This window comes from Pseudomonas sp. B1-22 (assembly GCF_050474425.1).
Taxonomy (GTDB): Bacteria; Pseudomonadota; Gammaproteobacteria; order Pseudomonadales; family Pseudomonadaceae; genus Pseudomonas.
In genome coordinates this window covers 553125-778850 of record NZ_JBCHVH010000002.1, presented here as the reverse complement: position 1 = coordinate 778850, position 225726 = coordinate 553125, and the positions used below count along the sequence as shown (strand labels likewise).

General features: G+C 65.4%; 208 protein-coding genes and 1 pseudogene (2 of these 209 running past the window's edge). 127 read left to right on the top strand and 82 right to left on the bottom strand.

All coding sequences use genetic code 11. The features are described from left to right. The 10 genes from rlmN to ACQ5BL_RS10400 form a co-directional block, all read left to right on the top strand. Positions 1–1116, top strand: partial view of a 23S rRNA (adenine(2503)-C(2))-methyltransferase RlmN gene (gene rlmN, locus ACQ5BL_RS10445; protein WP_207887486.1) — the 3' portion only. It extends 36 nt beyond the left edge of the window; only the last 1116 of its 1152 coding nucleotides appear in the window; its start codon lies beyond the left edge, outside the window; it ends in the stop codon at positions 1114–1116. A 16-nt stretch (positions 1117–1132) separates the two neighbouring features. Beyond that, positions 1133–1891, top strand: coding sequence for a type IV pilus biogenesis/stability protein PilW (pilW, locus tag ACQ5BL_RS10440; protein ID WP_207887485.1), 759 nt, complete (start codon positions 1133–1135; stop codon positions 1889–1891). After that, positions 1888–2919: a helix-turn-helix domain-containing protein gene (locus ACQ5BL_RS10435; protein WP_243806206.1), complete on the top strand. Its 1032-nt coding sequence runs from the start codon at positions 1888–1890 to the stop codon at positions 2917–2919. The genes pilW and ACQ5BL_RS10435 overlap by 4 nt, the downstream gene beginning before the upstream one ends. Position 2920: 1 nt before the next feature. Next, a complete protein-coding gene (gene ispG / locus ACQ5BL_RS10430; RefSeq protein WP_243806204.1) occupies positions 2921–4033 on the top strand; it encodes a flavodoxin-dependent (E)-4-hydroxy-3-methylbut-2-enyl-diphosphate synthase in 1113 nt (370 codons plus the stop codon). Positions 4034–4051: 18 nt separating this feature from the next. Further along, positions 4052–5341 (top strand): histidine--tRNA ligase, encoded by a 1290-nt coding sequence (hisS, locus tag ACQ5BL_RS10425; protein ID WP_243806203.1) that lies wholly within the window; start codon positions 4052–4054, stop codon positions 5339–5341. Positions 5342–5366: 25 nt separating this feature from the next. Next, complete coding sequence (locus ACQ5BL_RS10420) at positions 5367–6011, top strand: YfgM family protein (protein ID WP_207887481.1); 645 nt, start codon at positions 5367–5369, stop codon at positions 6009–6011. 1 nt (position 6012) lies between these two features. Continuing rightward, complete coding sequence (gene bamB / locus ACQ5BL_RS10415; protein ID WP_207887480.1) at positions 6013–7155, top strand: outer membrane protein assembly factor BamB; 1143 nt, start codon at positions 6013–6015, stop codon at positions 7153–7155. Between the two features lie 225 nt (positions 7156–7380). After that, positions 7381–8868 carry a ribosome biogenesis GTPase Der gene (der, locus tag ACQ5BL_RS10410; RefSeq protein ID WP_243806201.1) on the top strand — a complete coding sequence of 496 codons (1488 nt, stop codon included), beginning with the start codon at positions 7381–7383 and terminating at the stop codon, positions 8866–8868. 79 nt (positions 8869–8947) lie between these two features. Further along, positions 8948–10096, top strand: a complete 1149-nt coding sequence (locus tag ACQ5BL_RS10405) for a pyridoxal phosphate-dependent aminotransferase (protein WP_243806199.1) — start codon at positions 8948–8950, stop codon at positions 10094–10096. Further along, entirely contained in the window at positions 10084–10878 is a 795-nt protein-coding gene (locus ACQ5BL_RS10400; protein ID WP_243806197.1) for an amidohydrolase, read from the top strand. Before ACQ5BL_RS10405 ends, ACQ5BL_RS10400 begins: the two co-directional genes overlap by 13 nt. Positions 10879–11048: 170 nt before the next feature. Here the strand turns inward: ACQ5BL_RS10400 and ACQ5BL_RS10395 are convergent, their stop codons facing one another. Next, entirely contained in the window at positions 11049–12002 is a 954-nt protein-coding gene (locus ACQ5BL_RS10395; protein ID WP_243806195.1) for an aldo/keto reductase, read from the bottom strand. Positions 12003–12351: 349 nt separating this feature from the next. On the opposite strand from ACQ5BL_RS10395, the gene dapA reads away from it, so the two are divergent. Together dapA and ACQ5BL_RS10385 are read left to right on the top strand one after the other, a co-directional pair. Beyond that, the gene (gene dapA, locus ACQ5BL_RS10390) at positions 12352–13218 is read left to right on the top strand and encodes a 4-hydroxy-tetrahydrodipicolinate synthase (RefSeq protein ID WP_243806193.1); all 867 of its coding nucleotides are present in this window, start codon (positions 12352–12354) and stop codon (positions 13216–13218) included. 67 nt (positions 13219–13285) lie between these two features. After that, entirely contained in the window at positions 13286–13618 is a 333-nt protein-coding gene (locus ACQ5BL_RS10385; protein ID WP_207887474.1) for a DUF5629 family protein, read from the top strand. Positions 13619–13659: 41 nt separating this feature from the next. Here ACQ5BL_RS10385 and ACQ5BL_RS10380 read toward each other — a convergent pair whose 3' ends face one another. The 4 genes from ACQ5BL_RS10380 to leuA form a co-directional block, all read right to left on the bottom strand. Then, positions 13660–14898, bottom strand: coding sequence for an OprD family porin (locus ACQ5BL_RS10380; RefSeq protein ID WP_243806191.1), 1239 nt, complete (start codon positions 14896–14898; stop codon positions 13660–13662). Positions 14899–14979: 81 nt separating this feature from the next. Beyond that, positions 14980–16350, bottom strand: coding sequence for a spinster family MFS transporter (locus ACQ5BL_RS10375; RefSeq protein WP_243806189.1), 1371 nt, complete (start codon positions 16348–16350; stop codon positions 14980–14982). Between the two features lie 260 nt (positions 16351–16610). Then, positions 16611–17093, bottom strand: coding sequence for a hypothetical protein (locus ACQ5BL_RS10370; RefSeq protein ID WP_243806187.1), 483 nt, complete (start codon positions 17091–17093; stop codon positions 16611–16613). 73 nt (positions 17094–17166) lie between these two features. After that, positions 17167–18837 (bottom strand): 2-isopropylmalate synthase, encoded by a 1671-nt coding sequence (leuA, locus tag ACQ5BL_RS10365; protein WP_207887470.1) that lies wholly within the window; start codon positions 18835–18837, stop codon positions 17167–17169. A gap of 399 nt (positions 18838–19236) precedes the next feature. Between leuA and ACQ5BL_RS10360 the strand changes: the two genes are divergently transcribed. The 5 genes from ACQ5BL_RS10360 (at position 19237) to ACQ5BL_RS10340 (ending at position 24521) form a co-directional block, all read left to right on the top strand. After that, positions 19237–19740 carry a DUF2946 domain-containing protein gene (locus ACQ5BL_RS10360; protein WP_243806185.1) on the top strand — a complete coding sequence of 168 codons (504 nt, stop codon included), beginning with the start codon at positions 19237–19239 and terminating at the stop codon, positions 19738–19740. 107 nt (positions 19741–19847) lie between these two features. After that, entirely contained in the window at positions 19848–21941 is a 2094-nt protein-coding gene (locus ACQ5BL_RS10355) for a TonB-dependent copper receptor (RefSeq protein ID WP_430293115.1), read from the top strand. 49 nt (positions 21942–21990) lie between these two features. Continuing rightward, the gene (locus ACQ5BL_RS10350) at positions 21991–23361 is read left to right on the top strand and encodes a PepSY-associated TM helix domain-containing protein (protein WP_430293114.1); all 1371 of its coding nucleotides are present in this window, start codon (positions 21991–21993) and stop codon (positions 23359–23361) included. Positions 23362–23490: 129 nt separating this feature from the next. Continuing rightward, entirely contained in the window at positions 23491–23979 is a 489-nt protein-coding gene (locus ACQ5BL_RS10345) for a copper chaperone PCu(A)C (RefSeq protein ID WP_243806182.1), read from the top strand. Next, positions 23979–24521, top strand: coding sequence for a GNAT family N-acetyltransferase (locus ACQ5BL_RS10340; protein WP_243806180.1), 543 nt, complete (start codon positions 23979–23981; stop codon positions 24519–24521). Before ACQ5BL_RS10345 ends, ACQ5BL_RS10340 begins: the two co-directional genes overlap by 1 nt. Here ACQ5BL_RS10340 and ACQ5BL_RS10335 read toward each other — a convergent pair. The 4 genes from ACQ5BL_RS10335 to xseA all read right to left on the bottom strand — a co-directional run bounded on the left by ACQ5BL_RS10335 (position 24502) and on the right by xseA (position 28207). After that, complete coding sequence (locus ACQ5BL_RS10335; RefSeq protein WP_243806178.1) at positions 24502–24891, bottom strand: DUF2809 domain-containing protein; 390 nt, start codon at positions 24889–24891, stop codon at positions 24502–24504. The genes ACQ5BL_RS10340 and ACQ5BL_RS10335 overlap by 20 nt on opposite strands. Next, complete coding sequence (locus tag ACQ5BL_RS10330) at positions 24891–25727, bottom strand: M23 family metallopeptidase (RefSeq protein ID WP_243806176.1); 837 nt, start codon at positions 25725–25727, stop codon at positions 24891–24893. The genes ACQ5BL_RS10335 and ACQ5BL_RS10330 overlap by 1 nt, the downstream gene beginning before the upstream one ends. A gap of 338 nt (positions 25728–26065) precedes the next feature. Continuing rightward, complete coding sequence (locus ACQ5BL_RS10325) at positions 26066–26821, bottom strand: M15 family metallopeptidase (RefSeq protein ID WP_243806174.1); 756 nt, start codon at positions 26819–26821, stop codon at positions 26066–26068. Positions 26822–26827: 6 nt separating this feature from the next. Then, positions 26828–28207 carry an exodeoxyribonuclease VII large subunit gene (gene xseA, locus ACQ5BL_RS10320; protein ID WP_207887463.1) on the bottom strand — a complete coding sequence of 460 codons (1380 nt, stop codon included), beginning with the start codon at positions 28205–28207 and terminating at the stop codon, positions 26828–26830. A gap of 147 nt (positions 28208–28354) precedes the next feature. Between xseA and guaB the strand changes: the two genes are divergently transcribed. From guaB to tadA, 4 genes are all read left to right on the top strand, one after another. Beyond that, complete coding sequence (gene guaB / locus ACQ5BL_RS10315) at positions 28355–29824, top strand: IMP dehydrogenase (protein ID WP_207887462.1); 1470 nt, start codon at positions 28355–28357, stop codon at positions 29822–29824. Positions 29825–29905: 81 nt separating this feature from the next. Beyond that, positions 29906–31483 (top strand): glutamine-hydrolyzing GMP synthase, encoded by a 1578-nt coding sequence (gene guaA, locus ACQ5BL_RS10310; RefSeq protein ID WP_207887461.1) that lies wholly within the window; start codon positions 29906–29908, stop codon positions 31481–31483. Positions 31484–31712: 229 nt separating this feature from the next. Further along, on the top strand, positions 31713–33116 hold the full coding sequence (locus ACQ5BL_RS10305; protein WP_243806172.1) for a multicopper oxidase family protein: 1404 nt from the start codon (positions 31713–31715) through the stop codon (positions 33114–33116). Then, the gene (gene tadA, locus ACQ5BL_RS10300; RefSeq protein WP_279577273.1) at positions 33104–33622 is read left to right on the top strand and encodes a tRNA adenosine(34) deaminase TadA; all 519 of its coding nucleotides are present in this window, start codon (positions 33104–33106) and stop codon (positions 33620–33622) included. The genes ACQ5BL_RS10305 and tadA overlap by 13 nt, the downstream gene beginning before the upstream one ends. 286 nt (positions 33623–33908) lie before the next feature. On the opposite strand, the gene mltF is transcribed toward tadA, so the two are convergent. After that, a complete protein-coding gene (mltF, locus tag ACQ5BL_RS10295; protein WP_243806170.1) occupies positions 33909–35381 on the bottom strand; it encodes a membrane-bound lytic murein transglycosylase MltF in 1473 nt (490 codons plus the stop codon). Between the two features lie 289 nt (positions 35382–35670). Here mltF and purL point away from each other — a divergent pair, with 289 nt between their 5' ends. The 3 genes from purL to ACQ5BL_RS10280 all read left to right on the top strand — a co-directional run bounded on the left by purL (position 35671) and on the right by ACQ5BL_RS10280 (position 40548). Next, on the top strand, positions 35671–39567 hold the full coding sequence (gene purL / locus ACQ5BL_RS10290) for a phosphoribosylformylglycinamidine synthase (protein ID WP_243806168.1): 3897 nt from the start codon (positions 35671–35673) through the stop codon (positions 39565–39567). Positions 39568–39910: 343 nt separating this feature from the next. After that, positions 39911–40039 (top strand): CDGSH iron-sulfur domain-containing protein, encoded by a 129-nt coding sequence (locus ACQ5BL_RS10285; protein WP_243806641.1) that lies wholly within the window; start codon positions 39911–39913, stop codon positions 40037–40039. 191 nt (positions 40040–40230) lie between these two features. Then, a complete protein-coding gene (locus tag ACQ5BL_RS10280; RefSeq protein ID WP_207887456.1) occupies positions 40231–40548 on the top strand; it encodes a YqfO family protein in 318 nt (105 codons plus the stop codon). Between the two features lie 68 nt (positions 40549–40616). On the opposite strand, the gene ACQ5BL_RS10275 is transcribed toward ACQ5BL_RS10280, so the two are convergent. Beyond that, a complete protein-coding gene (locus tag ACQ5BL_RS10275; protein ID WP_207887455.1) occupies positions 40617–41117 on the bottom strand; it encodes a L,D-transpeptidase family protein in 501 nt (166 codons plus the stop codon). A gap of 52 nt (positions 41118–41169) precedes the next feature. Further along, a complete protein-coding gene (locus tag ACQ5BL_RS10270; protein WP_243806166.1) occupies positions 41170–41721 on the bottom strand; it encodes an NUDIX hydrolase in 552 nt (183 codons plus the stop codon). A gap of 139 nt (positions 41722–41860) precedes the next feature. On the opposite strand from ACQ5BL_RS10270, the gene ACQ5BL_RS10265 reads away from it, so the two are divergent. Genes ACQ5BL_RS10265 through ACQ5BL_RS10245 form a run of 5 tightly spaced genes read left to right on the top strand, consistent with a single transcriptional unit; the run spans position 41861 to position 45157 of the window. Further along, the gene (locus ACQ5BL_RS10265) at positions 41861–42457 is read left to right on the top strand and encodes an NUDIX hydrolase (protein ID WP_430293113.1); all 597 of its coding nucleotides are present in this window, start codon (positions 41861–41863) and stop codon (positions 42455–42457) included. A gap of 45 nt (positions 42458–42502) precedes the next feature. Continuing rightward, positions 42503–43027 (top strand): gamma carbonic anhydrase family protein, encoded by a 525-nt coding sequence (locus ACQ5BL_RS10260; RefSeq protein WP_243806164.1) that lies wholly within the window; start codon positions 42503–42505, stop codon positions 43025–43027. Continuing rightward, on the top strand, positions 43024–43212 hold the full coding sequence (locus tag ACQ5BL_RS10255; protein WP_207887453.1) for a DUF1289 domain-containing protein: 189 nt from the start codon (positions 43024–43026) through the stop codon (positions 43210–43212). The genes ACQ5BL_RS10260 and ACQ5BL_RS10255 overlap by 4 nt, the downstream gene beginning before the upstream one ends. 38 nt (positions 43213–43250) lie before the next feature. Continuing rightward, positions 43251–44432 carry a formate-dependent phosphoribosylglycinamide formyltransferase gene (gene purT / locus ACQ5BL_RS10250; protein ID WP_430293112.1) on the top strand — a complete coding sequence of 394 codons (1182 nt, stop codon included), beginning with the start codon at positions 43251–43253 and terminating at the stop codon, positions 44430–44432. After that, positions 44429–45157 carry an SGNH/GDSL hydrolase family protein gene (locus ACQ5BL_RS10245; protein ID WP_243806162.1) on the top strand — a complete coding sequence of 243 codons (729 nt, stop codon included), beginning with the start codon at positions 44429–44431 and terminating at the stop codon, positions 45155–45157. Before purT ends, ACQ5BL_RS10245 begins: the two co-directional genes overlap by 4 nt. Positions 45158–45289: 132 nt before the next feature. Here ACQ5BL_RS10245 and ACQ5BL_RS10240 read toward each other — a convergent pair whose 3' ends face one another. The 3 genes from ACQ5BL_RS10240 to ACQ5BL_RS10230 all read right to left on the bottom strand — a co-directional run bounded on the left by ACQ5BL_RS10240 (position 45290) and on the right by ACQ5BL_RS10230 (position 49032). Continuing rightward, complete coding sequence (locus ACQ5BL_RS10240; protein WP_430293111.1) at positions 45290–46603, bottom strand: MFS transporter; 1314 nt, start codon at positions 46601–46603, stop codon at positions 45290–45292. 283 nt (positions 46604–46886) lie between these two features. After that, the gene (locus ACQ5BL_RS10235; RefSeq protein ID WP_207888039.1) at positions 46887–48182 is read right to left on the bottom strand and encodes an HlyC/CorC family transporter; all 1296 of its coding nucleotides are present in this window, start codon (positions 48180–48182) and stop codon (positions 46887–46889) included. A 49-nt stretch (positions 48183–48231) separates the two neighbouring features. Continuing rightward, the gene (locus ACQ5BL_RS10230) at positions 48232–49032 is read right to left on the bottom strand and encodes a cytochrome C assembly family protein (RefSeq protein ID WP_243806158.1); all 801 of its coding nucleotides are present in this window, start codon (positions 49030–49032) and stop codon (positions 48232–48234) included. Between the two features lie 220 nt (positions 49033–49252). On the opposite strand from ACQ5BL_RS10230, the gene ffh reads away from it, so the two are divergent. The 6 genes from ffh to ACQ5BL_RS10200 all read left to right on the top strand — a co-directional run bounded on the left by ffh (position 49253) and on the right by ACQ5BL_RS10200 (position 53303). Then, positions 49253–50626 (top strand): signal recognition particle protein, encoded by a 1374-nt coding sequence (ffh, locus tag ACQ5BL_RS10225; protein WP_430293110.1) that lies wholly within the window; start codon positions 49253–49255, stop codon positions 50624–50626. Positions 50627–50770: 144 nt separating this feature from the next. Then, complete coding sequence (gene rpsP, locus ACQ5BL_RS10220) at positions 50771–51019, top strand: 30S ribosomal protein S16 (protein WP_152225269.1); 249 nt, start codon at positions 50771–50773, stop codon at positions 51017–51019. Positions 51020–51024: 5 nt separating this feature from the next. Further along, positions 51025–51561, top strand: a complete 537-nt coding sequence (gene rimM, locus ACQ5BL_RS10215) for a ribosome maturation factor RimM (protein WP_243806156.1) — start codon at positions 51025–51027, stop codon at positions 51559–51561. A 26-nt stretch (positions 51562–51587) separates the two neighbouring features. After that, entirely contained in the window at positions 51588–52331 is a 744-nt protein-coding gene (gene trmD, locus ACQ5BL_RS10210; RefSeq protein WP_152225264.1) for a tRNA (guanosine(37)-N1)-methyltransferase TrmD, read from the top strand. 44 nt (positions 52332–52375) lie between these two features. Then, entirely contained in the window at positions 52376–52726 is a 351-nt protein-coding gene (gene rplS, locus ACQ5BL_RS10205) for a 50S ribosomal protein L19 (RefSeq protein WP_009616363.1), read from the top strand. A gap of 163 nt (positions 52727–52889) precedes the next feature. Next, a complete protein-coding gene (locus ACQ5BL_RS10200) occupies positions 52890–53303 on the top strand; it encodes an acyl-CoA thioesterase (protein ID WP_207888035.1) in 414 nt (137 codons plus the stop codon). A 138-nt stretch (positions 53304–53441) separates the two neighbouring features. Here ACQ5BL_RS10200 and ACQ5BL_RS10195 read toward each other — a convergent pair whose 3' ends face one another. Then, entirely contained in the window at positions 53442–54119 is a 678-nt protein-coding gene (locus tag ACQ5BL_RS10195) for a hypothetical protein (RefSeq protein WP_207888034.1), read from the bottom strand. Between the two features lie 98 nt (positions 54120–54217). Continuing rightward, positions 54218–56062: a cation:proton antiporter gene (locus ACQ5BL_RS10190; protein WP_243806155.1), complete on the bottom strand. Its 1845-nt coding sequence runs from the start codon at positions 56060–56062 to the stop codon at positions 54218–54220. A 94-nt stretch (positions 56063–56156) separates the two neighbouring features. On the opposite strand from ACQ5BL_RS10190, the gene xerD reads away from it, so the two are divergent. From xerD to ACQ5BL_RS10165, 5 genes are all read left to right on the top strand, one after another. Continuing rightward, complete coding sequence (gene xerD, locus ACQ5BL_RS10185; RefSeq protein ID WP_243806153.1) at positions 56157–57053, top strand: site-specific tyrosine recombinase XerD; 897 nt, start codon at positions 56157–56159, stop codon at positions 57051–57053. A 191-nt stretch (positions 57054–57244) separates the two neighbouring features. Continuing rightward, the gene (locus tag ACQ5BL_RS10180) at positions 57245–57973 is read left to right on the top strand and encodes a DsbC family protein (protein ID WP_207888032.1); all 729 of its coding nucleotides are present in this window, start codon (positions 57245–57247) and stop codon (positions 57971–57973) included. Positions 57974–58147: 174 nt separating this feature from the next. Then, on the top strand, positions 58148–59452 hold the full coding sequence (locus ACQ5BL_RS10175) for a homoserine dehydrogenase (protein WP_207888031.1): 1305 nt from the start codon (positions 58148–58150) through the stop codon (positions 59450–59452). A 51-nt stretch (positions 59453–59503) separates the two neighbouring features. After that, positions 59504–60913 (top strand): threonine synthase, encoded by a 1410-nt coding sequence (thrC, locus tag ACQ5BL_RS10170; protein WP_243806152.1) that lies wholly within the window; start codon positions 59504–59506, stop codon positions 60911–60913. Positions 60914–61072: 159 nt separating this feature from the next. Further along, positions 61073–61354, top strand: coding sequence for a DUF3509 domain-containing protein (locus ACQ5BL_RS10165; RefSeq protein ID WP_207888029.1), 282 nt, complete (start codon positions 61073–61075; stop codon positions 61352–61354). A gap of 1064 nt (positions 61355–62418) precedes the next feature. Here the strand turns inward: ACQ5BL_RS10165 and ACQ5BL_RS10160 are convergent. Next, complete coding sequence (locus ACQ5BL_RS10160) at positions 62419–63618, bottom strand: CaiB/BaiF CoA transferase family protein (protein ID WP_243809184.1); 1200 nt, start codon at positions 63616–63618, stop codon at positions 62419–62421. A gap of 258 nt (positions 63619–63876) precedes the next feature. Here ACQ5BL_RS10160 and ACQ5BL_RS10155 point away from each other — a divergent pair, with 258 nt between their 5' ends. The 5 genes from ACQ5BL_RS10155 (at position 63877) to ACQ5BL_RS10135 (ending at position 69610) form a co-directional block, all read left to right on the top strand. Then, positions 63877–65055, top strand: coding sequence for a GGDEF domain-containing protein (locus ACQ5BL_RS10155; RefSeq protein ID WP_207888027.1), 1179 nt, complete (start codon positions 63877–63879; stop codon positions 65053–65055). A 63-nt stretch (positions 65056–65118) separates the two neighbouring features. Continuing rightward, a complete protein-coding gene (locus ACQ5BL_RS10150; RefSeq protein WP_243809185.1) occupies positions 65119–65658 on the top strand; it encodes a YaeQ family protein in 540 nt (179 codons plus the stop codon). Positions 65659–65813: 155 nt separating this feature from the next. Further along, complete coding sequence (gene recJ / locus ACQ5BL_RS10145; protein WP_243809215.1) at positions 65814–67529, top strand: single-stranded-DNA-specific exonuclease RecJ; 1716 nt, start codon at positions 65814–65816, stop codon at positions 67527–67529. Positions 67530–68031: 502 nt separating this feature from the next. Beyond that, a complete protein-coding gene (locus ACQ5BL_RS10140) occupies positions 68032–69138 on the top strand; it encodes an NADH:flavin oxidoreductase/NADH oxidase (protein ID WP_243809186.1) in 1107 nt (368 codons plus the stop codon). Between the two features lie 142 nt (positions 69139–69280). After that, a complete protein-coding gene (locus ACQ5BL_RS10135) occupies positions 69281–69610 on the top strand; it encodes a hypothetical protein (protein ID WP_207888024.1) in 330 nt (109 codons plus the stop codon). A gap of 70 nt (positions 69611–69680) precedes the next feature. On the opposite strand, the gene ACQ5BL_RS10130 is transcribed toward ACQ5BL_RS10135, so the two are convergent. The 10 genes and pseudogenes from ACQ5BL_RS10130 to ACQ5BL_RS10085 form a co-directional block, all read right to left on the bottom strand. Then, positions 69681–70511 (bottom strand): PDC sensor domain-containing protein, encoded by an 831-nt coding sequence (locus ACQ5BL_RS10130; protein ID WP_430293136.1) that lies wholly within the window; start codon positions 70509–70511, stop codon positions 69681–69683. A 33-nt stretch (positions 70512–70544) separates the two neighbouring features. Continuing rightward, positions 70545–70838: pseudogene (locus ACQ5BL_RS10125) on the bottom strand (methyl-accepting chemotaxis protein); the annotation flags it as partial. A 224-nt stretch (positions 70839–71062) separates the two neighbouring features. Then, complete coding sequence (locus ACQ5BL_RS10120; protein ID WP_152225216.1) at positions 71063–71539, bottom strand: ester cyclase; 477 nt, start codon at positions 71537–71539, stop codon at positions 71063–71065. 103 nt (positions 71540–71642) lie between these two features. Then, positions 71643–73067, bottom strand: a complete 1425-nt coding sequence (locus ACQ5BL_RS10115; RefSeq protein ID WP_243809187.1) for a gamma-aminobutyraldehyde dehydrogenase — start codon at positions 73065–73067, stop codon at positions 71643–71645. Between the two features lie 251 nt (positions 73068–73318). Then, positions 73319–74125, bottom strand: coding sequence for an ABC transporter permease (locus tag ACQ5BL_RS10110; protein ID WP_243809188.1), 807 nt, complete (start codon positions 74123–74125; stop codon positions 73319–73321). Then, positions 74115–75065 carry an ABC transporter permease gene (locus tag ACQ5BL_RS10105; protein WP_430293109.1) on the bottom strand — a complete coding sequence of 317 codons (951 nt, stop codon included), beginning with the start codon at positions 75063–75065 and terminating at the stop codon, positions 74115–74117. The genes ACQ5BL_RS10110 and ACQ5BL_RS10105 overlap by 11 nt, the downstream gene beginning before the upstream one ends. A 1-nt stretch (position 75066) precedes the next feature. Continuing rightward, positions 75067–76095 (bottom strand): ABC transporter ATP-binding protein, encoded by a 1029-nt coding sequence (locus tag ACQ5BL_RS10100; RefSeq protein ID WP_243809190.1) that lies wholly within the window; start codon positions 76093–76095, stop codon positions 75067–75069. 232 nt (positions 76096–76327) lie between these two features. Beyond that, a complete protein-coding gene (gene ydcS, locus ACQ5BL_RS10095; protein WP_207888019.1) occupies positions 76328–77473 on the bottom strand; it encodes a putative ABC transporter substrate-binding protein YdcS in 1146 nt (381 codons plus the stop codon). Between the two features lie 119 nt (positions 77474–77592). After that, positions 77593–79047, bottom strand: coding sequence for a gamma-aminobutyraldehyde dehydrogenase (locus tag ACQ5BL_RS10090; RefSeq protein WP_430293108.1), 1455 nt, complete (start codon positions 79045–79047; stop codon positions 77593–77595). Between the two features lie 265 nt (positions 79048–79312). Continuing rightward, positions 79313–80224 (bottom strand): LysR family transcriptional regulator, encoded by a 912-nt coding sequence (locus ACQ5BL_RS10085; RefSeq protein WP_207888017.1) that lies wholly within the window; start codon positions 80222–80224, stop codon positions 79313–79315. Between the two features lie 247 nt (positions 80225–80471). Here ACQ5BL_RS10085 and ACQ5BL_RS10080 point away from each other — a divergent pair, with 247 nt between their 5' ends. From ACQ5BL_RS10080 to ACQ5BL_RS10055, 6 genes are all read left to right on the top strand, one after another. Then, positions 80472–81188 carry a tellurite resistance TerB family protein gene (locus ACQ5BL_RS10080; protein ID WP_243809192.1) on the top strand — a complete coding sequence of 239 codons (717 nt, stop codon included), beginning with the start codon at positions 80472–80474 and terminating at the stop codon, positions 81186–81188. Positions 81189–81385: 197 nt separating this feature from the next. Beyond that, positions 81386–82087, top strand: coding sequence for a tellurite resistance TerB family protein (locus ACQ5BL_RS10075; RefSeq protein WP_243809193.1), 702 nt, complete (start codon positions 81386–81388; stop codon positions 82085–82087). 110 nt (positions 82088–82197) lie between these two features. Further along, positions 82198–82680: a serine protease inhibitor ecotin gene (eco, locus tag ACQ5BL_RS10070; protein WP_243809194.1), complete on the top strand. Its 483-nt coding sequence runs from the start codon at positions 82198–82200 to the stop codon at positions 82678–82680. A 92-nt stretch (positions 82681–82772) separates the two neighbouring features. Continuing rightward, the gene (locus ACQ5BL_RS10065; protein WP_243809195.1) at positions 82773–83318 is read left to right on the top strand and encodes a DUF4256 domain-containing protein; all 546 of its coding nucleotides are present in this window, start codon (positions 82773–82775) and stop codon (positions 83316–83318) included. 278 nt (positions 83319–83596) lie between these two features. Then, on the top strand, positions 83597–84262 hold the full coding sequence (locus ACQ5BL_RS10060; protein ID WP_243809196.1) for a hypothetical protein: 666 nt from the start codon (positions 83597–83599) through the stop codon (positions 84260–84262). 214 nt (positions 84263–84476) lie between these two features. Beyond that, positions 84477–85025, top strand: a complete 549-nt coding sequence (locus tag ACQ5BL_RS10055) for a topology modulation protein (RefSeq protein WP_243809198.1) — start codon at positions 84477–84479, stop codon at positions 85023–85025. A 154-nt stretch (positions 85026–85179) separates the two neighbouring features. Here the strand turns inward: ACQ5BL_RS10055 and ACQ5BL_RS10050 are convergent, their stop codons facing one another. Further along, positions 85180–86085, bottom strand: coding sequence for a LysR family transcriptional regulator (locus ACQ5BL_RS10050; RefSeq protein WP_243809199.1), 906 nt, complete (start codon positions 86083–86085; stop codon positions 85180–85182). A gap of 121 nt (positions 86086–86206) precedes the next feature. Between ACQ5BL_RS10050 and ACQ5BL_RS10045 the strand changes: the two genes are divergently transcribed. Both ACQ5BL_RS10045 and ACQ5BL_RS10040 read left to right on the top strand, forming a co-directional pair. Further along, positions 86207–87871, top strand: coding sequence for a GMC family oxidoreductase (locus ACQ5BL_RS10045; RefSeq protein ID WP_243809200.1), 1665 nt, complete (start codon positions 86207–86209; stop codon positions 87869–87871). Positions 87872–87984: 113 nt separating this feature from the next. After that, positions 87985–89622: an MFS transporter gene (locus ACQ5BL_RS10040; protein WP_243809201.1), complete on the top strand. Its 1638-nt coding sequence runs from the start codon at positions 87985–87987 to the stop codon at positions 89620–89622. Between the two features lie 332 nt (positions 89623–89954). Here the strand turns inward: ACQ5BL_RS10040 and ACQ5BL_RS10035 are convergent, their stop codons facing one another. Both ACQ5BL_RS10035 and ACQ5BL_RS10030 read right to left on the bottom strand, forming a co-directional pair. After that, on the bottom strand, positions 89955–90998 hold the full coding sequence (locus tag ACQ5BL_RS10035) for an LLM class flavin-dependent oxidoreductase (RefSeq protein ID WP_243809202.1): 1044 nt from the start codon (positions 90996–90998) through the stop codon (positions 89955–89957). Positions 90999–91096: 98 nt separating this feature from the next. After that, on the bottom strand, positions 91097–91582 hold the full coding sequence (locus tag ACQ5BL_RS10030; protein WP_243809203.1) for a flavin reductase family protein: 486 nt from the start codon (positions 91580–91582) through the stop codon (positions 91097–91099). Between the two features lie 334 nt (positions 91583–91916). Between ACQ5BL_RS10030 and ACQ5BL_RS10025 the strand changes: the two genes are divergently transcribed. Then, entirely contained in the window at positions 91917–93314 is a 1398-nt protein-coding gene (locus ACQ5BL_RS10025) for a purine-cytosine permease family protein (protein ID WP_243809204.1), read from the top strand. Between the two features lie 816 nt (positions 93315–94130). On the opposite strand, the gene ACQ5BL_RS10020 is transcribed toward ACQ5BL_RS10025, so the two are convergent. The 5 genes from ACQ5BL_RS10020 to ribBA all read right to left on the bottom strand — a co-directional run bounded on the left by ACQ5BL_RS10020 (position 94131) and on the right by ribBA (position 99488). Further along, a complete protein-coding gene (locus tag ACQ5BL_RS10020) occupies positions 94131–95273 on the bottom strand; it encodes an ABC transporter ATP-binding protein (protein ID WP_430293107.1) in 1143 nt (380 codons plus the stop codon). A gap of 17 nt (positions 95274–95290) precedes the next feature. Then, the gene (locus ACQ5BL_RS10015) at positions 95291–96100 is read right to left on the bottom strand and encodes an ABC transporter permease (RefSeq protein ID WP_243809207.1); all 810 of its coding nucleotides are present in this window, start codon (positions 96098–96100) and stop codon (positions 95291–95293) included. A 3-nt stretch (positions 96101–96103) separates the two neighbouring features. Next, entirely contained in the window at positions 96104–97045 is a 942-nt protein-coding gene (locus ACQ5BL_RS10010) for an ABC transporter permease (RefSeq protein ID WP_243809209.1), read from the bottom strand. Beyond that, on the bottom strand, positions 97030–98055 hold the full coding sequence (locus tag ACQ5BL_RS10005; protein ID WP_243809211.1) for a polyamine ABC transporter substrate-binding protein: 1026 nt from the start codon (positions 98053–98055) through the stop codon (positions 97030–97032). The genes ACQ5BL_RS10010 and ACQ5BL_RS10005 overlap by 16 nt, the downstream gene beginning before the upstream one ends. Before the next feature lie 323 nt (positions 98056–98378). Then, positions 98379–99488: a bifunctional 3,4-dihydroxy-2-butanone-4-phosphate synthase/GTP cyclohydrolase II gene (gene ribBA / locus ACQ5BL_RS10000; RefSeq protein WP_243809212.1), complete on the bottom strand. Its 1110-nt coding sequence runs from the start codon at positions 99486–99488 to the stop codon at positions 98379–98381. A gap of 105 nt (positions 99489–99593) precedes the next feature. Between ribBA and ACQ5BL_RS09995 the strand changes: the two genes are divergently transcribed. Further along, complete coding sequence (locus ACQ5BL_RS09995) at positions 99594–99887, top strand: DUF1330 domain-containing protein (RefSeq protein ID WP_243809214.1); 294 nt, start codon at positions 99594–99596, stop codon at positions 99885–99887. A 746-nt stretch (positions 99888–100633) separates the two neighbouring features. On the opposite strand, the gene ACQ5BL_RS09990 is transcribed toward ACQ5BL_RS09995, so the two are convergent. From ACQ5BL_RS09990 to ACQ5BL_RS09955, 8 genes are all read right to left on the bottom strand, one after another. Further along, a complete protein-coding gene (locus tag ACQ5BL_RS09990; protein ID WP_243808701.1) occupies positions 100634–101098 on the bottom strand; it encodes an REP-associated tyrosine transposase in 465 nt (154 codons plus the stop codon). A gap of 152 nt (positions 101099–101250) precedes the next feature. Continuing rightward, a complete protein-coding gene (locus ACQ5BL_RS09985) occupies positions 101251–101814 on the bottom strand; it encodes an NUDIX hydrolase (protein WP_243808702.1) in 564 nt (187 codons plus the stop codon). A 4-nt stretch (positions 101815–101818) separates the two neighbouring features. Further along, complete coding sequence (locus ACQ5BL_RS09980; protein ID WP_243808703.1) at positions 101819–102571, bottom strand: GntR family transcriptional regulator; 753 nt, start codon at positions 102569–102571, stop codon at positions 101819–101821. Positions 102572–102653: 82 nt separating this feature from the next. Continuing rightward, on the bottom strand, positions 102654–103043 hold the full coding sequence (locus tag ACQ5BL_RS09975) for a carboxymuconolactone decarboxylase family protein (protein ID WP_243808704.1): 390 nt from the start codon (positions 103041–103043) through the stop codon (positions 102654–102656). Positions 103044–103192: 149 nt separating this feature from the next. Beyond that, positions 103193–103681: a flavin reductase family protein gene (locus tag ACQ5BL_RS09970; protein WP_243808705.1), complete on the bottom strand. Its 489-nt coding sequence runs from the start codon at positions 103679–103681 to the stop codon at positions 103193–103195. 13 nt (positions 103682–103694) lie between these two features. Further along, positions 103695–105176, bottom strand: coding sequence for an aldehyde dehydrogenase (locus ACQ5BL_RS09965; RefSeq protein WP_243808706.1), 1482 nt, complete (start codon positions 105174–105176; stop codon positions 103695–103697). Continuing rightward, positions 105173–106006, bottom strand: a complete 834-nt coding sequence (locus ACQ5BL_RS09960; RefSeq protein ID WP_243808707.1) for an alpha/beta fold hydrolase — start codon at positions 106004–106006, stop codon at positions 105173–105175. The genes ACQ5BL_RS09965 and ACQ5BL_RS09960 overlap by 4 nt, the downstream gene beginning before the upstream one ends. Positions 106007–106029: 23 nt before the next feature. Next, positions 106030–106620 (bottom strand): amino acid synthesis family protein, encoded by a 591-nt coding sequence (locus ACQ5BL_RS09955; RefSeq protein ID WP_243808708.1) that lies wholly within the window; start codon positions 106618–106620, stop codon positions 106030–106032. Between the two features lie 266 nt (positions 106621–106886). Here ACQ5BL_RS09955 and ACQ5BL_RS09950 point away from each other — a divergent pair, with 266 nt between their 5' ends. Continuing rightward, positions 106887–107171, top strand: a complete 285-nt coding sequence (locus ACQ5BL_RS09950) for a hypothetical protein (protein WP_243808709.1) — start codon at positions 106887–106889, stop codon at positions 107169–107171. Positions 107172–107828: 657 nt separating this feature from the next. On the opposite strand, the gene ACQ5BL_RS09945 is transcribed toward ACQ5BL_RS09950, so the two are convergent. The 3 genes from ACQ5BL_RS09945 to ACQ5BL_RS09935 all read right to left on the bottom strand — a co-directional run bounded on the left by ACQ5BL_RS09945 (position 107829) and on the right by ACQ5BL_RS09935 (position 110504). Continuing rightward, a complete protein-coding gene (locus ACQ5BL_RS09945; RefSeq protein WP_207888007.1) occupies positions 107829–108221 on the bottom strand; it encodes a hypothetical protein in 393 nt (130 codons plus the stop codon). Between the two features lie 63 nt (positions 108222–108284). Further along, positions 108285–109895: a methyl-accepting chemotaxis protein gene (locus ACQ5BL_RS09940; protein ID WP_243434858.1), complete on the bottom strand. Its 1611-nt coding sequence runs from the start codon at positions 109893–109895 to the stop codon at positions 108285–108287. A 171-nt stretch (positions 109896–110066) separates the two neighbouring features. Beyond that, a complete protein-coding gene (locus ACQ5BL_RS09935) occupies positions 110067–110504 on the bottom strand; it encodes a YqaA family protein (RefSeq protein ID WP_243808710.1) in 438 nt (145 codons plus the stop codon). A 214-nt stretch (positions 110505–110718) separates the two neighbouring features. On the opposite strand from ACQ5BL_RS09935, the gene ACQ5BL_RS09930 reads away from it, so the two are divergent. The 16 genes from ACQ5BL_RS09930 (at position 110719) to ACQ5BL_RS09855 (ending at position 127831) form a co-directional block, all read left to right on the top strand. After that, positions 110719–112338 (top strand): methyl-accepting chemotaxis protein, encoded by a 1620-nt coding sequence (locus ACQ5BL_RS09930; protein WP_243808711.1) that lies wholly within the window; start codon positions 110719–110721, stop codon positions 112336–112338. Next, a complete protein-coding gene (locus ACQ5BL_RS09925) occupies positions 112313–112822 on the top strand; it encodes a chemotaxis protein CheW (RefSeq protein ID WP_207888003.1) in 510 nt (169 codons plus the stop codon). The genes ACQ5BL_RS09930 and ACQ5BL_RS09925 overlap by 26 nt, the downstream gene beginning before the upstream one ends. Continuing rightward, positions 112819–114072: a CheR family methyltransferase gene (locus ACQ5BL_RS09920; RefSeq protein ID WP_243808712.1), complete on the top strand. Its 1254-nt coding sequence runs from the start codon at positions 112819–112821 to the stop codon at positions 114070–114072. The genes ACQ5BL_RS09925 and ACQ5BL_RS09920 overlap by 4 nt, the downstream gene beginning before the upstream one ends. After that, complete coding sequence (locus tag ACQ5BL_RS09915; RefSeq protein ID WP_207888001.1) at positions 114065–114751, top strand: chemotaxis protein CheW; 687 nt, start codon at positions 114065–114067, stop codon at positions 114749–114751. Before ACQ5BL_RS09920 ends, ACQ5BL_RS09915 begins: the two co-directional genes overlap by 8 nt. Continuing rightward, positions 114748–117024 carry a hybrid sensor histidine kinase/response regulator gene (locus ACQ5BL_RS09910; RefSeq protein WP_243808713.1) on the top strand — a complete coding sequence of 759 codons (2277 nt, stop codon included), beginning with the start codon at positions 114748–114750 and terminating at the stop codon, positions 117022–117024. The genes ACQ5BL_RS09915 and ACQ5BL_RS09910 overlap by 4 nt, the downstream gene beginning before the upstream one ends. A 178-nt stretch (positions 117025–117202) precedes the next feature. Next, positions 117203–118210 carry a chemotaxis response regulator protein-glutamate methylesterase gene (locus ACQ5BL_RS09905; RefSeq protein WP_243808714.1) on the top strand — a complete coding sequence of 336 codons (1008 nt, stop codon included), beginning with the start codon at positions 117203–117205 and terminating at the stop codon, positions 118208–118210. An 8-nt stretch (positions 118211–118218) separates the two neighbouring features. Then, complete coding sequence (locus ACQ5BL_RS09900) at positions 118219–119229, top strand: response regulator (protein WP_243808715.1); 1011 nt, start codon at positions 118219–118221, stop codon at positions 119227–119229. 120 nt (positions 119230–119349) lie between these two features. Continuing rightward, positions 119350–120445, top strand: a protein-coding gene (gene prfB / locus ACQ5BL_RS09895; protein ID WP_207885486.1) for a peptide chain release factor 2 whose coding sequence is annotated in 2 segments (ribosomal slippage) — positions 119350–119421 and positions 119423–120445 — 1095 coding nt in all. Because the reading frame shifts where the segments join, the coding sequence is not laid out codon by codon here. Positions 120446–120526: 81 nt separating this feature from the next. After that, a complete protein-coding gene (lysS, locus tag ACQ5BL_RS09890; protein ID WP_243808716.1) occupies positions 120527–122032 on the top strand; it encodes a lysine--tRNA ligase in 1506 nt (501 codons plus the stop codon). A 529-nt stretch (positions 122033–122561) separates the two neighbouring features. Beyond that, the gene (locus tag ACQ5BL_RS09885; RefSeq protein ID WP_207885484.1) at positions 122562–123278 is read left to right on the top strand and encodes a TetR family transcriptional regulator; all 717 of its coding nucleotides are present in this window, start codon (positions 122562–122564) and stop codon (positions 123276–123278) included. Between the two features lie 105 nt (positions 123279–123383). Beyond that, entirely contained in the window at positions 123384–123947 is a 564-nt protein-coding gene (locus ACQ5BL_RS09880; RefSeq protein WP_243808717.1) for a hypothetical protein, read from the top strand. Beyond that, positions 123944–125248 (top strand): flavohemoglobin expression-modulating QEGLA motif protein, encoded by a 1305-nt coding sequence (locus tag ACQ5BL_RS09875; protein ID WP_207885482.1) that lies wholly within the window; start codon positions 123944–123946, stop codon positions 125246–125248. The genes ACQ5BL_RS09880 and ACQ5BL_RS09875 overlap by 4 nt, the downstream gene beginning before the upstream one ends. Positions 125249–125295: 47 nt before the next feature. Next, complete coding sequence (locus ACQ5BL_RS09870) at positions 125296–126042, top strand: TIGR00266 family protein (RefSeq protein ID WP_243808718.1); 747 nt, start codon at positions 125296–125298, stop codon at positions 126040–126042. Continuing rightward, entirely contained in the window at positions 126039–126962 is a 924-nt protein-coding gene (locus ACQ5BL_RS09865; protein ID WP_243808719.1) for an alpha/beta hydrolase, read from the top strand. The genes ACQ5BL_RS09870 and ACQ5BL_RS09865 overlap by 4 nt, the downstream gene beginning before the upstream one ends. Beyond that, positions 126959–127282, top strand: a complete 324-nt coding sequence (locus ACQ5BL_RS09860; protein ID WP_207885479.1) for a hypothetical protein — start codon at positions 126959–126961, stop codon at positions 127280–127282. Before ACQ5BL_RS09865 ends, ACQ5BL_RS09860 begins: the two co-directional genes overlap by 4 nt. A gap of 39 nt (positions 127283–127321) precedes the next feature. After that, a complete protein-coding gene (locus tag ACQ5BL_RS09855) occupies positions 127322–127831 on the top strand; it encodes an O-acetyl-ADP-ribose deacetylase (RefSeq protein WP_243808720.1) in 510 nt (169 codons plus the stop codon). 579 nt (positions 127832–128410) lie between these two features. Here the strand turns inward: ACQ5BL_RS09855 and ACQ5BL_RS09850 are convergent. After that, complete coding sequence (locus tag ACQ5BL_RS09850; RefSeq protein ID WP_243808721.1) at positions 128411–130774, bottom strand: heavy metal translocating P-type ATPase; 2364 nt, start codon at positions 130772–130774, stop codon at positions 128411–128413. Between the two features lie 88 nt (positions 130775–130862). Between ACQ5BL_RS09850 and cadR the strand changes: the two genes are divergently transcribed. Then, positions 130863–131330: a Cd(II)/Pb(II)-responsive transcriptional regulator gene (cadR, locus tag ACQ5BL_RS09845; RefSeq protein ID WP_243808722.1), complete on the top strand. Its 468-nt coding sequence runs from the start codon at positions 130863–130865 to the stop codon at positions 131328–131330. 99 nt (positions 131331–131429) lie between these two features. Here the strand turns inward: cadR and ACQ5BL_RS09840 are convergent, their stop codons facing one another. After that, complete coding sequence (locus ACQ5BL_RS09840) at positions 131430–131777, bottom strand: pilin assembly protein (protein ID WP_243808723.1); 348 nt, start codon at positions 131775–131777, stop codon at positions 131430–131432. A gap of 209 nt (positions 131778–131986) precedes the next feature. Between ACQ5BL_RS09840 and ppc the strand changes: the two genes are divergently transcribed. From ppc to ACQ5BL_RS09805, 7 genes are all read left to right on the top strand, one after another. Beyond that, positions 131987–134623: a phosphoenolpyruvate carboxylase gene (gene ppc / locus ACQ5BL_RS09835; protein WP_243808724.1), complete on the top strand. Its 2637-nt coding sequence runs from the start codon at positions 131987–131989 to the stop codon at positions 134621–134623. 248 nt (positions 134624–134871) lie between these two features. Then, on the top strand, positions 134872–135519 hold the full coding sequence (gene adk, locus ACQ5BL_RS09830) for an adenylate kinase (RefSeq protein WP_207885474.1): 648 nt from the start codon (positions 134872–134874) through the stop codon (positions 135517–135519). 89 nt (positions 135520–135608) lie between these two features. Then, positions 135609–136283: a tRNA (adenosine(37)-N6)-threonylcarbamoyltransferase complex dimerization subunit type 1 TsaB gene (tsaB, locus tag ACQ5BL_RS09825; RefSeq protein WP_243808725.1), complete on the top strand. Its 675-nt coding sequence runs from the start codon at positions 135609–135611 to the stop codon at positions 136281–136283. Between the two features lie 68 nt (positions 136284–136351). Next, entirely contained in the window at positions 136352–136699 is a 348-nt protein-coding gene (locus ACQ5BL_RS09820) for a hypothetical protein (protein WP_243808726.1), read from the top strand. Positions 136700–136703: 4 nt separating this feature from the next. Continuing rightward, positions 136704–137561, top strand: coding sequence for a DUF72 domain-containing protein (locus ACQ5BL_RS09815; RefSeq protein ID WP_243808727.1), 858 nt, complete (start codon positions 136704–136706; stop codon positions 137559–137561). 75 nt (positions 137562–137636) lie between these two features. Then, the gene (locus ACQ5BL_RS09810) at positions 137637–138464 is read left to right on the top strand and encodes an isocitrate lyase/PEP mutase family protein (protein ID WP_243808728.1); all 828 of its coding nucleotides are present in this window, start codon (positions 137637–137639) and stop codon (positions 138462–138464) included. A gap of 63 nt (positions 138465–138527) precedes the next feature. After that, complete coding sequence (locus ACQ5BL_RS09805; protein WP_243808729.1) at positions 138528–139310, top strand: class I SAM-dependent methyltransferase; 783 nt, start codon at positions 138528–138530, stop codon at positions 139308–139310. 108 nt (positions 139311–139418) lie between these two features. Here the strand turns inward: ACQ5BL_RS09805 and ACQ5BL_RS09800 are convergent, their stop codons facing one another. Continuing rightward, positions 139419–140051 carry a TetR/AcrR family transcriptional regulator gene (locus ACQ5BL_RS09800; protein ID WP_207885468.1) on the bottom strand — a complete coding sequence of 211 codons (633 nt, stop codon included), beginning with the start codon at positions 140049–140051 and terminating at the stop codon, positions 139419–139421. A gap of 96 nt (positions 140052–140147) precedes the next feature. Between ACQ5BL_RS09800 and ACQ5BL_RS09795 the strand changes: the two genes are divergently transcribed. Together ACQ5BL_RS09795 and ACQ5BL_RS09790 are read left to right on the top strand one after the other, a co-directional pair. Beyond that, a complete protein-coding gene (locus tag ACQ5BL_RS09795; RefSeq protein ID WP_243808730.1) occupies positions 140148–141251 on the top strand; it encodes an efflux RND transporter periplasmic adaptor subunit in 1104 nt (367 codons plus the stop codon). 6 nt (positions 141252–141257) lie between these two features. Beyond that, on the top strand, positions 141258–144326 hold the full coding sequence (locus ACQ5BL_RS09790; protein WP_430293106.1) for an efflux RND transporter permease subunit: 3069 nt from the start codon (positions 141258–141260) through the stop codon (positions 144324–144326). Between the two features lie 329 nt (positions 144327–144655). Here ACQ5BL_RS09790 and ACQ5BL_RS09785 read toward each other — a convergent pair whose 3' ends face one another. The 5 genes from ACQ5BL_RS09785 to plsB all read right to left on the bottom strand — a co-directional run bounded on the left by ACQ5BL_RS09785 (position 144656) and on the right by plsB (position 150933). Then, positions 144656–145333, bottom strand: a complete 678-nt coding sequence (locus ACQ5BL_RS09785) for a DUF4197 domain-containing protein (RefSeq protein WP_243808732.1) — start codon at positions 145331–145333, stop codon at positions 144656–144658. A 162-nt stretch (positions 145334–145495) separates the two neighbouring features. Continuing rightward, positions 145496–146515 (bottom strand): NAD-dependent epimerase/dehydratase family protein, encoded by a 1020-nt coding sequence (locus tag ACQ5BL_RS09780; RefSeq protein WP_207885464.1) that lies wholly within the window; start codon positions 146513–146515, stop codon positions 145496–145498. A gap of 56 nt (positions 146516–146571) precedes the next feature. Continuing rightward, positions 146572–147744 (bottom strand): glycosyltransferase, encoded by a 1173-nt coding sequence (locus ACQ5BL_RS09775; protein WP_243808733.1) that lies wholly within the window; start codon positions 147742–147744, stop codon positions 146572–146574. A gap of 138 nt (positions 147745–147882) precedes the next feature. After that, a complete protein-coding gene (locus tag ACQ5BL_RS09770) occupies positions 147883–148329 on the bottom strand; it encodes a low molecular weight protein-tyrosine-phosphatase (protein ID WP_243808734.1) in 447 nt (148 codons plus the stop codon). Between the two features lie 96 nt (positions 148330–148425). Continuing rightward, positions 148426–150933: a glycerol-3-phosphate 1-O-acyltransferase PlsB gene (gene plsB / locus ACQ5BL_RS09765; RefSeq protein WP_243808735.1), complete on the bottom strand. Its 2508-nt coding sequence runs from the start codon at positions 150931–150933 to the stop codon at positions 148426–148428. A 168-nt stretch (positions 150934–151101) separates the two neighbouring features. Here plsB and ACQ5BL_RS09760 point away from each other — a divergent pair, with 168 nt between their 5' ends. Both ACQ5BL_RS09760 and ACQ5BL_RS09755 read left to right on the top strand, forming a co-directional pair. Next, positions 151102–151572: a YMGG-like glycine zipper-containing protein gene (locus ACQ5BL_RS09760; protein WP_207885460.1), complete on the top strand. Its 471-nt coding sequence runs from the start codon at positions 151102–151104 to the stop codon at positions 151570–151572. Between the two features lie 465 nt (positions 151573–152037). After that, positions 152038–152247: a cold-shock protein gene (locus ACQ5BL_RS09755; RefSeq protein WP_207885459.1), complete on the top strand. Its 210-nt coding sequence runs from the start codon at positions 152038–152040 to the stop codon at positions 152245–152247. A 69-nt stretch (positions 152248–152316) separates the two neighbouring features. Here the strand turns inward: ACQ5BL_RS09755 and ACQ5BL_RS09750 are convergent, their stop codons facing one another. From ACQ5BL_RS09750 to ACQ5BL_RS09730, 5 genes are all read right to left on the bottom strand, one after another. Continuing rightward, a complete protein-coding gene (locus ACQ5BL_RS09750) occupies positions 152317–152688 on the bottom strand; it encodes a hypothetical protein (RefSeq protein WP_243808736.1) in 372 nt (123 codons plus the stop codon). Between the two features lie 151 nt (positions 152689–152839). After that, a complete protein-coding gene (locus ACQ5BL_RS09745; protein WP_243808737.1) occupies positions 152840–153649 on the bottom strand; it encodes a putative RNA methyltransferase in 810 nt (269 codons plus the stop codon). Beyond that, on the bottom strand, positions 153649–153834 hold the full coding sequence (locus tag ACQ5BL_RS09740) for a hypothetical protein (RefSeq protein WP_243808738.1): 186 nt from the start codon (positions 153832–153834) through the stop codon (positions 153649–153651). The genes ACQ5BL_RS09745 and ACQ5BL_RS09740 overlap by 1 nt, the downstream gene beginning before the upstream one ends. Continuing rightward, positions 153831–154988: a succinyl-diaminopimelate desuccinylase gene (gene dapE, locus ACQ5BL_RS09735; protein WP_243808739.1), complete on the bottom strand. Its 1158-nt coding sequence runs from the start codon at positions 154986–154988 to the stop codon at positions 153831–153833. Before dapE ends, ACQ5BL_RS09740 begins: the two co-directional genes overlap by 4 nt. A 287-nt stretch (positions 154989–155275) precedes the next feature. Next, entirely contained in the window at positions 155276–157873 is a 2598-nt protein-coding gene (locus ACQ5BL_RS09730; RefSeq protein WP_243808740.1) for a glycosyltransferase, read from the bottom strand. Positions 157874–158133: 260 nt separating this feature from the next. Here ACQ5BL_RS09730 and tcdA point away from each other — a divergent pair, with 260 nt between their 5' ends. Continuing rightward, on the top strand, positions 158134–158940 hold the full coding sequence (gene tcdA / locus ACQ5BL_RS09725; RefSeq protein WP_207885454.1) for a tRNA cyclic N6-threonylcarbamoyladenosine(37) synthase TcdA: 807 nt from the start codon (positions 158134–158136) through the stop codon (positions 158938–158940). Positions 158941–159033: 93 nt separating this feature from the next. On the opposite strand, the gene ACQ5BL_RS09720 is transcribed toward tcdA, so the two are convergent. The 5 genes from ACQ5BL_RS09720 to ACQ5BL_RS09700 form a co-directional block, all read right to left on the bottom strand. Then, entirely contained in the window at positions 159034–159441 is a 408-nt protein-coding gene (locus tag ACQ5BL_RS09720) for a SufE family protein (protein ID WP_243808741.1), read from the bottom strand. Further along, positions 159438–160643 carry an aminotransferase class V-fold PLP-dependent enzyme gene (locus ACQ5BL_RS09715; RefSeq protein ID WP_243808742.1) on the bottom strand — a complete coding sequence of 402 codons (1206 nt, stop codon included), beginning with the start codon at positions 160641–160643 and terminating at the stop codon, positions 159438–159440. Before ACQ5BL_RS09715 ends, ACQ5BL_RS09720 begins: the two co-directional genes overlap by 4 nt. A 95-nt stretch (positions 160644–160738) precedes the next feature. Then, the gene (gene dapD, locus ACQ5BL_RS09710) at positions 160739–161773 is read right to left on the bottom strand and encodes a 2,3,4,5-tetrahydropyridine-2,6-dicarboxylate N-succinyltransferase (RefSeq protein ID WP_207885451.1); all 1035 of its coding nucleotides are present in this window, start codon (positions 161771–161773) and stop codon (positions 160739–160741) included. A 43-nt stretch (positions 161774–161816) separates the two neighbouring features. Further along, complete coding sequence (locus ACQ5BL_RS09705; protein ID WP_207885450.1) at positions 161817–162443, bottom strand: LysE family translocator; 627 nt, start codon at positions 162441–162443, stop codon at positions 161817–161819. A gap of 11 nt (positions 162444–162454) precedes the next feature. Next, entirely contained in the window at positions 162455–162826 is a 372-nt protein-coding gene (locus ACQ5BL_RS09700) for an ArsC family reductase (protein WP_243808743.1), read from the bottom strand. A 151-nt stretch (positions 162827–162977) separates the two neighbouring features. On the opposite strand from ACQ5BL_RS09700, the gene ACQ5BL_RS09695 reads away from it, so the two are divergent. Continuing rightward, a complete protein-coding gene (locus ACQ5BL_RS09695; RefSeq protein WP_243808744.1) occupies positions 162978–164639 on the top strand; it encodes a Na+/H+ antiporter in 1662 nt (553 codons plus the stop codon). Positions 164640–164715: 76 nt separating this feature from the next. On the opposite strand, the gene dapC is transcribed toward ACQ5BL_RS09695, so the two are convergent. The 3 genes from dapC to map form a co-directional block, all read right to left on the bottom strand. After that, positions 164716–165912, bottom strand: a complete 1197-nt coding sequence (dapC, locus tag ACQ5BL_RS09690; RefSeq protein ID WP_243808745.1) for a succinyldiaminopimelate transaminase — start codon at positions 165910–165912, stop codon at positions 164716–164718. A 29-nt stretch (positions 165913–165941) separates the two neighbouring features. Continuing rightward, positions 165942–168641: a [protein-PII] uridylyltransferase gene (locus tag ACQ5BL_RS09685; RefSeq protein WP_243808746.1), complete on the bottom strand. Its 2700-nt coding sequence runs from the start codon at positions 168639–168641 to the stop codon at positions 165942–165944. A 142-nt stretch (positions 168642–168783) separates the two neighbouring features. Then, positions 168784–169584, bottom strand: a complete 801-nt coding sequence (map, locus tag ACQ5BL_RS09680) for a type I methionyl aminopeptidase (RefSeq protein WP_279577384.1) — start codon at positions 169582–169584, stop codon at positions 168784–168786. A gap of 283 nt (positions 169585–169867) precedes the next feature. Between map and rpsB the strand changes: the two genes are divergently transcribed. The 23 genes from rpsB to ispD all read left to right on the top strand — a co-directional run bounded on the left by rpsB (position 169868) and on the right by ispD (position 195522). Then, entirely contained in the window at positions 169868–170608 is a 741-nt protein-coding gene (gene rpsB / locus ACQ5BL_RS09675; protein ID WP_243808748.1) for a 30S ribosomal protein S2, read from the top strand. Positions 170609–170733: 125 nt separating this feature from the next. Continuing rightward, entirely contained in the window at positions 170734–171603 is an 870-nt protein-coding gene (gene tsf, locus ACQ5BL_RS09670) for a translation elongation factor Ts (protein WP_207885443.1), read from the top strand. A gap of 205 nt (positions 171604–171808) precedes the next feature. Next, on the top strand, positions 171809–172546 hold the full coding sequence (pyrH, locus tag ACQ5BL_RS09665; protein ID WP_017521181.1) for a UMP kinase: 738 nt from the start codon (positions 171809–171811) through the stop codon (positions 172544–172546). Position 172547: 1 nt separating this feature from the next. Beyond that, entirely contained in the window at positions 172548–173105 is a 558-nt protein-coding gene (gene frr / locus ACQ5BL_RS09660; RefSeq protein WP_207885441.1) for a ribosome recycling factor, read from the top strand. Positions 173106–173121: 16 nt separating this feature from the next. Then, positions 173122–173877, top strand: a complete 756-nt coding sequence (gene uppS, locus ACQ5BL_RS09655) for a polyprenyl diphosphate synthase (protein WP_207885440.1) — start codon at positions 173122–173124, stop codon at positions 173875–173877. After that, the gene (locus ACQ5BL_RS09650; protein ID WP_243808749.1) at positions 173871–174686 is read left to right on the top strand and encodes a phosphatidate cytidylyltransferase; all 816 of its coding nucleotides are present in this window, start codon (positions 173871–173873) and stop codon (positions 174684–174686) included. The genes uppS and ACQ5BL_RS09650 overlap by 7 nt, the downstream gene beginning before the upstream one ends. Beyond that, positions 174683–175873: a 1-deoxy-D-xylulose-5-phosphate reductoisomerase gene (ispC, locus tag ACQ5BL_RS09645; RefSeq protein ID WP_243808750.1), complete on the top strand. Its 1191-nt coding sequence runs from the start codon at positions 174683–174685 to the stop codon at positions 175871–175873. Before ACQ5BL_RS09650 ends, ispC begins: the two co-directional genes overlap by 4 nt. A gap of 16 nt (positions 175874–175889) precedes the next feature. Then, a complete protein-coding gene (gene rseP / locus ACQ5BL_RS09640) occupies positions 175890–177242 on the top strand; it encodes a sigma E protease regulator RseP (RefSeq protein ID WP_243808751.1) in 1353 nt (450 codons plus the stop codon). 72 nt (positions 177243–177314) lie between these two features. Then, complete coding sequence (gene bamA, locus ACQ5BL_RS09635; RefSeq protein ID WP_207885436.1) at positions 177315–179669, top strand: outer membrane protein assembly factor BamA; 2355 nt, start codon at positions 177315–177317, stop codon at positions 179667–179669. 48 nt (positions 179670–179717) lie between these two features. Then, positions 179718–180221 carry an OmpH family outer membrane protein gene (locus tag ACQ5BL_RS09630; RefSeq protein ID WP_207885435.1) on the top strand — a complete coding sequence of 168 codons (504 nt, stop codon included), beginning with the start codon at positions 179718–179720 and terminating at the stop codon, positions 180219–180221. Continuing rightward, complete coding sequence (gene lpxD / locus ACQ5BL_RS09625) at positions 180221–181282, top strand: UDP-3-O-(3-hydroxymyristoyl)glucosamine N-acyltransferase (protein ID WP_243808752.1); 1062 nt, start codon at positions 180221–180223, stop codon at positions 181280–181282. The genes ACQ5BL_RS09630 and lpxD overlap by 1 nt, the downstream gene beginning before the upstream one ends. 48 nt (positions 181283–181330) lie before the next feature. Further along, positions 181331–181771 (top strand): 3-hydroxyacyl-ACP dehydratase FabZ, encoded by a 441-nt coding sequence (gene fabZ, locus ACQ5BL_RS09620; protein ID WP_152225019.1) that lies wholly within the window; start codon positions 181331–181333, stop codon positions 181769–181771. Then, positions 181768–182544 (top strand): acyl-ACP--UDP-N-acetylglucosamine O-acyltransferase, encoded by a 777-nt coding sequence (gene lpxA / locus ACQ5BL_RS09615; RefSeq protein ID WP_243808753.1) that lies wholly within the window; start codon positions 181768–181770, stop codon positions 182542–182544. Before fabZ ends, lpxA begins: the two co-directional genes overlap by 4 nt. A gap of 2 nt (positions 182545–182546) precedes the next feature. Further along, the gene (lpxB, locus tag ACQ5BL_RS09610) at positions 182547–183689 is read left to right on the top strand and encodes a lipid-A-disaccharide synthase (protein WP_243808754.1); all 1143 of its coding nucleotides are present in this window, start codon (positions 182547–182549) and stop codon (positions 183687–183689) included. Further along, positions 183689–184300 carry a ribonuclease HII gene (gene rnhB, locus ACQ5BL_RS09605; RefSeq protein ID WP_243808755.1) on the top strand — a complete coding sequence of 204 codons (612 nt, stop codon included), beginning with the start codon at positions 183689–183691 and terminating at the stop codon, positions 184298–184300. The genes lpxB and rnhB overlap by 1 nt, the downstream gene beginning before the upstream one ends. Before the next feature lie 155 nt (positions 184301–184455). Further along, complete coding sequence (dnaE, locus tag ACQ5BL_RS09600; protein WP_430293105.1) at positions 184456–187986, top strand: DNA polymerase III subunit alpha; 3531 nt, start codon at positions 184456–184458, stop codon at positions 187984–187986. 115 nt (positions 187987–188101) lie between these two features. Beyond that, the gene (accA, locus tag ACQ5BL_RS09595) at positions 188102–189052 is read left to right on the top strand and encodes an acetyl-CoA carboxylase carboxyl transferase subunit alpha (protein ID WP_207885429.1); all 951 of its coding nucleotides are present in this window, start codon (positions 188102–188104) and stop codon (positions 189050–189052) included. 69 nt (positions 189053–189121) lie between these two features. Continuing rightward, positions 189122–190450, top strand: a complete 1329-nt coding sequence (gene tilS, locus ACQ5BL_RS09590) for a tRNA lysidine(34) synthetase TilS (protein ID WP_243808757.1) — start codon at positions 189122–189124, stop codon at positions 190448–190450. A gap of 170 nt (positions 190451–190620) precedes the next feature. Continuing rightward, complete coding sequence (locus ACQ5BL_RS09585; protein WP_207885427.1) at positions 190621–192249, top strand: CTP synthase; 1629 nt, start codon at positions 190621–190623, stop codon at positions 192247–192249. A gap of 2 nt (positions 192250–192251) precedes the next feature. Continuing rightward, positions 192252–193097, top strand: a complete 846-nt coding sequence (gene kdsA, locus ACQ5BL_RS09580) for a 3-deoxy-8-phosphooctulonate synthase (RefSeq protein WP_243808758.1) — start codon at positions 192252–192254, stop codon at positions 193095–193097. Between the two features lie 94 nt (positions 193098–193191). Continuing rightward, positions 193192–194481, top strand: a complete 1290-nt coding sequence (gene eno, locus ACQ5BL_RS09575; protein WP_243808759.1) for a phosphopyruvate hydratase — start codon at positions 193192–193194, stop codon at positions 194479–194481. 61 nt (positions 194482–194542) lie between these two features. Continuing rightward, positions 194543–194827 carry a cell division protein FtsB gene (gene ftsB / locus ACQ5BL_RS09570; protein ID WP_017521200.1) on the top strand — a complete coding sequence of 95 codons (285 nt, stop codon included), beginning with the start codon at positions 194543–194545 and terminating at the stop codon, positions 194825–194827. After that, positions 194824–195522 (top strand): 2-C-methyl-D-erythritol 4-phosphate cytidylyltransferase, encoded by a 699-nt coding sequence (gene ispD / locus ACQ5BL_RS09565; protein ID WP_207885424.1) that lies wholly within the window; start codon positions 194824–194826, stop codon positions 195520–195522. The genes ftsB and ispD overlap by 4 nt, the downstream gene beginning before the upstream one ends. A gap of 171 nt (positions 195523–195693) precedes the next feature. Here ispD and yedF read toward each other — a convergent pair whose 3' ends face one another. The 3 genes from yedF to ACQ5BL_RS09550 form a co-directional block, all read right to left on the bottom strand. Next, entirely contained in the window at positions 195694–195942 is a 249-nt protein-coding gene (gene yedF / locus ACQ5BL_RS09560) for a sulfurtransferase-like selenium metabolism protein YedF (protein ID WP_081517905.1), read from the bottom strand. Next, positions 195908–197134 (bottom strand): selenium metabolism membrane protein YedE/FdhT, encoded by a 1227-nt coding sequence (yedE, locus tag ACQ5BL_RS09555; protein WP_243808760.1) that lies wholly within the window; start codon positions 197132–197134, stop codon positions 195908–195910. The genes yedF and yedE overlap by 35 nt, the downstream gene beginning before the upstream one ends. Positions 197135–197202: 68 nt before the next feature. Then, on the bottom strand, positions 197203–198096 hold the full coding sequence (locus ACQ5BL_RS09550) for a LysR substrate-binding domain-containing protein (protein WP_243808761.1): 894 nt from the start codon (positions 198094–198096) through the stop codon (positions 197203–197205). Between the two features lie 217 nt (positions 198097–198313). Here ACQ5BL_RS09550 and ACQ5BL_RS09545 point away from each other — a divergent pair, with 217 nt between their 5' ends. From ACQ5BL_RS09545 to rpoS, 8 genes are all read left to right on the top strand, one after another. Then, a complete protein-coding gene (locus ACQ5BL_RS09545) occupies positions 198314–199426 on the top strand; it encodes an S-(hydroxymethyl)glutathione dehydrogenase/class III alcohol dehydrogenase (protein WP_243808762.1) in 1113 nt (370 codons plus the stop codon). A 48-nt stretch (positions 199427–199474) separates the two neighbouring features. Continuing rightward, positions 199475–200326: an S-formylglutathione hydrolase gene (fghA, locus tag ACQ5BL_RS09540; protein WP_243808763.1), complete on the top strand. Its 852-nt coding sequence runs from the start codon at positions 199475–199477 to the stop codon at positions 200324–200326. A gap of 59 nt (positions 200327–200385) precedes the next feature. Continuing rightward, positions 200386–200859 (top strand): 2-C-methyl-D-erythritol 2,4-cyclodiphosphate synthase, encoded by a 474-nt coding sequence (gene ispF / locus ACQ5BL_RS09535; RefSeq protein WP_243808764.1) that lies wholly within the window; start codon positions 200386–200388, stop codon positions 200857–200859. Further along, entirely contained in the window at positions 200856–201914 is a 1059-nt protein-coding gene (truD, locus tag ACQ5BL_RS09530; protein ID WP_243808765.1) for a tRNA pseudouridine(13) synthase TruD, read from the top strand. Before ispF ends, truD begins: the two co-directional genes overlap by 4 nt. Next, the gene (gene surE, locus ACQ5BL_RS09525) at positions 201902–202660 is read left to right on the top strand and encodes a 5'/3'-nucleotidase SurE (RefSeq protein ID WP_207885416.1); all 759 of its coding nucleotides are present in this window, start codon (positions 201902–201904) and stop codon (positions 202658–202660) included. The genes truD and surE overlap by 13 nt, the downstream gene beginning before the upstream one ends. Positions 202661–202685: 25 nt before the next feature. Further along, positions 202686–203321 (top strand): protein-L-isoaspartate(D-aspartate) O-methyltransferase, encoded by a 636-nt coding sequence (locus ACQ5BL_RS09520; RefSeq protein ID WP_207885415.1) that lies wholly within the window; start codon positions 202686–202688, stop codon positions 203319–203321. 107 nt (positions 203322–203428) lie between these two features. Then, positions 203429–204247, top strand: a complete 819-nt coding sequence (locus ACQ5BL_RS09515; RefSeq protein WP_430293135.1) for a peptidoglycan DD-metalloendopeptidase family protein — start codon at positions 203429–203431, stop codon at positions 204245–204247. 95 nt (positions 204248–204342) lie between these two features. Beyond that, complete coding sequence (gene rpoS, locus ACQ5BL_RS09510; protein WP_207885492.1) at positions 204343–205347, top strand: RNA polymerase sigma factor RpoS; 1005 nt, start codon at positions 204343–204345, stop codon at positions 205345–205347. Between the two features lie 446 nt (positions 205348–205793). Here the strand turns inward: rpoS and fdxA are convergent, their stop codons facing one another. After that, entirely contained in the window at positions 205794–206117 is a 324-nt protein-coding gene (fdxA, locus tag ACQ5BL_RS09505) for a ferredoxin FdxA (protein WP_207885413.1), read from the bottom strand. A 66-nt stretch (positions 206118–206183) separates the two neighbouring features. Then, entirely contained in the window at positions 206184–208757 is a 2574-nt protein-coding gene (mutS, locus tag ACQ5BL_RS09500) for a DNA mismatch repair protein MutS (protein ID WP_243808766.1), read from the bottom strand. An 82-nt stretch (positions 208758–208839) separates the two neighbouring features. Between mutS and ACQ5BL_RS09495 the strand changes: the two genes are divergently transcribed. The 3 genes from ACQ5BL_RS09495 to recX all read left to right on the top strand — a co-directional run bounded on the left by ACQ5BL_RS09495 (position 208840) and on the right by recX (position 210963). Next, positions 208840–209352 carry a CinA family protein gene (locus ACQ5BL_RS09495; RefSeq protein ID WP_243808767.1) on the top strand — a complete coding sequence of 171 codons (513 nt, stop codon included), beginning with the start codon at positions 208840–208842 and terminating at the stop codon, positions 209350–209352. 85 nt (positions 209353–209437) lie between these two features. Beyond that, positions 209438–210493: a recombinase RecA gene (gene recA / locus ACQ5BL_RS09490; protein WP_152224972.1), complete on the top strand. Its 1056-nt coding sequence runs from the start codon at positions 209438–209440 to the stop codon at positions 210491–210493. A 5-nt stretch (positions 210494–210498) separates the two neighbouring features. Beyond that, on the top strand, positions 210499–210963 hold the full coding sequence (gene recX / locus ACQ5BL_RS09485) for a recombination regulator RecX (RefSeq protein ID WP_243808768.1): 465 nt from the start codon (positions 210499–210501) through the stop codon (positions 210961–210963). Between the two features lie 49 nt (positions 210964–211012). Here the strand turns inward: recX and ACQ5BL_RS09480 are convergent, their stop codons facing one another. Together ACQ5BL_RS09480 and ACQ5BL_RS09475 are read right to left on the bottom strand one after the other, a co-directional pair. Next, positions 211013–212086 (bottom strand): LOG family protein, encoded by a 1074-nt coding sequence (locus ACQ5BL_RS09480; protein WP_243808769.1) that lies wholly within the window; start codon positions 212084–212086, stop codon positions 211013–211015. A 163-nt stretch (positions 212087–212249) separates the two neighbouring features. Then, complete coding sequence (locus ACQ5BL_RS09475; RefSeq protein WP_243808770.1) at positions 212250–213671, bottom strand: MBL fold metallo-hydrolase RNA specificity domain-containing protein; 1422 nt, start codon at positions 213669–213671, stop codon at positions 212250–212252. Positions 213672–213793: 122 nt separating this feature from the next. Between ACQ5BL_RS09475 and ACQ5BL_RS09470 the strand changes: the two genes are divergently transcribed. Then, entirely contained in the window at positions 213794–216199 is a 2406-nt protein-coding gene (locus ACQ5BL_RS09470) for a xylulose 5-phosphate 3-epimerase (RefSeq protein ID WP_243808771.1), read from the top strand. Between the two features lie 39 nt (positions 216200–216238). On the opposite strand, the gene ACQ5BL_RS09465 is transcribed toward ACQ5BL_RS09470, so the two are convergent. Together ACQ5BL_RS09465 and ACQ5BL_RS09460 are read right to left on the bottom strand one after the other, a co-directional pair. Further along, positions 216239–216454: a DUF3820 family protein gene (locus ACQ5BL_RS09465; RefSeq protein ID WP_152224960.1), complete on the bottom strand. Its 216-nt coding sequence runs from the start codon at positions 216452–216454 to the stop codon at positions 216239–216241. Positions 216455–216466: 12 nt separating this feature from the next. Then, on the bottom strand, positions 216467–216874 hold the full coding sequence (locus ACQ5BL_RS09460) for a quorum-sensing-regulated virulence factor family protein (protein WP_207885405.1): 408 nt from the start codon (positions 216872–216874) through the stop codon (positions 216467–216469). Positions 216875–217136: 262 nt separating this feature from the next. On the opposite strand from ACQ5BL_RS09460, the gene ACQ5BL_RS09455 reads away from it, so the two are divergent. Further along, the gene (locus tag ACQ5BL_RS09455) at positions 217137–217853 is read left to right on the top strand and encodes a tRNA-uridine aminocarboxypropyltransferase (protein WP_243808772.1); all 717 of its coding nucleotides are present in this window, start codon (positions 217137–217139) and stop codon (positions 217851–217853) included. 269 nt (positions 217854–218122) lie between these two features. Here ACQ5BL_RS09455 and ACQ5BL_RS09450 read toward each other — a convergent pair whose 3' ends face one another. Then, on the bottom strand, positions 218123–219007 hold the full coding sequence (locus ACQ5BL_RS09450) for a DMT family transporter (protein ID WP_243808773.1): 885 nt from the start codon (positions 219005–219007) through the stop codon (positions 218123–218125). A gap of 238 nt (positions 219008–219245) precedes the next feature. On the opposite strand from ACQ5BL_RS09450, the gene erdR reads away from it, so the two are divergent. Further along, complete coding sequence (gene erdR / locus ACQ5BL_RS09445) at positions 219246–219896, top strand: response regulator transcription factor ErdR (protein ID WP_243808774.1); 651 nt, start codon at positions 219246–219248, stop codon at positions 219894–219896. Between the two features lie 86 nt (positions 219897–219982). Beyond that, entirely contained in the window at positions 219983–220354 is a 372-nt protein-coding gene (locus ACQ5BL_RS09440) for a diacylglycerol kinase (RefSeq protein WP_207885401.1), read from the top strand. Positions 220355–220555: 201 nt separating this feature from the next. Here the strand turns inward: ACQ5BL_RS09440 and ACQ5BL_RS09435 are convergent, their stop codons facing one another. Next, positions 220556–221482, bottom strand: a complete 927-nt coding sequence (locus tag ACQ5BL_RS09435) for a LysR family transcriptional regulator (protein ID WP_207885400.1) — start codon at positions 221480–221482, stop codon at positions 220556–220558. 223 nt (positions 221483–221705) lie between these two features. Here ACQ5BL_RS09435 and fpr point away from each other — a divergent pair, with 223 nt between their 5' ends. Then, the gene (gene fpr, locus ACQ5BL_RS09430; RefSeq protein WP_015476307.1) at positions 221706–222482 is read left to right on the top strand and encodes a ferredoxin-NADP reductase; all 777 of its coding nucleotides are present in this window, start codon (positions 221706–221708) and stop codon (positions 222480–222482) included. A 167-nt stretch (positions 222483–222649) separates the two neighbouring features. On the opposite strand, the gene ACQ5BL_RS09425 is transcribed toward fpr, so the two are convergent. Further along, positions 222650–223063: a VOC family protein gene (locus ACQ5BL_RS09425; RefSeq protein ID WP_243808775.1), complete on the bottom strand. Its 414-nt coding sequence runs from the start codon at positions 223061–223063 to the stop codon at positions 222650–222652. A gap of 60 nt (positions 223064–223123) precedes the next feature. On the opposite strand from ACQ5BL_RS09425, the gene ACQ5BL_RS09420 reads away from it, so the two are divergent. Further along, on the top strand, positions 223124–223426 hold the full coding sequence (locus ACQ5BL_RS09420) for a putative quinol monooxygenase (RefSeq protein ID WP_243808776.1): 303 nt from the start codon (positions 223124–223126) through the stop codon (positions 223424–223426). A gap of 6 nt (positions 223427–223432) precedes the next feature. On the opposite strand, the gene tsaA is transcribed toward ACQ5BL_RS09420, so the two are convergent. Next, positions 223433–224131, bottom strand: coding sequence for a tRNA (N6-threonylcarbamoyladenosine(37)-N6)-methyltransferase TrmO (tsaA, locus tag ACQ5BL_RS09415; RefSeq protein ID WP_243808786.1), 699 nt, complete (start codon positions 224129–224131; stop codon positions 223433–223435). A gap of 47 nt (positions 224132–224178) precedes the next feature. Beyond that, the gene (locus tag ACQ5BL_RS09410; protein ID WP_243808777.1) at positions 224179–224952 is read right to left on the bottom strand and encodes an SDR family oxidoreductase; all 774 of its coding nucleotides are present in this window, start codon (positions 224950–224952) and stop codon (positions 224179–224181) included. Between the two features lie 173 nt (positions 224953–225125). Here ACQ5BL_RS09410 and ACQ5BL_RS09405 point away from each other — a divergent pair, with 173 nt between their 5' ends. After that, on the top strand, positions 225126–225726 hold the beginning of the coding sequence (locus ACQ5BL_RS09405) for an ArnT family glycosyltransferase (protein ID WP_243808778.1). Its footprint extends 974 nt past the window's final position; the window shows 601 of its 1575 coding nt (coding positions 1–601); the start codon lies at positions 225126–225128; its stop codon lies off the right edge, out of view.

Below are 225726 nucleotides of genomic sequence, written 5' to 3'. Positions count from 1 at the left end.
GGTATGACCAAGCCCCAGCTCGAGGAATTCTTCGAGTCCATCGGTGAAAAGCGCTTCCGCGCCGGCCAGGTGATGCAATGGATTCACCACTTTGGCGCCGTCGATTTCGACGCCATGACGAACGTCGGCAAGGCCTTGCGCGAAAAGCTCAAGGCCGTTGCCGAAATTCGTCCCCCGGAGATCGTCAGCCAGGACATTTCCTCTGACGGTACCCGCAAGTGGGTGGTGCGCGTGGCCTCGGGCAGTTGCGTCGAGACCGTGTACATCCCGCAAGGCGGCCGCGGCACCCTGTGCGTGTCGTCCCAGGCCGGTTGCGCGCTGGACTGCAGCTTCTGCTCCACCGGCAAGCAAGGCTTCAACAGCGACCTGACCTCCGCCGAGATCATCGGCCAGGTGTGGATCGCCAACCAATCGTTCGGGACCGTCCCGGGCAAGATCGACCGTGCCATCACCAACGTGGTGATGATGGGCATGGGCGAGCCGCTGCTGAACTTCGACAACGTCGTGAGCGCCATGAGCATCATGATGGAAGACCTCGGCTACGGCATTTCCAAGCGCAAGGTGACCCTCTCCACCTCCGGCGTGGTGCCGATGATCGACAAGCTCGCCGAGGTGACCGACGTGTCCCTGGCCCTGTCGCTGCACGCACCGAACGACGAACTGCGCAACAAGCTGGTACCGATCAACAAGAAGTACCCGCTGGATATGCTGCTCGATGCCTGCTATCGCTACATCACGCGCCTGGGCAAGGAGCGCGTGCTGACCGTCGAGTACACCCTGCTGGCCAACGTCAACGACCAGCCCGAGCATGCCGAGCAACTGATCGCATTGCTCAAGGATTTCCCTTGCAAGATCAACCTGATTCCGTTTAATCCGTTCCCGCATTCGGGTTACGAGCGGCCGAGCAACAACGCCATCCGCCGTTTCCAGGACATGCTGCACAAAGGCGGCTTCAATGTAACGGTGCGTACCACCCGTGGTGACGACATCGATGCTGCCTGTGGTCAACTGGTGGGCCAGGTGATGGACCGCACCCGCCGCAGCGAACGCTATATCGCCGTCCGCCAGCTGGCGACGGAAAATGAGCAGGCGTCGAACGCCGCCGATCGAAACTGACCTGGGGAGGATTCCGATGACCCTGCGCGCCGCGCTGTTCATGCTGTTGGCAACCGTGCTGACGGGTTGCGTGACGTCTGGTAAACAGGATCCTCTGAAAACCGAAAAGGGCCGGGAAGAGGCACGTGATGCCTACGTCCAGCTGGGTATCGGCTACCTGCGCGGTGGCAATGCCGAGCAGGCCAAGGTCCCGCTGCGCCAGGCGCTGGAACTGGACCCGTCGAGTGCCGACGCTCACGCTGCACTGGCTGCGGTCTACCAGACCGAGATGGAGCCGCAGCTGGCCGAGACCGAATACCGCAAGGCGCTTTCGTCCCGTTCGGACGATGCGCGCATCCTGAACAACTACGGCGGCTTCCTGTTCGAGCAGAAACGCTACAAGGAAGCCTACGACGTCTACATGAAGGCCGCCGAGGATGGCCTGTATCCCGAGCGTTCGCGCATCTTCGAGAACCTCGGGCTGGTCAGCCTGCAGCTCAAGCAGCGCGAGCAGGCCAAGGAATATTTCGAGAAGGCCATTCGCCTCAATCGCAATCAGCCCAGCGCGCTGATCGAGATGGCCGAACTCAATTACCAGGATCGTCAGTACGTTCCTGCGCGAGCCTACTACCAGGAATACCTCAAGCAGGGCCCGCAGACCGCGCGCAGCCTGCTGCTGGGCATTCGACTGGCGAAGATTTTCGACGACCGGGATACCGCTGCCAGCTACGGGCTGCAACTCAAGCGCCTGTATCCCGCTTCTCCTGAATACCAGGCATACCAGGCGGATAAATGATGAGTACGTCGCAGTCCGATGTCATCGGCACGACCCGCGCCAACCCTGGCGACACCCTGCGCCAGGCGCGCGAAAACAAAGGTTGGAGCGTTGCCCAGGTTGCGGGCCAGCTGAACCTGACCGAGCACTCCCTGCGCCAGTTGGAGCAGGGCTCTTTCGACCAGTTGCCGGGCCACACCTTCGCCCGTGGCTACGTCCGCGCCTACGCCAAGCTGCTGGGCATGGACCAGGGGCAGATGGTCCAGGCATTCGACCAGTACACCGGCACCGACGCCACCGGCAGCAACGTGCACAGCCTCGGCCGAGTGGTCGAGCCGGTACGCCTGTCGCGCAACCTGCTGCGTCTGTTCAGCCTGGTGCTGCTCGCCCTGCTGATCGGCTTTGGCTACTTCTGGTGGCAGGAGCGTGCTGCCCGCACCGCCGAAAGCGGCAGCCTGAACATGGAACATGTCGAGGTCGAGAGCGCCGACGGCACCACCGAAATCCATACCCTCGACGAGCCGGAAGACCAGGCGGTTGCCGAAGATCAGGCCAACCCCTCGACCGTGCCTGCCGAACCGGCCGGTGATAACGCGGCTACCGAGGCTCCGGCCGAGGGCACGCCGCCGGTTGCCGCCGCTCCGGCAGTTCCTGGGGCGCCTGTCGCCACCGAGGCTGCTCCGGCCGCGCCCGTGCAGCAACCCGCCGCCCAGCAACCGGCCGTCCCTGCCGCGCCGGCTGCCCCGGTGGAAGCCGCGCCGGCTGCTCCGACGGCCCCGGTTGCCGCTCCAGTAGTTGCCGCCGCCGGCCAGGGTGTGGTCAAGATCCAGTTCACCGAGGACTGCTGGACCCAGGTCACCGATGCCGATGGCAAGGTCCTGTTTGGCTCGCTCAAGCGCAAGGGTGACACCCTGGAGCTGGCAGCCAAGGCTCCGGTTCAGCTGCGCCTGGGCTTTGCCCGCGGTGCGCAGGTCAGCTACAACGGCCAGCCGGTCGAAGTGACACCGGCGCGCGGCGGTACCGCGCGCCTGACGTTGGGTGGACAGTAAGATGCATTGCGAGTCTCCGATCAAACGTCGCCCGTCCCGCAAGATCTGGGTGGGTAACGTGCCGGTGGGTGGGGATGCCCCCATCGCCGTGCAGAGCATGACCAACACCGATACCCTGGATGTGGCCGCCACCGTGGCCCAGATCCGTCGCCTGGAAGACGCCGGCGCCGACATCGTGCGCGTCTCCGTGCCGGACATGGACGCCGCCGAGGCCTTCGGCAAGATCAAGCAGCAGGTCAAGGTTCCGCTGGTCGCCGACATCCACTTCGACTACAAGATCGCCTTGCGCGTAGCCGAGCTGGGCGTCGACTGCCTGCGTATCAACCCGGGCAATATCGGTCGCGAAGACCGGGTGAAAGCCGTGGTGGATGCCGCCCGCGATCGCAATATCCCGATCCGGATCGGCGTCAATGCCGGTTCCCTGGAGAAGGACCTGCAGAAGAAGTACGGCGAGCCGACCCCGGAAGCCCTGCTGGAATCGGCCATGCGTCACGTGGATCACCTCCAGCGCCTGGACTTCCAGAACTTCAAGGTCAGCGTGAAGGCCTCCGACGTGTTCATGGCGGTGGCCGCCTACCGCCTGCTGGCCAAGGAAATCGAGCAACCCCTGCATTTGGGCATCACCGAAGCCGGTGGCCTGCGTTCGGGCACCGTGAAGTCCGCCGTGGGCCTGGGCATGCTGCTCGCCGAAGGTATCGGCGACACCATCCGCATCTCGCTTGCCGCCGACCCGGTGGAAGAGATCAAGGTCGGCTTCGACATCCTCAAGTCGCTGCGCCTGCGCTCCCGTGGCATCAACTTCATCGCCTGCCCGAGCTGCTCGCGGCAGAACTTCGATGTGGTGAAGACCATGAACGACCTGGAAAGCCGTCTGGAGGATCTGCTGGTTCCGCTGGACGTCGCTGTGATCGGCTGCGTGGTCAACGGCCCCGGCGAAGCCAAGGAGGCCCACATCGGCCTCACCGGCGGCACGCCGAGCAACCTGATCTACATCGACGGCAAGCCGGCGCAGAAGCTGCAGAACGAAAACCTGGTGGATGAGCTGGAACGGCTGATCCGCGAAAAAGCGGCCGAGAAGGCCGAGGCCGACGCCGCACTGATCGTGCGCGGCTGACCGCAACAAGGACCCTACGTGAGCAAGTCCCTGCAAGCCATCCGTGGCATGAACGACATCCTGCCGGAGCAGACTCCGGCCTGGCGCTATCTGGAAAGTACCTTTGCCGAGCTGCTCGATGGCTACGGCTACAAAGAAATCCGCATGCCGATACTGGAGTTCACCGAACTCTTCGCCCGCGGCATCGGCGAAGGCACCGACGTGGTCGACAAGGAGATGTACACCTTCCTCGATCGCAACGGCGAATCCCTCACCATGCGTCCGGAAGGTACCGCTGGCTGCGTGCGCGCCGTGCTCGAACATGGTCTTTCCGGTGGTGGCCAGGTGCAGAAGCTCTGGTACACCGGCCCGATGTTCCGCTACGAGAAGCCGCAGAAGGGCCGCTACCGCCAGTTCCACCAGATCGGCGTGGAAGTCTTCAACCTGCCCGGCCCGGACATCGACGCCGAGCTGATCATCCTCACCTGGCGGCTGTGGCAGAAGCTGGGCATGGCCGATGCCGTGACCCTGCAGCTCAACACCCTGGGTTCCAGCGAAGCCCGCGCGCGCTACCGTGACGCGCTGGTCGCCTATCTCCAGGATCGCTTCGACCAGCTCGACGAAGATAGCCAGCGTCGCATGACCACCAACCCGCTGCGTATCCTCGACAGCAAGGTGGAAAGCACCCAGGCCCTGCTGGTCGGCGCGCCGACCCTGCACGACTACCTGGACGAAGAGTCGCTCGCCCACTTCGAGGGCCTGAAGGCGCGCCTGGATGCGGTCGGCCTGCGCTACGAGATCAACCAGAAACTGGTGCGTGGCCTGGACTACTACTGCCGTACCGCGTTCGAGTGGGTCACCGAGAAGCTCGGCTCCCAGGGCACCGTGTGCGGCGGGGGCCGCTACGACGGCCTGGTCAGCCAGTTCGGCGGCAAGCCGACGCCGGGCGTAGGCTTCGCCATGGGCGTCGAGCGCCTGGTGCTGCTGCTGGAAACCCTGGGCCTGGTGCCCGAGGAACTCAGCCGTCCGGCTGACCTCTACCTCTGCGCCTTTGGGGAGGCGGCCGAGCTCGCCGGCCTGAGCCTGGCCGAGCGCCTGCGTGACGCCATCCCCGGCGTGCGCCTGCTGGTCAATGCCGGCGGTGGCAGCTTCAAGAGCCAGTTCAAGAAGGCCGACAAGAGCGGTGCACAGTTCGCAATGATTCTGGGTGACGACGAACTGGCCAACCGCGTGGTAGGTTTCAAGCCCCTGCGTGGCGAGGGCGAACAACAGAACATCGCCTGGGACGCTCTGCCCGAGCACCTGGCAGCCTGCCTCAAGCAGGCTTGAGAACCGAGCGGATAGGAGTATTGGGGTGAGTACGCGTACCGAAGAAGAACAACTGGCGGACATCAAGGACTGGTGGCAGCGCAACGGCATGCCCCTGCTGACCGGTGCCGCTCTGGCGCTGGTGGTGGTGTTCGGCTGGCAGGCCTGGAAGAAGTACCAGAACAATCAGGCCCAGGGTGCCTCGGTGATCTACCAGGCCCTGCTGGAAACCGCCCTGAATCCCGCCGGCAAACCGGATACCGCCAAGGTCGCCGAGCTGGCCAACAAGCTGACCAGCGAATACGCCGGCACCCCGTACTCCCAGTATGGCCGCCTGTTCGTCGCCAAGGTCGCGGTGGACAGCGGCAAGCTGGACGACGCCGTTCTGGAACTCAAGGCCATCGTCGACAAGCCGGTGGACGTCACCCTCGGTGAGCTGGCTCGCCAGCGCCTGGCCCGTGTGCTGAGCGCCCAGGGCAAGGCCGAGGAAGGCCTGAAGCTGCTCGACGGCAGCGTCGACAAGGCTTACGTTGCCACTCGCGAAGAACTGCGCGGCGACCTGCTGGTCCAGCTCAAGCGTGACGACGAGGCGCGCAGCGCCTACGAGAAGGCCAAGGCCGCTCTGCCGGAAGACGCCGCCGTCGGCGCCCTGCAGATGAAGCTCGACGACCTGGCCAAGGGAGACGCCTGACATGCTGCGCTGGAAACATGCCGCGCTGCTCGCGCTGACCCTGTTGGCCGTGGGCTGCAGCAGCAACAGCAAGAAAGAACTGCCACCGGCGGAGCTCACCGATTTCAAGGAAGAGGTCCGTCTGGAGAAGCAATGGAGCCGTTCGGTCGGTGACGGCCAGGGCGAGCTGTACAACCTGCTCGAACCGGCAGTGGATGGCCAGACCATCTACGCCGCGTCCGCCGAAGGCCGGGTCATGGCGATCCAGCGCGAAAGCGGCGACGTACTGTGGAAAAAGGATCTCGACCTGCCGATTTCCGGCGCCGTTGGCGTAGGCAACGGGCTGGTCCTGCTGGGCACCATGCGGGGCGACGTGATCGTCCTGGACGCCGGCAGCGGCGAGCAGAAGTGGCGCGCCAAGGTCACCAGCGAAGTGCTGGCCGCCCCGGCCACCAACGGCGACGTGGTGGTGGTGCAGACCCAGGACGACAAACTGGTCGCCTTCGATGCTGCAACCGGCAACCAGCGTTGGCTCTATGAAGGCACCGTACCGGTGCTGACCCTGCGTGGCACTGGCGCTCCGCTGATCGATGGCCGTCTGGCGCTGGCGGGTCTCGCCAGCGGCAAGGTCGTCGCCGTGGACGTGCAGCGTGGTCTTCCGGTGTGGGAGCAGCGTGTGGCCATCCCGCAGGGCCGTTCCGAACTGGACCGCGTGGTCGATATCGACGGCGGCCTGCTGCTGGCCGATGGCGTGCTTTATGTCGCCAGCTACCAGGGCCGTGCCGCGGCGCTGGACGAGAGCACCGGCCGTGTACTCTGGCAGCGTGAAGCCTCCAGCTACGTCGGCGTTGCCGAAGGTACCGGCAGCGTGTTCATCAGCCAGGCCACCGGCACTGTGGAAAGCCTGGATTCCCGCGGCTCGTCCTCGCTGTGGAGCAACGATGCCCTGGCTCGCCGCCAACTGTCCGCTCCGGCCGTGTTCTCGAGCAACGTGGTGGTCGGTGACCTGGAAGGTTACGTGCACCTGCTGAGCCAGGTGGACGGTCGTTTCGTGGGCCGCGAGAAGGTCGACGGCGACGGTGTACGGGTTCGCCCGCTGGTGGTCGGCAACTGGATGTACGTGTTCGGCAACAGCGGCAAGCTGGTCGCCTACACGCTCCGCTAAGCTGAGTGTTACTGCCGGCCGCTGCCGTCTTCACGGCAGCGGCCGTCGTGTTTTCTGGGAGTCTGGCCACGATCTGCTGCGCGTCGGCGGAACTGCGTTGAAATTAGCCTCAAAATGCTCATTTACATTGCGTAAACTGCGCTTTTTCGGCTGATTTCGCCTTGTTCCGCTCTAGCTCGCGAGATCGTGGACAGCCTCTGAAATTCAAATTTCCTGGAGAGCCGCATGGTTCCCGTAATAGCCCTGGTGGGCCGCCCGAACGTCGGCAAGTCCACCCTGTTCAACCGCCTGACCCGCACCCGTGACGCCATCGTCGCCGAGTACGCAGGGCTCACCCGTGACCGCCAGTACGGCGAGGCCAAGTGGCAGGGCAAGAAATTCATCGTCATCGATACCGGCGGTATCTCCGGTGACGAAGAGGGTATCGACGCCAAGATGGCCGAGCAGTCGCTGCAAGCCATCGAAGAGGCCGACGCCGTCCTGTTCATGGTCGACTCCCGCGCCGGCCTCACCGCCGCCGACGAGATGATCGCCGAGCACCTGCGCAAGAAGAACAAGCGCAGCTTCCTGGTGGCCAACAAGGTCGATACTGTCGATCCGGACATCGCCCGCGCCGAGTTCAGCCCGCTGGCGCTGGGCCACGCGATCCCGATCGCCGCCGCCCACGGCCGTGGCATCACCCAGATGCTGCAGGAAGCCCTGGGCGAGATGTTCGCGCCCGAGCCCGAGGCGCCGGAAGACAACGACCTGCCGAGCGAGCTGGAAGAGGTCGCCGAGGGCCAGGAAGCCAAGCGCATCCCCGGCCCGAGCGAGAAGGATGGCATCAAGATCGCCATCATCGGCCGCCCCAACGTTGGCAAATCCACCCTGGTCAACCGCATGCTTGGTGAAGAACGGGTGATCGTGTACGACCAGGCCGGCACCACCCGCGACAGCATCTACATCCCCTTCGAGCGCAACGAAGAGAAGTACACCCTGATCGACACCGCCGGCGTGCGCCGTCGCGGCAAGATCTTCGAGGCGGTGGAAAAGTTCTCCGTGGTGAAGACCCTGCAGGCGATCCAGGACGCCAACGTGGTCATCTTCGTCATGGACGCCCGCGAAGGCGTGGTCGAGCATGACCTCAACCTGCTCGGCTTCGTGCTGGAGACCGGCCGTGCGCTGGTCATCGCGCTGAACAAGTGGGACGGCATGGAGTCGGCCGAGCGCGAGTACGTGAAGACCGAACTCGAACGCCGGCTGATGTTCGCCGACTTCGCCGACATCCACTTCATCTCCGCGCTGCACGGCACCGGCGTCGGCCACCTGTACAAGTCGGTACAGGACTCCTTCCGTTCCGCCGTGACCCGCTGGCCCACCAGCAAGCTCACGCAGATCCTCGAAGACGCCATCCAGGTGCACCAGCCGCCGATGGTCAACGGTCGTCGCATCAAGCTGCGCTATGCGCACCTGGGCGGTGCAAACCCGCCGCTGATCGTGATCCACGGTAATCAGGTGGACGCGGTGCCCAAGGCCTACACGCGTTATCTGGAGAAGACCTACCGCCGTGTGCTGAAGCTGGTCGGTACGCCGATCCGCATCGAGTACAAGGGCGGCGACAACCCGTTCGAGGGCAAGAAGACCCAGCTCACCGAGCGCCAGGTCAACAAGAAGCGCCGGCTGATGTCGCACCACAAGAAGGCCGAGAAGAAGAAGAAAGACAAGCGTAAATAACGCTGTCGGACTTCAGGCGTAAGGCTGTAGGCGATAGAGTAGGGCCTCCCTCTCATCGCCCGCAGCCTGTAGTCACGCCATGCTCACCAGCAAACTGCCGAACGTCGGCACCACCATCTTCACCCGCATGTCCCAGCTCGCCGCCGAATGCGGTGCGCTGAACCTCTCCCAGGGTTTCCCCGACTTCGACAGCCCCGCGCCATTGCTCGAAGCCGTCGCCCGCCACGTGATGGTCGGGCACAACCAGTACAGCCCGATGACCGGCCTGCCGGCCCTGCGCGAACAGGTCGCTGCCAAGGTCGCCAGTTTCTATGGCCGCAAGGTCAGCGCCGATGCCGAGGTGACCATCGTCCCGGGCGCGACCGAAGGGATTTTCTGCGCGGTGCAGGCGCTGATCCGCCCGGGCGACGAGGCCATCGTCCTCGATCCCTGCTACGACAGCTATGAGCCCTCGGTGGAGCTTGCCGGCGGCCGTTGCGTGCATGTGCCGCTGAGCCTGCCGGACTTCCGCATCGACTGGCAGCGCATGGCTGACGCCATCACGCCGCGCACCCGCCTGATCTTCCTCAACAGCCCGCACAATCCCAGCGGCGCGCTGATCGACCGAGCCGACCTGGACCGCCTGGCCGCGTTGATCCGCGACCGCGAGATCTATGTCATCAGCGACGAGGTCTACGAGCACCTGATCTATGACGGCGTGCAGCATGCCAGTGTGCTGGCCCACGACGAACTGTACCCGCGCGCCTTCGTGATCAGCTCCTTCGGCAAGACCTACCACGTCACCGGCTGGAAGACTGGCTACGTAGTGGCGCCGCCGGCGCTGTCGGCGGAAATGCGCAAGATCCACCAGTATGTGAACTTCTGTGGCGTGACCCCGCTGCAGTGGGCGCTGGCCGACTTCATGGCCGCGCACCCCGAGCACCTGCACGAGCTGCCGGGCTTCTACCAGGCCAAGCGCGACCTGTTCTGCGACCTGCTGGAAAGCTCGCGCTTCCGCTTCCAGCGTGCCGCCGGCACCTACTTCCAGGTGGTCGATTACTCGGCGATTCGTCCGGACCTGGACGACGTCGCCATGTCCGAATGGCTGACCCGCGAGCACGGCGTGGCCGCCATCCCGGTCTCGGTGTTCTACCAGCAGCCCCCGGCGGACATGCGCCTGGTGCGCTTCTGCTTCGCCAAGAAAGAGGAGACGCTGCGCCAGGCGGCGGAAAGACTATGCGCGATCTGAGCCAACTGCCCGACCTGAAGCTGGCCCTGGTGCAGACCACGCTGGTCTGGCACGACGCCAGGGCCAACCGCGAGCGCTTCGACGCGCTGCTGGAAAGCGCCCGTGGTGCGGACGTGGTGATCCTGCCGGAGATGTTCACCACCGGCTTTTCCATGGACTCCGAGACGCTGGCCGAGGCAGAGGAGGGCGAGACCTACGCCTGGCTGCGTGGGCAGGCCGCGAAGCTCGACGCCGTGGTCTGCGGCAGCGTGATCATTCGCGCCGCCGATGGCAGCCATCGCAACCGCCTGCTCTGGGCTCGCCCGGACGGCGAGGTGAAGCACTACGACAAGCGCCACCTGTTCCGCATGGCCGGCGAGCACAAGCACTACACACCGGGCGAGCAGCAGGTGCTGCTGGAGTGGAAGGGCTGGCGGATTCGCCCTCTGGTCTGCTACGACCTGCGCTTCCCGGTGTGGAGCCGCGATGCCCAGGACACCGACCTGCTGCTCTACACCGCCAACTGGCCGGCCGCGCGTCGCCAACACTGGAACCGTCTGCTGCCGGCACGGGCCATCGAAAACCTCTGCTACGTCGCGGCAGTCAACCGGGTGGGCGAGGACGGCAAGGGTCACGCCTATTCCGGCGACAGCCAGGTGCTGGACTTCCAGGGCGACAACCTGCTGGCAGCCGGCAGTGCGGACGGTGTGTTCCATGTTGCCCTGAGCGCGGGGGAGCTGGCGGCCTACCGCGAGCGCTTCCCGGCCTATCTCGACGCGGACGAGTTCGAGATCCGAAGTTAACCGGATGCCAATCGCGGACGGAGTCCGCTCCTACGAAAGCGTCATGCCCCGTAGGAGCGGACTCCGTCCGCGATGTTTCCTCCCCGCTCAACAGGCCGTAGCGGAGCTGCCCTGTAGGAGCGGGCCATGCCCGCGATCGCGCGCATGGCGCGCTCCTACAGGGAGCGTTATCAATACGCGCTGGCGGTATTCAGTCGCTGGATCGCCTCGTCACTGAGCTTCAGGTCCACCGCCGCGATCAGGTCCGGCAACTGCTCCAGCTTCGACGCACTGGCGATCGGCGCGGTGATGCTCGGCCGCGCTATCAGCCAGGCCAGGGCGACCTGCGTTGGCGTCGCGTTCAGCTCTCCGGCCACTTCTTCCAGCGCATCGATGATGGCGAAGCCGCGCGCGTTCATGAAGTTCTTCACCTTGTAGCCACGCACGCTGCTCTTGTTCAGGTCGGCCCCGCTGCGGTACTTGCCGGTGAGAAAGCCCGCCGCCAGGGAGTAGAAGCTGATCACCCCGAGCCCCAGCTGCTGCACCGTCGGTTCCAGGTTGGTCTCATAGTTGGCGCGGTCGTAGAGGTTGTAGTTGGGCTGCAGGCTCTGGTAATGCGGCAGCTTCAGGTGGTCGCAGACGGCATGCGCCTCGCGCAGGCGCCGGGCATCGAGGTTGGAGGCACCGATCACGCGCACCTTGCCGTTCTCCACGGCCTCGGCGAAGGCGCCCATGGTTTCCTCCAGGGAGGTATGCGGATCGTCGCAGTGGGCCTGGTAGAGATCGATGTAGTCCGTCTGCAGGCGCCTGAGCGAGCGTTCCAGGGCTTGCTCGATGTACACCGCCGACAGGCCCTTGTGGCCATTGCCCATGTCCATACCGACCTTGGTGGCGATCTGCACCTGGTTGCGCTTGCCGGTCTTCTTCAGCCACTTGCCGATCAGGGCTTCCGACTCGCCGCCGACGTGTCCCTCCACCCAGCGCGAATACACGTCGGCCGTGTCGATGCAGGTGATCCCGGCGTCGACAATCGCATCCAGCAGGCGGAAGGAGGTGGCTTCGTCCGCCGACCAGCCGAACACATTGCCGCCGAACACCAGGGGTGGAATGACCAGTCCGGACTGGCCCAGTTCGCGATCTTTCATCTGTCGAGTCTCCCCCGGCTGCAAGGTGGTCGAACCAGCATAGACCCTAGGACACGGTTGACAGGCGCCTAGGACCTTGCGCAGTATCGGTGGCCTGATTTCCCACACGCCAATTGCCCATGCTTGCCAACCTCGACTCCTCGCTGCCGCTTCCGGGCTTTTCTGCCCAGGCCGGCGCATGCGTCGTGATTGCCAAGAAATCGAAGAAACAGTCGCTCATTTGACCGGGGCGTGCTGTCCCGTCAGATGGGCTGACAGGACACAAGGCGCACGGTCTGGAACACCCCCCGCTTGATTCCCGCATCCCTCCCTGACGGCGACCAGACGGTCAGCCACAAGGAGTTTTTGCATGTCTACGTTTCGAGGAATCTGGGTGGCCCTGGCCACGCCCTTCCGTGCCGGGGAAGTCGACTTCGCCGCACTGCACACCCTGGTCGCCCGGCTGCTGGAAGACGGCGTTGCCGGCTTCGTGGTCTGCGGCACCACCGGGGAGGCAGCGGCACTGAGCCATGAGGAGCAGCTCGCCGTCCTCGATGCCGTGTTGCAGTGGGTACCGCCGCAGCAGGTGATCATGGGCCTGGCGGGCAACAACCTGCGCGAGCTGCTGGCTTTCCAGCAGGAGATCCAGCGTCGTCCGCTGGCCGGTCTGCTGGTGCCGGCTCCGTACTACATCCGGCCGTCGCAGGCGGGCCTGGAGTCGTTCTTCCAGGCCGTTGCCGATGCCGCCAGTGTGCCGGTGGTGCTTTACGACATTCCCTACCGCACCGGCGTGCGCATCGAGCGCGAAACCCTGCGGCGCATCGTGCGCCATCCGCGCATTGCCGCGATCAAGGATTGCGGCGGCGACCTGGAGACCACCCTGGCCTTGATCGCCGATGGCCAGGTCGAGGTGCTGACGGGCGAGGACCTGCAGATCTTCAACAACCTCTGCCAGGGCGGGGCCGGGGCGATTTCCGCATCCGCCCATGTGCGTGCCGATCTTTATGTGCGGATGCAGCGTCAGGTGGAGTCGGGCGACCTGGCAGGCGCGCGGGCGACCTTCTTCCGCCTGCTGCCGTGGATCCAGGCCGCGTTCGCCGAGCCCAACCCCGCGGCGGTCAAGGCGGCGCTGGCTCTGCAAGGGCTGATCGTCGATGAACTGCGCGAGCCGATGCAGCCCTGCGCTCCGGCCACTGTCGAGCGGCTGCGTGGCGTGCTGGCAGCACTGGCTGATTAGGAGGAGAGGAGGGCCGGCAATGGGTTTTGCTCTATGATGATGGCCTGCCCATTGCCGAGTGCCCGCCATGACCACGACTCCCTACCTGCTGGATCAGCTGGAAACCGCCGACATGCTGTTGATCGACGGTCTGCACGCCTGGCAGTTCGAGCTGAACGAGTCGCTGCTGGACCAGGCCGATGCGGCCGCCCATGCGGACCAGCCGTTCGCCAGCGCAGAGGTGGTGCTGCTGATCGAATCCATCGACGGCCGTGACCGTCGCCAGTGGGCCTTCACCTACAACGAGGTGATGGAGGCGCGCTACCAGGCCGGCGAAGAGAGTTGGGTGCTGCACTCCGGCGAGCAGGAGCACCGCCTGTGTTGCCTGGGCGCCGTGACCGCCAGCGGCGACGACGAGTAACAGACGAAAGCCCCGCCAGGGGGCTTCCGCATTTCCGGGGTTCAGAACGCCAGCGGATAGCTGGTGATGAAGCGCACCTCGTCGTAATTGCTGGAGTAGCTGCTGCGGACCGTGGAGGTGCGCATCAGGAACGACAGCGTCTTCAGCGGTCCGCTCTGGATCGTGTAGCCGATATCGCTATCGCGCTCGTACTCGTGGCCGTCGCCCTGCCCCGGCCGCGCGATGTCGGTGCCTTTGGTGTAGCGCGTCATCAGGGTCAGGCCTGGCAGGCCGAGGCTGGCGAAGTCGTAGTCGTAGCGCAGCTGGTAGGAGCGTTCCTGGGCCCAGAAGAAACCACCATTGGTGACCCAGTTGACCAGGTACGGCTGCGGGGTGTTGCCCAGCAGCATGGGGAACATGTCTTCGCCAAGCATGCGCTGGTAGGTGGCCGAGAGCGTGTGGCCGCCGTGCTTCGCGCCGAGCCGTGCGCCGTAGGCGCGGTTGTCGATACGCCCGGCCAGCGCCTGCCCTGATTCCTCGTTGTGGAAGTAGCTCAGGGTGCCGAGCAGCGCGGTGTTCTCGCCCACTGGTTGCTTGAAGTTGGCGCCGACGTAGTGCTGGTCGTAGATGTCCTCGAGCTGGGCGAAGTAGTAGCTGGTGGACAGGCCGGGCGTCCACTGCGCATCGACGCCGCCCAGGTTCAGCTTGTTGCTGTCCTGGCTGGCGGGGCGGGTGGCCAGGTAGAACGACTCGCGGTCGCTGGAGGCGCGGGTGCTGGTGTTCCAGAGCTGAGCGGCGGTGAACCTGAAACGATCCGACTCCTTCGACTCCAGCATTGCGCCCTGGAAGGTCTGCGGCAGCACGCGCACGTCGTCCTGGAAGATCACCGGCAGGCGCGGCTCCAGCAGGCCGACCTTCAGCGTGGTCTTCGAATAGCGCAGCTTGAGCGTGGCGCCGCCACGGCTGAAGTCATCCACCGGCTCGCCGGTGCTGCGATCGTAGGGCAGGTTGCTGTCGTTGCTGGTGCCGGCGCCGCCGTCGAGCTTCAGGGCGTAGAAGCCGGTGAAGTCCACGCCGACGCCGATGGTGCCTTGGGTAAAGCTCGAGCTGAACCTCGCCAGCACGGCTTGCGACCAACTGCCCGCCTGGGATTGCGGAGCGTTTTCCTGGCGATAGTCGCGCAGCATGTAGAAGTTGCGCAGGGTGGTGTCCAGGCGGCTGTCGTCGATCAGGTCGGCCTGGGCGCAGAGGGGCATCAGCGCGCTGGCAAGCAGCGCACCGGCAAAGCGATTACGGAACATCGTCATCTCCTGGGCGCCGTTCGCCGGGGCGCGGGGCGCTGCGCCGGCGAACGGGCGTACGTCTTGTCGAGGCGGGCGCGATCAGTTCGCGGCGGCGGTGCTGTCCAGCGGCATGGCTTCAGGCTGAGCCGTCTGCTCCTGGCCAAGGCTGCGGCGGAAGTGCTTGCGACCGCTGCCCAGCAGCCACAGGCAGAGCAGCCCGGCGAGGGTGACGATGATGCCGATGGACGAGCCGACAGCCTTCGGGTCCTTGAAGTACTGGTCGGTGAGCAGCGCCACCAGGGTGGTGCCGACACCCAGGCCGATCAGGTTGGAGACCAGCAGGAACAGCGCTGACACCTGCGCGCGCAGGCGATTGGGCGTCAGCACCTGCATGGCGGCCGCCGAGGTGGAGATGCAGAAGGCACAGAAGAACATCGCGGGGCCCATCAGCAGCACCGACAGTTGCAGGCTGCCGGCGGTCACCGAGCCGATGACGAAAGGAATGGTGCAGGCGGCGCCGAGCATGCCGCTGATCATCGCGGCGTCGCTGCGTCCGCGCTTCTGCAGCACGTCCACCAGCCAGCCGGCGCAGAACACTCCGGCGGTGTTGAGCACCAGCAGGATGCCGCCGAGGATGTAGCCCACCTCCAGCGGCGTCAGGCCGTACTGGCGGATGTACATGGCCGGCGCCCAGCCCATCAGCGCGTACTGGCACATGGCGAAGAAGGAAAAACCCAGGTAGTGGCAGGTGAAGGCCGCTCGGTGGCGGCGCAGGAAGCGCAGGCCGTCGCCGATGCTTGCCTTGTGCTCCGGGTTCGCTACCTTGCGCGCCGGATCGCGGATGGTCAGCGCGATCAGCAGCGCCACCAGCACGCCGGGCAGGCCGACGATGAAGAAGGCGATCTGCCAGGAGCGCACCGGACCCAGCCAGCCCAGGTCGATGGCCGGCACGTCGCGCAAGGCCTCGATCACATAGCCGCCGACGAGGAAGGCCAAGCCGCCGCCGAGGAACGCGCCCATGGAGTACAGCCCCAGCGCACGGCCGAGTTTTTCCCTGGGGAACAGGTCGGCGAGCATCGAGTAGGTCGCCGGTGTCAGCGCGGCCTCGCCGACGCCCACGCTCATGCGAGCCAGGAACATCTGCAGGAAGTTCTTCGAAAGCCCGCACGCGGCGGTGGCGAAACTCCAGAAGGCCACGCCGATGGCGATGATCTTCACCCGCGAGGAGCGGTCGGCGAGATACGCGATGGGCAGGCCCATGAAGGCGTAGAACAGCGAGAAGGCCAGCCCGCTGAGCAGGCTGAACTGGGTATCGCTGATCTGCAGGTCGGCTTTGATCGGCTCGATCATCAGCGAGAGGATCTGCCGGTCAACGAAGGAGAAGATGTACGCCACCATGCACAGCACGACGACATACCAGGAATAGCGCGAAGCACGGACGGATTGCGGGTGTGGGGATTGCGGGGTCACGGTTACTGGCTCCTAAAGCGGGTGAAGGCAGATGGCCAAGCACATCGAGCTCGTTGTTGTTGTAGGTAACCAGGCGCCTCTGTACGCAAGGCAGGGGCAGCCGAAAGTGTCTGATTGCGTGACACGTTTTTTTGTTTGCCTGCCGCTTTCACGACAGTGCACGCAAGACTAGGGAAGGGGAGGGGCGGGGGTAATCGGGGCGAGTACCAGCATTGCGGAGACTTCCCCCTAGGGTGCTAGGGGGAATCTTTAGGCGGCAGTCAAAGTTCTGCGCCGAGGACGTAGACCAGGAAGAGCGAGACGGCGAGGATCGCCGCGATGACGGCGAGCAGGAACAGCAGGCTGACGCCGAATGCGCGCCAGTTCGAGCGCCACTGGCCGCCAGCAGCGTGGTGGCGCTCCACGGCAACGCCGAAGGTCTGCTTGGCGAAGTAGTACATGCCGACGACTGTGCCGACGGCGATGGGCGTGCCGGAAGTGTTTTCCGGCAGGAAGTAGCCGATCACGAAGATGGCGAGGGTCAAGCCGATGCCCATCAGCCAGATATTGCGGGATTCGTGGCTGCGGCCGAGTGCCTTGAGGTTCTGCACCATGACCCAGGCGCCGGCGAGGGGCGTACCGAAGAAGGTGGCGATACCGACGGCGGCGAGGCGATAGAAGGGGGCGCCCGTCGCGGTGGTCGCTGCGTCCTGGAGAGTGGCAGCAGGCGTCTGGAAGGGATTGTCCTGTGGTGTGGCCGGCATGTTTTCGCTCCTTCGAAAACAGCCCCGGACGCACAAGGCGTCCGGGGCAAAGGGGACAGCGGTGCTACCAGGCTTACGCGGCTTTCGCGTGGCCCAGCGTCACGGCGCGGTTCAGGGCGCTGAACAGCGCACGGAAGCTCGCGGTGGTGATGTTTTCATCGATGCCGATGCCGTGCAGCGAACGACCACCCTCGACGCGCAGTTCGATGTAGGCGGCCGCGCGGGCATTGGTGCCGGCGCCGATGGCGTGCTCGTTGTAGTCCATGATCTCGACCTCGACCGGCAGCGAGGCGACCAGGGCTTCCAGAGTGCCCTTGCCCTTGCCGTGCCAGCGGTGCTGTTCGCCCTTGTGGGTGACGTCGATGTCGATGGCGCAGATGCCGTTCTCTTCCTGCAGGCGGTAGCTCTTCAGTCCGAACGGGGAAACGGCCTGCAGGTACTCGTTCTGCAGCAGGTTGTAGATCTGCTCGGCGGTCATCTCCAGGCCCAGGCGATCGGTCTCGTTCTGCACGACCTGGCTGAACTCGATCTGCATGCGGCGCGGCAGGCTGATGCCGTACTCCTGTTCCAGCAGGAAGGTGATGCCGCCCTTGCCGGACTGGCTGTTCACACGGATCACCGCTTCGTAGCTGCGGCCGATGTCCGCCGGGTCGATCGGCAGGTACGGCACTTCCCACACGGCATCGTCCTTCTGCTGGGCGAAGCCCTTGCGGATGGCATCCTGGTGGGAGCCGGAGAAGGCGGTGTGGACCAGGTCGCCAACGTACGGATGACGCGGGTGCACCGGAATCTGGTTGCACTCTTCCACCACCTTGCGCACGGCGTCGATGTCGGAGAAGTCCAGCTCGGGGTCGATGCCCTGGGTGTACATGTTCAGCGCCATGGTCACCAGGCACAGGTTGCCGGTGCGCTCGCCGTTGCCGAACAGGCAGCCTTCGACGCGGTCGGCGCCGGCCATCAATGCCAGTTCGGACGCAGCCACACCAGTACCACGGTCGTTGTGGGTGTGCAGGCTGATGATCACGCTGTCGCGCTTGTTGATCTGGCGGCCGAACCATTCGATCTGGTCGGCGTAGTTGTTCGGGGTGGCGCACTCGACGGTGGCGGGCAGGTTGAGGATCAGGCGGTTGGCCGGGGTCGGCTGGAACACGTCGATCACCGCATTGCACACCTCGACGGCGAAGTCGGTCTCGGTGGAGCTGAAGACTTCCGGCGAGTATTCGAAGCCCCACTGGGTTTCCGGCGCGGCTTCGGCCAGGCGCTTGATGGTCTGGCCGGCGGCCACGGCGATGGCTTTGACGCCGGCCTTGTCCTGGTTGAAGACGATCTTGCGGAAGCTCGGCGCGCAGGCGTTGTAGTAGTGGACGATGGCCTTCTTCGCGCCCTTCAGGGACTCGAAGGTGCGCTCGATGAGGTCGTCGCGGGCCTGGGTCAGCACCTGGATGGTGACGTCATCGGGAATGTGGCCGCCCTCGATCAGCTCGCGCACGAAGTCGAAGTCGGTCTGCGAGGCGGACGGGAAGCCCACTTCGATTTCCTTGAGGCCGACCTGAACCAGGCACTTGAAGAAGCGCATCTTCTTCTCGGCGTCCATCGGCTCGATCAGCGACTGGTTGCCGTCGCGCAGGTCGGTGGACAGCCAGATCGGTGCCTTGTCGATGATCTTGTCCGGCCAGGTGCGGTCGGGCAGGGTGATCTGGGTGAACGGACGGTATTTCTTCGACGGATCTTTCAACATGCTCATGAGCGGAATCCTTGTACTTTCTGGCCAGCGGGCCTGCGCGAAAAAGATGAAAAGAGGCGAAACCGGGGAAGAGGGCTCAGCCACGCAGTCGCGGGCTGACCAGGCGCAGGCAGGCGTGTTGGCGAAGCAGGATGAGGGTGTGTGCGGTTTTCATGAGTGCCAACCTAATGGCCTTGGAGGTCGATGGCAAGCATTCGTTAAAAATTGGTAGAAAATCTCTGTGCGCCAGATTAAGTGATAAAAAAATTGCTGAAATATTTATGTTTTAGCAATTTTTATTAGAGGTGCTCGCTGTGCTTAACTGATTCTGCGTCTACGTGCCGCAGCGAAGCTGCGGAACTCCGTGCGATCATTGTCCGCCCGCTCCTGGCGGGGGCTTTCCATCCGCAAGGACATTTCGTGACCCGTCGCACCCGACAAGGCCGCTACCGACAAGGCATAGGAACCTGGCTGGCGCTGTTCGCCATGCTGATGATCTATGTCGGCCCGCTGGTATCCCAGTCGCTGCCGATGGATCACCCTATGCCCATGGACCACCCCATGCCGATGCAGCATGGGATGTCCCAGTCGCACGGCGAGGGCATGCAACACGGCCAGGCCATGGCGCACGACATGGCCGGCATGGACGAGCTGGCCTGCTCCGACGGCCATCATGCTGCTGACCATCAAGCCGCCCCGGTTTCCCAGGGCAAGCAGCCGCTCAGCGCCGACGCCTTCATGGAGAAGTGCGGCTACTGCAGCCTGCTGATCCACAGCCCGCCGCTGACCCCGCCGCCGGTCCTGATCGACCACGGCCTGCCCGGCGCCGCTACGCCGGTCGCGCAGTTCGGTACTTCTCGCATTCCCGCCTCGCCGGTCTTCCCCGGCGCCCGTTCCCGCGCTCCACCGGCCCTGATCGGCTGATCCCCTATCCCGAATCCATCGACCGCAGGCGCGGATGACCGCTTCCGCCTGCGCGCCGTGCGTGTCCGCATGGAACGGGCGTTATCACCGATCATGGAATAAATGGAATGTCCCGCATGCCCCTGCGCCGTCGGCCCCGTGCCGTCGGCTTGCGCGCCCTGTGCGCGCTGACCGCCCTTGGCGGTCTCACTGCCGTCCCGGCCCTGGCCGAGGATGACGATCACGCCACCCACGCGGTGGAGCTGGAGCCCAGTGTCATCACCGCCGTGGCACAGAGCTCGCCGCTCACCGTGGTCACCGACCCAAAGCAGCCGCGCCAGCCGATCCCCGCCAGCGATGGCGCCGACTACCTCAAGACCATCCCCGGCTTCTCCGCCATCCGTAACGGCGGCACCAACGGCGACCCGGTGCTGCGCGGCATGTTCGGCTCGCGCCTGAACATCCTCACCAACGGCACCACTATGCTTGGCGCCTGCCCGGCACGGATGGATGCGCCGACCTCCTATATCTCGCCGGAGACCTATGACAGGCTCACCGTGGTGAAAGGCCCGGAGAGCGTGATCTGGGGCCCCGGCGCTTCGGCCGGCACCATCCGCTTCGACCGCGAGCCCGAGCGCTTCGGCGAGCTGGGCTCGCGGATCAACGGCAGCCTGGTGGGCGGCTCCAACGGTCGCTTCGACCGCGTGCTGGACGCCGCCGCGGGTGGCCCCGAAGGTTATCTGCGCTTCACCGGCAACAAATCCCAGTCCGATGACTACCAGGACGGTGCCGGCGATACGGTGCCCTCGCGCTGGAACAAGTGGAACGGCGACGTCGCCGTGGGCTGGACGCCGGACGCCGATACCGTCGTCGAACTCACCGCCGGCAAGGGCGACGGCGAAGCGCGTTACGCCGGGCGCGGCATGGACGGCTCGCAGTTCAAGCGCGAGAGCCTCGGCCTGCGCTTCGAGAAGTCCAACCTCGGCGAGGTGCTCGACACGCTGGAGGCGCAGGTCTACTACAACTACGCCGACCATGTGATGGACAACTACAGCCTGCGTACGCCCTCGGGCTCCGGGATGATGGCCGGCCCCATGGCCTCCAACGTCGACCGCCGTACCCTGGGCGGACGCCTGGCCGCCACCTGGCGCTGGGATGACTTCAAGCTGGTTTCCGGTGTCGACGCGCAGACCAACGAACACCGCGAACGCAGCGGCATGGGCATCGATACCTACGATGACCAGCCGTGGAACAAGGACGCGGTCTTCCACAACTACGGCGCTTTCGGCGAGCTGACCTGGTACGCCGCCGAGCGGTCCCGCGTGATCAGCGGCGCGCGCCTGGACCGCGCCTCGGCCAAGGACTACCGGCAGACCACCGGGTCGGGCCACATGACCCAGCCCAACCCCACCGCCGACGACACCCGCGCCGATACCCTGCCCAGCGGCTTCCTGCGCTACGAACACGATCTGGCCGATACGCCGACCACGCTGTACGCCGGCCTTGGCCATGTGCAGCGCTTCCCCGACTACTGGGAGCTGTTCTCCCCCGACAGTGGCCCGGCCGGCTCGGTCAACGCCTTCGACAGCATCAAGCCGGAGAAGACCACCCAGCTGGACTTTGGCGCGCAGTACGAGGACGAGAAACTCAAGGCCTGGGCCTCCGGCTATGTCGGGGTTATCGACGACTACATCCTCTTCGAGTACAGCGACGGCATGATGGGCATGACGTCCCAGGCGCGGAACGTCGACGCCCGCATCATGGGGGGCGAGCTGGGCGCGGCCTATGCGCTGACCTCCAACTGGACCACCGATGCGACCCTGGCCTACGCCTGGGGCAAGAACACCACTGACGACCGCGCCCTGCCGCAGATGCCGCCGCTGGAGGCGCGCTTCGGCCTGACCTATGAGCAGGATGTCTGGAGCGCCGGTGGCCTCTGGCGGGTGGTGGCGCGCCAGGGCCGGGTCGCCGACGGGCAGGGCAACGTGGTCGGCTATGACTTCGAGGAAAGCCCCGGTTTCGCAGTGTTCTCGCTCAATGGCGCTTACAAGCTGAGCCAGCACTTCAAGGTCAGCGCCGGCGTCGACAACCTGTTCGACAAGGACTACGCCGAGCACCTGAACCTGGCGGGCAATGCCGGCTTCGGCTACCCGGCGGACAACCCCGAAGCGATCCATGAACCGGGGCGCACGCTCTGGACCAAAGTGGACTTCTCCTTCTGAACCTGACTGGCCCCGCCAGTCGGGGCCTCCTTGCGTGGGGACATTACGAATGCAGAAGAAACCATTCGATTTCTACAACCTGGCCTGGCGCTGGCACTTTTACGCCGGGCTGTTCGTCGCGCCGTTCATGATCCTGTTGTCGATCACCGGGATCATCTACCTGTTCAAGCCGCAGCTCGACCCGCTGATGTACAGCGACCTGCTGCAGGTAAAACCCGGCGAGGTGCGGCTGTCCGCCGATGAGCAACTGATGCATCTGCGTCACCAGAACCCGCAGTTGCAGGTCAGCCAGTACCTGCCGGCGCCGGCCGCCGACCGCAGCGCCCAATTCGTTGCCCAACTGGATGGGCGCGAGGTGAACGCCTTCGTCGACCCCTACAGCGGCAAGCTGCTCGGCCTGCAGGACGCCAAGTCCAACCTGCAGTCGGTGGCTCGAGCGCTGCACGGCGAGCTGATGATCGGAACCGTGGGTGACCGGCTGATCGAGCTGGCCGCCGGCTGGGGCATCGTGCTGGTGGTGTCCGGCCTCTACCTGTGGTGGCCGCGCAAGCGTTCGCTGCGGGTGCTGCTCTGGCCGGACCTGTCGCGCCGCGGTCGTGCGCTGTGGCGCGAGGTGCACGTGGTGGTCGGCTTCTGGGGCTCGCTGCTGATGCTGTTCATGCTGCTCACCGGCATGACCTGGACCGGCTTCTGGGGCAAGACCTTCGCCGACGTGTGGAACCGCTTCCCGGCGCCGATGTGGAACGAGGTGCCGAAGTCGGACCTTGAAGCGCGCACGCTTAACGAGGCGCACCGCCAGACCATTCCCTGGGCCATGGAAAACACCCCCATGCCGATGTCCGGTGGCGCCCACGCCGAGCACATGGCCCACGGCGCCGGCGGCATGGCGATGCCGCAGATCAGCCTGCAGCAGGTGGTCGATACCGCCGACCGGGCCGGCGTCACGCCGGGCTACGTCATCGCCCTGCCCAAGGGCGAGCAGGGCGTGTTCACCGTCTCGGTGTTTGCCGACGACTCGCGTAATGACGCCACCCTGCACATCGACCAGTACACCGGCAAGGTGCTCGCCGACGTGCGCTGGAAGGATTACGGGCTGGTGGCCAAGGGCGTCGAGTCCGGCGTGATGCTGCACGAAGGCAAGATGTTCGGCCTGTTCAACCACCTGCTGATGCTCGCCGTCTGCCTGATGATCCTGCTCAGCGCGGTCAGCGGCCTGTGGATCTGGTGGAAGCGCCGCCCGCAGGGCCGTCTCGGCGTGCCGCCGATGCCCCATGCGCTGCCGGTGTGGAAGGGCGGGGTGGCGATCATGCTCATTCTCGGCGTTGCCTTCCCGCTGGTGGGCGTGTCGTTGCTGCTGGTGTGGGTGCTGGATTGGGCCGTGCTGTCGCGGATCAAGCCGCGAATCCCGGCCATGGGCTGATGTGTGCGTTGTTTCAACCTGACGCCTGCCGCGAGGCAGGCTATGCTGCGGCGCGATCGTTTCGCCCGCGGCCCGATGTTTTCCCGCCGCTCTGGCGGACCTGATCACAAGCCAACTGGAGTTTCGAACATGCGTAAATCCCTGCTCGCTTTCGCTGTCCTGCTGGGCTTCTCCGGCGCCGCCCTGGCCCACGAATACGAGGCCGGCAACCTGCACATCGACCATCCCTGGTCGCTGCTGCTGCCGGCCAACTCGGTGAACGGCGCGGCCTACTTCGTCGTGGAAAACCACGGCAAGGATGCCGACCGCCTGCTCGGCGCCGACACCGAGCGCGCCGCCAGCGCCGAAATCCACCAGCACGTGGAGAAGGACGGCATGATGAAGATGCAGAAGGTCGAAGGCGTGGACATCCCCGCCGGCGGCAAGATCGTCTTCGCTCCCGGCCAGTACCACCTGATGCTGTTCGGCCTGAAGAAGCCGCTGGCCGATGGCGAGCGCTTCCCGCTGACCCTGCACTTCCAGAAGGCCGGTGACGTGAAGGTCGAGGTCGCCGTGCAGAAGGAAGCCCCGAAAGGCACCGACATGGGCCACGACATGCACGGCATGAAGATGGACTGATGAGCGACCTGCTCCTGCGCCCGCTGGTATGGGCGCAAGACGGTGAGTGGCTGCACGGGTTCGATGGCAGCTACTCCAGCGACTCGATCCTGCGGATCGAGTCCGCGGCCGATGGTTTCATCCTGCGCGAAGAGCGCCTGCCCGAGGCGCAGATCAAGCGTTATCCCTTCGCGGACCTGGAGGACGATGTGGCCGCGTCCGACTGGACTGCCGTCGCCGTCGACGAGGCAGGCGAACGCCTGGGATTCGCCATTGCCCACTACGAAATCTGGAATCGCCGCGCGGTGCTGGACGATCTGTTCGTTCTCGCCGACGCCCGCGGACGCGGTGTCGGCAAGCTCCTGATGGACGCCTGCCTGGACTGGGCGCGTGGCACCGAGGCGCGTCATCTGTGGCTGGAAACCCAGAACCTCAACCTGCCGGCGGTGGGCTTCTACCGCTCCCGTGGTTTCGCCCTCAGCGGACTGTCCACCGACCTCTACGACCCGGCGCAGGTGCTGCCGGGGGAGATGGCGCTGTTTTTCAGCTATTCGCTGGCCTGAGGGCCAGGCGCGCTTGGCGCGTCGCGAGGATCAGCACGAAGCCGATACAGTAGGCGAGCACATCCAGCCAGTCCGGCGTGGCGCCCAGCACGATGCGTAGCGCGCGGTTGCCGATATGCCAGTGAAAGGTTGCGGCGAGGTATTGGCCGAATTCGATGATCAGGCCGCAGGCCAGCGCAGCGCCGGCCAGCCAATGCGCCGGCGCATCGAGGGTCGCGCGCAGCAGGCAGTACAGCCAGATGACCGCCAGCACGTCGCCGCCGAAGCCGCGCAGCCAGCCGAGGTTCGCTCCGGCTGTGGCCAGCCAGACCAGCACGACGAACCAGAGCAGCGCGAAGAGCGCACTGCGGCCGTCGAAACGAATGCGCATCAGGGCTTGAACGCGCCAATGAAGATCGCCGGATCGACGCGGGCGTCGTTCAGGCTGACGTTCCAGTGCATGTGCGGCCCGGTGGCGCGGCCGGTGGCGCCGACACGGCCGACCACGCCGCCGCGCGGGACCTGATCACCGACTTTTACGTCGATCTTCGACATGTGGCAGAACATGCTGATGAAGCCCTGGCCGTGGTCGACGAACACGGTGTTGCCGTTGAAGAAGTAGTTGCCGATCAGGATCACCTTGCCGGCAGCTGGCGACTTGATCGGGGTGCCGGCGGGTACGGCGAAGTCCAGCCCGGAGTGCGGGTTGCGCTCCTCGCCATTGAAGAAACGGCGCAGGCCGAAGGGGCTGGAAAGCGGGCCGTTGACGGGTTTGTCCAGTACCAGGTTGCTCGGCGTGCCGGGGCTGAAGCTGCGGTAGGCGGCGGTCTGCTCGGCCAGCTCGCGGTTGATGCGCTTGAGGTCTTCGGGCAGCGGATTCACCTGGCGGGTGTTCTTCAGGGTGATGTGCTGCTCTTTATAGTGTTTGCTGTCCACGCTGAAACCGAGGTTGCGGCTGGCGCCGCCCTGCTTCACGACGATCTGCTGGCTACCGGCCTTGGTGGTCAGCGGGATGCCGACGATGGCGATCCAGTCGCGGCCTTCCTCGCGCACCACCAGTACCTGCTTGCCTTGGTAGGTGGCGGTCGGCACAGCGGCGTCCTGGCCCAGCTGGACGACGGCAACACCGCCGGGCACCGGCTTGTTCAGCGTGCGGCTGATAAAGCCTTCGGCGTGGGCGGTCAGGGTGAAGAGGGAGGCGATGAGCAGGCTGGAAATTCGGAACATTGCGCTATCCGTGGACGTGTCGGCGGATGAAGCGGGCAGTCTACACGGGCCGCTGCGGCGGGCGCGGCGATTTCGTCGAAAGCGGAACGTCTTGGCGGGCTGCTTTTCGTAGGACCGAGGGGGACGCTAGTCCTTGCTCGCGAACCAACCTCTGCAGCGGGGCTGTTCGCGAGCAAGCTCGCTCCTACAAATAGCCCTGCTTGAGGGGCAGCCCTCGCTGCGAGCTATCAGACGTCGTAGGAGCGGACTCTGTCCGCGATCGCTTACCAGCCACTCCGGTGATAACGGGGCGGCGCAAAGACATCGCGGACAGAGTCCGCTCCTACGAGAGCCAACAGCTACCGGCGCAGCCCTTCCAGCTGCTGGCGCCACAGCTGCTCCAGCGACTGCACCTGCGCCGGGCCATAGATGGCGTGGGGCTTGCCCAGGTGCGCGGCCCAAAGCTGGTCGCCGTAGTCGTAGTGCCACCACTCGCTGGACAGGTTGCTGAACCCCGCCGCGCTCATGGCATTGAACAGCATTCGGCGGTTGTCACGGATGCGCCTCTGGGGTTCATCCGGCGCGGCGATCTCTTCGTAATGCCGGGTATAGGAACGCGGCGTCGCTTCGTCGAACAGGCTGCCCATGTCCAGCCAGCGGCCGTCGCGGTCGCACAGGGTCAGGTCGATGGCGCCGCCGGTGAGGTGCGGGCTGGGCGATTCGGCGCGGGCGCTGGGCGGCGCGACGAACTCGCGGGTGCGCCGGGTCAGCTCGCGCGGATCGGCATCCGGCTCGTGCTGGCGGAGGATGTCGTAGAGCGTGTCGTACAGGTGTTGCTGCACCGCGAAGGGTCGCCAGGCATCGAGGATCACCAGGCGGATGCCGTCGGGCAGCAGGCTGGCGGCGTGCAGCAGGCGCTCGAACACGTCGGTGCGGGCGTAGCACTCCGGCTGCGCATTGGGCACACCCAGGCGGTGATAGGCCGGCCACACCGCGAAGCCGGTGGCGATGCTCAGCGCCTGCAGTGGCTGACCGCATTCGACGATGGGCATGCGGAAGGCTTCGGCCCAGTCCGGATCGGGCTGCGGCAGGATCGGTGCAAGCAGGTCGGTCATCGTTGATCAGTCCAGCAGGGAAAGGGTGACGGGCGCCTGGTGGTTGTCCTCCACCCGCACCTCCAGTTCGCCTTCGGCCAGCCGGGCTTTCAGGCGCTGGCCGTTCTTCGTCTGTGCCGCGCTGCGGATCGCCTGGCCCTTGTCGTCCAGCAGGATGCTGTAGCCACGGCCGAGGGTCGCCAGCGGGCTGACGATGTGCAGCGTCTGCATCAGGCCGTCCAGACGCTGGCGCTGTTCGCGCAGGATCGCCTGGGTGGCACGGGGCAGGCGGCCGCTGAGGTTTTCCAGGCGCTGGCGCAGCAGTGCCAGGTTGCGGCCGGGATGCTGGGCGGCGAGGCGGGTGTCCAGCCGTGCGACGCGCTCCTGGCGAATGTGCAGCTGGCGCTCGAAGGCGCGGCGCAGGCGCATGTCCAGGTCGTCCAGGCGCTGGGCCTGCTGGCGCAGGCGTTCGCCGGGGTGGCGCAGGCGCCGGGCGGTACCTTCCAGGCGCAGGCGCTCGCGGGTCAGGCGGTCCTGGATGCGCAGGATCAGTCGACGGCGCAGCCCGTCCAGGCGCTGCTGCAGGTCGCCGCTGTGGGGCGCCAGCAGTTCGGCGGCGGCCGAAGGCGTGGGCGCGCGCACGTCGGCGACGAAATCGCTGATGGAAACGTCGGTTTCATGGCCCACGGCGCTGACGATGGGCGTCACGCAGGCGGCGATGGCGCGGGCCACAGGCTCCTCGTTGAAGCACCAGAGGTCTTCCAGCGAGCCGCCGCCACGGGCCAGGATCAGCGCGTCGAAGCCCTGCGCATCGGCCAGCTTGAGCGCGCGGACGATCTGCCCGACAGCCTCGCGGCCCTGCACGGCGGTGGGGATCAGGGTCAGCTCGACTTGCGGGGCGCGGCGGCGGAACACGCTGATGATGTCGCGGATCACCGCGCCGGTGGGCGAGCTGACGATGCCAATGCGCCGGGGATGGGCGGGAAGTTCCCGCTTGCGCTCGGCGGCGAACAGGCCTTCGGCGGCGAGCTTTTCCTTCAGCGCCTCGAAGGCCAGGCGCAGCGCACCGTCACCGGCCGGTTCGACGGCATCGGCGATCAGCTGGTAGTCGCCGCGCCCTTCGAACAGCGAGACCTTGCCGCGCACCCGCACGGCGAGACCGTCGCGCAGGGCCTGGCGTACGCGCAGGGCGTTCTGCCGGAACAGCGCGCAGCGCACCTGGGCGTTGCTGTCCTTGAGGGTGAAGTACATATGACCGGATGCCGGGCGGGCGAGGTTGGAGATCTCGCCCTCGACCCACACCTGCGGGAACACGTCCTCCAGCAGGTGGCGGGCGCGCTGGTTGAGCTGGCTGACGGTCAGAACCTCGCGGTCGAGGCCCAGCCGTTGGAAGGGATCATTCTGCATGGCGAAGGATGATAAGCGCGCCCGTGGACAGGGGCCAGCGCGCAGGGTTGAGAAAGCTTCATTCAGATCGTCCGGTTACGTTGAGCCGCGCCCCCCAGCTGGGATATAATGCCGCGCTTCCATTTTTCCCGATCGGGAGCCCCCGCCATGCTGCGCATCAGCCAAGAAGCCCTCACTTTCGACGACGTCCTCCTGATTCCCGGTTATTCGGAAGTCCTACCCAAGGACGTGAGCCTGAAAACCCGACTGACCCGTGGCATCGAGCTGAACATTCCGCTGGTATCTGCCGCGATGGATACCGTGACCGAATCCCGCCTGGCCATCGCCATGGCGCAGGAAGGCGGCATCGGCATCATCCACAAGAACATGGGCATCGAGCAGCAGGCCGCCGAGGTTCGCAAGGTCAAGAAGCACGAGACCGCGATCGTCCGCGACCCGGTCACCGTGACCCCGTCGACCAAGATCATCGAGCTGCTGCAGATCGCCCGCGAATACGGCTTCTCCGGCTTCCCGGTGGTGGAAGAGGGTGAGCTGGTCGGCATCGTCACCGGTCGCGACCTGCGCGTGAAGCCGAACGTCGGCGACAGCGTTTCCGCGATCATGACCCCGAAAGACAAGCTGGTCACCGCTCGCGAAGGCACCGCCCTGGAAGAGATCAAGGCCGCCCTCTACGAGAACCGCATCGAGAAGATGCTGATCGTCGACGAGAAGTTCCGCCTGACCGGCCTGGTCACCTTCCGTGACATCGAGAAGGCCAAGACCTATCCGCTGGCGTCCAAGGACGACCAGGGCCGCCTGCGCGTCGGCGCAGCCGTCGGCACCGGCGCCGACACCGGCGAGCGCGTTGCCGCACTGGTCGCCGCTGGCGTTGACGTCGTCGTCGTTGACACCGCCCACGGGCACTCCAAAGGCGTGATCGACCGCGTTCGCTGGGTGAAGGAAACCTTCCCGCAGGTACAGGTCATCGGCGGCAACATCGCCACCGGCGAAGCCGCCAAGGCACTGGCTGACGCCGGCGCCGACGCCGTCAAGGTCGGCATCGGCCCGGGCTCCATCTGCACCACCCGTATCGTCGCAGGCGTCGGCGTGCCGCAGATCTCTGCCATCGCCAACGTTGCCGCCGCCCTCGAAGGCACCGGCGTTCCGCTGATCGCCGATGGCGGCATCCGCTTCTCCGGTGACCTGGCCAAGGCCATGGTGGCTGGCGCCTACTGCGTGATGATGGGTTCGATGTTCGCTGGTACCGAAGAGGCTCCGGGCGAGATCGAGCTGTTCCAGGGCCGTTCCTACAAGTCCTACCGTGGCATGGGCTCGCTGGGCGCCATGGCCGGTTCCACCGGTTCCTCCGACCGCTACTTCCAGGACGCCTCCGCTGGCGCCGAGAAGCTGGTGCCGGAAGGCATCGAAGGGCGCGTGCCTTATAAAGGCCAGCTGACCGCCATCGTCCACCAGCTGATGGGTGGCCTGCGTGCCGCCATGGGCTACACCGGCAGCGCCGATATCCACGACATGCGCACCAAGCCGCAGTTCGTGCGCATCACTGGCGCCGGCATGGCCGAGTCCCACGTCCACGATGTGCAGATCACCAAGGAAGCCCCGAACTACCGCGTAGGCTAAGGGCTTCAGGTTAATGAGTCGGACACGGGGCTGGTTGATACAGCCCCGTGTCGTTTAAGAATTTCGCTACGAGAGATGGCCATGTCCCAAGACATTCACGCTCACCGGATCCTGATCCTCGACTTCGGCTCCCAGTACACCCAGCTGATCGCCCGCCGCGTTCGCGAGATCGGCGTGTACTGCGAGATCCACCCGTTCGACATGAGCGACGAAGACGTTCGTGCCTTCGCCCCGCGCGGCATCATCCTGGCCGGCGGCCCGGAGTCGGTGCACGAAGCCAACAGCCCGCGCGCGCCGAAGGCCGTGTTCGACCTGAAGGTGCCGCTGTTCGGCATCTGCTATGGCATGCAGACCATGGCCGAGCAGATGGGCGGCAAGGTGCTGGGTTCGGACCTACGCGAGTTCGGCTATGCCCGCGTCGACGTGGTCGGCAAGGCCCGCCTGCTGGACGGCATCGAAGACCATGTGGACGAGGACGGCGTCTTCGGCCTCGACGTGTGGATGAGCCACGGCGACAAGGTCACCGAGATCCCGGAAGGCTTCCACATCCTCGCCAGCACCCCGAGCTGCCCGATCGCCGCCATGGCCGACGATGCCCGTGGCTACTACGGCGTGCAATTCCACCCGGAAGTGACCCACACCAAGCAGGGCGGTCGCATCCTTTCCCGCTTCGTGCTGGACATCTGCGGCTGCGCAGCCCTGTGGACCCCGTCCAACATCGTCAACGACGCCATCGCCACCGTGCGCGCCCAGGTGGGTTCGTCCAAGGTGCTGCTGGGCCTGTCCGGCGGCGTGGATTCCTCGGTGGTCGCGGCGCTGCTGCACAAGGCCATCGGCGACCAGCTGACCTGCGTCTTCGTCGACAACGGCCTGCTGCGCCTGCACGAAGGTGACCAGGTGATGGCCATGTTCGCCGAGAACATGGGCGTCAAGGTCATCCGCGCCAACGCCGAAGAGCTGTTCCTCGGCCGCCTGGCCGGCGTCAGCGACCCGGAGCAGAAGCGCAAGATCATCGGCAAGACCTTCATCGAGGTCTTCGACGATGAAGCCACCAAGCTGCAGGACGTGAAGTTCCTCGCCCAGGGCACCATCTACCCGGACGTGATCGAGTCGGCCGGCGCCAAGACCGGCAAGGCCCACGTGATCAAGTCGCACCACAACGTCGGCGGCCTGCCGGAAGACATGCAGTTCGAACTGGTCGAGCCGCTGCGCGAGCTGTTCAAGGACGAAGTCCGCAAGATCGGCCTGGAGCTGGGCCTGCCCTACGACATGGTCTACCGCCACCCGTTCCCGGGCCCGGGCCTGGGCGTGCGCATCCTCGGCGAAGTGAAGAAGGAATACGCCGACCTGCTGCGTCGTGCGGACCACATCTTCATCGAAGAGCTGCGCAACTTCGACTGGTACCACAAGACCAGCCAGGCCTTCGTGGTGTTCCAGCCGGTGAAGTCCGTCGGCGTGGTCGGCGATGGCCGTCGCTACGCCTGGGTCGTGGCCCTGCGCGCGGTGGAAACCATCGACTTCATGACCGCTCGCTGGGCGCACCTGCCGTACGAGCTGCTGGAAAAGGTCTCGAATCGCATCATCAACGAGATCGAAGGCATCTCCCGCGTCACCTATGACGTGTCGAGCAAGCCGCCGGCAACCATCGAGTGGGAATGATCGGGGACAGTTAACGTCCTCTTAACGAAGAGGCGGCACGCTCGCCGCCTTCTTCGGCAGGCGGGGCGGGCGAGTGCCCGTCCTTGACCTGACGCACGAGCGGCGCTGCCGTCTTCGTGCAAAGTCTCTCCGTGCAGCGGGCCGCAAGAGCCTGTGCCGGGCGCGAAACGCGCCAACCTCCGTGAAAGTCGATGGGGTCGCATGTCCCTTGTTCGAGGAGTCTGGACCCATGTCGTTTACCCGTAGACAAGTACTCGGCGGCATCGCCGGCCTGGCCGTGCTCGGCCTGGGCGCCGGTGGCGCGCGCCTCTGGCTGGCGCGCCCGGAAGTGGCCGCCGAACACGATTACGAGCTGATCGCCGCCCCGCTGGACCTGGAGCTGGTGCCCGGCCACAAGACACCTGGCCTGGGTTATGGTGGTCAGGCGCCGGGCGTGGAAATCCGCGCGCGCCAGGGCGACTGGCTGCGGGTGCGCTTCACCAACAAGCTGGACGAGCCGACCACCATCCATTGGCACGGCATCCGCCTGCCGATCGAGATGGATGGCGTGCCCTACATCTCGCAGCCCCCGGTGCAGCCGGGCGAGAGTTTCGTCTACCAGTTCAAGACGCCGGACGCCGGCAGCTACTGGTACCACCCGCACCTGATGAGCAGCGAGCAGCTGGGGCGCGGCCTGGTCGGGCCGCTGATCATCGACGAGCGCGAGCCGACCGGGTTCGCCAGCGAGAAAGTCCTCTGCCTGAAGACCTGGCACGTGGACGAGGAAGGCAACTTCACGCCTTTCAGCGTTCCCCGCGAGGCTGCGCGCGAAGGCACGCGCGGGCGCCTGTCGACCATCAACGGCGAACGTACGCCGGTGATCGAACTGCCGGCCGGCGAGATCGTCCGGGTGCGTCTGCTCAACGTCGATAACACCGTGACTTATCGCCTCAACCTGCCGGACGCCGAGGCGAAGATCTATGCCATCGACGGCCATCCTGTGGAGCCGCGCGATTTCGGCAGGGGGCCGAAGGACCAGTACTGGATCGGCCCGGGCATGCGCCTGGAGCTGGGCATTCGTGGCCCGGCCGAAGGCACCGAACTGTCGCTGCGCAATGGTCCGGTACGCCTGGCGACCCTCCGTGGCGTGGCCAACCCGAAGGCGCCGACCGCCCAGTGGCCGGCCGCGCTGCCGCACAACCCGGTGGCCGAGCCGGACCTGAAGAACGCCGAGACCATCAACTTCAAATTCGAGTGGGTGGGCGCCATATCCGACTACTCCAAGGGCCAGTCGGCGCCTTCGCTGTGGCAGATCAACGGTGTGGCCTGGCAGGGCGGCGAGGAGCACAAGCACAATGCGCCGCCGCTGGCGAAGCTCAAGGAAGGCAACAGCTACATCTTCGTGCTGCGCAACATGACCCAGTACCAGCACCCGATCCACCTGCACGGCATGGCCTTCAAGGTGCTGGATTCCGATCGTCGGGAGATCATTCCGTACTTCACCGACACCTACCTGCTGGGCAAGAATGAGACGGCACGCGTGGCGCTGGTGGCGGATAACCCCGGCCTGTGGATGTTCCACTGCCACGTGATCGATCACATGGAGACCGGACTGATGGGAACCATTGCGGTGGGCGAGGCATGGTGCGGCTGACCAACAGCAAGGGGCATCCGACCGTGAAGGGGCTGGTGCCGGTCATCGACCGCAGCCAGGACATCCCCTTCATGCGCGAGGCCATGGCACTGGCCGAGCAGGGCGCGGCCCTGGGCGAAGTGCCGGTAGGCGCCGTGCTGGTGCTGGATGGGCAGGTCATCGGCCGAGGCTTCAACCGTCCTATCACCTCCCATGACCCCAGCGCCCATGCGGAGATGGTCGCCATCCGCGAGGCGGCCGCCGCCGCGCAGAACTATCGCCTGCCCGGCAGCACCCTCTACGTCACGCTTGAGCCCTGCAGCATGTGCGCCGGGCTGATCGTCCATTCGCGCATCCAGCGCGTGGTGTTCGGCGCCACGGAGCCCAAGTCCGGTGTCGTGGTCAGCCGGGCGGCATTCTTCGAGCAGGATTTCCTCAACCACCGGGTGCTGGTGGAGGGCGGAGTGCTGGCGGAGGAGTGCAGCGCGATGCTGTCGGCCTTCTTCAAGGCCCGCCGCAAGGGCTGAGCTGGGAGCTTTTGCTTTTGTAGGAGCGAGCTTGCTCGCGAACGGTGCCGCGTCATGCCGATCGCGGACGGAGTCCGCTCCTACGCAGGCGCATCACATGGGCAATTCCCTTTGATTGCGGATTCCTTCGCTCGGGATTTCGCGGACAAGGTCCGCTCCTACAGGGTGAGCGCGGCGCTGCTTTCGTAGGAGCGGACCTTGTCCGCGATCAGCGTTTCAGAACGCACGAAAACAAAGGCTGAGTACGGTTCGCGAGCACGCCCGCTCCTGCAGGACCGATGAAGCCTCAGAGCTTCTCGTCCTGCGGAGTGTCCTGCGGCTTGGTCTTGTTCACGCCCGGCAGGTGCAGGCCGCTCTCGGCGAGCTGGCCGCCTTCCATCTGCGGCTGGGTCACCCAGGTGAGGATGTCGTAGTAACGCCGCACGTTCTGCACGAAGTGCACCGTCTCGCCGCCGCGCGCATAGCCGTAGCGGGTCTTGCGGTAATACTGCTTCTGCGACAGGCGCGGCAGCATCTTCTTCACATCGAGCCACTTGTTCGGATTCAGGCCTTCCTGCTCGGCCATCTTGCGCGCGTCGTCCAGGTGGGCGCCGCCGATGTTGTAGGCAGCGAGGGCGAACCAGGTGCGGTCCGGGTCCTGGATGCTTTCCGGCAACTCGTCCTTGATCTGGATGTAGTACTTGCTACCGCCCTGGATGCTCTGCTTGGCATCGAGGCGATTGGCCACGCCCATGGCCTGGGCGGTGCGGTTGGTCAGCATCATCAGGCCGCGTACGCCGGTCTTGGAGGTGGCGTCGGGCTGCCACATGGACTCCTGGTAGCCGATGGCGGCCAGCAGGCGCCAGTCGGCTTCGAGCTTCTGGCCGCTCTGGCGGAAGTGCGGCTCGTATTTGGGCAGGCGCTGCTGCAGGTGCTGGGCGAAGGTGTAGGCGCCGACATAGCCCAGTACGTCGACGTGGCCGTAGTAGCGGTCCTTCAGGCGTTGCAGCAGGCCGTCCTGCTTGGCCTTGTCGAGGAAGGCGTTGACCTTCTCCAGCAGGCTGTTGTCGTCGCCGGCCGGCAGCGCCCAGGCCAGGCCGCGGGAGTCGCCGAGGTCGAAGGCCACGCGGACGTTGGGGAAGTACACCTGGTTCATCGCCAGTTCATTGGAGTCGACCAGCGTCAGGTCGATCTCGCCGACATCGACCATGCGCAGCAGGTCGACCATCTCGTCGGCGTCGGATTCGCGGTAGGTGATCCTGGGGAACTGCTTCTTCAGTTCGGCCAGTTGGGCGGCGTGGCTGCTGCCCTTGAGCACGACGATGCGCTTGTCTTCCAGGTCCTCGGGGCGGGTCGGGCGCTGCTCGCCGTTGCGGTAGACGACCTGCGGTGTGACATCGAGGTAGGAGTGCGAGTAGTGCACCTGCGTGCTGCGGTCGCCACCCGGCGTCAGGCCTGCGGCGGCGAGATTGGGGCCGCCGTCATGGCCGAGCTGGCTGTAGAGGTCGTCCAGGTTGTCGGCGGTTTCGATTTCCAGCTTGACCCCCAGGCTATCGGCAAAGCGTTTGGCCAGCTCGTACTCGAAGCCGGTGTCGCCGTTGCGATCCTGGAAGTAGGTAGCGGGGCTGTTGCGGGTGATCACGCGCAGGACGCCGTCCTTCTGCACACGTTCCAGGGCCGTCGGGACTTTCGCCTCGGTACAGCCGGAAATCAGCAGAAAGATACAGGTCGCCAAGAACCAGGCGGTGCGACGTACGCGGGACGCAGTCAGGGCAAGCATCGACGCAGTATACGCAAAGGCCATGTGGCGCCATATATCGACAGGTTGACGCTTCTCTGCTAGCTGGCATGCCGTTCGTCGGTATTTTGGCGCATGAGGCCGGGCCAGGCGGGCCGGATACGGGCTGATCGAAGCTGTTCGAAGGTGAAAAAACCACTCGGTGACGGTGGGCGCGAGGAAGGTGCTGGAAAGGTGCCGCCGCCTCTCTCTTTACGGTAGAATGCACGGCCTCTGTGGGCCGGCCCGTCCGGCCCCACACACTTCCCCGTCTCCAGAGGCTGTTCCGACAATGCTGATCCTGCGCGGTGCTCCCGCCCTTTCCGCTTTCCGCCACGGCAAACTGCTCGACCTGCTGACCCAGCATGTGCCCGCCGTCACCGGGCTGTATGCCGAGTTTGCGCACTTCGCCGAGGTCATCGGAGCCCTCAACGCCGAGGAAGAACAAGTCCTGGCGCGCCTGCTGAAGTACGGCCCGAGCGTCCCTGTGCAGGAACCCGCCGGCCGCCTGTTCCTGGTGGTTCCGCGCTTCGGCACCATCTCGCCCTGGTCGAGCAAGGCCTCTGACATCGCCCGCAACTGCGGCCTGGCCAAGATCGAGCGCATCGAGCGCGGCATCGCCTACTACGTCACCGGCGAGCTGAGCGAGGCCGACGCACAAGCCGTCGCCGCCCGCCTGCACGACCGCATGACCCAGCTTGTGCTGAATGAGCTGGAAGAAGCCTCCGCCCTGTTCAGCCACGCCCAGCCCAAGCCGCTGACCGTGGTGGACATCCTCGCCGGCGGTCGCGCCGCGCTGGAAAAGGCCAACCTCGAGCTGGGCCTGGCCCTGGCCGAGGACGAGATCGACTACCTGGTGAAAAGCTTCGTCGAGCTGGGCCGCAACCCGCACGACGTCGAACTGATGATGTTCGCCCAGGCCAACTCCGAACACTGCCGCCACAAGATCTTCAACGCCAGTTGGGACATCGACGGCCAGGCTCAGGACAAGAGCCTGTTCGGCATGATCAAGAACACCTATGAAATGCACCGCGAAGGCGTGCTGTCCGCGTACAAGGACAACGCCGCGGTGATGAAAGGCTACGTCGCCGGCCGCTTCTACCCGAACGCCGAGACCCGCCAGTACGGCGCCAGCGAAGAGCCGGTGCACATCCTGATGAAGGTGGAAACCCACAACCACCCGACCGCCATCGCTCCCTTCCCTGGCGCCTCCACCGGCTCCGGCGGCGAGATCCGCGACGAGGGCGCGACTGGTCGTGGCGCCAAGCCCAAGGCCGGCCTGGTCGGCTTCACCGTCTCCAACCTGAACATCCCCGGTTTCGAGCAGCCCTGGGAAGTGCCCTATGGCAAGCCCGAGCGCATCGTTACCCCGCTGGACATCATGATCGAAGGCCCGCTGGGCGGCGCCGCGTTCAACAACGAATTCGGCCGCCCGAACCTGGCCGGCTACTTCCGTACCTTCGAACAGGCCATCGCCACCCCGCGTGGCGAGGAAGTCCGCGGCTACCACAAGCCGATCATGATCGCCGGCGGCATGGGCAACATCCGCGAAGACCACGTGCAGAAGGGCGAGATCTCGGTCGGCGCCAAGCTGATCGTGCTCGGCGGCCCGGCCATGCTGATCGGCCTGGGCGGCGGTGCCGCGTCCTCCATGGCTACCGGCGCTTCCGCCGCTGACCTGGACTTCGCCTCGGTACAGCGCGAGAACCCGGAAATGGAACGCCGCTGCCAGGAGGTCATCGACCGCTGCTGGCAGATGGGCGAGAACAACCCGATCAAGTTCATCCACGACGTGGGCGCGGGCGGTATCTCCAACGCCCTGCCGGAACTGATCAACGACGGCGGCCGTGGCGGTCGCTTCGAACTGCGCAACGTGCCCAACGACGAGCCGGGCATGAGCCCGCTGGAAATCTGGTGCAACGAGTCGCAGGAACGCTACGTGATGTCGGTGGACGCCGCCGACTTCGAGACCTTCAAGGCCATCTGCGAGCGTGAGCGCTGCCCGTTCGCCGTGGTCGGCGAAGCCACTGAGGAGAAGCAGCTCACCGTTGCTGACAGTCACTTCGGCAACAAGCCGGTGGACATGCCGCTCGAAGTGCTGCTGGGCAAGCCGCCGCGCATGCACCGTTCGGTCACCCGCGAAGCGGAGCTGGGCGATGACTTCGCCGCCGCCGGCCTGGACCTGACCGAATCCACCGAGCGCGTGCTGCGCCACCCGGCCGTGGCCAGCAAAAACTTCCTGATCACCATCGGCGACCGCACCATCACCGGCCTGGTCGCCCGCGATCAGCTGGTCGGCCCGTGGCAGGTTCCGGTGGCCGACTGCGCCGTCACCGCCACCAGCTTCGACGTCTACACCGGTGAAGCCATGGCCATGGGCGAGCGCACTCCGCTGGCCCTGATCGACGCCCCGGCCTCCGGCCGCATGGCGATCGGCGAGACCATCACCAACCTGGCCGCCGCGAGCATCGACAAGATCTCCGAGATCAAGCTCTCCGCCAACTGGATGGCCGCTGCCGGCCACCCGGGCGAGGACGCGCGCCTGTACGACACCGTCAAAGCCGTCGGCATGGAGCTGTGCCCGGCGCTGGGCATTACCATCCCGGTGGGCAAGGACTCCATGTCCATGAAGACCCGCTGGCAGGATGGCAACGCCGAGAAGAGCGTCACCTCGCCGATGTCGCTGATCATCTCCGGCTTCGCCCCGGTCAACGACATCCGCAAGACCCTGACCCCGCAGCTGCGCCTGGACAAGGGTGAAACCGACCTGATCGTCATCGATCTGGGTCGTGGCAAGAACCGCATGGGCGGCTCCATCCTCGCCCAGGTCAACGGCCAGATCGGCCGTGCCGCGCCGGACGTCGACGATGCCGAAGATCTGAAGGCCTTCTTCGCCGTGATCCAGGGCCTGAATGCCGACGGTCACCTGCTGGCCTACCACGACCGTTCCGACGGCGGCCTGATGGCCACTGTGGTGGAGATGGCCTTTGCCGGTCATTGCGGCCTGGACCTGAACCTTGACGCGCTGGCCGACAGCCGTGACGAACTGACCGCCGCCCTGTTCAACGAAGAGCTCGGTGCGGTCATCCAGGTTCGCTCCGCTGCCACCCCGGAAGTGTTGGCCCAGTTCAGCGCCGCCGGCCTGGAAGACTGTGTCGCCGTGATCGGCCAGCCGGCCGCTGGCGCCGACATCGAACTGGCCTTCAACGGCGAGCGGGTGTTCAGCGCCCAGCGCCGCAACCTGCAGCGTATCTGGAGCGAGACCAGCTACCGCATCCAGCGCATGCGCGACAACGCCGATTGCGCCGACCAGGAATTCGACGGCCTGCTGGAAGAAGACAATCCGGGGCTGTCGGTGAAGCTGAGCTTCGACGTCAACGACGACATCGCCGCGCCTTACATCAAGAAGGGCGTGCGTCCGCAGATCGCCATCCTGCGCGAGCAGGGTGTCAACGGTCAGGTGGAAATGGCCGCGGCCTTCGACCGTGCCGGCTTCGTCGCGGTCGACGTGCACATGAGCGACATCCTTTCCGGCCGCATCAGCCTGGAGCAGTTCAAGGGCCTGGTGGCCTGCGGCGGCTTCTCCTACGGCGACGTACTGGGCGCCGGCGAGGGCTGGGCCAAGTCGATCCTGTTCAACAGCCGTGCCCGTGATGGCTTCCAGGCCTTCTTCGAGCGCAAGGACAGCTTCGCCCTCGGCGTGTGCAACGGTTGCCAGATGATGTCCAACCTGCACGAGCTGATCCCCGGCACCGAGTTCTGGCCGCACTTCGTGCGCAACCGCTCCGAGCAGTTCGAAGCGCGCGTGGCGATGGTCCAGGTGCAGGAGTCGCAGTCGATCTTCCTGCAGGGCATGGCCGGTTCGCGCCTGCCGATCGCCATCGCCCACGGCGAAGGCCATGCGGAGTTCGAGAGCGAAGAAGCGCTGCTGGAGGCGGACCTGTCCGGCACCGTGGCCCTGCGTTTCGTCGACAACCTGGGCAAGGTTACCGAGAGCTACCCGGCCAACCCCAACGGCTCGCCCCGTGGCATCACCGGCCTGACCAGCCGCGACGGCCGCGTCACCATCATGATGCCGCACCCGGAACGTGTGTTCCGCGCCGTGCAGAACTCCTGGCGTCCGGATGAGTGGGAAGAGAACGGCGGCTGGATGCGCATGTTCCGCAATGCCCGCGTCTGGGTGGGTTGAGTCCGGTTTCCGGATGGGACACGAAAAGGGGAAAGCTTCGGCTTTCCCCTTTTTCTTTGCCCCTAGGGCGTACAACCGTTCGCGGTTGTACGCTGTTTCACCTTGGTTGGTCGTCGACGCCGGGGTTGGGCTCGAAGAGCGCCTTGGGCCATGGCCAATCAGCGTATAACGTGGAACGTTATACGCCCTACGTTGGGCAGAGGAGGGGGCGTTGGCTGAATCGGAGATACTGCCTGAGGTTCGCCCGGTCGAGCCGGGGCAAATCCTTCGCCTGTGTGGCTGTGGGCGATGCACAAGCCTGCCGGACGCCGCCGGCGACTGTACCCGCGCTCTTGATCTGACCGTGGGGCGCGAGCGCCATCTGTTGCTTTGCCGCTGTGGTCATTCGGCCAGCCTTCCGTATTGCGATGGCTCCCACGCGCCGGAGACGCCCGGTCTGAAGGCGCGCTGGCGGCGCTTTATGGGCCGCTGATCTCGAAGTCGGTCACAGATTTCGAACAAAGTCGGTCGTGGGCGAACGCACACTGCACCGGAAGGTCGAACTTTCCCGATGACTCGCTGGTCATAAGGGGCAAAGTGCCACTATTTGTGGCAGCATTTGCCAAGCGTGGCGCCATTCGCCACGGCGTTTCCTGTTTCGATCTCCCTGTTTCGGAGCACTCGATGTACAAACTTTGTTTCTACGTTCCGGAGAGCCATCTGGAACCGGTCAAGAAGGCGGTATTCGCCGCCGGTGCAGGACGCATCGGTGCCTATGACAGCTGCTGCTGGCAGGCATTGGGACAGGGGCAATTCCGGCCATTGCAGGGCAGCAACCCGTTCATCGGCCAGGCGGGCACCGTCGAGCAGGTGGCCGAGTGGAAGGTCGAGATGGTGGTGGCCGACGAGCTGATCCATGACTCGGTCAAGGCCCTGAAGGCGGCTCATCCGTATGAGACCCCAGCCTTCGAAGTGTGGCGGCTGTCGGACATGGTGTTCTGAGAGCCCAGGCTCTTGCAGACGCTCATGAAAAAGGCGCCCTGGGGCGCCTTTTTCATTTGTGAGTCCGATCAGGGGCGGATCTCGATCAGCGTGCCGTCCTTCACCAGGCTCCAGACCTCGCGCAGGTCGGCGTTGGTCATGGCGATGCAGCCGTTGGTCCAGTCCAGGGTGGAGAAGTACCACTCGGGGTATTCCTCATCCAGCGGGGTGCCGTGGATCATGATCATGCCGCCTGGCGACAGGTTCTTCTCCCGCGCCTTGGCCACGTCGCGCGCGTTGGGGTAGGAGATGTGCATGGAGAGGTTGTACTTGTCGCTGGTCTTGCGCCAGTCGATCCAGTAGAAGCCTTCCGGCGTGCGGTTGTCGCCCTCGGCGAGCTTCGGGCCCTGCGGGCGCTTGCCCAGGGACACGCGGTAGCTCTTGAGAATCTTGCCGTTGCTCATCAGGTGCAGTTTGCGCTCGGACTTGAGCACGAGAATCTTGTCGATGTGACCGTCGAGCGTAGGCGTCGCACTGGCGTTCGAGAACGCTGCGAAGGTCAGACAAAGAACGGCAATCAGCCAGCGCATTGAAACGTATTCCCCAGTGATCCTAATGCCTTAGAGGCGGTGTACAGGTCTTTTAGTTCTTTTTCTGTGCCAGCATCGGTGCGATGGCTTCGTTGCGTACCGGGAAGCTTCGCTTGATGCGGTCCGCAAAGTAGCATTCTAAGGTACGGCCCACGGTGGGGAAAGCCAGCTCACCCCACGGGATGTCGGATTCTTTGAACAGCGCCACCTCCAGGCTTTCATCGCCGGCGCAAAAGTCCAGGTCGGCCAGTTCCGCGCGGAAGAACATGTAAACCTGGCTGATGTGCGGCAGGTCGAAGAGGGTATAGAGCTGCAGGTCGCGGACGCGGGCACAGGCTTCTTCGAGGGTTTCCCGGGCGGCGGCCTGCTCCAGGGTTTCGCCGTTCTCCATGAAGCCGGCGGGCAGGGTCCAGAAACCCTGGCGCGGTTCGATGGCGCGGCGGCAGAGGAGGATGCGGCCCTCCCACACCGGCAGGCAGCCGGCGACGATCCGGGGGTTCTGGTAATGCACGGTATGGCACTGGTCGCAGACGTAGCGCGGGCGATTGTCGCCGCTGGGGATGCGCAGGCTCACCGGAGCGCCGCACTGACTGCAGAATTTCATGCCGTTTCCTTGTTCGAATGTACATTCATCTTGCGCGCAGCGCCCGGCACGCAGCAAGGGGCGGGGCTTGGGCAGTTCGGTCTTTCGTGCCATGATCGTTCAATTAAAAGAAACGGCCCTTTCCCGCAGGATGTTCGGCATGCTGGACCAGCTGCGCCAACGCATACAGGCGCATACGCCTCGCGACTTCGAAACGGATCGCAGCTTCCCTGAAGCGGCGGTCCTGCTCCCCATCACTCCCCACGAGGAACTCGTGCTCACCCTGCGCGCGACGGGGTTGTCCACCCACAGCGGCGAGGTGGCGTTCCCGGGTGGGCGACGCGATCCCGAGGACGTCGACCTGATCCACACCGCTCTGCGCGAGGCGGAGGAGGAGATCGCCCTGCCGCCGGGGCTGGTGGAAGTGGTCGGACCGTTGAGCACACTGGTTTCCCGGCATGGCATCGTGGTCAAGCCATTCGTTGGCTTCGTCCCGGATTTCGTCGAGTACCGACCCAATGACGGTGAGATCGACGCGGTATTCAAGGTGCCGCTGGAGTTCTTCCGCGGCGACCCGCGGGAAACCACCCATCGCATCGATTACTTCGGCCGCAGCTGGTACGTCCCCAGCTACCTCTACGAGGGGTACAAGATCTGGGGTTTGTCGGCGATCATGCTGGTCGAGCTGGTCAACCTGCTGTATGACGCCCGCATCGACCTGCACCAGCCGCCTGCACAATTCATCAAGCTGAGCTGATTCAAAAAAGGCGCCGAACCAGCGGCCCCGCCTGAGGAGAAACCCATGAAGTACCGCCTGGGCTCGTCCCGAGTCGAAACCCATCCGGAAAGCTGGATCGCGCCGAACGCCACGGTGATCGGCAAGGTTCGCCTGGAGGCCGGCGCCAGCGTGTGGTTCAACGCCGTGCTGCGCGGCGACAACGAGCTGATCCATATCGGCGAGAACAGCAACGTGCAGGACGGCACCGTGATCCACACCGACATGGGCTTCCCGCTGACCCTGGGCAAGGGCGTGACCATTGGCCACAACGCCATGCTGCATGGCTGCCAGGTGGGCGACTACAGCCTGATCGGCATCAACGCGGTAGTCCTCAACGGGGCGAAGATCGGCAAGTACTGCATCATCGGCGCCAATGCGCTGATCCCCGAGGGCAGGGAGATTCCCGACGGCTCCCTGGTCATGGGTTCGCCCGGCAAGGTGGTGCGCGAGCTGACCGAGGCGCAGAAGAAGATCCTCGAAGCCAGTGCCGCCCATTATGTGCACAACGCCCAGCGCTACGCCCGCGAGCTGGCCGAGCAGGAAGAATGACCGTCGAACGTCCCGTGGCCTCGCCCTGCGTGCATGTCTGCGCGCTGGATGACGCCGACATCTGTCTGGGCTGCCAGCGCAGCGCCGACGAAATCACTCGCTGGGGTCGCATGGACAACGCCGAGCGCCGCGAGGTGCTCGTGCGCTGCGAAGAACGCGCCCGCCAGCAGGGCGTGCTGATCTAGCGCGCCATCGAAATTTTCATTCCCCGAGGTTTCACACAATGCCCCGTATTGGAACTCCCCTGTCGCCGAGCGCGACCCGTGTACTGCTCTGTGGCTCCGGCGAGCTGGGCAAGGAAGTGGCCATCGAGTTGCAGCGCCTGGGCTGCGAAGTGATCGCCGTCGACCGCTACGAGAATGCCCCGGCCATGCAGGTGGCGCACCGTAGCCACGTGATCAGCATGCTCGACGGCGTCGCCCTGCGCGCGGTGATCGAGCAGGAAAAACCGCACTACATCGTGCCGGAGATCGAAGCCATCGCCACCGCCACACTCGTGGAGCTGGAGAGCGAAGGCTACACCGTCGTCCCCACTGCCCGCGCCGCGCAGCTGACCATGAACCGCGAAGGCATCCGCCGCCTGGCCGCCGAGGAACTGGGCCTGCCCACCTCGCCGTACCACTTCGCCGACACCTACGAGCAGTACGCTGCCGGCGTCGCCGCCGTGGGCTACCCCTGTGTGGTCAAGCCGATCATGAGCTCCTCCGGCAAGGGCCAGAGCGTGCTCAAGTCCGACGCCGACCTGAAGGCCACCTGGGACTACGCCCAGGAAGGCGGCCGCGCCGGCAAGGGCCGGGTGATCGTCGAAGGCTTCATCGACTTCGACTACGAGATCACCCTGCTGACCGTCCGTCATATCGGCGGCACCACCTTCTGCGCGCCCATCGGCCACCGCCAGGTGAAGGGCGACTACCACGAGTCCTGGCAGCCTCAGGCCATGAGCCCGAAGGCGCTGGCCGAGTCCGAGCGCGTGGCCAAGGCAGTCACCGAGGCCCTGGGCGGCCGTGGCCTGTTCGGCGTCGAGCTGTTCGTCAAGGGCGATGAGGTGTGGTTCAGCGAAGTCTCGCCGCGTCCGCACGATACCGGCCTGGTGACCCTGATTTCCCAGGACCTCTCCGAGTTCGCCCTGCACGCCCGCGCCATCCTCGGCTTGCCGATCCCGGTGATCCGCCAGCTGGGCGATTCCGCCTCGGCGGTGATCCTGGTGGAAGGCAAGTCGCAGCAGGTTTCCTTCGGCAACCTCGGCGCCGCGCTGAGCGAGCCGGATACCGCGTTGCGCCTGTTCGGCAAGCCGGAAGTGGACGGCCAGCGCCGCATGGGCGTGGCCCTGGCGCGCGACGAGTCCATCGACGCGGCCCGTGCCAAGGCGACCCGTTCGGCCCAGGCGGTCAACGTCGAGCTGTGAACCGCTGGGCGGGGTTGATGTGGTGGGCGGCGGCGCTGCCGCTGCTGCCGCTGGCCCTGCCCATGGCCGTGCGCACCCGGCGCACGGCCTTGCGCCTGGCGCCCGCGGCTGGCGTGTGTGAGGGCGTCGCGGGCGCGGAGCTTGCGGGCGAGCCTTTCCGTCTTCTGTTGCTGGGTGAGTCCACGGTTGCCGGAGTCGGCGCGTCCTGCCTGGATTTCGCCCTGGCCGGTCGATTGGCACTGGCGCTTTCCACTCGGCTGGAGCGTCCTGTTACCTGGCGTGCGGCAGGGGAGAACGGCATCACCGCCGGCGAGGCCTGCGCTCGCTTGCTGCCGCTGGTCGCTGATCAGGATTACGATCTGGTGGCGCTGGTCTTCGGCGTCAACGACACCACTCATTTCAGTTCCAGCCAGCGTTGGTTGGGCGCCTTGCAGCAGCTGATCGAGCATTTCCGTAGTCGTGGCGCGCGGGTCGTGTGCACGGCGGTTCCGCCGTTGCGGCATTTCACGGCGCTGCCCTGGCTGTTGCGGCTATTGCTGGGCTGGCGCGCGAGCCTGCTGGATCGCCAGCTTGGCACTTTGGCGTTGGCGCAAGGGGCCGGTTACTGCGAGGTCAGCCTGGAAATGCAGCCACAGTTCCTGGCCATCGACGGTTATCACCCGTCGGCGCTGGGCTATCAGGTGTGGGGCGAGCATCTGGCCGAATGGCTGGTTGCCCAGCATTGACCTTGTAGGAGCGGGCCATGCCCGCGATTCGCCGGCAGGGCCGGCGCTGGCGCCAGACACTGACGTCACCGGGGTCAACGGTGTCCGCCGCGGCGAATTTCGCGGACAAGGTCCGCTCCTACAGGATGGGATTCAGCGGATATCGTTCAGGTCGGATTCGCGGGTTTCCCGCAGGCACAGCACGGCCAGCAGGCTGAGCGCCGCTGCCACCGAGACGTAACCGCCCACCCAGCTCAGTCCACCCATGCCCACCAGCTTCTGCGCGATGTACGGCGCCACCGAGGCGCCGAGAATGCCGCCCAGGTTATACGCCGCCGAAGCGCCGGTATAGCGCACGTGGGTGGGGAACAGCTCCGGCAGCAGCGCGCCCATGGGGGCGAAGGTCACGCCCATCAGGAACAGCTCCAGCGCCAGGAAGATCGCCACCTCGACCGAGGAGCCCTGGCTCAGCAGCGGCTGCATGGCGAAGCCTGAGGCGATGGCGGCGACACAACCGACGATCAGTACCGGACGGCGTCCGAAGCGGTCGCTCAGCCAGGCGGAGAGCGGTGTAGCGGCGGCCATGAAGAGCACGGCGAAGCACAGCAGACCGAGGAACTGTTCGCGGCTGTAGCCCAGGCTGGTCACCCCGTAGCTCAGCGAGAACACCGTGGAGATATAGAAGAGGGCATAGCACACCACCATCGCCAGGGCGCCGAGCAGGGTCGGCCGCCAGTGCTTGGCGAAGAGTTCAGCGATTGGCAGGCTGGAGCGCTCGTGACGCGCCATGGCCTTGGCGAAAACCGGTGTTTCCACCAGCTTCAGGCGCACATACAGGCCGACGATCACCAGTACGGCACTGAGGATGAATGGGATGCGCCAGCCCCAGGCGCGGAACTGCTCCTCGCTGAGCAGCATGGCCAGGCAGAGGAACAGGCCGTTGGCGGCGAGAAAGCCGATCGACGGGCCCATCTGCGGGAACATGCCGAACCAGGCGCGGCGGCCCTTGGGCGCATTCTCCGTGGCCAGCAGCGCGGCGCCGCCCCATTCCCCGCCCAGCCCCAGGCCTTGGCCGAAGCGCAGCACGCAGAGCAGGATCGGTGCCCAGGCGCCGATGCTGTCGTAGCCCGGCAGCAGGCCGATCAGGGTGGTCGATACGCCCATCAGCAGCAGCGAGGCCACCAGGGTCGACTTGCGCCCGATGCGGTCGCCGAAATGGCCGAACAGCGCCGAGCCCAGCGGGCGGGCGAGGAAGGCGATGCCGAAGGTGAGGAAGGCGCTCAGTGCCTGGGCGGTGCCGGACGTCTGCGGGAAGAACACCGGGCCGATCACCAGGGCGGCGGCGGTGGCGTAGACGTAGAAGTCGTAGAACTCGATGGCGGTGCCGATGAAGCTGGCCACCGCAACACGGGTGGTGGAGTTGGTCTGTGCGGCCGGCTGTCCGGCGTCGAGGGTGGTGCTGGTCATGCGGGTCGGTCCCTGGCAGTCCTGCTCGGCGACGACTCTGCGGTCGTGTCCGGCGTCATTGGAGGCATCGCCATGGCGCGAGCGGGAAGCGCGGCCCGGTGTCGGGGCAGGGGAGGCGCGGCTCGCGGCGGGTCGGGGCGAGGCCGGCTGCTTCGCAAGGCAACGACGCGGGGTCGAGGCTCGGCGGGCGTGCGGTGACTGGCCAGCGGGGCGGCGCGGATAGCAGCCGTGGCTGGCGGGAGGCTGGGTAAGCCGTCCGGATTATAGGGTTGGGTGGGGCCGCTCAGGCAAGCTCGTCGCGCTGCGGCAGCGGCGGCGTGGGGATGCCGGGTTGCCAGACGCGTACGCTTTTCACGCGGTTCTCGCCGGACTGCAGGATTTCCAGGCGGTAGCGGCCGATCTTCAGGCACACCGCACAGTCGGGAATCTGCTCCAGCGCTTCGGTGACCAGGCCGTTGAGGGTCTTGGGGCCGTCGCTGGGGAGTTGCCAGCCCAGCGCGCGGTTGAGGTCGCGCAGGTTGGCCGAGCCGTCGATCACATAGGTGCCGTCGGCCTGCGGGTGGATATCGGGGTTGCGCAGGGCGTCCTGGTTGCTGAACTCGCCGACGATCTCTTCGAGGATGTCTTCCAGGGTGATGATGCCGATCACCTCGCCATACTCGTCGACGACGATGCCGATGCGGCGCTTCTGCTTCTGGAAGTTGATCAGCTGGGTCGACAGCGGCGTGCTCTCCGGCACGAAGTAGGGCTCCAGGCACGCGGCCTTGAGGCTTTCCTTGGTCAGCTGGTTATGGGTCAGCAGACGGGCGATCTGGCGCATGTGCACCACGCCCTCGACCTGGTTGATGTCGTTGCGGAACACCGGCAGGCGGGTGTGGGTGGTGTTGCGCAGCTGGCCGATGATGGTTTCCAGCTCGTCGTCCAGGTCGATGCCCTGCACTTCGTTGCGCGGCACCATCAGGTCGTTCACGGTGATCTTTTCCAGATCGAGGATGCTCAGCAGCATGTTCTGCCGGTTGGCGGTGAGCTTCTCGCTGGACTCGGTGACCACGCTTTTCAGCTCCTCGCTGCTCAGCGGCTTGCTGATGCGCTGGGTCGGGTCGAGGCCGCAGGCCCGCAGGAGCAGGTTGCTCACCCCGGTCATCAGCCACAGCAGCGGGCTGAACAGCTTCTGCAGCCACAGCAGCGGCAGGCTGGCGGGGAAGGCGACGTTCTCGGGGCGCAGTGTGGCGTAGGTCTTGGGGGTGATCTCGCCGAAGATCAGCAGCACCAGGGTCAGGACGATGGTGGTCGGCGCGACGGCGGCGTCGCCCCACAGGCGCAGGGCCAGCAGGGTCGCCAGGGAGGAGGCGATGATGTTGACGAAGTTGTTGCCGATCAGGATGGTGCCCAGCAGCCGGTCGGTGCGCAGCAGCAGCCAGCTGGTGCGCCGGGCACCGCGGTTGCCCTGCTTGGACAGGTGGCGCAGGCGATAGCGGTCGAGGCTGAGGACGCCGGTTTCGACGCTGGAGAAGAACGCGGAGCACAGCAGCAGGAAGACCAGCAGGCCGATCATGTAGCCGGGATGGATGTCGCCCATGCGTCGGGTTCCTTCGGCGTTTCGCGGCGGTGCGGCACCGCCGCCAGCGTCAGATGTGCAGGATGAATTCCTTGACCAGCTTGCTGCCGAAATAGGCCAGCATCAACAGGCAGAAGCCCGCCAGGGTCCAGCGGATCGCCTTGTGCCCGCGCCAGCCGAGCTGGTGGCGACCCCACAGCAGCACGGCGAACACCACCCAGGCAAAGCAGGAGAGGATGGTCTTGTGCGCCAGGTGCTGGGCGAACAGGTTGTCGACGAACAGCCAGCCGGAGATCAGCGACAGCGAGAGCAGCGACCAGCCGCCCCAGAGGAAGCCGAACAGCAGGCTTTCCATGGTCTGCAGCGGCGGGAAGTTGCGGATCAGGCCCGATGGATGCTTGTGCTTGAGCTGGTGATCCTGCACCAGCAACAGCAGTGCCTGGACTACGGCGATAGTCAGCAGGCCATAAGCGAGGATCGACAGCAGGATGTGCGCGAGGATGCCCGGCTGCTCATTGATCGGCTCGATGGTGCCGTGGGGTACCAGCGCCGCCAGCAGGGTGGTCAGGGCGCCGAGCGGATAGAGGACGATCAGCAGGATGTGCACCGGGATGCGCAGGCAGGCCAGCAGCGTCAGTGCGGTGACCGCGGCGGAAATCAGGCTGGCGGCATTGAAGAAGTCCAGCACCAGGCCACCGGGCGTCAGCAGCTCCTGGCTCAGGCTGTACGCCTGGCAGAGCAGGGCGACCAGGCCCAGCAGGAGGAGCAGCGGTTTTTGCGGCGGGGTACGGCGGGCCAGGCTAACGCCCTGGTAGACGGTAGTGCCGATATAAAGGACGGCGGCGATCAGGCTGGGCAGCAGAGGTTGCATAAGTCCTTGGAACAGTCCTTGGAAGGGGGACCCGAAAGGCCGTGAGTGTGGCACAGAACGGCCGGGTCTAGAAAGCCGCTGAGAACAGTTCGCTTCTGGTCCGGGTGTGGTCCGTCACGGAGGGATCATCGGCGGTGTTGGCGCTGGCCGCACTTCGCTATAATCGCCGGCTTGCTGACAAGCCAAACCCTGACCCGACCGGGTCTGATTAGGAACGCGCATGTTCGAAAACCTTACAGATCGCCTCTCGCAAACGCTGCGCCACGTCACCGGCAAGGCCAAGCTGACCGAGGACAACATCAAGGACACGCTCCGCGAAGTGCGGATGGCCCTGCTGGAGGCCGACGTGGCCCTGCCGGTGGTCAAGGACTTCGTCGCCAAGATCAAGGATCGCGCGGTCGGCACCGAAGTCTCCAAGAGCCTGACCCCGGGCCAGGCCTTCGTGAAGATCGTCCAGGCCGAACTGGTCGAGCTGATGGGCGCGGCCAACGAGGACCTGGCCCTCAACGCGGCGCCGCCTGCGGTCATCCTGATGGCCGGCCTGCAGGGCGCGGGCAAGACCACCACCGCCGGCAAGCTGGCGCGCTTCCTCAAGGAGCGCAAGAAGAAGTCCGTGCTGCTGGTGTCCGCCGACGTTTATCGCCCGGCGGCGATCAAGCAGCTGGAAACCCTGGCCAATGACCTGGAAGTGACCTTCTTCCCGTCCGACACCAGCCAGAAGCCGGTGGACATCGCCGAAGCCGCGATTCGCGAGGCGAAGCTGAAGTTCATCGACGTGGTGATCGTGGATACCGCCGGTCGTCTGCACATCGACGCCGACATGATGGACGAGATCAAGCAGGTCCACGCGGCGATCAAGCCGGTGGAAACCCTGTTCGTGGTCGACGCCATGACCGGCCAGGACGCCGCCAACACCGCCAAGGCCTTCAACGACGCCCTGCCGCTGACCGGCGTGGTGCTGACCAAGGTCGACGGCGACGCCCGTGGCGGTGCCGCGCTGTCGGTGCTCGCCATCACCGGCAAGCCGATCAAGTTCCTCGGCATGGGTGAGAAGAGCGAAGCGCTCGATCCGTTCCACCCTGACCGCGTGGCCTCGCGCATCCTCGGCATGGGCGACGTGCTCAGCCTGATCGAGCAGGCCGAGCAGAACATGGACCGCGAGAAGGCCGAGAAGCTCGCGAAGAAGATCAAGAAGGGCAAGGGCTTCGACCTCGAAGACTTCCGCGATCAGCTGCAACAGATGAAGAACATGGGCGGCCTGGGCAGCCTGATGGACAAGCTGCCGATGCTCGGCGGCGTGAATCTGTCTCAGATGGGCAACGCGCAGAACGCGGCGGAGAAGCAGTTCAAGCAGATGGAGGCGATCATCAACTCCATGACTCCGGCCGAGCGTCGCGATCCGGAAGTGATCAGCGGTTCGCGCAAGCGCCGCATCGCCCTGGGTTCCGGCACCCAGGTGCAGGACGTCGGCCGTCTCATCAAGCAGCACAAGCAGATGCAGAAGGTCATGAAGAAGGTCACCGCCAAGGGCGGCATGGCCAAGATGATGCGCGGCATGGGCAGCATGTTCCCCGGCGGCATGCCCAAGATGTGACCCCAGACGGCCCGCCACCCGGCGGGCCGGACGCGCTGCGGCTTGCGGCGCGGGGCTTTAGCTCATAGAATATGCGGCCTTTCGGGCTATGTGCCCGAGGGCTGCATTTCTTTTTTGCAAGCAAACCATAGGAACAACGTACGCATGGTAACCATTCGTCTGGCTCGTGGCGGCTCCAAGAAGCGCCCGTTCTATCACCTGACCGTGACCAACAGCCGCAACGCTCGCGACGGCCGTTTTGTTGAGCGCGTCGGTTTCTTCAACCCCGTTGCAACTGGTGCCGAGGTCAAGGTCTCGATCAACCAGGAGCGTCTGAACTACTGGCTGAGCCAAGGCGCTCAACCGTCTGAGCGTGTTGCTCAGCTGATCAAGGACGCCGCCAAGGCTGCCTGAGATCGATGAACACGAAGCCTGCTCCCGCCGAGGAGATGATTGTTCTCGGCAAGATCGTATCGGTGCACGGCATTCGTGGTGAGGTGAAGGTGTATTCCTTTACCGATCCGTTGGACAACCTGCTGGACTACCGTCGCTGGACGCTCAAGCGTGGCAACGAGGTTCGACAGGCTGAGCTGGTTCAAGGTCGCGTGCAGGGCAATGTCCTGGTCGCGAAGCTGAAGGGACTGGATGATCGCGAGATCGCCCGCACCTTCGCAGAGTTCGAAATCCTGGTCCCGCGCAGCGAGCTGCCGGTGCTGGAGGATGGCGAGTTCTACTGGAGCCAGTTGGAAGGTCTCAAGGTGATCGACCAGAACGGGCAACTGTTCGGGATTCTCGACCACATGCTGGAGACCGGCGCCAACGATGTGATGGTAGTCAAGCCCTGCGCAGGCAGCCTGGACGACCGTGAACGCCTGCTCCCGTATACGGATCAGTGCGTGCAATCGGTGGACCTGGAAGCCGGCGAGATGCGGGTGGACTGGGACGCGGACTTCTAAGCCATGTGGATGAGAGCCCTCAGCCGATGTGGATAGGAGTAATTAGCATCTTTCCCGAGATGTTTCGCGCCATCAGCGACTATGGCATCACGAGTCGCGCGGTCAAGCAGGAGCTGATTCAGCTTCAGTGCTTCAACCCGCGAAGCAACACCGAGGACCGTCACCAGACGGTGGATGACCGACCTTTCGGCGGTGGTCCCGGCATGGTGATGAAAATCAAGCCGCTCGAAGGCGCACTGGGCGATGCCCGGCAAGCCGCAGGCGGACCGGCGAAGGTGATCTACCTCTCGCCGCAAGGTCGCAAGCTGACGCAGGCGGCCGTGAAAGAACTGGCGAACGAGGAACGACTGATCCTGATCGCCGGGCGTTACGAAGGCATCGACGAGCGCTTCATTGAAGAGCATGTCGATGAGGAATGGTCAGTTGGCGATTATGTCCTGTCCGGGGGTGAGCTTCCGGCCATGGTGCTGATTGACGCGGTCACGCGATTGTTGCCCGGTGCACTGGGCCACGTGGACTCCGCCGAGGAGGACTCCTTCACGGATGGCCTGCTCGACTGTCCGCACTACACCCGACCCGAGGTGTACGCAGACAAGCGTGTTCCTGAGGTGCTGCTCAGCGGCAACCACGAACACATCCGGCGCTGGCGTTTGCAGCAGTCCTTAGGCAGGACCTGGGAACGACGTGCCGATCTTCTGGATTGCCGCTCGCTTTCTGGAGAAGAGAAGAAGCTGCTGGAGGAATACATCCGCCAGCGGAACGATAGTTAACGTATCGATGGCGAGCGCCGAGCGCTTGTCTTAGGAGCACTGAAATGACCAACAAGATCATTCAGCAGATCGAAGCTGAACAGATGAACAAAGAGATTCCGGCGTTCGCCCCCGGCGACACCGTAATCGTCCAGGTTAAAGTGAAGGAAGGCGACCGTCAGCGTCTGCAGGCCTTCGAAGGCGTTGTCATCGGCAAGCGTAACCGCGGCCTGAACAGTGCTTTCACCGTTCGCAAGATCTCCAACGGCGTAGGTGTTGAGCGTACCTTCCAGACCTACAGCCCGCTGGTAGACAGCGTTTCCGTCAAGCGTCGCGGCGACGTGCGCAAGGCCAAGCTGTACTACCTCCGCGAACTGTCCGGCAAGGCAGCGCGCATCAAGGAAAAACTGGTCTAAGACCGGTTCTTTCGAAGAAAAAAGCAGCCCACGGGCTGCTTTTTTCTTGCCTGGCGTTTGCCGGCCAACCGGTCCGGTCGCCCCACCTGCCTCCGGCAGCGCATCACAAGTACAACACCCGCAGCACTGGCAGCCACCCCTCATTGCATCAGGTAGCAGTGGCATGAGCCCCCGAGAGCAAGAAATCCTCCGCCGCACGACGTTGGCGGAAACACGCGTGACCAAGGCGATCTTCCCGCCCACCACCAATCACCACAACACCCTGTTCGGCGGCACCGCGCTGGCCTGGATGGACGAGGTCTCCTTCATCGCCGCGACGCGCTTCTGCCGCCTGCCGCTGGTGACGGTTTCCACTGACCGCATCGATTTCAAGCATCCGATCCCTGCCGGCTCCATCGTCGAGCTGATCGGGCGGGTGGTGAAGGTCGGCAACACCAGCCTCAAGGTCGAGGTGGAAGTCTTCGTCGAGAGCATGGCCGCCGACGGTCGCGAGAAGGCCATCCACGGCCTGTTCAGCTTCGTCGCCATCGATGACGAGAAGCGTCCGGTGCCGGTCCTGCCCGGCTTCGAGGCCTGAAACGCAAGAAGGCGCCCATGGGCGCCTTCTTTCATTTGAATTGTAGGAGCGAGCTTGCTCGCGAACAGATTTGCCGGTCACATCGGTGTTGGGCGGTTGACGAGCAAGCTCGCTCCTACAGATATCCATCCATCGGTTTTAGTGGCGCAGGCTGATCTTCAGCGAAGCCTGGGACAGGTCGATGTTCTGCAGGCTCAGGCTGCCCATGCTCTGGGTTTTCGGCGCACCGGCGACGCGGATGTTGTCGAAGCGTACCTCGCCGATGGAGCTGGGCAGGCGCACATTGATCGAGCCATCGGCATTGAGGGTCGAGGAGGCGTGCAGGGTGTCGTACTGCACGTCGCGCATGGAAGTCTCGGCGTCCAGGCTGTCCACCACCGGCAATACCAGTCGCGCGAGCTGCTTGACGGTGCCCACGCCGTCGCCGCTTTCGGCACTGACCAGCAGGCTCTGCAGGGTGTCATCGAATCCCTGGGCGTTGATGTTGCTCATCTCATGGTCGCTGAGCGGCCTCAAGCCCTGGGGTGCCTCGTGTCGGGTGATGCTGGTCGGGGCCTGACGCTGCACATCCGCGCTGGCCAGCTGGAACGGGCTGAGCAGCGCCGCGAGAAGCGTCGCCGCCAGGCGCACGTTATTCTGCTTCTTCAATGCGCGACCGAGCTGGCGCTCGCTGATCCAGCCTTGCTGGATCAGGGTTTCGCCCAGGCGCAGTCCATTGGTGAGCTGGAGCTGGATGGCCTGCTCCAGCTGTCGGGAGGTGATCAGTCCCTTGCAGACCAGGATCTGACCGAGGCGGGAGTTTTGCTGACTGGGCATGACGGTAAGCTTCATGTGCGCAATGATGGCGTGATGCAATCATTGTCTGTCAGACGGATTCTGTCACCCACCTAAAGATAGGCTGACGCGGCCGATTGTCAGGTTATTGCGGCTTGCGTCGTTTCATTTATACCCGCGGTACTTTCCGCGACTTCTTCCACCAGCGAGATCAGCGTCCAGCCGGTGCCGGGTGTCAGCGGCCGCTCGGGACTGGCAACGTGCAGGCGGCCGTTCGGTTCGCGCGCGAACAGCAACAGCGCTCGACTGCCGTGCTGGTCCTGGTATTGCTCCCAGCCGAAGTTGTCGCTGAGCAGCGTCGAGCGGATTTCCGCGCCGCGCGCGATCATTCCGGCCATCTGCGGATAGGTGACATTTATCTGCCCCAGCGGATGGCCGCGATGGCGGTCGCTGACGCGGTGTTTCTCGCTGCGGCGGCTGTCCTGGCTGCTGGGCAGGATGAAGCGCTGCCAGGGGCTGAATTCGTGGCGGAAGCTCATGCACATCAGCGCATTCAGCTCGGCGTTGGGCGACAGCGCCAGCAGGTGTCCCAGGCCGATCAGGTCCAGATGCGCCTCGGCGTGTTGCGAGGCGGGGTTGCCGAAGTAGGTCGGCAGGTTCTCCATGCGCGCGGCACGGGTGTTTTCCCAGCTGGAGTCGGTGAGCAGCACCTTCACCCCGGCGTTCTGCAGGCCAGCGCCGATGGCCCGTGCCACGGAGTTGGCGCCGATGATCAGGAAGCCGGTGGGCGACGGCTCGGCGACCTTCAGCAGCCGGGCCAGCGGACGCGCGGTGGCGCTCTGCAGGACCACGGTGCCGATGATCACCAGGAAGGTGAGGGGGACCAGCACCCCGGCCTGGGCATGGCCGGCTTCCTGCAGGCGGATGGCGAAAATCGCCGAAACCGCTGCGGCGACGATGCCGCGCGGGGCGATCCAGCTCAGCAGGGCACGTTCGCGCCAGTTCAGCGAGGAGCAGGCGGTGGAGATCATCACGCTCAGTGGCCGGGCGACGAACTGGATCAGCGCCAGCACCAGCAGCGCCACCGGTCCCAGGCCGAGCAGTGCCGCCAGGTCCAGGCGTGCGGCGAGCAGCACGAACAGGCCGGAGATCAGCAGCACGCTGAGGTTCTCCTTGAAGTGCAGGATCTGCCGCACGTCGACGCCCTGCATGTTGGCCAGGCGCAGGCCCATCACGGTCACCGCGAGCAGCCCGGACTCCGACATCACCGTGTTCGACAGCACGAAGACGCCCAGTACCACGGACAGCGACGCCAGGTTGTGCAGGTAATCGGGCAGCCAGTGGCGGCGCAGGGCGACCCCCAGTGCCTGACCGCCGGCGAGGCCGAAGGCAATGCCGCAGCCGACGACGCTGAAAAAGGCTTTCAGGCTCTGCATCCAGCCCAGGTCGTTGCCGCTGGCGGCGATGAAGCTGTACACCACCAGTGCCAGCAGGGCGCCGATGGGGTCGATGACGATGCCTTCCCAGCGCAGGATGTTGGCGATGGTGGCGTTGGGGCGCACCACCCGCAGCATCGGCACGATCACCGTGGGGCCGGTGACCAGCGTGAGGGTGCCGAACAGCAGGGCCATCTCCCAGGTGAAGTCCAGCAGGTAATGGGTCGCCACGGCGATCACGCCCCAGGTGACGAGTGCGCCGATGCTGACCAGTCGACGGACGACGGTGCCGATTTCCTTCCATTCGTCGAGGTGCAGGGTCAGGCTGCCTTCGAACAGCACCAGCGCCACCGCCAGCGACACCAGCGGGAACAGCAGCGGGCCGAACAGGTGCTCCGGCGTCAGCAGGTGCAGGACGGGCCCTACCAGGATGCCGCTCAGCAGCAGGAACAGGATCGCCGGCAGGCGCAGGCGCCAGGCCAGCCACTGGCTGAGGAGGGCTGCGATGCCAATGCCGGCGAAGGCGTAGTACGTGCTGTGTTCGTCCATGATGGAGCCAGGGTCCTTGCGCGGTTGACGGTGGAGTTGCGGGGGGAGGCTGTGGAAGACTAGTCCGACGCTTTTTCTATCGATATAGCCTGACATGATGCCGGTTTCACATTCACTGATCGACCGTTTCCTCGACGCCCTCTGGTTGGAAAAGGGCCTTTCCGACAACACCCGCAGCGCCTATGGCAGCGACCTGGCGTTGTTCAACGGCTGGCTCGACGAGCGCGGGGTAGCGCTGGAGGCGGCGGGGCGCGAGGTGATCCTCGATCACCTGGCCTGGCGCCTCGGCGAGGGTTACAAGGCGCGCTCCACGGCACGCTTCCTGTCCGGGCTGCGGGGCTTCTACCGCTACTGCCTGCGCGAAGGGCTGATCGACGAGGACCCGACGCTGCTGGTGGAGCTGCCGCAACTGGGCAAGCCGCTGCCCAAGTCGCTCTCCGAAGCCGATGTCGAAGCGCTGCTGGCGGCGCCGGAGACCGACGATCCCCTCGGCCTGCGCGACCGCACCATGCTGGAGGTGCTTTACGCCTGCGGGCTGCGGGTCAGCGAACTGGTCGGGCTAACCCTGGAGCAGGTCAACCTGCGCCAGGGCGTGGTGCGCGTCATGGGCAAGGGCAGCAAGGAGCGGTTGGTGCCGCTGGGCGAGGAAGCCATCCTGTGGATCGAGCGCTATCTGCGGGAGGCGCGCGCGGACCTGCTGGGCGGGCGCCCCAGCGACGTGCTGTTCCCCAGCCTGCGCGGCGAGCAGATGACCCGCCAGACTTTCTGGCACCGCATCAAGCTGCACGCGAAAGTCGCCTGCATCGGCAAGAGCCTGTCGCCGCACACCTTGCGCCATGCGTTCGCCACTCATCTGCTCAATCACGGCGCCGATCTGCGGGTGGTGCAGATGCTGCTGGGGCACAGTGATCTTTCCACCACGCAGATCTATACCCATATTGCACGCGCGCGATTGCAGGATCTGCACGCGCAACACCACCCACGGGGGTGATCCGGACGTTGTAGGAGCGAGCTTGCTCGCGAACCGCACGGCACCGGAACCGCCGGCGAAATGCGTTCGCGAGCAAGCTCGCTCCTACAGGTCAAGGCTGGTATTCCCACGGAAGCTTCCCGCTACAGCCTGCGGCTCGGCCTGACCCGTCGGGTGTGATAGTCTTCGCCGACCGACATCAGGAGTTTTCCATGCGTTTGTCCCGACTTCTGGCTGCCGCGGCCCTTGGCCTCGCCAGCACCCTTGCCCTGGCCGCCGAGCCGGACCAGGCCATCCGTGCCACCCTGCAGTCCCTGCAGCCTGACCTGCCCATCGAGGCCATCGCCAAGAGCCCCCTCGAAGGCATCTACGAGGTGCAGCTCAAGGGCGGCCGCGTGCTCTATGCCAGCGCCGACGGTCAGTTCGTCGTCCAGGGCAACATCTACCAGGTGAAGGACGGCAAGCCGACCAACCTGACCGAAGTCGCCGAAAGCGCGGGCGTGGCCAAGACCATCAACGGCATTCCGACCGCCGACATGGTGGTCTTCCCGGCCAAGGGCGAGACCAAGGCGCACATCACCGTCTTCACCGACACCACCTGCCCGTACTGCCAGAAGCTGCACGCCGAAGTGCCGGATCTGCAGAAGCGCGGCATCGAAGTGCGTTACCTGGCCTTCCCGCGCCAGGGCCCGAACTCGCCGGGCGATGCGCAACTGCAGGCGGTCTGGTGCTCCAAGGACCGTCAGGCGGCGATGACCGACATGTTCCACGAGAAGGAAGTGAAGGCCGCCAAGTGCGACAACCCGGTGAACAAGCAGCTGGAACTGGGCCAGATGGTCGGTGTGCAGGGCACCCCGGCGATCATCCTGGCCAACGGCCAGATGCTGCCGGGCTACCAGCCGGCCGGCCAGATCGCCAAGCTGGCCCTGGAAGCCAAGTAAGCCGCGGGCTGCGCTTTGATTGACTAATAAAGAACCGCTTCGTAATGTGCGGTTCCTTTCGACAATGAACCGGGCTCAGGTCCGGTTCGATCCTGGTGCCTGCCCACCGTGCCCGCCTCGTTGCGGGCACGCTGCGTCAGGCACTGTGCTGCTGTAATCATGGGGAGTTTCAGCGTGAATCCGGTGAAAGTGGGAATCTGTGGGTTGGGGACCGTCGGTGGCGGTACCTTCAATGTACTCAAACGCAACGCCGAGGAGATTGCCCGCCGTGCCGGGCGTGGTATCGAGGTTGCGCAGATTGCCGCCCGTCGCCCCAATCCGAAATGTGATACCGGCAGTACCCCCATTACTGCCGACATCTTCGACGTGGCGAACAACCCGGAAATCGACGTGGTCATCGAGCTGATCGGCGGCTACACCCTGGCCCACGAGCTGGTGCTCAAGGCCATCGAGAACGGCAAGCACGTGGTCACCGCGAACAAGGCGCTGATCGCCGTGCACGGCAACGAAATCTTCGCCAAGGCCCGCGAGAAGGGCGTTATCGTCGCCTTCGAAGCCGCCGTGGCCGGTGGCATCCCGGTGATCAAGGCGATCCGCGAGGGCCTGGCCGCCAACCGCATCAACTGGCTGGCCGGCATCATCAACGGCACCGGCAACTTCATCCTCACCGAAATGCGCGAGAAAGGCCGCGCCTTTGCCGACGTGCTCAAGGAAGCCCAGGCGCTGGGCTACGCCGAAGCCGATCCGACCTTCGACGTGGAAGGCATCGACGCCGCGCACAAGCTGACCATCCTGGCGTCCATCGCCTTCGGCATCCCGCTGCAGTTCGACAAGGCCTACACCGAAGGCATCACCCAGCTGACCACCGCCGACGTGAACTACGCCGAGGCCCTGGGCTACCGCATCAAGCACCTGGGCGTCGCCCGCCGTACCGACAGCGGTATCGAGCTGCGCGTGCACCCGACCCTGATCCCGGCCGACCGCCTGATCGCCAACGTGAACGGCGTGATGAACGCCGTCATGGTCAACGGCGACGCCGCCGGTTCCACGCTGTTCTACGGCGCTGGCGCCGGCATGGAGCCCACCGCTTCCTCGGTGGTCGCCGACCTGGTGGACGTGGTTCGCGCCATGACCGCCGACCCGGAGAACCGCGTACCGCACCTGGCCTTCCAGCCGGACTCGCTCTCCGACCACCCGATCCTGCCGATCGACGCCTGCGAAAGCGCTTACTACCTGCGCATCCAGGCCAAGGACCATCCGGGCGTACTGGCCCAGGTGGCGACCATCCTCTCCGAGCGCGGCATCAACATCGAATCGATCATGCAGATGGAAGTCGAAGAGCATGACGGTCTGGTGCCGATGATTCTGGTTACCCACCGCGTGCTCGAGTCCCGCATCATCGAAGCCATCGCCGCGCTGGAAGCGCTGGATGACGTCGTCGGCAATGTCGTACGCATCCGCGTCGAACAATTGAACTGAATCGAACGCGGCGACGCTTGCGCGCCGCCGCCAGACCGAAGGTTTCACACCATGCGTTACATCAGTACCCGCGGCCAGGCGCCCGCGCTGAACTTCGAAGACGTGCTGCTGGCAGGTCTTGCCAGCGACGGCGGCCTCTACGTGCCGGAAAACCTGCCGCGCTTCACCGTCGAAGAGATCGCCTCCTGGGCCGGCCTGCCGTACCACGAGCTGGCCTTCCGCGTGATGCGCCCGTTCGTAGCCGGCAGCATCGCCGACGCCGATTTCAAGAAGATCCTCGAAGAAACCTACGGCGTCTTCGCCCACAACGCCGTGGCGCCGCTGCGCCAGCTGAACGGCAACGAGTGGGTGCTGGAGCTGTTCCACGGCCCGACCCTGGCCTTCAAGGACTTCGCCCTGCAGCTGCTCGGCCGCCTGCTCGACCACGTGCTGACCAAGCGCGGCGAGCGTGTGGTGATCATGGGCGCCACCTCCGGCGACACCGGCTCGGCCGCCATCGAAGGCTGCAAGGCCTGCGAGAACGTCGACATCTTCATCATGCACCCGCACAACCGTGTGTCCGAGGTGCAGCGCCGTCAGATGACCACCATCCTCGGCGAGAACATCCATAACATCGCCATCGAAGGCAACTTCGACGACTGCCAGGAGATGGTCAAGGCCAGCTTCGCCGACCAGGGCTTCCTGAAAGGCACCCGTCTGGTGGCGGTGAACTCGATCAACTGGGCGCGGATCATGGCCCAGATCGTCTACTACTTCCACGCCGCCCTGCAGCTCGGCGCACCGGCCCGCTCCGTGGCCTTCTCGGTGCCCACCGGCAACTTCGGCGACATCTTCGCCGGCTACCTGGCGCGCAACATGGGCCTGCCGGTCAGCCAGCTGATCGTCGCGACCAACCGCAACGACATCCTGCACCGCTTCATGTCCGGCAACCGCTACGACAAGGACACCCTGCACGCGTCGCTGTCGCCGTCCATGGACATCATGGTTTCGTCCAACTTCGAGCGCCTGCTGTTCGACCTGCACGGCCGCAACGGCAAGGCTGTCGCCGAGCTGATGGACGCCTTCAAGGCCACCGGCAAGCTGGCCGTCGAGGACGACCGCTGGACCGAGGCCCGCCGCCTGTTCGACTCCCTGGCGGTGAGCGACGAAGAGACCTGCGAGACCATCGCCCAGGTCTACGCCGAGTGTGGCGAGCTGCTGGACCCGCACACCGCCATCGGCGTGCGTGCGGCCCGCTCCTGCCGCCGCAGCCTGGCCGTACCCATGGTCACCCTGGGTACCGCGCATCCGGTCAAGTTCCCGGAAGCGGTGGAGAAGGCTGGCATCGAGGCGGTTCCGGCTCTGCCGGCGCACCTGGCCGACCTGTTCCAGCGCGACGAGCGTTGCACCGTCCTGCCGAATGAACTGGCCAAGGTCCAGGCCTTCGTCAGCGCCCACGGCAACCGTGGCAAGCCGCTCTGATCCGTGACGGATCGATGAAAAAGCCCGCCTTCATGGCGGGCTTTTTCTTGGGACGATGCTCAGGGTTTTATGGACCAGTGGTAATAAGCGGGACGAACTTAATCGCCGGCCGTGATGTCTTCTCTTCAGGTTTTTCATTTCGCAACAAGGAGATATGACATGGACCGGCTAAGCGTGCTGCTGACCGAGACCTTCGCTCCCTACACTCCGGCACTGGGTTTGGCACGCCCTGATGGCGGCCGCATCCTCACCCTGACCAACGACGAAGGCGAGGTCGTTTTGCGCCGCGTGCTCGATGGTGTGCAACTGGCGGACGAGCATCAGTGCGAGGAAGCGATCCAGTCGGTTCGCCGCGATCTGCTGATCCAGGAAGGGCGGATGGAGGACGATGTCATCGTCGCCTTGCGGCAGCGGGCGCAGGTGCTCAGCTACGGGACGTGATTTTTCCTGGCTTGTGCAAGACAACACGCCGCCCCCAGGGGCGGCGTTTGTGTTATTGGCGACTGATCGCGGGCATGGCCTTGCTCTCGTAGGAGCGGAGCTTCTCCGCGATGCTCTTCTTGTTTGGGCGTTTCTGCGCCGCTTCGGCGTGTGCTGAGAGATCTTGTTTCGCCCCCTCGGGCGAGTCCCTTTTGTCAAACGACACAAAAGGAACCAAAAGGTCTTGCCCCATCATCCGGGTCCCGCTTCGCGGGACTCCCCTCGCTCCATCGGAGTTTCAGGGGCACGCCGCGAAGGGCCATCCTTGGCCCATCGCGGCTCTCGCGGCATCCATGCCGCTCAACCCCTGAAACTCCGATTCCACTCGGCCTCCTGAAGGGGCGCTCCGATGCGTGCGGATATTTCGCTGGAAGTCTTTAAGAGCCGGAGACGTAGCCAGAGCGGAGCTGCGCTCCCGTAGGAGCGGATCTTATCCGCGAAATCCATCGCGGATGGCTCGTCTCGTACAGGGAATGCCAATGCATCGCACCTACGTAGGAGCGGACTCTGTCCGCGATGCTTGTGTAGGGCGAATAACGCGCAGCGTTATCCGCCATGATGGGTATCGCTTCGCTCCACGCCATCCTACGAAGAGCAATCCAGCATGAAGCAGCCAAGGTATCAGGCGCGTGCAGTGTCCCGTCAGGAGGCCGAGTGGAGGTATTGCGCAGAGGGGCGAGCGGCATGGATGCCGCGAGAGGCGTAAAGGGCAGGGACGGCCCTTGTACGCCGACCCTCGGAGCGATACCGGAGCGAGGGAAACGGAGCGCAGCGAAGTAACAGCCGAAGGCTGGCCCGTAGGGTGAGCGAAGCGAATCAGTCCGGCGAAGCCGGGGCCGGATGTCGGGACGAGACTTTTGGTTACTTTGCGTCGTTTGGCAAAGTGACTCGCCCGAGGGGGCGAAACAAAATCTCTCAGCACACGCCGAAGCGGCGCAGAAACACCCAGCCCAAAAGCATCGCGGACAAAGTCCGCTCCTACGAAAGCCGTGTTCCCCGACGGAATGGCCGTAACGGCGTACGCCTTACACCGCCCCCTGCTGCCGCATCGCCGCAATAGCCGCCGCGTCATACCCCAGCCCACCCAGCACCTCATCGGTATGCTCGCCCAGCTCCGGACCGATCCAGTCCGCCGAGCCGGGCGTCTCGGACAGCTTGGGCACAATGCCCGGCATGCGGAACGGCTTGCCGTCCGGCAGCCTGGCCGAGAGGAACATCTCGCGGGCGAGGAACTGCGGGTCGGCGAACATGTCCTCGGCGGAGTAGATGCGGCTGGCCGGCACCTCGGCTTCGCCCAGCACCTTCAGTACGCTGTCCAGTGTCTCCGAGCGCGCCCAGCGATCGATCACGCCGTACAGCTCGTCGCGGCGCTGATCGCGTCCGGCGTTGTCCGCCAGCTGCGGATCTTCCGCCAGGTCGGTGCGGCCGATGGCGAGCATGAAGCGGCGGAAGATCGCGTCGCCATTGGCGGCGATCTGCACGTGCTTGCCATCCGCGGTGGTGTGCACGGAGGAGGGGGTGATGCCGGGCATGATGTTGCCGCTGCGCTCGCGGATGAAGCCGAACACGTCGAACTCCGGCACCATCGATTCCATCATGGCGAACACCGCTTCATACAACGCCACGTCCACCACCTGCCCCTGGCCGCCGTTGACCTCGCGGTGGCGCAGCGCCATGAGGGCGCCGATCACACCCCACAGCGCGGCAATGGAGTCGCCGATGGAGATGCCGGTGCGCACTGGCGGGCGGTCCTCGAAGCCGGTGATGTAGCGCAGTCCGCCCATGGACTCGCCCACCGCGCCGAAGCCCGGCTGGTCCTTGTAGGGACCGCTCTGGCCGAAGCCGGACAGGCGCACCATCACCAGCTTCGGATTCAGCGCGTGGATCACGTCCCAGCCCAGGCCGAGCTTCTCCAGCACGCCGGGGCGGAAGTTCTCGATCAGGATGTCGGCTTCGGACAGCAGCTTCTTCAGCACTTCGCGCCCGGCCTCGTGCTTGAGGTTCAGGGTCAGCGAGCGCTTGTTGCGGGCCTGCACGAACCACCACAGCGAGGTGCCTTCGTAGAGCTTGCGCCACTTGCGCAGCGGGTCGCCGCCGTCGGGCGATTCGACCTTGATCACCTCGGCGCCGAATTCCGCGCACAGGCGCGAGGCGAAGGGACCGGCGATCAGTGTGCCCAGTTCGATCACTTTGAGGCCGGCGAGGGGTTTGGCGGTGGTGTTCATCGGTCGATCCGTTCGGCAGGTGGTCGGCGGACTTTACCGCCCACGCGGGCGTTCGAACAGGCCGCCGGGCCGGCTGCCCACCATCGGCGCTTTGCGCCGGCGATGGGCGCGCGTAGAGTAACCCTATCCAAGGACATTTCTGTCAGCTCGTCCGACACTGGACAGGTCACCCCCGATGCGCGCGCTTCCGTCATTCCACGTCCCCGGCCGTCCGGCGCTCCCTTCGGGATGCGTGCAGGCGGATGGCAAGGGGGTGGCATGGTCCTGAGCCTGCCGACGCTGGTCGTGGTCGATCTCTATGTGCTCACCCTGGTCGGGGTGCTGATGGCGTTCGCCTGGCACAGCGGCCGTCGCGAGCCGACGCTGGGCTACATGAGCGCGATGCTCCTGCTTGGCGCCCTGGGTACCTTCCTTGGCACCTTGCGGGGAATGGGCATCGACCTGGTACCGATCCTGCTGGGTAACGTCATTCTGCACATCTGCGCGGCGATGAACTGGACGTCCATGCGGGTGTTCACCGGGCGTCGACCGCACTGGCCGCTGATCGGCGCCGGTGCGGCCCTCTGGGCGATGCTGTGCCTCTGGCCGGCGTTCTACGAGTCGCTGGCGGCGCGGGTACTGGTCAGTACCTCGATCACCATTGCCTATTGCCTGGCCTCCATCAGCGAGCTGCTGCGCAGCCGCCGCAAGCTGGAGGTGGAGCTGCGCCCGATCCTGGCGCTGATGCTGTTCCACGGCGGCTTCTACACGGTGCGCCTGCTGGTCGACCGTGGGATGCCGTTCGAGAGCGCCAACAACAATGGCCAGGGCAGCACCTTCTTCACCCTGCTGGTATTCGAGACCATGCTTTACGCCATCGGCATCGCCTTCGCGACCCTGGCGATGGTCAAGGAGCGCGCCGAACTGGGATTCCGCAGCGCCGCGCTGAGCGACCCGCTGACCGGCGCCGGCAATCGCCGGGCCTTCATGGATTCCGGCGAGCGCGCCTTGCGCCTGTGCGCCGAACGCGGCGAGCAGGCCTCGCTGCTGCTCTGCGACCTGGACAACTTCAAGCGCCTCAACGACTCCTTCGGCCACCCTGCCGGTGACCGGGTACTGGTGGAGTTCAGCCGCATCACCGCCTCGCGGATGCGCAAGCAGGACCTGTTCGCACGCATCGGCGGGGAAGAGTTCGCCTGCCTGCTGGTGTCCGCCGACACCGAGGGCGCCTGCCAGGTGGCTGAGCGGGTACGCCGCGAATTCGCCGAACTGCCATTCATGGCCGAAGGGCAGCTCAGCGTGAGCATCGGCATCGCCACCACCCGTGAGGCCGGGCACGACCTGACGCGCCTGCTGGCGCTGGCCGACCAGGCGCTCTACGCCGCCAAGGCCAAGGGCCGCAACCGCATCGAACTGGCTGCCCCGGAACCGGGAACCGACCGACGTACCCGTGGTTGATGAACCCCCGGCCGGTGCTTTCGCGGTAGACTTGCCGCCTTCGAAAATTCGCCGGGAATCCCCATGGCCCTGTCCGCCACGCCCTACAAAGCCGATATCAGCCTGACCGACCTCGACCGTGGGGTCTACGAGACCCTGCGCTTCACCGTCGCCCGCCACCCCTCGGAAACCGAGGAGCGCCTGGCGGTACGCCTGCTCGCCTACGTCATCTGGTACAACGAGCAACTGGCCTTCGGTCGCGGCCTGTCGGACGTGGAAGAGCCTTCGCTCTGGGAAAAGAGCCTGGATGATCGCGTCCTGCACTGGATCGAAGTCGGCCAGCCCGACGCCGAGCGCCTGACCTGGTGCTCGCGCCGCTGCGAGAAGCTGACCCTGGTCGCCTACGGCAACCTGCGCGTGTGGACCACCAAGGTGCTCGACAGCGTGCGCCACCTGAAGAACCTCAACGTCGTCGCCATGCCCCAGGAGCCGCTGGAGGAAATCTCCCGCGACCTGCCGCGCTCGATCAACTGGACCGTGATGATCAGCGAAGGGACCATCTTCGTCACCGACGAGCGTGGCCAGCACGAACTCCAGGTTGAATGGCTGATGGGCGAACGCTGATCGCGTTAGCTGCGCGTCGGCCCGGCAGCGTTGCGAACAGGCGTGGGCCTGCTCATTTACTGAAGTAAACTCCGCGTCCCCCGCCTGTTCGCGCCTTGCCGTGCTCTAGCTCGCAAGGCGCGAGAGCAAGCAGAAAAGGAATGATCGAAACACCCATGCGCATCGAATCCCGCCCCCTCCCGCAAAACCTGCCCGATCTGGGCGACCTGCCGCCTCTGCTGACCCGCCTCTACGCCGCCCGTGGCGTGCAGAGTGCCGCCGAGCTGGACAAGGGGCTGGCGCGGCTGATCCCGTACCAGCAGCTCAAGGGCGTGGACGCGTCGGTGGAGTTGCTGGTCGATGCGCTGGAGAAGGGCCAGCGGATTCTCTATGTGGGCGACTTCGACGCCGACGGCGCCACCGCCAGCAGTGTCGGCGTGCTGGCGCTGCGCATGCTCGGCGCGGCCTGGGTCGATTACCTGGTGCCCAACCGCTTCGAATACGGTTACGGCCTGACTCCCGAAATCGTCGCCGTGGCGCTGGAGAAGCGCCCGGATCTGCTGGTGACCGTGGACAACGGCATCTCCAGCATAGACGGTGTCGCCGCCGCCAAGGCCGCCGGCCTGCGCGTGCTGGTCACTGACCATCACCTGCCGGGGCCGGAACTGCCCGCCGCTGATGCCATCGTCAACCCGAACCAGCCCGGCTGCGACTTCCCCAGCAAGGCCATGGCCGGCGTCGGCGTGATCTTCTACGTGATGCTCGCCCTGCGCGCCCGCCTGCGCGAGCGCGGCTGGTTCACTGCGCGCGGTATCGCCGAGCCGAACCTCGCGGAACTGCTCGACCTGGTGGCCTTGGGCAGCGTCGCCGACGTGGTGCCGCTGGATGCCAACAACCGCATCCTGGTCCACCAGGGCCTCGCGCGCATCCGCGCCGGCCGCGCCCGTCCGGGTCTGCGTGCGCTGCTGGAAGTGGCCGGGCGCGATTGCCGGCGGATCACCTCCACGGACCTCGGCTTCATCCTCGGCCCGCGCCTGAACGCCGCTGGCCGCCTGGACGACATGTCCCTGGGCATCGAGCTGTTGCTCTGCGAGGACGAAAGCGTCGCCCGCGACATGGCCGCGCAGCTCGACGGCCTCAATCAGGACCGCAAGGCCATCGAGCAAGGCATGCAGCGCGAGGCGCTGGCCCAGCTCAAGGAACTGCCGGTGGAGGAGATGCCCTTCGGCCTGTGCCTGTTCGACCCCGAATGGCACCAGGGCGTGATCGGCATCCTCGCCTCGCGCCTGAAGGAGCGTTACCACCGCCCGACCATCGCCTTCGCCGATGCCGGCGATGGCACGCTCAAGGGTTCGGCGCGTTCGGTGCAGGGCTTCCATATCCGCGATGCGCTGGACGCCGTGGCCGCGCGCCATCCGGGGCTGATCAGCAAGTTCGGCGGCCATGCCATGGCGGCCGGCCTGTCGCTGCCGCAGGAAAACTTCGGCGCCTTCGCCGCTGCGTTCGATGCCGAGGTGCGCCGTCAGCTGGATGAGGAAGACCTCACCGGCCGCCTGCTCTCCGACGGGCAACTGGGCGCCGAGGAGTTCCACCTGGAGCTGGCCCGGGCCCTGCGCCAGGCCGGTCCCTGGGGGCAGCATTTCCCCGAGCCGCTGTTCCACGGCGTGTTCCAGATCGTCCAGCAGCGTGTGGTCGGCGAACGTCACCTCAAGCTGGTGCTCAAGACCGAATGCGGCTCGCTGCAACTGGACGCCATCGCCTTCAACATCGACCGCGAAATCTGGCCCAACCCCACCGTGCGCTGGGCGGAAGTGGCCTACAAGCTGGACGTCAACGAGTTCCGCGGCAACGAAAGCGTGCAACTGATGGTGGCGCATATCGCGCCGCGCTGAGCCTTTCGTAGGAGCGAGCTTGCTCGCGAACGGGCTCGCCGGTTGTTTCGTCGTTCGGGCGGGTTCGTGAGCAAGCTCGCTCCTACAGGGTATTGCTGTGAAGGTGGGGTATGGGTAGGAGCGGACTTCGTCCGCGATAGGCCCGCATCGCGCCGGACACCATCGCGGACAGAGTCCGCTCCTACGCTCATGGGAACGCCGCGGCTGATCTGTAGGAGCGCCCCTCCGTCCGCGATTGTTTTCCGCCGGCACGTTCTCCATCTGGTCGGCGGCTATCGCGGATAAGTCCGCACCTACGCGAGCCCCGGCGCCGGAGCCGACTTGTAGGAGCGGGCCATGCCCGCGACCGCGCGCCTGGCGCGCTCCTGCATGGAGCTCCAGCGTTTGAGTCCTGCTGCAGGTGTCCCGGCTGCGGGGTCGCCACCGATCATCTGGACCTATCCTTAGGCGAACCCGGTCTACAGTTGTAGTACAAGAACTGAAGACCACAGGGAGTTTCGCCATGAGCCAGTTGTTCGAGCCCTTGACCCTACGCCAGCTGACCCTGTCCAACCGCATCGCCGTCTCACCCATGTGCCAGTACTCCGCCCAGGACGGCCTGGCCAACGATTGGCACTTGGTTCACCTGGGCAGCCGTGCCGTGGGGGGCGCGGGCCTGGTGATAGTCGAAGCCACCGCCGTCGCCCCGGAAGGTCGGATCAGTGCCGAGGATCTGGGCATCTGGAACGACGAACAGATCGAGCCGCTACGCCGTATCACCCGCTTCCTGGAATCCCAAGGCGCGGTGGCCGGCGTGCAGCTGGCCCATGCCGGGCGCAAGGCCAGCACCTGGGCGCCCTGGCTGGGCAAGCACGGTTCGGTGCCGATCAGCGAAGGCGGCTGGACGCCGGTGGCGCCCTCGGCCATCGCCTTCGATCCGCAGCACACTGTGCCCATCGCCCTGAGCGAAGAGCAGATGGCGACTATCAAGCAGCAGTTCGTGCAGGGGGCCGAGCGTGCCCTGGCCGCCGGCTTCAAGATCGTCGAGGTGCATGCGGCCCACGGCTACCTGCTGCATCAGTTCCTCTCGCCGCTGTCCAACCAGCGCCGCGACCAGTACGGCACCTGCTTCGAGAACCGCATCCGCTTCCTCCTGGAAGTCACCGAGGCGGTGCGCGCCGTATGGCCGCAGGAGTTGCCGCTGTTCGTCCGCCTGTCCGCCACCGACTGGGTGGAAGACGGCTGGAACCCCGACGAGACCGTGGAACTGGCGCGCCGCTTGAAGGACCTGGGCGTGGACCTGATCGACGTCTCCTCCGGCGGCACCGCGGTGAATGCCGAGATTCCGGTGGGGCCGGGCTACCAGACGCAGTTCTCCGAGCGCGTGCGCAAGGAGGCCGGGGTGGCCAGCGGCACCGTCGGCATGATCACCGAGCCGGTGCAGGCCGAGCACATCCTGCGCACCGGCCAGGCCGACTTGATCCTGCTGGCCCGCGAGCTGCTGCGCGACCCGTACTGGCCGCTGCACGCCGCCGATGAGCTGGGTGGCCAGCCGGTGCCGTGGCCGGCGCAATACCTGCGCGCAGCCCAGCGTGGAACGCCCAAGCGCAAAGCGTTCGGGCAGGTCTGATACTGCTGGGGCGGGTCATGCGGGGCTGGCTCGCATGACCCGGTCACGAGAATTAAAATGTGATTTCTGTCACGAACCGATATTCGGGTGCTAGGCTTGCCCGTGCTCGCGCAAGGACTGCGCAACCCCCACCGGAGCCAGCATGGACGCACCTGCAACACCCGCCGTCATACCGCAATCCGAAATCGCCCTGCTGGCGAATATCCTTGCGCTCGCGACCCGCAACATGAGCAACCTCAGCGCTCTGATCACCCAGTTGTCGGTGGAGCTCGGCCACAGCCCGGACCCGCACCTGCAGCGCGTGGGGCAGCGGGTGCTGGCGGATGTGGACGTGCTGTCGAAGTCGCTGGATACCCAATGGGAGCTGATCGGCGCCCTGGCGCGCTACTGTCCGCTGCTGGCGCGCACGCCGCTGGTGAAGCCGACGCTGGTGACGGAAATCCATATCACCGAGTTGCCCGATCGGACGTGATCCGATCTCCCCTGTAGGAGCGGGCCATGCCCGCGATCGCGCGCATGGCGCGCACCTACACGTTCGTCGCTCAGTCGCCGGCCTGCGCCAACTCGAAACTCATCATCAACGCCCAGGGTGCATCGCTGTCGCCCACGCGAATCGGTTGCAGCAGTTCCACCCGTCGTCCCTTCACCTGCTCCCAGGGCTTGCCCTGGGCGATGGCATTGCGCGCATCCTGCGGCAGTTCGCTGGCCTTGTCGCCCAGGCGACGGGCGTCGGGATGGGTGACGTAGACGCCGGCGTTGGAGATCAGCGTGTACTGGCCGTTGCCCATGGGTGTCAGCTTGCCGAGGTTTTCCTGCAGCTGGTGCAGGGTGTAGTCGGCGCCGAGGATGCCGAGGAAACGACCATTGGCGTACATGGGCGACATGAACGAGGTCATCAGCACGGTGCTGCCGCCGACGCTGTATTCGTAGGGCTCCATGAACACGTCGCGGCCCTTGTCGCGGGGGATCTGGTACCAGTCGCCGCTGCCATCGGCCTTGTCGTAGCCAACCAGGCATTCGCGCTGGGCCACGCCGCTGCCGCGGTGCCAGTAGGCCATGAGACGGCCGCTGGCGTCGTGTCCGGGCGCGTTGGCGAACTCGCTGTCGCGGCCATCGAAAGCGTTGGGCTCGCAGCCGCAGGCGAAGGCCAGCAGCTCGGGGTTGCGGGTCAGGTATTCGTGCATCACCGCGTCGATCTGCTCGCGTTGCGGGCCGAGGTTGCGGGTCTTCATGCCGATCAGGAAGTTTTTCAGGCCGTAGAGCGCGGTGGCCATCATGGCGAAGCGTGCTTCCAGGCGCTGGGTTTCGCTGGCCAGCACGACGCGGGCGGTGTCCAGCAGGCTGGAGTGCTCGGCCTGTTCGACGTCGGCCAGGGCCTTGGCGCTTTCGTTCTTGATCGAGGCGACGACGTTGCCGATGTCGGCGGTGGCGTTGGCCGACTGGGTGGCCAGGCGGCGCACCTCGTCGGCGACCACCGCGAAGCCGCGCCCGCTTTCCCCGGCGCGGGCGGCTTCGATGGCGGCGTTGAGGGCTACCAGGTTGGTGTTCTTGGCGATCTGCTTGATGACTTCGGAGACCTTGCTGATCTCGGTCCAGCGCACGTTGAGGTCGGCGATCAATTGCTTGACCTGGTCGATGGTGGAGCGGGTGCTGGAGCTGTCCTCGGCCTTGGCGGGCCGTTTTTCGAGTGTGGTTGGCATGGCTTGCGACTGCTGTGACGGATGAGGGCAGATGGGGAGGCGAGGGTTTGTCTTCTTGTTATGTCAGCCGCGCCCGGAGGCGCGGCTGGAAACACAAAGGTCGGATCGACGCGTAGGAGCGGATTCATCCGCGATGGTCTCCAGCGGCGGCGGACCGATCGCGGACGGAGTCCGCTCCTACGAAAGCTGTACGACCGGCCAGCGCGCAGCCGGTCGCAATCTGTTTACCAACCCAACTGCTTGTGCAGGCCCAGGGCGTCGTAGTAGTCGCCCTGGTAGACGATCTTGCCGTTCTTCACCTTCACGTAGCTCACGCCGTCGAACGACAGCGGCTTGTTGGTGGCCGGGGTCTGGGCGTCCCAGGCGCCGGTGTTGGTGCCGCTGAAGGTCCACTGGAAGGCGATGCCGTCCTTGTCGACGATCGGCTTGCCGTTCATCTTCCATTTCAGGTCCGGCACGGCCCCCACGAACACCTTGATCACATTGTCGCGCGCGGCTTCGCGGCCTTTCTGCGGGGTGCCGACGGTGACGTCGAAGTACTCCGCATCCTTGGCCAGGTAGCTCGCGGCCTTCTCGGCGTCGTGGGCGTTCCACGCGGCCATGTACGCATCGACGATCTGCTTGGGCGACTCTGCTGCCTGTACGAGGCCGGCAAAGGTGAACAGCGACAGCAGGTAAAACGCTCTGACGAGGTGACGCATGCTTGCCTCCGTTGCGGGCGTGCCCGCGGGTTGTCGGCCGGACGGCCGATGAATGCGGCGCCACGCACGGCGTGGCACCGGTTCCTACTGACTGTAGTCAGGATCAGTGCTTGATCATCACGTGGCGGATCGCGGTGTAGTCCTCCAGGCCGTACATGGACATGTCCTTGCCGTAGCCGGAGAGCTTCATGCCGCCGTGGGGCATCTCGGTGGTCAGCATGAAGTGCGTATTGACCCAGGTGCAGCCGTACTGCAGACGGGCGGACAGGCGATGGGCGCGGCCGATGTCGCTGGTCCACACCGAGGAGGCCAGGCCGTAGTCGGAGTCGTTGGCCCAGGCCAGCGCCTGCGCTTCGTCCTCGAACTCGGTGACCGAAACCACCGGGCCGAAGATTTCGCGGCGGACCACTTCGTCGTCCTGGCGGGCACCGGCGAGTACGGTCGGCTCGAAGAAGAAGCCCGGACGGTCGGCACGCTTGCCGCCGGTGACCACTTCGATGTGCGGCACCTGGCGGGCGCGCTCGACGAAGCCGATGACGCGCTCCAGGTGCTGCTCGGTGATGACCGGGCCCAGCTCGGTGTTCGGGTCGTCCTGTTCGCCGTACTGGATGCTGGCCACCGCTTCGCCGAGTTTCTGCACGAACTTGGCGTAGATGCCCTTCTGCGCGTAGATGCGGCAGGCGGCGGTGCAGTCCTGGCCGGCGTTGTAGAAGCCGAAGGTGCGGATGCCTTCCACGGCGGCGTCGATGTCGGCGTCGTCGAAGATCAGCACCGGGGCCTTGCCGCCCAGTTCCATGTGCATGCGCTTCACGGTGTCGGCGGTGCCGGCGATGATGCGGCTGCCGGTGGCGACCGAGCCGGTCAGGGACACCATGCGCACTTTCGGGTGGGTGGTCAGCGGCTCGCCGACGGTCGGGCCACGGCCGAACACCAGGTTGACCACACCGGCGGGGAAGATGCCGGCCATCAGTTCGGCCAGGCGCAGGGCGGTCAGCGGGGTCTGCTCGGAGGGCTTGAGCACCACGGTGTTGCCGGCGGCCAGGGCCGGGCCGAGTTTCCACGCGACCATCATCAGCGGGTAGTTCCACGGCGCGATGGAGGCGACCACGCCCACCGGGTCGCGGCGGATCATCGAGGTGTGGCCCGGCAGGTATTCACCGGCGGCGGAGCCTTGCATCACGCGGCAGGCGCCGGCGAAGAAGCGGAACACGTCGGCCACGGCCGGCAGTTCGTCGTTCAGTGCGGCAGAGAAGGGCTTGCCGCAGTTGTTGGATTCCAGGCGGGCCAGTTCCTCGGCGTTGGCATCGATGGCGTCGGCCAGTGCCAGCAGGAGCAGGGAGCGGTCCTTCGGTGCGGTCTGCGACCAGCTGTCGAAGGCGGCGTCGGCGGCCAGTACGGCGGCGTCGACCTGGGCCGGGGTAGCTTCGGCGATTTCCACCAGGGTGGTACCCAGCGACGGGTTCAGGACGGCGAGTTTCTCGCCTTCGCCAGCGACCAGTTGGCCGTTGATCAGCAGGTTGGTTTGCATGGTTGGGTCCTCTTGTTCAGGAGCGTGGTGCAAATTCGGTTGGGTATTTTCTTTTTAGGGGCCTGCCGGTTTGGGGGCCGGCGGGCCTGAGGGGTTCTGTTGATATCGGTGCCGCGGGTTTCCCTCACCCCAGCCCTCTCCCAGAGGGAGAGGGAGCTATTCGTGCCGGCTGAAACCTTGGTTTCCTCCTGCACCGGACAGTCCCCTCTCCCTCGGGAGAGGGTTAGGGTGAGGGGCGCACGGCACCCAAGCTACTTCCCGCTCCCCGCCACGCCTTCGCCACCCTTGGTCAGGTAGTAGGCGCCGAGGATCGGCAGCATGGTCACGATCATCACCAGCATCGCCACCACGTTGGTCACCGGCACGTCGCGCGGGCGGCCCAGCTGGTTGAGCAGCCAGATCGGCAGGGTGCGTTCATGACCGGCGGTGAAGGTGGTGACGATGATCTCGTCGAAGGACAGCGCGAACGCCAGCATGCCGCCCGCCAGCAGCGCCGAGCCGAGGTTCGGCAGGATCACGTAGCGGAAGGTCTGCCAGCCGTCGGCGCCCAGGTCCATCGAGGCTTCGATGAGGCTGTGCGAAGTGCGGCGGAAGCGGGCGATGACGTTGTTGTAGACGATCACCACGCAGAAGGTCGCATGGCCGATGACGATGGTCAGGAAGCCCGGCTCGATGCCGAGGGTCTTGAACGCCGAGAGCAGGGCGATACCGGTGATGATGCCGGGCAGGGCGATGGGCAGGATCAGCATCAGCGAGATGCCTTCCTTGCCGAAGAAGTCGCGGCGGTACAGCGCGGCCGCGGCCAGGGTGCCCAGGAGCATGGCGATCAGTGTGGCGATGCTGGCGATCTTCACCGACAGCTCGATGGCTTCGAGCACGTCCTGCCGCGCGAAGGCGACGCTGAACCAGTGTAGGGTGAAGCCCTTGGGCGGGAAGCTGAAGGCCGCGTCCTCGGTGTTGAAGGCGTACATGAAGATGATCAGGATCGGGAAGTGCAGGAACACCAGCCCGCCCCAGGCGGCCGCTTTGAGCCCCCAGGAAGCTTTCTCAGAGTGCATCGAAGGCCCCCAGACGTTTGACGATGGAGAGATAGACCGCGATCAGCACGATGGGCACCAGGGTGAAGGCGGCGGCCATCGGCATGTTGCCGATCGCGCCCTGCTGGGCGTAGACCATGCTGCCGATGAAGTAGCCCGGCGGGCCCACCAGCTGCGGCACGATGAAGTCGCCCAGGGTCAGGCTGAAGGTGAAGATCGAGCCGGCGGCGATGCCGGGGATCGACAGCGGCAGGATCACCTGCAGGAAGGTCTGCCGCGGGTGCGCGCCGAGGTCGGCCGAGGCTTGCAGCAGCGACGGCGGCAGGCGTTCCAGGGAGGCCTGGATCGGCAGGATCATGAACGGCAGCCAGATGTACACGAACACCAGGAAGCGCCCGAAGCTGGAAGTGGACAGGGTGTTGCCACCCACGCCCGGCAGGCCCAGCAGCAGGTTCAGCAGGGGCTCGAGCCCCAGGTGCTGGACGAACCACATGGCCACGCCGCCCTTGGCCAGCAGCAGGGTCCAGGCATAGGCCTTGACGATGTAGCTGGCCCACATCGGCATCATCACGGCGATGTAGAAGAACGCCTTGGTCTTGCCGGTGGTGTAGCGCGCCATGTAGTAGGCGATGGGGAGGGCCACCGCGCCGCTGGCGATGGACACCGCGACCGCCATCAGCACGGTGCGCTGGATGATGTCGAAGTTGGAACCACTGAACAGCGAGCCGAAGTTGGTCCAGGTCAGCTCCGGCGTCACCGTCATGGTGAAGTCGTCGAAGGTGTAGAAACCCTGCCATAGCAGCGTCAGCAGCGAGCCCAGGTAGATCGCGCCGAACCACAGCAGCGGCGGCACCAGCAGCAGCGAGAGGTACAGCGTCGGCTTGCGGTAGAGCAGGTTGGAGAGCCGGCGCAGCGGGCCATTGCTGGCTGCCGGCAGCGCTGCGTTCATCGTCAGTTCCATGTCACGCGCCCTCGTGCAGCACCACCATCGCCTCGCGCGCCCAGCGGGCGGTCACGCGCTGGCCCGGCTGGTGGGCGTGGTCGATGTCGGCCCACTGGCTGTTGGCCTGGCTGAGGCAGAGGTTCTGGCCGTTGTCGAGACGGATCTCGTAGCGGGTCGCCGCGCCCTGGTACTGGATGTCGTGCAGCAGGCCGCTGATCTCGATATCCGAGGCGCTGCGCTCGCCATTGGCGAAACGGATGTGTTCCGGGCGAATGGAGAAGGGCTGGGCGTTGCCGGTGAGATGCTGGGCGAGATCGCCGCGCAGCACGTTGGAGGTGCCGACGAACTCCGCCACGAACGGGGTGGCCGGCTTCATGTAAAGGTTGCGCGGGGTATCGACCTGCTCGATGCGGCCCTTGTTGAACACCGCCACGCGGTCGGACATGGACAGCGCTTCGCTCTGGTCGTGGGTGACGAAGATGAAGGTGATACCCAGCTGGCGCTGCAGCTTCTTCAGCTCGCTCTGCATCTGCTCGCGCAGCTTGAGGTCGAGGGCGCCGAGGGGTTCATCCAGCAGCAGCACGCGGGGGCGATTCACCAGGGCACGTGCCAGGGCCACGCGCTGGCGCTGGCCGCCGGAGAGCTGCACCGGCTTGCGCACGCCATAGCCGCCCAGGGCGACCATGCCGAGGGCTTCTTCGGCGCGCTTCAAGCGTTCGGCCTTGCCGACGCCTTTCACCTTCAGGCCGTAGGCGACGTTTTCCAGCACGCTCATGTGCGGGAACAGTGCGTAGTCCTGGAACACCGTGTTGACGTCGCGCTGGTAGGGCGGCAGGCCCGCGGCCTCCTCGCCATGGATGCGGATGGAGCCTGCGGTGGGCTGCTCGAAGCCGGCGATCAGGCGCAGGCAGGTGGTCTTGCCCGAGCCCGACGGGCCGAGCATGGAGAAGAACTCGCCGTCCTTGATGTCGATGGACACCCGGTCAACGGCCTTGACGTCGCCGAACTGGCGGGAGACCTGGGTGAATTGAACAGCGGGAGTGGTCATGGTGCACGCTCCAAGGGGCAGGAATCCGGCGTAGGGGAGCCCTGCCCGTGAATCTGAGATACGGGTGAATCGATAAATAGAAAAAAGCGGAAAAGTCTTTCAGGAAGCGTCGCGAGCAGGCCCTCAGCCGCGTCCGGCCAGCGCGCAGGAACCGCAGCGTACTTCAGTACGTGAGGATTCCGAGCACTGCCCGGGCGCGGATCAGGGCCGCGCAGCAGCTACCTGATGACTTTTAACGGCCGCCCATGATCCCGATATAGTCCTGGGTCCAGCGGCTGTAAGGGACGAACTTGCCGCCCTCGGCCACCGGGGTCTTCCAGAACGCGATCTTGTCGAACTGGTTGTAGCCGTTGGTGGCGCAACCTTCGCCGCCCAGCAGGGTGCTGGCCTTGCAGCCTTCCGGTACCGCCGGCACCGAGCCGAACCAGGCGGCCACGTCGCCCTGCACCTTGGGCTCCAGCGACCAGTTCAGCCACTTGTAGGCGCAGCTCGGATGCTGGGCCTCGGCGTGCAGCATGGTGGTGTCGGCCCAGCCGGTGACGCCCTCTTTCGGGAACACGGTGGCGATGGGCTGACCTTCGGTCTTCAGGGCGTTGGCCTGGTACGGCCAGGCGCTGGAAGCGGCGACGCCTTCGTTCTTGAAGTCGCTCATCTGCACGGTGGTGTCGTGCCAGTAGCGGTGGATCAGGTCATGCTGCTTGCGCAGCAGTTCGACCACGGCGGCGTACTGCTTCTCGTCGAGCTGATACGGGTCGGTGATGCCCAGCTCCGGCTGGGTGGCCTTCAGGTACAGCGCGGCGTCGGCGACGTAGATCGGGCCGTCGTAGGCCTGCACGCGGCCCTTGTTCGGCTTGCCGTCGGGCAGGTTCTCGGCCTCGAACACCACCTTCCAGCTGTCCGGCGCGGTGGGGAAGATCTTGGTGTTGTACATCAGCAGGTTCGGGCCCCACTGGTACGGCGCGCCGTAGGTCTTGCCGTTGACCACGTACCAGGCGGCGTCCTTCAGGCGCGGGTCGATGTTCTTCCAGTTGGGGATCAGCGACGGGTCGATCGGCTGCACGCGCTTGCCGTAGATCAGGCGCAGGGAGGCGTCGCCCGAAGCGGTGACCAGGTCGTAGCCGCCCTTGGCCATCAGGCTGACCATCTCGTCGGAGGTGGCGGCAGTCTTCACGTTGACCTGGCAGCCGGTGTCCTTCTCGAACTGGGTGACCCAGTCGTAGTTCTTGTCGGACTGGCCGCGCTCGATGTAGCCGGGCCAGGCGATGATGTCCAGGCGGCCCTCACCTTTGCCGACTTCCTTCAGGGCCTCGGCGGCCTGGACGCCGGCGCTGGCCAGCAGGGCGGTGGTGATGGCACTGAGCAGTGCGGTCTTGCGCATCGGGTGTCTCCCTCTCGTTGTTGTCTCTATTGGTGGGGCAGTTCAATCGAGCAACAGCCCTCTGACGGCTTGGCGTCGGGGCGTTTCTTATGTGCCGGCGGGCGACCCCGCCGGATGGTTCAATCCAGTCGCTGGCCGTGGCGCGCCATGATGTGGCGCACCACGCTGTAGTCCTGCAGCGAGTCGCTGGACAGGTCCTTGCCGTAGCCCGAGCGCTTGAGCCCGCCGTGGGGCATCTCGCTGGCGAGCATGAAATGGGTGTTGATCCAGGTGCAGCCGTACTGCAGGCGGTTGGCGATCTGGAAGGCCTTGTCCAGGTTCTGCGTCCACACCGAGGAAGCCAGGCCGTATTCGGAGTCGTTGGCCCAGTCCACCGCCTGCTCTAGCTGGTCGAAGCGGGTCACGGTGACCACCGGGCCGAACACCTCGCGCTGGACGATCTCGTCCTGCTGCTTGCAGCCGGCCAGCAGGGTCGGCTGGTAGTAGAAGCCGGGGCCCGAGTGCACGGCGGCGCCGGTGACGCGCTCGATGTGCGGCTGGCCGAGGGCGCGTTCGACGAAGCTGGCCACGCGGTCACGCTGGCGGGCACTGATCAGCGGGCTGATCTCGTTGTCGGCGTCGCGCTTGCGGGCGAAACGGATGCTGGCCACGGCATCGCCCAGCTCGGCGACGAGGCGGTCATGGATACCGGCTTGCGCGTAGATGCGGCAGGCGGCGGTGCAGTCCTGGCCGGCGTTGTAGTAGCCGTGGGTGCGCACGCCCTGGACCACGGCGTCGAGGTCGGCGTCGTTGCAGACGATCACCGGCGCCTTGCCGCCCAGTTCCAGGTGGGTGCGTTTGAGCGTGCGCGCGGCGGCCTGGAGAATCTTCTGCCCGGTGACGATGTCGCCGGTCAGCGACACCATGCGCACCTTCGGGTGGCTGACCAGGTGGCTGCCGACGCCTTCGCCGCCGCCGCACACGATGTTGATCACGCCGGCGGGGAGGATTTCCGCCAGTGCCGGGGCCAGCGCCAGGATGCTCAGCGGGGTGTGCTCGGACGGCTTGAATACCAGGGTGTTGCCGGCGGCCAGCGCGGGGGCGATCTTCCACGCGGCCATCATCAGCGGGTAGTTCCACGGCGCAATCGAAGCGACCACGCCCACCGGGTCGCGGCGCACCATGCTGGTGTGGCCGGGCACGTATTCGCCGGCGAGCTGGCCCTGCTGGCAGCGCACGGCGCCGGCGAAGAAGCGGAACACGTCGGCGGTGGCCGGGATGTCGTCCTGCCGTGCCAGATGCAGCGGCTTGCCGCAGTTCAGCGATTCCAGCTGGGCGAGGTCGTTCGCGCGCTTGTCGATGGCGTCGGCGATGGCGAGCAGGGCGGTGGCGCGCTGGGCGGGCGTGGTGCGGGCCCAGGCGGGGAAGGCGCGGTGTGCGGCAGCGATGGCCTGCTCGACCTGGCCCAGGGAGCCGTCGGCGATGCTGACAATGGTTTCGCCTGTGGTCGGGTTGATGATCGGCTCGGCCATACCTTCGCCGGCGACCAGTTGGCCGTCGATCAGCAAGGCGGTGTGCAGGGTTGCGCCGGTCATCTTGGAAGCTCGTCGTTTATCTGTCTTGTTTTCGGGGGCCATGTGTTTGCTCCGGATAGGGCGGTTCCCGGAGCTGGCCCTTTGTATGAAGGCAGAGACTAGAGTCCGGGCGTGGGGTCGACAAATTCTAATTACTGAAAGCGGCGTTCGATTAAATCGAACGGCTGGTGCCGAGGCCGTAGGGCGTATAACGCGCAAGCGTTATCCGCCGTCGCATCTCTCCCAGGTCCTCGACGGATAACCGCAAGCGGTTATGCGCCCTACGTCAGATGGACAGCCTCTTCGCGTTGGGCTGCTCGCGGGCCACGGTGAGGAACGGGTCCACCAGCGGCGGCCGCGCGGTGCCGCGGCGCCAGGCCAGGCCGACATCCAGCGGCTCGGAGAGGTCCACCAGCGGCCGTGCCTCGATGATGTCGCCTTCCAGCGACCAGGGGCGGTAGGTCATGTCCGGCTGGATCGACAGGCCAAGGCCGGCCGCCACCAGGCTTCGCACCGCCTCCACCGAGGCCGTGCGCAGCGTCACCTGCGGCACCAGCCCGGCGCGGGACCAGATGCGCTGGGTGTGCAGGCCCATCTCGTCGGCGTTCAGCTGGATCAATGGCTCGCCCGCCACATCCGCCAGGCCGATGCTGTCGCGCTCCAGCAATGGATGCTGCGCCGGTAACCAGAGGCGGTGCGGCGAGTGGGTCAATACTTCGGTCTGCAGGGCGTGGCGGTCTTCCAGGTTGGAGAGGATCAGCACGCCGACGTCGATCTCGCCGCTCACCAACAGGTGCTCGATGTAGGGGCGCTCGTCTTCCACCACGCGGGTCTGCACGTTGGGGTAGGCGCGCTGGAAGCGGTTGATCAGGTCCGCCAGGTAGTAGCCCGCCACCAGGCTGGTCACGCCGATGGTGAGGCTGCCGGCCACCTGGTCGGTGCTCTGCTGCAGGCTACGCTTGGCGTTCTCCACGGTGGCGAGGATCAGGTGCGCCTGGCGCAGGAACTGGTGGCCCTGGTGGGTCAGGGTCATCCCTTTGGCGTGGCGATCGAACAGGCGCACGCCGATCTCCTCTTCCAGCTGCTGGATGGCGAGGGTCAGGGTGGACTGGGAGATGAACACCGCCTGGGCGGCGGCGGAAATCGAACCGGTCTCGGCGACGGCGATGAAATGGCGAATCTGGCGGAGCGTCATCATGGGCGGTGGGCCGCTTGCGAATCGGTGATGGCAGAGTGCAGGCGTCTAGGACGGCACTCCAGCGCTTTTCATTGTTGATTATCGAAAATCTATAGGAGCATTCTTTTTTATCGAATGGAAGCCGCTTTTCGCCCTGAGGTCCGCTGGGAAAGGTTCGCAATATCCGGAAGCACACTGCCGCTCTGTCCGTGGCGCGCTCCGGGCTAGAGTCGGAATCCACCTTTTTCGATAGACAGTGGAGATCGCCATGAACACGCGCGGCCTGCTCGACCAGTTGCTCAAATCCGGCCAGGACCTCCTGCAGAACAAGGGAGTGGCCCGTCAGGACGGTGGTCAGCCTTCTTCCTCCGGCAAGGGCGGCCTGGATCTCGGCAGTTTGCTCTCCGGCGCCGGTGGCGGCGCCCTGGCGGCGGGCGCGCTGGGCCTGCTGCTGGGCAGCAAGAAGGCGCGCAAGATGGGCGGCAAGGTCGTCACCTACGGCGGCCTTGCGGCACTCGGCGTGCTCGCCTACAAGGCCTACGGCGACTGGCAGCAGAAGCAGGCCAGCGCCCCGCGCACCGAGCCGCAGACCGTCGACCGCCTGCCCCCGGCCCAGGCCGAGCAGCACAGCCACGCCATCCTGCGGGCCATCGTTGCCGCCGCGAAAGCCGACGGACATATCGACGATCGCGAACGCCAGCTGATCGATGGCGAGATCGCCAAACTCACCGGCGACGTCGAGCTGCAGGGCTGGCTCGACCGCGAGTTGGCCAAGCCGCTGGACCCGGCCGAGGTTGCCCGCGCCGCCACCAGCGAGGAAATGGCCGCCGAGATGTACCTGGCCAGCCTGCTGATGATCGACGAGACCAACTTCATGGAGCGCGCCTACCTCGACGAACTGGCCCGCCAGCTGAGCCTCGACGCCGGCCTCAAGGTCGAGCTGGAAGCCCAGGCGCGCAAGGCGCTGGACGCCGTGCCCGCCTGATCCTGCGTGACTACTCTGGCAATCGACGGTTAAAGCTGGCGATTGAGCCGTTTTGCCTGGCTTCCCTTCCCTGGTGGCGGCAGGCTCCCTCTCCGGGTGACCCGCCGCACCGGGCCGGCTGGCGGAAGGTGCTGGCGCATCGGGAGCGCGGGTCTATCGTTGCCCAACGCATACCGCGCGTTAGCGAGGGATATCAGATGAACACTGCGGATCTACTGGAACAACTGCTGCGCGCCGGGCAAGGCGCGTCGGCGCAACAAGGCGGCACGGGCGGCCTGGGCGGGTTGCTGGGAGGCCTGCTCGGCGGTGCTTCCGGCGGGGCCGGCGGTGGGCTTGGCGATGTGCTGGGCAGCATGCTCGGCGGCGGTGCCCCTCAGGGCCGTACTGGCAGCAGCGGTGGCATCAACTACGCCATGCTCGCCTCGTTGGGGATGATGGCGTTCCAGGCCTACCAGAACTGGCAGCGCCAGCAGAATGCCAACCCGTCGCAGCAGCAGTCGCTGACGACCGTGGACCAGCTCTCCGGCCCGGAAGCCGAGGCCCATAGCCACGCCATCCTGCGCGCCATGATCGCTGCCGCCAAGGCCGATGGCCGCATCGACGAGAAGGAGAAAACAGCCATCCAGGCGGAAATCGCCCGCCACACCGACGAGCCGGAATTGCAGGACTGGCTCGACGCCGAGGTGCGCAAGCCGCTGGACGCCGCCGAAGTCGCCGAGTCCGCCCAGGGCGACCCGGCCGTGGCCGCCGAGATGTACCTGGTCAGCGTGATGCTGGTGGACGACCAGCAGGATGCCGAACGCACCTACCTGGACGAACTCGCCTATAACCTCAACCTCGCCCCGGAACTCCAGGCCCACCTGGAGCAGCAGGCCAAGGCCGGCGGTGAAGTAGCTTGATACAACTCCGAGCTGAACTGTAGGAGCGTTCGTACAACTCTGCGGTCAAAGGGACTCGGACGAGCGCACCCGCCCGGTGCGCTCGTTCTTCGATACTGCAAGGAGGCTTCATGCCGTTCGTACGTTTCACCCTCCCCACCGCGCTGCTGCTCAGCGCCACCGCCACCTTCGCCAATGCCGCCAAGCTGGAAGACGTTGCGCCCTATCCCAAGGCCGAGGACGGCTTCGTGCGCCAGGTCATCCATCTGCCCAAGCAGGCGCAGGAAGAGAACTTCAAGGTCGAGGTCCTGGCCGGCAAGACGCTGACCGTCGACTGCAACCGCCAGCGCCTGGGCGGCACCCTGGAAGAGAAGACCCTGGAAGGCTGGGGCTACACCTACTATCGCCTGGACAAGGTCAGCGGCCCGGCCAGCACCCTGATGGCCTGCCCGGACGGCAAGACCCGCAAGGACTTCGTCCCGGTGGTCGGCGATGGCTTCGTGCTGCGCTACAACAGCAAACTGCCGATCGTGGTCTATGCGCCGAAGGATGTCGAAGTGCGCTATCGCATCTGGTCGGCGTCCGACAAGGTCGAACACGCCCGCGCGGAATAACCCCGCCTTCTACCGGGCTTCCACCCACGTGCGCCGGGAGAGCGTTGCCGCTAGGCTCTCTCGACGCACTCAAGGATCGACTGGAGAACCCGATGAACGCCAAGCAACAAGCAGAGCTGCTGGGCCTGCTGCACGCTCGTTTCGACCAGCACGCCAGCCGCCACCCGGGCATCGACTGGGCCCAGGTCCAGGCCCGGCTGGAGTCCCGCCCGGAGAAACTGCGTTCGCTGCAGGCAATGGAAAGCACCGGCGGTGAACCGGATGTGATCGGCCAGGATGAAACCACCGGCGAATACCTCTTCGTCGACTGTTCCGCGGAGAGTCCCGCCGGCCGCCGCAGCCTCTGCTTCGACCGCGAGGCGCTGGACGCCAGGAAGGAAAACAAACCCGCCGGCAGCGCCCTGGAGCAGGCCCAGGCCATGGGCATCGAACTGCTCAGCGAGGCGCAGTACCGCGAATTGCAGACGCTCGGCGAATTCGACCTCAAGACCTCCAGCTGGGTGCAGACCCCGCCGGCCATCCGCAAGCTCGGTGGCTCACTGTTCTGCGACCGCCGCTACGACACCGTCTTCGTCTACCACAACGGCGCGCAATCCTATTACGCCGCCCGTGGATTCCGCGGCGTGCTGCGGGTCTGATCGAGCCCGCGTCGGAGGCCCCCGTAGGAGCGGACCTTGTCCGCGAAAGCCTTCCGGCAGTGCCCAACCCCTCCAGCCAACTCCGGGATAAGGACTGGGCGCTCTCGTCGCTCCTGCAAAAGCCTGCCAGGAGGCCTCGGAAAATCGATATTCCGCCGCCCTGTTTGTATGTCATTTCCGTACTTCGCCCCGCACTTTCCTCTCTGATGGGTCGCCTCTGGAGACCGTAACTTCCGCCATGTCAGGGTGCGCCCTTTCTTATCGCTGGAGGAGCGGAAATGGCGGCCAATTGGTGGGACCTACTGCTGACCGGGCTGGCGGGGGTGACGGCCTTCGTGAGTGTCGGCGCGGCGCTGATCAGAGCCTTGATCCTGGTGTGGCGTGCAACTGAATTCACACCGGGACATTTCGCCCGTGCACGCCTGAAAGCGCTGACGGAGATGCGGGCCGATACGCAAATGGCAAGTGAGCTGACGGACTATCTGGACAGCGAGCTGGAGCTGGAAAAGTTCAGGGTCGCTTCGGGTGTCTGCGCCAATCAGCAACAGATGGCAGCGCTGCTGAAACTGTTCCGCCTGGGCATCTGGGAGCGCGAGGAAGTCCGTTCGGCCGCCCGGTACCTGAAGGTTTCGCCGCTGTGGCAGCACCCGCGAATCCAGATTGAAAAGACCGATGAGCTTGAAGCCATCAGTGCCCTGGTCATCAGCGTTGCACTACCCGTGAGCGGCGCCTTGGTCTGGGCTGCGATGATCGTGAAATTGCCGATCTATGGCTTCCTGCTGGGGGCGGTCGCATTCCTGCTCTCCGTTCTCATGGCGAACTGGGTCGGCAAGGCCCACGGCGATCTACGCAGCGCGAAGCGCATCAAGGCTTATCTCGACGACAACCCGCATATCCTGCAGTCCACCAAAGGCAACGCGCCCAGCGTGAAAGCGGCGGCATAACCCACTGTCGCGCCGGCTGGAACGCCCCGTAGCGCAAGCCGCGGGGCGTCTGACCTCAACTTGGCTGCAGCGCCTGCGGCAGCTCCGGCAACGGCACCCGCACCGGCCTCTGCCCATCCAACTCGCTCGTGACCGACAGCGTCGCGGAAATGGGGCAGGCTACGGCACAATGCGCCCCCTGTTGCAGACACAGCAGGCAGACAGGGAGCGTCTCATGGAAAGAATCCTGATCATCGGCTCCGGTGGTAGCGGCAAGAGCACCTTGTCCGCAGCGCTGGGCAAGCAGCTTGGGATACCGGTCATTCATCTGGATGCATTGTACTGGCAGCCTGGCTGGAAGGAGCCGGAAAAGCCGGACTGGCAGGCGCGTGTGCAGGCACTTTGTCTGGGGGAGCGCTGGGTGATGGATGGGAATTACTCCGGCACCCTGGCGCAGCGGTTGGCAGCCTGCGATACGGTGATTTTCCTCGATCTGCCGCCTCTGCTTTGTCTGTGGCGAGCGGTGTGGCGAGGTCTCCGTTATCGCGGTCGGGTACGGCCGGATATGGCCTCGGGGTGCCCTGAACAATTGCCCGATCCAAGCTTCCTGAGTTGGATTTGGCACTACCGCGAGCGCAGTCGTCCCAAGGTGATGGAGTTGCTGGAAGCGCAGCGGAGAGATCGGCGCATCCTTCATCTGCGGTCGCGGCGTGAGGTCAGGCGGTTCCTACAGGTGGTGGAGAGCGAGGCTGGCGGGGTGACGGCTACCTCCGCAGTTCGTTGAGCACAGGCTGGACTCTTGTAGGAGCGGGCCATGCCCGCGATTCGCGCGCATGGCGCGCTCCTACAGGGTGGTGATTAGCCCGTGCGTAGGGCGAATAACGCTTCAAGCGTTATCCGCCATCGTTCGGCGCATAAAGCGTTCCGCTTTATGCGCCCTACGTCTGCGCTGTGGCCTTGCCACCAACCAATACTTGCTGCTCGCGTTCGCACAGGTCCACCAGAAAATCCCACACCAATCTCAGCCTCACCGACCGGTGCAACTCCCGTCGCGTGCACATCCAGTATTCCCGCTCGATGAATTCCTCCGGCAGCACCGGCACCAGCAGCGGGTCGTTCAGGCCCATGTACTGCGGAAGGATGGCGATGCCGATGCCCGCCTGGGCGGCCTGTTGCTGGGCGACCACACTGGTGCTGCGGAATACCACCTGCGGGTGGCGGCAGAAGCTGTGGTGGAACAGCAGTTCCTGGCTGAACAGCAGGTCGTCGACGTAGCCGATCCAGGCGTGTTTGCACAGGTCTTCGCGGTCGCGAAGGGGCGGGGCGTTTTCCAGGTAGGTGGGGCTGGCGAACAGGCTCAGGCGGTAGCGGGTGAGGCGGCGGCTGATCACCAGGTCGGCGCTGGGGCGCTCCAGGGTAATGGCGATGTCCGCCTCGCGGTTGGTGATGCTGACGAAGCGCGGCACCGACACCAGTTCCACTTCCAGCCCCGGATAGCGGCGCATCAGTTCGCCCATGCGCGGGGCGAGGAACATGGTGCCCAGGCCTTCGGTGACGCCGATGCGGATCTGCCCCAGCGGTGAGATGGCCTGGCTCATTTCCTCCTGGGCGAGCAGGGCGGTGTTCTCCATGGCCTCAGCGTGCTTGAGCAGCGCCTGCCCGGCCGGGGTGAGCTGGTAGCCGCCAGTGTGCTGGGCGAACAGCTGGGTGCCGAGGTCGCGCTCGATGTTCTCGATATGCCGCGCCACCGTGGCATGGGTGGTGTTGAGGCGTTTGGCGGTGGTCAGCAGGCGGCCGCTGCGGTGCAGCTCCAGGAAGTAGCGCAGGTCATTCCAGTCGAACATGGGCGGCTCTCGTTGTTAGAAAACAAACAATAGCTGACTCGAAACGAGTGTTCTTTTATCACGAACGAACGACTAGGCTCGGTCGTCATACAAAAAGAACAAGTACGACGAGGGACTTTCCATGCACCAGGCACTGGATGCGTATGACTACCTGATCGTCGGCGCGGGCCCCGCCGGGTGCCTGCTGGCCAATCGTCTGTCCGCCGATCCCGCCAACCGCGTGCTGCTGCTCGAAGCCGGCGGCCCGGACAACTACCCCTGGATTCACATCCCCGTCGGCTACCTCTACTGCATCGGTAATCCGCGCACCGACTGGTGTTTCGACACCGAGCAGGTGCCAGGGCTGAACGGTCGCGCCATCAAGTACCCGCGCGGGCGCACGCTCGGCGGCTGTTCGTCGATCAACGGCATGATCTACATGCGCGGCCAGGCGCTGGACTACGACGGCTGGGCCGCCGAGGGCAATCCCGGCTGGGGCTGGAACGACCTGCTGCCGCTGTTCATGAAGATGGAAGACCACTTCGCCGGCACCAGCGAGCTGCATGGCTCCGGCGGCGAGTGGCGGGTGGAGAAGCAGCGCCTGTCGTGGGCGATCCTCGATGCCTTCCGCGAGGCGGCGGAGCAGTCGGGCATCCCCTCGGTGGAAGACTTCAACGGCGGCGACAACGAGGGCTGTGGCTACTTCCAGGTGAACCAGCGTTCCGGCGTACGCTGGAATGCGTCGAAGGCCTTCCTGCGGCCCATCGCCAACCGGCCCAACCTCACCGTGCTGACCAACGTGGAAGCGCAGCGCGTGCTGCTGGAGAACGGCCGCGCCAGCGGGCTGGAAGTGAACTGGCAAGGCGCCCGCCGCGAGCTGCGGGCCCGGCGCGAAGTGATCCTCTGTGCCGGCGCGATCAACTCGCCGGTGCTGCTGCAGCGCTCCGGCATCGGCCCGCGCGCGCTGCTGGAGAAGCACGGCGTCGGCGTGCGCCATGAGCTTTCCGGGGTCGGCGGCAACCTGCAGGACCACCTGCAATTGCGCCTGATCTACCGCATGAACGGCGCGCCCTCGCTGAACCAGATCGCCTCCACGCTCTGGGGCAAGATGGGCATGGGCCTGGAGTACCTGTTCAAGCGCAGCGGTCCGCTGTCCATGGCGCCGAGCCAGCTGGGCGCGTTCGCCAAGTCCGATCCGAGCCAGCGCTCTGCCAACCTCGAATACCACGTGCAGCCACTGTCGCTGGAGCGCTTCGGCGAGCCGCTGCACAGCTTCCCGGCGTTCACCGCGTCGGTCTGCGACCTGCGCCCACTGAGCCGGGGCTCGGTGACGCTGCGTTCGCTGGACCCGCGCGACAAGCCGATCATCCAGCCCAATTACCTGAGCCACCCGCAGGACCTGCGCGTGGCCGCCGACGCCATCCGTCTGACCCGGCGCATCGCCGCGGCTCCCGCGCTGGCACGCTTCAACCCGGTGGAATTCAAGCCCGGCCCGGACTACCAGACCGAGGAAGACCTGCACCGCGCCGCCGCCGAGATCGGCACCACCATCTTCCACCCCGCCGGCACCTGCCGCATGGGGCAGGGCGCGGGGGCGGTGGTGGACAGCCAGTTGCGCGTGCACGGCATTCCCGGCCTGCGCATCGCCGACGCCTCGATCATGCCCAGCCTGACCTCCGGCAACAGTTGCTCGCCGGTGCTGGTCATCGCCGAAAAGGCGGCACAGATGATTTTGAGCGAACCCAGGCGCAACCCGGAGGTCATCCCCTCTAGCGCACAAGCGCAGCAACAAGCTCCCGTGGCGTGACGGCGATCCCGTCGCCCACCTTTGACGTGAAGTGAGTGGCATCGCGCGGCAGCGCCGCGGCAGTCGAGGCTGAAACAACAATAAGAGCCCCTGAAGGGGCAGGAGAGCCCGCAATGTCCGATCCAGCAGTGACGAGCACGACACAGAGCAGGTCCTACGAGCGGCAGGTGCCGTCCCGTCGGGAAGAGCGCAAGGTGATCTTCGCCTCATCGCTCGGCACGGTGTTCGAGTGGTACGACTTCTTCCTCTACGGCGCGCTGGCGGCGGTGATCAGCAAGCAGTTCTTCGCCGGGGTGAACGACACCACCGCCTTCATCTTCGCCCTGCTGGCCTTCGCCGCCGGCTTCCTGGTCCGGCCCTTCGGCGCGCTGGTGTTCGGCCGCCTGGGCGACATGATCGGGCGCAAGTACACCTTCCTCGCCACCATCCTGCTGATGGGCCTGTCGACCTTCGCCGTCGGCCTGCTGCCGTCCTATGCCACCATCGGTGTGGCCGCACCGATCATCCTCATCGCCCTGCGCATGCTCCAGGGCCTGGCGCTGGGCGGCGAGTACGGCGGGGCGGCGATCTACGTGGCCGAACATGCGCCGGCGAACAAGCGCGGCAGCTACACCAGCTGGATCCAGTCCACCGCCACCGGCGGCCTGCTCCTGTCGCTGCTGGTGATCCTCGCCTGCCGCCAACTGACCGGCGATGAGTTCGAGACCTGGGGCTGGCGCCTGCCGTTCCTGCTGTCGATCGTGCTGCTGGGTATTTCCACCTGGATTCGCCTGTCGATGCAGGAGTCGCCGGCCTTCCTGAAGATGAAGGCGGAGGGCAAGACCAGCAAATCGCCGCTCAAGGAGTCCTTCACCAACTGGAAGAACCTGCGCATCGTCCTCACCGCGCTGTTCAGCATCAACGCCGGCCAGGCGGTGACCTTCTACACCGCGCAGTTCTACGTGCTGTTCTTCCTCACTCAGGTGCTGAAGGTGGACGGCGCGCTGGCCAACGAGCTGCTGATCGTCGCCCTGGTGATCGGTGCGCCGTTCTTCGTGGTGGCCGGCTGGCTTTCCGACAAAGTCGGCCGCAAGCCGGTGCTGCTGGCCGGCCTTGCGCTGGCGGCGGTGGGCTACTTCCCGCTGTTCGGGGCGCTGACCCATTACGCCAACCCGCAGATCGACCAGGCCACGCGCAACGCGCCGATCACCGTGCTGGCGGACCCGGCGACCTGTACCTTCCAGTTCGACCCGGTGGGCAAGGCCAAATTCGACAGCCCCTGTGACCAGGTGAAGACGCTGCTGGTGAAGAGCGGCGTGCCCTACAGCAGCGCGGCGGCACCGGCCGGCAGCGGTGTGGTGGTGACCGTGGGCGAGACGCGCCTCGAGGGCTTCGACGCGGCCGCCCTGAGCGCGGCGGTGAAGGCGGCGGGCTACCCGGCTAAGGCGGACTCGTCGCTGGTCAACAAGGGCATGGTGATCACCATCCTGGTGGCGCTGGTGCTGATCTCCTGCCTCTGCTACGGCCCGCTGGCGGCGCTGATGGTGGAACTGTTCCCGACCCGCATCCGCTACACCTCGCTGTCGCTGCCGTACCACATCGGCAATGGCTGGTTCGGCGGCCTGCTGCCGACCCTGTCGTTCGCCCTGGTGGTGTACACCGGGGATATCTTCTATGGCCTGTGGTATCCGGTGCTGATCGCGGCGGTGAGCCTGGTGTGCGCGTTGTTGTTCCTGCGCGAGACGCGGCACAACGATATTCATGCGGATTGATCTGCGACGGACGAGAGAAGGCCCGGCGTGATGCCGGGCCTTCTCGTCTGTGCGGTACCGTTGTGGGAGCGCCCCATGGGCGCGATCGCGGGCATGGCCCGCTCCTACGGGAGCGCTATGCAAGGGCATTTCCCTGGTGGCGCAGATTCATCCGCGAGGGATTTCGCGGACAAGGTCCGCTCCTACGGGAGCCGCGCTGGCCTCGCTGCTCGTACTTGTAGGAGCGGGCATGCCCGCGAATCGCGGACGGAGTCCGCTCCTACGTAGCAGCTCCATGTTTGCCACAAATGCCAAGGGCGCCCGAAGGCGCCCTTGGTGTGAAGCGGCAGTGATCAGCGGAACGCCGGAATCACGTGCTGGATGAACAGCTCCAGCGACTTCTTCTTCTCGGCATGGGGCAGGCTGTTGTCCGCCCAGAAGCTGAACTCGTCGACGCCCAGTTCCTGGTAGTGGCGGATGCGCGCAATGATTTCTTCCGGGGTGCCGATCATGGTGTTCTTGCGGATGTTCTCCAGCTCGAACTCCGGACGGTCCTTGAACTTCTCCTCGGGGCTCGGCGGCAGGATACCGTTGACCGGGATCTGTTTGTTGCCGAACCAGGCATCGAAGGTGCGATAGAAGCGCGAGATGGCGGCGGCGCCGACCTTCCAGCCTTCCGGGTCGTCCGCGCTGTGTACGTGGGTGTGGCGCAGCACCATCAGTTGCGGACGCGGCACGCCGGGGTTGTTGGCCAGGGCGGCTTCGAACTTGTTCTTCAGGTCGACGACTTCCTCGTCGCCCTTCATCAGCGGGGTGACCATCACGTTGCAGCCGTTGGCCACGGCGAAGTTGTGCGAGTCCGGGTCGCGGGCGGCGATCCACATCGGCGGGGTCGGCTTCTGGATCGGGCGCGGCGAGGAGGTGGAGGTGGGGAACTTCCAGATCTCGCCGTCGTGGGCGACATCGCCCTGCCACAGCGCCTTGACCACCGGGACCATCTCGCGCAGGTACTTGCCGCCTTCGGAGGCGGGCATGCCATTGGCCATGCGGTCGAATTCGTACTGGTAGGCGCCGCGCGCCAGGCCCACTTCCATGCGGCCGTTGCTGATCACGTCGAGCAGCGCGCATTCGCCGGCAACGCGGATGGGGTTCCAGAACGGCGCGATGATGGTGCCGGCGCCCAGGCGGATGGTCTCGGTGCGGGCGGCCAGGTAGGCCAGCAGCGGCATCGGGCTGGGCGAGATGGTGTACTCCATGGCGTGGTGCTCACCGATCCACACGGTGCTGAAGCCACCCGCTTCGGCCATCAGCGTCAGCTCGGTCAGGTCCTCGAAGAGCTGGCGCTGGCTGGTTTGCTCGTCATAGCGCTCCATGTGCACGAACAAGGAGAATTTCATGGCGTTACCTCGGGGCGATTACTGCGGCCTTGGGGCCGGATAGTTCAATAATGGCCGCCTGGCCGGGAACCTGCCCGCCGGCGGGTCTCACGCAAGGTTCAGGCGAAGGCCTGCAAGGCGCCCATCTTGCCGCGGCAGTAGATCATCGGGATGACCTCCTGCTCGGGCACGATCAGGTTCTTCACAGCACCGACCAGGATGGCGTGGTCGCCACCTTCGTATTCACGCCACAGCTCGCATTCGATGATGGCGGTGGCGTTGTCCAGCAGCGGGTTGCCGCGCTCGCTCAGGGTCCAGTTGATGCCCTGGGCCTTGTCCTTGCCCTTGCTGGCGAAGGCATAGGCCTCGCCGCGCTGGTCGGCGGAGAGCAGGTGGATGGCGAAGTGCTTGCGGCGGATCAGCACCGGGTAGGAGTCGGAGCTGTAGTTGGGGCAGAACAGCACCAGCGCCGGGTCCATGGACAAAGAGCTGAAGGCACTCGCGGTGAGACCGACCACCTGGCCGTCGTCGTCCAGGGTGGTGATGACGGTGACGCCGGACGGGAAGGAACCCATGACGTGTTTGTAGGCAGCGTTGTCGATCATTGCGAGTACCTGTCTTGTGATCCGGTCATCGGGGGGTGACCGTTTCGTCTGATGGTATACCGTAATACTTCGAAAGCAAGCCCTTTCTTTTCCCGATGGATGGGCGGAGGTTTCTCGATGATCGGCTGTAGGCCTTTGATTACGGGGCTTTCAGCATTCAAGAGGGTTCCTGGTGGAGGCTTCGCCAGCGGCCATTCGACCAACGGTTAGGCGAAAATCGCTTGCCTGGTATTTGGAATACCATAATATTGGGCGCGCTGCCGGATAGCCGACTCTGCCCGTTTCAAGGCGCCGGATGGCCAGACCTACAAAGACAATAAGCAAGGCAAAAACGATGTCCGAGACTCCGCTGATCGAGAACCATACCGTCGATTACGTGCCGCCGGCCGAGCGCCATGGGCGGTCCCGCGATCTGTTCACGCTGTGGTTCAGCACCAACATCGCACCGCTGCCGGTGGTCACCGGCGCGATGGCGGTCCAGGTGTTCCACCTCGACCTGCTCTGGGGGCTGATTGCCATTGTCCTGGGCCACATGTTCGGTGGCGTGTTCCTCGCCCTGGCGTCGGCGCAGGGGCCGCAGATGGGCATCCCGCAGATGGTCCAGAGCCGGGGCCAGTTCGGCCGCTACGGCGCCTTGCTGATCGTCTTCTTCACCGCGCTGATCTACGTCGGCTTCTTCATTTCCAACATCGTCCTGGCGGGCGAGTCGATCCAGGGTCTGGTGCCTTCGACCCCGACACCGCTGGCGATCATCCTCGGCGCGCTGGGCGCCACCGCCATCGGCGTGATCGGCTACCGTTTCATCCACACCCTCAACCGCATCGGCACCTGGGTGATGGGCGGCGCGCTGCTGGTGGGCTTCGCCATCATGTTCGGCGGCGAGCTGCCGGCGGACTTCTTCTCCCGCGGCGCCTTCAACCTGTCGGGCTTCCTGGCCACGATGTGCCTGGGGATCATCTGGCAGATCAGCTTCGCCCCCTACACCTCGGACTACTCGCGCTACCTGCCGGCCAGCGTCGGCATCGGCAAGCCGTTCCTGGCGACCTTCGCCGGTGCGGTGGCGGGCACCAGCCTGTCGTTCAGCTTCGGCGCCGTCGCCGTGCTGGCCACTCCGGAAGGCACCGAGGCGATGGTCGCGGTGAAGCAGGCCACCGGCATGTTCGGCCCGGTGCTGATGCTGCTGTTCCTGCTCAACATCATCAGCCACAACGCGCTGAACCTGTACGGCGCGGTGCTCTCCATCGTCACCTCGATCCAGACCTTTGCCGGCAGCTGGACGCCCAGTGTGCGGGTGCGGGTGGTGCTGTCGTCGGTGGTGCTGGCGGGCAGCTGCGTGATGGCGCTGGGGGCTTCGGCCAATTTCATCTCCCACTTCATCGGCCTGATCCTGGCGATGCTGGTGGTGCTGGTGCCCTGGGCGTCGATCAATCTGGTCGATTTCTACCTGATCAAGCGCGGGCGCTATGACATCCAGTCGATCTTCCGTCGTGACGGTGGTGTGTACGGGCGCTTCAATCCGCACGCGATCATTGCCTACTTCCTCGGCATCATCGTGCAGTTGCCGTTTGCCAATACGGCGCTGTTCGTCGGGCCCTATGCCAATTACATCGATGGGGTGGACCTGTCGTGGCTGGTCGGCCTGCTGGTGATCTGCCCGCTGTACTACTGCCTGGCGACTCGCGGCCAGGCGCGCGAGATGAGCCAGCCGGTGGGGCTTGGGATCGCGGAATAAGTTTTTCGTTTTCGTCTTTACACTCTCTGCCCCGCCGGGATTCGGTGGGGCTTTTTTTTTGCCTGCGAGAAGGGGGCTCTTTGTAGGAGCGAGCTTGCTCGCGAACCGCAGGTCACCGAGGTTTTGGCATGGACTGAAATGCTGATCGCGGGCATGGGCTAGGCGCCCCCGCAGCTCCTACACGAGCCGCTCTGGACTCAACCTGTAGGAGCGGACCTTGTCCGCGAAATCCATCGCGGACGGCTCGGTTCCAGCAGGGGAATACCGACGTATCCCGCCTACGTAGGAGCGGACTTCGTCCGCGATGCTTTTCGTAGGGCGCATAACGCTTCGAGCGTTATCCGCCGTATTGGGGGCAGGTGTTTCCGCGTCGTTTCGGAGTGATTGGATGCTTTTTGTTTCGCCCCCCAGGGGCGCGCTTCGCCGGACTCTCGGCGCGTCTGGGATTGCAGGTCCGTCGTAGGATGGCGTGGAGCGAAGCGATACCCATCACGGCGGATAACGCTGCGCGTTATTCGCCCTACGGGTGTTCATCCGGCAGCACAGGCGCAATAGCAAGCCTTCGCGGACAAGGTCCGCTCCTACAGGGTGAGTCCGGAGCTGCTTTTGTAAGAGCTGCGGGGGCGCCTAGCCCATGCCCGCGATCAGCGTTTCAGTCCATGCCAAAACCTCGGCGAAGTGCGGTTCGCGAGCAAGCTCGCTCCTACAGTTTCGGCACATGAGCATGGCGGCGAACCCGAAAACGCCAGCCCAAAAAAATCCCCCGGCTCCACGAAGGAAACCGGGGGGTTCAAGGGATAGCTTTTCAGTCGTGGATCAGTGCGCGCCCTTGGTCAGGTCGCCCTCGTTCCACTGGTCATACACGCAGGCATCGGCAGCCGCCCAGCGCACGCGGACTTCGCTGCCGGGGGCCAGTGGCTGGGTGTTGCCGGAGAGTTCCTTCAGCGTCAGGCTCGCGCCGCTGGCGGTGACTACGCTGCAGGTCAGGCTCTCGCCGAGGAACACGGTCTCGGCGACCTTCGCCGGGATTTCGTTCCAGCCCGCAGCCAGCGGCGTGGCGGCGGCCTGGGCTGGGCTCAGCACCTGGGCTTTCTCCGGGCGCACCATCAGCAGGATGTCCTGGCCTTCGCGCAGGTTTGCGGTCGGGCGGATGGCCAGCGCGCGGCCCTCGAACTCCGCTGCGGCGTTGCCGTGGGCACGGGCGCGTAGGAAGTTGGAGTTGCCGAGGAAGGACGCCCCGAAGGCATTCGGCGGGTTCTGGTAGAGGTCGTAGCCGCTGCCCAGGCCGACGATCTTGCCGTGGCTGAAGATGGCGATGCGCTGGGACAGGCGCATTGCTTCTTCCTGGTCGTGGGTCACGTAGACGATGGTGATGCCCAGGCGGCGGTGCAGGTGGCGCAGTTCGTCCTGCAGGTCTTCGCGCAGTTTCTTGTCCAGCGCGCCGAGGGGTTCGTCCATCAGCAGGATGCGCGGTTCGTAGACCAGCGCGCGGGCGATGGCGACGCGTTGCTGCTGGCCGCCGGAGAGTTGCGCCGGGCGGCGATGGGCGAACTTGTCCAGCTGCACCAGCTTGAGCATGGCGTCGACGCGGCGCTCGCGCTCGGTGCCCTTCTGCTTGCGGATGTCCAGCGGGAAGCCGATGTTGTCGCGCACCGACAGGTGCGGGAACAGCGAGTAGCGCTGGAACACCATGCCGATGTCGCGCTTGTGCGGCGGCACGTTCACCAGCGACTGGCCTTCCACCAGGATCTCGCCGCTGCTGGGCGTCTCGAAGCCGGCCAGCATGGACAGCGTGGTGCTCTTGCCCGAGCCGCTGGAGCCTAGGAAGGTGAGAAACTCGCCGTCCTGGATGTCGAGGGAGATGTCGTCCACGGCGGTGAAGTCGCCGTAGTGCTTGTTCAGGTTGCGCAGGCTGACCAGGGTCTTCTGCTCGCGGGATTCTTGGATCACGGCACTCATGGCATTTACCTCGGCGCTCAGGCGCTGATTTCGTTGCGCCGGCGCAGGGCGGCGGCGATCACCATCACCAGGACGGACAGGCCGATCAGCAGCGTCGAAGCGACGGCGATCACCGGGGTCAGGTCCTGGCGCAGGGTGGTCCACATTTTCACGGGCAGGGTCTGCAGGGTCGGGCTGGCCATCATCACGCTCAGCACCACCTCATCCCAGGAGACCAGGAAGGCGAACAGCGCGCCGGCGACCATGCCGGGGCGGATCGCCGGGAAGGTCACCTTCATCACCGCCTGCAGGCGCGACGCGCCGCAGATGACCGCGGCGTCCTCGATGGACTGGTCGAACAGCTTCAGCGAGTTGATGATCGAGATGATGGTGAACGGCAGCGCCACGATGACGTGGCTGACCACGAAGGAGAACAGCGTGCCGGTATAGCCGAGCTTGAGGAACAGCGCGTACACCGCCACCGCGATGATCACCAGCGGCACGATCATCGGCAGGGTGAACAGCCCGTAGAGCATCTCCCGGCCGGGGAACTTGCCGCGCACCAGGGCGAACGCGGTGGGCAGGCCCAGGGCCACCGAGCAGATCGTGGTGAGTATCGCCACCTTCAGACTGGTGAATGCCGCACTCATCCATTCGGGGTTGGAGAAGAACTGGCCGTACCACTTCAGCGTCCATCCCGGCGGCGGGAACACCAGCCACTGCGAGGAGCCGAAGGACAGCAGCACGATGAACACGATGGGCAGCAGCAGGAAGGCCGCGATGGTCCCGGTCGTGAGGTAGAGGCCGACGCGCATGCGCCGGCTCATGGCATTGGGTGAGAGCAGCATGGCTTACCTCGCGTTACTGGAAGCCACCGGGGATTCCGGCTGCAGCTTCAGGTAGAGGTAGAACAGCACCAGGGTGATGACGATCAGCAGCGCGGCGGCGGCGCTGGCCAGGCCCCAGTTGAGGAAGGATTGCACCTGCTGGACGATGAACTCCGGCAGCATCATGTTCTGCGCCCCGCCCAGCAGGGCCGGGGTGACGTAGTAGCCCAGGGACATGACGAAGACCATCAGGCCGCCGGAGAACAGCCCCGGCCGGCACAGTGGCAGGAATACCCGGAAGAAGTTGGTCCAGGGGCTGGCGCCGCAGATCGAGCCGGCCTGCAGCACCATCGGGTCGATGGCGGCCATGGTGGCCTGCAGCGGCAGCACGATGAACGGGATCATGATGTAGCTCATGCCAATCACTACGCCGGTGAGGTTGTGCACCAGCTCCAGCGGCTGGTCGATGATGCCCAACGCCATCAGGGTCTTGTTGATCACCCCCGAGGCCTGCAGCAACACCAGCCAGGAGTAGGTGCGCGCCAGCAGGCTGGTCCACATCGACAGCAGCACGATGTTCAGCAGCATGCGGCCCCAGCCGCGCGGCACCAGGGTGATCGCCCAGGCCAGCGGGAAGCCCAGCAGCAGGCTGATCAGGGTGACCAGCGCGCCGACGGCGAAGGTGTTGAACAGTACCCGCGAGTAGGCCGAGTTCGCGAACAGCTGGGCATAGTTCTCCAGGCCCGGCGTGGGTTCGAGCACGCCGCGCAGCAGCAGCCCGATCAGCGGGGCGAGGAAGAACAGGCCGAGGAACAGCAGCGCCGGCAGCAGGTTGCGGAAACCACGCCAGCGGTGCGTGAGCGCTTCATCCTGTCGGGCCGTCGGGGTGGCGGAGCCGGCGGCGCTGGATGCGCCTCCGGCGGCCCGGCCCGGCTGCATCACAGCCATTTTCACTTGACCAGCCATTCGTTCCACCGTGCGGCGATCGTCGGGCCGTTCTTCGCCCAGTAGCCGTAATCGAGGGTGATCTGTTCCTGCGCGTAGGCGGTGGGCAGGTTCGGCGCCAGGTCAGACTTGAGCAGGCTGACGCTGTCCAGGTTCACCGGGGCGTAGGCGGTCAGGTTGGCGAAGTCGGCCTGGCCCTTGGCGCTGCTGGCGTTGGCCAGGAATTTCATCGCCGCGTCCTTGTTCTTGGCGCCCTTGGGCACCACGAGGAAGTCGGCCATGACCAGGTTCTGCTTCCAGCTCACGCCCACCGGTGCGCCGTCCTGCTGCAGGGCATAGATGCGGCCGTTCCAGAACTGACCGAGGGTCGCCTCACCGGAGGCCAGCAGTTGCTGCGATTGCGCGCCGCCGCCCCACCAGACGATGTCCTTCTTGATGGTGTCGAGCTTCTTGAAGGCGCGGTCGAGGTCCAGCGGGTAGAGCTTGTCCTTGGGCACGCCGTCGGCCAGCAGGGCGAGTTCCAGCACGCCGGGGCTCGGCCATTTGTACAGCGCACGCTTGCCCGGGTAGGTGGCGGTGTCGAACAGCGCCGACCAGTCCTGCGGCTGCTTGCCGCCGACCTTGCCCTGGTTGTAGCCGAGCACGAAGGAGAAATAGAACGAGCCGACGCCGTGGTCGGAGACGAAGCGCGGGTCGATGCGGTCGCGCTTGATGGTGTTGAAGTCCAGGGGCTCCAGCAGGCCCTCGGCGGCGGCGCGCAGGGCGAAGTCGGCTTCGACGTCGACCACGTCCCACTGGACGTTGCCGCTCTCGACCATGGCCTTGAGCTTGCCGTAGTCGGTGGGGCCGTCCTGAACCACCTGGACGCCGGTGGATTTGCTGAAGGAGTCGGCCCAGGCCTGCTTCTGTGCATCCTGGGTTGTGCCACCCCAGCTGACGAAGCTGAGGCTGTCGGCGCCGAAGGCAGCGGTGCCGGTTGCGCCCAGGACTGCAGCGGCCAGGACCGCGATCACACGTTTCTTGAACACCATCTTGCTTGCCCTCGTTGTTGTGTTTGTTAACAGCGGCCTTCGTGGACCGCTTGTCTGGAGCAGGTAGCCGTAGCGTTTTCAGGCAGCGGCGGTAGGTGCGCTGACCGGCAGGAAAAAGTAAGGCCTACGGAATGTCATATTATGGTATTCCAAACTTTCCGCAAGTCCTCGGCGACACCGGCCATCGTGGCAGCGAAGTTCGGGTGGAGCCCGCGTCTCTCCTCGTGTTGCCCAGGTTGTTGATTGAAAAAGGAAAAGTTTTTCGCGGCGCACCGTGCTGGAAATTTCTGGCGAAGCGCCAGCACGGCGAGCGGACGAACGGATCAGCCTTCGAAAGGCAGCGTCTCCACCACTTCCAGGTCGTAGCCGGTGAGGCCGGCGTACTTCAGCGGCGCACCCAGGTGGCGGATCTTGCCCACGCCGAGGTCCTGGAGAATCTGCGCGCCGGTGCCGACCTCGGAATAGATGCGCGATTGCGAGCGGGTGAACTGCCGTGGCGCCTGGGTCAGCTGCGGCACACGGGCCAGCAGCGCCTGGGAGGATTCGTTGTTGGCCAGCACCACGACCACTCCGTGGCCGACTTCGGCGACCTTCTGCAGGGCGGCCCACAGGGTCCAGTTCTTCGGTCCGGTGTACTCGGCGCCGACCAGGTCGCGCAGCGGATCGATCACGTGCACGCGCACCAGGGTCGGGGCTTCGCGTTTGATGTCGCCCATCACCATGGCCATGTGCACGCCGCCTTCGATGCGGTCCTCGTAGGTGACCAGGCGGAAGGTGCCGTGCACGGTGGGCAGCTCGCTCTCGCCGATGCGCGCGACGGTGTGCTCGTTGCTCAGGCGGTAGTGGATCAGGTCGGCGATGGTGCCGATGCGGATGCCGTGGCGCTTGGCGAAGACTTCCAGGTCCGGGCGGCGGGCCATGCTGCCGTCGTCGTTCATCACCTCGACGATGACCGAGGCCGGCGTCATCCCGGCCAGGCGCGCCAGGTCGCAGCCCGCTTCGGTGTGGCCGGCGCGGGTCAGCACGCCGCCTTCGCGGGCGCGCAGGGGAAAGATGTGGCCGGGCTGCACCAGGTCTTCGGCGCGGGCGCCGGGCGCCACGGCGGTGAGCACGGTGTGCGAGCGGTCGGCGGCGGAGATGCCGGTGGAGACGCCGGTGGCGGCCTCGATGGACACGGTGAAAGCGGTGGAATAGACGCTGCCGTTGGCTGGCACCATCTGTTCGAGTCCCAGGCGGGCGCAGTGCTCGTCGGTCAGCGTCAGGCAGATCAGCCCGCGCGCCTCGCGGGCCATGAAATTGATGGCCTCCGGCGTGCAGCGCTCGGCGGCGAGCAGCAGGTCGCCTTCGTTCTCGCGGTCTTCGTCGTCGACCAGGAGCACCATCTTGCCCTGGCGATAGTCTTCGATGATGTCTTCGATGCGGTCGAACGGCATGGTGCGGTACTCGGCTGGATCATTGAGGTGGTATTCTGGTATACCATAATACCTATATCATCCGAAACAGGACTCGTCCTGGCAACCCGAGCAGCAGAGGTCAGCATGAAGGCTTACTGGATCGCCCACGTCGACATCACCGATCCCGAGCAGTACAGCGAATACACCCGCCGCGCTCCGACGGCCTTCGCCAGGTACGGTGGCAAATTCCTCGCCCGCGGCGGGCGCGCCGAGGCGCTGGAGGGCAGGGCTACTCCTCAGCGTAGCGTGGTGATCGAGTTCGATTCCTTCGAGCAGGCGGTGGCCTGCTACCGCTCGGCGGAATACCAGGACGCCTGCGCGCACCGGCAGGGCGTGGCGAAGGCGGAGATTGTCATCGTGGAGGGATTCGAGGGCTGACTGCATGGCTCCCCGTAGGAGCGGGCCATGCCCGCGATTCGCGCGCATGGCGCGCTCCTACGTTTGAGTCCGGCTGGGAGTTGCGCCAGTCATTGCGGGCTTCCAAGAAGGCGGATCGGCGTCTTCCGGAATGCCGCGGCTAATCCTGTAGGAGCGGGCCATGCCCGCGATTCGCGCGCATGGCGCGCTCCTACGTTTGAGTCCGGCTGGGAGTTGCACCAGTCATTGCGGGCTTCCAAGAAGGCGGATCGGCGTCTTCCGGAATGCCGCGGCTAATCCTGTAGGAGCGGGCCATGCCCGCGATTCGCGCGCATGGCGCGCTCCTACGTTTGAGTCCGGCTGGGAGTTGCACCAGTCATTGCGGGCTTCCAAGAAGGCGGATCGGCGTCTTCCGGAATGCCGCGGCTAATCCTGTAGGAGCGGGCCATGCCCGCGATTCGCGCGCATGGCGCGCTCCTACGTTTGAGTCCGGCTGGGAGTTGTGCCAGTCATTGCGGGGCTTCCAAGAAGGCGGATCGGCGTCTTCCGGAATGCCGCGGCTAATTCTGTAGGAGCGGGCCATGCCCGCGATTCGCGCGCATGGCGCGCTCCTACGTTTGAGTCCGGCTGGGAGTTGCACCAGTCATTGCGGGCTTCCAAGAAGGCGGATCGGCGTCTTCCGGAATGCCGCGGCTAATTCTGTAGGAGCTGGCCATGCCCGCGATCGCGCGATGGCGCGCTCCTACAGTGGAAGATTTGTGTCGGATTCAGAGCCAGGTTGCGTTCCAGAACGGATAGTCGCCGACGCTTCGAACCAGTCCTGCCCGGATGGGATTCGCCACCAGGTATCGAGCAATTGCACGCAGGTCTTCCTCTCGTCTCAGCGCCCGATCATGAAACGCTGACGCCCATAATGGGCCGCGTCTGCCCAAGCTGCGATTGGCCAATCTCGCACTGGCCGATTTCAATCGGTTCACCAGTGATTCCAGGTGCGGGTCTGGGCCCAGTTGAATCAACCAATGCACATGGTCGGGCATCAGTACCCATGCCAGCATGCGGCATCCGTTCAGCAGTTCCTGATCTTCAAAGCAGCGAGCAGCCGCGCAGCCGGCTGCGAAGTCGGAAAAGAAGAATTGCCGCTTTTGAGTGATCGAGGTGATCAGGTAGGCGGTGTGAGGTAGGGATACGCGACCTTTGCGCAAAGCCACGTGTCCGGGGGAGTGCAGATCCATGGCCGATCCTCGCAGTGGACGGATCGACTATCGCGGGCGTGGCCCGCTCCTACGAGGGGAAATGACTGGCAGGTAACGTGGACGTTTCAGAGCCAATTGTAGGAGCAGGCCTGTGCCGGCGAATCGCGCGCATGGCGCGCTCCTACAGGGGCTTAGCGAATGAAATGCACCTTGCCGGTGTCATCGTTGCCCATGTAGATGCCGTACACCCCCGCCTGCCGTTCCTCGATATAGCGTTCGAGAATCTGCCGGATCGCCGGGTAGTAGATGCAGTCCCAGGGAATGTCCTCCGGCGCGAAGAATTTCACCTGTAGGGACTCCGGCCCATGTTCGCCGGTTTCCTCGATCACGCTGGCGCGGAAGATGATGTAGACCTCGCTGATCTTCGGCACGCTGAAGATGGAGTAGGGCGAGACAATGTCGGCGCGCACACCGGTCTCTTCCCAGACCTCGCGCAGGGCCGCCTGCTCGGTGGTCTCGCCGTTTTCCATGAAGCCGGCCGGCAGCGTCCAGGTGCCCGGACGCGGCGGGATGGCGCGCTGGCAGAGGAGGTACTTGCCGTCGCGCTCGACGATGCAGCCGGCGATGACCTTGGGGTTCTCGTAGTGGATGTAGCCGCAGCCCGCGCAGGTGAGGCGCTCATGGGTGTCCCCCGGCGGGCACTGGCGGCTCAGGCCGCCACCGCCGCAGGCGGGACAGAAGCGCGGGGCGGCCATGGCGTCAGCGCCCGATGCGCGGCTCTTTGAGCGCGATGGGGGTGGCGATGTCGCGAACGCTGCCTTCGCCATCCTGCTTGGAGCGCAGGTAATCCAGGGCGACCTTGGCCGCGGCGCGGACGTGATCGACCGAGGCCTGGTGAGCCGCGACCGGGTCGCCGCTCTTGATTGCCTCGACCATGCGCTCCATTTCCTGATTGCTGGCGCTGCGGCGGTTTTCCTGCGAGACCGAGGTGGCGCGCAGGTAGCTGATGCGCGCCTGCAACTGGCGCAGCTGGGTGGCGGCGATGTGGTTGCCGGAGCCTTCAAGCAGCACGTCGTAGAAGCCCTGCACCGACTCGATCACCTGCTGCAGTTCGCCCTCTTCAAGGGCCTTGCGGTTTTCCTCCAGCGCGCGCTCCAGATTACGGATGTCGCGGGCCTTGGCGTTGAGGGTGAAGAGCTGGACGATCAGGCCTTCGAGCACGCAGCGCAGCTCGTAGATGTCGACGGCGTCTTCCAGGGTGATGATGGCGACACGCGGCCCCTTGGCGTCGGCGAATTCCACCAGACCCTCGGACTCCAGGTGACGCAGCGCCTCGCGCACGGAGGTGCGGCTGACGCCCAGGCGGTCGCAGAGGTCGCGCTCCACCAGGCGGTCGCCCGGCAGCAGCTGGAAATTCAGGATGGCGCCGCGCAGCTTGTCGAGGACGATTTCGCGCAGGGTGACGGGGTTGCGATTGACCTTGAAGCTATCGTCGAGTGGCAAGCGTTTCATGGGGTCCGCTCTGTGTTCTGGCTGTCCGTAGGAAGAACGATGGAGCACGCGCAGGGGCTCCATCGTCAAGTAGGGTCAGCAATCAACCACGTTCCTCGGCGTCGGCCTCGGCGAAGGCTTCGCGGGCGAGGCGGAAACTGTCCACCGCCGCGGGCACTCCGCAATAGATGCCAACCTGCAGGAGTATCTCGCGGATCTGCTCGCGGGAAAGACCGTTACGCAGGGCGCCGCGTACGTGCAGCTTGAGTTCGTGAGGGCGGTTGAGTGCCGAAATCATCGCCAAGTTTATCATGCTGCGTTCCTTGAGCGATAAGCCGTCCCGGCCCCAGACGTGGCCCCAGCAGTACTCGGTGACCAGCTCCTGCAGGGGGCGGGTGAAGTCGTCGGCGTTCTGGATCGACTTGTTCACGTAGGCCTCGCCCAGCACTTGGGTGCGGATGGCCAGGCCTTTTTCGTATTTCTCGTTGCTCATCGGTAACTCCTCGTTCCGTTGTAGGAGCGGGCCATGCCCGCGATCGCGCGCATGGCGCGCTCCTACAAGGTGCAACTTGGTCCGTCAGCAGGGGCGGACACATAAAAAAGGCCGCTGCCGAGGCTGACGGCGAGCGGCCTTGGAAAGCGTTAGCTGGCTATCTCCGGCAGTGCGCCGAGCTTGCCCCGGTGATAGACCATCGGCACCACTTCCTGCTCCGGCAGGATCAGGTTCTTCACCGCACCGACGATGATCGCGTGGTCGCCGCCGTCGTACTCGCGCCACAGCTCGCATTCGATGATCGCGGTGGCCTTTTTCAGCAGCGGATTGCCCAGTGCGCTCAAGTGCCACTCGATGCCCTTGGCCTTGTCCTTGCCCTTCTTGGCGAAGGCGTAGGCCTCCGCCTGCTGGTCGGAACACAACAGGTGGATAGCGAACTGCTTGCTGTCGCGCAGGATCGGGTAGGTGTCCGAGGCGTAGTTGGGGCAGAACAGCACCAGCGCCGGATCGATCGACAGCGCGCTGAATGCGCTGGCGGTGATACCGACGATTTCGCCGTTAGTGTCCAGGGTGGTGACCACGGTGACACCGGACGGGAAGGAGCCCATCACTTCTTTATAGATGCCGGGTTCGATCATCTCATCGCTCCTCTCAACGCATCACGAACGGGTCGGGCATGGGCGCCTGCGAGAGATTGATCCACACCGTCTTCAGCTCGGTGTAGGCCAGCACCGAATCGATGCCGCTCTCGCGGCCATAGCCGCTGTTGTGGAAGCCGCCGATCGGCGCCATGGCGGACACCGCGCGGTAGGTGTTGACCCAGATGATCCCGCTGCGCACGCCACGGGCCATGCGGTGGGCGCGGCCCAGGTCGCGGGTCCAGATGCCGGCGGCGAGGCCGAACTGGGAGTCGTTGGCCATGGCCAGCGCTTCGGCTTCGTCCTTGAAACGAATGACCGAGGCCACAGGGCCGAAGACTTCTTCCTGCATGATCTTCATCGAGTTGCTGTCGCACTCGAACAGGGTCGGCTCGTAGAACCAGCCCTCGGAGTCGATCACCGGGCGCTTGCCGCCCAGGCGCAGACGGGCGCCTTCGGCCAGGGCGTCGGCGACCAGGCCTTCGACCACGGCGAGCTGCTGCGCGGTGGCCATGGGGCCCATCTCGCTCTGCTCGTCCTGCGGGTTGCCGATGCGAATGCGCTGGGCGCGCTCCACCAAGCGGGCGACGAACTCGTCGTAGATCTCGTCCTGCACCAGCAGACGCGAGCCGGCCACGCAGCTCTGTCCGGAGGCGGCATAGATGCCGGCCACGGCGCCGTTGATGGCGCTGTCCAGGTCGGCGTCGGCGAAGATGATGTTGGGCGACTTGCCGCCCAGTTCCAGCGACAGCTTGGCGAAGTTCTCCGCGCTGCTGCGCACCACGTGGCGCGCGGTAGCGGCGCCGCCGGTGAAGGCGATCTTGCGCACCAGCGGGTGGCGGGTCAGCGCAGCGCCCGTGCTCGGGCCGAAGCCGGTGACCACGTTGACCACGCCGGCCGGGAAGCCGGCCTCGGTGGCCAGGCGGGCGAGTTCGAGGATGGTCGCCGAAGCGTGTTCGGAGGGCTTGAGCACGATGGTGTTGCCGGCGGCCAGGGCCGGGGCCAGCTTGATCGCGGTCAGGTACAGCGGGCTGTTCCAGGGGATGATCCCGGCGACCACGCCCAGCGGCTCGTGCACGGTATAGGCGAACAGGTCCGGCTTATCCAGCGGCAGGGTGCCCCCTTCGAGCTTGTCGGCCAGGCCTGCGGTGTAGTGGAAGAACTCCGGCAGGTAGCCGACCTGGCCGCGGGTCTCGCGGATCAGCTTGCCGTTGTCGCGGCTTTCCAGCTGCGCCAGGTGTTCCTTGTTCTCGGCAATCAGGTCGCCCAGGCGGCGCAGCAGCTTGCCGCGAGCGGTGGCGGTGAGGCCACGCCAGGCCGGGTCGTCGAAGGCGCGCTGGGCGGCCTGCACGGCGCGCTCGACGTCGGCTTCATCGGCATCGGGCAATTCGGCCCAGGGCTTGGCCAGGGCGGGGTTCAGGCTCTCGAAGGTCTTGCCGGAAAGGGCATCGATCCATTGGCCATCGATGAACATCTGGAAGCGTGCGAGGGTCATGCGACATTCCCCTGTACGTGATTCTTGGAAACCTGCGCCTGTTGCAGGAAGTCGAGCAGCATCTGGTTGACCAGCCGCGGCGACTCCACTGGCATCATGTGGCGCTGTTCTTCGAGCACCGTCACCTTGGCGCCCGGAATGCGTTCGGCCAGTTCGATGGCCATCTTCGGCGTCGAGCCGGGGTCCAGCTCGCCGGTGGCGACAAGGGTCGGCACGTGGATGCTGCCCAGGTCGTCCGCGCGGTACATGTCCTGCGTGGCGAACAGCGTGTAAGTGGTCAGATAGCCCTGTGGATCGTTGCTGGCAAGGGTCTGGCGGATCGCGGCGATCTGTGCCGGATTGGCCGCCTGGTACTCGCGGCTGAACCAGCGCGAGAGGGCGGCCTCGGCGTTGGCGTCCGGGCCGTGTTCGGCGGCCTGGCGGGTCCGCTCGATCACCCCGGCGCGCTGTTCGGCGCTGCGGTTGAACACGCTGTTGAGTATCACCAGGCCTTCCAGGCGCTCGGGGTAGTGCAGGGCGAAGGCCCGCGCCACCAGACCGCCCATGGAGAAACCGATGACCGTCGCGCGGGATACGCCGAGGTGGTCGAGCAGCTCGCGCAGCTGGTCGGCATAGCCGACCAGCCCACAGTCCGGCTGCGGACGCTGACTCGCGCCATGACCAAGCATGTCGTAGGCAATGACCTGGAACTGCGGCGCCAGGCCGACGATCTGGCCGCCCCACATTTCCTTGTTCAGGCCGACGCCGTGGATCAGTACCACGGGGTGGCCCTGGCCGGTCGCCAGGTAACTGGTGCCGGCCGGTGTGCGTTCAGCGGTGAGCCGAATCATGGAGCGCTCCTGCACGGTGTGGATCACTGAGCCTGTTCGGCAGCCAGCTCTTCCAGGTCGATGTAACGGTTGCCGATGCGCGGGTGCAGACGGCCACCGTCGGCGGCGCCCAGTACCACCACGATCTCGTCGGCGCGCGGGGCGTCTTCGATCTGCATTTCCAGGGTGATGTAGTGCGAGCGCAGGCCTTCGTCGTCCTTGTGCATCATCGGGATCTGGATCGAGGTGCCCGGACCGCCGCGCTTGTTGGTGAAGCTCAGGTAGCTCTTGGCGTCCACCGCCTTGCGGTAGTGGTTGCCGAAACGCAGGGTGTGGATGACGGCGGAGGCGTGTTCGATCTCGCCATCGGCGCCGACCACGGCGGCCTTGCCGTAGGCCTGGATCTTGTCAGCGCCACCGATGGCGGCGGTCAGGCGCTCGACCATCAGCGCGCCGAGGTCGGAGCAGTTGGCCTTGATCTCGGGCTTGAGGTCTTCGACGAAGCCGCGACCGGCCCACGGGTTCTTGATCACCACGGCCAGGCCGACCATGGTCACCGGGGTATCTGTGGCCTTGCCGGCTTCGATGTAGGTCTGCTCGCTGTAGGTGACGATCTTGCGAATCTCGAAACTCATGGGTCGCTCCAGTTGTGACTTCGGCTGGGTTGGGGAAGGGATTCGGTATCATGGTATACCATAATACAGTTTGCGCAAGACTTGATTGCCCTGGGACGAAAGAGTCCACAGCCAGTGTTGGCGGGCGATTCGCACCGACGGGGGAGCAGCAGGCGACAAGCGGTAGGCGCGGAAAACCGGCGTTTCGGTGCCATGGTGTGGCGCGGTATCCTTGGCGCCACTTCCCGGTGCGCATGGCGCCGGAGCCTTCTGGAGAGCCTTCGAGCATGAAACAGGAAATCGCCACCGTGACCGTCAGCGCCGAGCACTGGGGCCGCGAAGCCGAAGCGGTGGACAACGCCCGCGTCACCATCAGCCTCAGCGCGCCGGAGGAGGGGGTGATCGAGCTGCGCTTCAAGGGTCAGTTGGATGCGCCGGATGAGCCGACCCATGTCTGCGTGACGCTGGAGAATGGGCTGTCCTATTACGGCGAGATCCAGGGTGGCGAGGCGAACGAGGAGGGTGGGTCGATTCTGTTCGAAGGGGAGTTGATCGATCTGGAAGGGTTCTGAATTCGTAATTTTCCTGTAGGAGCGGGCCATGCCTGCGATCGCGCGCATGGCGCGCTCCGACAGACTGACTCCGCGGTCTCCGCTCCCGTAGGAGCGGACTCTGTCCGCGATGCTCTTCTGGGTTTGGTGTTTCTGCGCCGCTTCGGTGTGTGTTGAGAGATTTTGTTTCGCCCCCTCGGGCGAGTCCCTTTTGGGGCCCAAAAGGAACCAAAAGGCCTTGCCCCTGCATCCGGTTTTTCGCTTAGGCGAAAAATACCCTCGCTCCATCGAAGTTTCAGGGGCACGAACTAGGCGTCCCCCCGTCGAAGGGCCATCCCTGGCCCATCGCGGCTCTCGCGGCATCCATGCCGCTCAACCCCTGAAACTCCGATTCCACTCGGCCTCCTGAAGGGGCGCTCGGAGTGCGCGGAGATTTCTCTGGAAGTCCTCAGAGCAAAGCCGGAGCAATGGGAGGAACACCCGTAGGAGCGGTCCTTGTCCGCGATGCTCCTGTGAATGGCATCGCGGCTGACTCGGTGCTCCATGTAAACGCCGGCGTCATGCGCCCGCGTAGGAGCGGACTCCGTCCGCGATGCTCTCCCGAGCTCGAGACCGACAAAGCGCCCCAATAAAAAACCGGCCACTTGGGCCGGTTTTTTCACTCTCTGTGAATAACCCTCACTGCCGCGGGATCATCCCCTCGATGCGCTTGGCGAACGCATTGGCCAGGTCGCCGTCGGCGAGCAGCAGCAGGTAGTCGTGGTCCGACTTGGCCGCCGGAGCGATGCGGTATTTCAGGGTGCCGGACGCCACCTGCCCGACCACCGGTACCGACAGCGTGCCGACGCATTCCAGCACGCCGCTGTCCGGGTCCTTCTCGAGGATCGCCACGTCCTTCAGTTCGGCCTTCTCCAGCGCGTCGGCCTGGCTGGACAGTGAGCCGCTGAGGAAGATCTTCACCAGCTGGTTCTTCACGTCATCCGACCCGCAGACCTTGGCCTGGTTGCTGCCACCGCAGGCGCTCAACAGCGCAGCGGCAGCCAGTACGGCCGACAATTTCAGTACGTTCATCTATCCACCCCGTGGCGTTCCATGATGGCCATTGGATACGTCAGCGTAGGAAAAATTCCCTGGTCAGACGACAAATCTTGCCACCATGCCGTTCAGGTCCACGGCCAGGCGCGACAGCTCCTGGCTCGCTGCGCTGGTCTGGGTGGCGCCGGCGGAGGTCTGGGTGGCCAGGTCGCGGATCGCCAGCAGGTTGCGGTCCACCTCACGGGCGACCTGGGCCTGCTCCTCGGTGGCGCTGGCGATCACCAGGTTGCGCTCGTTGATCTGCGACATGCGCTCCAGGATCACTTCCAGCGAGGCGCTGGCCTCGCCGGTGCGGGCAACGGTGCGCTCGGCGTGGGCACTGCTGCTGAGCAGGGCGGCCACGGTCTGGTCGCTGCCGGTCTGGATCGCCGAGACCAGCTCCTCGATCTCGCGGGTGGAGCTCTGGGTGCGTTGCGCCAGCGAGCGGACTTCGTCGGCGACCACCGCAAAACCGCGCCCGGCCTCGCCGGCTCGCGCCGCTTCGATGGCGGCATTGAGCGCCAGCAGGTTGGTCTGCTCGGCGACGCTGCGGATCACTTCCAGCACCTTGCCGATGTCCTGTGCCTGGTTGGCCAGTGCCTCGGCCCGCTGCGAGGCGCTGCCGACCTCGCCGGCCAGGGCGCCGATGGAGTCGGAGGTTTCGGACACCCGGCCCTGCCCCGAACGGGCGGCCTCGATGGCTTCGCGGGAGGCGGCGGAGGTCGAGGCGGCATTGTTGGCCACTTCCTCGACGGCGCTGGTCATCTGGTTGACGGCGGTGGCGGCCATCTCGATCTGGTCGCTCTGCTGCTGCAGGGCGCGGTTGCTCTGCTCCATCACGCTGCTCATTTCCTCCGCGGCGGATGCGAGCTGGCTGGCGGAGTTGCCGATGCCGCGAATGGTCTCGCGCAACTGCCCCTGCATGTCGGCGAGCGCATTGAGCAGCTGCGCCGGCTCGTCGCGGCCGACGACGCTGAAGCGCTGGCTGAGGTCGCCGCCGGCAATGGTCTGCGCCACCCGTACTGCCTGCGCAATCGGGACCACGATGCTGCGGGTGAGCTGCCACGCCAGCACCACGGTCAGCAGGATGCTGGCGATCAGCACGCCGGCTACCACCAGACGGCTGTTCTGGTACTGCGCCACCGCGCGTTCGGTGGCCGCTGTGGCGCCGTGGCGGTTGAAATCGATGAGCGCGGTCAGGCGCTGGTTGAGTTCCTTGCCCTGCCGGGCGATGTTGCCATTGAGCACCTGCAGCGCGCCTTCGCGGTCATTCTGGCGGACTTTCTCCAGCATCTGGTCGACGTGGCCGAGGTAGGCATCCAGGGCGCGGTTCAATTCGTCGGCGTGCTGCTGCTCCTCCGCGCTGAGGATCAGGTGGGCGTAATCGCGCAGGACGTTCTCCTTGTCGCGCCGGGCGTCGGCGATCAGGTCAAGGCTGCGCTGGCGAATGGTGGCGTCATCGTTGACCAGCAGGCGCATCGACTCCAGGCGGATACGCGCGATGTCGTTGGACAGCTGGGTCATGTGGTTGAGGCTCAGCAGCCAGTTGCTGTCGATCTCTTCCGAGGCGGCGCGCAGGGTGGAAAGCTTGAGCAGCGAGAATGCGCCGAGGAACACCAGCAACACGCCCATGATGGCAAAGCCCAGCGAGGCGCGACGACCAATACTCATGCTTCTGTACATAGCGACTTCCCTTTCTGTCATTCGATGTCGACGGCCTGTTGTGCCGATTGGCACAAAATAATGGCGTAGTGACATTATTGACGCCTTTTTTTAGGGCGGAAGCACAACAAGACGAACGGACAGAAAATCGCTGAGCCCATGTGGGGCGGGCGTTTCAGCTCAACTCAGCGTCAGCCAGGCCAGCACGGCATAGCGGCCGACCTTGGCCAGCGTCACCAGCAGCAGGAAGCGCCAGAGCGGTTCGCGCATCACCCCGGCGATCAGCGTCAGCGGATCACCGATCACGGGTGCCCAGCTCAGTAGCAGCGACCAGCAGCCAAGGTGCCGGTAGCGCGCCTGGGCTTTCTCCAGCGCCTGACGGCTGACCGGGAACCAGCGCTTGTCATGCCAGCGCTCGATGCCGCGTCCCAGCACCCAGTTGACCAGGGAGCCGAGCACGTTGCCTACGCTTGCGGCCAGCAGCAGCGACCAGAGCGGGTACTGCCCGCCGAGCAGCAGGCCGACCAGCACGGCTTCCGACTGCAGGGGGAGCAGGGTGGCGGCGCCAAAGGCTGAAAGGAACAGGCCGGCATGGGCGGCCAGGGCGAGGGACAGCATGGGGGACGTTCGACGACCTTCCGTGGCGGGAAAGAGTACGTGGGAAATTTGGAATAAATGTGCTGGAAATTCGGAATAAAGAGATGAGCTTTTAGCGTCTCCAGATAATATATGTCCTATCTTGCTGAGGAATTAGTAGGAATTTGCATTTGCGAGCCTAAGCTCTTTCGAGTGCACTTCCGTCAGCATGTCTCGAACATCTCTGGGGAACGCTGTGAAGAACTGGACTCTACGCCAACGCATCCTGGCCAGCTTTGCTGTCGTCATCGCGATCATGCTGTTGATGGTGGTGATCTCCTATATCCGCCTGCTGGACATCGAGGAAAGCACCGAGCGCGTCAGCCACGACGCCATGCCGGGCACCTACGCCCTGACCACCGTGCGCTCGGCCTGGACCGACAGCATCCTGATGGTGCACATGCTGGTCGGCATGGGCGAGGACAAGCCGCTCGACGCGACGGACCGCCAGGCGTTCAACGCCAACCATGATGTGCTGTTCGATCGCATCGCCAAATACGAAGCGACCATCCACGAGGCGCGCGACCGGCAGATGACGGACCGCTTCAAGCAGCAGGCGCAGGTCTACGAAGAGGTGCTGGCGCAGGTGCTGGACCAGTACACCAAGAACAGCGCCGCGGCACGCCAGATGGTGGTGGACAAGCTGGACCCGGCCTGGGAAGCCGGCCGCCGGACGCTCAATGACCTGATCGACCTGAACAAGCAGATCGCCGATGCGGCGGCTGCCGACATCGTCGTCGAAGTGCATCGGGCCAAGATCATCATGCTGGTGTCGATGCTGCTGGCTCTCGTGGTGGCAGGAATCTGCGGGTTGCTGCTGATGCGCGCCATTACCGAGCCGGTGCGCCAGGTGGTGCGCGGGCTGGGTTCGATGGGCGGCGGCGACCTCACCACCCGCCTCGCGCTGGAGCGCAACGACGAGTTCGGTGTGATCGAAACCGGTTTCAACGGCATGGCCGAGGAACTCAAGTCGCTGGTGTCCCAGGCCCAGCGCTCGGCCATCCAGGTCACCACCTCGGTGACCGAGATCGCCGCCACCTCCAAGCAGCAGCAGGCCACCGCCACCGAGACCGCCGCGACCACCACCGAGATCGGCGCCACCTCGCGGGAAATCGCCGCCACCTCGCGCGACCTGGTGCGCACCATGACCGAGGTGTCCTCGGCCGCCGAACAGACTTCCACCCTGGCCGGGTCCGGCCAGCTGGGCCTGGCGCGCATGGAGGAAACCATGCACCACGTGATGGGCGCCGCCGAGCTGGTCAACGCGAAGCTGGCGATCCTCAACGAGCGCGCCGGCAACATCAACCAGGTGGTCACCACCATCGTCAAGGTGGCCGACCAGACCAACCTGCTCTCGCTCAACGCCGCCATCGAGGCGGAGAAGGCTGGCGAGTACGGCCGTGGTTTCGCCGTGGTGGCGACCGAGGTGCGCCGCCTGGCCGACCAGACCGCCGTGGCCACCTACGACATCGAGCAGATGGTGCGCGAGATCCAGTCCGCGGTGTCCGCCGGCGTGATGGGCATGGACAAGTTCTCCGAGGAAGTGCGGCGCGGCATCGCCGAGGTCGGCCAGGTCGGCGAGCAGCTCTCGCAGATCATCCAGCAGGTGCAGGCGCTGGCGCCGCGCGTGCAGATGGTCAACGAGGGCATGCAGGCCCAGGCCACCGGCGCCGAGCAGATCAACCAGGCGCTGGTGCAACTGGGCGAGGCCACCGGGCAGACCGTGGAATCGCTGCGCCAGGCCAGCTTTGCCATCGACGAACTGAACCTGGTAGCCAACGGACTGCGCAATGGCGTCTCCCGTTTCAAGGTCTGACTCGGCGCAGGCGGGCAGGCTCTACCTGCAGTTCCGCCTGGGTGCGGACCGCTATGCGCTGGACGTGCACGATGTCATCGAAGTGCTGCCGTTGCCGGTGCTCAAGCGCGTTCCCGAAGCGCCGGCCTGGGTCGCCGGGCTCTACGTCAATCGCGGCGAGCCGCTGCCGGTGATCGACCTCAGCCAGCTCGCCTTCGGCCACAGCGCCCCCCGGCGCACCAGCACGCGTCTGGTGCTGGTGCGTTATCGGGCGGACGAACAGGCTGGCGAGCAGCACCTGGGGCTGATCCTGGAGCAGGCCACCCATACCCTGCGCCGTGATCCGGCCGCCTTCCATGACTATGAACTGGACAACGGCAGCGCCCGCTACCTCGGCCCGGTGCTGGAGGACGAACAGGGGCTGTTGCAGCGCGTGCGTGTCGACCAGTTGCTGACCGCTGAGGCGCGCGAGCGCCTGTTGCGTGACGCGGAGCGCGCGGTATGACCGATCCGCGCATCGCCCAGCTGCTCAAGGAGCGCATCGGTCTGGACACCGAGTCCGTTGGCGAGGCGGTGATCGGCCGCGCGGTGCGACAGCGCAGCAGCAAGGTTGCCGGAGGCGATGTCGGGCTTTACTGGGAGCACCTGCAGGCGTCCGCCGAAGAGGTGCAGGCGCTGATCGAGGCGGTGGTCGTTCCGGAAACCTGGTTCTTCCGCTATCCGGAGTCGTTCGCCGCGCTGGCCCAGCTGGCCGGGCGCAGGGCCCTTGCGCTGGCCGGTGCGCGTCCCTTGCGCCTGCTCAGCCTGCCGTGCTCGACGGGCGAGGAGCCCTATTCGATTGTCATGGCGCTGCTGGATGCCGGGCTGGCGCCATCGACCTTCCAGGTCGACGCGCTGGACGTCAGCCGCGCCGTGATCGAGCGTGCCGAGGCCGGCCGTTACGGGCGCAATTCCTTCCGTGGCGACAACCTGGGATTTCGTGATCGCCATTTCACCGGCGTGGACGGCGACTACCAGATCAGCGCGGCGGTGCGGGCCAAGGTGCAGTTCCGTGTGGGCAACCTGCTGGCGCCCGCGCTGCTGGCCGATGAGGCACCCTATGACTATGTGTTCTGCCGCAACCTGCTGATCTATTTCGACCGCGACACCCAGGAGCAGGTAGTGGGCGTGCTGCGCCGCCTGGCGCGCGAGGACGGGGTATTGTTCATCGGCCCGGCCGAAGCCAGCCTGCTGTCCCGCCAGGGGTTGCGTCCGCTGGGTGTGGCGCAGTCCTTTGCGTTTCCGCTGGAGTGCAAGACGCCAGAGCCTGCGGCGCAGCCAACTTTCGTGGCGCCGTCGCCCAGGCAGCCCAGGACACCGCCCAAGCCCGGCGTTGCTCCGGCTCGCTCGAGCATTCCGAAGCCGCACACCCCAGTGACACAGGCCGCGTCACGTCCCGCGCCGGCCGACACCGGTCTGGCGGAAATCGCCCGGCTGGCCAATGCCGGCCAGACCGCCGAGGCGCGAAAACAGTGCGAAGCGCTGCTTGCCGCGCAGGGGCCCACGGTCGAGGCCTTCTACTGGCTGGGGCTGCTCAGCGACGCCCAGGGCCAGGGTGCGCAGGCGCAGGGTTACTACCGCAAGGCGCTGTACCTGCAACCCGATCATCAGGAAAGCCTCCTGCATCTGGCCGCGCTGCTTGCCGCCCAGGGCGACGTGGAGGGAGCCCGGCGCCTGCAGGATCGCGCCGCGCGAGGAGTGAAGCGCGATGCCTGAGCACGACTACCAACTGCAACTGGATGCCCGCGCCGAACCGGTGGACGACTGCTGGAACCGCATCGGCGTGCGCGGCGACAAGTCCTGCCCGCGCCTGGTCGAACACATCCACTGCCGCAACTGCCCGGTCTATGCGGCCGCGGCGATCCGCCTGCTGGACCGCTATTCGCTGGGCGACGAGTCCGCCATGCGGGCGCCGGAAGCCGACGAGGCAGCGCCCGCGGACGGGCGTGCCTACCTGATCTTCCGCCTCGGCGATGAATGGCTGGGGCTGCCGACCCGCGCCCTGTCGGAGGTCGCCTCCGAGTCGGCGGTGCACTCGCTGCCGCACCAGCGCTCGCCGGCCCTGCTGGGCGTGGCGAACGTGCGCGGCACGCTGGTGGCCTGCATCTCGCTGGGCGAGCTGCTTGGTCTCGACCGGCGCGCGGTCCCGACCGAAGGCCGGCGCGTGGTGCCGCGCATGCTGATCCTGGCGGCTGCCAGTGGTCCAGTGTTGTCGCCAGTGGATGAGGTGGACGGCATCCATGACCTGGACAGCGCTGCCGTGGTCGCCGCTTCCGGGCAGTCGCTGGCGGCCAACGATCGTTTCACCCATGGCGTGTTGCAGTGGAGCGGACGCAGCGTCCGCCTGCTCGACCCAGAGGCGTTGCTGGAAGCCGCCACCCGGAGCCTCGCATGACGCCGGACCAGATGAAGGACGCCTCGATGCTGGAGCTGTTCCGCCTGGAAGCGGAGGCCCAGACGCAGGTACTCAGCCAGGGCCTGCTGGCGCTGGAGCGCAATCCGACCCAGGCCGACCAGCTGGAAGCCTGCATGCGTGCCGCCCATTCGCTCAAGGGCGCGGCGCGGATCGTCGGGCTGGATGCCGGCGTGCAGGTCGCCCACGTGATGGAAGACTGCCTGGTCGGCGCCCAGGAAGGCCGCCTGCTGCTGGCGCCGGAGCACATCGATGCACTGCTGGCGGGCACCGATATCCTGCTGCACATCGCCGACGCCGAGCCCGAGCGTGCCGAACAGGCGCAGCAGGCGGTCCCGGCCATGGTGGAGCGCCTGCAGGCGCTGGTGAGCGGGGAGACGCCGGTCCGTGCCGCCCCGCCCGTGGCCGCACCCACGCCCGCGCCTGTGCCCGCTCCGCTGGAAGCGCCGCCGGCCGAGCCCGAGGTCGCTGCCGAGCCGGCGCCACGCCGCCGTTCCAGCGACAGTGACGACGCTGGCGAGCGGGTCCTGCGGGTCACCGCCGAACGCCTCAACCAGTTGCTCGACTATTCCAGCAAGGCGCTGGTGGAATCCCAGCGCCTGAAACCGCTGCTCGACTCGCTGCAGCGCCTGAAGCGTGTGCAGGCCAGCGCCAGCCGTGTGCTCGATGGCGCCCGCGACGCCATCCGCGGCGACGCTGTCGATCCCGAGACGCACGCCTACCTGGCCGACGCGCGGCGGCTGGTCGGCGAGTGCCAGCAACTGCTCAGCGAACAAATCGCCGAGCTCGACGAATTCAGCTTCAAGGCCGGCCAGCGCGCCCAGTCGCTCTACGACACCGCGCTGGCCTGCCGCATGCGCCCCTTCTCCGACGTGCTCAGCGGGCAGACCCGGATGGTCCGCGACCTCGGCCGTTCGCTGGGCAAGAGTGTGCGCCTGGACATGCACGGCGTGTCGACCCAGGTCGACCGCGAGGTGCTGGAGAAGCTCGAGGCGCCGCTCACCCATCTGCTGCGCAACGCCATCGACCATGGCATCGAGTCCCCCGAGGTGCGCCGCCTGGCCGGCAAGCCGGAAGAGGGGACCATCCAGCTGCTGGCCCGGCACCACGCCGGCATGCTGGTGCTGGAGCTGCATGACGACGGTGCCGGTGTCGACCTGGACCGCCTGCGCAGCGCCATTGTCCGCCGCCAGCTCTCCACCGAGGAAACCGTGGCGCGGCTGACCGAGGACGAGCTGCTGACCTTCCTGTTCCTGCCCGGCTTCAGCATGCGCGAGCAGGTCACCGAGGTCTCCGGCCGTGGGGTCGGCCTGGACGCCGTGCAGCATATGGTGCGCCAGCTGCGCGGTGGCATCCGCATGGAGCAGGTGAGCGGGCAGGGCGCGCGTTTCCACCTGGAAGTGCCGCTGACCCTCTCCGTGGTGCGCAGCCTGGTGGTGACCATCGGCGGCGAGGCCTACGCCTTCCCGCTGGCGCACATCGAGCGCATGCGCCGCCTGGCGCCGGACGAGATCGTCCAGCTCGAAGGCCGCCAGCAGTTCTGGCACGAGGGCCGGCATCTCGGCCTGGTCGCGGCCAGCCAGCTGCTGCAGCGCCCCGAGGGGAGCGCCAGTGACGAGGAGATTGCGGTGGTGGTGATCCGCGAGCGCGACATGGCCTACGGCGTGGCGGTGGAGCGCTTCATCGGCGAGCGGACCCTGGTGGTACTGCCGCTCGACCCGCGCCTGGGCAAGGTGCAGGACGTTTCCGCCGGCGCGCTGCTGGACGACGGCACGCCAGTGCTGATCCTCGATGTCGAGGACATGCTGCGCTCGGTGGAGAAGCTGCTGGCCACCGGCCGCCTGGAGCGCATCGATCCCAGCGGCCGCCTCTCCGGCGCCTCGCGCAAGCGCGTGCTGGTGGTGGACGACTCGCTCACCGTGCGTGAGCTGGAGCGCAAGCTGCTGCTGGGGCGCGGCTACGACGTCGCGGTGGCGGTGGATGGCATGGACGGCTGGAACGCGCTGCGCTCGGAACACTTCGACCTGGTCATTACCGACATCGACATGCCGCGCATGGACGGCATCGAGCTGGTGACCCTGATTCGCCGCGACACCCGCCTGCAGTCGCTGCCGGTGATGGTAGTGTCCTACAAGGACCGCGAAGAAGACCGGCGGCGTGGGCTTGATGCCGGCGCCGACTATTATCTGGCCAAGGCCAGCTTCCACGACGAGGCCCTGCTGGATGCGGTGGTCGACCTGATCGGAGCAGCGTAGGGTCGGCTCCCGTTTCGGCGCGGCCGCGACGGAGCCGCATTTTGCGCAGAGCAAGGCGCGAGGAGAGTGGTTTGGTTATTCCCAATGAACGACGAGTAACGCGGGACTGCGCAAAATGCGGCCCGTCCCTTCGGGCTGCGGCAACGCGGCTCGCGCCGAAACGGGAGCCGACCCTAAGATGCGGATAGGGATCGTCAACGACATGCCCCTGGCGGTGGAGGCGATGCGCCGCGCGCTGGCCTTCGAGCCGGCGCACCGGGTCATCTGGGTCGCCGCCAACGGCGCGGAAGCCATCGAGATGTGCGCCGTGCAGAAACCCGACGTGGTGCTCATGGACCTGCTGATGCCGGTGATGGACGGCGTCGAGGCCACCCGCCGGATCATGGCGCAGAGCCCCTGCGCGATCATCGTGGTCACCGTCGACCTGGAAAAGAACATGACCCGCGTGTTCGATGCCATGGGCCACGGCGCGGTGGATGCGGTGAATACCCCGACCATGGGCACCGGCGACGCCTACGAAGCGGCCCGCCCGCTGCTGCGCAAGCTGCAGAACCTCGCCTGGCTCAACGCACCGCATGCTGAGCGCCCGACCAGCACCATCGAACCGCTGCGCAAGGGCGGCGGTGCACGCAAGCTGGTGGCCATCGGCTCCTCCGCCGGAGGGCCGGCGGCGCTGGCCGAACTGTTCAGCCAGTTGCCGGCGAGCTTTTCCGCCGCCGTGGTCGTGGTGCAGCACGTCGACGAGGTGTTCGCCGCCGGCATGGCCGACTGGCTCGCGACCCAGGCGAGCATCCCGGTGCGCCTGGCGCGCCAGGGCGAGCCGCCGCAGCCCGGTTGCGTGCTGCTGGCCGGCACCAATCACCATATCCGTCTGCTTGGCAACGGCGAGCTGGCCTACACCGCCGAGCCGAGCAGCCACATCTACCGTCCGTCCATCGATGTGTTCTTCGACAGCGTGGTGGAGAACTGGAGCGGCGACGCCATCGGCGTGCTGCTCACCGGCATGGGCCGCGACGGTGCCGAAGGGCTCAAGCACATGCGCGAGCGTGGCTTCCTCACCCTGGCCCAGGATCAGGGCAGCAGTGCCGTCTATGGCATGCCGAAGGCCGCAGCGGCAATCGGCGCCGCCGTAGAGATACGTGCGCTGGGCGACATCGCCCGGCGTCTCTCCGAGGTCTGCACCTAGGAGCTTTCATGAACCCGACACAGAGTACCTACCCCGTGACCACTCCAGGCGATTCCGCCGTGATGGTGCTGTTGGTGGACGACCAGCCGATGATCGGCGAGGCCGTGCGCCGTGCGCTGGCGGACGACCCCAACATCGACTTCCACTTCTGCGCCGACCCGCAGCAGGCCATCGCCCTGGCGATCCAGATCAAGCCGACGGTGATTCTCCAGGACCTGGTGATGCCCGGCGCCGACGGCCTGGCACTGGTGCGCGACTACCGGAACAACGTGGCGACCCGCGACATCCCGATCATCGTGCTGTCGACCAAGGAGGAGCCGTCGGTGAAGAGTGCGGCGTTCTCCGCCGGCGCCAACGACTATCTGGTCAAGCTGCCCGACTCCATCGAGCTGGTGGCGCGCATCCGCTACCACTCGCGCTCGTACCTGGCGCTGCAGCAGCGCGACGAGGCCTACCGCGCCCTGCGCGAAAGCCAGCAGCAGCTGCTGGAAACCAACCTGGTGCTGCAGCGGCTGATGAACTCCGACGGCCTCACCGGACTGTCCAACCGCCGCCATTTCGACGAGTACCTGGAAATGGAATGGCGCCGCGCGCAGCGCGAGCAGACCCAGTTGTCGATCCTGCTGATCGATGTGGACCACTTCAAGATCTACAACGACACCTTCGGCCACGTGCAGGGCGATGAGGCGCTGCGCCAGGTGGCGGGGGCGATCCGCGCCACCTGCAGCCGCCCATCGGACCTGCCGGCGCGCTACGGCGGCGAGGAGTTCGTCCTGGTACTTCCGGGCACCTCGCCGGGGGGCGCGCGCCTGCTGGCGGAAAAGCTCCGGCGCTCGGTGCAGGACCTGGGGATCGCCCACGAACTGCCATATCCCGGCGCACCGCTGACCATCAGCATCGGCGTGGCCACCGTGACGCCGGCGTCCGGCCAGCCGTATCGCCAGCTGATCGAGATGGCCGACGAGGCGCTCTACAACGCCAAGCACGGCGGCCGCAACCAGGTCGGGATCGCGGGCTGAGGCACGTCCGAGGGGCGGGAAAACGACGGCGGTGCTTTGTCGTAAAGCCTGAAAGGCTTGCGAAAAATCACGTATACTTGCCGGCTTTTCTACGCCCTTTACCCGTGAGAGATGCCCGCCATGGAAATCCAACCGATCCTCAACAGCATCAAGGACCTCTCCGACCGTACCCAGTCCATTCGGGGGTATCTTTGACTACGATCTGAAACATGATCGTCTGATCGAAGTAAACCGCGAGCTGGAAGACCCGGCGGTCTGGAACAAGCCCGAATACGCCCAGAACCTGGGCCGCGAGCGCGCCATGCTGGCGCAGATCGTCGAGACCCTCGACGAGCTCACCGGCGGTCTGGCCGACTCCCGCGATCTGCTCGAGATGGCGGTCGAGGAGAACGACGAAGGCGCCGTCAGCGACGTCGAGAGCGAAGTCCAGCGCCTGCGCGAAATCCTCGAGAAGCTCGAGTTCCGCCGCATGTTCAGTGGCGAGATGGACCCGAACAACGCCTACCTGGATATCCAGGCCGGCTCCGGCGGCACCGAAGCCCAGGACTGGGCCAATATCCTGCTGCGCATGTACCTGCGCTGGGCCGACAAGCGCGGCTTCGACGCCACCATCATCGAACTGTCCGAGGGTGAAGTCGCCGGCATCAAGGGCGCCACCGTGCATATCAAGGGCGAGTACGCCTTCGGCTGGCTGCGCACCGAGATCGGCGTGCACCGCCTGGTGCGCAAGAGCCCGTTCGACTCCGGCGCCCGTCGCCACACCTCGTTCTCGGCGGTGTTCGTGTCCCCCGAGATCGACGACAGGGTCGAGATCGAGATCAACCCGGCCGACCTGCGCATCGACACCTACCGCTCCTCCGGTGCCGGCGGTCAGCACGTGAACACCACCGACTCGGCGGTGCGTATCACCCACGTGCCGACCAATACCGTGGTGGCGTGCCAGAACGAGCGCTCCCAGCACGCCAACAAGGACACCGCCATGAAGATGCTGCGGGCCAAGTTGTACGAGCTGGAGATGATGAAGCGCAACGCCGCCGCGCAGGCGCTGGAAGAGAGCAAGTCCGATATCGGCTGGGGTCACCAGATCCGTTCCTACGTGCTCGATGACTCGCGCATCAAGGATCTGCGGACCGGCGTCGAGCGTAGCGACTGCCAGAAGGTTCTCGACGGCGACCTCGACGAGTACCTCGAAGCCAGCCTGAAACAGGGCCTCTGATCCGCACCCGCAAGGGCGGGCCGGGCGGCCCGCTCCTGCCAGTAACCCATTTGATTAAGACGCCAGGCAGATAGAACGACCATGAGCGACCAACAACTCGACCCGACCGAACTGCAACAGGAAGAAAACAAGCTGATCGCCCAGCGCAAGGAAAAGCTTGCCGCCGTGCGTGAGGCCAAGGCCATCGCCTTCCCCAACGACTTCCGCCGCGAGAACTACTTCGCGGACCTGCAGAAACAGTACGAAACCGCGACCAAGGAAGAGCTCGAAGCAGCCGCCATCCCGGTCAAGGTCGCCGGTCGCATCATGCTCAACCGCGGCTCGTTCATCGTCCTGCAGGACAGCAGCGGCCGCCTGCAGGCCTATGTGAACCGCAAGACCCTGCCCGAAGAGACCCTGGCCGAGATCAAGACCTGGGACCTGGGCGACATCATCGGCGCCGAAGGCACCCTGGCCCGTTCCGGCAAGGGCGACCTGTACGTCGAGATGACCAGCGTGCGCCTGCTGACCAAGTCCCTGCGCCCGCTGCCGGACAAGCACCACGGCCTGACCGACACCGAGCAGCGCTACCGCCAGCGCTACGTCGATCTGATCGTCAACGAGGAAACCCGCCACACCTTCCGCGTGCGTTCCCAGGTCATCGCCCACATCCGTCGCTTCCTGTCCGAGCGGGGTTTCCTCGAAGTGGAAACCCCGATGCTGCAGACCATCCCCGGCGGCGCGGCGGCCAAGCCCTTCGAAACCCACCACAACGCGCTGGACATGGCCATGTTCCTGCGTATCGCCCCGGAGCTGTACCTCAAGCGCCTGGTGGTCGGTGGCTTCGAGAAGGTCTTCGAGATCAACCGCAACTTCCGTAACGAAGGCGTCTCGACCCGGCACAACCCCGAGTTCACCATGCTCGAGTTCTACCAGGCCTACGCCGACTACGAAGACAACATGGACCTGACCGAGGAGCTGTTCCGCGAGCTGGCCCAGGCCGTGCTCGGCAGCACCGACGTGCCCTATGGCGACAAGGTCTTCCACTTCGGCGAGCCGTTCGCCCGCCTGTCCGTGTTCGATGCCATCCTCAAGTACAACCCGGAGATCACCGCGGCTGACCTGAACGACCTCGAGAAAGCCCGCGCCATCGCCAAGAAGGCCGGCGCCAAGGTCCTCGGCCACGAAGGGCTGGGCAAGCTGCAGGTGATGATTTTCGAAGAGCTGGTCGAGCACAAGCTGGAGCAGCCGCACTTCATCACCCAGTACCCGTTCGAAGTGTCCCCGCTGGCGCGCCGCAACGACAACGACCCGAGCGTCACCGACCGCTTCGAGCTGTTCATCGGTGGCCGCGAGATCGCCAACGCCTACTCCGAGCTCAACGACGCCGAAGACCAGGCCGAGCGCTTCATGCTGCAGGTCAAGGAGAAGGACGCCGGTGACGACGAGGCGATGCACTACGACGCCGACTTCGTCAACGCGCTCGAATACGGCATGCCGCCCACCGCCGGCGAAGGCATCGGCATCGACCGCCTGGTGATGCTGCTGACCAACTCGCCGTCGATCCGCGACGTCATCCTGTTCCCGCACATGCGCCCGCAGGCGTAAGCGCAGGACTCAGGGAAAGAGGCCGCCTTCGGGCGGCCTTTTTCGTTCTTGCGCCGCAGCGTAACCGAGCTGTAGGAGCAACTGTCTTTGGATGAACCCGTGCCTGTGCTTCCCCCTCACCCCAGCCCTCTCCCTCTGGGAGAGGGGTAGGGTGAGGGTCGATACGGGCGCAGGAGTATCTGGTAGGAGCGGACCCTGTCCGCGAAATCCATCGAGGCGGACTGCGTGCCGACCGGTGAACGCCTTGGCCTCGTGCCCGCTTCCTCCGGGTGTTCATCCTTCAACGCCGCAATGGCTGTGGGACTTCGCGGACAAGGTCCGCTCCTACGGTCTCCGGCGCCCATCCGACGAGTTGAAGTGGCCCGGACGCCCTGTAGCACGTCATACACCCCAAGCCGGACTTCCCGCCGCCCGCCATGCCATGCCAGCCCTGTGCTGTCGTAATAAAGCAAGCGCGGAGCGGCGATTGATTCCCCGTCGAAAAGCCCGAACAATGCGCCATCAGGCCGCGCCGCCGGAGGTAATGCCAGTGACCCAAGTGTCCCCGCGAGACAGCGCCGCGCAAGTCGCCAGCGCCATCGCAGAAAGTGTTCAGTACCAGGGCCGCAAGGCCAGCCGCCAGGGCAGCGAGCAGCGCCGCCAGGCGATCCTCGACGCCGCCCTGCGGATCATAGTGCGTGATGGCGTCCGCGCCGTGCGCCATCGCGCCGTGGCCGCCGAGGCCGGTGTGCCGCTCTCGGCCACCACCTACTACTTCAAGGACATCCAGGACCTCATCACCGACACCTTCGCACTCTTCGTCGAACGCAGCGCCGAAGCGCTCTCGGCCTTCTGGGCCAGCGTCGAGGGTGACCTGCAGGCGATGGCCGCAAGCCTTGGCCAGGACGACCCCAAGGCGCGCCGCGCGCTGACCGACAATATCGTCGAGCTGGCGATCCAGTACGTGCAGGTGCAACTGAACCAGCGCCGCGAGCACTTGCTGGCCGAGCAGGCATTCCGCCAGGAGGCACTGCTCAACCCGAGCCTGGTGGAGCTGGCGCAACGTCACCGGCGCATCCTCTCCCTGGGCGTCGTGCATTTCTTCGAAGTGCTCGGTTCCAGGCAGCCGGAGCAGGACGCCAAGGTGTTGACGGCCATCATCCTGCAGATGGAGTATCAGGGCCTGCTGGACGGGGCCGAGCACCTGCAGATCGATGAAATGCGTGGCATCCTTAGCCGCTACCTCGACCTGGTGATGGGCCTGTAAGCGCAGCAGCATTGCAACCCCGCCGTCCGGCGGGGTTTTCGTGTCGGAACTCCCGGCCTCTTTCCGCATCGCATGTGGAGGGCGGCGGGACCTAAGGAGGGCGTGATGAAAGTCTGGCGTGCACTGCTGCTGTTGAGCATCTGCCTGCTCAGTGGCTGTCTGGTGACGTTCAAGGACCCGATTCCGGCCAACGAGGCCGCTCCGGCCCATCTGCTGGGCCAGTGGTCGCGGGTGAACGAGTACGGCGAGGAACAGTTCCTCGAGGTCACCCGTTCCGGCTCCAACGTCTATCGCGCGATCAGTTACCTCGACAGCAAGGACAACACCGACAGCGTCGAGGACTTCGGCTTCACCGTCGCCCACCACGGCAAGCGCTGGTATCTCTCCGCCGGATTGCCCAAGAGCATGGGCGGCAACTTCGCCCTGGCCGGCTTCGAGATCACCGACAAGGATGAACTGGTGATCTATAACCTGGATGTCGAACACATCCTGCAGGACATGGGCGAAGGCGCCCTGCAAGGGCAGAAGGTGGACACCGAGCAGGGCGAGGGCGCCCTGGTGACCAGCCCGCTGCCCAAGGTGATCGCCTACCTGAACGACCCGGCCAACTCGGACGTGTTCGTCGAAGCCCTGCGCTACTCGCGCGTGACTCCGGGAGAACGGCAATGACGCCGCGCCGCAAGCAGACCTCGCCCACCGAATACCAACAGATCATCCGCGGCCTGTCCGACCGCATCGTCGAGGCGCAGACGCCGATCCGCGTGCTCGACGCCATCAAGTGGGACGATGCGATCCGCGACGACTTCCTCAAGGGGCGCGGCAAGCATGCGCCCAAGGTCGACCGCAGCTACTACGACGGACGCCCGCTGGCCTTCGATGCCAGCGCCAAGAAGCAGGAATTTCAGAACATCGAGCGTGACATCACCCGCCACCTGGGGCAGTTCAACCCGGTCGGGCAGATCATGCGGCGCATGTGCAAGGAATACCGCATGGTGATCCGCATGCTCGAAGCGCGCGGCACCCAGGATTTCGGGCTGATCTCCCAGGAGCTCTACGGCTCGGCCTCCGATGCCTTCCACGCCGGAGACCCGACCCTGGCCGACCTCGGCCTGATGCTCTCCGACTACCTGAACAACATCGCCGACCGCGGCGACCTCAAGGACGAACCCAAGACGCTCACCGCCACGGAAGTGGTGGCGATGCTGCAGGAGCGCCTGAACAAGGTGTTCGACGCCGGCCAGGACACCATCCGCGTCTTCGAGTCCGACGGTATCGTCGCCGATGCGGCGGCCGGCGCCGACTACATCAAGGTGCGCGCCGACGCGCTGTTCAACGAGCGCGACGTGCGCGCGCTGGAAGTCCACGAGGGCCTGGTGCATGTCGGCACCACCCTGAACGGGCTCAACCAGCCGATCTGCACCTTCCTCGCCAAGGGCCCGCCGTCCTCCACCGTGACCCAGGAAGGGCTGGCGATCCTGATGGAGGTGATCGCCTTCGCCTCCTACCCGACGCGCCTGCGCAAGCTCACCAACCGCACCCGCGCCATCCACATGGCGGAGGAGGGCGCGGACTTCCTCGAGGTATTCCACTTCTACCGCGAGCAGGGCTACAGCATGGACAGCAGCTACCAGAACTCCAGCCGGGTGTTCCGTGGCTCGACGCCCGAGGGCCTGCCGTTCACCAAGGACCTGTCGTACCTGAAGGGCTTCATCCTGATCTACAACTACATCCAGCTCGCCGTGCGCAAGGGCAAGCTGGAGCAGATCCCGTTGCTGTTCTGCGGCAAGGCCACCCTGGAGGACATGCGTACGCTGCGCCAGTTGGTGGACGAGGGCCTGGTGGTGCCGCCCAAGTACCTGCCGCCGCAGTTCCGCGACCTCAACGCGCTGTCGGCCTGGATGTGCTTCTCCAACTTCCTCAACCACCTCAGCCTCGACCGCATCGAGGCGGACTACGCCAACATCCTCTGAACGGCGCCGCCCGCACGGATTCGCACGGGTGGCCAGGAGAGCCCGCTATGCCCAGCCATGACCTCGACTACCGCATCTTCGGCGAATCCATGCAGAGCGTGGAGATCGAGCTGGACCCCGGCGAAACGGTGATCGCCGAAGCCGGCGCGATGAACTACATGACCGGCGGCATCCACTTCGCCGCGCGCATGGGCGACGGCTCGGACACCAGCCTGCTGGGCAAGCTGTGGAGCGCCGGCAAGCGCAAGTTCAGCGGCGAGTCGGTGTTCATGACCCACTTCACCAACGAAACCCAGGTCAAGCAGCACGTGGCCTTCGCCGCGCCATATCCCGGCAGCGTGGTGCCGGTGCGCCTGGGCGAGGTGGGCGGCACGCTGATCTGCCAGAAGGACTCCTTCCTCTGCGCGGCGTATGGCACCAGGGGCGGCATCGCCTTCGCCAAGCGCCTGGGCGCCGGCTTCTTCGGTGGCGAAGGTTTCATCCTGCAGAAGCTTGAGGGCGACGGGCTGGTATTCGTTCATGCAGGCGGCACGGTGATCCGCCGCGAACTGAAGGACGAGACGCTGCGGGTGGACACCGGCTGCCTGGTGGCCTTCACCGATGACATCGACTACGACGTGCAACTGGCCGGTGGCCTGAAAAGCATGCTGTTCGGCGGCGAGGGACTGCTGCTGACCACCCTCAAGGGCACCGGTACCGTCTGGCTGCAGAGCCTGCCGTTCTCGCGGCTGGCCGAACGCATCTACGACGCCACCTACCGTGCCCGTGAAGAGGTAAGGACCAACCCCGAATGATCGCCGTGCGTCTCGCTCTCGTTGCCTGCCTGGCCCTGCTGGCCGGCTGCAGTTCCCTGCTGTTCTACCCCAGCGACGACGTCGCCATCACCCCCACTCGGGCCAAGCTGGAGTACCGCGACATCACCCTGACCACCGCCGACGGCGTGAAGCTCGCCGGCTGGTGGCTGCCGGCCAAGGCCGGCGTACCGGTCAAGGGCACCGTGCTGCAGTTGCACGGTAACGGCGGCAACATGGCCTGGCACCTGGGCGGCACCTACTGGCTACCGGAGCAGGGCTACCAGGTACTGATGGTCGACTACCGAGGCTATGGCCACTCCGAGGGCTCGCCCAGCTTGCCGGCGATCTACCAGGACATCGACGCCGCCTTCGCCTGGCTGGACAAGGCGCCGGAGGTGCAGGGCAAGCCGGTGATCCTGCTCGGCCAGAGCCTGGGCGGCGCCATGGCGGTGCATTACCTGGGCCTGCACCCTGAGCGGCAGAAGCAACTGTACGCCGTGGTGCTCGACGGCGTGCCGGCCAGCTACCGCGGCGTGGCGCGCTACACCCTGGGCAACTCCTGGCTGACCTGGCCGCTGCAGGTGCCGCTGTCCTGGGTGGTGCCCGACGGTGACAGTGCGATTCGTTCGATCCCGCGACTTTCTGGCGCACCCGTGCTGTTCTTCCACAGCATCGACGATACCATTGTGCCCCTGGACAACGGCCTGGCCCTCTACAAGGCCGCGCCGCCGCCGAAAGTCTTCCAGCTGACCCGCGGCAACCACGTGGAAACCTTCGGCGAACCGGTCTGGCGCGAAGTGATGCTGCGCTTCCTCGACGACCCGCAGCACTTCACCGGATTGCGCCGGCTGGCCGAAGTCCCGAACTCGTCAACGCCGGACCCCGTCAAGGCGGGCTCCACAGAACAAGGCAAGCCATGAACGACCGCAATCCGATCTCCTACATCCTCACCGTCATTGCCACTATCTTCGTGTCGATCGGTACGCTCTGGTACTACGGTTACCTGCACTTCGCCAAACCCGAGGATGCGCTGGAGCTGAGCCAGTTCACCATGCTCAAGAGCATCCCGGGCCAGGACACCAAGCTGTCGCTGGAGCCGGCCGACCAGCAGGCGCAGTGCATCGACGGCGTGCTGGTGATGTTCGACATGACCCAGAAGGGCCTGACCGGCGTGCTGGTCGACGGCCGCAAGCGTGCCGTACGCTGCATGGGTCAGGAGACTCCCCAGCAAGTGAAGTGATGGGGCAGCCCTGACGCCGCCGACAAGGGAGGAAGCAGCATGAGCCACCCCGAAATCCGCGTCTGGCAGGGCGACATCACCCGACTCGACCTCGACGCCATCGTCAACGCCGCCAACAGCTCGCTGCTGGGCGGCGGTGGTGTCGACGGCGCCATCCACCGGGCCGCCGGCCCGGAGCTGCTCGCCGCCTGCCGCCCGCTGGGTGGCTGCGGGACCGGCGAGGCGAAGATCACCCCCGGTTTCCGCCTGCCGGCGCGTTACGTCATCCACACCGTCGGGCCGGTCTGGCGGGGCGGCGGGCATGGCGAGCCGGAGTTGCTCGCCCAGTGCTACCGCAACAGCCTGCAATTGGCCGAGGAGAAGAACCTCGCCAGCATCGCCTTTCCGGCGATCAGCACCGGTATCTATGGTTACCCTGCCGAAGCGGCGGCGCAGATCGCCGTCGATGAATTGCGGCGCCCGCGCGGGCAGGGAAGTTCGTTGAAGGAACTGGTGCTGGTGGCGTTCTCGGGTGAGATGGCGGAGTTGTACCGGCGGCTTCTCGGCTGAGGGCTGCCATTGCCGTCACCGAGGACCTCGAACGTAGGATGGCGTGGAGCGCAGCGATACCCATCGTGGCGGATAACGCTGCGCGTTATTTGCCCTACGAAAAGCAAGAGCATCGCGGACGGAGTCCGCTCCTACGCAGGCGCAAAGCACCGGTGTTCCTCGGTGAAAATGGATTCATCCGCGAGGGATTTCGCGGACAAGGGCTAGGCGCCCCCGTCTCTCCTACGAGAGCCGCGATGGGCCAGGGATGGCCCTTCGCGGCGGGCCCCTGAAACTTCGATGGAGCGAGGGAACCCCGGCGAAGCCGGGGCCGGATGCAGGGGCAAGCCTTCTTGGTTACTTCTTCGGCGTTTGGAAGAAGTAACTCGCCCGAGGGGGCGAAACAAAATCTTCCAGCACACGCCGAAGCGACTCTGAAAACCCAAACAAGAAGCATCGCGGACGGAGTCCGCTCCTACAGGTTGAATCCGCTGCGCCTTGGTAGGAGCGGGCCATGCCCGCGATCCGCCGGCAAGGCCGGCGTCGTTCTCGAGCAAGCTCGCTCCTGCAAGGGCGGGAGTGAGTCTGAAGCTCAGGACATCAGCCCCGGTAACGCAACAACCTCAACCCGTTGAACACCACCAGCAGGCTGGCGCCCATATCGGCGAACACCGCCATCCACAGCGTGCCTTCGCCGGCCAGGGTCAGCGCCAGGAACACCGCCTTGATCCCCAGCGCCAGGCTGATGTTCTGGATCAGCACCCGATGGGTCTGGCGCGACAGGCGAATGAAGGACGGCAGCTTGCGCAGGTCGTCATCCATCAGCGCCACGCCGGCGGTTTCGATGGCGGTGTCGGTGCCCGCCGCGCCCATGGCGAAGCCGATGTCGGCGCGGGCCAGGGCCGGGGCGTCGTTGATGCCGTCGCCGACCATGCCGACGCGCTTGCCACCTTCCTGGCGCTGCTTCACTTCGTTGAGCTTGTCCTCCGGCAGCAGGTTGCCCTGCGCCGCATCGATGCCCACCTGGGCGCCGATGGCGGCGGCGGTGTGCGGGTTGTCGCCGGTGAGCATCAGGGTCTTCACGCCCAGCTCGTGCAACTGCGCCACCGCCTCGCGGCTGGTTTCCTTGACCGCATCGGCCACCGCGAACAGGGCCAGCGGACCTTCGGCATCGAGCAGCACGATCACCGTCTTGCCCTGCTGTTCGAGGGCGTCGAGGCGGGCTTCCAGTTCCTTTGAGCACAGCTCCAGTTCTTCCACCAGGCGGTGGTTACCCAGGTGATAGGTACGGCCGTCGATCTCGCCCTTCACGCCACGGCCGGGCAGGGCGGTCAGCTCGCCAACGCCGTAGAGCGCAAGGTTTTCCGCTTCGGCGGCACGGGCCACGGCCTGTGACACCGGATGGTCCGAGCGCGCGGCCAGGCTGGCGGCCAGGACGCGCACATCGGCTCCGGCCAGTTCGCGCAGCGCCGTGTAGTCGGTCTGGCGCGGGCGGCCTTCGGTCAGGGTGCCGGTCTTGTCCAGGGCGATCCAGTCCAGCGAGCGGCCCAGTTCGAGGAATACCCCGCCCTTGATCAGGATGCCGAGGCGTGCCGCCGCCGAAAGGCCGCTGACGATGGTCACCGGGGTGGAGATCACCAGGGCGCAGGGGCAGGCGATCACCAGCAGCACCAGGGCGCGGTACACCCAGTCCAGCCAGGCACCGCCGAAGAACAGCGGCGGCAGCAGGGCAGTGGCGATGGCGATGAGGAACACCACCGGGGTGTAGATGCGCGAGAACTGGTCGACGAAGCGTTGGGTCGGCGCGCGCGAGCCCTGGGCTTCTTCCACGGCGTGGATGATCCGCGCCAGGGTGCTGTCGTCGGCGACGCGGGTGACGCGGTATTCCAGCGCGCTCTCGCCGTTGATGGTGCCGGCGAACAGGGTGTCACCGGCCTGTTTCTCCACCGGCAGGCTCTCGCCGGTGATGGGCGCCTGGTTGACGCTGGAGCGACCGTCGAGCACTTCACCGTCCAGGGCGATGCGCTCGCCGGGGCGCACGCGGACGCGGGCGTTCAGCGCCACCGACTTGGCTGGCAATTCGCGCCATTCGCCGTCGACCTGCACGGTGGCCTGTTCCGGCGCCAGTTGCAGCAGACCGCGAATGGCATTGCGCGCACGCTCCAGGGATTTCGCCTCGATCAGCTCGGCGATGGCGAACAGCACGGCGACCATCGCCGCTTCTGGCCACTGGCCGATCAGCATGGCGCCGGTCACGGCGATGCTCATCAGGGCGTTGATATTGAGGTTGCGGTTCTTCAGCGCGATCCAGCCCTTGCGGTAGGTCGGCAGGCCGGCGCCGAGGATGGCCGCGACGGCCAGCGCCGCCACCAGCCACTGCGGACCGATGGCGAACCATTCGAAAAATTCCGCGCCCGCTGCCGCGACAGCGCCCAGCGCCAGCGGCCACCAGGGTTTCTGCTTGGCGGGTTGTGCGGAGGCAAGGGCGTTCTCGTCCAGCGGCTCGGCCTGCATGCCGAGGGACGCCACCAGTTTCTGCAGCGGCTCGATGCTGTCGAAGCGGTGCTGTACCCGCAGCAGGCGCTGCATCAGGTTGAAGTCGAGGTCTTCCACCGCCGACACGCGGCCGAGGGCGTCGCGCAGCAGGCGTTCTTCGGTAGGGCAATCCATGGCTTCGATACGCAGGCTGGTCCAGCGCAGTTCGCCGCTGGCAGCGCCGCCTGCCGCCGTTGCGGCTTCCTGCGCGAGCGCACGGCGATCCTCACCATGATCGTGATCGTGATCGTGATCGTGATCGTGATCATGGCCGTGGCCGTGGCCGTGGCCGTGGTTGTGAGCGGCAGGTTCGGCCGCTGGCGCGCGGAGTAGTGCGCCCTTGTCGCAGCCGCAGCATGCTGTGGCGTCGCTGTGTTCCTGATCCTGGACGGGGCCGTGGATGATCGGGCCCTGGCGATTGGCAGTCATGTCGTCCGTTCCTGTTTGACGAGTTGCTGCCGATTGCACACCCTGTAGTAACTACAGAGTCAAGCCGTCTTTACCCAGGAGGTTGAAGATGAAGATCGGTGAACTGGCGAAGCTGACCGGTTGCCCGGTGGAGACCATCCGCTATTACGAGCGCGAGGGCCTGCTGCCGGAGCCGTCGCGCAGCGAGGGCAACTACCGGCAGTACGATGCCATTCATGTGGAGCGCCTGTCGTTCATCCGCCATTGCCGCTCGCTGGACATGACCCAGGAGGAAATCCGCATCCTGCTGGGCCTGCGTGATCGCCCCGAGTCCGACTGCGGCACCGCCAACCGGCTGATCGACGAGCATTTGCACCATGTCGAAGTGCGGATCGCCGAGCTGCAGTCGCTCAGCCAGCAACTGCGCGACCTGCGTGCGCGTTGCAGCGGCGAGGGCAACAGCGAGGATTGCGGCATCCTGCGCGAGCTGGAGCAGCCGGCGGAGCCGTCGGTCGTTCCGGAAGCCTGCGCCGAGGCGGGGCACCTGCATGTGCCCGGCGTCCACGGCCGGCATTGATTGCACCCTGTAGGAGCGCCCCATGGGCGCGATCGCGGGCGTGGCCCGCTCCTACAAGGGCGAGATCAAATGCCCCGGCGATTGCCGGGGCGTTTTCGTTCAGGAGTGGTTGGCCTGCCCCTCGGTATCCGTCAGTTCATGCAGGTACTTGCGCGACAGCTGCAGGAAGCGCGGCGTCGGGCCGATGTCCTCGTAGATCGGATCACCCTGTTCGTCCTGCGCCACCACCTTCTGTCCCTTCACATAGGGGAAGCTCGCTTCCAGCTCCTCCAGCGCCGAACCGACCAGTTCCCCCAGGAGCTCCTCGGCGCTGCGCTTGGGGTACATGTCGTGCAAAGCCGCCAGCCGCGCGGCGGTCTCCACGTCCAGCGGAATGCTGTAGTGATGCTTGGTCATGCGCCCCCTGGCGTTCTGTTCCCAATGGCGTACCAGATCGCGGATTTTCATGTTCACCTCTGTGGCCCGTTCGTGGCGGGCATGTGGGGCGGGCCTCGTGGGTCCGCCTGGGGGTTTTCCCGAGCGCTTCGGGATCACTTTGAGCCTAGTCGCTGTCCGAGCTGGAAGGCTGGCGTTCGTCGCACGCTTGTCAGTGTGTGTCGCCAGCGGCACTGTGTAGAACGCTTAGCCATCAAGGACTCTCAATCAAGGAGACAGTCATGGCCGATATCGATGCGCGCCTGCGCGAGGACGTTCACCTGTTGGGCGAGCTGCTGGGGCAGACCATTCGCGCCCAGTACGGCCAGGGCTTCCTCGACAAGATCGAACTCATCCGCACCGGCGCCAAGGCCGCGCGGCGCGGCTCGGCGGACGGCGCCCGGCAACTGACGGCGACCCTCGACGCACTGAGCGAGGACGAACTGCTGCCGGTGGCGCGGGCCTTCAATCAGTTCCTCAACCTGGCCAACATCGCCGAGCAGTACCACCGCATCCGCCGGCGCACGCCCAAGGAGCCGGAACCCTTCGAGAACCGCGTGCTGGGCGAACTGCTCGGCCGCCTGCGCAAGTCCGGCCTGGGCGCCGAAGGGCTGGCGCGGCAGGTGGCGGACCTGGAGATCGAGCTGGTGCTGACCGCGCACCCCACTGAAGTGGCGCGCCGCACCCTGATCCAGAAATACGACGCGATGTCCGCACAACTGGCCGCCGACGACCATACCGACCTGTTGCCGGAGGAGCGCGAAGCCGTGCGCCAACGCCTGCAGCGGCTGGTCGCCGAGGCCTGGCACACCGACGAAATCCGCCGCACCCGGCCGACCCCGGTGGATGAAGCCAAATGGGGCTTCGCGGTCATCGAGCACTCGCTGTGGCAGGCGCTGCCGGCCTTCCTCCGGCACGTCGACGCCACCCTGAAGCAGACGCTGGGCGAGCGCTTGCCGCTGTCCGCCGCGCCAATCCGCTTCGCCTCCTGGATGGGCGGCGACCGCGACGGCAACCCCAACGTTACCGCCGCCATCACCCGCGAAGTCCTGCTGCTGGCGCGCTGGATGGCCGCCGACCTCTATCTGCGCGATGTCGACAGCCTGGCTTCGGACCTCTCCATGCAACAGGCCAGCGACGAGCTGCGCGCCGAGGTGGGCGACGTTGCCGAACCCTATCGTGCGCTGCTCAAGCAACTGCGCGAACGCCTGCGCGCCACCCGCGCCTGGGCCGAGCGGGCCATCCACAGTGGCGAAGCGCCGTGCGCGGAGGTGCTGCAGGACAACCGCGAACTGCTCGAACCCCTGCAGCTCTGCTACCGCTCGCTGCACGACTGCGGCATGGGCGTGATCGCCGACGGCGCGCTGCTCGACTCCCTGCGCCGTGCTGCCACCTTCGGCCTGTTCCTGGTGCGCCTGGACGTGCGCCAGGACTCCACGCGCCACGCTCGTGCGATGAGCGAAATCACCGAGTACCTCGGTCTGGGCAACTACGCCGAGTGGGACGAAAGCGTGCGCCAGGAATTCCTCCTGGAAGAATTGGCCAGCCGCCGCCCGCTGCTGCCGGCCAACCACCAGGCCTCGCCGGAAACCGCCGAAGTCCTGGCGACCTGCCGGGTGGTGGCCGAGGCGCCGGCGGCGTCGCTGGGTTCCTACGTCATCTCCATGGCCGGGCAGCCCTCCGACGTGCTCGCCGTGCAGCTGCTGCTCAAGGAGTGTGGGCTGCAGCGACCGATGCGCGTGGTGCCGCTGTTCGAGACCCTGGACGATCTGGACAACGCCGGCCCCTGCATCGACCGTCTGCTTAGCCTGGACAGCTACCGCACCGGCCTGGCCGGCCCGCAGGAAGTGATGATCGGCTACTCCGACTCGGCCAAGGACGCCGGCACCCTGGCCGCCGCCTGGGCGCAGTACCGCGCGCAGGAGGCTCTTGTGGATATCTGCCGCAACCACGACGTTGAGCTGCTGCTGTTCCATGGCCGTGGCGGCACCGTCGGCCGTGGCGGCGGCCCGGCCCACGCGGCGATCCTCTCGCAGCCGCCGGGCTCGGTGGCCGGGCGTTTCCGTACCACCGAGCAGGGCGAGATGATCCGCTTCAAGTTCGGCCTGCCGGGCATCGCCGAACAGAACCTCAACCTCTATCTCGCCGCCGTGCTGGAAGCCACGCTGCAACCGCCGCCCGTGCCGGAACCGGCCTGGCGCGAGGAGATGGACCGGCTCGCCGCCGACGGGCTGGCGGCCTATCGCGCGGTGGTGCGGGAGAACCCGCAGTTCGTCGACTACTTCCGCGAGGCCACGCCGGAGCAGGAGCTGGGCCGTCTGCCGCTGGGCAGCCGTCCGGCCAAGCGCCGCGAGGGCGGCGTGGAGAGCCTGCGGGCGATTCCCTGGATCTTCGCCTGGACCCAGACGCGGCTGATGCTGCCGGCCTGGCTGGGCTGGGAAAACGCCCTGCTCAACGCCATCGAACGGGGCGAAGGCGCCTTGCTGGGGCGCATGCGCAAGGAGTGGCCGTTCTTCACCACGCGCATCGACATGCTGGAGATGGTGCTGGCCAAGGCCGACCGGGAAATTGCCCAACTTTATGACGAGCGACTGGTGCAATCGGAACTGCGACCATTAGGTGCACATTTACGCGACCTATTGTCGCAGTCGGTGCGCGTGGTGCTGGGGCTGACCGGGCAATCCCAGTTGCTCGGCAACGCCGCCGAGACGCGCGAATCGATCGGTGTGCGCAACACTTACCTGGACCCGCTGCACCTGCTCCAGGCCGAACTCCTCGCGCGCTCCCGGCGCTGCGCGGGCGACGCCTGCGGCGGTCTGGAGCAGGCGATGCTGGTCACGGTGGCGGGTATCGCCGCCGGTCTGCGCAACACCGGCTGAGGTCGCTCGACCCCCCACTAATGGTGGATTGCACGACCCCGAAATGGGGGTAATTTGAAGGCTGATCGAGGGTGGTTTTCCCGCCCGCGATCGGCGTGTACGGTCGCCGAGGGCGGCTTGTATGGTGGGGGGCCGCTGTGTATCGTGAGCAACCTTTCGGCGCGCATTTGCGCCATTAAAAGCATGATGAGATTGGCCCCAAGAGGCGGATCCGTGATTTCGCTTAACAAGTATTAAGGAGCATATCGATGCGTGTGATTCTGCTCGGGGCGCCCGGTGCCGGCAAAGGTACCCAGGCTCGCTTCATCACTGAGAAGTTCGGCATTCCGCAGATCTCCACCGGCGACATGCTGCGTGCGGCGGTCAAGGCCGGCACCGAACTGGGCCTGAAGGCCAAGAGCGTGATGGACGCCGGCGGTCTGGTCTCCGATGACCTGATCATCAACCTGGTGAAAGAGCGCATCGCTCAACCCGACTGCGCCAAGGGTTTCCTGTTCGATGGCTTCCCGCGCACCATTCCCCAGGCCGAGGCCATGAAGGAAGCCGGTGTCACCATCGACAACGTGATCGAGATCGCCGTGGACGACGAGGAAATCGTCGGCCGCATGGCCGGTCGTCGCGTACACGCCGCCTCCGGCCGCGTCTACCACATCCAGCACAACCCGCCGAAGGTGGAAGGCAAGGATGACGTGACCGGCGAAGACCTGCTGCAGCGCGAAGACGACAAGGAAGAAACCGTGCGTCACCGCCTGTCGGTCTACCATTCGCAGACCAAGCCGCTGGTCGATTTCTACCAGAAGCTGGCCGCCGTCGAAGGCACCCCGAAGTACACCCGCGTCGAAGGTGTCGGCTCGGTGGAGCAGATCACCGCCAAGGTGTTCGCCGCTCTGAGCTGATTGCCCCGCGCAATGCCAAAGGCCCGCACAATGCGGGCCTTTGGCGTTTATAATGCCTCCCCTTTTTTTGACGTCTTATGGAAAACACCATGCCCACGCTGCTGGCCCTGGATACCTCGACCGAAGCCTGTTCCGTCGCGCTGCTGCATGACGGTCGCCGGTATGTTCGCCACGAGGTGATCCCGCGCCTGCACGCCCAGCGCCTGCTGCCGATGGTGCAGGACATCCTCGGCGAAGCCGGTATCGAGCTGGCCGCCGTGGACGCCATCGCTTTCGGTCGCGGCCCCGGCGCCTTCACCGGCGTGCGCATCGCCATCGGCGTGGTCCAGGGCCTGGCCTTCGCGCTGCAGAAGCCGGTGCTGCCGATTTCCGATCTGGCGGTGCTGGCCCAGCGTGCCCACCGCGAGCATGGCGCGAGCCAGGTGGCTGCGGCCATCGATGCGCGCATGGACGAGGTGTACTGGGGCTGCTACCGCGTGGAGCAGGGCGAGATGCGCCTGGCCGGCGCCGAAGCGGTGCTGCCGCCGGAGCGCGTGGCGCTGCCGGGCGACGCCCAGGGCGAATGGTTCGGCTCCGGCACCGGCTGGGGCTTCGAGGAGCGCCTGGCGGTGAAGGTCGCGGCCCATGACGCCAGCCTGCTGCCCCACGCTGAAGACCTGCTGACCCTGGCCGAATTCGCCTGGGCGCGCGGCGAAGCGGTTGACGCAGAGCAGGCCCAGCCGGTTTACCTGCGCGACAACGTGGCGACCCCCAAGAAGGCCTGATCCATGCCAATTGCCAAGGCATGGGGCCCTCGTTAGAGTGATGGCTATCCCCTCCGAGTTTCCACGAAATGCGTATCGACGGTCTCGTTTCCACTTCCCAGGCGCCTGAGCGCACTGCCCGCACGGGCACTGCGGTCACGCCCTATCGGGAAGTGCAGCGTGACCTCGAATCCCGCCGCGAGCGACCCGCGCCGGCCTCGGCCAGTCAGGGCTTCGAGCAGCAGCCGCAAGCGCGCCGCGTCGAAGCCGGCAACGCCAGCAGCTACAGCGTGCCGGCCACCCTGCGCGACAATCTCGACTACCAGCGCCCGCTGAGTTCCCGCGCCGCCCAGGCGCTGGCCAGCTACGCCAGCACCGCCAGCATGGGCGGCCAGTACGAGGGCCAGGAAGTCCTGGGTCTCGACCTCTACGCCTGATTCCATGAGCTTGCCGTACTACCTGGGCTGTCCCTCGTGGAATGAGCCGGCCTGGCGCGGCACTTTCTATCCCGACGATCTGCGTGCTGCCGAGACGCTGGGTTTCTATTCCCAGGTGTTCAACGCGGTGGAAGGCAACACGACCTTCTACGCCCGGCCTAATGCCGAGACCTTGAGGCGTTGGGCGCAGACCATGCCGGCGGACTTCCACTTCTGCGCCAAGCTGCCCCGCGACATCAGCCACGAAGGCGACCTGCGCGGGCAACTGGAAAACACCCAGGACTTCCTCGACCTGCTGGCGCCGCTGGGCGAGCGGGTCGCGCCGCTGTGGCTGCAGGTGTCCGCGAGTTTCGGCCCGGATCGTCTTGGCGAGCTGGCGGCCTGGCTGGATGCCTTTGCCGAGCGGCGGATGGCGGTGGAAGTGCGGCACCCGGCGTTCTTCGCCAAGGGCGAGGAGGAGCGAGCGCTGAACCGGCTGTTGCTGGATCGCGGTGTCGAGCGCATCTGCCTGGACTCCCGCGCACTGTTTGCCTGCCGCTCGGACGACCCCGCGGTGCTGCATGCGCAGTCGAAGAAGCCGAAGGTACCGGTGCGTCCGGCGGCCTTCAGCGACAGCCCGCAGGTGCGCTTCATCGGTGGTCCCGATCTGCAGGCCAACGCCGCCTTCCTTACGCCGTGGATCGCCAAGGTGGCGGAGTGGATCGAGCAGGGGCTGACGCCCCACGTCTTTCTGCACACCCCGGACAACCACCGCGCGGCCGAGCAGGCGCAGCGTTTCCACGCGCTGTTGCGCGAGCGCCTGCCGGGCTTGCCGGCGCTGGTGGTGCCTGCGCCTGAAGTGGAACAGCTGGGCCTGCTCTGAGCGGCCAACTGTGCATGGCGGGTCGGCGGTGAGGGGACTAACCTGCTCCTTCCCCTGTTCGGCAAGGAGATGGCCATGACCCATCAACAACTGCGCGGCGAAGCGTTCCGGGCGCTGCACCAGCGCGACGGTCTGTTCGTTCTGCCCAACCCCTGGGACGCCGGCTCGGCGAAGATGCTCGCCCATCTGGGCTTCGAAGCGCTCGCCACTACCAGCGCAGGTCTGGCATTTGCCCTGGGTCGCCCTGACGCTGAGGGCGCGGTGAGCCGAGAGGAGGCATTGGCCAATGCGCGGGCGATCATCGAGGCCACGCCGCTGCCGGTGGCTGCCGACCTGGAAAACGGTTACGGCGACGAACCGGAGGACTGCGCCGAGACTATCCGTCTTGCCGCCGCCTGCGGGCTGGTCGGCGGCTCCATCGAGGACGCCAGCGGGCGTCCGGATGCGCCGATCTACCCCCTGGAACTGGCCGTGGAGCGAGTCGCCGCCGCCGTGCAGGCCGCTCGCGCACTGCCGTTCCCCTTCACCCTGGCGGCGCGGGCGGAGAACCTGCTGCACGGTCGTAACGACCTGGACGACACCATCAAGCGCCTGGTGGCCTTCGCCGAGGCCGGCGCCGACGTGCTCTACGCGCCGGGGCTGAAAACGCGGGAGGAGATCGCCGCGGTGGTCAGCGCCGTCGCGCCAAGGCCGGTCAACGTGCTGGTAGGCTCGCCGGCGTTGCAGGTGAGTCTGCAGGAGTTGGCCGAGCTGGGCGTGAAGCGTGTCAGCGTCGGTTCGAACCTGGCTCGAGTGGCCTTCGGTGCCTTCTTCAGCGCCGCCGAGTCGCTGGCAAAGGGAGACCTGAAGCCAATGGGCGGGGCGATGCCGTTCGACCGGATCAATCAGCTGTTCCGTAGTTGAGCCCTTGAGTCCGTAGAGGGCCGGGCTGCGCTAGAATCGCGGTTTTTTCCAGGATCGCCCGTCATGACCGAGACCCTTACCCCGCCGCGCATCGTCGTCCAGGCGCTGGCGCCTGCCTGGCAGGCTGCCGCCGAGCAATGGGCGCAGCGGCTCGGGTTGCCGATGGGCGAGGGTGATGCGGACTTCGCCCTGCAACTGGGCGACGATGGCTTGCAGCTGCTGCAACTGGGGCCGGATTCGCCCGGTCCGGTGCGGGTGGACTTCCTCGAAGGCGCCACTGCGCACCGTCGCCAGTTCGGCGGCGGCGCCGGGCAGATGATCGCCAAGGCGGTCGGTATCCAGCAGGGGGTGCGTCCCCGTGTGCTGGACGCCACCGCTGGGCTGGGCAAAGACGCTTTCGTGCTGGCGACCCTGGGTTGCGAGATGGATCTGACCGAGCGCCAGCCGATCATCGCTGCGCTGCTGGAAGACGGGCTGACTCGTGCGGCGGGGGATTTCGAGGTGGGCGCCATCGTCGCGCGCATGCGTCTGTTGCAGGGCAACGCCATCGAGCGCATGGCCGCCTGGGAAGGGGAGGCGCCGCAGGTGATCTACCTCGACCCGATGTTCCCACACCGCGACAAGAGCGCGTTGGTGAAGAAGGAAATGCGCCTGTTCCGCCCGCTGGTGGGCGACGACCTGGACGCTCCGGCGCTGCTGGAGGCGGCATTGAAGCTGGCCAGCCACCGCGTGGTGGTCAAGCGCCCGCGCAAGGCACCGATCATCGAGGGACAGAAGCCGAGCTACAGCCTCGAAGGCAAGTCCAGCCGCTATGACATCTATCCGCTGAAAAGCCTGAAGGGCTGAGCCTACGCGCCTGCCGGCGCGTTTCGCGGGCATGGCCCGCTCCTACAGGGGAACATCGAAGCAATTGTAGGAGCGGGCCATGCCCGCGATCAGCCGGTCACGGCTGCATCAGGGCGCAAAGGCCTTGAGGAACAATGCCACCACCTCCTGCACATGCGCCTCGGCTTCCGCTTCCGTGGGCGCCGTCTCGCAGCCGATCAGCAGACGGAAGTGCACGCAGCCCTGCACCAGCATCAGGAAGTGCTCGGCCGCCCGGCGCGGGCTGTCCATCTGCAACTTGCCCTGCTGGCGCGCCTGCTCCAGCAGGCGCTCCATCAGGTCCAGCACACGTTGCGGGCCGGCCTCGAAGAACAGCTGCGACAGGTGCGGGTTCCCCGCGCCCTGGGCCACCATCAGCCGGCTCAGGGAGATCGCCTCGGGGCTGTTGATCAGCTGGTTGAAACCACGCGCCAGGGTCAGCAGCAGGCTTTCGAAGGGCGCGTCGGCCGGCGGCTCGGCGAACAGCTCGGGCATGCGCTCGGCGCACTTGGCCTGAACCGCTTCGACGAACAGCGTCTCCTTGTCGGTGAAGTGGCTGTAGACGGTCAGTTTCGACACGCCAGCCTCGGCGGCGATGGCTTCCATGCTGCTGCCGTCGTAGCCGAGGCGAATGAACAGGTCCTTCGCCGCGTCGAGGATGGCCTTGCGTTTGGCGGGGTCCTTGGGGCGACCCGGCCCATTGGAGGGAGTCGTGAGTGACATGTTTTTACATTTCTAATACTGGACTGGTGGGTTCTGTATTTTTACTATACCGGGGAGTATAAGAATTCAACCGCGCTTTGCGAAAGGTCACACATCATGTTCCGCCATGCTCTGTCTGTCGCGCTCCCCGTCGTCCTTTCCCTGTCCCTGGCCGCCTGCGGTTCCGGCGAGCCGCCCAAGCCGGCGGTACGCCCGGCCATGGTGGTGCAGCCGTTGCCGGCGCGGGATGTTACCGAAGCCTACCCCGGCGAGGTACATGCCCGGCATGAGCCGGAGCTGGCTTTCCGCATTGGCGGCAAGGTCAGCCGACGACTGGTCGAGGTGGGCGAGCGCGTGAAGAAGGACCAGCCGCTGGCCGAGCTCGATCCGGAAGATGTGCGCCTGCAGCTCGAAGCCACCCGCGCCCAGGTGGCCGCCGCCGAGGCCAACCTGCAGACCGTGCGTTCCGAATACGCCCGCTACAAGACGCTGCTCGAACGCCAACTGGTCAGCCAGTCGCAGTTCGACAACATCGAGAACACCTACCGCGCCGGCGAGGCGCGGCTGAAGCAGATTCGCGCCGAGTACGACGTGGCCCGCAACCAGGCGGACTACGCGATTCTGCGTGCGCCCCAGGACGGCGTGATCGCAACGCGCCGGGTGGAAGTGGGGCAGGTGGTCGCCGCCGGGCAGACCGTCTTCACCCTGGCCGCCGACGGCGATCGCGAAGTGCTGATCAGCTTCCCCGAACATGCCATCGACCGCTTCCGCATTGGCGAGGCGGTGAGCGTCGAACTCTGGTCGCAGCGCGACAAGCGCTTCAGCGGCAAGATCCGCGAGTTGTCGCCGGCCGCTGATCCGCAGTCGCGCACCTTCGCCGCGCGGGTCGCCTTCGATGACACCAAGGTGCCCGCCGAGCTGGGCCAGAGTGCGCGGGTCTACATCCAGGCCGCCGGCAAGGTGCCGCTGGCGGTACCGCTGGCGGCGGTGACCGCCGAGGGTGGCAAGCCGTTCGTCTGGGTGGTCGATCCGAAGAATTCCACCCTGCACCGCCGCCCGGTGCGCATCGGCCCCTTCGCCGAGGACCGCGTGCCGGTGCTCGAAGGGCTGAGCAGCGACGACTGGGTGGTGGCCGCGGGCGTGCAGGTTTTGCGTGAAGGGCAGGAGGTACGGCCGGTCGATCGGGAAAACCGTTCGGTCAAGCTGGTGGCGAAGGAGTAACGCCCGATGCAATTCAACCTTTCCGCCTGGGCGCTGCAGAACCGTCAGATCGTCCTGTTCCTCATGCTGCTCCTGGGTATCGTCGGTGCGCTGTCCTACACCAAGCTGGGGCAGAGCGAGGACCCGCCGTTCACCTTCAAGGCCATGGTGGTGAAGACCAACTGGCCGGGCGCGACCGCCGAGGAAGTCTCGCGCCAGGTGACCGAGCGCATCGAGAAGAAGCTGATGGAAACCGGCGACTACGACCGCATCGTTTCCTTCTCCCGCCCCGGCGAATCCCAGGTCACTTTCATCGCCCGCGAGGATTTCCGCTCCCGCGATATCCCCGAGCTCTGGTACCAGATCCGCAAGAAGGTCAGCGACATTCGCTACACCCTGCCGCAGGGCATCCAGGGGCCGTTCTTCAACGACGAGTTCGGCACCACCTTCGGCAATATCTACGCGCTGTCGGGCAAGGGCTTTGACTACGCGGTGCTCAAGGATTACGCCGACCGCCTGCAACTGCGGCTGCAGCGGATCAAGGACGTGGGCAAGGTCGAGCTGGTCGGCCTGCAGGACGAGAAGATCTGGATCGACCTGTCCAACACCAAGCTCGCCACCCTCGGCCTGCCGCTGGCGGCGGTGCAGAAGGCGCTGGAAGACCAGAACGCGGTGACCGCCACCGGCTTCTTCGAAACCACCACCGACCGCGTGCAACTGCGCGTCTCCGGCCGCTTCGATTCGGTGGAGGACATCCGTGCCTTCCCGATCCGCGTCGGCGACCGCACCTTCCGCATCGGCGACGTGGCCGAGGTGCACCGGGGCTTCAACGACCCGCCTGCGCCGCGCATGCGCTTCATGGGCGAGGACGCCATCGGTATCGCCGTGGCCATGAAGGACGGCGGCGACATCCTGGTACTGGGCAAGGCGCTGGACGCCGAATTCGCGCGCCTGCAGCAGACCCTGCCGGCGGGCATGGAGCTGCGCAAGGTGTCCGACCAGCCAGAGGCGGTGCGCGAGAGCGTGGGCGAGTTCGTCCGCGTGCTGGCCGAGGCGCTGATCATCGTGCTGCTGGTGAGCTTCTTCTCCCTCGGCCTGCGCACCGGCCTGGTGGTAGCACTGTCGATTCCGCTGGTGCTGGCGATGACCTTCGCTGCCATGTACTACTTCGGCATCGGCCTGCACAAGATTTCCCTCGGCGCGCTGGTGCTGGCGCTGGGCCTGTTGGTGGACGACGCGATCATCGCCGTGGAGATGATGGCGGTGAAGATGGAGCAGGGCTACGACCGCCTCAAGGCGGCGAGTTACGCCTGGACCAGCACCGCCTTCCCGATGCTCACCGGCACCCTGGTGACCGCCGCCGGCTTCCTGCCGATCGCCACTGCGCAATCCGGCACCGGCGAGTACACCCGTTCGCTGTTCCAGGTGGTGACCATCGCACTGCTGGTGTCCTGGATCGCCGCCGTGGTGTTCGTGCCCTACCTGGGCGAGAAGCTGCTGCCGGACCTGGCCAAGCGTTACGCGGAGAAGCACGGCGGCACCGACAAGGGCCACGACCCGTATTCGACCGCCTTCTACCAGCGCTTCCGCCGCGTGGTGGAGTGGTGCGTGCGCTACCGCAAGACGGTGATCCTCCTCACCGTGGCGGCCTTCATCGGCTCGATCATGCTGTTCCGCCTGGTGCCGCAGCAGTTCTTCCCGCCGTCGGCGCGCCTGGAACTGCTGGTGGACCTGAAGCTGGCCGAGGGCGATTCGCTCACCGCCACCGCCGAGCAGGTCAACCGCCTGGAGAAGATGCTGGCCGAGCATCCGGGCATCGACAACTACGTCGCCTACGTCGGCACCGGTTCGCCGCGCTTCTACCTGCCGCTGGACCAGCAACTGCCGGCGGCGAGCTTCGCCCAGTTCGTGGTGCTGGCGAAGAACCTGGAGGCCCGCGAGGAAATCCGCCAGTGGCTGATCAAGCACATGAACGAGGATTTCCCCACGCTGCGCACCCGTATCAGCCGCCTGGAGAACGGCCCGCCGGTGGGCTATCCGGTGCAGTTCCGCGTCTCCGGCGAGCACATCCCGGAAGTCCGTGCGCTGGCGCGCAAGGTCGCCGACAAGATGCGCGAGAACCCCCACGTGGTGAACGTGCACCTGGACTGGGAGGAGCCGAGCAAGGCGGTGTTCCTCGATATCGACCAGGAGCGCGCCCGCGCCCTCGGGGTGAGCACGGCGGACATCTCGCAGTTCCTGCAGAGCTCGCTGACCGGCTCCACCGTGAGCTTCTACCGCGAGGACAACGAGCTGATCGAAATCCTCCTGCGCGGCGACGAGCGCGAACGGCATGACCTGTCGCAGTTGCCGAGCCTGTCGATGCAGACCAGCAGCGGCCGCAGCGTGGCGCTGTCGCAGGTGGCGACCCTGGAGTATGGCTTCGAGGAAGGCATCATCTGGCGGCGCAACCGCCTGCCGACCGTGACCGTGCGCGCCGACATCTATGACGACTCGCTGCCGGCGACCCTGGTGAAGCAGATATCGCCGACCCTGGACCCGATCCGCGCCGAGCTGCCTGACGGCTATCTGCTGGAGGTTGGTGGCACCGTGGAGGATTCGGCCAAGGGGCAGAACTCGGTGAACGCCGGCGTGCCGCTGTTCATCGTGGTGGTGCTGAGCCTGCTGATGATCCAGCTGCGCAGCTTCTCGCGGATGATCATGGTGTTCCTCACCGCGCCGCTGGGGCTGATCGGCGTGACCCTGTTCCTGCTGGTGTTCCAGAAGCCCTTCGGCTTCGTGGCGATGCTCGGCACCATCGCGCTGGCCGGGATGATCATGCGCAACTCGGTGATCCTGGTGGACCAGATCGAACAGGACCGTGCCCACGGCCTGGACACCTGGCACGCGATCATCGAAGCCACGGTGCGGCGCTTCCGTCCCATCGTGCTGACCGCGCTGGCGGCGGTGCTGGCGATGATCCCGCTGTCGCGCAGCGTGTTCTTCGGGCCGATGGCGGTGGCGATCATGGGCGGCCTGATCGTTGCCACGGCGCTCACCCTGCTGTTCCTGCCGGCGCTGTATGCGGCGTGGTTCAGGGTGAAGAAGGAAGCCTGAGAGGGCTGCGGAGTGGACCTGTAGGAGCGGGCCATGCCCGCGAATCGCGCGCATGGCGCGCTCCTACAGGCTAGCTCCGGCGTTTCGGTTCCCGTAGGAGCGGACCTTGTCCGCGAAGCCCCGCGCCACGCCGGCGTTGAAGGACGAGCGCTGTGGACGGATCGGGCGTCATGCCGAGGTGATTCCCTGGTGGCAACCAGCCCGCCGCGATGGATTTCGCGGACAAGGTCCGCTCCTACACCAGCCGGTCATTACCGCGTTTCCCCGTAGGAGCAGGCATGAAAAAGCCCGGCAGATGCCGGGCTTTTTCATTGTCATGCTGAAGAAATTCAGAGCACCCCGAACACCTTCTTCGCCATCCCCGTGGCCGCGGCGGCCGGGTCCTGGCGGATGCTCTTCTCCTGCTCGGCGATGATCTTGAACAGGCCGTCCAGCGCTTCCTCGGTCACGTAGTTCTCGACGTTGGCGCTCTTGGCGTCGACCACGCCGAAGGCGGCGGCCTGGCTGGCGAAGGCGTTGTACTGCTTGGCCACCCCGACCTGGTCGGTGGCCTGCTTGATGATCGGCAGGAACTTGGCGCGCAGCTGTTCGCGGCTGCTGCGGTTCAGGTAGTCGGTGGCGGCATGGTCGCCACCCTGGAGGATGCCCTTGGCGTCGGTCACGGTCATCTTCTTCACCGCATCCACCAGCAGCGCCTGGGCCTGCGGCATGGCGGCCTCGGCGGCCTTGTTCATGCTGGCTTCCAGCTGGTCGACCTGGGCGCCCATGCCGAACTGCTTCATGGTCCTGGCGGCCTTGCCCAGCTTGCCGGGCAGCTCGATGCGTACCTGCGGGTCATTGCTGAAGCCGCCGGGCTGGCTGAGCTGTTTCACGGCCACCTGCGCGCCCTGGGTCAGAGCGTCCTTCAGACCGGTGGATGCGTCGCTCTGGCTGAGGTCGGAGAGGGACAGGGCGAAGGCGTTGACGGAGAGCAGGGCGCCGGCCAGCAGGGCAGGGATTCGCAACATCGAGACTTCCTTGAGCGAAGCTCGGCGGCCAGGCTGGCCGTCGAGGTGAAAATGAGGCGCGGAGAGTAACGGACGGAGGCCGTCGGGGAAAACCCGGAGGTGCGATGAATCAGCGCACAGGGACGAAGCATTGGAACATGCCGGGTGCGACGGGTTCCCTGGTCAGCGCCATTCTTCGGGCGCGGCGGACTTCCAGTCGCTGAAGGCGGACTTCAGGTCGAACTGATAGGGGTAACCCAGTTCGACGAGGCGAGCGGGATGGATATTGTTGGAACGCACCAGCTTGCGGATACGCACCGGGCTGAACGGGTGGCGAATGCCCAGTGGGCGGGCGACCAGGTCTATGCAATGGGCGGCGCCAAGCAGGACGTGGAAGGGGATTTCCGGCACGCGCCGTTTAACCCCGGCCACCTGGCAGACGGTATCGACATAGTCCTGGATCGACGGCCCGGGATTCATCGACATGTTGAACAGTGAGTAGTGCTCCCCCTGGGCCTTCTGCCGTTCGAGCATCCAGTACATGGCATTGCACAGCTCCTTGACGTAGGTGCCGGCCTTCCGGGTATCGCGGTTGCCCATGTAGAAGAAGTAGTGACGCAGCACCGCCTTGATCAGGCGCGAGACATTGCCGCCCTCGCCGGGACCGAACACCACGCCGGGCCGCACGATCACCAGGTGCCGCGTGTCCTGGTCGGCCGCGAGCCAGGCCAGGTGCATCTTCTCCGCCACCAGTTTCGATCCGCCATAGGCGGTCATGGGGACGGGCAGCGAGCGCTCGTCCTTCTGTTCCTCGCTCGGCCCGTAGGGAGAGATCGAACTGGTGAAGATGATGTCGTTGCAACCCACGCGTTCGGCCCAGGCACAGACATGCTGGGCGCCCTGCAGGTTGGTCTCGTAATACTCGAAGTCGTCATGACCGGGTTCGCGATGCACGGCGGCGAAGTTCGCGATGAGCGAAATCGATTCCGCGGGCGTCCAGTCGATGGGTTGGCGAACATCGCCGCGAACCTCGACGATGCCGGCAGATTCCTGCACCAGCCTGGTTCGATAGGGGAAAGGCTTGTCGGCGACCTGTTCCTTGTCGAACAGATAGACCTTTTCGAAGGCTCCCGTTGCCAGCAGGTGCCTGGCAAAGAAAACGCCTATGAAGCCGGAGCCTCCGAAGATGACGGCACAGCGCATGATGGACCTGCAATGGGTGAGTATTCACCGGTCATGAAAACGGGATGGCCACCGGTTCAGGAGTGCTGCCTGACTTCGTGAGGTGAGCCGGGGTCGTGTCTTTCCGTTGAGGGCGTCTGGGTCAGTGCCTGGTTCACGAATGCCTTGATGCGCTGCTGGAATACGGGTTTTGCGAAACGCTGCGCATGCAGGTGCATTTCTGCCGGAGTGAAATCGAACTCGCCACGCTCAAGCTGCCTGACGGCCTCCATCAATGCATCGACGCTTTGTTCCTGAAACAGAATGCCGGTCTTGCCATGAATGACGGTGTCCAGGGCGCCGCCTTTTCCATAGGCGATCACCGGAGCGCCTGCCGCCATGGCTTCGACCGGGACGATGCCGAAATCCTCCATCCCCGGGAAAATCAAACCTCGGCAGCGTTGCAGCAGATCCTGAATGACTGAAAAGGGCTGACGCCCCATCAACTTGACGTTTGGCGCGGCGATCTTCGTCAACGACTCGAACAGCTCGCCTTCGCCGACAACCACCAGAGGGAGTCCGAGCCTGTTGAAGGCTTCGACCGCCATGTCGGCGCGTTTGTAGGCGACCAGCTGGCCCAGGCACAGATAGAAGTCATCCCGCTCCAGCCGCGGATTGAAGTCCGAGACGTTGACGGGGGGAAAGATGATTTCCGAGTCGCGCCGGTAGAACTTCCGGATGCGCGATGCAACGAAGGTCGAGTTGGCGATGAAGTAGTCGACGCGGTCCGCCGAAAGCCTGTCCCAGACCCTGAGCCAGTGGGCAATGACGGGGAACAGTGTTCGAACGAAACGCCCCTCTCCGGACAGGTACTCATGGTACATGTCCCACACGTAGCGCATGGGCGAATGGCAATAACAGATGTGAACGGCGTCAGGGCGGGTAATGACGCCCTTGGCCGGGCCGGATTCGCTACTGATGATCAGGTCATACGGCGTGAGATCGAGCTGTTCGAGCGCAAGCGGCATGAGGGGCAGGTATTTCTGATAGTGCCTGCGCGCTTTGGGCAGTTTCGAAATGAATGTCGTGCCTATCTTTCCCTGGAAGTTTCCAGGCAACGCCTGGCGCACGACCTGCTCATCGCAGACATGGATGAAGATATCCGCATCGGGATACAGCTCCGCAATTGCGGAGCAGACGGCCTCGCCGCCACGATTGCTCAGCCACCAGTAGTGGATGATCGCGACCTTGGTGATATGAGGTGTCTTCATATTCAGACGCAGGCTCCGAGTCAGTTGAGCGACTACCTGGAGAGACCAAACTGCGGAATATGGTCGGGCAGAACCTCAGCGTAGTCTTTTTGCTACGCGGTCGTGGCAGAGCGGACGCTACGTTTGTCGGCCGTCGAACTATCGGCGCGCCAGCAGGCGCTCTGCCCAGCTGGCCACGGCACGCTCGATCAACCCGTAGCTATGCTCGAAGGCTTCCGGTCCCTGGCGGTACGGGTCGGGAATCTCCTGCTCGCTTTGCCACTTGCCGAGCAGGAAGATCTTCCCGCGTGTTTCGGGGACGCGCTGGATCATGCTCTGGATCTGGCCCTGCTCCATGGTCAGGATCAGGTCGGCCTCATGGGCAAGCTCGGCGGTCAGTTGGCGTGCGCGGTGCGATGGCGGACAATGACCGTGGTGCTGGAGGGTGGCCAGGGCGGTGCCGTCGATGGGATGGTCGACCAGCGCGCCGAGCCCGGCGGAGCTGACGGCGATGTCACTGCCCTGCAAGGCTTCGCGCAGCAGGTGCTCGGCGATGGGGCTACGGCAGATGTTGCCGGTGCAGACGATCAGAATCCTGTCGAACACGAGGGCGTTCCTGACCGCGGAAAGGGGGGATCGCCAAAAATCTATCGACCGTGACAAGCAGGCGTCAAGCGGCCGGTATCAACCGGCCGCTGCCTTTCAGTTCCCCGGAGTGACCGCAGGCTGTTCGGCCGGTGTTGCCGGGTTCGGCTGCTCCAGCGCAACCTGGCGGATGGAGAGCCGGATTTCCGCCGGCAATACCCGTTTGGCCGCGCCCTCGGCCAGCTCGCCCAGCAGTTCGTGGAAGCTCAGCTTGCCGTTCTCGTCCTTGCGCAGCACGTCTTCCTCCAGCAGCGTCTGGATGAAATGGCGGAACAGGCTCTTGTCGAAGAACTCGGGGGCGTTCAGGCCGTGCAGGATCGACAGGCGCTGGGCCATGACGGTGCAGAGGTTTTCCAGTTCCTCGGCGGTGAGCTGCTTCTGTCCGGCGTTGAGCACGAGAGAGATGGACATGTAGAAGCGTTGCAGCGTCTGGGTGATGGCACGGGCCAGCAGGGTCAGCAGTACGAACTGGCGCGAGCTGGGCGCCGGGCGGATGAAGGTGTCGTTCTCCTGCCTGAGCAGTTCGCCGTCGACCATGGCTTGCAGCCACTGGTCGACCACCGCGTCCAGCTCGTCCAGATTCCAGCGGATGAACAGCTCGGCCTGGAGATACGGATACAGCGCGCGGGTGTAGCGCAGCAGCTGCTCGCGGCTGATCCGCCCGCTGTTCTGGAAGAAGCTGGCGATCAGCGCAGGCAGGGCGAAGATGTGCAGGATGTTGTTGCGGTAGTAGGTCATCAGCACCGCGTTCTGCTCGTCGAGGTAGCAGATGCGGCCGAGGGCGTCCTTCTGCTCGCTGAGCAGGTTCATGCTCTTCACGTATTCGATCTGCTGCTGGCCGTCGCCGTCGGGCAGGGTGGCGCTGGGCGAGTAGGGCACCTTGCGCAGCAGGCCGAGGTAGAGGTCGATGACCCGCGCCAGGGCGGTTTCGTCCAGCGCCAGGCGGGTGGTGGAGAGCAGCGCCAGGGCCACCAGGTTCACCGGGTTGATCGCGGCGGCGTCGTTGAGATGACGGGCGACGTCGCGGGCCAGGTGATTGGTGGCTCCCGACAGCCAGGCCGGGCGGAACTCCGGGGCCAGTTCCTGCTGGCGCCAGTCCGGCTGCTGCTGGTCGAGGAAGCGGTCGAGGTGGATCGGCTCGCCGAAGTTCACCCAGACCTGCCCGAAGCGCTGCTTCAGTGCGCCGATGACCTTGAAGATGTCGAAGATCGACTCCTTCTTCTTCGCCGCGCCGCGCAGTTCGCCCAGGTAGGTGCGGCCTTCGAGCACGCGCTCGTAGCCGATGTACACGGGGACGAAGACGATGGGGCGGCGCGAGTCGCGCAGGAAGCTGCGCAGGGTGATCGCCAGCATCCCGGTGCGCGGGTGCAGCATGCGCCCGGTGCGCGAGCGGCCGCCTTCGACGAAGTATTCGGTGGAGAAGCCGCGGCTGAACAGGGTGTGCAGGTATTCGTTGAACACCGCGGTGTACAGCTGGTTGCCCTTGAAGCTGCGACGCATGAAGAAGGCGCCGCCACGGCGCAGGATCGAGCCGACGATGGGCATGTTGAGGTTGATGCCGGCGGCGATGTGCGGCGGGGTCAGGCCGTTGCGGAACAGCAGGTAGGACAGCAGCAGGTAGTCGATGTGGCTGCGGTGGCAGGGCACGTAGACGATCTCGTGGCCCTGGGCGACGTCCTGCACGCGCTCGATGTGGTTGACCTTCACGCCCTCGTAGAGCTTGTTCCAGAACCAGGTCAGGGTCACTTCGAGGAAACGGATCACCGGGTAGGAGACATCGGCGGCGATCTCGTTGGCGTAGCGCAGCGCGGTGGCCTCGGCCTTCTCCTGGGAGATTTTCTGGGTTTCGCACTCTTCCTGGATCGCCTGGCGCACCAGCGGCGCGCGCAGCAGGCCCTTGACCAGGGTGCGGCGGTGGGAAAGGTCCGGGCCGATCACGGCGGTCTTCTGGTTGCGGAAGTGCACCCGCAGGATGCGTTGCACCATGCGCAGAGTGCGCGCGTGGCCCTTGTTCTGCTCCACCAGCTCACGCAGATGGATGGGCGCGGAGAACTGCACGCGGGTCTTGCGGCCGAGGATCAGGATGCGCGCCAGCTTGCGCAGGCGCCCGGTCACCGCCCAGTTGTCGGCGAACAGCAACTTCCAGGCGCTCTTTTCGCTATCCGGCGATTGTCCCCAGAACACGCTGACGGGGACGATCTGCGCGTCGTCGATCCCGTTCTGGCCAATCGCATTGAGCGTGCGTACCAGCGTCGGCGGTGCGCCGCGCTTGTCCTGGCGGCCAAGCCAGTCGGGCTCCGGAGTCAGGTAGAAGAAGGCCGCGGGCTCGATGGACTCGCCGATGGCGACCGGCATCACCGGGCGCGGCAGGCCGGCCTTGCGGCATTCTGTGTCGACCACGGCCAGATCGCTGACCGAGGGCTGCTGCAGGACGTAGAGGACCGGTTTGCTGCGGTCGATCTTCAGGCTGAAGGCCGACTGGTTGATGGTTTCCGAGCGCACCCAGAGGTACAGCAGGCGGCGCAGGGCACCAAAACCGAAGCGGCGGAACGGGTAACGAGGCATACAGGCCCTATGGCTGGCAGAAATAAAACGAGCGATTGCTCAGGAGCGTTAGTGTGCCGGATCGGCGGGTCTGCGGCAAAGCCGCAGGCGGCTGGTCGGCGGCAGCGAACGCCGTATCGGCAGGGACTATCCTGCTAACTCAGGGTTCCCATTTATGGAGGTGGAACGATGCGTAAAGTGACTTTTGGATGCTTGTTGGCGCTGGTCTGCATAGCGCCGGCAGGAGCGCAGACGGTGGTGCCGCTCAATGGCCAGAGCAGCCAGCAGGTGCAACAGGACATGGACTACTGCAACGGGGTTGCCGCCAATGCCGCGAGTAGCTCGACCACCAGCACCGACCCGAAGGTCGGCGGGCGGGTGCGGGGTGCGGCCAGGGGCGCGGCCGCCGGGGCGGTGGCCGCCGAAGTGCGTGGCCAGCAGCACGACGAAATCTACGACCGGGCCAGCGATGACGCCAAGCAGCAGTACCGGCAGAACCGTGCCGGCGAAGTCGCCGCCGCCGGGGCCGTGGTGGGGGCATCCCGCCAGCGCCAGGATCGCCGTCAGGACCGCCGCAACCAGCAGGCCACGCAGAGCCAGGCGAGTTCCTCGGCCTACAGCAGCTGCCTGCAGGGGCGTGGCTACCAGGTCAACCCGTGATACCTCGCGACCGCAGGCGGTGTCGGCCATTTGAGGGTTTCGCCGTGGGCGAGTTTCTGGCACTGCGTCCGATCGCTATGCAGGGACGCAAACCCTGATCGGAAAAGTGGCTCCGGGTGTTGCGAAAACGCCCGGAACCATCGTGCAAAGTTGTGCAGGAGTCCAAGTTCGAAACACTTTCGTTACGCTGGGTAACGAGCACCAAAATGGCCCTGCAAGCCCCGTAAAATGGCACTTTGGCTCGATGAGTCACAGGCGCGCGGACTTGTTGAAAAAGTGCTTTTCAGCTGTAACTTTTGATTTATATACTCGGGATCGCGGTCGCCTTCGGGCGTTATTCGAATTGCCTTCCAACGCGCCTCGGGCTCGGGTCGGATGATGCGGAAAACGTTCAGTCGGACGAGCCGTCGAAGTCCTCATTTCGGGGGCCACCCAAAAATAATAGGCAAGTTGGAGAGTGTGGTAATGGCTGATCGTGAGGTCGGAACCGTCAAGTGGTTCAATGACGCCAAAGGTTATGGATTCATTCAACGCGATAGCGGTCCGGACGTTTTCGTTCACTACCGTGCCATTCGTGGCGATGGTCACCGCTCCCTGGCCGAAGGCCAGAAAGTGGAGTTCTCGGTGATCCAGGGTCAGAAAGGCCTCCAGGCGGAAGACGTCGCCAAGGTCTGAGCCCCCGAAGACGACAAAGGCCCGTCCAATGGACGGGCCTTTGTTTTTACAGCCTTGCGCAGGACGGCTTCAGCCCGTGCGCCAGGTGATCTCCTCGACGCCGGCGGCGGTGACCTTCAGCCAGCGGTCCGCATCTTCCTCGCCCTGATCCTCGCTCCAGCTCCCCGGTGCGCAGCGCACCTCGACGTCCAGCGCGGCGCAGGCATCGCGGGCGCAGGCGACATCGTCGTCCCATGGGGTCTTGTCACTGTCCAGGAACAGGCTGTTCCACTTGCCCACGGCCTTGGGCAGCCAGGTGGCGGGAATGCTGCCGGCGGTGCACTTGAAGGTCTCGCCCTGGGCGCGCCATTCGGAGCAGGGGCCAAGGGCCTTTTCCAGCCAGGCGCTGACGGCGGCCTGGTCGGCATCCTTGATGTAGATCTCGATATCCGGTTGGCGCATGGCGTCCTCGTAAGCCGGTTCAAGGCCGAGCCGAGCGATGCTCAGGCCAGGCAAAAATAGGTTCAAAAGCGCAGTTTACGTGGAGTAAATGAGCACTTTGAACCTGTTTTTAACGCCGCATGGGCGAGCGCAGGCCGGCCTTGGGCCGGCTTCAGGGTTCCTGGCGTTCCAGCCAATCGTAGCGTACCGCGACCGTCACCTCGAAGGGCTCGGCGAGGATGCGCTCGCGCCGCTCGGGGTTGACCCGCCAGCCGTGGGGCGTCATCGCCAGCAAGTGTTCGCGGGCTTCGCGGGTGTGCAGCGGCAGCTTGAAGCTCAGTTGCTCGCTGTGCGCCAGTTTCAGCTCTTCGGGCAGGTCGGCGAGGTGCTTGTCTTCGACGTACTCGCGCACTTCGTCGTACAGGCGCTGGCGCAGCTCCAGCAGATGGTCGCGGGCCGGGCCCAGGCGCAGCACGCCGCCGCCGGGCGTCAGCAGGCGCGCCGCTTCCTTCCAGTCGATCGGGCTGAATACGCTGGCCAGCAGCTGACAGGAGGCGTCGGCCAGCGGCACGCGAGCCATGCTGGCGACCATCCAGGTCAGCTGCGGGGCGCGCTTGCAGGCGCGTTTCACGGCCTCGCGGGAGATGTCCAGCGCATAGCCGTCGGCCTGCGGCAGGGCTTCGCCCAGTTGCGCGGTGTAGTAACCCTCACCGCAACCGATATCCAGCCAGCGACCCGGCGTGCGTTCGGCGGCCAGTTCGGCCAGACGTTTCGCCAGCGGCGCGTAGTGTCCGGCGCCGAGGAAGTACCGGCGCGCCTCGACCATGGCGGCGTTGTCGCCCGGGTCGAGGCTCTTCTTGTGCTGCACCGGCAGCAGGTTCAGGTAGCCCTGGCGGGCGCGGTCGAAGCGGTGTCCGGCGGAGCAGGCGACGCCATTGTCGACCTCAGCGAGCGCCTCGCGGCAGAGCGGGCAGATCAGCATTACTTCTTCACCGGTGTCGGTGCCAGCGGCTGCGGCAGGTCGTTGCGCAGTACGGTCGGCAGGGAGCGGCGGCGCTGGGCGATCTGGTACACGCGCAGGGCGTAGCGGCGTTCGGCCGCCGGGGCGGGCGGCGGGGTGTCGGGCTGCACGGCGCCCAGGCAGAAGCCTTTGTTGTTTCCAGTCATGCCAGCAGTCGCACCAGGGTCTGATAGTAGATTTCGGTCAGCACATCGAGATCGCTGGCCAGAACGCGCTCGTCCACCTGGTGGATGGTGGCGTTGACCGGGCCGAGTTCGACCACCTGGGTACCCATGGTGGCGATGAAACGGCCGTCGGAGGTGCCGCCGGAGGTCGACGGGGTGGTCTCGCGGCCGGTGACGGCGAGGATCGCGGCGGCCACACCGTCGAGCAGCTCACCCGGTTGGGTGAGGAACGGCAGGCCGGACAGGGCCCAGTCGATGTGCCAGTCCAGGCCGTGCTTGTCGAGGATGGCGGCGACGCGCTGCTGCAGGCCTTCCACGGTGGACTCGGTGGAGAAACGGAAGTTGAAGATCACCTTCAGCTCGCCCGGGATCACGTTGGTCGCGCCGGTGCCGCCATTGATGTTGGAGATCTGGAAGCTGGTCGGCGGGAAGTAGTCGTTGCCGTTGTCCCAGTGCTCGGCGGCGAGCTCGGCCAGGGCCGGGGCGGCGAGGTGGATCGGGTTCTTCGCCAGGTGCGGGTAGGCCACGTGGCCCTGCTTGCCGCGCACGCTTAGGGTGGCGCCGAGGGAGCCGCGCCGGCCGTTCTTGACGATGTCACCCACCAGGGTGGTGCTCGACGGCTCGCCGACGATGCACCAGTCCAGGCGCTCGTTGCGGGCCTTCAGGCGCTCGACCACGGCCTTGGTGCCGTGATGGGCCGGGCCTTCCTCGTCGCTGGTGATCAGGTAGGCGATGCTGCCCCGATGGTCCGGGTGGTCGGCGACGAAGCGCTCGGTGGCGATGATCATCGACGCCAGGCTGCCTTTCATGTCCGCCGCGCCACGGCCGCAGAGCATGCCGTCGGCATCGATCAGCGCGTCGAACGGCTGGTGCTGCCAGGCCTGCTCGGGGCCGGTGGGGACCACGTCGGTATGGCCGGCGAAGCACAGCACCGGGCCATTGGCGCCGTCGCGGCCCTGGCGCAGGGCCCAGAAGTTATCCACCTCCTCGATGCGCATGGGCTCCAGGGCGAAGCCGCAGGCGCCCAGGCGCTGCATCATCAGCTGCTGGCAGTCGGCATCGACCGGCGTAACGGAGGGACGGCGAATCAGCTCGCAGGCGAGGGCCAGTGTCGGCGAGAGGGGCATCGAGGGCATCCTGGGGGTGGAACGGAAAAAGGCGCCCATCTTAAAGCAAAAACGCCGGCGTATGGCCGGCGTTCTTGGGAGGAGACGGATGGTGCATGAGCCGCTACACAAGGTCCCGGGATCGTAGGGCGTATAACGTTCGACGTTATACGCCGATTGACCTTGGCAGCAGGGCGCTCTGCGGTTGGCGCGGAGACGCCGCTCCAGGGCGTTTCAGGTTTGACCATGGCGCCGACGATGCGAGCGGTGTATCGGCGTACAACCGCGAACGGTTGTACGCCCTACGCGATAACTCCTTAGCTGGCCGGTGCGGCGTCCGCGACCGGTGCCTCCTGAGCCTTGGGCGCCGCGGACAGCAGCGCCATTACCAGGGCGGCAAGGTAGGGCAGCGACTGCACCAGCAGCATGGCCACCCAGAACATCATGTCCCGGCTCGGCACGCCCTGCACCAGCACGATACCCAGTGCCGCGCCCCAGAGCAGGAGCATGATGAAGACTTCCTCCCGCGCCTCGGCGAGCGCGACGAGGATGCCGTGGTTGGAAGCCATCTTCGGCGTGCGGAAGAACGGGATGGTCTTGGTGAACGCCCCGTAGAGCACCGCCTTGGCGATGGTGTGCGACAGCGCCAGGCCCGCCACCGCTGCCTGGAACGAGCGCACGAGGTTGACGCCCACGGCGCGGCGGTAGAGGAACAGGATCTTGCCGAACTTGAAGAAGAACAGCGCCAGTGGCGGGATGGCAAAGATCAGCAGCGGCGGGTCGACCCGCTTGGGCACGATGATCATCGCCGACGACCACAGCAGCGCGCCGATGGTGAAGAAGATGTTCATGCCATCGGCGATCCACGGCAGCCAACCGGCGATGAAGTGGTAGCGCTGGCCGAGGGTGAGCTTGCTGTCCTTGCCCTGGAACAGGGCGCGGGCGTGGCCCTTCATGATCTGGATGGCGCCGTAGGCCCAACGGAAGCGCTGCTTCTTGTAGTCGATGAAGGTGTCGGGCATCACGCCCTTGCCGAAGCTCTGGTGCGAGTAGGCGGCCGAGTAACCCTTCTCGAACACCCGCAGGCCCAGTTCGGCGTCCTCGCAGATGGTCCAGTCGGCCCATTTCAGCTCGTCCATCACGGTCCGACGGATCATGGTCATGGTGCCGTGCTGGATGATCGCGTCGCGGTCGTTGCGGGTGACCATGCCGATATGGAAGAAGCCCTTGTACTCGGCGTAGCAGAGCTTCTTGAAGACGTTCTCCTCGCCGTCGTAGTAGTCCTGCGGGGACTGCACCACGGCGATCTTCGGATCGCTGAAGTGCGGCACCATCTGCTTGAGCCAGTTCGGCTCGACGCAGTAGTCGGCGTCGATCACCGCGACGACTTCGACGTCCGGCGCGGTGTGCGGCAGGATGTAGTTCAGCGCGCCGCCCTTGAAGCCGGCCAGCGGTGCGACGTGGAAGAAGCGGAAGCGCGGGCCGAGGATTTCGCAGTAGTCGCGCACCGGTTCCCAGACCGCCGGGTCCTTGGTGTTGTTGTCGATGATCAGGACTTCGAAGTCCGGATAGTCGAGCCGGGACAGCGCGTCCAGGGTCTTCTTCATCATCTCCGGCGGCTCGTTGTAGCAGGGCACGTGCACCGAGACCTTGGGCCGGTAGCCGGTATCGGTGAGCACCGGGTCGAACGGCCGGCGGCGCTTGCGCACCCAGACGGTCTCGGCCAGTTCGTGGGCCTCGGTGAGCAGGACGATGAACACGCCCAGTGCGCCGATGCCCAGCAGGCCGCCGACGGTCAGGCTGAACCAGGTGCTGTACTGCTGGCTGTAGTCGTAGCCGATCCATACCAGCACCGAGCCGCCGGCGAAGGCGACCACGGTGAGGAAAGTGCGGCCGCGCTGGCGCAGGGCACTGCCATCGATCATCAGCAGGGTCAGGGCGAGCAGCGCCATCACCACCGAGGCCACCGCCAGGGTGCGCCACTGCGGGATATTCACCACCGGGCCGGTGAAATTGAACTTGGGCTGGCGCTGCGCGTTGTAGACGCCCCAGTAGGCGCCGACCGAGCCTTCGTCACCGACTTTCCACGGCTGGTCGAAGGCCTCGACGACGAAGTAGTTGTAGCCCTTCTTGTTCAGCGCATTGGTCAGCCGGCGCAGGTAGATGGCCTGGTCCGCCTGGGTGGCGTCGGCGCCACCGCGCATGCGGCCGTTGCTCGGCCAGCCGACTTCGGCCAGCAGCAGCGGCTTGCGCGGGAACTTGGCGCGCAGTTCGCGGGCGCGTTCGAGGACGAACGGCACGGCGGTGTCCATCGGGGTGTATTCCCAGTAGGGCAGGATGTGCGCCGCGATCAGGTCGACGTGCCTGGCCAGTTCCGGGTACTTCTCGTAGATATGCCACTGCTCGGCGGTGGTCACCGGTACCTTCACCGCCTTGCGCACGCGGTCCAGGTAGCCGGACAACTGCTCCACCGTGACCTCGCGGCGGAACAGGGCCTCGTTGCCGACGATCACCCGCACCACGCTGCGCGAGTTGTTGGCGATCTCGATGCCGCGCTCGATCTCGGCCTCGTTCTCGGCTTCGTCCGGGCCGATCCAGATCCCCAGGCTGACGCGCATGCCGAGCTCTTCGGCCAGGCGCGGGATGTCGGCCAGCGAACCCTTCACCGAGTAGGTGCGGATATTGTCGGTCTGCTTCGACACGAGCTCCAGGTCCGAACGGATCTCGTCGTCGCTGGGGAACTGGTTCTTCTGCGGATTCTGGTTCAGGCGGAAGGGCGAGAAGGAGAATCCGGAAATGCTTTCCGGCCAGTCGGGAACGCTGACGGGGCGGTTGTAGAGGGCCCAGAAACCGGTGAAGAGCGCCGCGAGGGCGACGAAGACCACCAGGTTGAGGCCGAACTTGCGTGCAGGCATGGTGCGATCGGGTTCCAAAGGGTGGAACGGGGAGGGGCCGGAATGGCGTCCGGGCGGGGCGCATCCTACCCCGCACTCCGGGGGCTGTACAGGTTGCCGGCGGTCCGTTGCGGTGGGGTGTCGGACGCTGGCTCCCGACAGTTTAGAATGGGCTGTAGGCGCGTGTATGAGACTGCCGAAAGTCAGCTTTGTTGCACGTCTGCCGACGCTGATTGCGGAAGGCTATAGAATGCCGGCCGTTTCGATACGAGGTGTGGTGAATGGAACTGGATGAACAGCGTTTCGGCGGTATCGCGCGGCTGTACGGCCGCGAGGGCCTGGAGCGGCTGGCGGCCAGCCATGTGGCGGTGGTCGGGATCGGCGGCGTGGGCTCCTGGGCAGCCGAGGCGCTGGCGCGTAGCGGCGTGGGCGAGATTTCGCTGTTCGATCTCGACGACGTCTGCGTCACCAATACCAACCGTCAGGTACACGCCATCCAGGGCGCCGTGGGCAAGCCCAAGGTCGAGGTCATGGCCGAGCGCCTGAAGGCGATCAACCCCGGCATCGTCGTGCATGCCGTGGCGGATTTCGTCACCCGTGAAACCATGGCGGACTACATCACCCCCGAGCTGGACTGCGTGATCGACTGCATCGACAGCGTTGCCGCCAAGGCCGCGCTGATCGCCTGGTGCAAGCGCCGCAAGCTGCAGATCATCACCACCGGCGGCGCGGGCGGGCAGGTGGACCCGACGCAGATCCAGGTCGCCGACCTGAACAAGACCTTCAATGACCCGCTGGCCGCCAAGGTTCGCTCCATGTTGCGCCGTGACTACAACTTTTCGCGCACGCCGGGCCGGCATTACAGCGTGCAGTGCGTGTTTTCCACCGAGCAGCTGCGCTACCCGAAACCGGACGGTACCGTGTGCCAGTCCAAGAGTTTCGTCGGCGAAGGGGTGAAGCTGGACTGCGCCGGCGGCTTCGGCGCGGTGATGATGGTCACCGCGACCTTCGGCATGGTCGCGGCGGCGCGGGCGGTGGACAAGATCGTCGCCGGAGCGCGTCGGCCGTCGGAGCGCGTTGCGGGCTGAATGCTCTTGTAGGAGCGGATTTATCCGCGATGGCCTCCGGCGCGATGCGGACCTATCGCGGACGGAGTCCGCTCCCACGCACAGGCATTCATATCAGCCGTTGGTCAGCTCCTGCATGCGCTTGAGCACTGCGTTCAACCCATTGCTGCGTGACGGCGACAGTTGTCGGCCCAGCCCCAGCTGTTCGAACCAGCCCGCCAGGTCGATGGCGGACAGCTCGTCCGCCGGCAAACCCTCCACCCGCACCAGCAGCAACGCCAGCAGCCCGCGCAGCAGGCGCGCATCGCTGTAAGCGCGGAAGTGCCAATGACCGGCGCGCGAATCCGCCACCAGCCAGACATTGCTCTCGCAGCCCTGCACGCGCTGTTCGTCGCCAAGTTCGGCTTCGCTCAGTGGTTCCAGGCGTTCGCCCCACTGCATCAGCAGGCGGGCGCGCTGCTCCCAGCCCTGCAAGGCGGCGAAAGCCTGCAAGGCCTCGTTGGCAGCGGCGGGCAGGCTCATCGCAGCAGCTCCAGGGCGCTGTCCAGGGCGTGGAAGAAGCGCTCCAGGTCGGCGCCGTCGTTGTACAGGCCGAGGGAGACTCGCAGGGCGCCGGCGACATCCAGGGTCTTCATCAGCGGCATGGCGCAATGGTGCCCGGCGCGCACGGCGATGCCCTGTTCAGTGAGCAGATGGCCCAGGTCCGAAACATGCACGCCCTCGACCACGAAACTGGCCAGCGCCACCTCCGGCTCGCCCAGCACGCGTACGCCGTCGCGGGCGCGCAGGCCAGCGAGCAGGCGGGCGTGGAGGAAGTCCTCGTGGGCGCTGATTTCGGCGTTGTCCTGGCGGGCCAACCATTCCAGGGTGGCGCCCAGGGCGATGACCGCGCCGATGGGCGGGGTGCCGGCCTCGAAGCCCATGGGCGCGCCGTGGAACTGCGCGTCGAAGTAATCCGCCACGCGCACCATCTCGCCGCCGAACTGCCAGTGCGCCAGGCGCTCCAGGGCTTCCGGGCGGCCCCAGAACAGGCCGAGGCCTTCCGGGCCGTAGAGCTTGTGGCTGGAGCAGACGTAGAAGTCGCAACCCAGCGCCGACAGGTTGTGCCGGCCGTGGACCACGCCCTGTGCGCCGTCGACCACGGTCAGCGCGCCGTGCTGGCGTGCCATCTGCAGCAGTTCCGGCAGCGGCTGCCAGGTACCAAGCACATTGGACAGCTGGCTGACGGCGAGCAGTCGCGTGCGCGGGCCGATCAGGCCGGCGGCGCGTTCCAGGTCGATGCGTCCGCTGCGCTCCAGCGGCAGGACCACCAGCTTCAGCCCGCGCCTGAGCGCCAGTTGCTGCCAGGGCAGCAGGTTGGCATGGTGCTCCAGCGCGCTGACGACGATTTCGTCGCCGGCCTGGAGCTGGCTTTCCAGCCCGTAAGCCAGCAGGTTCAGCGCTTCGGTGGCGCCGCGGGTGAAGATGATCTGCGCCGGGCTGCCGCCGTTGAGCCAGTTGGCCGCCAGGCTGCGGGTCGCCTCGAAGGCTCGGGTGGCGCGCTCGCCGGGCAGGTGCTGGGCGCGGTGCACGTTGGCGGCGCCGCTGGCGTAGTAGCCGGCCAGTGCGTCGATCATGGCCTGGGACTTCTGTGCAGTGGCGGCGCTGTCGAGGTAGGTCTGGCCTTCGGCCTCGAAGGCGGCGAGGGCCGGGAAGTCGGAACGCCAGGGCGAGGGAATGGACATGGACGTGTGACCGGTTGCGGAAAATGGAAAACGGGGGCCGCAGCCCCCGTTTTTCAAGCTTAGTGCGAACCCCGCGCGAACGGGGACGCACCTGCTCAGTTGTGCGCGTGCAGCGCTTCGTTCAGCTCGATGGCGGTCTTGTTGGTCTTGCACTCGACCGCGCCGGTCTGGGAGTTGCGGCGGAACAGCAGGTCCGGCTGGCCGGCCAGGTCGCGGCCCTTGACCACTTTCACCAGATTGTTCTGGTCGTCCAGCACGGCGATCTTGGTACCGGCGGTGACGTACAGGCCGGCTTCGACGATGTTGCGGTCGCCCAACGGGATGCCGATGCCGGCGTTGGCGCCGATCAGGCAGCCTTCGCCGACGCTGATGACGATGTTGCCGCCGCCGGACAGGGTGCCCATGGTGGAGCAGCCGCCACCGAGGTCCGAGCCCTTGCGTACGAAGACGCCCGCGGAGACGCGGCCTTCGATCATGCCCGGACCTTCGGTGCCGGCGTTGAAGTTGACGAAGCCTTCGTGCATCACGGTGGTGCCTTCACCGATGTAGGCGCCCAGGCGCACGCGGGCGGTATCGGCGATGCGCACGCCAGTCGGGACCACGTAGTCGGTCATCTTCGGGAATTTGTCCACCGAGAAGACGTCCAGCAGCTTGCCCTTCAGGCGCGCTTCCAGTTGCAGTTCGGCCAGTTCGGCCAGGTCGACAGCGCCCTGATTGGTCCAGGCCACGTTCGGCAGCAGCGGGAAGATGCCGGTCAGGTTCAGGCCGTGGGGTTTGGCCAGACGGTGGGACAGCAGGTGCAGCTTGAGGTACGCCTCCGGGGTGGAGGTGGGAGCGGCGTCTTCGGCCAGCAGGGTGGCGACCAGCGGCTTCTGGCTTTCGGCCAGGCGGTTGAGCAGGGCGGCCTGGGTGGCGTCGACGGATTCCACGGCATCGGCCAGCTGATAGGCCTGGTGGGCGGTGAAGGCGATCGCCTGGTTGCCGCCTTCGTAGGCCAGCAGCGGAGCGACGGCGGCGAGCAGTTCGGCGCTGGGGTTGAGCAGCGGCTGCGCGTAGAAGACTTCCAGCCAGTTGCCCTGGCGGTTCTGGGTGCCGACACCGAAGGCCAGGCTGAACAGGGATTTCGACATGTGGGTGATTCCTTGAAAAGAGAGTCTCGAAGAACGGATTCGGTCAGGCCGGACGGCGGCTGAGCAGCAGGCCCAGCCCGGCGCTGCCCAGCAGCGCGGCACAACCACGGTTGAACAGGCGCCGGGCGCGTGCGCCGGCGAGCAGCTTGCCCAGGTGAACCCCGGCGAGCCCGTAAAGGGCGATGGCCAGCCATTCCAGCAGCAGGAAGGCGGCGCCAAGCTGGGCGAACTGAGCGCCCACGGCCTGGTTCGGATCGACGAACTGCGGCAGGAAGGCGGTGAAGATCAGGATTGCCTTGGGATTACCGGCGGCGACCCAGAATTCCTGGCGCGTCAGGCGCCAGAGGCTGCTGGCAGGAACGGAGGCGGCGCTCGCCTGCAGATTGGCAGTAGGCGCACGCCAGAGTTGCACGGCCAGCCACAGCAGGTAGGCGGCGCCCACCAGCTTGATCGCCAGGAACAGCCAGGCCGAGGTCTGCAGCACCAGCGCCAGGCCGGAGGCGGCCAGGGCCAGCATGCCGGCGAACGCCAGCAGGCGCCCGCCGCCGGCCAGCGTCGCGCGCAACAGGCCGAAGCGTGCGGCGTTGTTCAGCGACAGCAGGTTGTTCGGTCCCGGCGCCAGGTTCAGGGCGAAGCAGGCGGGGAGGAACAGGGCCCAGGCGATGCTCATGGCGGGAACGCTCAGGCCAGCGCGGCGGCGTAGTTGTCGGGCTTGAAGCCGACCAGGGTACGGCCGCCCAGGTCGAGCACCGGGCGCTTGATCATCGACGGCTGGGCGACCATCAGTTCGATGGCCTTGGCCTGGTCGAGATCGGCTTTCTGTGCGTCTTCGAGCTTGCGGAAGGTGGTGCCGGCGCGGTTCAGGATGGTCTCCCAGCCGTGCTCATTGCACCATTGCTCCAGGTGCGCGCGGTCGATTCCGCTAGCCTTGTAGTCGTGGAAGGCGTAGTCGACGCCATGCTCGTCCAGCCAGGTGCGGGCTTTCTTCATGGTGTCGCAGGCCTTGATTCCATAGAGCGTCCGCTGACTCACGGGGCGCGTCTCCTCTTTCATGCTTTTCTTCAGGCGCGGGATTATGCCATTTCCCGCTGCCTTGGGGGATGCCGGTGGGAAACCGCTCGGCTGCAACAGATTGTTGTCGATCCTGTGGCTGATCCGCTGTTGCGCCGATGGTTCAATGGAGCGCTGTGCCGGGGGTTCGTCCATGCAAACTGTCTACACCGTGCTGATCCTGTTGCTGACCGTGGGCGGTACGCGACTCGCCGCGCAATTGATCCCATTGCCGCTGCCATTGATCCAGATCGCCGCCGGTGCCGCGCTGGCCTGGCCGAGCCTGGGATTGCACGTAGCGCTCGATCCCGAGCTCTTCATGTTCCTGTTCATCCCGCCATTGCTGTTCGTCGACGGATGGCGCATGCCCAAGGGCGAGTTCTGGAAAATGCGCGGGCCGATCCTGGCGCTGGCGTTCGTCCTGGTGCTGATCACCGTGGTGGTCGGCGGTGCCTTCATCCACCTGTTGATTCCGCAGATTCCCTGGGCGGCGGCCTTCGCCCTGGCGGCGGTGCTGTCGCCCACCGATGCGCTGGCGGTCTCGGCCATCGCCCAGGATCGACTGCCCAGGCGCCTGATGCACGTCCTCCAGGGCGAGGCGCTGATGAATGACGCCTCGGGCCTGGTGGCCTTCAAGTTCGCCATCGCGGCGGCGATGACCGGCACCTTCTCGCTGGTGGATGCCAGCCTGTCGTTCCTGTTGGTGGCGGTGGGCGGCCTGGCCTGCGGGGTACTGCTGAGCTGGCTGCTCGGGCGCATCCGTGGCTGGATGATCCGCCGTGGCTGGGACGATCCGGCGACTCATGTGGTGCTGATGCTGCTGTTGCCGTTCGCCTCCTACATGGTGGCCGAGGAGGCGGGTGTCTCGGGCATCCTGGCTGCCGTGGCGGCGGGCATGATGCAGAGCTGGGTCGATCTGCTGCCGCGACAGACCAATACCCGGCTGCTCAATCGTAGCGTGTGGTCGATGCTGGAGTTCGCCTTCAACGGCGTCGTGTTCCTGCTGCTCGGCCTGCAGTTGCCCGACATCCTCAAGTCGGTGGCGCACCACGCCGACGACATGCTCTGGCGTTCGTCGCTGCTGGCGTTCTATGTGCTGGCGGTCTTCGCCGCCTTGCTGGTGCTGCGCTTCGCCTGGGTCTGGTGTTACTGGAAGGTCTCGGTGCGCTTCGAGCGTTGGTGGGGCGTCGAGCTCGGTGGGCAACCGGGGGAACCGACCTTGCGGCTGTCGGCGATATCGGCGCTGGGGGGAGTGCGCGGGGCTGTGACCCTGGCGGGCGTGCTCTCGGTGCCGTTGCTGCTGGGGAATGGATCGGCCTTCCCGCAGCGTGACCTGATCATTTTCATTGCCGCCGGGGTGATCCTGATCTCCTTGCTGGCAGCAACCATCGGCCTGCCGATATTGCTGCGTGGCCTGCCGGTGGCCAGCAACGACCGGCGCGAACTCGAAGTGCAGCAGGTCTGGCGCAAGACCGCGGCAGCGGCGATTCGCATGCTGGAAAGCGAGGCGTTGCCGGTGAAGGAAGGCGCGGACGCCGAGGAAACCGCGAGGCTGGCGGAGGTGAAGGCGAAGCTGATGGCCGAGTACCGTCACGAGCTTGACCCGGCACCGGACAGCCTGGAAGCCCGTCAGCGCGCGCGGGCGCTTGAGCTGGCGGACCAGGCGCTGCGTATCAAGGCGCTACGTGCCCAGCGGCTGGAGCTGTACCGGATGCGCCATGAGCATGAGATCGACGACGAACTCCTGCGTGGCGTCCTGGGTGAGCTGGATAACCAGGAGGCCTGGGTGACCAGCAAGGCGGGGAGATGGGTGTAGCGGGAAATTCCCCCGTAGGAGCGCCCCATGGGCGCGATCGCGGGCATGGCCCGCTCCTACGGGGAAAGAGCCGGTGTCAGAGGCCCTGTACGAAGCGCTTGATCCGCTCCGCCGCTTCCACGCATTCGGCCAGCGGGGCCACCAGCGCCATGCGCACGCGGTTGGCACCGGGGTTTTCGCCGTTCACCTCGCGGGACAGGTAGGAGCCCGGCACCACGGTGACGTGCTGCTGGTCGAACAGGCCACGGCAGAACGCGGTGTCGGCGATCGGCGTCTTCGCCCAGAGGTAGAAGCTGCCGTCCGGGCGCTGCACGTCGAGCACGCCGGCGAGGATGTCCAGCACGGCGTCGAACTTCTCGCGGTACAGGTCGCGGTTGGCGCGCACGTGGTCCTCGTCCTTCCAGGCGGCAACGCTGGCTAGCTGGGTCTGCACCGGCATGGCGCAGCCGTGGTAGGTGCGGTACAGGAGGAATTTCTTCAGCACCTCGGCGTCGCCGGCGACGAAGCCCGAGCGCAGGCCCGGCAGGTTGGAGCGCTTGGACAGGCTGTGGAACACCACGCAGCGCGCAAAGTCCGAGCGGCCCAGTTCGGCGCAGGCGGTCAGCAGGCCGGCCGGCGGATTCTGCTCGTCGAAGTAGAGCTCGCTGTAGCACTCGTCGGCGGCGATCACGAAGTCATGCTCGTCGGCCAGTGCGATCAGCTTCTTCAGGGTCTCCAGCGGCACCAGCGCGCCCGTGGGGTTGCCCGGCGAGCAGAGGAAGAGGATCTGGCAGCGCGCCCACACGTCCGCCGGGACGGCGTCGAAGTCCGGGTTGAAGCCGTTGCTTTCCAAGCAGGGCAGGTAGTGCGGCTCGGCGCCGGCCAGCAGGGCTGCGCCTTCGTAGATCTGGTAGAACGGATTCGGGCTGACCACCAGGCCCTTGGCGTTGCGGTCGACCACGGTTTGGGTGAAGGCGAACAGCGCTTCACGGGTGCCGTTCACCGGCAGTACGTGGCGCGCGGCGTCCAGCCAGCCGGTCGGGACCTTGAAACGGCGCTCGCACCAGGCGGCGATGGCTTCGCGCAAGGCGGGAATACCCAGGGTAGTCGGGTACACGGCCAGTTGGTCGAGGCTGTCGGCCAGTGCCTTGGCGACGAAGTCCGGCGAGCGGTGCTTGGGTTCGCCGATGGACAGCGCGATGGGCTTCAGGTCCGTCGGCGGCTGGGCGCCGGCCAGCAGGGCGCGGAGCTTCTCGAAGGGGTAGGGCTGGAGCGAGTCGAGGGCAGGATTCATGGGCAAGGCTCTTTCTTTCCAAATGCTGACTAGATGCTGATGCGCACCGGCATGGTCTGCTGGCCGCCGTCGGAGAGGATGTCGACCAGGGCGGTCTGGATGCGCTTGCATAGCTCCGGGTCGGAAAGCGGCTGGCTGTTCGCATCGGTGACGAAGAACACGTCTTCCACGCGTTCGCCCAGGGTGGCGATCTTGGCGTTCTGCACCGACAGGTCGAAGTCGAGGAACAGTCCGCCGATGCGCGCCAGAAGGCCTGGGCGGTCCGGCGCAATGACTTCCAGCACGCTGACCTGGCGGGCCGCGTCGGTGGAGATGGTCACCTGCGGGGCGAAGGCGAAGTGCTTGAGCTGGCGCGGTACGCGGCGCTGGATGATGGTCGGGTATTCGTCCGGGTCCTTCAGTGCGTAGACCAGTCCTTCGCGAATTTCCGCAACACGGGCGGGATTGTCACCGATCGAGCCGCCATCGGCGTCGAGCACTATGTAGGTGTCGAGGGTGAACAGGCTGGTCGAGGTGATGATCCGCGCGTCCTGAATGTTCAGGTTGAGCTGGTCCATCGCCGCCACGGTTACGGCGAAGAAGTCATGCTGGTCGGCGGCGTAGATGAAGATCTGGGTGCCGCCTTCGAATTCGCGCTGGGCGGTTTCCTTGATCAGCACCAGCGGCGTGCCGTCGTCCGGGTGCTGGAGGATGGCTTCGGTGTGCCAGGCCACGTCGGCGGCGGTGTGGCGCAGGAAGTAGTCGTCGCCCAGTTGGCTCCAGAGCTGCTCGGCGTCGTCCTGGTCGATGCCGCCGCGCACCAGGATGTCGATGGCCGCGCTCTGCGTCTGGCGGATCTGCTCCTCGCGGTCCACGGGGTTCTCCAGGCCGCGACGCAGTGCGCGCTTGGTCTCGGTATAGAGCTGGCGCAAAAGGCTTGCGCGCCAGGAGTTCCACAGCGTCGGGTTGGTGGCGTTGATGTCGGCCACGGTGAGCACGTAGAGGTAGTCCAGGTAGGTCTGGTTGCCCATCAGCTGGGCGAAGTCGTAGATCACCTGCGGGTCGGACAGGTCCTTGCGCTGGGCCGTGGTGGACATGACCAGGTGGTTCTGCACCAGCCAGGACACCAGGGCGGTGTCCCATGGCGGCAGCTGGTGGCGCTGGCAGAAGTGCTCGGCATCCACCGCGCCCAGTTCCGAGTGGTCACCCCCACGGCCCTTGGCGATGTCGTGGTAGAGCCCGGCGATGTAGATCAGCTCGGGCTTGGGCAGGCGCTCCATGATCTTGCTGGCCAGCGGGTACTTCTCCGCCATGTCCGGGCGGCGCAGCTTGCGCAGGTGCTTGATCAGGTTGAGGGTGTGGGCGTCCACCGTATAGATGTGGAACAGGTCGTGCTGCATCTGCCCGACGATCAGGCCGAACTCCGGCAGGTAACGGCCGAGGATGCCGTAGCGGTTCATCCGCCGGAGGTTGCGGTGGATGCCTTCGCGGCACTTGAACAGCTCGATGAACAGGCTGGTGTTGCGAATGTCGTGGCGGAAGTCGTCGTCGATCAGGTGCCGGCTGTCGCGCAGCAGGCGGATGGTGTCGGCGCGCACGCCCTTGATCTCCGGGTGCTGGGCCAGCAGCACGAAGATTTCCAGCAGGGCGAAGGGCGTGCGCTTGAAGACGTTGGCGTGGGTGACTTCCAGGTAGCCGTCGCGCAACTGGAAGCGACTGTTGAGCGGGGTGATCTGGCCGTTCTCGCCGGCGCGCAGTATCACTTCCTCGAAGTGCTGCATGATCAGGTCGTTCAGTTCGGAAACGGCCATCACCACGCGGTAGTACTTCTGCATGAAGCGCTCGACCGCCAGCTTGGCGTCGTTGCCTTCGTAGCCCAGCAGGCCGGCAATGCGACGCTGGTGGTCGAACAGCAGGCGGTCTTCGGCGCGGCCGGCGAGCATGTGCAGGGCATAGCGGACCTTCCAGAGGAATTCCTGGCTTGAGGCGAGCACGCTGCATTCGCTTTCCACCAGGAAGCCTTCACGCACCAGGGCGTGCAGGTTGAGGCTGCCGAAGTGGCGGCGGGCGACCCAGAGCAGGGTCTGGATGTCGCGCAGGCCGCCGGGCGAACCCTTCACGTTGGGTTCGAGGTTGTATTCGGTGTCGTTGTACTTGGTGTGGCGGTGGATCTGTTCCTTGCGCTTGGCCAGGTAGAACTGCCCGCTCGGCCACATCTGCTGCGTATTGGTGGCTTCGAGCATGCGCTGGCGCAGGCCGTCCGGGCCGGAGATGGTGCGGCATTCCATCAGGTTGGTGACCACGGTCAGGTCGGCGCGGGCTTCCTCGGCGCATTCGGCCACCGAGCGCACGCTCTGGCCGACTTCCAGGCCGATGTCCCAGAGCAGGGTGAGGAAGCCTTCGATGGGTTCGCGGAAGGTTTCCTGGTCCTCGCTGTCGAGCAGGATCAGCAGGTCGATGTCCGAATGCGGGTGCAGTTCGCCACGCCCGTAGCCGCCCACGGCAACCAGCGCGATGTCGGCGTCGTCGCCCCAGTCGAAGCGGTTCCAGGCCTGCTGCAGGATCTGGTCGACGAACCAGGCGCGGTCCTCGATCAGTCGGCGGATGTCGCGACCGCCGTTGAAGCGGGCATCGAGCACCTCGTTGGCCTGGCGAATGGCCTTCTTGAATGCGGCAATAGGGCTGGATTTGAGGGCCAGTTCCGCCTGGAACTGCCCGCGGTCGAATAACTCGGGATCCACCTGCGGCATGGCGGCCTTCCTGATTCAGGGATTAGGGGAGGGCAGGGGCAAGAGGGCAGCCGGGCCGTGCGCTTGGCGCAAGGCCCGGTGGCTGTGCCGGGCCGGGATTTATATGTTCTACCCAGCCGTCGGCGAGATTGCAAACCGCGACTCAGGCAGCCGAAGTGCGCGGGAAGCTTTCGTCGTTACGCAGGGTCAGGATCTCGTAGCCGTCGGCGGTGACCAGCACGGTGTGTTCCCACTGCGCGGACAACTTGCGGTCCTTGGTGATGGCGGTCCAGCCATCGCCCAGCAGGCGGGTTTCCGGGCGGCCCTGGTTGATCATCGGCTCGATGGTGAAGATCATGCCTTCCTTCAGTTCCATGCCGGTGCCGGCGCGGCCGTAGTGCAGGACCTGCGGCTCCTCGTGGAACACCTTGCCGATGCCGTGGCCGCAGTACTCGCGCACCACGGAGAAACCGTTCTTCTCGGCGTACTTCTGGATCACCTCGCCGATATCGCCCAGGCGCGCGCCGGGCTTGACCACGGCGATGCCCTTGTACATGCATTCCTGGGTGATCTGGCACAGGCGGTCAGCCCATTCCGGGGTCTTGCCGACCAGGAACATCTTGCTGGTGTCGCCGTGGTAGCCGTCCTTGATCACGGTGATATCGAGGTTGACGATATCGCCTTCCTTGAGCGGCTTGTCGTTGGGGATGCCGTGGCACACCACGTGGTTGATCGAGGTGCAGATGGACTTGGGGAAGCCCTTGTAGTTCAGCGGCGCCGGAATGGCCTTCTGCACGTTGACGATGTAGTCGTGGCAGATGCGGTCCAGTTCGTCGGTGGTGATGCCGGGCTTGACGTGCTCGCCGATCATTTCCAGCACTTCGGCGGCCAGACGGCCGGCGACGCGCATTTTCTCGATGTCTTCGGGCGTCTTGATGGTAACGGTCATGCGACTTCTCTTCAGGCGCTGCGTAGGCGCGGGTGAATAAGAGGAATACGCAAGTCTATCAGACTTGGCACCCTTCTATATAAGGGCGAAACGGGGCGGCAGGGTGGTGCCGGATATCTGTTCGGGTTTCGCTGGGGCCGAGGTTGTGGTATAAAGCGCCCCGCTTCGAAGGCTACGGCCGTTTCGAGGCACTAACCCACACATGCATCGACACGATGGCCTGGGTGCCTTTCGACTGGTTCGGAGGGTTGGCCGTTGGGATGCATGGAGGCCTAACCCGACTTATCGAGGAACTATCATGTCCCAAGTCAACATGCGCGATATGCTGAAGGCCGGTGTGCACTTCGGCCACCAGACCCGTTACTGGAACCCGAAAATGGGCAAGTTCATTTTCGGCGCGCGTAACAAGATCCACATCATCAACCTCGAAAAAACCCTGCCGATGTTCAACGAGGCCCTGACCTTCGTTGAGCGCCTGGCCCAGGGCAAGAACAAGATCCTGTTCGTCGGCACCAAGCGTTCCGCCGGCAAGATCGTTCGCGAAGAAGCTGCCCGTTGCGGCATGCCGTACGTCGACCACCGTTGGCTGGGCGGCATGCTCACCAACTACAAGACCATCCGTCAGTCGATCAAGCGCCTGCGCGAGCTGGAAACCCAGTCCCAGGACGGCACCTTCGCCAAGCTGACCAAGAAAGAAGCCCTGATGCGCACCCGTGATCTGGAAAAACTGGATCGCAGCCTGGGTGGTATCAAGGACATGGGCGGCCTGCCGGACGCTCTGTTCGTGATCGACGTTGACCACGAGCGCATCGCTATCACCGAAGCCAACAAGCTGGGCATCCCGGTCATCGGCGTCGTCGATACCAACAGCAGCCCGGAAGGCGTTGACTATGTTATCCCGGGCAACGACGACGCCATCCGCGCCGTTCAGCTGTACCTGGGTTCCATGGCCGAAGCCGTTCTGCGTGGTAAGCAGAACGCCACTGGCGGTGCTGACGAGTTCGTAGAAGAAGCGCCGGCCGAATCCGCCGAAGGCTGATTCCAGGACGTCCAGACGTCCTGCGGTGCGCGGAAAGGGGGCTAGGCCCCCTTTTTGCCACCCTGTAGATTCCGCCCGGGCATCCGGGCGATCTGGTTTTGAGAGCAACTCAAGAGGATTTCGAAATGGCAGAAATTACTGCAGCACTGGTCAAGGAACTGCGTGAGCGTACCGGCCAGGGCATGATGGAGTGCAAGAAGGCCCTGGTAGCCGCCGAAGGCGATATCGAGAAGGCCATCGACGACATGCGCGCTTCCGGCGCCATCAAGGCTGCCAAGAAGGCTGGCAACATCGCCGCCGAAGGCTCCATCGCCGTTAAAGTGGCTGACGACGCCAAGGCCGCCACCATCATCGAAGTCAACTCGCAGACCGACTTCCTGGCCCTGCAGGACGACTTCAAGGCCTTCGTGGCTGCCAGCCTGGACAAGGCTGTTGCCCAGAAGCTGACCGACGCCGCTCCGCTGATCGCGGAACAAGAGCCGGCCCGTGAAGCCCTGGTTGCCAAGTGCGGCGAAAACGTCAACATCCGTCGTCTGGCTCGCGCCGAAGGTGACGTGGTTGGCGCCTACCTGCACGGCCACCGCATCGGCGTTCTGGTCACCCTGAAGGGCGGCAACGCTGACCTGGCTCGCGACATCGCCATGCACATCGCTGCCAGCAACCCGCAGTTCCTGGATCCGTCGCAGGTTTCCGAAGAAGCCGTTGCCAAAGAGAAGGAAATCTTCCTGGCTCTGAACGCCGACAAGATCGCCGGCAAGCCGGAGAATATCGTCGAGAACATGGTCAAAGGCCGTATCTCGAAGTTCCTGGCCGAGGCCAGCCTGGTCGAGCAAGCGTTCGTCAAGGATCCGGAAGTCAAGGTCGGTGACCTGGCCAAGAAAGCCGGCGCTGAAATCGTTTCCTTCATCCGTTATGAAGTAGGCGAAGGCATCGAGAAAGTCGAAGCTGACTTCGCTGCTGAGGTTGCTGCTCAAGTAGCCGCTTCCAAGCAGTAATAGACGGTCTCACGACTGTCGCCCCGCAAGAGGCTGCCCGCTAACGCGCGCGGCCTCTTTGCCAAACTGGGGAAGCCAAATGGGGCGGTTTCCACGGCGCAGGCCCGCACGGCGGGTTAACGGCGCCGTAAGCGTGGCGGGTCCATGCTTCCAAACCAAGGCGCCGTAGGCGCCAAGCATTCAATCGCCGCAGGAGAAACAGGTCATGGCTCAGCAGCTGAGCGCTCGTCAACCTCGCTATAAACGCATTCTTCTAAAACTGAGCGGCGAAGCCCTGATGGGGTCCGAGGAATTCGGTATCGACCCCAAGGTGCTCGATCGGATGGCCCTGGAAATCGGCCAGCTCGTGGGTATCGGTGTCCAGGTCGGCCTGGTCATCGGCGGTGGCAACCTGTTCCGTGGCGCGGCGCTGTCCGCCGCTGGCATGGACCGCGTCACCGGTGACCACATGGGCATGCTGGCCACCGTGATGAACGGCCTGGCCATGCGCGATGCGCTGGAACGTTCCAACATCACCGCCATCGTCATGTCGGCCATTTCCATGGTCGGCGTCACCGATCATTACGACCGCCGCAAGGCCATGCGCCACCTCAAGAGTGGCGAAGTGGTGATCTTCTCCGCCGGTACCGGCAACCCGTTCTTCACCACTGACTCCGCTGCCTGCCTGCGCGCCATTGAAATAGATGCTGACGTAGTGCTGAAGGCGACCAAGGTGGACGGCGTGTACACTGCCGACCCGTTCAAGGACCCGAATGCCGAGAAATTCGAACGCCTGACGTACGATGAAGTGCTCGATCGCAAGCTGGGCGTGATGGACCTGACCGCCATCTGCCTGTGCCGGGACCAGAAAATGCCGCTGCGCGTGTTCAACATGAACAAGCCCGGTGCGCTGCTGAATATTGTTGTAGGTGGTGCTGAAGGCACCCTGATCGAGGAGGATTGAGATGATCAACGAGATCAAGAAGGAAGCTCAGGATCGCATGGGCAAAACCCTGGAAGCCCTGGGTCATGCCTTCGCCAAGATTCGTACCGGCCGTGCTCACCCGAGCATCCTGGATAGCGTCATGGTGTCCTACTACGGATCCGACACCCCGCTGCGTCAGGTCGCCAACATCACCGTGGAAGACTCCCGCACCCTGGCCCTGAGCGTGTTCGACAAGAGCATGATCCAGGCGGTCGAGAAGGCCATCATGACCTCCGACCTCGGGCTGAATCCGGCGACCGCCGGCACCACCATCCGCGTTCCGATGCCGGCCCTGACCGAGGAAACCCGCAAGGGCTTCACCAAGCAGGCTCGCGCCGAAGCGGAGCAGGCTCGCGTATCCGTGCGCAACATTCGCCGCGATGCCCTGGCCCAGCTCAAGGACCTGCAGAAGGAGAAGGAAATCAGCGAGGACGACGAGCGCCGCGCGGGTGACGATATCCAGAAGATCACCGACAAGTTCGTCGCCGAGATCGAAAAGGCCCTCGAGGCCAAGGAATCGGATCTGATGGCCGTCTGACGGCCGGGCTCTCGTCATGGAAAAGACCAAGCAGGTGACGCCCGTGCCACGGCATGTGGCAATCATCATGGACGGAAACAACCGCTGGGCGAAAAAACGCCTGATGCCCGGTGTCGCCGGGCATAAAGCGGGTGTGGATGCCGTCCGCGCGGTGATCAAGACCTGCGCCGAGGCGGGGGTCGAAGTGCTGACCCTGTTCGCCTTCTCCAGCGAGAACTGGCAGCGCCCGGCCGACGAGGTCGGGGCGCTGATGGAGCTGTTCCTCATGGCGCTGCGCCGTGAGGTGCGCAAGCTCAGCGCCAATGGCATCCGCCTGCGTATCATCGGTGATCGCAGCCGTTTCGCTCCCGAGCTGCAAGCGGCGATGCGCGAGGCGGAAAGCCTGACGGCCAATGGCGCCACCATGTTGCTGCAGGTGGCGGCCAACTATGGCGGTCAGTGGGATATCACCCAGGCTGCCCAGCGCCTCGCCCGCGAAGTGCAGGCCGGTCACCTGGCGCCGGACGAAATCACCCCGGAGTTGATCCAGGGGTGTCTGTCCACGGGCGACCAGCCGATGCCCGACCTGTGCATCCGTACCGGCGGCGAGCATCGCATCAGCAACTTCCTTCTCTGGCAGCTGGCGTATGCCGAGCTGTATTTCTCCGATCTCTACTGGCCCGACTTCAAGCACGATGCCATGAAGGCCGCGCTGGTTGACTACGCCTCTCGCCAGCGTCGCTTCGGCAAGACCAGCGAGCAGGTCGAGGCCGAGGCTCCCCCGACATGTTGAAACAACGAATCATCACGGCGCTGATCCTGTTGCCGATCGCGCTGGGTGGTTTCTTCCTCCTCGATGGCGCGGCGTTCTCGCTGTTCATCGGTCTGGTGGTCAGTGTCGGCGCCTGGGAATGGGCGCGTCTGGCCGGCTACAAAGAACAGTCCGCCCGAATCGGCTATGCCGCCGTGGTGGCCGCGCTGATGTTCATCCTCTCCTGGCTGCCGCAACTGGCTGGAGCGGTGCTGGTGCTGGCGCTGCTCTGGTGGCTGCTGGCGACTGTCATGGTGCTGACCTATCCGGACAGCGCATCGAGCTGGGGTGGCCGCTGGCGCCGTCTGCTGATCGGCTTGCTGATCCTGGCGCCGGCCTGGCAGGGGCTGGTGCTGCTCAAGCAGTGGCCGCTGGCCAATTGGCTGATCGTCGCCGTGATGGTGCTGGTGTGGGCGGCCGATGTCGGCGCCTATTTCTCCGGCAAGGCCTTCGGCAAGCGCAAGCTGGCGCCGAAAGTCAGTCCGGGCAAGAGCTGGGAAGGTTTCTTTGGCGGCTTGGCGCTAAGCCTGGCAATCACCGTCGGCGTGGCGATCTACCGCGACTGGACGGTGCGCGAACTGCTGCTGGCGCTGCCGTGCGCTGCCATCGTGGTGGCGCTGTCGGTGGTGGGCGACCTGACCGAGAGCATGTTCAAGCGCCAGTCGGGTCTCAAGGACAGCAGCAACCTGCTGCCGGGACACGGTGGTGTACTCGATCGTATCGATAGCCTGACCGCGGCGATTCCGGTGTTCACCGCGCTGCTGTGGATCGTGGGCTGGGGGACGCCGTGAGCAGCCCGCAGTGGATCAGTGTGCTGGGTGCTACGGGGTCGATCGGCCTCAGTACCCTCGATGTCATCGCGCGTCATCCGGACCGTTACCGTGTCTTCGCCCTGAGTGGCTTCTCCCGGCTCGCCGAGTTGGAGGCGCTCTGTCTGCAGCATCGTCCGCGTTTTGCCGTGGTGCCGCAGGCTGACCAGGCCCGGCACCTGCAGGGTGGGTTGCTGGCAGCAGGGCTGGAAACGCGGGTGCTCGTGGGAGAGGCCGGGTTGTGCGAGATCGCCGGCCATCCTGAGGTGGACGCCGTCATGGCGGCCATTGTCGGTGCCGCCGGGTTGAAGCCCACGCTGGCTGCCGTCGAGGCTGGCAAGCGGGTGCTGCTGGCGAACAAGGAAGCGCTGGTAATGTCCGGCGCGCTGTTCATGGACGCCGTTCGCGCCAGTGGTTCGGTGCTGCTGCCGATCGACAGCGAACATAATGCGATTTTCCAGTGCATGCCCACGGACTACGCGCGCGGTCTCGGCGAAGTCGGCGTGCGTCGGATTCTGCTGACGGCCTCGGGCGGCCCTTTCCGCGAGACGCCCCTGGAAGTGCTGTCGGACGTATCCCCCGAGCAGGCCTGCGCCCATCCCAACTGGTCGATGGGGCGGAAGATTTCCGTCGATTCCGCCAGCATGATGAACAAGGGGCTGGAGCTGATCGAGGCCTGCTGGCTGTTCGATGCGCCACCCTCGAAGGTCGAGGTGGTGATTCATCCGCAGAGCGTCATTCATTCCCTGGTGGACTATGTGGATGGTTCGGTGCTCGCGCAGTTGGGCAACCCGGATATGCGTACGCCCATCGCCCACGCGCTGGCCTGGCCGCAGCGGATCGACTCCGGCGTCTCGCCGTTGGACCTGTTCGCCATTGCTCGGCTGGATTTCTGTCCGCCGGATGAGCGGCGCTTTCCCTGCCTGCGCCTGGCCCGACAAGCGGCCGAAGCCGGCGGCAGCGTCCCGGCGATGCTCAATGCGGCCAACGAAGTCGCGGTGGCGGCCTTCCTCGAGCGGCGCGTCCGCTTCACCGAGATCGCGGTTATCATCGAAGACGTGCTGAACCGTCAGGCGCATACCCCGGTCGAATCCCTCGATGCGGTGCTCGCCGCCGACCGGCGCGCACGCGACGCCGCGCAGGCGTGGTTGCAGGAACGCGGGCGTTGACGCCCAGGAGGTAGCGATGAGCGCCCTATACATGATCGTCGGGCTGGTGGTCGCACTGGGTGTGCTGGTGACCTTCCACGAGTTCGGACACTTCTGGGTGGCGCGCCGCTGCGGCGTGAAAGTGCTGCGTTTTTCCGTAGGCTTCGGTACCCCGCTGGTGCGTTGGCATGATCGCCAGGGCACAGAATTCGTCGTGGCGGCCATTCCGCTGGGCGGCTACGTGAAAATGCTCGACGAGCGCGAGGGCGATGTCCCGCCGGAACTGCTCGACCAGGCCTTCAACCGCAAGTCGGTGTTCCAGCGTATCGCCATCGTTGCCGCCGGGCCTGTGGCGAACTTCCTCCTGGCGATCCTGTTCTTCTGGGTTTTGGCCATGCTGGGCAGCCAGCAGATCAAGCCCATCATCGGCTCCGTTGTCGCTGACAGCCCCGCGGCAATGGGCGGGCTGGCCGCGGGCCAGGAAGTGGTGGCGGTCGATGGCAAGGCCGTGGATGGCTGGAATGGCGTCAACCTGCAGCTGGTGCGCCGTCTTGGTGAAACCGGCGGGCTGAGCGTCTCCGTGCTCGAGTCGGGCTCCTCCGTGCCGGTCGAGCACCAGTTGCAGCTCAATGCCTGGCTGAAGAACGCCGATAATCCCGACCCCATCGCCGGGTTGGGGATTCAGCCCTGGCGCCCGGCCATTGCGCCGGTGCTGGCGGAGCTGGACGAGAAGGGGCCGGCCAAGGCTGCCGGGCTCAAGGTTGGCGACCGTCTGCTGAGTGTCGATGGGCAGTCGGTGGACGATTGGCAGCAGGTGGTGGACAAGGTTCGCGCCCGTCCCGAGGTGCGTGTCGTGCTGGGTGTCGAGCGTGACGGTCAGCGGCAGGAGATCGCATTGACCCTGGCGGTAAAAGGCGAGGGCAAGGCGCGTACCGGATACCTGGGAGCGGGTGTCTCGGGTGGTCAATGGCCGGCGGACATGCTTCGCAAAATCAGCTACGGACCAGTGGACGCAGTGGGGCAAGCACTGTCTCGAACCTGGTCGATGAGCCTGCTAACTCTGGATTCTCTAAAGAAAATGGTGCTCGGACAGCTCTCGGTAAAAAACTTGAGCGGGCCGATAACCATTGCTAAAGTGGCGGGCGCTTCAGCCCAGTCGGGCGTGGGGGACTTTCTGCATTTCCTCGCCTATCTGAGCATCAGTTTGGGGGTTCTCAACCTATTGCCGATTCCCGTTCTCGACGGCGGGCATCTGCTGTTCTACGTGGTCGAGTGGGTGCGAGGTCGCCCACTGTCGGAGCGGGTCCAGGCGTGGGGGATGCAAATTGGCATCAGCCTGGTGGTCGGGGTGATGTTGCTGGCCCTGGTCAACGATCTGAGTCGACTGTAACCGCCATTGAATTCCGGATCTGCCGCCACCTGCGGCAGATTCTTTATTTGTCAGTTGGAATAAAAGGACTCCATGAAACGCTTTCTGCTAACCGCGGCCCTTTCCGCGCTGATGATCGCCCAGGTTCACGCCGAGTCCTTCACCGTCTCCGACATCCGGGTCAATGGTCTGCAGCGCGTTTCCGCCGGCAGCGTGTTCGCTGCACTGCCGCTGAACGTGGGGGAGCAGATCGACGACCGTCGCCTGGTCGAGGCGACTCGTTCCCTGTTCAAGACCGGTTTCTTCCAGGACATCCAGCTCAGCCGTGACGGCAATGTGCTGATCGTCAACGTGGTCGAGCGTCCGTCGATCTCCAGCATCGAGATCGAAGGCAACAAGGCGATCACCACCGAAGACCTGATGAAGGGCCTGAAGCAGTCGGGCCTCGCCGAAGGCGAAATCTTCCAGCGCGCGACCCTCGAAGGCGTGCGTAACGAACTGCAGCGCCAGTACGTGGCCCAGGGCCGCTACTCCGCCGAGATCGAGACCGAGGTGGTGCCGCAGCCGCGCAACCGCGTCGCCCTGAAGATCACCATCAACGAAGGCACCGTGGCGGCCATCGCCCACGTCAACGTGGTAGGCAATACCGTCTTCTCCGAGGAAGACCTGACCGACCTGTTCGAGCTGAAGACCACCAACTGGCTGTCCTTCTTCAAGAACGACGACAAGTATTCCCGCGAAAAACTCTCCGGTGACCTGGAGCGCCTGCGTTCCTACTACCTGGACCGTGGCTACATCCACATGGATATCGCCTCGACCCAGGTTTCCATCACCCCGGACAAGAAACACGTCTACATCACCGTCAACGTCAACGAAGGCGAGAAGTACACCGTCAGCGACGTGAAGCTCTCCGGTGACCTGAAGGTGCCGGAAGACGAAATCAAGAAGCTGCTGCTGGTGAAGAAAGGCCAGGTCTTCTCGCGCAAGGTGATGACCACCACCTCCGACCTGATCACCCGCCGCCTGGGTAACGAGGGTTATACCTTCGCCAACGTCAACGGCGTTCCCGAGCCGAACGACGAGAACAAGACCGTCGCGATCACCTACGTGGTCGATCCGGGCAAGCGTGCCTACGTCAACCGCATCAACTTCCGTGGCAACACCAAGACCGAGGACGAAGTTCTCCGTCGCGAAATGCGCCAGATGGAAGGCGGCTGGGCGTCGACCTACCTGATCGACCAGTCCAAGCAGCGCCTCGAGCGCCTGGGCTACTTCAAGGAAGTCAACGTCGAGACCCCGGCCGTGCCCGGCACCGACGACCAGGTCGACGTGAACTACAGCGTGGAAGAGCAACCGTCCGGCTCCATCACCGCGAGCATCGGCTTCGCCCAGAGCGCCGGCCTGATCCTCGGCGGCTCGATCAGCCAGAACAACTTCCTGGGTACCGGTAACAAGGTCAGCCTCGGCCTGACCAAGTCCGACTACCAGACCCGTTACAACTTCGGCTTCGTCGACCCCTACTGGACCGTCGACGGCGTGAGCCTGGGCTACAACGCCTTCTACCGCAAGACCGACTACAGCGACCTGGATGTCGACGTTTCCAGCTACTCCGTCAACAGCTATGGCGCCGGCGTCAGCATCGGCTACCCGATCAGCGAAACCTCGCGTCTGACCTACGGCCTGACCGCGCAGAAGGACGAGATCGACACCGGCATCTACACCGTCGACGAGATCTTCAACTTCATCCAGCAGGAAGGCGACAGCTTCACCAACTTCAAGGCGTCCGTCGGCTGGTCCGAATCGACCCTGAACAAGGGCGTGCTGGCCAACCGTGGTCACTCGCAGAGCCTGGTGCTGGAGTCCACTGTCCCGGGTAGCGACCTGTCGTTCTACAAGCTCGACTACCGCGGCCAGATCTTCGCTCCGCTCACCGAGAACTACACCATGCGCTTCCACACCGAGCTCGGCTACGGTGATGGCTATGGTTCCACCGACCGCCTGCCGTTCTACGAGAACTACTATGCGGGTGGCTTCAACTCGGTGCGTGGCTTCAAGGACAGCACCCTCGGCCCGCGCAGTACGCCGAGCAAGGGCACCAACCCGGGCACCGAGTACGATCCGGACCAGGACCCGCAGGCCTTTGGTGGTAGCATCCTGATCACCGGCGGCGCCGAAGTCCTGTTCCCGCTGCCGTTCGTGAAGGACCAGCGTCAGCTGCGCAGCGTGGTGTTCTGGGACGTGGGTAACGTGTTCGATGCCGACTGCCCGACCTCCACCACCCAGGGTTGCGATGGCGTCAAGTTCAATGACATGGCCATGTCCGCCGGTGTGGGCCTGACCTGGATCACTGCGCTGGGTCCGCTGAGCTTCGCCCTGGCGACCCCGATCAAGAAGCCGGACAACGCCGAAACCCAGGTCTTCCAGTTCTCCCTGGGGCAGACCTTCTAATTGGCCGTATCGTTGTAAAGACAACCATGCTTTGTGCAGGAGTGCATTGTGCGTAAGTTGACCCAGTTCGTACTGATCACCGCAGCCCTTATGGCGAGCCCTGCGTTCGCCGACATGAAGATCGCGGTGCTCAACTATCAGATGGCACTCCTCGAGTCGGACGCGGCCAAGCAGTACGCCGTGGATGCGGAGAAGAAATTCGGTCCCCAGTTGAACAAGCTCAAGGCCCTGGAAAGCGACGCCAAGGCGCTGCAGGACAAGCTGGTCAGCGGTGGCAGCAAGATGTCCCAGTCCGAGCGTGAAAAGGCCGAGAACGACTTCAAGCAGAAGGCCCGCGACTTCCAGTTCCAGTCCAAGGAGCTGAACGAAGCCAAGGCCGTCGCCGACCGCGATATGCTCAAGAAGCTCAAGCCGAAGCTGGACCAGGCCGTCGAGGAAACCATCAAGAAAGGTGGCTATGACCTCGTGGTCGAGCGTGGTGCCGTGGTGGACGTGAAGCCGCAGTACGACATCACCCGTCAAGTCATCGAGCGCATGAACCAGCTGCGCTGATGATGACCGAGCTGTCCTTTACTCTCGCTGAACTGGCTGCGCAGCTCGATGCCGAGCTGCGTGGTGATCCCACTCAAGTCATTCGCGGCCTGGCAACCCTTCAGGAAGCCGGCGCGGACCAACTGAGCTTCCTGGCCAACCCGCAGTACCGCAAGTTCCTGCCTGAGAGCAAGGCGGGCGCTGTGTTGCTGACGGCGGCCGATGCCGAAGGCTTCGCCGGCAATGCGCTGGTGGTGGCCAACCCCTACCTGGCGTATGCCGGCCTTTCGCATCAGTTCGACCGCAAGCCCAAGGCGCCGGCCGGTATCCATCCCACTGCCGTGGTCGATGAAGGCGCCCAGGTCGATCCCAGCGCCAGTATCGGCCCTTATGCGGTGATCGAGGCGGGCGCGCAGATCGGTGCCGGCGTTACCGTCGGCGCCCATTGCTTCGTCGGCGCGCGCAGCGTGATCGGTGAAGGCGGTTGGCTGGCACCCAGAGTGACCCTTTACCACGACGTGCGCATCGGCAAGCGCGTGGTGATCCAGTCCGGCGCCGTGTTGGGAGGCGAGGGCTTCGGCTTCGCCAACCAGAAGGGCATCTGGCAGAAGATTGCGCAGATTGGCGGCGTAACCCTGGGTGATGACGTCGAGATCGGCGCCAATACCACGATCGACCGCGGCGCACTGTCCGATACCCTGGTGGGTAATGGCGTGAAGCTGGACAACCAGATCATGATCGCCCACAACGTGCAGATCGGTGATCACACCGCGATGGCCGGCTGCTGCGGGATTTCCGGCAGCGCCAAGATCGGCAAGCATTGCATGCTCGCCGGCGGCGTCGGCCTGGTCGGCCACATCGAGATCTGCGACAACGTCTTCGTCACCGGTATGACAATGGTGACCCGTTCGATTACCGAGCCGGGTTCCTATTCGTCCGGTACTGCCATGCAGCCGGCCGGCGAATGGAAGAAGAGCGCTGCGCGTATTCGCCAGCTGGACGACATGGCCCGTCGTCTGCAGCAGCTGGAAAAGCGCGTGGCTGCCGTGACCCCGAGCGGCGACGATCCATCAGATGCGTGATCCACGCATTTTTTGGCGTCTCCCTTTTCTGAACAGGCTTCCCTGAACATGATGGACATCAACGAGATTCGCGAATACCTGCCTCATCGCTACCCTTTCCTGCTGGTGGATCGGGTAGTGGAGCTGGACATCGAAGGCAAGCGCATTCGCGCCTACAAGAATGTCAGCATCAACGAGCCGTTCTTCAATGGCCACTTCCCGCAGCACCCGATCATGCCGGGCGTGCTCATCATCGAAGCCATGGCCCAGGCGGCCGGTATCCTCGGCTTCAAGATGCTCGACGTGAAGCCGGCCGACGGTACCCTGTACTACTTCGTCGGCTCCGACAAGCTGCGCTTCCGCCAGCCGGTACTGCCGGGTGACCAGCTGCAGCTGCATGCCCAGTTCATCAGCGTCAAGCGCGGCATCTGGAAGTTCGATTGCCATGCCACCGTCGATGACAAGCCGGTATGCTCGGCCGAAATCATCTGTGCGGAACGCAAACTATGAGTTTGATCGATCCTCGCGCCATCATCGACCCGCGCGCAAATCTGGCTGACGACGTAGAGGTGGGCCCCTGGTCCATCGTCGGGCCGGATGTGGAGATCGGCGAAGGTACGGTGATCGGTCCGCACGTGGTGCTCAAGGGCCCCACGAAGATCGGCAAGCACAATCGCATCTTTCAGTTCTCCAGCGTCGGCGAGGATACTCCCGACCTGAAGTACAAGGGCGAGCCGACTCGCCTGGTGATCGGCGACCACAACGTGATCCGCGAGGGTGTGACCATCCATCGCGGCACCATCCAGGATCGTTCGGAAACCACCATCGGCGACCACAACCTGCTCATGGCCTACGTGCATATCGGCCATGACAGTGTGATCGGCAATAATTGCATTCTGGTGAACAATACGGCGCTGGCCGGTCATGTTCACGTGGATGACTGGGCGATCCTGTCCGGTTATACCCTGGTACACCAGTTCTGCCGCATCGGCGCGCACAGCTTCTCCGGCATGGGCAGCGCAATCGGCAAGGACGTCCCGGCCTACGTGACGGTCTTCGGCAACCCGGCCGAGGCTCGCAGCATGAACTTCGAGGGCCTGCGCCGGCGTGGTTTCAGCGCCGAGGCCATCCAGGCGCTGCGTCGGGCCTACAAGGTGGTATACCGTCAGGGGCTGACGGTGGACGAAGCCCTGGCCGAACTGGTCGAGGTTTCCGAGCAGTTCCCGGAGGTTGCGGTGTTCCGCGACTCCATCCAGAGCTCCACCCGCGGCATCACCCGCTGACCATGCAGCCGACCGTACGCAAGCTGCGCGTCGCCCTGGTCGCGGGCGAGGCGTCCGGCGATATTCTCGGCTCCGGCCTCATGCAGGCGCTCAAGCAGCGTCACCCCGACATCGAGTTCATCGGTGTCGGCGGCCCGCGCATGCAGGCCGAAGGGCTGCAATCGCATTTCCCGATGGAGCGCCTGGCCGTCATGGGCCTGGTCGAGGTGCTTGGCCGCCTGCGCGAACTGCTGCGTCGGCGCAAGGACCTCGTCCAGATGCTGATTGCGGCCAAGCCGGACGTGTTCATCGGTATCGATGCGCCGGACTTCAACCTGAACATCGAATTGAAGCTGCGCCGGGCGGGTATCCGCACGGTGCACTACGTCAGCCCGTCGGTCTGGGCCTGGCGGCAGAAGCGCGTACTGAAGATCAAGGAAGCCTGCGACCTGATGCTCGCGCTCTTCCCCTTCGAGGCGCGCTTCTACGAAGAACATGCAGTGCCGGTGCGTTTCGTCGGCCATCCGCTGGCCAATACCATCCCGCTGGAAGCCGACCGCGCCGGTGCGCGCGAGCGTCTTGGCCTGCCGCAGGACGCCAGCGTCGTTGCGCTCCTGCCCGGTAGCCGGGGAGGGGAGGTCGGCAAGCTCGGCGCGCTGTTCCTCGATACCGCCCAGCGCCTGCTGCAGGATCGCCCCGGTCTTCGCTTCGTGCTGCCCTGCGCCAGTCCTGAGCGCCGCGTGCAGATCGAAGAAATGCTCGTGGGGCGCGAATTGCCGGTGCAATTGCTCGACGGCGCCTCCCACGAGGCGCTGGCAGCCTGCGATGCGGTGCTGATCGCCTCCGGCACCGCCACGCTCGAAGCGCTGCTCTACAAACGACCGATGGTCGTCGCCTACAAGGTGGCGCCGATGACCTACCGCATCCTCCGGCGACTGGTGAAGAGTCCCTATATTTCGCTGCCGAACCTGCTGGCCGCGCGTCTGCTGGTGCCCGAGCTGATCCAGGACGCGGCGACCCCCGAGGCGCTGGCCACTACCTTACTGCCACTGCTGGACGACGGCAGCGTGCAGACCGAATCCTTCGACGCCATCCACCGCGCCCTGCGCCAGGATGCGTCCGCGCAGGCCGCCGAAGCGGTGCTCGCCCTGGTGGAGAAACACTGATGCAGATGGGCCTGGATTTCACCCTGGTGGAGGAGCTGGTCGCCGGTGTCGACGAAGTGGGTCGTGGCCCACTGTGCGGGCCCGTGGTAACGGCAGCGGTCATCCTCGATCCGGCGCGTCCGATCAAGGGGCTGAACGACTCCAAGAAACTCAGCGAAGCGCGCCGCGAGGCGTTGTTCGACGAGATCCGCGAAAAGGCCCTGGCCTGGTGCATCGCCCGCGCGGAAGTGGAAGAGATCGACCAACTGAACATCCTTCACGCCACCATGCTGGCGATGCAGCGTGCGGTGGAAGGTCTGAGCGTGACGCCGAAACTGGCGCTCATCGACGGCAACCGTTGCCCGAAACTCAAGGTGCCGTCGGCACCGGTAGTGCAGGGCGACGCCAAGGTGCCGGCGATTGCCGCTGCGTCGATCCTGGCGAAGGTCAGCCGCGACCGCGAGATGCAGGAAATGGAAGCGCTGTACCCCGGCTACGGCATCGGCGGGCACAAGGGCTACCCGACCCCGGTGCATCTGGAGGCGCTGAAGCGCCTGGGGCCGACGCCCATTCACCGTCGTTCCTTCGGGCCGGTGCGCGAGCTGCTGGAAAATCCTGTCGGCATCCTGTAACACCCTGTTATTACTCTGGAATTCCTCGCGGCCAACGGCCTGCCGGTGACTTGAATCAGCCGGCGCGACGGCTGGCCCATTGATCCCTGTAGCTTTGCACAGAGCCCCGGTACAATCCGGGGCTTGCCGTTTTTCGCGTTCGCCCAAGGACCACCATGACCGCCACCTTCGTTCACCTGCGTCTGCACACCGAATTCTCCCTGGTTGACGGCCTGGTGCGGGTCAAGCCGTTGATCAAGGCGGTCGGCGGGGCGGGCATGCCGGCGGTGGCGGTGACCGATCTGAGCAACATGTGCTCGCTGGTGAAGTTCTACAAGACGGCGATGGGCGGCGGCATCAAGCCCATCTGCGGTGCTGACATCTGGCTGGCCAATCGCGACGAGGACGGCCCGCTGACCCGCCTGACCCTGCTGGCGATGAACGCCAAGGGCTACCGCAACCTCACCGAACTGATCTCCCGTGGCTGGCAGGAAGGCCAGCGTAACGGCGAGATCATCATCGAGCGGCAGTGGGTCAAGGAGGCTGCGGAAGGCCTGATCGCGCTGTCCGGCTCCAAGGAAGGCGAGATCGGCATGGCCCTTCTGGCGGGCGACAATGCCCTGGCGGATTCCCTGCTGGCCGAGTGGCTGGAAGTCTTCCCGGACCGCTTCTACCTGGACATCCAGCGCACCAACCGGGTCAACGACGAAGAGCACGTGCATGCCGCCGTGGCGCTGTCCGAGCGCAGTGGCGCGCCGCTGGTGGCGACCAACGACGTGCGCTTCATCAAGCAGGAAGACTTCGAGGCCCACGAAACCCGCGTGTGCATCGGCGAAGGCCGCGCACTGGACGATCCGCGCCGCTCGCGTAGCTATTCCGACCAGCAGTATCTGAAGAGCCCGGCGGAAATGGCCGAGCTGTTCAGCGATATACCCGAGGCCCTGGAAAACTCCGTCGAGATCGCCAAGCGCTGCAACATCGAAGTGCAGCTGGGCAAGTACTTCCTGCCCAACTTCCCGATCCCCTACGACGACATGGACATCAACCAGTACCTGCGCCATGTGTCCTACGAGGGCCTGGAAGAGCGCCTGGCGGTGCTCTGGCCGAAGGAAACCACGCCGAACTACGAAGAGAAGCGGCAGATCTACGTCGATCGCCTGGAGTTCGAGCTGGGCACCATCATCCAGATGGGCTTCCCCGGTTACTTCCTGATCGTGATGGACTTCATCAAGTGGGCCAAGAACAACGGCGTACCGGTAGGCCCCGGCCGGGGCTCGGGTGCCGGCTCGCTGGTGGCCTACGTGCTGAAGATCACCGACCTCGACCCGCTGGCCTATGACCTGCTGTTCGAACGTTTCCTGAACCCCGAACGTATTTCCATGCCCGACTTCGACGTCGACTTCTGCATGGAAGGCCGTGACCGGGTGATCGACTACGTGGCCGGCGCCTACGGCCGTAACGCGGTCAGCCAGATCATCACCTTCGGCTCCATGGCGGCGAAGGCGGTGGTGCGCGACGTGGCACGGGTGCAGGGCAAGTCCTACGGCCTGGCCGACAAGCTGTCGAAGATGATTCCCTTCGAAGTGGGCATGACCCTGGAAAAGGCCTACGAGCAGGAGGAAATGCTCCGCGACTTCCTCCAGAGCGACGAGGAAGCCCAGGAGATCTGGGACATGGCGCTCAAGCTGGAAGGCGTCACCCGCGGTACCGGCAAGCACGCAGGGGGCGTGGTGATCGCGCCGACCAAGCTGACCGACTTCGCCCCCATCGCCTGTGACGAAGAGGGCGGCGGCCTGGTGACCCAGTTCGACAAGGACGACGTGGAGGCCGCCGGCCTGGTGAAGTTCGACTTCCTCGGCCTGCGTACCCTGACCATCATCAAGTGGGCGATGGAGATCATCCATCGCATCCAGAAGAAGGCTGGCGAGACCGAACTGGTCGACATCGACCGCATCCCGCTGGACGACAAGAAGACCTACGACCTGCTGCAGAAGGCGGAAACCACCGCGGTCTTCCAGCTTGAATCGCGCGGCATGAAGGAGCTGATCAAGAAGCTCAAGCCGGACTGCCTGGAAGACCTCATCGCACTGGTAGCGCTGTTCCGTCCCGGTCCGCTGCAGTCGGGCATGGTGGACGACTTCATCAACCGTAAGCACGGTCGCGAGGAAATCTCCTACCCGCACCCGGATTACCAGTACGCCGGCCTGGAGCCCGTGCTCAAGCCCACCTACGGCATCATCCTGTACCAGGAACAGGTAATGCAGATCGCCCAGGTGATGGCGGGCTACAGCCTTGGTGGCGCGGACATGCTGCGCCGTGCGATGGGCAAGAAAAAGCCCGAGGAGATGGCCAAGCAGCGCGGCGGCTTCATCGAAGGTTGTGCCGGCAACGGCATCGACGCCAACCTCGCGGGCAACATCTTCGACCTGGTGGAAAAGTTCGCCGGCTACGGCTTCAACAAGTCGCACTCGGCCGCCTACGGCCTGGTGTCGTACCAGACCGCCTGGCTGAAGACCCATTGGAAAGCCCCGTTCATGGCCGCGGTACTCACTGCGGATATGCAGAACACCGACAAGGTGGTGACGCTCATCGAAGAGTGCCGCCACATGAAGCTGCGCATCCTCGCGCCGGACGTGAACAACTCCGAGTTCCGCTTCACCGTGGATGACGAGGGTCAGATCGTCTACGGCCTGGGTGCGATCAAGGGCGTCGGCGAAGGCCCGGTGGAAGCCATCACCGAGTGCCGCAACGAAGGCGGGCCGTTCAAGAACCTGTTCGACTTCTGCGATCGCATCGACCTCAAGCGCGTCAACAAGCGCACCCTGGAGGCGCTGATTCGCGCCGGTGCGCTGGACCGCCTCGGCCCGCACTTCCACGAAGAGCAGAAGGCCTACCACGCCCATGTCGACATCAACCGCGCCGTGCTGCTGGCGTCCATGGAAGAGGCCGTCAAGGCCGCAGAACAGACGTCGCGCAGCCACGACAGCGGCCATATGGACCTGTTCGGCGGCGTCTTCGCCGAACCCGAGGCGGATGTCTACGCCAACCACCGCAAGGTCAAGGAGCTCAACCTCAAGGAGCGCCTGAAGGGCGAGAAGGATACTCTCGGCCTGTACCTGACCGGCCACCCGATCGATGAATACGAAGGCGAGGTACGACGTTTTGCCCGTCAGCGCATCGTCGAGCTGAAACCCGCGCGTGATACCCAGACCGTCGCCGGCCTGATCGTCAACCTGCGGGTGATGAAGAACAAGCGCGGCGACAAGATGGGCTTCGTGACCCTGGACGATCGCTCCGGGCGTATCGAGGCCTCGCTGTTCGCCGAGGCCTTCGCCGCCAACCAGGCGCTGTTGCAGACCGACGCGCTGGTGGTGATCGAGGGCGAAGTCAGCCAGGACGATTTCTCCGGCGGCCTGCGCCTGCGTGCCAAGCGTGTGATGGGGCTGGAGGAGGCCCGTACTTCGCTGGCGGAAAGCCTGCGGGTCCGCGTCCACGCCGATGCGCTCAAGGGCGACCGCCTGCGCTGGCTGGCCGACCTCTGCACCCGCCACCGTGGCAGTTGCCCGGTCACGGTGGACTACAGCGGCGAGCAGGCGCGCGCCCTGTTGCAGTTCGGCGAGCAGTGGCGGATCGACCCTGCGGATAACCTGATTCAAGCGTTGCGTGACCAGTTCGGCCGCGACAACGTCTTCCTGAACTACCGCTAGTGAGGTCGGTGGCCATAGGCCGCCCGCCCGCCAGTCTCGACCCCTTGCGCCCGATACCGTAAGGTAGGGCGCTTTACGGACCAGGCCCTGCCGCCATCATCACGACGGATAGCCCATGAACCCGAATTTTCTCGATTTCGAACAGCCCATTGCCGACCTGCACGCCAAGATCGAAGAGCTGCGCCTGGTCGGTAACGACAACGCCCTGAACATCACCGACGAAATCTCCCGTCTGCAGGAGAAGAGCAAGGCGCTGACCGAGAACATCTTCGGCAACCTGACCAGCTGGCAGATCGCCCAGCTCGCTCGCCATCCGCGTCGCCCCTACACCCTCGACTACATCGAGCACATCTTCGGCGAGTTCGAAGAGCTGCACGGCGACCGTCACTTCGCCGACGATGCCGCTATCGTCGGCGGCGTTGCCCGCCTGGACGAGCAGCCGGTGATGATCATCGGTCACCAGAAGGGCCGCGAAGTGCGCGAGAAAGTGCGCCGCAACTTCGGCATGCCGCGTCCGGAAGGCTACCGCAAGGCCTGCCGCCTGATGGAAATGGCCGAACGCTTCAAGATGCCGATCCTGACCTTCATCGACACCCCCGGCGCCTACCCGGGCATTGACGCCGAAGAGCGCGGCCAGAGCGAAGCGATCGCCTGGAACCTGCGTGTCATGGCGCGCCTGAAGACTCCGATCATCGCCACTGTGATCGGCGAAGGCGGCTCCGGCGGCGCACTGGCCATCGGTGTGTGCGACCAGCTGAACATGCTGCAGTACTCCACCTACGCGGTGATTTCGCCCGAAGGTTGCGCCTCGATCCTCTGGCGCACCGCCGAGAAGGCGCCCGATGCTGCCGAGGCCATGGGTATCACCGCCAGCCGCCTGAAGGACCTGGGTATCGTCGACAACATCATCCCCGAGCCGCTGGGCAGCGCCCACCGCGATCCGGCGGCGATGTCCGAGTCGATCCGCAAGGCCCTGACCGGCCAGCTGGATACCCTCAAGCAACTGAGCACCGAAGAGCTGCTGGCGCGCCGCTACGAGCGCCTGATGAGCTACGGCATCGCCTGATCGACGTCTTCGGCGCAGCGTGGATGACGAGGTATCCTTGCCTCGTCATCCGTCCCGCCTTCCTGCGCCATGTCCCTTGACTCCTTGTCCCTGGAAAACCGACTTCTAGCCGCACTCGCACCCTGGCGTTGTGCGCCTGCGTGGCGTGTGGCGCTGTCCGGCGGGCTGGATTCCACCGTTCTCCTGCATCTGCTGGCGCAACTCGCCCGTCGCGAGGCGTTGCCGCCGATTTCCGCTGTTCATGTTCATCACGGCCTGCAGGTTGTCGCCGACGCGTGGCCGGAACACTGCCAACGTTTTTGCGACGCGCTTGGCCTGCCGTTGCGGATCGAACGCGTGCAGGTGGGGGCGGGCGCCAGTCTCGAACGTGCTGCCCGGGACGCTCGCTACGCTGCATTCACATCGTTGCTGGGAGAAGGCGAGTGCCTGCTGACCGGGCAACACCGCGGCGACCAGGCGGAGACCGTTCTGTTCCGCCTGTTCCGTGGCGCTGGCGTGCGCGGTCTGGCGGGAATGTCCGCCTGCCGTCCGCTGGGCGCCGGTCTTCTGCTGCGCCCGCTGCTGGGTATCTCCCGCGACGAGCTGGAACACTATGCCCGCCGGCACGGCCTGGGCTGGGTAGAAGATCCTTCCAATACCAGTGACGACTACGACCGCAACTACCTGCGCAACCGGGTGCTTCCGGTCGTCGCCCGGCGCTGGCCGGCGGCAGGTGAATCCATTGCCCGCAGTGCCGAGCATCTGGCGGCGGCCGACGAACTGTTGGCGGAGTTGGCGCAGATCGATCTGACGGCGGCGGACCAGCAGACGCATTACCGGGAAATGCCATTGCCGTCCCTGGCCATCGGGCCGCTGGTCTCCCTGAGCGAGTCACGCCAGCGCAATGCCCTGCGCTACTGGCTCGCGCCCCTGGCGCGCCTGCCCGACAGCGCGCACTGGGCCGGCTGGCAGGACCTGCGCGATGCGCGCGCGGATGCCGAACCGGTCTGGCGCCTCGCCGACGGAGAACTGCGCCGCGCCAATGGCCGGCTCTGGTGGTTGGCGAATACCTGGCTCACGTTCGCGCCACAGGCGCAGCTCTGGACGGATGCCTCCCAGGCGCTGGTGCTGCCCGGAAATGGCTCGTTGCACTTCGAGGGCGATCCTTCACGCGGACCGCTGGAAGTCCGTTACCGCCAGGGTGGGGAGGTCATGGTATTGCCCGGCCGCGGCCGCCGCGATCTCAAGCGCCTGCTCAACGAAGCGGGTATTCCGGTGTTCCTCCGTGGTCGGCTGCCGCTGCTCTGGCGAGCCGACGAGCTGCTGGGTGTGGCGCTGCTTCCGGAGCTGCGCGTGGAGCCGGGGCAGGCCTGGACCCTGCGTTGGGAACCTCCGACGAATGACTCGGGTTTGAGCTGATAGCCGCTTTCCGGTAGACTACGCTCCCGTCTTATATCGCTCCTGCCGATTCCCCTGGAATCAGCGGGAGTTCGCTATTGATCACGACGAAGTCGTGAGCCGGACTCCGGTCCGACACCTTCGCTTCCCCGGCGGCCGAGCCGCCTAAACGCTGACATTCAGGGCTTTTCATGACGCGCTACATCTTCGTCACGGGTGGTGTTGTTTCTTCATTGGGGAAAGGCATCGCCTCGGCTTCCTTGGCTGCCATTCTGGAAGCGCGTGGCTTGAAGATCACGATGCTCAAGCTGGACCCCTACATCAACGTCGATCCGGGCACCATGAGCCCGTTCCAGCACGGTGAGGTGTTCGTCACCCACGACGGTGCCGAGACCGACCTCGACCTGGGCCACTACGAGCGTTTCGTTCGCACTACGATGACCCAGAACAACAACTTCACCACCGGCCGCGTCTACATGGACGTGCTCCGCAAGGAGCGCCGCGGTGATTATCTGGGCGCCACCGTGCAGGTGATCCCGCACATCACCGACGAGATCAAGCGTCGCATCATCAAGGGCGCTGGCGATGCCGACGTGGCCCTGGTTGAAGTCGGCGGCACCGTCGGTGACATCGAGTCGCAACCCTTCCTCGAGGCCATCCGCCAGCTGCGCGTGGAGATCGGCTCGCGCCGTGCCATGCTGATGCACCTGACTCTGGTCCCGTACATCGCCACCGCCGGCGAGACCAAGACCAAGCCGACCCAGCACTCGGTCAAGGAGCTGCGCTCCATCGGCCTGCAGCCGGACATCCTGGTCTGCCGCTCCGACCATCCGGTGGACGTGTCCTCCCGCCGCAAGATCGCCCTCTTCACCAACGTGGAAGAGCGCGCGGTCATCTCGCTGGAAGACGTCGACACCATCTACCGCATTCCGTCCGTACTGCACGCCCAGGGCGTCGATGACCTGGTCGTCGAGCGCTTCGGCCTGGAGTGCGGCCCGGCCGATCTGTCCGAGTGGGACCGCGTGGTCGACGCCAAGCTCAACCCCGAGCGTGAAGTCACCATCGCCATGGTCGGCAAGTACATGGAACTGCTCGACGCCTACAAGTCGCTGATCGAAGCCATGACCCACGCCGGCATCCAGAGCCGCACCAAGGTCAACCTGCGCTACATCGACTCCGAGGACATCGAGCAGCAGGGCACCAGCCTGCTCGAAGGCGCTGACGCCATCCTGGTTCCGGGCGGCTTCGGCCTGCGCGGCGTGGAAGGCAAGATCACCGCCGTGCAGTACGCCCGCGAAAACAAGGTTCCTTACCTGGGCATCTGCCTGGGCATGCAGGTGGCTGTCATCGAATACGCCCGCAACGTGCTGGGCTGGACCGATGCCAACTCCACCGAGTTCGACAAGTCCAGCGGCCACCCGGTCGTCGGCCTGATCACCGAATGGCAGGACGCCACCGGCGCCACCGAAGTGCGCACCGAGGCTTCCGACCTGGGCGGCACCATGCGCCTGGGCGCCCAGGAGTGCCTGCTGTCCGCCGGCACCCTGGTGCATGACTGCTACGGCAAGGACGTGATCGTCGAGCGTCACCGCCACCGCTATGAAGTGAACAACAACCTGCGTCCGCAACTGGAAGCCGCCGGCCTGAAGATTTCCGGCCGCTCCGGCGACGGCGCGCTGGTGGAAGTCGTGGAAGCTCCGGACCATCCGTGGTTCGTGGCCTGCCAGTTCCACCCGGAATTCACTTCCACCCCGCGTGATGGCCACCCGCTGTTCAGCGGCTTCGTCAACGCCGCCCTGAAGCAAGCCGGGAAGGCCTGAGCATGACCCAGAAGATCATCCGCGTCGGTGATATCCAGATCGGCAACGACCTGCCGTTCGTGCTGTTCGGCGGCATGAACGTGCTGGAGTCGCGCGATATGGCGATGCAGGTCTGCGAAGAGTACGTGAAGGTGACCGAGAAGCTCGGCATCCCCTACGTGTTCAAGGCCAGCTTCGACAAGGCCAACCGTTCCTCGATCACTTCGTTCCGTGGTCCGGGCATGGAAGAGGGGCTGAAGATCTTCGAAGAGATCAAGAAGACCTTCAAGGTGCCGGTCATCACCGACGTGCACGAGCCTTATCAGGCCGCTCCGGTGGCTGAGGTCTGCGACATCATCCAGCTGCCGGCCTTCCTGTCCCGGCAGACCGACCTGGTCGTGGCCATGGCCAAGACCAACGCGGTGATCAACATCAAGAAAGCCCAGTTCCTCGCGCCGCAGGAGATGAAGCACATCCTGCGCAAGTGCGAGGAGGCGGGTAACGACCAGCTGATCCTCTGCGAGCGTGGCTCCTCCTTCGGGTACAACAACCTGGTGGTGGACATGCTCGGCTTCGGCATCATGAAGCAGTTCGAGTACCCGGTGTTCTTCGACGTGACCCATGCCCTGCAGATGCCGGGTGGTCGCGCCGATTCCGCCGGCGGCCGCCGTGCCCAGGTCACCGACCTGGCCAAGGCCGGCATGAGCCAGGGCCTGGCCGGCCTGTTCCTGGAGGCCCATCCGGAGCCCGAGCAGGCGAAATGCGACGGACCGTGCGCCCTGCGCTTGAACAAGCTCGAGCCTTTCCTGTCCCAGCTCAAGCAGCTGGACGACCTGGTCAAGAGTTTCCCCACCATCGAGACTGCCTGAGAATCCGCTCGATACTGCCTTGAGCGGAATCGAGCAGGTTCTGAACGTCTCACCAGCCGCCCCGTTTATCTCTATCTTCGGAGTGTTATCAAGAATGGCAAAGATCGTCGACATCAAGGGCCGTGAGGTCCTGGACTCCCGCGGCAACCCGACTGTTGAAGCGGACGTGATCCTGGACAACGGCATCGTCGGCAGCGCCTGCGCCCCGTCCGGTGCTTCCACCGGTTCCCGTGAGGCTCTCGAACTGCGCGATGGCGACAAGAGCCGTTACCTGGGCAAGGGCGTGCTGAAGGCCGTGGCCAACATCAACGGCCCGATCCGCGACCTGCTGCTGGGCAAGGACGCGGCTGACCAGAAAGGTCTGGACCGCGCGATGATCGAGCTCGACGGTACCGAGAACAAAGGCAAGCTGGGCGCCAACGCCATCCTGGCCGTGTCCCTGGCTGCCGCCAAGGCTGCTGCCCAGGCCAAGGGCGTGCCGCTGTACGTGCACATCGCCGACCTGAACGGCACCCCGGGCCAGTACTCCATGCCGGTCCCGATGATGAACATCATCAACGGCGGCGAGCACGCCGATAACAACGTCGACATCCAGGAGTTCATGGTCCAGCCGGTTGGCGCCAAGAACTTCGCCGACGCGCTGCGCATGGGCGCCGAGATCTTCCACCACCTCAAGGCTGTGCTGAAGGCCCGTGGCCTGAACACCGCCGTGGGTGACGAAGGTGGCTTCGCGCCGAACCTGGCTTCCAACGAAGACGCCCTGGCCGCCATCGCCGAAGCCGTCGCCAACGCCGGCTACAAGCTGGGCGAAGACGTCACCCTGGCCCTGGACTGCGCCTCCTCCGAGTTCTTCAAGGACGGCCAGTACGACCTGGAAGGCGAAGGCAAGGTGTTCAGCGCCGAAGGTTTCGCCGACTACCTGGCCGGCCTGACCCAGCGCTACCCGATCATCTCCATCGAAGACGGCATGGACGAGTCCGACTGGGCTGGCTGGAAGGTCCTGACCGACAAGATCGGCGAGAAGGTGCAGCTGGTCGGTGACGACCTGTTCGTGACCAACACCAAGATCTTGAAGCGCGGCATCGAAGAGAAGATCGGCAACTCGATCCTGATCAAGTTCAACCAGATCGGCTCGCTGACCGAGACCCTGGAAGCCATCCAGATGGCCAAGGCCGCCGGCTTCACCGCGGTGATCTCGCACCGTTCGGGCGAAACCGAGGACAGCACCATCGCTGACCTGGCCGTCGGCACTGCCGCTGGTCAGATCAAGACCGGCTCCCTGTGCCGCTCCGACCGCGTTTCCAAGTACAACCAGCTGCTGCGCATCGAAGAGCAACTGGGCGCCAAGGCGCCGTACCGTGGTCGCGCGGAATTCCGCGGCTGATCTGAGTCTGGTACGGTGAAGGGGTGGCAGGAGCCACCCCTTTGCATATGGAGCTGATGGTTTGAGGTTACGTAGCCCTTACTGGCTGTTCGTCGTGCTGATCCTGGCGCTGGCCGGCCTGCAGTATCGCCTGTGGGTAGGCGATGGCAGCCTGGCGCAGGTGCGCGACCTGCAGAAGCAGATCGCCGACCAGCAGGGCGAGAACGAGCGCCTGCTCGAGCGTAACCGCATCCTCGAGGCGGAAGTCGCCGAGCTCAAGAAAGGCACCGAGACCGTCGAGGAGCGTGCGCGCCACGAACTCGGCATGGTCAAGGACAAGGAAACCCTCTACCAGCTCGCGCAATGACCACTCCCGCCTTCTGGGCCGTCATCCCGGCCGCCGGCATCGGTTCGCGAATGCGCGCCGACCGCCCCAAGCAATACCTCGACCTCGCCGGTCGCAGCATTCTCGAACGCACCCTTGACTGTTTCCTCGGCCATCCGCGGCTGAAGGGCCTGGTGGTGTGTCTGGCCGCCGACGATCCCTGGTGGCCGACGCTGCCGAGCGCTTCCAATGAGCTGATCCAGCGTGCCGAAGGGGGCCGCGAGCGCGCCGATTCCGTGCTCAACGGCCTGCTGCGTCTGACCGAACTGGGCGCCGGCATCGATGACTGGGTGCTGGTGCACGACGCTGCCCGGCCCAATCTGGCGCGCGCCGATCTGGATCGCCTGCTGGACGAGTTGGAATTCGACGCCGTGGGGGGACTGCTCGGCGTGCCCGCGCGGGACACGCTCAAGCGCGTCGGCGCCGATGGCCGTGTGCTGGAAACCATCGACCGCAGCGTGGTCTGGCAGGCCTACACCCCGCAGATGTTCCGCCTCGGCGCGCTGCATCGCGCGCTGGCCGATGCACTGGTGGCCGATGCGGCCATCACCGACGAGGCTTCTGCCATGGAATGGGCGGGCTACAAGCCGCGCATGGTGGAAGGGCGTGTGGACAATATCAAGGTTACCACCCCGGAAGACCTGCAGCGCCTGCAGCGCAATTTCGCCAAGCACTAAAGCCTTCGGAATCTCCCTGTAGGAGCGCGCCATGCGCGCGATTGCGGGCACGGCCCGCTCCTGCAGGGTGAGTCTGATGTTCGAGGCTGCGTAGGAGCGGACTTTGTCCGCGATTGACTCGCATCGCGCCGGAGACCATCGCGGACAAAGTCCGCTCCTACGAAAATCCCATCAGCCCAGCAGCGGCACCTCGATCAGAAAGCGGAACAACGCACCATGCTGTTCCACCGCCAGGCAATGATAGCCATGGCGCTTCGTGTCTTCCGGAATACCATGCACCGACTGCGAACAATCGGTGATCACCTCCAACAGATCTCCCGGCTTGAGCGTTTCCAGGGTCTCCAGGGTGGCGATGGCGTTGTACGGGCAGTGTTCGCCGCGCAGATCAAGCGACAGCGTTGGCGTCTTGGTGTCGGGCATTGGTGGTTTTCCGTTTGCGAGTGAAGCGTTGCGCGTTGAGCTGCACCAGCAGCATGCACAGGGCCAGGCCGGCGAAGGTGATCAGCAGGCCGCCGCCGGGACCGAACTCCTGCAGCAGGTTGAGTTTCGGATAGGGCAGGGCGAGGCTGGTTCCGAGCTGGTCCCAGTACACCGCGACCAGGGTGCCGCCGATCACGTTGCCGATGCCGACCACCCAGAAGTGCACCTGGCCTTCCATCGAGCGGTACATCCAGCCGGTCTCGCAACCGCCGGCCAGCACGATGCCGATACCGAACAGTACGCCGCCGATCACGGCGTTCGGGCCCATCCAGAAGATCTTCGGCGGCAGGCCGTTGTGGATCGCCGCGAAGGTGCCGACACAGGCGGCCGCCATGCCCAGCAGGATACCCAGCGCGGCCTGGGTCCGGCCGGTGGTCCAGAGATCGCGGGCGGCGCTGGTGAAGCAGATCTGCGCGCGCTCGATCAGGCCGCCGAACAGCAGGCCGAACAGGCAGGCCATGCCCAGCACCAGCGAGACTTCGAAACGCCAGGCGGCGAACAGCGCGGCAATCGCCAGCACACCCATGCCCAGGCGCCATTGCAACCTGGCGCGGCGTGCCAGGGCCTCGGCGCTCGGCAGGGCCGCCGCCTTGCCGCCGACCTTCAACGGAATACGCAGGAAGGGCAGCAGGCTGATCTTCACCCCGAACCAGGCACCGATCACGGTGGAGAACATGAAGGCCCAGGCGTGTACCGAGAACATCGGGATGCCGGTGAAGAAGGCCGCCAGGTTGCAGCCCATGGCCAGGCGCGCGCCGAAGCCGGCGATCACCCCGCCGATCAGACCCTGCAGCAGGCGACGCTTGCTGGTCGGCCAGCGCAGGCTGACGTTGCCGGCCCAGAGCGCACAGACCAACGCGCCAAGGAACATGCCGATGATCATCACGCCATTGATGCGATCCAGCGGCGTGCCCTGCAGGCCGATGATCTTGAAGTAGCTCCACTCCTGCGGCTGCTGGCCGAACCAGGACAGCACGTGGCCGCCCCAGCGGGTGAACTCGCCGGTGACCGCCCAGAAGGTGCCGGTCATGGCGAAGTAGTAGGCCGAAATGACGCCCAGGGCGACCAGGGTCGGAAGGGGGGACCAGAAGCGCAGCAGATAGCGCTCGCGGAAGGAAGATAGGGCTGACATCGCGTCGTCCTTGAAGCATTGGGTGGGAAACCGCGCATTTTAGCCAACACGATTTCCCGGTGCATGCTTCAGGGCAACGGAGACGGCTGAAGGTGCTGCAGGCCTTCCTTGAGGTGATCCACCAGTTGTCGCACCTTGGGCGACAGGTGCCGCTGCTGTGGATAAAGTGCCCAGACCCCAGTGTTCGGCGGCTGGTGGGCCTCCAGCAGGGACACCAGGCGCCCGCTGCGCAGATGTTCCAGCACGTAATAGTCCGGCAGCTGGCACAGACCGAACCCGCGCAGCACGGCATCGAGCACCGCCTGGCCGCTGTTGCAGCGCCAGTTGCCCTGCACCCGGTGCTGGGTTTCGCGGCCGTCTTCCAGGAAGCTCCACTGGTCGCTGCTGCCCACCAGGCAATTGTGCTGCGCCAGCTCCGCCAGGCTTTGCGGCGAGCCGTGGCGCGCCAGGTATTCCGGGGTGGCGCAGAGGTACATCACCCGTGGCGCCAGGCGCGTCGCCACCAGCCGCGAGTCGCTCAGGCGGCCGAGGCGAATCGCCAGGTCGAAGCCTTCATGGAGCAGGTCGAGCTGGCGGTTGGAGAGTTCGATCTCCACCCGCAACTGAGGGAAGTGCGCCATGAACTCATTCACCAGCGGCACCACGAAGCGCTCACCGTAGGCTACCGCGCAGGTCATGCGCAGCAGGCCCTTGGGTTCGGCGGACAGATCGCTGACCGCGCGCAGCGCTTCCTCACGGGCATCCTGCAGGCGCCGGCAATGCTGCAGGAAGGTCTGCCCGGCCTCGCTCAGCGTCACCTTGCGGGTGTTGCGATAGAGCAGGCGGGTCTGCAGGCGCTCTTCCAGCCGCGCCACCTGGCGGCTGACATGGGACGACGACACGCCCAGGCGCTCGGCGGCGGCGGTGAATTGGCCGGTTTCGGCGACGGCGACGAATTCGTCCAGTCCTTCCCAGCGGTGCATCTGGATTGTCCCTGTATGGCAATAATGTTTTGATTATTGCCTGATTATTCCCTGAAACGGGGTTTTCTACACTTCGAAGGCTTTAGGGTGCACTTTCTGCGAGCCGCCCTGAGCATTCCCCGACGTGGCCCGGTCCCGTCCCGGTTTCCCGGCGCAGAGCGCCGAACCCGTCCGCCCAGGCGGGCGTTGTCGTTTTCCTTCGTTCAGGAGTTTCCAGATGATCAAGTCCCGTGCCGCCGTCGCCTTCGCTCCCAACCAGCCGTTGGAAATCGTCGAAGTCGATGTGGCGCCGCCGCAGAAAGGCGAAGTGCTGGTACGCATCGTCGCCACCGGTGTCTGCCATACCGATGCCTACACCCTGTCCGGCCAGGATTCCGAGGGCGTGTTCCCCTGCATCCTCGGCCACGAAGGCGGTGGCATCGTCGAGGCGGTGGGCGAGGGCGTGACCTCGCTGAAAGTGGGCGACCACGTGATCCCGCTGTACACCGCCGAATGCCGTGAGTGCAAATTCTGCAAATCCGGCAAGACCAACCTCTGCCAGGCCGTGCGTGCCACCCAGGGCAAGGGCCTGATGCCTGACGGCACCAGTCGCTTCTCCTACAAGGGCGAGCCGATCTTCCACTACATGGGCTGCTCGACCTTCTCCGAGTACACCGTGCTGCCGGAAATCTCCCTGGCCAAGATCCCCGAAGAGGCACCGCTGGAGAAGGTCTGCCTGCTCGGCTGCGGCGTGACCACTGGCATCGGCGCGGTGCTGAACACCGCCAAGGTGGAAGAGGGCGCCACCGTTGCCATCTTCGGCCTGGGCGGCATCGGCCTGGCGGCGATCATCGGCGCGAAGATGGCCAAGGCCTCGCGCATCATTGCCATCGACATCAACCCGTCCAAGTTCGATATCGCCAAGGAACTGGGCGCCACCGACTTCGTCAATCCGAAGGACCACCAGAAGCCGATCCAGGACGTCATCGTCGAAATGACCGACGGTGGTGTGGACTATTCCTTCGAGTGCGTCGGCAATGTGCAACTGATGCGCGCGGCGCTGGAGTGCTGCCACAAGGGCTGGGGCGAATCCACCATCATCGGCGTCGCCGGTGCCGGCCAGGAAATCAGCACCCGTCCGTTCCAGCTGGTCACCGGCCGCGTCTGGCGCGGTTCCGCCTTCGGTGGCGTAAAAGGCCGCACCGAGCTGCCGAGCTACGTGGAGAAGGCGCAGAAGGGCGAAATCCCGCTGGATACCTTCATCACCCACACCATGGGCCTGGAGAAGATCAACGAGGCTTTCGACCTGATGCACGAAGGCAAGAGCATCCGTTCCGTCATCCATTACTGATCGAAGTGCCGGGCGCGCGAGCGCCCGGCTTCACAGGAGGAGGTTTCCATGGCGGATTCCATCGAACTCATCAGCAGCCAGAAGAGTTTTGGCGGCTGGCACCAGCGCTATCGCCACCGTTCCGAAACCCTCGGCTGCGACATGGTCTTCGCGGTCTACCTGCCGCCCCAGGCCGAGCCCGAGGCGGGCCTGCCGGTGCTGTACTGGTTGTCCGGCCTGACCTGCACCGACGAGAACTTCATGCAGAAGGCCGGCGCCCAGCGCATGGCGGCCGAACTGGGCTTGGTGATAGTCGCGCCGGATACCAGTCCGCGCGGCCCCGAGGTGCCGGGCGACCCGGATGGCGCCTGGGATTTCGGTCTCGGCGCCGGCTTCTACGTCAACGCGAATCAGGAGCCCTGGTCGCGCCATTACCGCATGCACGACTATGTGGTGCAGGAGCTGCCGGCGCTGATCGAGGCGAACTTCCCGGTCTCCCAGCGGCGCGGCATCACCGGCCACTCCATGGGCGGCCACGGCGCGCTGGTCTGTGCGCTGCGCAATCCGGGGCGCTACCTGTCGCTGTCGGCGTTCGCGCCCATCACCCACCCGAGCGATTGCCCCTGGGGGCAGAAGGCGCTGGGACGTTTCCTCGGCGAGGACCCGGCTGCGTGGCGCGAGTGGGACGCGGTGGAGTTGCTGGCCAATGCCAGCGAGCGCCTGCCGATCCTCGTGGATCAGGGCGACCGCGATGACTTCCTGGCCGTCCAGCTCAAGCCCGAAGCCCTGCGCGAAGCGGCAGCAGCTACCGGTCACCCGCTGGAGCTGCGCCTGCAGCCGGGCTATGACCATAGCTACTACTTCATTGCGAGCTTCATCGAGGATCACCTGCGCCACCATGCTGCGGCGCTCTGTGGCTGACCCCCTTGGGGCAGTGATCCGGTAGAATCAACGCCCTGACTTCAACAGGGCGTTTTTTCATGCGTATCGGACATGGCTACGACGTGCACCGCTTCGGCGAGGGCGACTTCATCACCCTCGGCGGCGTGCGCATTCCCCACAAGTTCGGGCTGATCGCCCATTCCGACGGCGACGTGCTGCTGCATGCCCTTTCCGATGCGCTGCTGGGCGCCTGTGCGCTGGGCGATATCGGCAAGCATTTCCCCGACACCGACCCGCAATTCAAGGGCGCCGACAGCCGCGCGCTGCTGCGCCACGTGCTGGGGCTGGTCGAGGCCAAGGGCTGGAAAGTGGAAAACGTCGACACCACCATCATCGCCCAGGCACCGAAGATGGCGCCGCATATCCAGACCATGCGCGAGACCATCGCCGCCGACCTGAAGGTCGGGCTCGACCAGGTCAACGTCAAGGCCACCACCACCGAGAAACTCGGCTTCACCGGCCGCGAAGAGGGCATCGCGGTACACGCTGTCGCCCTGCTGAGCCGCGCATGACCGAGCTGGATCTGCTGGGGCCGCGCGCCCACGGAGAGCCTTGCGGGCGCGGCGTGTTGAAGGCCGTGGCTGAGGACTTCCAGGTCGACGAAGTGCTGGACATTCCGCTGGCGGGTGACGGCGAACACCTGTGGCTGTGGGTGGAAAAGCGCGGCCTGAACACCGAAGAGGCGGCGCGCCGCCTGGCCCGTGCCGCCGGCGTGCCGGTGAAGATGATCAGCTACGCCGGCCTCAAGGACCGCCAGGCACTGACCCGCCAGTGGTTCAGCCTGCACCTGCCGGGCAAGGCCGACCCGGACCTGTCCGCCGCCGAAGACGACAGCCTGCGCATCCTCGAACGCAACCGCCATCGCCGTAAACTGCAGCGCGGCGCGCATTCCGCCAATGGCTTCACCCTGCGCCTGACCGAGCTGCAGGCGGACCGCGAGCAATTGGATGCGCGGCTGAAGGCCGTCGCGGCGATGGGCGTGCCCAACTACTTCGGCACGCAGCGCTTCGGCCATGACGGTGGCAACGTCTTCGACGCGCGGGCCTTCGCCGAGCGCGGCAAATTGCCGGATCACCGCAATATCCGCTCGCGCCTGCTCTCGGCCGCACGCAGTTACCTGTTCAACCAGGTGCTGGCGCGGCGCGTGGCACAAGGAAGCTGGAACCAGGCCCAGGTCGGCGATCTGCTGGCGTTCACCGACAGTCGCAGCTTCTTCCCGGCGGGCGAGGCGGAATGCACCGATCCGCGCCTCGCCGCGCTGGACCTGCATCCCACCGGGCCGATGTGGGGCGAGGGCGATTCTCCGGCCTGCGGTGCGCCCGGCGACATCGAGCGCAGCGTGCAGCAGGCGGAGATGGCGCTTTGCCAGTGGCTTGCCGGTGCGGACCTGGCGCACGAACGGCGCATTCTGCGCCTCCCCATCCCGGGCCTGGCATGGCATTATCCCGCCCCTGACATTCTGCAACTGGAATTCGTCCTGCCGGCTGGCTGCTTCGCCACCGCGGTCGTGCGCGAGCTGATCGAACTCGTGCCGGCAGGGCAGACGGAAAACCCATGCGCATATTGATTGCCAACGACGACGGGGTGACTGCACCCGGTATCGCCGCGCTTTACGACGCGCTGTCCGATCATGCGGACTGCGTCGTGATCGCCCCGGAAGCCGACCGTAGCGGAGCGAGCAGCTCGCTGACGCTGGACCGGCCGCTGCATCCCCATCGACTGGGCAATGGCTTCATCAGCCTCAACGGCACTCCGACCGACTGCGTGCACCTGGGCCTCAACGGCCTGCTGGACGAGCTGCCGGACATGGTCGTGTCGGGTATCAACCTGGGCGCCAACCTGGGGGACGACGTGCTCTATTCGGGCACCGTGGCAGCTGCCCTGGAAGGGCGTTTCCTGTCCCGCCCGGCGTTCGCCTTTTCGCTGTGCTCGCGCCTGACGGACAACCTGCCTGCCGCGATGCACTTCGCCCGCCTGCTGGTGGAGTCCCACGAAAAGCTCGATCTGCCGCCGCGCACCGTGCTCAACGTGAACATCCCCAACCTGCCGTTGGAGCGCATCAAAGGCATCCAGATGACCCGCCTGGGCCATCGCGCCCGCGCCGCCGCGCCGGTGAAGGTGGTCAATCCGCGCGGCAAGGAAGGCTACTGGATCGCCGCCGCCGGCGATGCCGAGGATGGCGGGGAGGGCACTGATTTCCATGCGGTGATGCAGGGCTACGTATCCATCACCCCGCTGCAGATGGACCGGACCTTCCGCGAGGCGTTCAATATCCTTGGCGATTGGATCGGAGGGCTCGACCATGGCCAATGAAATGTCTCGCCGCGGCGGGATTGGGATGACCTCCCAGCGCACCCGCGAGCGGCTGATCCAGCGCTTGTACGAGGAAGGCCTGTCCAACGCCCATGTGCTCGAAGTGATTCGCCGCACGCCGCGTCATCTGTTCGTCGACGAGGCGCTGTCGCATCGCGCCTACGAGGACACGGCACTGCCCATCGGGCATAACCAGACCATCTCGCAGCCCTTCATGGTGGCGCGGATGACCGAGCTGTTGCTGGCTGCCGGCCCCCTCGACAAGGTGCTGGAGATCGGCACTGGCTCCGGTTACCAGACTGCCGTGCTGTCGCAGCTGGTCGAACGGGTGTTCTCGGTCGAGCGCATCCAGGCGCTGCAGGATCGTGCCAAAGAGCGACTTGCGGAGCTAAACCTGCGAAATGTTGTCTTTCGTTGGGGCGATGGCTGGGAAGGCTGGTCGGCGCTGGCGCCTTACAACGGCATCATCGTTACCGCGGCGGCGGCAGAAGTTCCGCAAGCCCTGCTGGACCAGCTGGCCCCTGGCGGGCGCCTAGTGATTCCGGTAGGGGCCGGCGAGGTTCAGCAGCTGCTGCTGATCGTCCGCACCGAAGAGGGTTTCCAGCGCCAGGTGCTGGACTCCGTGCGTTTCGTTCCGCTGCTCAACGGCCCGCTGGGCTGAAACGCGCGCAGCGACAGCGGATACAATACTGGCCGACAGGCTGGACGTAATTTCATGGATAAGGGGGATGGGTGAGCTTGACAGCGACCCTGCGACAACGGAACTGGATCAAGGGCCTGGGCCACGCTGTGCTGGCCATTGCCGTTTGCTCTCTGCTGGCGGCCTGTTCTACCTCATCTCGCAGCGGCACCACCGTGGTCGACGGCGGCGCGTCCGCGCGCAAACCGGCGGTGACCAGCGGCCAGTACGTGGTACGTCGCGGCGACACCCTGTACTCCATTGCCTTCCGCTATGGCTGGGACTGGAAAGCCCTGGCCGCACGCAACAAGATCGACGCGCCTTACACCATCCGGCCCGGACAAACGATTCGTTTCGATGGCGGCCCGTCTGCGACACAACCGTCTGTCGCCAAAACTACCGCGCCTGTCGCCCCGGTGGTTGTCAATAAACCGGCTTCCGATACGTCCAGTGCCAGTAAACCGACTTCTTCCGCTACAGCGCCCTCGTCGCAGGCCAGCGCCAGCAGCCCAACTCCGGCACCCTCGGGCGGTGGTGTAAGTGGCTGGATATGGCCAACCAATGGCACGCTGATTGGGCGTTTTGCATCAAACGGCAGTTTGAATAAAGGGATTGATATAGCCGGGCAATTGGGCCAGCCTGTCTTGGCTGCGTCTAATGGCACGGTGGTGTACGCCGGTAGTGGTTTGCGGGGCTACGGCGAACTCGTGATCATCAAGCACAGCGATACCTACGTAAGCGCCTACGGTCACAACCGCAGGTTGCTGGTGCGGGAAGGGCAACAGGTCAAAGTCGGGCAGAACATTGCCGAGATGGGCTCCACAGGGACTGACCGGGTGAAGCTGCACTTTGAGATTCGCCGCCAGGGTAAACCTGTCGATCCTCTGCAATACCTGCCAAATCGTTGACGTTTGCTGTTCCCCTGCGTGGGTGAGCGGGCCTCGGTGTCCTAAGGATAAGGACGCACCGGGGCTTGTTGTCGAACTCAGCAAGGGATAACGACATGGCACTCAAAAAAGAAGGGCCGGAGTTTGACGTCGATGATGAAGTGCTCCTTCTCGAGCCCGGCATCATCTTTGAAGAGTCGCTTGCCGAAGAGCAGGTATCGCTTCAAGTCACTCCCAAAGCCTCTCCACTCTCCTCTCTCAAGCAACACAAGCACATCGACTACACCCGGGCGCTCGATGCGACCCAGCTGTATCTGAATGAAATCGGCTTTTCGCCGCTGCTGACCCCGGAAGAAGAAGTCCACTTCGCGCGTCTTGCGCAGAGGGGCGATCCGGCCGGCCGGCGGAGGATGATCGAGAGTAACCTGCGTCTGGTGGTGAAGATCGCGCGGCGCTACGTCAATCGTGGCCTCTCGCTGCTCGATCTGATCGAAGAGGGCAACCTCGGGCTGATCCGGGCGGTGGAAAAGTTCGATCCGGAGCGTGGCTTCCGCTTCTCCACCTATGCGACCTGGTGGATTCGACAGACCATCGAACGGGCCATCATGAACCAGACCCGCACCATTCGCCTGCCGATCCATGTGGTCAAGGAACTCAACGTCTACCTGCGGGCGGCTCGCGAGCTGACCCAGAAGCTGGACCACGAGCCTTCTCCCGAGGAAATCGCCAACCTGCTCGAGAAGCCGGTGGACGAGGTCAAGCGCATGCTCGGTCTCAACGAGCGGGTGACCTCCGTGGACGTCTCGCTCGGCCCGGATTCCGACAAGACGCTGCTCGACACGCTCACGGACGATCGGCCCACCGATCCCTGCGAGTTGCTGCAGGATGACGATCTGAGCGAGAGCATCGACCTGTGGTTGTCGGAGCTGACCGATAAGCAGCGGGAAGTGGTGATTCGCCGCTTCGGCCTGCGCGGGCATGAAAGCAGCACCCTGGAAGAGGTTGGGCAGGAAATCGGCCTGACCCGCGAGCGGGTTCGCCAGATCCAGGTCGAGGCCCTCAAGCGTCTGCGTGAGATCCTCGAGAAGAACGGTCTCTCCAGCGATGCCCTGTTCCAGTAACGCCTCGATCCGATAACCAAGGTCGACCACGAAAAAGCCCGGAGAATTCCGGGCTTTTTTATGCGTCGTGATGTAAGCATCCGCTTACAAGACGTGTGAGCATTCAGCTTGAAATACTGCTCGCCAGGGCTTCTTAATTTTTTATCTTATTATTTTATAAGGATTTTATTGTTCTTTGTCAGCGTGAGCGGCGGGCTCTTGGGGCAAACTGCCCCGGTTGCTGCGCTGCGGGAGCCGAGTAATATCACTCCTGCGTACACGGAAAGGCGCACCCGGTAAGGATACCGGTCAGGACATCGCAGGATGCGATTCATCAGGATGATGAAGAAAGGAAGAAAGAGTGGGCGGGTTATCCCGCCCCTTTTTTTTGCCCGCAGAAAAGTGCTGCAGCTGAAAGCAAAAGGCCCGCGCGAGGCGGGCCTTCATGTTTCTGCAGATTGCTGAGATCAACGCTCCAGGTGTTGCAGCTTGTTCGGCTTGCCATCCCACTCTTCGGCGTCCGGCAGCGAATCCTTCTTCTCGGTGATGTTCGGCCAGACGTCGGCCAGATCCTTGTTCAGCTCGATGAATTCCTGCATGCCATCCGGGACCTCGTCCTCGGAGAAGATCGCCTGGGCCGGGCACTCCGGTTCACACAGGGCGCAGTCGATGCACTCGTCCGGGTGAATGACCAGGAAGTTCGGGCCTTCGTAGAAGCAGTCGACCGGGCAGACTTCCACGCAGTCGGTGTATTTGCACTTGATGCAGTTGTCGGTGACGACGAAGGTCATTTTCTAATTCTCTCCTCAGGCGGGCGGCAAAGCGCGCGCGATTCTAGCAGCTTGTTTCACGGTCCGTCAGACTCGCATCTTCCATGCATATAACAAATCGAGAGCTTGGCGCGGTGTCAGGTCGTCGGGACTGATGCGCATCAGCTCGTCGACAACCGGGTGCGGCAGGCTGGCGAACAGGTCGCTCTGCAGCGGCGTCGGGCTTTTCGGGTCATTCGAGCGCGGGGCTTCGTGGGGCAGGCTGGTGGTTTCCAGACGAGCCAGGTGTTCGCGGGCGCGCTGAATTACCGCACCCGGAACCCCGGCCAGTTGCGCAACTGCCAGGCCGTAACTCTGGCTGGCCGGGCCGGGCAGTACGTGGTGCAGGAAGACGATGCGCTCGTTGTGCTCGGTGGCGTTGAGGTGCACGTTGGCCACCGCCGGTTCGCTTTCCGGCAGTACGGTCAGCTCGAAATAGTGGGTCGCGAACAGGGTGAAGGCGCGCAGCCTGGCCAGATGCTCGGCGGCGGACCAGGCAAGCGACAGGCCATCGAAGGTGCTGGTGCCACGGCCCACTTCGTCCATCAGCACCAGGCTGCGGTCAGTGGCGTTGTGCAGGATGTTCGCGGTTTCGCTCATCTCCACCATGAAGGTGGAGCGGCCGCCAGCGAGGTCGTCGGAAGAGCCGATACGAGTGAAGATGCGGTCCACCAGCGACAGCTCGCAGCGCGCCGCGGGAACGAAGCTGCCGATGTGCGCCAGCAGCACGATCAGCGCCGTTTGCCGCATATAGGTCGATTTACCGCCCATGTTCGGGCCGGTAATCACCAGCATGCGGGTGTCCTGGTCGAGGTTCAGGTCGTTGGCGACGAACGGCGTGTCCAGAACCTGCTCGACCACCGGGTGGCGGCCCTGCTCGATCAGGATGCCCGACTCCTCGACGAAGCGCGGGCGGTTCAGATCGAGGTTCAACGCGCGTTCGGCAAGGTTCGACAGCACATCCAGTTCGGCCAGAGCAGCGGCGGTGTCCTGCAGCGGCGCCAACTGGGCGATCAGCAGTTCCAGCAGTTCTTCGTAAAGCTGTTTCTCACGGGCCAGGGCGCGGCTCTGGGCCGACAGCGCCTTGTCTTCGAAGGCCTTCAGCTCCGGAGTGATGAAGCGCTCGGCGCCTTTCAGGGTCTGCCGACGGATATAGTCTGCAGGCGCCTGCTCGGCCTGGACGCGGGGCAGTTCGATGTAGTAGCCGTGGATACGGTTGTAGCCGACCTTCAGGTTCGGCAGGCCGGTGCGGGCCTTTTCCCGGGTTTCCAGGTCCATCAGGTACTGGCCGGCGTTCTCGCTGAGCATCTGTAGCTCATCCAGCTCGGCGTCGTAGCCACGGGCAATCACACCACCATCGCGGATCACCGCCGGCGGATTCTCGATCACGGCGCGGGCCAGAAGGTCAGCCAGTTCCGGGTAGGTGCGGATATTGACCGCCAGTTGACCCAGGTGCGGGGCTTCCAGTTCGGTCATGCCGTTCTGCAGCTCGGGCAGGGCGGCCAGGGCATCGCGCAGGCGGGCGAGGTCGCGGGGGCGGGCGTTACGCAGGCCGATACGGGCCAGGATGCGCTCGACGTCGCCAATTTCCTTCAGCTGCGGCTGGAGGATCTCGAAGCGATAGCGCTCCAGCAGGCAGGCGATGGACTCCTGACGCGCTTCGAGCACGGCGCGGTCGCGCAGCGGGCGGTTCAGCCAGCGGGTCAGCAGGCGGCTGCCCATGGCGGTCTGGCAGCGGTCGACCACCGATTGCAGGGTGTTGTCGCGGCCACCGGCGAGATTGGTGTCCAGCTCCAGGTTGCGGCGGCTGGCGCCGTCGAGGATCACCGTATCGTCGATGCGCTCATGGCGCAGGCTGCGCAGGTGCGGCAGGGCGGTGCGCTGGGTTTCCTTGGCGTAGGCCAGCAGGCAGCCGGCGGCGCCGATGGCTAGGGTCAGTTCCTGGCAGCCGAAGCCCTTGAGGTCCTGCACGCCGAATTGCTGGCACAGGCTCTTTTTCGCCGAGTCGCGATCGAAGTCCCAGGGCGCGCGGCGGTGCGCGCCACGGCGTTTCTCCGCCGGCAGGCCCTGGGGCCAGTCGTCGGGGATCAGCAGCTCGGCGGGGTTCATCCGCTCCAGTTCGGCCAGCAGGGTTTCCCAGCCTTTGATTTCCTGGACGTTGAAGCGGCCGCTGGTGATGTCCAGCACGGCCAGGCCGAACAGCCGTTCATCGCCCAGCACGGCGGCGATCAGGTTGTCGCGGCGCTCGTCCAGCAGCGCTTCGTCGCTGACGGTGCCGGGAGTCAGGATGCGCACCACCTGGCGCTCCACCGGGCCCTTGCTGGTGGCCGGGTCGCCGATCTGCTCGCAGATCACCACCGATTCGCCCAGCTTCACCAGCTTGGCCAGGTAGCCTTCGGCGGAGTGGAAGGGGATGCCGGCCATGGGAATGGAATTGCCGGCGGACTGGCCGCGCGCGGTCAGGGTGATGTCGAGCAGCTTGGCGGCCTTCTTGGCGTCCTCATAGAACAGTTCGTAGAAGTCGCCCATGCGGTAGAACATCAACTGATCCGGATGCTGGTTCTTCAGCTTCCAGTACTGCTGCATCATCGGTGTGTGGGCGGAGAGGTCGCTCTGACTCATGGCTTCTGGCTGTCCGGCTTCAACATGCAAAAGCGCCTAGTGTACGGTATCCGCCTGACCTTCTTTAACCCCGGAGCGCACCGTGCCCGTCACCGATTCTTCGATCACTGAACTCTCCGCCCGACTGGGTGAGCGGCTGGCCGCCAGCAAGCTGCGCGTCACCACCGCCGAATCCTGCACCGGCGGCGGGATCGCCGAGGCGATCACGCGCATTCCCGGCAGCTCGGCCTGGTTCGAGGCTGGTTACGTCACCTACTCCAATGCGCAGAAAACCCGCCAGCTGGACGTGCCGGCCGAGCTGTTCCCCAAGGTCGGCGCCGTCAGTCGCGAGGTGGTCGAAGCCATGGTTGCCGGAGCCTTGCCGCGCAGCGGTGCGGATATCGCCGTGGCGGTCAGCGGAGTTGCCGGTCCGGATGGCGGTTCTGCCGAGAAGCCTGTAGGCACCGTCTGGCTGGCCTGGCGGAAAGGCGAACAAGTGTTCAGCGAACGCCGTTTGTATGCCGGCGATCGGGAGGCTGTGCGCCGGCAGACCGTGGCGACCGCTCTGGCCGGGCTGTTGCGACTGGCGGACGGGGAAAATCCGCTCCAGGGGTAGGCGAGCGGCTTGCCCTGTGGAATAATACTGGCTACTTATACAGTTGTTCGTGGCCGTCCGGCCCCCTGACTTCGCGAGGACTTCAATGGACGAGAACAAGAAGCGCGCCCTGGCCGCGGCCCTGGGACAGATCGAACGCCAATTCGGCAAAGGCGCGGTCATGCGCATGGGCGACCATGAGCGTCAGGCCATTCCGGCCATCTCCACCGGCTCGCTGGGCCTGGACATCGCCCTGGGCATCGGCGGCCTGCCGAAGGGCCGTATCGTCGAGATCTACGGTCCGGAATCCTCGGGTAAGACCACCCTGACCCTGTCGGTCATCGCCCAGGCCCAGAAGGCCGGCGCCACCTGCGCCTTCGTCGACGCCGAACACGCGCTGGACCCGGACTACGCCGGCAAGCTGGGCGTCAACGTCGACGACCTGCTGGTTTCCCAGCCGGACACCGGCGAACAGGCCCTGGAAATCACCGACATGCTGGTGCGCTCCAACGCCGTTGACGTGATCATCGTCGACTCCGTGGCGGCCCTGGTACCCAAGGCCGAAATCGAAGGCGAGATGGGCGATCAGCACGTCGGCCTGCAGGCGCGCCTGATGTCCCAGGCCCTGCGCAAGATCACCGGCAACATCAAGAACGCCAACTGCCTGGTCATCTTCATCAACCAGATCCGTATGAAGATCGGCGTGATGTTCGGCAACCCGGAAACCACCACCGGCGGTAACGCGCTGAAGTTCTACTCCTCCGTCCGTCTCGACATCCGTCGTACCGGCGCGGTGAAGGAAGGCGACGAGGTGGTCGGCAGCGAAACCCGCGTCAAGGTCGTGAAGAACAAGGTCGCGCCGCCCTTCCGTCAGGCTGAATTCCAGATCATGTACGGCCGCGGCATCTACCGCACCGGCGAGATCATCGACCTGGGCGTGCAACTGGGCCTGATCGAGAAGTCCGGCGCCTGGTACAGCTACCAGGGCAACAAGATCGGCCAGGGCAAGGCCAATGCCGCCAAGTTCCTGGAAGACAATACCGAAATCTGCAACACCCTCGACAAGGCCATCCGCGAGCAACTGCTGACCAATCAGCCGGCGCCGACCAAGGCCGAGCTCGCGGCGGCGGAAGCCGAAGCGGAAGCTGAAGCCGACTACTGATAGCCATGTCCGTCGAGCTCGATAACCCCGTCGCGGTGCGGCGGGTCGCCATGGACCTGCTGGCGCGACGCGAGCATGGCCGGGCGGAGCTCTCGCGCAAGCTGCGGCAACGCGGTGCAGCGCAGGAACTGATCGACCCCGCCCTCGACCGTTTGGCCGAGGAGGGGCTGCTCAATGAAAGCCGCTACCTGGAAAGCTACATCGCCAGCCGTGCGCGGGCCGGTTACGGTCCGGTGCGGATTCGCGAGGAGCTTTCGCAACGCGGCCTGCCCCGTGGCGAGATCGACAGCGCCTTGAGCGAGTCGGATGTCGACTGGAGCGAGAACCTGCGCGAAGTCTGGCGCCGCAAGTTCGCCCGGCTGCCGCAGGACGCCCGCGAGCGAGCCCAGCAGGGGCGGTTCCTGAGCTATCGGGGATACTCGATGGAAGCCATCAGTCGACTCTTGAGCGGTCGACGGTCGGACGACTGAAACGATGAAGGCACCCACTCGGGTGCCTTCGTCATTTTGGGGCTGTGAATCAACGTGCCCAGTTTTCCGGCTGGTTGATGAAGTTCAGCAGTTCACGCAGCCGCCCCTGGTCGCGTCCATTGAAGGCGAAGGCCAGGCGGGTGAGGTGGGAGAACTCCGGCTCATCCAGTTCCGATTCGCTGTAGGGCTGCTGGTGGAAGCCGTCGCTCACGCAGAGGCTGCCGAACTCCTGCTCCAGTAGTTCCAGCGCGCGAGTGCTCAGGGGGTGGTTCAGGCGGATCACGAAGCGATCCTTGAGCCAGCGGCTGGAGTGAAAGTTGCTGTAGAACTGGGCGATCTCTTCCGCTGCCTCGTCGGCCGAGTGCACCAGCTTCATCAGGTTCATGTCGCTGGGCAGGATATAGCCGTTGTCTTCCAGTTGTTCCTTGATGAATTCCAGTGCGTGATCCCAGTAATGCCCGCCGGGCTGGTCGAGCAGCACCACGGGGACCAGCGGGCTCTTGCCGGTCTGGATCAGGGTGAGCACTTCCAGCGCCTCGTCGAGAGTGCCGAAGCCGCCGGGGCAGAGCACCAGGGCGTCCGCTTCCTTGACGAAGAACAGCTTGCGCAGGAAGAAGAAGTGGAACGACAGCAGGTTGCTGGTACCGTCCACGATGCGGTTGGCGTGCTGCTCGAAGGGCAGGGTGATGTTGAAACCGAGGCTGTTTTCCAGTCCGGCGCCTTCATGGGCCGCCGCCATGATGCCGCCACCGGCGCCGGTGATGACCATCATGTCGTAGCGGGCCAGGGTTTCGCCCAATTCGCGGGCCAGGGTGTAGACGGGATGGTCGACCGGTGTGCGGGCCGAACCGAATACCGTGACTTTGCGGCGACGCTTGAACTGCTCCAGGGTGCTGAAGGCATGCTCCATCTCGCGCAGGGTCTGCAGCATGATCTTGGCGTCCCAGCGGTTGCGGTCGGCCTGGGCCATGCGGGCTACGGTGGTGAGCATCTCGCGGTAGAGCGGCAGGTTCTGGCTGTTGCCGGGGGCGGCCAGTTCGGCCAGCTCCTCGATCTTCTGCGTCAGGTCGGTGCCGCTGGTCTGGAAGTGCCTGGAGAGGTAGTCGTCGGGCTCATAGGGCATGTTGATACTCCTTGTTCATCAACCCCTGTTGGCCTGTCCATGCGCCGCGGCCTGTCACGCAAGGTGTCGTCGGGACGGAAATCGCGTGCGTCATGCACAGGTCTCATGCAGGAGGCCTGTGCAGTCTGACACGCGGGGTGTGACAGTCCGTGAGACCTCCACTTCAGATCGCTATCCGGTCCCCCGGTTCCGGAATGTTTGCGTTCCAGTTCAGGCGCTCGTGGAGTGCTTTCTGCAGCGCATCCATTTTTTCTCGTTCGCCATGTATCAGGTATAGCTCGGGTTTGTGCTCGAAGTGGCCAACCCACTGAATTAATTGCGATTGTCCGGCATGCGCGGAGAACCCGCCGAGGGTGTGGATCTGCGCTTTCACACCGATGCGCTGGCGCAGGATGCGCACCGACTCGGCGCCGTCGACGATGGCGCGGCCCAGTGTGCCCTTGGCCTGGAAGCCGGGGAAGACGATATGGCACTCCTCGCGCCAGAGGTTGTGCTTGAGGTGGTGGACGATCCGTCCGCCGGTGCACATGCCGCTGCCGGCGATGATGATCGCGCCGCTCTGGATGCGGTTCAGCGCCATGGACTCCTCGGCGCTCTGGGTGGTGCGCAGGATCGGCAGCCATTCGCCCACCTTCGCCGTGCCGGTGCCGCGCATGTATTCGCGGTCGACGTCGGCGATTTCGCCGATGTGCTGCAGGTAGATGCGGTTGGCCTGGGCGGCCATTGGGCTGTCGAGGTAGACCACCTGCTGCGGCAGGCGACCTTCCTGGTAGAAACGGCCCAGATAGTAGATGAGGTCCTGGGTGCGACCGACGGCGAAGGACGGGATCAGCACGTTGCCGCCGTCACGCTGGGCCTGCGCCAGGATTCCGGCCAGTTCCAGCAGCGTCTCGTTGGCGTCGCGATGATCGCGGTCGCCGTAGGTGGACTCCAGCAAGACCACGTCGGCGCGGGTCAGCGGCGTTGGCGTGCGCATCAGTGGCGAGCAGGTACTGCCCAGGTCGCCGGAAAACACCAGGCGGCGGGTCGTGCCGAATTCGTGGATCTCGATCTCGACGATGGCCGAGCCGAGGATATGGCCGGCGTTGTGGAAGGTGATGCGAATGCCCGGCGCCACTTCGACCGTGCTGCCATAGCTGACCGGCCGGCGCTGGTTCAGCGCGCGGGAGGCGTCCTCCAGGGTGTACAGCGGTTGGACCGACGGCCGGTTGAGGCGGGCGCGCCACTTGTTCTCCCACTCGGCGTCCTTTTCCTGGATGTGCGCCGAGTCCATCAGCATCAGCTCCAGCAGGTCGCAGCAGGATTCGGTGGCATAGATCGGCCCCTTGTAGCCTTCCTTTGCCAGGCGCGGCAGCAAGCCGCTGTGGTCGAGATGGGCATGGGACAACACCACCGCGTCGAGTGCCTTGGGGTCGAACGGGAAGGGCGTGCGGTTGCTCGCTTCGTTGTCGCGGGTGCCTTTGCTCGGGCTGCGTCCCTGGCGCATGCCGCATTCGAGCAAGACGCGTACGCCATCACGGGTTTCCAGCAGGTAGCAGGAACCGGTGACTTCCTGGATCGCACCGATGAAGGTGAGTAGCGCCATGTCGCCTCCTGGTCGGAATTTTCTTTCAGCCTTGCCCGATTGGTCGGACGGGGCGTTGATACATGTCAGCGCCCCCTCGGTCTGGCGACCTAGACTCCCTGTCATACCCCAGGAGAGTCGTCATGTCCCAGATCCTGCCCAGCCCGGAAGAGCTTGCCGCCCATGCGTCCGCCGAACCGGCATATGCCCAATGGCTGCATGGCCGAGGTCCGCTTCAGCATAGCCCGCAGACCCAGGCGGCGGTCTTCCGCATGGCTCATCAATTGGTCCAGTACCGCCTCCAGCCGGACCTGGCCAGTGTCTACCGACTGTTCAGCGCGCTGGACCAACTCACCTGCGCCGGCCTCTGGCTGGTGGCGCACATGACCTATGCCCGCCGCGTGCGCCTGGACGGAGCGCCGCTCGAGGCCGGGGACTTCAAGGCGCAGCCCGAGGGGCATACCGGCGGTGCGTTGAACATGGTGCCGGCCTACGCCGGCTACCTGGCGCTCAATGCCTTGAGCGGCAAGACGCGGGGCTGGCTGATGGGGCAGGGGCATTGCGTGGCGGCGATCGATGCGCTGAACGTGCTGACCGGCAATCTGCATGCGGAACAGACCGCCGCCTACGGGCAGGGCGAGGCCGGGCTGAATCGGCTGGTGCAGGACTTCTACAGCTATGTCCAGTCATCCGACGGCAGGGTGGCCGCGCCGCTTGGCAGCCATGTCAATCCGCATACCGCCGGCGGTATCGCCGAAGGCGGCTACCTCGGTTTTGCCGAGCTGATGTATGCGCACATGCCGTTGCCGGGCGAGACCCTGGTGGCCTTTCTCTCCGACGGCGCCGCCGAGGAGCAGCGCGGCAGCGACTGGATTCCCCGCTGGTGGCGCGCCGAGGATTGCGGCGCGGCGTTGCCGGTGATGATCGCCAACGGCCGGCGCATCGAACAGCGCACCGACCTGGGCACCCATGAGGGGCTCGAAGGCTTCAAGCAGCACCTGCGCCGTTGCGGTTTCGACCCCCTCAGCTTCGACGGGCGTGACCCGGCGGCGTTCGTCTGTGCCCTGTGGGAAATGGAACAGCGGCTGGAGCACCGGGTGGAGGAAATGGCCCGCGGCATCCTCCGCTATCCCCTGCCGATTCCCTACGGCATCGCCGAAACGGTCAAGGGCTACGGCTTCTATGGCGCCGGCAGCAATGCCGCACACAACCTGCCGCTGCCGGGCAACCCGAGCGAGGATGCGCACGCGCGCGAACTGTTCAACCAGCATGTGGCGCCGCTCTGGGTCGAGCCTCACGCCCTGAGTGACGCCTGCGCGCTGTTCAGCGCCTCGCGCGCGGGCCGGGGGCTGGAGCGGGACAACCCACTGGCGGTGCGCCGCCCCATCGAACCGTCGATCCCCGAACTGCATTACCGCAGCGATTTCTGCTCGCCGATGGCGGCCCTGGACCGCTTCTACGTGGACCTGTGCGCGGCGAACCCCGACCTGCGCGCTCGCGTCGGCAACCCGGACGAGCTGGCGAGCAATCGCCTGGGCGGTGTCCTCAAGGCGCTAAAGCATCGGGTATGCGAGCCGGAGAGTGAGCTGGAAGCAGTCGACGGACGGGTGATCACCGCCCTCAACGAGGAGGCGGTGGTCTCCGCCTGCCTGGCCAACCAGGGCGGGCTCAACCTGGTGGCGAGCTATGAAGCCTTCTGCGTGAAGATGCTGGGTGCGGTGCGCCAGACGCTCATCTTCGCCCGCCAGCAGAAGGAAGTCGGCCGCCCCGCCGGATGGCTCGGCTGGCCGCTGGTGGCGACTTCGCACACCTGGGAGAACGGCAAGAACCAGCAGTCGCACCAGGACACCACCTTCTGCGAGGCGCTGCTCGGCGAGATGAGCGACATGGTGCGGGTGGTCTTCCCCGCCGACCACAACAGCGCGCTGGCGCTGCTGCCGGAGATCTACCGCAGCCGTGGGCAACTGGCCTGCATGGTGATTCCCAAGCGCGAACGTCCCTCGGAGTTCAGTCCTGCCCAGGCCGAGCAACTGGCCCGTGACGGCGCGCTGGTGCTGGAGGAGCATCCGGGCGGCGATCCGCTGCTGCTGATCGCCAACGGCAGCTATCAACTGACGGAGATGCGCCGCGCAGCGATGCGCCTGGAGGAGGCCGGTTATCCCTACCGGCTGGTGTACCTGCAGGAGCCTGGCCGCTTCCGCGCGCCGCGCGACAACTGGGAACTGCAGGCGGTCGCCGACGAGGCGCTGACTGCCCGGCTGTTCCCGGACCAATGCGAGCGCCGGATATTGCTGACCCACATGCGCCCGGAAGTGGCGCGTGGGCATCTCTGGCCGATCCTGCCGAACGCGCTGAAGACTTCGGTACTGGGTTACCGCAACCAGGGCGGCACGCTCGACGAGGCGGGCATGCTGTTCGCCAACCGCGCCTGCTGGGCCAATGTGCTGGTCGCCTGTGCACGCCTGATGGACGTGCCGCGCACGGCATTGCTGACGCCCGAGGAGGCGGCGGCAGTGGCGGGGCAGGGCGATCCGGCGTTGCTGCGCTGAGGCATGACGCGCAACCGTCGGCGGACGGTTGCGCGGGGTTCAGCGTTTCAGCGGTTTGATCAGGCCGTCGAGGCCGTCGATCTTCAGCTCCAGGGTCAGCTGCATCAGCTGGCCCAGCTCACCCTTGGGGAACTCACCCTTGCGGTGGAACCACAGCAGGTACTCTTCCGGCAGGTCTACCAGCATGCGTCCCTGGTACTTGCCGAAGGGCATCGGCGTGCGCGCGATCTTCAGCAACTGCAGTTTGTCGAGCATGACGGGGCGCGGTTACTTCTGCAGCTTGATCTTGCAGCTGCCGGCATCGAAGCGCTCGGTGGCGACCGGGGCGTTGGTCTTGTACTCGGTGAAGCTGTAGGTGAGGATCGCGCCCTTGGCCAGCAGCTGGCGATAGCCGGTGTTGGCGCAGACGCTGTCGCCCAGCTGGCTGCGTACGCTGTCGGGGTTGGCGCGCATGCGCTCGGCGTGGCTGGCGCGTACGCTGAGGTGGTTGATCAGCTGGTTGCCCTCGACGGTATAGCCCTGGTCGAGGATGTCCTCGTTGATCGCGCGCGGGGTGCCCTCGCTGCTTTCCTTGGCGACCTTGTCCAGCATGCTGGATAGTTCGTAGTCCTTCTTCGAGGCCGCGTGCGCGACAGGGAGGACGAGACAGAGGGCGAGGGCGGTGAGGCGCAGCATGGGCATCTCCTGACAATGGTGCCGATTCGACCGTGCGGACCGATTTGGGTTCGCCGGTTATTTCAAGGCCGCCATTGTCCCTGAAAAGCGAGTCCGTGCCGAGAAACAGTTGTCACACGGACGGCGAACGCCCGCTGCGGGCGATTCGCCGGTCGTCCGGATCGGGGCGGGGGCGGCTCTGGTACAATCGCCGGCCTGCCTTCGTCGTTCTGTCCGAGTCATCGATGTTCCGATTCCTTCCTTCCATCGCGGCGGCGCAGCCATGAGCCACGCTGTTGCCCGTCTGCGCGATGAGCGCCTGGCCCGCTGCGTCAAGCCGTTCGTGGCCCGTGGTTCGCGCTCGCCGCGTTGCGCCGGTTGCCGCCTGCGGCCGAACTACTGCATGTGCGACCTGCGTCCGCAGGTGGAGTCGAACGCGGCGATGTGCCTGGTGATGTTCGACACCGAACCGCTCAAGCCCAGCAACACCGGCTGGCTGATCGCCGAGACGGTGCCCGACACCTGGGCGTTCGGCTGGTCGCGCATCGAGGTCGATCCGGCCCTGGTGGCCTTGCTCGACGATCCGCAGTGGCAGCCCTATGTGGTCTTCCCTGGTGAGTTCGTCCAGCCCGAGCGGGTGGTGACCGACGTGGTGCCGCAGGAAGGCAAGCGCCCGCTGTTCATCCTGTTGGACGCGACCTGGAACGAGGCGCGCAAGATGTTCCGCAAGAGCCCGTACCTGGACCGTTTCCCGGTGCTGAGCATCACCCCCGATGCCCTGTCGCGCTACCGCCTGCGCCGCTCCAAGTTCGACGAGCACCTGTGTACCGCGGAAGTGGCGGCACTGTGCCTGGGGCTGGCGGGCGACCGCCGCGCCGGGGACGCGCTGGATGCCTACCTGGACGTGTTCAGCGAGCGCTACCTGGGCTCCAAGCGCCAGCAGCCGCTGGATGAGCAGAGCCCGGCGCATCAGGCGCTGAGGCCGTTTACCCAGCGCTGAACTGGTTGCTCTGGCGCTGGGACGAGCGTAGGAGCAACTGTCTTTTGGGCTCCCGCGTTCGCGGGAGTGACGGTTTTGTGCGTAGTCCTCCGCAATCGTCATCCCCGCGAACGCGGGGATCCAGAAGAAGGTAGAAGCGGACTTTGTCCGCGATGGCTGCGTTTGGCAATCACTGCCCAGACGGAGTGGGGAGGGTGGATCGATCGCGGACGGAATCCGCTCCTACGTCAGCCGGGACGCGCGCGGGATGAGTGTAGGAGCGCGGTGCTTCAGGCTACCTTCGCTTCAACCTTCTTCGGCCACAGCTGTGCCACCAGCATGCCGGCAAGCATCAGCGCACAGCCGATGTAGCCGCGCAGGTGCAGGTTTTCGTCGAGGAAGAGTGCACCGGCAATGGCGGCGAATACCGCCTCCAGCGAAAGGATGATCGCCGCGTGGGAGGCGATGGCGTGCTTCTGTGCCACGACCTGCAGGGTGAAACCGGTGGCGACGCCGAACAGGCCGCCGTAGATCAGTGCGGGACCGGCCTGGACGATGGCCGCCCAGTGAATCTCTTCGAAGATCAGCGCCAGGATCAGGCTCACCACCGAGCAGGTGACGAACTGCAGGAAGGCCAGGCGGATCGGGTCGTAGCGGCTGGCGAACAGGCCCACCAGCAGCATGTGGCCACCCCAGACGAAGGCGCCGGTCAGTTGCAGCCAGTCGCCGGAGGCAACCTGGAAGTCCGGCCCGATGCTCAGCAAGGCCATGCCGACCACCGCCAGCGCCGCGGCCAGCCAGGTGCCGACGCCGGCGCGATGGCCGAACAGCAGCCCCAGCAGCGGCACGATGATGACGTACAGCCCGGTGATGAAGCCGGAGTTGGTGACGCTGGTGAACAGCAGGCCGACCTGCTGCAGGTTGATCCCCAGGGTCAGCGCAACGCCGATGGCCAGACCCGCCAGCAGCAGGCCGCGGTTGAACGGCTGGGCACCGCGCTTGCGCGACCAGGCCAGCAGCGGCAGCAGCGCCAGGGCGCCCAGGGCGAAGCGCAGGCCGGTGTAGAGGAACGGGCCGATGGCGTCCATCCCCAGACGCTGCGCGACGAAGGAAACCCCCCAGATCATCGCGGTAAACAGCATCAGGATATCGGCGCGCAGCGCGTGGCTTTTCATCTTGTTGTTCTCGAACGGCAGGAAAAGAGCGGAACTCTGCCGCAAGCCTGGGCGGTTGGAAAGGGGCGCGCCTTGCGCGCGGGCGCAACGGCACGTGTACCGGGCTCGCATTGGCGCGGACACCGGGGGCTGTCTTTGCGTACAATGCACGGGCAGTGCTCTATCCGGCTCCGACCTTTCCTGCGCAGGTTTGGCTGTTATCCACGGCAAGACTCGGCGCGGCCTTCAAGGAATTTCCATGGCTTCCTACGAGATCCTGATCGCTGACGATCACCCGCTGTTCCGCAGTGCTCTGCACCAGGCCCTGACCATCGGCCTCGGACCCGAGGCGCGACTGTCGGAGGCGGCGAGCATCGCGGAGCTGGAAGCCAGGCTGAACGAAAAGGCGGACTGGGACCTGGTCCTGCTGGACCTGAACATGCCCGGCGCCTACGGCTTCTCCGGCCTGGTGCTGTTGCGCGGGCAGTATCCGCAGATTCCGGTGGTGATGGTCTCGGCCCAGGAAGACGCCGCCGTGGTGCAGCGCTCCCGCGAGTTCGGCGCCAGCGGCTTCATTCCCAAGTCCAGCGAGATGAGCACCCTGCAGCAGGCCGTACGCGCGGTGCTCGACGGCGACGTCTGGTGGCCGCCGCAGGTGGATGCGGCGACCGAGATGAGCGAGGAAGTTCGCGCGGCCAGCGCCGGCCTTGCCAGCCTCACGCCGCAGCAGTTCCGCGTGCTGACCATGGTCTGCGAAGGCCTGCTGAACAAGCAGATCGCCTTCGAGCTGAACGTCTCCGAAGCCACGGTGAAGGCCCACGTCACCGCGATCTTCCGCAAACTCAACGTACGCACCCGCACCCAGGCGGCGCTGCTGCTGCAACAGATGGAGTCGGTCCCGGGGGCGTGACTTCGTCACATCCTGTCAAACCGAATGACCCCTTTTTTACGCGCACTGGTATAGAGTGCCGCGACTTTTACCTGTGAGAATCACTCGTGTCCGCTTCCCCCTTCAAAGGCCAGACCGGCCCGAAACGCATCATCAATGCTGCTGGTTATTCCCTGGCCGGCTTCGTCGCCGCCTTCAAGGGTGAAGCGGCCTTCCGCCAGCTGGTGCTGATCAACGTCATCCTGATCCCGCTGTCGTTCTTCTGCGACGTCACCCGTGGCGAGCGCGCACTGCTGATCGCCGTGTGCCTGCTGGCACTGATCGTCGAACTGCTCAACTCCGCCATCGAGGCGGTGGTGGACCGGGTTTCGCTGGAGCGCCACCCGCTGTCGAAGAACGCCAAGGACATGGGCAGCGCCGCCCAGTTCGTGGCGCTGACCATCATCACGGTGACCTGGGCTGGCATTCTGCTGGGCTGAGCCTCGGTCATCCCCTGTAGGAGCGAGCTTGCTCGCGAACCTGCAAGGCACGGCGCGTTCCCGTTCGCGAGCAAGCTCGCTCCTACAGGTGAGGCGAAACTTCCGTAGGAGCGGACTCCGTCCGCGATGATCCTCGTCGCGGGGCGGATCGCGGACGAAGTCCGCTCCTACGAAAAGCGCAGAGCGCAGGGCGATCGCCCATCAGGGAATCATCGGCAGCACGATTTCGTCGCTGCGCGTCACGCCCGCCGTTTCGCTTCGGCACAGGTCGAGGAATTCGCGCATGGTCGCGGTCTGGTACTTCTGCCGGTGCCAGATGAAGTAGAACTGCCGGCGCAGGTCCAGGTCCGGGGTTTCCACCGGCACCAGGCTGCCGCGGCGGAAGGCGTCGCGCAGGGCCAGGCGCGAAATGCAGCCGATCCCCAGCCCCGACTCCACCGCGCGCTTGATCGCCTCGGTGTGCTCCAGCTCAAGCCTCACGTTCAACGGCTCCACATGGTGCCGCATGGCCTGGTCGAAGGTCAGGCGCGTGCCGGAGCCCTGTTCGCGCAGAATCCAGGCTTCCTCGATCAACCGTGGCAGGTCCGCGCGGCCCTCGCGCGCCAGCGGGTGCTGCGGCGCGCAGAACACCACCAGTTCGTCTTCCATCCAGGGCTGCACTTCGATGTCCGGGTGCTGGCAGTCGCCTTCGATCAGCCCCAGGTCCAGCTCGTAGTGGGCGATGCGCTGCACCACGTGGGCGGTGTTGTGCACGTGCAGACGTACCCGGCAGTCCGCCTGGCGCTGCATGAAGCGGCCGATCAGCAGGGTCGCCAGGTAGTTGCCGATGGTCAGGGTGGCGCCCAGGTCCAGCGAGCCGAAGGCGCTCTTGCCGTTGAGCATGTTCTCGATCTCGCTGCCACGGTCGAGCAGCGCCACCGCCTGGGGCAGCAGCTGGCGGCCGAGGGCGTTGAGGGTCAGGCGCTTGCCGGAGCGGTCGAACAGCTTGCAGTCGAACTGCCGCTCCAGCTCGCCGAGTGCGGTGCTGGTGGCCGACTGCGACATGGACAGTGCTTCGGCGGCGCGGGAGACGCTTTCCTGCTGGGCGACGGCGACGAAGACTTCGAGCTGGCGCAGGGTGAACTTCATGGATGGGGGCTCCGGAAAAGACCGCGCGACATTTCGTCACCCCGGCGTAGGAAGGGCCTGACGGTATCCTTTCGCGGCGACTTGGGCGGCCTTATCTGCGTTTTGGATTAGCAATATCCAGATAATTTATTTTGCGGATATTGTCGCCGCCTATAAAATGTCGCGCAATTGCGCTACGTCCGGGATTCGCTGGGGTGCGCCACGTTTCTCCTAGGAGTCCTTGATGAGCAACCTGTACACCGAACGCGTTCTCAGCGTGCACCACTGGAACGACACCCTCTTCAGCTTCAAGACCACCCGTAACCCGGGCCTGCGCTTCAAGACCGGCCAGTTCGTGATGATCGGTCTGGAAGTCAACGGTCGTCCGCTGATGCGCGCGTACAGCATTGCCAGCCCGAACTACGAAGAGCACCTGGAGTTCTTCAGTATCAAGGTCCCGGACGGTCCGTTGACTTCGCGTCTGCAGCACCTGAAGGAAGGCGACGAGCTGATGGTCAGCCGCAAGCCCACCGGCACCCTGGTGCTGGATGACCTCAAGCCCGGCAAGCACCTGTACCTGCTGAGCACCGGCACCGGCATGGCGCCGTTCCTGTCGGTCATCCAGGATCCGGAAGTCTACGAGAAGTTCGAGAAGGTCATCCTGGTCCACGGCGTGCGCTGGGTCAGCGAGCTGGCCTACGCGGACTTCATCACCAAGGTTCTGCCGGAGCACGAGTACTTCGGCGACATGGTGAAAGAGAAACTGATCTATTGCCCGCTGGTCACCCGTGAAGAGTTCCATAGCATGGGCCGCCAGACTGACCTGATGCGCAGCGGCAAGCTGTTCGCCGACATCGGCCTGCCGCCGATGAACCCGCAGGACGACCGCGCGATGATCTGCGGCAGCCCGAGCATGCTGGACGAGACCAGCGAAGTGCTGAACGGCTTCGGCCTGCAGATTTCCCCGCGCATGGGCGAGCCGGGCGACTACCTGATCGAGCGCGCCTTCGTCGAGAAGTAAACCGCGCTGTTCAGTTGAAAGAACGCCGCGATTCCTTTGGGATCGCGGCGTTTTTTTACGGCCGAATTTCTTCCGGCGACTGGATTTACGTAGGAGCGGACTCCGTCCGCGATGGTTTCCGGCGCGGTACAGACTCATCGCGGACGGAGTCCGCTCCTACAAGTGCTTCACGCCAGGCGTTGGCCGGAAACCGCCGGGTGATACAGCGGCTGCACCTTGTTCCCCGCCGGGTCGAGCAGGTGGAAGCTGCGCGCGCCGTCGCCATGGTCGAAGGGACGGTCCAGCAGGGTCACGCCACGGGCCTTGAAGTACTGGTACCAGGCTTCCAGCTCTTCCACGCTGTCGACGATGAAGCCGTAGTGATCCATGGTCTGCAAACCGTTGGCCGCGCCGACCCCTCGCCCGAGGGAGAGGTTGTCGTTGCCGCAGGTGAGGTACACCAGGTCCTCGTTGGCGCGGTTGAGCACCTGCATGCCGAGCACGTCGACGTAGAAGCGCTCGCATTCCTCCAGATTCGGTACCAGCAGGGCGAGATGGCGAAGGCCGTTGAGGCGGCCGGGGCGGGCAGGGAGATCGGACATGGACGGGATTCCTTTTTTGTATACAATTTATTTTTAAATTTAAAACAAAAGGATCGCCCTGTGTACAGTCTCTTTATCAAGACCCGTGTGAAGCCCGGCACCGCCGAGGAGTTCCTGGCTGCCATCAAGGTCAATGCCGCCGCTTCCGTAAGCAGCGAGCCGGGTTGCCTGGTGTTCGATGTTTCCCAGGACCGCGTCGATCCGAATGTGATCTACCTCTACGAGATCTACCGCGACGACGCGGCGTATGACGCGCACACCCAGACCGCGCATTTCCGCGACAGCCGTCCGCTGGTGGAGCCGCTGATCCTCGAGCAGGAATGCTTCGAGAGCGAGGTAATCGCCCTCAATCCGGCGAGCTGAGGTGCTTCAGCCTTCGCTGCGGGCGAGGTCGAGCACGCAGATTTCGCCGTCGGCGGGGTAGTGCCAGTGCACGTCCAGGTCCCACAGGCGCACGCCATAGCGGCGCTCGGGCGGCGGCTTCTGGTAGGCCGGGCGCGGGTCCTGGGCGAGGCACTGCTCGACGAGCTCGCGCACCGGCTGGCCGAGGCGCAAGCCGTGCTCGATGGCCTGGCGCAGGGCCTCGTCGCTCCAGTTCACGGCGATGGACGCAGGCGGGGCATCGGCGATGGCGTTGCGTGCGTCGGCGACAATGTCGGCGTAGGGGACGTAGGGCTTGATGTCGATCACCGGCGTGCCGTCCAGCAGGTCGATGCCGGAGAGCCAGAGGCGGCCGGGCTCGACCTTCTCCAGTTTCACCACCGACTGGCCGAGGCCGTTGGGCCGGTGGGTGGCGCGGGTGGCGAACACGCCCAGCGAGCGGTTGCCGCCCAGGCGCGGCGGGCGCACTTTCAGCCGTGGCTTGTCTTCCAGCGCCTGGTGGAAGAGGAAGATCAGCCAGACGTGGCTGACCTGCTCCAGCCCCTCCACCGCATCGCCGGTGTCGAACGGCGGCAGCAGTTCCAGCACGCCGGTCGCGGCCGGGGCCAGTTGCGGCTGGCGCGGGATGGCGAACTTCTCCTTGAAGCAGGAGCGGACGTGGCCGATCGGCGAGATGGTGTAGGACATGGCGGCATGGGCTGTAGCAGGGGCCGCCATGGTACCCGATTCGGCGATTATCCGAGGTGGAAGCCGCCATCGATGGGGATGATGTTGCCGGTCATGTAGGCGCCGGCAGCGCTCGCCAGGCTGATGGCCAGGGCGGACATTTCTTCCTCTCGGCCCCAACGGCGCATGGGGATGACGGCAGTGTCCGCGGCCATGGCCTGCTCGTCGTTGGCGATGTGACGGGTCATTTTGCTGGGGAAGCGGCCGGGGGCGATGACGTTGACGTTGATGTGGTCGCTCACCAGTTCGCGGGCGAGCATGCGCGACAGCTGGTGCAGCGCGGCCTTGCTCGGGCCATAGGCATAGGCGTTCTCGCCGTGGGAGGTGACGCCGGCCACCGAGCCGATGTTGATCACCCGCGCGGGGCTTTCGGCGCTGCCGGCCTTCTTCAGCAGCGGCAGCAGTTGCTGGATGCAGCTGAACACGGCGGTGACGTTGAGTTGCATGACCTTCTCCCAGCCCGAGGCAGGGTAGCTTTCCAGCGGCGCGCCCCAGGTGGTGCCCGCGTTGTTCACCAGGATGTCGAGGTGGTCCAGGCGCTCGCTCAGCTCGGCGGCGAGGGCGCGGGCTCCTTCCTCGGTGGCGAGGTTGGCCGGCAGGCCGATGCACTGGCCGTACTGCGACAGCTCAGCGGCGGTGTCGGCGCAGGCGGCGCCGTCGCGGGCGCAGATGATCACCTTGGCGCCGGCTTCGAGCAGGCCCTGGGCGATCATCCGGCCGATGCCACGGGTGCCGCCGGTGACCAGGGCGGTCCGTCCGGCGAGGGAAAAGTACGGGTGCATGAGCCTCTCCTGGCTGGGGTTTCGCCTCACCCTAGCGGGATCGCCGGGGCGCTCCGAGCACTATCCAACCGGGAAATGCCGACGCATTACGCGATGGCTGCATTTTCTTAACCGGCGCATAACCATCGCTGCTCTAGTGTCCGCTGTACGTTCGGGTGGCCGGGGGCCGGGTGATGCAGGGTTGGAGCAAAGATCGCAAGGCGTTGGCACTGTTGCTGGGCGTTTCCTTCCTGTTGCTGGTGTTCGGCCTGGGCGGCCGCGAGGTCTGGGGGCCGGAGGTGCGCTGGGCGGACATCGTGCTGCAGATGCTGCAGTCGCGGGACTATCTCGACCCCTACCTGAGCGGTGCGCCGTACTACGACAAGCCGCTGCTGTCCTATTGGCTGATCGCGGCGCCGGCCAGTCTGTTCGGCCTCAATCACTGGACGCTGCGCGCCAGCAGTGTGCTCGCCGGGCTGGGCAGCGTCTGGCTGGTCTGGTGGCTGGGCGAGCATCTGCTGCGCAAGGGCACCGGCCTGCTGGCCGGCTGGCTGATGGCGACCACCTTCTATTTCCTGTTCTGGGGGCGGGTGGCGACGGCGGACATGCTGACCGTGTTCGGCGTGCTGGCGGCACTGGCCTGGTACTGGCGCGGGCCGGAGGATACGCGCTTCTCGCACTACCTGGGGTTCTGTCTGATCCTGACGCTGACCTCGCTGTGCAAGGGCCTTATCGGATTCGTCCTGCCGGTCCTGGTGCTGCTGCCGCACCTATTCAGCGCCGGTCGCTGGCGGC

Coding starts and splice junctions, on each gene's coding strand:
- ACQ5BL_RS09745 (WP_243808737.1), bottom strand. CDS start 153,649: ATGCTGATCTGCCCGCTCTGCCGCGAGGCGCTCGCTGAGGTCGACAAT.
- ACQ5BL_RS09905 (WP_243808714.1), top strand. CDS start 117,203: ATGCGGATAGGGATCGTCAACGACATGCCCCTGGCGGTGGAGGCGATG.
- cadR (WP_243808722.1), top strand. CDS start 130,863: ATGAAGATCGGTGAACTGGCGAAGCTGACCGGTTGCCCGGTGGAGACC.
- ribBA (WP_243809212.1), bottom strand. CDS start 99,488: ATGCCGTTCGACCGCATCGAAGACATCATCGAAGACTATCGCCAGGGC.
- dapD (WP_207885451.1), bottom strand. CDS start 161,773: ATGTCGAAATCCCTGTTCAGCCTGGCCTTCGGTGTCGGCACCCAGAAC.
- erdR (WP_243808774.1), top strand. CDS start 219,246: ATGGCTTCCTACGAGATCCTGATCGCTGACGATCACCCGCTGTTCCGC.
- ACQ5BL_RS09970 (WP_243808705.1), bottom strand. CDS start 103,681: ATGATCGAACCCGGCATCTATAAAGAAGTGATGGGCTCCTTCCCGTCC.
- fghA (WP_243808763.1), top strand. CDS start 199,475: ATGGCGGATTCCATCGAACTCATCAGCAGCCAGAAGAGTTTTGGCGGC.
- ACQ5BL_RS10400 (WP_243806197.1), top strand. CDS start 10,084: ATGCGCGATCTGAGCCAACTGCCCGACCTGAAGCTGGCCCTGGTGCAG.
- ACQ5BL_RS09470 (WP_243808771.1), top strand. CDS start 213,794: ATGTCCCAGATCCTGCCCAGCCCGGAAGAGCTTGCCGCCCATGCGTCC.
- recJ (WP_243809215.1), top strand. CDS start 65,814: ATGCGCATCGAATCCCGCCCCCTCCCGCAAAACCTGCCCGATCTGGGC.
- ispD (WP_207885424.1), top strand. CDS start 194,824: ATGACCACTCCCGCCTTCTGGGCCGTCATCCCGGCCGCCGGCATCGGT.
- ACQ5BL_RS10260 (WP_243806164.1), top strand. CDS start 42,503: ATGAAGTACCGCCTGGGCTCGTCCCGAGTCGAAACCCATCCGGAAAGC.
- rseP (WP_243808751.1), top strand. CDS start 175,890: ATGAGCGCCCTATACATGATCGTCGGGCTGGTGGTCGCACTGGGTGTG.
- der (WP_243806201.1), top strand. CDS start 7,381: ATGGTTCCCGTAATAGCCCTGGTGGGCCGCCCGAACGTCGGCAAGTCC.
- ACQ5BL_RS10005 (WP_243809211.1), bottom strand. CDS start 98,055: ATGGTGTTCAAGAAACGTGTGATCGCGGTCCTGGCCGCTGCAGTCCTG.
- ACQ5BL_RS09760 (WP_207885460.1), top strand. CDS start 151,102: ATGCGTAAAGTGACTTTTGGATGCTTGTTGGCGCTGGTCTGCATAGCG.
- ACQ5BL_RS09860 (WP_207885479.1), top strand. CDS start 126,959: ATGAACGACCGCAATCCGATCTCCTACATCCTCACCGTCATTGCCACT.
- ACQ5BL_RS10305 (WP_243806172.1), top strand. CDS start 31,713: ATGTCGTTTACCCGTAGACAAGTACTCGGCGGCATCGCCGGCCTGGCC.
- leuA (WP_207887470.1), bottom strand. CDS start 18,837: ATGAGCATGTTGAAAGATCCGTCGAAGAAATACCGTCCGTTCACCCAG.
- ACQ5BL_RS10055 (WP_243809198.1), top strand. CDS start 84,477: ATGGAAAGAATCCTGATCATCGGCTCCGGTGGTAGCGGCAAGAGCACC.
- kdsA (WP_243808758.1), top strand. CDS start 192,252: ATGACCCAGAAGATCATCCGCGTCGGTGATATCCAGATCGGCAACGAC.
- ACQ5BL_RS09585 (WP_207885427.1), top strand. CDS start 190,621: ATGACGCGCTACATCTTCGTCACGGGTGGTGTTGTTTCTTCATTGGGG.
- yedE (WP_243808760.1), bottom strand. CDS start 197,134: ATGTCAGCCCTATCTTCCTTCCGCGAGCGCTATCTGCTGCGCTTCTGG.
- ACQ5BL_RS09785 (WP_243808732.1), bottom strand. CDS start 145,333: ATGTTGCGAATCCCTGCCCTGCTGGCCGGCGCCCTGCTCTCCGTCAAC.
- ACQ5BL_RS09435 (WP_207885400.1), bottom strand. CDS start 221,482: ATGAAGTTCACCCTGCGCCAGCTCGAAGTCTTCGTCGCCGTCGCCCAG.
- tsaB (WP_243808725.1), top strand. CDS start 135,609: ATGCCCACGCTGCTGGCCCTGGATACCTCGACCGAAGCCTGTTCCGTC.
- fpr (WP_015476307.1), top strand. CDS start 221,706: ATGAGCAACCTGTACACCGAACGCGTTCTCAGCGTGCACCACTGGAAC.
- ACQ5BL_RS10075 (WP_243809193.1), top strand. CDS start 81,386: ATGAACACTGCGGATCTACTGGAACAACTGCTGCGCGCCGGGCAAGGC.
- ACQ5BL_RS10380 (WP_243806191.1), bottom strand. CDS start 14,898: ATGTTCCGTAATCGCTTTGCCGGTGCGCTGCTTGCCAGCGCGCTGATG.
- rpsP (WP_152225269.1), top strand. CDS start 50,771: ATGGTAACCATTCGTCTGGCTCGTGGCGGCTCCAAGAAGCGCCCGTTC.
- ACQ5BL_RS10280 (WP_207887456.1), top strand. CDS start 40,231: ATGTACAAACTTTGTTTCTACGTTCCGGAGAGCCATCTGGAACCGGTC.
- fabZ (WP_152225019.1), top strand. CDS start 181,331: ATGATGGACATCAACGAGATTCGCGAATACCTGCCTCATCGCTACCCT.
- ACQ5BL_RS09900 (WP_243808715.1), top strand. CDS start 118,219: ATGAACCCGACACAGAGTACCTACCCCGTGACCACTCCAGGCGATTCC.
- ACQ5BL_RS09910 (WP_243808713.1), top strand. CDS start 114,748: ATGACGCCGGACCAGATGAAGGACGCCTCGATGCTGGAGCTGTTCCGC.
- ACQ5BL_RS09740 (WP_243808738.1), bottom strand. CDS start 153,834: ATGACTGGAAACAACAAAGGCTTCTGCCTGGGCGCCGTGCAGCCCGAC.
- ispF (WP_243808764.1), top strand. CDS start 200,386: ATGCGTATCGGACATGGCTACGACGTGCACCGCTTCGGCGAGGGCGAC.
- eno (WP_243808759.1), top strand. CDS start 193,192: ATGGCAAAGATCGTCGACATCAAGGGCCGTGAGGTCCTGGACTCCCGC.
- ispG (WP_243806204.1), top strand. CDS start 2,921: ATGCATTGCGAGTCTCCGATCAAACGTCGCCCGTCCCGCAAGATCTGG.
- ACQ5BL_RS09460 (WP_207885405.1), bottom strand. CDS start 216,874: ATGCTGCGCCTCACCGCCCTCGCCCTCTGTCTCGTCCTCCCTGTCGCG.
- ACQ5BL_RS10190 (WP_243806155.1), bottom strand. CDS start 56,062: ATGGACGAACACAGCACGTACTACGCCTTCGCCGGCATTGGCATCGCA.
- ACQ5BL_RS10035 (WP_243809202.1), bottom strand. CDS start 90,998: ATGAAATTCTCCTTGTTCGTGCACATGGAGCGCTATGACGAGCAAACC.
- ACQ5BL_RS09755 (WP_207885459.1), top strand. CDS start 152,038: ATGGCTGATCGTGAGGTCGGAACCGTCAAGTGGTTCAATGACGCCAAA.
- ACQ5BL_RS09775 (WP_243808733.1), bottom strand. CDS start 147,744: ATGAAGACACCTCATATCACCAAGGTCGCGATCATCCACTACTGGTGG.
- ACQ5BL_RS10340 (WP_243806180.1), top strand. CDS start 23,979: ATGAGCGACCTGCTCCTGCGCCCGCTGGTATGGGCGCAAGACGGTGAG.
- uppS (WP_207885440.1), top strand. CDS start 173,122: ATGGAAAAGACCAAGCAGGTGACGCCCGTGCCACGGCATGTGGCAATC.
- ACQ5BL_RS09715 (WP_243808742.1), bottom strand. CDS start 160,643: ATGTCCATTCCCTCGCCCTGGCGTTCCGACTTCCCGGCCCTCGCCGCC.
- surE (WP_207885416.1), top strand. CDS start 201,902: ATGCGCATATTGATTGCCAACGACGACGGGGTGACTGCACCCGGTATC.
- lpxD (WP_243808752.1), top strand. CDS start 180,221: ATGATGACCGAGCTGTCCTTTACTCTCGCTGAACTGGCTGCGCAGCTC.
- ACQ5BL_RS09795 (WP_243808730.1), top strand. CDS start 140,148: ATGTTCCGCCATGCTCTGTCTGTCGCGCTCCCCGTCGTCCTTTCCCTG.
- thrC (WP_243806152.1), top strand. CDS start 59,504: ATGCGTTACATCAGTACCCGCGGCCAGGCGCCCGCGCTGAACTTCGAA.
- ACQ5BL_RS09940 (WP_243434858.1), bottom strand. CDS start 109,895: ATGAGTATTGGTCGTCGCGCCTCGCTGGGCTTTGCCATCATGGGCGTG.
- ACQ5BL_RS09875 (WP_207885482.1), top strand. CDS start 123,944: ATGACGCCGCGCCGCAAGCAGACCTCGCCCACCGAATACCAACAGATC.
- trmD (WP_152225264.1), top strand. CDS start 51,588: ATGTGGATAGGAGTAATTAGCATCTTTCCCGAGATGTTTCGCGCCATC.
- ACQ5BL_RS09800 (WP_207885468.1), bottom strand. CDS start 140,051: ATGTCACTCACGACTCCCTCCAATGGGCCGGGTCGCCCCAAGGACCCC.
- ACQ5BL_RS10090 (WP_430293108.1), bottom strand. CDS start 79,047: ATGACCGGCGCAACCCTGCACACCGCCTTGCTGATCGACGGCCAACTG.
- rplS (WP_009616363.1), top strand. CDS start 52,376: ATGACCAACAAGATCATTCAGCAGATCGAAGCTGAACAGATGAACAAA.
- ACQ5BL_RS10150 (WP_243809185.1), top strand. CDS start 65,119: ATGGCCCTGTCCGCCACGCCCTACAAAGCCGATATCAGCCTGACCGAC.
- ACQ5BL_RS09965 (WP_243808706.1), bottom strand. CDS start 105,176: ATGACCCTCGCACGCTTCCAGATGTTCATCGATGGCCAATGGATCGAT.
- ACQ5BL_RS09925 (WP_207888003.1), top strand. CDS start 112,313: ATGGCGTCTCCCGTTTCAAGGTCTGACTCGGCGCAGGCGGGCAGGCTC.
- ACQ5BL_RS09550 (WP_243808761.1), bottom strand. CDS start 198,096: ATGCACCGCTGGGAAGGACTGGACGAATTCGTCGCCGTCGCCGAAACC.
- plsB (WP_243808735.1), bottom strand. CDS start 150,933: ATGCCTCGTTACCCGTTCCGCCGCTTCGGTTTTGGTGCCCTGCGCCGC.
- ACQ5BL_RS10080 (WP_243809192.1), top strand. CDS start 80,472: ATGAACACGCGCGGCCTGCTCGACCAGTTGCTCAAATCCGGCCAGGAC.
- pyrH (WP_017521181.1), top strand. CDS start 171,809: ATGGCTCAGCAGCTGAGCGCTCGTCAACCTCGCTATAAACGCATTCTT.
- ACQ5BL_RS09850 (WP_243808721.1), bottom strand. CDS start 130,774: ATGACTGCCAATCGCCAGGGCCCGATCATCCACGGCCCCGTCCAGGAT.
- rimM (WP_243806156.1), top strand. CDS start 51,025: ATGAACACGAAGCCTGCTCCCGCCGAGGAGATGATTGTTCTCGGCAAG.
- dapA (WP_243806193.1), top strand. CDS start 12,352: ATGTCTACGTTTCGAGGAATCTGGGTGGCCCTGGCCACGCCCTTCCGT.
- ACQ5BL_RS09705 (WP_207885450.1), bottom strand. CDS start 162,443: ATGAGCATCGCCTGGGCCCTGTTCCTCCCCGCCTGCTTCGCCCTGAAC.
- lpxB (WP_243808754.1), top strand. CDS start 182,547: ATGCAGCCGACCGTACGCAAGCTGCGCGTCGCCCTGGTCGCGGGCGAG.
- ACQ5BL_RS10120 (WP_152225216.1), bottom strand. CDS start 71,539: ATGCGTCACCTCGTCAGAGCGTTTTACCTGCTGTCGCTGTTCACCTTT.
- ACQ5BL_RS09685 (WP_243808746.1), bottom strand. CDS start 168,641: ATGCCGCAGGTGGATCCCGAGTTATTCGACCGCGGGCAGTTCCAGGCG.
- rpsB (WP_243808748.1), top strand. CDS start 169,868: ATGTCCCAAGTCAACATGCGCGATATGCTGAAGGCCGGTGTGCACTTC.
- ACQ5BL_RS10335 (WP_243806178.1), bottom strand. CDS start 24,891: ATGCGCATTCGTTTCGACGGCCGCAGTGCGCTCTTCGCGCTGCTCTGG.
- ACQ5BL_RS09790 (WP_430293106.1), top strand. CDS start 141,258: ATGCAATTCAACCTTTCCGCCTGGGCGCTGCAGAACCGTCAGATCGTC.
- ACQ5BL_RS10255 (WP_207887453.1), top strand. CDS start 43,024: ATGACCGTCGAACGTCCCGTGGCCTCGCCCTGCGTGCATGTCTGCGCG.
- dnaE (WP_430293105.1), top strand. CDS start 184,456: ATGACCGCCACCTTCGTTCACCTGCGTCTGCACACCGAATTCTCCCTG.
- adk (WP_207885474.1), top strand. CDS start 134,872: ATGCGTGTGATTCTGCTCGGGGCGCCCGGTGCCGGCAAAGGTACCCAG.
- tcdA (WP_207885454.1), top strand. CDS start 158,134: ATGGAACTGGATGAACAGCGTTTCGGCGGTATCGCGCGGCTGTACGGC.
- ACQ5BL_RS09920 (WP_243808712.1), top strand. CDS start 112,819: ATGACCGATCCGCGCATCGCCCAGCTGCTCAAGGAGCGCATCGGTCTG.
- ACQ5BL_RS10025 (WP_243809204.1), top strand. CDS start 91,917: ATGTCCGAGACTCCGCTGATCGAGAACCATACCGTCGATTACGTGCCG.
- yedF (WP_081517905.1), bottom strand. CDS start 195,942: ATGCCCGACACCAAGACGCCAACGCTGTCGCTTGATCTGCGCGGCGAA.
- bamA (WP_207885436.1), top strand. CDS start 177,315: ATGAAACGCTTTCTGCTAACCGCGGCCCTTTCCGCGCTGATGATCGCC.
- mltF (WP_243806170.1), bottom strand. CDS start 35,381: ATGCTTGCCCTGACTGCGTCCCGCGTACGTCGCACCGCCTGGTTCTTG.
- ACQ5BL_RS10115 (WP_243809187.1), bottom strand. CDS start 73,067: ATGCAAACCAACCTGCTGATCAACGGCCAACTGGTCGCTGGCGAAGGC.
- ACQ5BL_RS10270 (WP_243806166.1), bottom strand. CDS start 41,721: ATGAAATTCTGCAGTCAGTGCGGCGCTCCGGTGAGCCTGCGCATCCCC.
- ACQ5BL_RS10030 (WP_243809203.1), bottom strand. CDS start 91,582: ATGATCGACAACGCTGCCTACAAACACGTCATGGGTTCCTTCCCGTCC.
- ACQ5BL_RS10165 (WP_207888029.1), top strand. CDS start 61,073: ATGGACCGGCTAAGCGTGCTGCTGACCGAGACCTTCGCTCCCTACACT.
- ACQ5BL_RS09700 (WP_243808743.1), bottom strand. CDS start 162,826: ATGAAAGAGGAGACGCGCCCCGTGAGTCAGCGGACGCTCTATGGAATC.
- ACQ5BL_RS09840 (WP_243808723.1), bottom strand. CDS start 131,777: ATGAAAATCCGCGATCTGGTACGCCATTGGGAACAGAACGCCAGGGGG.
- ACQ5BL_RS09995 (WP_243809214.1), top strand. CDS start 99,594: ATGAAGGCTTACTGGATCGCCCACGTCGACATCACCGATCCCGAGCAG.
- ACQ5BL_RS10160 (WP_243809184.1), bottom strand. CDS start 63,618: ATGAACACCACCGCCAAACCCCTCGCCGGCCTCAAAGTGATCGAACTG.
- ACQ5BL_RS09410 (WP_243808777.1), bottom strand. CDS start 224,952: ATGCACCCGTACTTTTCCCTCGCCGGACGGACCGCCCTGGTCACCGGC.
- ACQ5BL_RS10435 (WP_243806206.1), top strand. CDS start 1,888: ATGATGAGTACGTCGCAGTCCGATGTCATCGGCACGACCCGCGCCAAC.
- bamB (WP_207887480.1), top strand. CDS start 6,013: ATGCTGCGCTGGAAACATGCCGCGCTGCTCGCGCTGACCCTGTTGGCC.
- truD (WP_243808765.1), top strand. CDS start 200,856: ATGACCGAGCTGGATCTGCTGGGGCCGCGCGCCCACGGAGAGCCTTGC.
- ACQ5BL_RS10100 (WP_243809190.1), bottom strand. CDS start 76,095: ATGACCACTCCCGCTGTTCAATTCACCCAGGTCTCCCGCCAGTTCGGC.
- purT (WP_430293112.1), top strand. CDS start 43,251: ATGCCCCGTATTGGAACTCCCCTGTCGCCGAGCGCGACCCGTGTACTG.
- ACQ5BL_RS09780 (WP_207885464.1), bottom strand. CDS start 146,515: ATGCGCTGTGCCGTCATCTTCGGAGGCTCCGGCTTCATAGGCGTTTTC.
- ACQ5BL_RS10200 (WP_207888035.1), top strand. CDS start 52,890: ATGAGCCCCCGAGAGCAAGAAATCCTCCGCCGCACGACGTTGGCGGAA.
- ACQ5BL_RS10050 (WP_243809199.1), bottom strand. CDS start 86,085: ATGTTCGACTGGAATGACCTGCGCTACTTCCTGGAGCTGCACCGCAGC.
- ACQ5BL_RS10155 (WP_207888027.1), top strand. CDS start 63,877: ATGGTCCTGAGCCTGCCGACGCTGGTCGTGGTCGATCTCTATGTGCTC.
- rnhB (WP_243808755.1), top strand. CDS start 183,689: ATGCAGATGGGCCTGGATTTCACCCTGGTGGAGGAGCTGGTCGCCGGT.
- ACQ5BL_RS10355 (WP_430293115.1), top strand. CDS start 19,848: ATGTCCCGCATGCCCCTGCGCCGTCGGCCCCGTGCCGTCGGCTTGCGC.
- tsaA (WP_243808786.1), bottom strand. CDS start 224,131: ATGTCCTACACCATCTCGCCGATCGGCCACGTCCGCTCCTGCTTCAAG.
- tilS (WP_243808757.1), top strand. CDS start 189,122: ATGTCCCTTGACTCCTTGTCCCTGGAAAACCGACTTCTAGCCGCACTC.
- tsf (WP_207885443.1), top strand. CDS start 170,734: ATGGCAGAAATTACTGCAGCACTGGTCAAGGAACTGCGTGAGCGTACC.
- ACQ5BL_RS09880 (WP_243808717.1), top strand. CDS start 123,384: ATGAAAGTCTGGCGTGCACTGCTGCTGTTGAGCATCTGCCTGCTCAGT.
- ACQ5BL_RS09425 (WP_243808775.1), bottom strand. CDS start 223,063: ATGTCCGATCTCCCTGCCCGCCCCGGCCGCCTCAACGGCCTTCGCCAT.
- ACQ5BL_RS10240 (WP_430293111.1), bottom strand. CDS start 46,603: ATGACCAGCACCACCCTCGACGCCGGACAGCCGGCCGCACAGACCAAC.
- ACQ5BL_RS10265 (WP_430293113.1), top strand. CDS start 41,861: ATGCTGGACCAGCTGCGCCAACGCATACAGGCGCATACGCCTCGCGAC.
- lpxA (WP_243808753.1), top strand. CDS start 181,768: ATGAGTTTGATCGATCCTCGCGCCATCATCGACCCGCGCGCAAATCTG.
- ACQ5BL_RS10370 (WP_243806187.1), bottom strand. CDS start 17,093: ATGCCGGCCACACCACAGGACAATCCCTTCCAGACGCCTGCTGCCACT.
- ACQ5BL_RS09990 (WP_243808701.1), bottom strand. CDS start 101,098: ATGGATCTGCACTCCCCCGGACACGTGGCTTTGCGCAAAGGTCGCGTA.
- purL (WP_243806168.1), top strand. CDS start 35,671: ATGCTGATCCTGCGCGGTGCTCCCGCCCTTTCCGCTTTCCGCCACGGC.
- rpoS (WP_207885492.1), top strand. CDS start 204,343: ATGGCACTCAAAAAAGAAGGGCCGGAGTTTGACGTCGATGATGAAGTG.
- ACQ5BL_RS10065 (WP_243809195.1), top strand. CDS start 82,773: ATGAACGCCAAGCAACAAGCAGAGCTGCTGGGCCTGCTGCACGCTCGT.
- ppc (WP_243808724.1), top strand. CDS start 131,987: ATGGCCGATATCGATGCGCGCCTGCGCGAGGACGTTCACCTGTTGGGC.
- eco (WP_243809194.1), top strand. CDS start 82,198: ATGCCGTTCGTACGTTTCACCCTCCCCACCGCGCTGCTGCTCAGCGCC.
- ACQ5BL_RS09950 (WP_243808709.1), top strand. CDS start 106,887: ATGAAACAGGAAATCGCCACCGTGACCGTCAGCGCCGAGCACTGGGGC.
- ACQ5BL_RS09870 (WP_243808718.1), top strand. CDS start 125,296: ATGCCCAGCCATGACCTCGACTACCGCATCTTCGGCGAATCCATGCAG.
- ACQ5BL_RS09820 (WP_243808726.1), top strand. CDS start 136,352: ATGCGTATCGACGGTCTCGTTTCCACTTCCCAGGCGCCTGAGCGCACT.
- xerD (WP_243806153.1), top strand. CDS start 56,157: ATGATGCCGGTTTCACATTCACTGATCGACCGTTTCCTCGACGCCCTC.
- ACQ5BL_RS10325 (WP_243806174.1), bottom strand. CDS start 26,821: ATGACCGACCTGCTTGCACCGATCCTGCCGCAGCCCGATCCGGACTGG.
- frr (WP_207885441.1), top strand. CDS start 172,548: ATGATCAACGAGATCAAGAAGGAAGCTCAGGATCGCATGGGCAAAACC.
- ACQ5BL_RS10040 (WP_243809201.1), top strand. CDS start 87,985: ATGTCCGATCCAGCAGTGACGAGCACGACACAGAGCAGGTCCTACGAG.
- ACQ5BL_RS09985 (WP_243808702.1), bottom strand. CDS start 101,814: ATGGCCGCCCCGCGCTTCTGTCCCGCCTGCGGCGGTGGCGGCCTGAGC.
- xseA (WP_207887463.1), bottom strand. CDS start 28,207: ATGCAGAATGATCCCTTCCAACGGCTGGGCCTCGACCGCGAGGTTCTG.
- ACQ5BL_RS09805 (WP_243808729.1), top strand. CDS start 138,528: ATGACCGAGACCCTTACCCCGCCGCGCATCGTCGTCCAGGCGCTGGCG.
- ACQ5BL_RS09650 (WP_243808749.1), top strand. CDS start 173,871: ATGTTGAAACAACGAATCATCACGGCGCTGATCCTGTTGCCGATCGCG.
- ACQ5BL_RS10395 (WP_243806195.1), bottom strand. CDS start 12,002: ATGAAAGATCGCGAACTGGGCCAGTCCGGACTGGTCATTCCACCCCTG.
- ACQ5BL_RS10020 (WP_430293107.1), bottom strand. CDS start 95,273: ATGAGTGCCGTGATCCAAGAATCCCGCGAGCAGAAGACCCTGGTCAGC.
- ACQ5BL_RS09750 (WP_243808736.1), bottom strand. CDS start 152,688: ATGCGCCAACCGGATATCGAGATCTACATCAAGGATGCCGACCAGGCC.
- ACQ5BL_RS09475 (WP_243808770.1), bottom strand. CDS start 213,671: ATGGCGCTACTCACCTTCATCGGTGCGATCCAGGAAGTCACCGGTTCC.
- ACQ5BL_RS09730 (WP_243808740.1), bottom strand. CDS start 157,873: ATGCCTGCACGCAAGTTCGGCCTCAACCTGGTGGTCTTCGTCGCCCTC.
- pilW (WP_207887485.1), top strand. CDS start 1,133: ATGACCCTGCGCGCCGCGCTGTTCATGCTGTTGGCAACCGTGCTGACG.
- ACQ5BL_RS09945 (WP_207888007.1), bottom strand. CDS start 108,221: ATGAACGTACTGAAATTGTCGGCCGTACTGGCTGCCGCTGCGCTGTTG.
- ACQ5BL_RS09865 (WP_243808719.1), top strand. CDS start 126,039: ATGATCGCCGTGCGTCTCGCTCTCGTTGCCTGCCTGGCCCTGCTGGCC.
- dapC (WP_243808745.1), bottom strand. CDS start 165,912: ATGAATCCTGCCCTCGACTCGCTCCAGCCCTACCCCTTCGAGAAGCTC.
- ACQ5BL_RS09975 (WP_243808704.1), bottom strand. CDS start 103,043: ATGAGCAACGAGAAATACGAAAAAGGCCTGGCCATCCGCACCCAAGTG.
- recA (WP_152224972.1), top strand. CDS start 209,438: ATGGACGAGAACAAGAAGCGCGCCCTGGCCGCGGCCCTGGGACAGATC.
- accA (WP_207885429.1), top strand. CDS start 188,102: ATGAACCCGAATTTTCTCGATTTCGAACAGCCCATTGCCGACCTGCAC.
- ACQ5BL_RS10275 (WP_207887455.1), bottom strand. CDS start 41,117: ATGCGCTGGCTGATTGCCGTTCTTTGTCTGACCTTCGCAGCGTTCTCG.
- ACQ5BL_RS09455 (WP_243808772.1), top strand. CDS start 217,137: ATGAGCCACGCTGTTGCCCGTCTGCGCGATGAGCGCCTGGCCCGCTGC.
- ACQ5BL_RS09450 (WP_243808773.1), bottom strand. CDS start 219,007: ATGAAAAGCCACGCGCTGCGCGCCGATATCCTGATGCTGTTTACCGCG.
- ACQ5BL_RS09980 (WP_243808703.1), bottom strand. CDS start 102,571: ATGAAACGCTTGCCACTCGACGATAGCTTCAAGGTCAATCGCAACCCC.
- ACQ5BL_RS10235 (WP_207888039.1), bottom strand. CDS start 48,182: ATGGGCGACATCCATCCCGGCTACATGATCGGCCTGCTGGTCTTCCTG.
- fdxA (WP_207885413.1), bottom strand. CDS start 206,117: ATGACCTTCGTCGTCACCGACAACTGCATCAAGTGCAAATACACCGAC.
- ACQ5BL_RS10060 (WP_243809196.1), top strand. CDS start 83,597: ATGGCGGCCAATTGGTGGGACCTACTGCTGACCGGGCTGGCGGGGGTG.
- ffh (WP_430293110.1), top strand. CDS start 49,253: ATGTTCGAAAACCTTACAGATCGCCTCTCGCAAACGCTGCGCCACGTC.
- ACQ5BL_RS09545 (WP_243808762.1), top strand. CDS start 198,314: ATGATCAAGTCCCGTGCCGCCGTCGCCTTCGCTCCCAACCAGCCGTTG.
- ACQ5BL_RS09935 (WP_243808710.1), bottom strand. CDS start 110,504: ATGCTGTCCCTCGCCCTGGCCGCCCATGCCGGCCTGTTCCTTTCAGCC.
- ACQ5BL_RS09695 (WP_243808744.1), top strand. CDS start 162,978: ATGCAAACTGTCTACACCGTGCTGATCCTGTTGCTGACCGTGGGCGGT.
- ACQ5BL_RS10195 (WP_207888034.1), bottom strand. CDS start 54,119: ATGCCCAGTCAGCAAAACTCCCGCCTCGGTCAGATCCTGGTCTGCAAG.
- mutS (WP_243808766.1), bottom strand. CDS start 208,757: ATGAGTCAGAGCGACCTCTCCGCCCACACACCGATGATGCAGCAGTAC.
- ACQ5BL_RS09915 (WP_207888001.1), top strand. CDS start 114,065: ATGCCTGAGCACGACTACCAACTGCAACTGGATGCCCGCGCCGAACCG.
- ACQ5BL_RS09480 (WP_243808769.1), bottom strand. CDS start 212,086: ATGCCCTATGAGCCCGACGACTACCTCTCCAGGCACTTCCAGACCAGC.
- ACQ5BL_RS10105 (WP_430293109.1), bottom strand. CDS start 75,065: ATGGAACTGACGATGAACGCAGCGCTGCCGGCAGCCAGCAATGGCCCG.
- ACQ5BL_RS09720 (WP_243808741.1), bottom strand. CDS start 159,441: ATGAGCCTGCCCGCCGCTGCCAACGAGGCCTTGCAGGCTTTCGCCGCC.
- ACQ5BL_RS10135 (WP_207888024.1), top strand. CDS start 69,281: ATGGACGCACCTGCAACACCCGCCGTCATACCGCAATCCGAAATCGCC.
- ACQ5BL_RS09465 (WP_152224960.1), bottom strand. CDS start 216,454: ATGCTCGACAAACTGCAGTTGCTGAAGATCGCGCGCACGCCGATGCCC.
- dapE (WP_243808739.1), bottom strand. CDS start 154,988: ATGCCCTCGATGCCCCTCTCGCCGACACTGGCCCTCGCCTGCGAGCTG.
- ACQ5BL_RS10350 (WP_430293114.1), top strand. CDS start 21,991: ATGCAGAAGAAACCATTCGATTTCTACAACCTGGCCTGGCGCTGGCAC.
- ydcS (WP_207888019.1), bottom strand. CDS start 77,473: ATGCGCAAGACCGCACTGCTCAGTGCCATCACCACCGCCCTGCTGGCC.
- recX (WP_243808768.1), top strand. CDS start 210,499: ATGTCCGTCGAGCTCGATAACCCCGTCGCGGTGCGGCGGGTCGCCATG.
- ACQ5BL_RS09855 (WP_243808720.1), top strand. CDS start 127,322: ATGAGCCACCCCGAAATCCGCGTCTGGCAGGGCGACATCACCCGACTC.
- guaA (WP_207887461.1), top strand. CDS start 29,906: ATGTCCCAAGACATTCACGCTCACCGGATCCTGATCCTCGACTTCGGC.
- ACQ5BL_RS10180 (WP_207888032.1), top strand. CDS start 57,245: ATGCGTTTGTCCCGACTTCTGGCTGCCGCGGCCCTTGGCCTCGCCAGC.
- ACQ5BL_RS10330 (WP_243806176.1), bottom strand. CDS start 25,727: ATGTTCCGAATTTCCAGCCTGCTCATCGCCTCCCTCTTCACCCTGACC.
- ACQ5BL_RS10085 (WP_207888017.1), bottom strand. CDS start 80,224: ATGATGACGCTCCGCCAGATTCGCCATTTCATCGCCGTCGCCGAGACC.
- ACQ5BL_RS10385 (WP_207887474.1), top strand. CDS start 13,286: ATGACCACGACTCCCTACCTGCTGGATCAGCTGGAAACCGCCGACATG.
- ACQ5BL_RS10405 (WP_243806199.1), top strand. CDS start 8,948: ATGCTCACCAGCAAACTGCCGAACGTCGGCACCACCATCTTCACCCGC.
- ACQ5BL_RS10015 (WP_243809207.1), bottom strand. CDS start 96,100: ATGCTGCTCTCACCCAATGCCATGAGCCGGCGCATGCGCGTCGGCCTC.
- ACQ5BL_RS10140 (WP_243809186.1), top strand. CDS start 68,032: ATGAGCCAGTTGTTCGAGCCCTTGACCCTACGCCAGCTGACCCTGTCC.
- ACQ5BL_RS09810 (WP_243808728.1), top strand. CDS start 137,637: ATGACCCATCAACAACTGCGCGGCGAAGCGTTCCGGGCGCTGCACCAG.
- ACQ5BL_RS10045 (WP_243809200.1), top strand. CDS start 86,207: ATGCACCAGGCACTGGATGCGTATGACTACCTGATCGTCGGCGCGGGC.
- lysS (WP_243808716.1), top strand. CDS start 120,527: ATGAGCGACCAACAACTCGACCCGACCGAACTGCAACAGGAAGAAAAC.
- ACQ5BL_RS10010 (WP_243809209.1), bottom strand. CDS start 97,045: ATGGCTGGTCAAGTGAAAATGGCTGTGATGCAGCCGGGCCGGGCCGCC.
- ACQ5BL_RS09955 (WP_243808708.1), bottom strand. CDS start 106,620: ATGAGTTTCGAGATTCGCAAGATCGTCACCTACAGCGAGCAGACCTAC.
- ACQ5BL_RS10110 (WP_243809188.1), bottom strand. CDS start 74,125: ATGCACTCTGAGAAAGCTTCCTGGGGGCTCAAAGCGGCCGCCTGGGGC.
- tadA (WP_279577273.1), top strand. CDS start 33,104: ATGGTGCGGCTGACCAACAGCAAGGGGCATCCGACCGTGAAGGGGCTG.
- ACQ5BL_RS09520 (WP_207885415.1), top strand. CDS start 202,686: ATGACCTCCCAGCGCACCCGCGAGCGGCTGATCCAGCGCTTGTACGAG.
- ACQ5BL_RS10230 (WP_243806158.1), bottom strand. CDS start 49,032: ATGCAACCTCTGCTGCCCAGCCTGATCGCCGCCGTCCTTTATATCGGC.
- ACQ5BL_RS10345 (WP_243806182.1), top strand. CDS start 23,491: ATGCGTAAATCCCTGCTCGCTTTCGCTGTCCTGCTGGGCTTCTCCGGC.
- guaB (WP_207887462.1), top strand. CDS start 28,355: ATGCTGCGCATCAGCCAAGAAGCCCTCACTTTCGACGACGTCCTCCTG.
- ACQ5BL_RS09960 (WP_243808707.1), bottom strand. CDS start 106,006: ATGATTCGGCTCACCGCTGAACGCACACCGGCCGGCACCAGTTACCTG.
- ACQ5BL_RS09815 (WP_243808727.1), top strand. CDS start 136,704: ATGAGCTTGCCGTACTACCTGGGCTGTCCCTCGTGGAATGAGCCGGCC.